Here is a 193,297-nt window from a genome sequence, read left to right on the forward strand (position 1 = left end):
TATTTAACCGCTGGACTCTCGTTATGACTGAGGGACTGCCGGGGGGCAGGTCAGGCACTGTAGCGGATCGAGCGGCATTCGTTTCTCAAGCTGCTTCAGCAAAGTCCTCGCGATCGACCAGTGAATATCCGCGTCCCCAGATCGTCTCGATGTAATTTTCCCCTCTGCAAGCATGAGTGAGCTTTCTCCGCAAGCCACAAATGAAAACATCTATGATCTTAGGCTCTGGCTCCTCGATTCCGCGATAAAGGTGGTCAAGGAACATGTCCTTGGTGAGCGTCTTGCCTTTGTGGAGAGCCAAGAGTTCTACGATTGAATATTCCTTGTTAGTCAAGTGCACGCCGCTGCCATCGGCCATGACCATCCTTGTATTGAGGTTGACCACCAGCTTTCCTGTGCGGATCACCGATTGTGCGTGGCCCTTGGATCGGCGCACCACGGCCTGAATACGGGCGACCAACTCTTCGCGTTGAAACGGCTTTGTCACGTAGTCGTCGGCACCGATGCCGAAACAGCACAACTTGGAGCCCATTTCCGAATTGCCTGACAGGATCAATACGGGTGTGTGGACGTTTGCGAAGCGCAGCTTCTTGAGCACATCATACCCGTGCATGTCGGGGAGGTTTAGGTCGAGCACAATGATATCGTAATTGTAGAGCTTGGCGAGTTCCAGCCCTTCTTCGGCCAGATCCGTAGTATAGACATTGAAACCCTTGGTGCTTAGGCAGAACTCGATGGCCTTCACCGTCGTGGGCTCGTCTTCCATCAACAAAACGCGCATACAACCTCCATTCTCACCTTGAATGTCTGAATCGCCCCACGACAAACGGGAATGACGATCCGACGCCTTCTGCGGAGATGATGAACGGAGTTGGTTACTTTCTTTCCAAAATTCCACTTAAGTGCCAAGCGCATCGCGTGGCTCAGGGATTGGACTGCCACAGAAACAGCTGGCAGCATCCACGCCGGAGCGGCGCGGGGCTACAAATTCGGGGACGGTTAGGCGCTCGCTCTTGAGGTCAGAGAATCCGTCAAAAGCCTCGCGCTGATATCCGAGCTGAACCGCCCCGGGATTGCCGGAGGCCCTAACTCCTGAGAGGAAGGGTCTACGATGAGCAAGACGACGAACAAGTTTGCCCCTGAGGTTCGTGAACGGGCGGTCCGCCTGGTGCTGGATCAGGAAGGTGAGCATCCATCCCGCTGGGCAGCAATCACATCCATAGCTGCCAAGATTGGCTGCTCGGGACACACGCTGCTGGAGTGGGTGAAGAAAGCTGAGGTGAACAGCGGCAAGCGCGCCGGCGTTCCCACCGACTTGACCGACCGTTTGAGGACACTGGAACGCGAGAACCGCGAGCTGCGGCAGGCCAACGAGATCCTACGCAAGGCGTCCGCATATTTTGCCCAGGCGGAGCTCGACCGCCCGTTCAAGCGATGACCAGCTTCATTGATGAGCATCGGAGTGAGTATGGGGTCGAGCCGATCTGCAGGGTTCTGCCGATCGCCCCATCCACCTACCACGAGCGAGTGGCACAGCGCCGCGATCCGTCGCGTCTGTCGCCGCGCGCCCAGCGTGATGAGGCGATGAAGCCCGAGGTGCGGCGTGTGTTCGATGCCAACTTCAAGGTCTACGGCGTGCGCAAGGTATGGCGGCAGATGCAGCGTGAGGGCTTCGATATCGCCCGCTGCACGGTCGAACGGCTGATGCGTGATCTCGGCCTGCAGGGCGTGATCCGTGGCAAGCCGGTGAAGACGACGATCAGCGACAAGGCGGCACCGTGTCCGCTCGATCAGGTCAACCGCCAGTTCCATGCGCCTGCGCCAAACATGCTGTGGGTGTCGGACTTCACCTACGTCGCAACTTGGGCGGGGTTCGTCTACGTGGCCTTCGTGATCGACGTCTACGCCCGCTATATCGTGGGCTGGCGGGTGAGCAGGACAGCGCATGCCAGCTTCGTGCTCGATGCGCTTGAGCAGGCGATCCATGATCGGCGACCCGTCCATCGTGGCGGCCTGATCCACCACAGCGACCGCGGCAGCCAATATGTCTCGATCAAGTATACCGAGCGCCTTGCCGAGGCTGGGATCGAGCCATCGGTCGGGAGCGTTGGCGACAGCTATGACAACGCCTTGTAGAGACCATCAACGGTCTCTACAAGGCCGAGGTGATCCACCGGCGAGGTCCGTGGCGATCCTTCGAAGCCGTTGAATATGCCACGCTCGAATGGGTCGACTGGTTCAACAACCGCCGCCTCCTCGCGCCCATCGGCAATATCCCGCCGCCGAAGCCGAGGAACGCTACTACGCCATGCTGGACGACGCACCCATGGCCGCATAACTTAAACCAAACGGCCTCCGGCAGTCCCGGGGCGGTTCAAGACAGCGTCGGCACTGGTTCGAGGGTCAGATCGATCTCGAACCCGAACGCCTCGTCTTCATCGACGAGACTTGGACTGCCACCAACATGACCCGCAGTCACGGGCGCTGCCGGAAGGGCGGGTGGCTGCGGATGGGCTTCCCGCATGGCCACCGCAAGACCACCACGCTGGTGGCAGGCCAGCGCATGACCGGCAAGGTCGCGCCGATGGTGCTGGGCCGATCAACGGCGACTGGTTCGAAGCCTATGTGGCGCACGTTCTGGTGCCTGAGCTTCGCCCCGGCGACGTTGGCATCATGGACAACCTCTCGAGCCACAAACGGGCCGCTGTGAAGGAAAGGATCGAAGCGGCCGGCGCGACTATACGCTTCCTTCCGCCATACAGCCCCGACTTCAACCCAATTGAGAAGGCCTTCTCCCGGCTCAAGGCAATGCTCCGCAAAGTGGGCGAGCGAACCGTCAGCGGGTTGTGGGACCTGATCGGCAGGCTCGTCGACATCTTTCAGCCAGACGAATGTGCCAACTACTTCAAATCATGCGGCTATGAACCGGAATGAATGGAAACTGCTCTAGGGGATCAGCACTTTCGCGCCGAGCAAACTCACCTATCGATTAAAGTCCGGCAAGAAGCGTTTGGCTTCGCATTGACGACCGGCAGTGCTACAAACAACCCGTTCGTCGCCATAAAGCACCGTCTGGACGCAAATTGGAATCGAGCCGGGTATAAAATGTAATCTGATGGTTTTTCTGATGAATTTCGATGCAACCATGAACAGAACTAAAGACAATCTTTCAATATTTTAAATCCTGATGGTGACTCCGTCCCTGGCATCATTGGCCCCATTCAGCGCCTCCAAGTCATTGCAGCGCTGTGCGGTTGCGGGCGAACTGTCCGGCCGCGGGCGGTCGCGCTTGATCGCTTCCACCCGGCCGCTGGACGTGCCACATCGGTGGATGGGAGAGCGTGACTGATGAGCTGGCAGGCCGAGATCGATGAACTGCGCCGCCGCGAGGCCATGGCCGAGAAGATGGGCGGGGCCGAAAAGGTCGCGCGCCAGCATGGGCGCGGCAAGCTTGATGCGCGGGCGCGGATTGCCGGGCTGGTCGATGCGGGATCGTTTCGGGAGATCGGGAAGATCGCCGGCAAGGGGCACTATGATGCGGCGGGCAAGCTGACGGGCCTCAGCCCTTCGAACCTGATCTTCGGCCGCGCGAATATCGAAGGCCGCCCGGTGGTGGCCTCTGCCGATGATTTTACCGTGCGCGGCGGGGCAGCCGATGCGGCGATCCACCGCAAGTTCAGCCAGTGCGAGAAGATGGCGCATACGCTGGGCATTCCGCTCATCCGCATGATCGACGGCACCGGCGGTGGCGGCTCGGTCCGCACGCTGGAGGAGATCGGCGCGACCTATGTGCCCGCAACACCCAGCTGGTCCGATGTGGTGCGCAATCTCGACAGCGTGCCGGTGGTCGCGCTCGCGCTTGGGCCTACGGCGGGGATGGGCGCGGCGCGGCTGGTTGCGAGCCACTATTCGATCATGGTCAGGGGCCTCTCGCAGGTCTTTGCCGCCGGCCCCGCGGTGGTCGAGGCAATCGGTGAGGCCAGCGACAAGGAAAGCCTTGGCGGCAGCGCGATCCACACCCGCAACGGCGTGGTCGACGAGGAAGTGGCCAGCGAAGCCGAGGCGTTCCAGCGCGCGCGCCGGTTCCTGTCCTACCTGCCCAGCCGCGTTGGCCAGACCGCACCCCGCGCCGAGCCGCGCGATTCCGTGGATCGCCGCGAAGAGTTCCTGCTCTCGGCCGTTCCGCGCGACCCCAAGCAAGTCTATTCGATGCGCAAGGTGGCCGAGGCCGTGGCCGACAAGGGCAGCGTGTTCGAAATGGGCCGCCAGTGGGGACGGGCCGCGATCACTGCTTTCGCCCGGTTCGACGGCTGGCCGGTGGCGCTGCTTGCCAGCGACCCGACTTTCCTCGGCGGATCATGGGAAGCGCGCACCTCGGAAAAGGTCGAGCGCTTCGTCAAGCTCGCCGATCAGTTCCGGCTGCCGATCATCCATCTTGTCGACAATCCGGGCTTCATGATCGGCCTTGCTGCCGAGACAACCGGGACGATCCGCTACGGCGTGCAGGCGATGAACGCAATCTATCGCGCGGACGTCCCGCTCGCCTCGGTCATCGTGCGGCGCGCCTATGGCATCGCCGGCAGCGCGATGAGCAACGCCGATGCGTTCCAGTATCGCTTCGCCTGGCCTTCGGGCGATTGGGGCAGTCTGCCGATCGAGGGCGGGATCGAAGTGGCCTACAAGGCCGAACTCGAACAGGCCGAGGATCCGGCCGCGCATCTCGCAATGATCCGCGACCGGCTTAACAGGGTCCGTTCCCCCTTCCGCACTGCCGAGCATTTCGGGGTGGAAGACATCATCGACCCCCGCGACACACGTTCGCTGCTGTGCGAATTCGCCGGGCTGGCGTGGGCGAAACTGGGCGCGGCCTGAGGGCAGTTGCGGCGCAGGGGGGCGGCGTGCCAAGGTCCATGTCTCCGGGTCGGCGCTATGGCGCGCTTTCCCTGCAAGCTTTCGTCTGAGCGGCCCCTGCCGCCACATCTGGAGTTCTCGAATGCCCGCAAAGTTCGCTCGCCTGTCCGCCCTTGCCGCTGTTTCCGCCTGTGCGCTCGCACTCGGGATCGGGCCGGGCCAGCGCCCGCTGGCGGCGCAGCCGGGCGATGCTCCGGCGGACTGCGCGTCCGGCAATGGCGGGCTCACTTTGCCACCCGGTTTCTGCGCGACGGTGTTTGCCGATAATCTTGGCCACGCCCGCCATCTCACCGTGGCAAGCGACGGCACGGTCTATGTCAACACCTGGCATTCACCGGACTATTTCCCGAACAATCCGGCTCCGGGCGGCGGCTTCGTCGTTGCGCTGAAGGACCGCGACGGAGACGGCGTGGCCGATGTGACCGAGCGCTTCGGTTCGACTGTTCGCAAGGGCGGGCAGGGCGGCACCGGCATCGCGCTGTGGCAGGGTGCGGTCTATGCCGAGGAAGGCGGCACCGTCGTGCGTTACAAGCTGACGCCGGGGCAGATGGCGCCTGTGGGCACGCCTGAGCTGGTGCTTTCGGGGCTTGTGATGGGCGGTGATCACCCGATGCACCCCTTTGTGATCGATCCCGCCGGCACGCTGCTGGTCAATTCCGGATCGGCCAGCAACACTTGCGAAAGCCCCAATCGCCAGCCCGGCGCCAAGGGCGCGGACCCGTGTATCGAGCAGCAAACGCGCGGCGGCATCTGGGCCTACAGTGCCGACAAGCTGGGCCAGGTGTTCTCGCCCGCCGAGCGCTGGGCAACGGGCATCCGCAACACCGGCGGCATGGCGCTTGATGCGTCGGGCCGGGTCTATGCCACCCAGCACGGGCGCGACCAGCTCTCGCAGAACTGGCCCGCGCTCTATACGGGCGAGCAGGGCGCGGGATTGCCCGCCGAGATCCTGTTCTCGCCCTTCAAAGGCGCCGATTTCGGCTGGCCGACCTGCTATTATGACCCGGCACAGGGCCGCCATGTCCTCGCCCCCGAGTATGGCGGTGATGGCGGCAAGATGCAGGGGCGCTGCGCGGACAAGACCCCGCCAGTGGCCGGCTTCCCCGCGCACTGGGCGCCCAATGATGTCGCGATCCATGGCGGCAAGGGCTTTCCCGCCGCCTATGCCGGAGGGGCGTTCGTGGCCTTCCATGGTTCGTGGAACCGGGCCCCGGCACCGCAGGACGGCTATCTCGTGGCGTTCCAGCCGCTCAGCGGCGGCAAGGCATCGGGTCCGTGGATCCGCTTTGCCGATGGCTTTGCCGGCGAATACCGCGAGCCGGGCCGCGCCGCGCACCGCCCGGCGGGCCTCGCGGTCGGCCCCGATGGCGCGCTTTACATTGCCGACGACGTGCGCGGCACGATCTGGCGCGTGACTTATCATGGCACGCCTAACGCACCGCTGACCGAAGCCCCGCGCGCGCCCGTCAAGAGCGCGCTGACCACGGGCAACCCCTTCACCGGTGGGCCGCCGCCCGTGCCTCCCGGTTCAAGCGCTGATGAAGTCGCGCTTGGCCAGCGGATCTATTTCGGCGAGGCCAAGGGCGGGACCTGCGCCGGGTGCCACGGTTCGGACGGGCGCGGCAGTTCGGCGGGCGGCTCGCTCACCGGCCCCTCGTACCAGTGGAGCGACGGATCGGTTGCGGGCCTTGCCGCGACCATCACCGCCGGCGTGGCCAAGCCCAAGAAGGCGAGCGGCGGCATGCCTGCGCTGGGCGGGACGGCGCTTGATCCTGCCGATGTGCGCGCCGTCGCGGCCTATGTCTGGACGTTGGGGCATTCGCGCTGAGGTCGAATTGATATCGACGACGGTCGGGATCGTGTCGTTGAGCAGGGTGATCTTCTTGCGCGCGATCCGCCAGTCGCCCTCGTTCAGGGCGAGCCGGAATTCGTAGCGCCCAAAAAAGCGGTCCGACCGGCTCATGCGCAGTCCGTGTAGGCGCGGGGCCCTCTCCAACAGAAGCGCCGCCGCTTTCGGCAAGCTTGATCCGGGCGCGGCAAGCGGTCAGTCTGGCGCCTATTGCATCGGGGAGTGAGGCCAGAATGACAATGCGCGCGGTATCGGGAGCAGCCCTGGTCGTCGCACTCCTTGCGCAGCCGGCCGCCGCCGCGCCCGCACCGATCATTGCCATGAGCGAGACGGAGCAGGTCGCGCCCGCCGTGCCGCCGATCCTGTCCGCACGCGAGCGGGCGGAAACCGAGAACCGGATTCTTGCAACGCGGCTCGATACGGTCATTCCCGCGATCATGCGCGCCGAGGGCATCGATCTGTGGCTGTTGGTGGCGCGCGAGTATTTCGAGGAGCCGGTGGTCGCCTCGATGCTTGATGCCGAAAGCATGCACGCCCGGCGCCGTACGATCCTGATCTTCCACGATCCGGGCGGCGGTAAGCCGGTCGAGCGCCTCACGGTCAGCCGCTACGGGCTTGGCGGCCTGTTCGCACCTGCCTGGGACCCGGCGAAGCAGCCTGACCAGTGGCAGGCGGCTGCCGATCTTGTTGCCGCCCGCAACCCGGCCCGGATCGCGGTCAATATCTCCGACCTCCACCAGTTCGCCGATGGCATGACGGTCAGCCAGTATGGCAAGTTCACCGCCGCTTTGCCTGAGGCTATGCGTTCGCGGATCGTGAGCGGGGAGGGGCTGGCGATCCGCTGGCTCGAAACCCGCACACCAGCCGAGATGGAGCTCTATCCCGCGATCGAGCGCACGGCTCATGCGGTGATCGGCGAGGCCTTTTCGCGCAAGGTGATCACGCCCGGCGTGACGACGGCTGAAGAGGTGCAGTGGTGGTACCGCGATCGGCTGCTGCAGCTTGGCCTCGATGCATGGTTCCACCCATCGGTGGGGATCCAGCGGCAGGGCGTGAAGGGCATGCTTGAAGGGGCCGAGGTGATCCGGCCCGGCGATCTGCTGTGGACCGATTTCGGGATTACCTACCTACGGCTCAATACCGATACGCAGCACCTTGCCTATGTGCTGAAGCCGGGTGAGACCGAGGCGCCGGCCGGGATCAGGCAGGGCCTTGCCGCCACCAATGTGCTACAGGACATCCTCCTGCGCCAGTTCGCGGTCGGCCGAAGCGGCAACGAAGCACTGGCGCGGGCACGGGCCGAGGCTATGGCGGCGGGCCTTGATCCGTCGATCTATTCCCATCCGATCGGTCTGCATGGTCATGGCGCCGGGCCTTCTATCGGTTTCTGGGACAACCAGAATGCGGACCCACGCGGCGCCGCGCCGATCCGGGCCAATACCGCTTGGTCGATCGAGCTCACAACCTATGCCGCCGTGCCCGAGTGGGGCGGTCAGCGGATCGATTTCCGGGCGGAGGAAAACGCGTTCTTCGATGGGAAGACCGTGCGTTTCATCGATGGACACGAGACGAGCCTTACGCTGATCCCGTCTGGGCCTGGCCCGGGCCAGTAGAAAAGAGAAAGCCCCTCCCGTTGCGGGGAGGGGTTGAGTTTGTTTGGTGGGGGCAGCGTTTTGTTGCGCGGCCCCGTCTCCCGGCCCTCTCCCCTGCCGGGGAGAAGGCTTTCAGGGTCAGACGATCAATGGCCCGCTTGCGCCGCCAGCGCTGCGAGCAGCAGCAGGGCGACGATGTTGGTGATCTTGATCATCGGGTTGACGGCCGGGCCGGCGGTATCCTTGTAGGGATCGCCGACCGTGTCACCGGTGACGGCAGCCTTGTGGGCATCGCTGCCCTTGCCGCCGTGGTGGCCGTCTTCGATGTACTTCTTGGCGTTGTCCCACGCGCCGCCGCCCGAGGTCATCGAGATGGCGACGAAGAGACCGCCGACGATCACGCCAAGGAGCAGCGCGCCGAGCGCGGCAAAGCCGTTCTCCTGGCCCGCGACGGCAGCGATCACGAAGTAGACCACGATCGGCGCGAGCACCGGCAGCAGCGACGGGATGATCATTTCCTTGATCGCGGCCTTGGTCACGAGATCGACGGTCCGCGCGTAGTCCGGCTTGCTTTCATAAGTCATGATGCCCGGGTTTTCGCGGAACTGGTCACGCACGTCCTTGACGACGTCACCAGCGGCGCGACCCACCGCGGTCATGCCCATGGCTCCGAAGAGGTAAGGCAGGAGCGCGCCGAGCAGGAGGCCGACGATGACGTAGGGGTTTTCAAGGCTGAACGACACGTTGAGATCGGGGAAGAACTCCCGAAGGTCGGTCGTGTAGGCGGCGAAGAGCACAAGCGCGGCAAGGCCGGCCGAACCGATCGCGTAGCCCTTGGTGACGGCCTTGGTGGTGTTGCCCACCGCGTCGAGCGCATCGGTCTTCTCGCGGACCGAATCGTCGAGGCCGGCCATTTCGGCAATGCCGCCGGCGTTGTCGGTGACAGGGCCGTAGGCATCGAGCGCGACGACCATGCCGGCCAGCGCGAGCATCGCGGTGGCGGCATAGGCGATGCCCATGAGACCGGCGAGCTTGAAGGCGATGATGATGCCCGCGCAGATCACCAGTGTGGGCAGCGCGGTCGATTCAAGGCTGATGGCAAGGCCCTGGATCACGTTGGTGCCGTGGCCGGTTTCCGAAGCCTTGGCGATCGAGCGGACCGGACGGTAGTTGGTGCCGGTGTAGTACTCGGTGATCCAGATGATCAGGCCAGTGATGACGAGGCCGAGCAGCGCGCAATAGAACAGGATGCGGCCGCTGAACTCCGTGACGGTGCCCATGCTGGTGAAGCTCATCTTGGCTTCCATGTCGCCGCCCAGCGAGTGGCTGATCGCCCACCAGATTGCGGGGACGGAGAGGACGGCGGTGACAAGGAAGCCCTTGTACATCGCGCCCATGATGTTCTTGCCGCCACCGAGGCGGACGAAGTAGGTGCCGATGATCGAAGTGACGATGCAGACGCCGCCGATGAGCAGCGGCATGGCCATGAGATCGATGAGGTTGGGCGCGCTCTTGAGGAGCAGCGCGGTGAGCACCATGGTGGCGCCGACGGTGACGACATAAGTCTCGAACAAGTCGGCGGCCATGCCGGCGCAGTCACCCACGTTGTCGCCCACGTTGTCGGCGATCACGGCGGGGTTGCGTGGGTCATCTTCGGGGATTCCGGCCTCGACCTTGCCGACGAGGTCGGCGCCGACGTCGGCGGCCTTGGTGAAGATGCCGCCGCCCAGACGCGCGAAGATCGAGATAAGCGAGGCGCCGAAGGCGAGCGCGGTGAGCGCCTGCACGACGGTGCGGTCGGTGCCGTTCACGGTGTAGTGCGCGGGACCGGTGAGGTACCAGAAGAACACCGCGATCGCGAGGAGCGCGAGGCCCGCCACGAGCATGCCGGTGATCGCGCCCGCGTTGAATGCGAGCGTCAGGCCCTGTTGCAGGCCCTTCTGCGCGGCGGCAGCGGTGCGCACGTTGGCGCGGACCGAGATGTTCATGCCGATGAAGCCGGCAACGCCCGAAAGGACTGCGCCGATCACGAAGCCCACGGCCGAGATGGTCCCGAGGGCTGCTGCGACGATGACGGCGACGACAACGCCGACAATGGCAATGGTGGTATACTGGCGGCGCAGGTAGGCTTGGGCGCCTTCCTGGATCGCGGCGGCGATTTCCTGCATTTTGGCGTTGCCGGCATCTGCGCCGAGCACCTGGCGGCTGGTAATGAAGCCATAGACAATGGCCAGCAGCCCCAATGCAATTGCGGTTACGGTCAAACTCACTTTGAGACACCCCCTTCTTTTACCGTGCTGTTTCAGCCGGTCCCCGTCGTTCGCGGGTCGGGGCGGACGCTAGTGCATAAATTCCGCACCGCAAGACTTAGTATGCATTTTTCAGGTGTGTTCGTAGCCGAGAGGGCCTTCGGGGGCAGTGCCGCCGAGGAGAAGGGGAGCATTGCCCCGGTTCAGGACAGCGCCGATGCGGAAGGCCGGGCAGGGCGGCGCGAGGTCGGGGGGAAGGGTGAAGAGGAGTTCGTAGTCGTCGCCCCAGGCAAGCGCGTCGCGGATGCGTTCAGGAGGCAGGCCGGGGGGGAGGGGGATCAGGGCGGGATCGAGGGCAATGGTGACCCCGCTTGCATCGGCCATCCGGCGGCTGTCGAGGAGCAGGCCGTCCGAGACGTCCATCATCGCTGTGACCCGGGGAGCGAGGGCGCGGCCTTCGGTGAGGCGGGGCGCCGGGCGGCGATAGGCGGTGCTGTCCGCCCCGCTGCCCGATTGGAGCGCTTCGAAGCCGAGCATGGCCGTGCCGACGGGGCCGGTGATCCAGACGCTGTCGCCGGCCCGGGCGCCGCTGCGGCTGGGGACGGGGCGGCAGGTGGCGCGGCCCAACGCGGTGAGGCCCAGCGTTTGCGGACCCGGAGTGCGCACCGTGTCGCCGCCGAGCAGGGGCACGCCGAAGTGGGCAAGCGCCTGCCCGAGGCCCTCGGTAAAGCGGGTGTTGTCTGCCGTCAGGGTGTAGCCGAGGAGGACGCCGATGGGTTCGGCGCCCTTGCTCGCGAGGTCCGAGAGATTGGTGGCGAGAAGCTTCCACGCGACGTCCGCCGGGTCTTGCGCCGGGAGCCAGTGGACCCCTTCGACCATCATGTCGTGCGTGAGGATCAGCGTCTCGCCGCCCACCTCCAGCACCGCGCAATCATCGGCGAGGCCGCGCGCCGCGGGGTGCGTTGCCAGCGCCTGGAGGGCGGCGATGAAGGCGGATTCGGCGCTCAGCGGTGATCTCCTGCCACATTCCGCGGCAACCCCATCCTCGTCATTGCGAGCGAAGCGAAGCAATCCAGAGCGTCATGCACAGCGGCTCTGGTTTGCTTCGTCGCTACGCTCCTCGCAATGACGAAGGTGGGGGGAAGGGGCATTGGCGGCACCCCGGCCTCAGTCCCCCGTGAACACCGGCGCGCGCTTCTCGAGGATCGCGTTGACGGCTTCCTTGTGGTCCGCCGTCTCGTGCACGATCGCCTGGAACGCGGCCGAAAGCTCGAGCACATCGCCCGCGCGGCCATGCTGGGCCTCGCGCAGCAGGCGCTTGGTCAGGCGCAGGGCGCGGGGGCTGTTGGCGGCGATTTCCTCGGCGAGCGCTACGGCCTTGTCCAGCAGCTGGTCTGCCGGGACGACATCGCCGACAAGGCCGATGGACTGCGCATAGGCCGCGTCAAACGTGCGGCCCGTCAGGAACAGTTCCGCCGCCTTCGAATAGCCGACGATCTTTTGCAGCGTCCACGCGCCGCCATCGCCGGGGATGATGCCGACCTTGATGAAGCTCGCCGCCATCTTCGCCGTGTCTGCCGCAAGGCGCAGATCGCACACGCAGGCAAGGTCAAGGCCAAGGCCGATGGCGTGGCCGTTGATCGCGGCGATCATCGGCACTTCGCAATCGAGCATGGCGCGGGTCGCGCGCTGCACGCCGCGGCGGTAGTTCGCGGCGGTCGAGTCGGGCTGGTCGAGCGGGCCGATGCCCTTGCGGTCGCGGATGCCCTTGATGTTGCCGCCGGTGCAGAATGCGCGGCCCGCACCCGTCAGCACGATGGCGCTGACCGAGCGGTCGTTCGCGAGGCCGAAGAAGGTGTCGACGATATTGTCGCAATCTTCCAGCGTGCCGATCGCGTTCATCGATTCGGCGCGGTCCATCGTGAGGATGGCGACGCGGCCGCGGCGCTCGACGTGGAGGAATGGGGTCATCTCAGCTTTTCTCCCTATTGCACTTGCGGGCTAGTCACCCGGCAATCTTGCGATTGCGATGCCCGCGGCGCTGCCATAGGGATGCGTTCGATGCAAATATTCCCGCTGCACCCGTTCCGTCCCGTAGGGGACATTCCCGCCCTTCGCCAGCAGGTCCGCGACCTGGTGGCGCAGCATGAAGCCAGCTGGCCGATCGAGCTGCGCGCCAATTGCTGGTTCAGCTTCGACGAGGAATTCTCGAAGGCGCTTGGCGCCGCCGGCCTGCTCGGCATGACTTGGCCCAAGCAGTACGGCGGGCACGAGCGCACCATGCTCGAACGCTATGTCGTGCTGGAAGAGCTGCTCGCGGCAGGCGCCCCCGCCGGCCTCCACTGGATCGCCGACCGCCAGACGGGGCCCCTCCTCCTGCGCTACGGCACCGAAGCGCAGCGCGAGAAGTACCTGCCCGGCATGGCACGCGGCGAGATCTACGCCTGCATCGGCCTCTCCGAACCCGGCTCGGGATCCGACCTTGCCAGCGTGCGCACTTCGGCCAAGAAGACCAACGAGGGCTGGCGCATCAACGGCCAGAAGGTGTGGACCAGCGGCGCGCACAAGAGCCACGCCGCGCTCACCCTGCTTCGCACCGAGGAAGGCAGCGAGCGCCACACCGGCCTTTCGCAGATGATGATCGACCTCGATACGCCGGGGATCACGATCCGCCCGATCATCGACATGACGGGCACGCACCATTTCAACGAGATTTGGTTCGAAGACGTGCTCCTGCCGCATGACGCGCTGGTGGGCGTGGAAGGCAATGGCTGGAAGCAGGTCGTCGCCGAACTCGCGCTCGAGCGTTCGGGGCCGGAGCGCTATCTCTCCAGCCACATGCTGCTCGTCGCGCTGATTGATGCTGTCGGGCCTGAACCGGATGCGCCGACCGCGCAGCTGATCGGGCGGCTCACCGCCGAGATGTGGACGCTGCGGCAGATGTCGATGTCGACCATCGCCAAGCTGGCGGCGGGCGAGGACCCGGTGGTCGAGGCGGCGATCGTCAAGGACCTCGGCAATGCCTACGAACAGGCCCTGCCGCGCGCGGTGCAGGCGGCGGTGGACGCGGACCTTGCGGGGAAGAGCGACCTCTCCCGCCTGCTGACATGGATCCTCGTCGCGAGCCCGAGCTTCTCGCTGCGCGGCGGCACGCCGGAAGTGCTGCGCGGAATTATTGCCAAGGGACTGGGGCTGCGGTGAAATCTGTAACCACCCCCCGTTTCGTGTCCCCCCACTTCCCGTTCGTGTCGAGCGAAGTCGAGACACCGGGCGCGGCGTGTGGTGTCTCGACTTCGCTCGACACGAACGGAAGTTGGGGTTTGAAATTCTTGTGAGGAACAAGCTCTGATGAGCGACAATCGTACTCTGCTCACCGATATGGCCGCTGGCCTGTTCGCCGATCTGGCCGGAAAGCCCTTTGCCGAGGCCTGGCCGCAAGTGGCCGAGGCGGGGTTCTCCACGCTGCTGGTGCCCGAGGATGCGGGCGGCTTCGGCGGGGACTGGGGCGATGTGCTCGCCGTGCTGCGGCTCGCCGGCCTCAACGCGCTGGCCGCGCCGCTGGCCGAGCCGGTGATTGCGCACTACCTGCTGGCGCAGGCGGGGATCGCAGCGCCCGAAGGCCTGATTTCCATCGCCGCGCCGGGGCAGCGGGTGCCTTATGGCCGCCATGCGGCTGCGGTGGTGCATGTGGAGGGCGGCACGCTCTCGCTCTACCACTCCGATGCCTGCACATTCGACGAGGGGCTTTCGCCTGCGGGTGAGCCTTGGGATGCCGTGAGCTTCACCGGCGCGGCGGCGGCTTCGGCGGCGTGCGATGTCGATCTGCTGGCGCTGGGCGCGTTTGCCCGCGTGGCGCAGGCGAGCGGCGCGCTGGAGGCGGCGTTTACGCTTGCAATCGATCACGTGAACACGCGCGTGCAGTTCGGCCGGGCGCTGGCGAAGTTCCAGGCCGTGCAGCAGGCGATGGCCGAGTTTTCCGAGGAAGCGGCGGCGGTCGACGCCTCAGCCGCAGCCTGCGCGGCGGCGCTGGATTACGGGCACGCCAGCTTCGAGATTGCGGCGGCCAAGCTGCGCATGGGGATCGCCGTGGACCGCGCCGTGCCCATCGCGCACCGCATGCACGGCGCCATCGGCTTCACCATCGAATACGCATTGAATCACCTGACCCGCCGCCTGATGGGTTGGCGCAGCGAATTCGGTGGCGATGCCTTCTGGGCCGAGCGGCTGGGCCGGCGCGTGGCGGGCCTCGGCGGCCATGGCCTGTGGCGCGAAATGGCGGCAAGGACGGACCGGCTGGTCGGTTAAAGCACTGATGCCTTACCACTAATCTGTTCCCCATCACGCCATTGACCTGTTATCCGTCCCCCCGTGCTTGACACGGGGTTCGGCTTTTCTTCGGGCGCGAGGTCCCAAAAGAAAAGCCAAGGCCCGGATCAAGTCCGGGCCGACGAATGCAAGCGATAGTGTTTGAGCTTGAGCCCTCAGGCGCGCTTGCGGCCAAATCCGGCGACACGCGGCGGCATCTGCGGTGTGGCTTCTTCTTGCACCTGCATTTGCGCCTCGCGCTGCGCGAGATAGCGCGCCATGACCGCATCGGCGTCGAAGTCGCTCACTTGCGGCTGATCCTCGCGCGGTGCGGCAATCGCGCGGGTGAGCGCCGCCTTGGAGACCCGCGCCGCCCCGCCGACAAACCCGTCACCGCCGCGCATCTTCTCCATGTCCGCCAGCCTTGCGATAACCGTTGCCTTGTCCATGGCGAGGAGATTGAAGGGAATGCTGATCTTCGCCGTGCCGAGCACGCCGCCAGTATGGCTGATCCGGATCGTATGCTGCCGGCTGACCGGGATGAAGCCCCAGATATACTGGGTCAGCGTGTGCACCTCGATTGCGGTGACCTCGCGCCAGTTCAGCCGCCGCGAGGTGCCGAGCGGAAGGAGGTGGATCCGACGCTCATCGTATTCGATGGCCTTGAGATCGCTGAACACCCGCGCGAGCCTGCCGATCGACATCAGCGGCCCGCCCAGGATCAGGATGACCCCGATGATCATCCCGATGGGCCCGCCCAGCAGGCAGAACACCCCCAGCACGGGCGCGACCAGAAGCAGAAACGCTCCGCTGAAGATGAGCTTGGCCCGGCTGTAGTGCAGTGTTGTCATCGTGATTCTCCTGAGGGGAACCTTGACTGACCAGTGGTTACGATGGGTTTAGCGAGGGGAGGCATGGAACGCCGCCTGAGGGGCGGGAGCCGCGAATTCGGCGGCGATGCTTTCTGGGCGGACCGGTTGGACGCTTGTCACCAATACTGTGAATCGCGACCACTCTGGAGCTATCCCGGGTACCGGCAATTGTCTCGCGGCTCGGTCAAAGCTAGGTTTGCCGCAATGCCACGGCCACACCAATTGTCCGGGCGCGAGCAACGATTTGGACGGAAGGCTTGGAATGATCTTTGAGCAGATTGCCACGGGTGGCTGTCAATCCTATCTGGTCGGGTGCGAGGCGACGGGTGCGGCGGTCCTGATCGATCCGGAGCACCGCCAGATCGACCGCTATATCGGCCTTGCCCATCAGCGGGGCGTGCAGGTTCGCTACATCATCGACACGCACACACACGCCGATCACTTTTCCGGCAGCCGGGAACTGGCGCGCACGCTGTCCGTCCCGGTGGTGATGTACCGGACCAGCCCCGCACCCTTTGCCGATATGCGGCTGGATGATGGCGATATGCTGATCGTCGGCCAGCTTCGCCTGAACGCGCTGCATACGCCGGGCCACACGCAGGATTCGATGTGTCTCGTCATGGACGACCGCGTCTTCACAGGAGACACGCTGCTGATCGGCGGCACTGGGCGGACCGATCTGCCCTCGGGCGATCCGCACGCCTTGTACGACAGCTTGTTCCAGAAACTGCTCAAGCTTCCCGCCGAAACGCTCGTCTTCCCGGCCCACGAGTACAAAGGCCGGACTCACACCACAATCGGTGCGGAAATCGCCGGGAATCCGCGCCTGCAGAAGACCGATCGCAGCGAATTCGTGGACATGATGCAGCATCTTGACCTCGCCGCTCCGACCCACCTGACCGAGGCGCTGCGCACGAACATGACCGGCGGCAAGTCGGTCGCCCAACTTCTTTCCGAAGCCGGCGCGAAAGTGCCGTTCATGGCGCTGACCGAATTTCGCGAGCGGCTCGGCGGCAACAGCCGCGATCTGATCGTCCTCGACGTGCGCGAGCGAGATGCCTTTTCCAGCGGGCTCATTCCCGGCGCGCGCCACTTGCCGCGGGGCCAGCTAGAGCTGAGGGTCAATACCGAGTTTCCGGATCCGACGGTGCGGATCGTGACGTGCTGCGAATTCGGCAAGATCTCGACACTGGCGGCAGCGACTTTGCGCGAGCTTGGGTTCAGCCGGGCGACTGCGCTTGATGGCGGCGTGAAGGCCTGGAAGGATGCCGAGTATCCGCTGGAGAGTGCCGGCTGACCCGGCACGTCCTTTGCTGCGGGTGCCGAAGCTTCTTGGCCCCACCCCAATCCCTTGACCCCATCCCCCGCACCCCTTAATCGTTCAGTTAAACGAACGCATACGGGAGTCGGAAAGCCATGGCTGTAGCCTATATCGTTGATGCAGTGCGGACCGCGGGCGGGCGCAGGAATGGGCGGCTCGCGGGGGTACACCCGGTCGATCTTTCGGCGGCGACGCTCGATGCCATTGTTGCGCGGACGGGGATCGATCCCTCGGCGGTCGAGGACGTGATCATGGGCTGCGTCTCGCAGGGCGGGCAGCAGGCGGGGCAAGTGGGGCGCAATGCCGTGCTCGCCGCGAAGCTGCTGCCGGATTCGGTGCCGGCCGTGACGATCGACCGCCAGTGCGGATCATCGCAGCAGGCGATCCAGTTTGCCGCGCAGGCGGTGATGTCGGGCGTGCAGGACATGGTGATCGCCGCGGGCGTCGAGAGCATGACGCGCGTGCCCATGGGCTCGACCGCGATCTTTCACATGAAAGAGGGGCTGGGCAACTACAAGTCGCCGCAGCTGGAAGAGAAGTATCCGGGCATCATGTTCTCGCAGTTCATGGGCGCGGAAATGATCGTGAAGAAGCACGGCTTCACCAAGGATCAGCTCGATGCCTTCGCGCTCTCCAGCCACCTCAAGGCGATTGCCGCGACGCAGGCGAATGCCTTCGCCAACGAGATCGTGCCGATTGCCATCGAGACGCCGGACGGCCCGGCGATGCACACGGTGGACGAGGGCATCCGCTTTGACGCGAGCCTTGAATCGATCGCGGGCGTGAAGCTGCTCTCGCCCGATGGCTTCCTGACGGCGGCGAGCTCCAGCCAGATCTGCGACGGCGCGAGCGCGGCGCTGATCGTTTCGGAAGCGGCGCTCAAGGCCCACGGCCTGACCCCGCTGGCGCGCATCCACAACCTGACGGTGACGGCAGGCGATCCGGTGATCATGCTCGAAGAACCGCTCTTCGCCACCGACCGCGCGCTGCAGCGGGCGGGGATGAAGATCGGCGATATCGACCTTTATGAAGTGAACGAGGCGTTCGCTTCGGTGCCGATGGCCTGGCTGAAGCACACCGGCGCGGACCCGGAGAAGCTCAACGTCAACGGCGGCGCGATTGCGCTGGGTCATCCGCTCGGCGCTTCGGGCACGAAGTTGATGTCCACGCTGCTCCAGGCGCTGAAGGCGCGCGGGCTGAAGTATGGCTTGCAGACGATGTGCGAAGGCGGCGGCGTTGCCAACGTGACGATTGTTGAGATGATGTGATCCCTCCCCTCCCGCTTGCGGGAGGGGCCGGGGGTGGGTGTGTTCCGTCAAGCACGGCTTTTGCGGGATCAGGCCCACCCCAAACCCCTCCCGCAGGCGGGAGGGGCTTCAGTTTGATTTCAGGAGAGAATTGCCATGAAGCTTGATAGTTCGATTTCGGCCGTCGTCACCGGCGGCGCTTCCGGTCTGGGTGCCGCCACTGCCCGCGCGCTGGCCGCGAAGGGCGTGAAGGTCGCCATCTTCGACATGCAGAAGGAAAAGGGCGAGGCCGTCGCGGCCGAGATCGGCGGCGTGTTCTGCGAAGTGAACGTGACGTCTGACGAGAGCGTGGACGCCGGCTTTGCCAAGGCGCGTGAGGCCATCGGGCAGGAGCGCATCCTCGTGAACTGCGCCGGCACCGGCAACGCGATCAAGACCGCCAGCCGCAGCAAGGAAGACGGTTCGATCAAGCACTTCCCGCTCGAAGCCTTCAACTGGCTGATCCAGATCAACCTCGTCGGCACGTTCCGCTGCATCGCCAAGTCGGCGGCAGGCATGATGACGTTGGCGCCGCTGGAAGACGGGGACCGCGGCGCGATCGTGAACACCGCTTCGGTCGCGGCCGAGGACGGCCAGATCGGGCAGGCGGCCTACTCCGCCTCGAAGGGCGGCGTTGTCGGCATGACGCTCCCCATCGCGCGCGACCTGATGAGCGAGGGCATCCGCGTCAACACGATCCTGCCGGGCATCTTCGATACCCCGCTGCTCGCCGGCGCGCCGCAGAACGTGCGCGATGCGCTGTCCGCTTCGGTGCCGTTCCCCAAGCGCCTTGGCCAGCCGGCGGAATATGCGCAGCTTGCGCTGACGATGATCGAATGCGGCTACTTCAACGGCGAGGACGTGCGCCTCGACGGCGCGATCCGTATGGCGCCGCGCTAAAAAAATAGGGACAGTCCCTGATAAAAAGGGGGGACTGTCCCTATTTTTCCCATTGGAGAGGAAGAGCCGCAAATGGCCGAATATTCGCAGATCCTGCTCGACATCGCGGACGGTATCGCGACGCTCACGCTCAACCGTCCGGCGAAGATGAACGCCTTTACGCGCACGATGATGAGCGAAATCATCGACGCGTTCGACCGGACCGATGCCGACGACAGCGTGCGCGCGGTGATCGTGACCGGGGCGGGGGACAGGGCATTCTGCGCGGGCGCGGACCTGACGCCGGACGACGGCGCGCGGCCCTTTTCCGATCCTACCGAAGTGCCGCTGAACGATGTAAAGGTGCGCGACGGCGGCGGATATTGCACCTTGCGCATCTTCAATTCGCAGAAGCCGGTGATCGGCGCGATCAACGGCGCGGCGGTTGGCATCGGCGCCACGATGCAGCTGCCGATGGATTTCCGGCTGGCGTCCACCTCGGCGCGCTTCGGCTTCGTGTTTGCCCGGCGCGGGATCGTGCCCGAAGCGGCTTCATCGTGGTTCCTGCCGCGCATCGTGGGCATGAGCCAGGCGCTCGAATGGTGCATGACGGGCCGCGTTTTCGGCGCGGAAGAGGCGCTCAAGGGCGGGCTGGTGCGCTCGCTCCATGCGCCCGAAGACCTGCTGTCCGCAGCCCACGCACTGGCGCGCGAGATTGCCGACAATACTAGCGCGGTTTCGGTTGCGATGACGCGCGCGATGCTGTGGCGCAATGCCGCGACGCCGCATCCGATGTATGCGCACCGCGTTGACAGCCGGGCGATCTACCAACTTTCGCGCGGGGCCGATGCGAAGGAAGGCGTGGCAAGCTTCCTTGAAAAGCGCGCTCCGGCCTACCCGGGCCGCGTTTCTTCGGATATGCCGTCGTTTTACCCGTGGTGGGAAGAGCCGGGCTGGGAATGAAAGAGCAGACGAAATTGGCCGAACTGGGGGATGCCGCCGCGCCGGAACAGGCAGGCGCGCGCGAATTGCTGCTGGAAACCGCTTCGCAGATCATGCGCGAGGGCGACCAGGTCGATATCTCGCTGTCCGAGCTTTCGCTGCGCTCGGGGCTCAATTCGGCGCTGGTGAAGTACTATTTCGGCAACAAGGCGGGGATGCTGAAAGAGCTGCTCGACCGCGACATGGTGGCTATCATCAAATCGGTCGAGGCGCTGATCGCCAAGGATGAGATGAGCCCCGAGGCGAAGCTTCGGCAGCATATCGCGCGCTGCGTCGATACCTATTTCGCCTTTCCCTATCTCAACCGCCTGCTGATGCGGCTGGTGCGCGATTGCGATCCGGCCGAGGCCAAGCGGATTGCCGACAAGTATCTCGCGCCGCTGAACAAGGCCTACGAGCGATTGATCACCGATGGCATCCGCGCCGGGGTGTTTCGCCCGATCGATCCGCAGCTGTTCTATTTCACCGTGACGGGGGCGGCCGACCGGTTTTTCTCGGCGCGGCTGGTGCTGCGGCACTGCTTCGATCAGGACACGCTGACCGAGGAACTGCGCGACCGCTACCGCGAGCACACGGTGGACTTCATCATGGCGGGTATTCTCGCCCGGTGAGGGGCCCAAAGCAGCTTGCCGTGAACCGGATCGGCGCTTTTGCTTGCGTGCGGCGCTGGCAGGTCTAGACTTGATCCATGGCCGATGCCGAGACCCAGCCTGACACGACGCGGCTGTCCGACTTCATCCCCTATCGCCTTGCGATCACCTCGAATGCGGTGAGCGGCCTGATTTCAGGCGAGTATCACAGCGAATTCGGGCTCAAGATCCCGGAATGGCGGATCATGGCGGTGCTGGGCGATGCAGGGCCGCTCACCCAGCGCGACCTTGTGCACGCGACCTTGATGGACAAGGTGGCGGTAAACCGCGCGTGCAAGATGCTGGAAGAGCGCGATCTGGTGGCGCGAAGCCCCAACGAGGCAGACGGTCGCTCGCACCACCTTTGGCTGACCGAGGGGGGGCGCGCGATGTACGACCGGATCTGGCCCAACGCGCTCTCCACTTACGAGCGTATCTTTGCCGCCCTCACTCCGGCCGAAACGGCCAAGCTGCGCGTGCTGCTCGACAAGCTGCTCGGCGCGGTCCGCTCCATCGAAGGTGACCTTTCATGAAACTGGCAAGCCTGCCGCAGCTGCGCGACGGACGGCTCATCGTCGTGTCCGATGATCTGGCCTGGTATGCCGATGCCGACCACATTGTGCCGACGCTCCAGGGCCTGCTCGACGAGTGGGACCGCCACGCGCCCTATCTGGAAGCGCTGGCCATCGAACTGGCTCACGGTGCGATACCGCAGCGCCGCTTCCACGAGCGCGAGGCGGCGGCGCCTCTGCCGCGCGCGCACCAGTGGGCGGACGGCAGCGCTTACGTCAACCATGTCGAATTGGTGCGCAAAGCGCGCGGGGCGGAGCTGCCGACGAGTTTCTGGACCGATCCGCTGATGTACCAGGGTGGCAGCGACGACTTGCGCGGCGCGCGCGATCCGCTGGTGCTGGCGGACGAGGCCTGGGGCGGGGACTTCGAGGCCGAGATCGTGGTGGTCACGGGCGACGTGCCGCAGGGCGTCTCGCCTGAGGAGGCGCTGGGGTATATCCGGCTGGTGGGGCTGGTGAATGACGTTTCGCTGCGCGGCCTCATCCCGGACGAGCTGGCCAAGGGGTTCGGCTTTGTTCAATCGAAGCCGGCAAGCCATTTCTCGCCGGTCTTCGTGACGCCCGCGAGCCTTGGCGAGGCATGGTCGGGCGGCAAGCTGCACTTGCCGCTGCATGTCGAGCTGAACGGCCAGCCGTTCGGGCGGCTGGAGGCGGGCGAGGAGATGACGTTCGATTTCGGCACGCTGATCGCGCATCTTGCCAGGACGCGGCGCATCGGGGCAGGTTCGATCATTGGTTCAGGCACGGTTTCGAACCGCGATCCGGATGGCTCGCCGGGAAGGCCGGTGGCTGAAGGCGGGCGCGGCTATGCCTGCATTGCCGAGCAGCGCATGGTCGAGACGATCCGCCACGGCGCGCCCGTCACTCCGTTCCTGCGGCATGGCGATACCGTGCGGATCGACGTGAAGGACGCGCGCGCGCACAGCGTGTTCGGTGCAATCGAGCAGACAGTGGTGGCGGGCTGACTTACCCCTCCGACCCGCCTGCGGCGGGCCACCTCCCCATTTGTGCTGCGCAAAAATGGGGAGGAACTGTAAAGCCATTCCCTACGCGTTCCCCATTTTCACGAAGTGCAAATGGGGAACGCGTAGCGCTGACGGAGGGGCAGTTCCCTTACATCTTGCGGTTGAGGAAGTTGTCGGTGATCGAGCAGGCTGCGGGGCCAAGGATCACGACGAACAGCGTCGGCAGGATGAACAGGATCAGCGGGATCGTCATGATCGCGGGCAGGCGGGCGGCCTTTTCTTCGGCGCGCATCATGCGTTCGTTGCGGAATTCGGCCGAGAGCACGCGCAGCGCCGAGGCTAGCGGGGTACCGTAGCGTTCCGTCTGGATCATGGTTGTGACCACGCCTTTCACCGAATCGAGATTGACGCGGTAAGCGAGGTTTTCGAATGCCATGCGCCGTTCGGTGAGGAACGAGAGTTCGATCGCGGTGAGCGCGAATTCATCGCCGAGTTCGGGATAGGCGCGGCCGAGTTCGCGCGCGACGCGGGCGAAGGCGCTGTCGACGGTAAGACCCGCCTCGGCGCAGATGACGAGGAGATCGAGCGCATCGGGCAGGCCCTTGCGGATTTCCTTGGTGCGCTTGTTGATCAGGTTGGTGATCCACAAGTCAGGGCCCTTGTAGCCCAGGATCACCATGCCGGCGAACAGGCCGAACTTCTTGTAGGCTGGCCAGAGCGGGAAGTAGTTCACCGCGTAGATCAGCACGCCGAAGATGAGGCCGAGCACGATCGGGCCGATCATCCTGCCGAGCACGACCGCAACCGCCCATTCCTTCTTGCGGATGCCTGCCTGCGCCAGCTTCTGCTGGATATCCTTGAGCTGGCTGTCCTGCAGGACTTTCAGCGATTCAAGGAAAGTCCTGATTGAGTCAGTCGTGTCGTTGCGCCGAACGATGCTCTGGCGCTTCTTGGCATTGACCGTGACGATACCGGCTTTCAGCTGGTCGCGCCGATCATTGAGCGCCTTGACGCGCTTGGCCATGGGATCGCGCACGGTGACGGCGGCGTAGATCGCCAGCAGCATCGCAGCGGCAGCGATACCCAGAAGGATCGAGCCGACGTAGATGACGTCGATTCCGAGGAGCGTTGGGCCGTGCGGAGGGGGGACTGGCATGGTGTCTCTCAGATCTCGAAGTTGACCATCTGCGCCATGATCCAGGCGCCGATGCCAAGCCAGGTGAGGCCGCCGAGGCCGGCGATGATCAACCGCTCGTCGACGAAGAATTGCCCGAGGTAACGCGGGTTGATCGAATAGATCAGCGCGAAGACGATGAACGGCAGCGAGCCGACGATATAGGCCGAGGCCTTGGATTCAGAGCTCATCGCCGCGATCTTGAGCTTCATCTGCGCGCGCTTGCGCAGCACGTCGGCAAGGTTCGCGAGCGTTTCGGCAAGGTTGCCGCCCGTCTCGCGCTGGATCGCGAGCGTGATGCAGAAGAAGCTGAACTCGGCCATGTCGAGCCGGTTGGCCGTTTCCTGAAGCGATTCCTCCATCGTGCGGCCAACCTTGATGCGATCGGTCACGAGCTTGAATTCCTCGCCAACCGGGCCGGGCAGTTCCTGCGCGACGACGCCCAGCGTTTCGGTGATCGGCAGGCCCGAGCGCAGGCCGCGCACGAGCAGTTCAAGTGCATCGGGGAACTTGGAGACGAACGCGACCTTGCGCTTGTTGATCGCGCGGCCGACCATGAAGTGCGGCAGGCCAGCCCCGACAAAGATGCCGGCGCCGAGGCCGAGCAGCAGCGCGCCGGTCTTGAGGAAGATGAACGCCGCAACCGCAACCACGAGGCCGAGCGAGGTGTAGAGATACTGGGTAAGGGTCCAGCCCTTGCCGGTCTTGTGCAGGCGCAGCGCCAGCGCTTCCACCCGCGAGCCGGAGCCGGGCTTCTTGAATGTGGCCGGCTTGCGGCTGGCAACTGCCTTGCGATACTGCGCCTCGACCTTGTCGACCGCGCTTTCCGAATGGCGGAAGCGCACGGCCTGGAGCCGGCGCGAGGCCTCGCGGCCCGCCGAAGGACCGGAAAGCGCCGCGGCGAACAGCAGCAGGACGAGCGAAGCGCCGACGCCAAGGATCACGAGTTGCATCAGGTTCATCGGGCGGTCCTGCCAGATCTTTCAAAGGGTGCCTGACCGGTGCGGAAGCCCCGACGGAGCCCCGCGCACCGGGCTGCGGTCATGCGGGTGTTCCGGTCTTTGCCTTGCCGGACGAGATCATCTTCTTGAAATCGAACTTGCCGAGCAGCGAAGTCTTGGCGCCCGGCACGGCGGCCGGCTTGTCCTTCGCCTTTTCCTTGCTCTTGGCCTTGCCCTTGGCATCCACGACTTCGCCATCGGTGCCGGTGGCGATGATCGCGGCGCCCAGATCGCGCAGTGCGCCGCCCGCCTTTGTGCTGCGGTTGGCGGCAACGAACGTCTGGCCGAGCTTGGCCGCATTGGCCGCAGCTTTCACGTCGTAGGGCACGGTGTAGTTGATCTTGCGCTCGATGGAGGCCTCGAAGTCGGACCGGCTGATCTCGCCGACGCCCGAATGGACCTTGTTGGCAACGACGATCGTCTCGGCATGCTTGGCATTGCTCTTGAGCCACGAAAGCAGGCGGATAGCATCGCGCGCGCCGGCCAGCGTAAGCTCGGTGACCACGACCACCACGTTCACGTCCGCGAGGAGGTGGGGGAAGTTGATCAGCATGTTGCGCGGCAGATCGATCATCGTCATTTCGAACGCGTGGCGGAATTCCTCCTCCAGTTGCACGAAGGCGCTGCCATCGGTCATCAGCGGCGAGCTGATCGGGGCCTCGGCCGAAAGGATGGCGAGGTTGTCGTTGGCGCGGATCATCGCGCGTTCGATGAACAGACCGTCGATGCGGCTCGGGTTGTCGATCGCGTCGGTCAGGCCGCGGCCGGGCTCGAGATCGAGTGTGAGCGCGCCGGTGCCGAAGTGCACGTCAAGATCGAGCAGCGCGGTCGGCAGGCGGTGATCGCTGCTGAACAGCCAGGCGAGGGAAGTGGCGACCGTGGAGGCGCCGACACCGCCGCGCGTGCCGACCACGGCGGTCGAGACGTGGCGCTTGACCGTGCTGCCGTCAGCCGACTTCGGCGCGGCGAAGATCGCCTGAGCCTGAACGAGCGAATCGCGCACCTGGCCCGGAGTCAGCGGCTTCAGGAGATAGTCCTGTATGCCCGAGGCGAGAAGGTCGCGGTAGAGGCGCACGTCGTTGACCTGGCCGACCGCGATCACGACCGTGCCCGGCTCGCAGACTTCGGCGAGTGCGTTGATGTCGCTCAGCGGGTCGCCGCTTTCCGAAAGGTCGACCATGAGGATGGCCGGGCTTGCTGCGATCGAGAGCGACTGAATCGCGTTGCGCAGGCCGCCCTTGTTGCACTTTTCAGGCTGCCAGCCCATGTCGACCGTGACCGGACGAAGGACATCGAGCGCGGCATCGTCGCACATGAAGGACGCGAACATGTCGCGATTGCCGGTTTTCCAGGACGCGCTCATCGATCAGTTACCCCCGGACTTGCTGGAAACTTCCTTCAGGCCGGCCGCGCCCGTCGGCGGCTGGTCGCGGTAGGCCTTGATCGCCTTGGCGTTGCTCTGGACCAGCGTGGTGCTGGGGCCCTTGGCGCCGCGCACGAGGTCTTCCTTGTTGGCGACCATCGCGGCCATGTTGCTGTTCACGGCGCAGCCGTAGTTCGGCGAGGTGGCGTTGTTCGTGTGGTTGTCGATCTTGATCGACCAGTCCGGGCAACCGGGCACGCTCGCCTCGGTGCGCGAGACGACGATGCGGGCGGTGCCGGGGGCGATTGCGCCCTCCGAGACCGGAGCGACATCGGAGAGCAGAATGCCGAAGCGGCCGGCGACCTTTTCAACCGCATCGCGGGTCTGGGCCGAATCGACCGGATCATCGATCGCGACGCGGTCGCCGTAGCCGAGATCGAGCGCCTCGAGCCAGCCGGCCAGGCGGCGCTGTTCGGGAACGGGAACGCCGCCGCCGGGCAAGGTCTGCACGTCGAACACGAAGCTGGTGCGCTGCACGACCGGCTGGCGCACGCTTTCGAGGCTGCGGTTCATGTCGGCCGAGGGCGCGTTGCAGGCAGCGAGCGGCAGGCTCAGCACGCCGGCGAGGAGGAGGACCCGGGCGGCGCCCCGGAGGTGGGGCAGGCGGATGGGCATGGTGTGACCCTTTCTCACTGGATGCTGAAGCCGGGCGCGGCATCGGCAGCGCTGGCCTGACGGTTGCGGGCGGGACGCGCGGCCTTGAGCGGCGCGGGTGCAGCCGCCTGGACGGGCGCCGAGGGTTCGAACGCGGGAGCATCGAGCGCGCCGACCTTCGGACCGTTCGACTGGACCGTGCCCGACTGCTCCGTCGGCTTAGGCCGATCGCCACCGGTCACGCCGTCGGATTCGAAATGGCCGAGCACCTGCTGCACTGCGGTTGCGGCGCGGAACCCGTCGGTCGGCAGCTTGATCTCGCTCGCGTTGACCGGGTTCACCAGATAGGGCGTGACGACAATGACGAGCTCGGTTTCACCCCTGCGATAGGCGGTGGAGCGGAACAGCGAGCCCAGGATCGGAATGTCGCCGGCGCCGGGCATCTTGGTGATCGTGTTCTGCGCGTTGTTGCGCAGCAGGCCAGCGATCATGAAGCTCTGGCCCGAACCCAGCTCGACCGTCGTTTCGGCGCTGCGCACGGTAAGTGCGGAGACCGTGAAGCTGTTGCTGATGATCGCGCCGTCGGACGAAAGCTCGGAAACCTCGGGCCGCACGCGGATCGAGATGCGCCCGTTGGCGAGCACCGTGGGCGTGTAGGAGAGGCTGATGCCGTACTTCTTGAACTCGATCGCCGTGTTGCCGAGGCCGGTGGAGACCGGGATCGGGTATTCGCCGCCCGCGAGGAAGTTCGCGGTCTCGCCCGAAAGTGCGGTCAGGTTCGGCTCGGCCAGCGAGGTGACGAGGCCGATGGTTTCGCCCAGATCCAGCGTGCCGAGGATGTCGAGGCCGAAGAGCTTGCCCATGCCTGCAAGCGTGGACTGGCCCTGCAGCGGCGTGACATTGGTGCCGTCGGTCAGCACGTCCTTGCCAGTCGTGGGATCGAAGGAGTAGCCCTGCGTCTTGGTGCCGATACCCAGCGGCAAGCGCGGGTCGGTGTTGATGGTGGAGGCGGGCGAACGACCCTGCTGCAGGCCGAACTTGAAGCCGCCGGAGCCATCGAGAGTCGTCAGGTTGGTGCCGATCTGGCGGACCAGCGAGCGGTTTACCTCGGCAAACCGGACATGCAGGTTGACCTGCAGCGGCGTTGCCATCTTGAGGCGGCTGATCACGTTGGTCTTGTCATCGACAAAGGCCTTGACCAGGCGCTCGGCCTCGGCCGCATCCTCGGGCGCGGCGATCGTGCCGGTGAGGAGCACGGTGTTGTTCATCGTCGAGGTGACGATCTTGGCCTCGGGCATGGCAAGCTTGAGCATCTGGTCGATACTGTCGATGTTGCTGCCCACGCGCACATTGGCCGACCACACCACATCGCCCGCAGCGTTGCTGGCATAGACCGTGGTCTCGCCGCCGGCCTTGCCGAACACGTAGAGCTGGTTGGTCGACTTCACCTGCACATCGGCGATCGTGTCGTTGGCGACGAACACGTCGGTCATCTTGCCGGGCAGTGTGACGAGCTGGCCGCGACCGATCGAGATCGCGATGCTGCGCGCCGGGCTGGTCACCGTCTGGGCCGAGGCGGCCTGGGGGGCCGAGGCGAGCGCCAGTGGCACGGCGAGTGCGGCAAGCGGGAGCAGCGTGGATGCGAGACGGGCCTTCATGGTCTTGCCTTTCGCGGGCGGAGTTGCGGCCTTGAGGGGGGCGTTGCTGTGCATGTCAGTGGCTCCCGACCTTGACTTCCTGAGTGTCGCGGCCACGAGTGACGCGGACCACAGGGCCGGGCGAGAACAGGGCGCGGGCAGCGTCCGTCATCGACCCGCCGGCAGCCGGCATCGACTTGGGAATGATCGAGGTGATCGCCTTCGCCATGGCCTGCGCCGCAGCGACCGGGTCGGTGGACTTCTTGGGCTGGAAGCGCGAGACGTCGCCACCGGTTGCGTAGCTGTTGCCTTCTGCCTCGATCGGCTTCGACATGGCCTGCTTGAGGATGCGTTCCTCGTCTGCCTTGCTGGCGCCGGCGGGGATCTTGATCTGGCCCAGCGCGATGGCCTGGTCGAGTTCGCTCGAGTTGTCGGCCAGCGAGCGCAGCGAGAGGCTGATCGTGCCGATGGTCTGCGCCACCGCGATCTTCTCGGCGATCTTGGGCGTGGCCTCGACCGTGACGGTGCTGAAAGTGCGCACGCGGGTCTTGCCCTCGATCTGCTCCTGCTCGGTCGACTGGTCGGTGGCGAGCACGCGCAGGTTCTTGAGGATGGTCTCGGCGGTCTTGAGCGGGATAATGCCGCCCTTCACCGTCTGGGTGAGAACCAGATCGATATGGTCGCCGGGGAAGACGAAGCCGGCAACGGCGGTACGCGCGCTCACCGGGATGGTAACCGCACGCATGCCAGGCCCCAATGCGGCGGCGAGGAAGCCGCGGTCGCCGGGAGCGACGAGGCTGCCCTGGGTGACCGGCTCGCCCGCCGTGATCGGATGACGCACGACAGTGCCGAGCAGCTTCGACATGTCGGTCTTGTCTTCGGTGAAGTAGACGTCCTGGACGAGGTCCTTCGGCCAGGGCTGATAGCCCATGGCGTCGGCCGTGATGATCGTGCCGGCCGGAAGCGCGCGGTTGGCGACAAGCACTTTCGCGCCCATCGGTACCTTTGCGGCGGCCACTGCCTGCGGCGATGCTGCGCCGGCAAACAGGCTCCTGGCAGCAAAGGCCGTGCCGATCGCCACGATCAGCGCCCCCACCAGCAGCAACAGCTTCTTCCTGTCCATGGCTTCAATCCTGCCGTTTGATCCGCCCGCATCCTTCGGGCAAAATGGTTAAGATAGGCCTATCCCGCCGCGACGGCGTGGAGGCTGGCCCAGTCGGTTGTGGTGATAATCCAGAGCCCGGCGGTCGCGATCGCGATGCCATAGGGGATCTTGAGCTGGTCCTTGCGGCGGCGCGTAATGTGCCACATCGACAGGACCACGGTGAGAACGCCGCCTGCCAGTGCCATGATGACGAGCAGCTTCAGAAACAGCACGGCCGGCATCCACAGTGCCAGCGCGGTGAGAAGCTTGACGTCACCGCCGCCCATAACCTTCATTGCGAAGAGCCCGGCGAGGACGAAGAAGGTGACGACCGCCAGCGTAAGCTGGAGCGCGACGCCGGGCCACAAGGGCAAGCTGCTCGCCCACCAGAACAGCGGTGCGCCCGCAGCCACGGCAGCGTTCAGCCAGTTGTCGATCTGGCGGCGGCGGATATCGGTGAAGGCGGCAACCAGCAGCGCGATTGCCAAGGCCCCGACCAGTCCGTAAACGATGTGAGTTCCCTGCATGGGGGTCTCATACGGGACAATCACTTACCAAACGGTAACCAAACCGGCGCCGCAGTTCCGGGCACTTGCGGATGCTGCCACGATTTTACCCCGGGGAGTTTTGGCGTGGGTTCAGGCATTGACAGGCGGGCGATTCCGGCCGGCGCGCGCGAGTGGCGCTGGGCCTTGCCCGATGGCCACGAAGTCCGGCGCATCGCGCTGGCGCCCGTTGCAGATCGGCCGGTCCGCGGTTCGCTGCTGTTCCTGCCCGGGCGCGGCGATTTTTACGAAAAGTATCTGGAATCTCTGGAAGAATGGTCCGCCGCAGGCTGGCATGTAAGTGCTGCCGACTGGCGCGGGCAGGCTGGGTCCGGACGGATGACCCCGAACCCGCTGACGGGTGATATCGCCGACTTCTCGGTATGGATCGCCGACCTTGCCGCGCTGTGGCGCGACTGGAACTCCGCGACCCCCGGGCCCCACGTGCTGGTGGGCCATTCGATGGGCGGACACCTTGCATTGCGCGCGGTGGCGGAAGGCGCCGCGCGCCCCGATGCGCTGGTGCTGAGCGCGCCGATGCTGGGATTTGTCTCGGCGATTCCCGAATTCGTACAGCACGCTTACTCACGGCTGATGTGCCGGATAGGCGATCCGGCGCGGATGGCCTGGCCGGTGAGCGAGAAGCCGGGATCGCCGCTCGACGTGCGCGCCACGTTGCTGACCCACGATCCCGAGCGCTATGCCGATGAGGGCTGGTGGCGCGAGGCGCGGCCCGAGCTCGTGATGGGCCCGGCGAGCTGGCGCTGGGTCGAGCGGGCGGCCGCATCGATCGCCGCACTGCGGGCGCCGGGGCTGCTCGAGGCGGTGATGACGCCCGTGCTGTTGCTGGCGGCGCGCAAGGATGCGCTGGTGGCGTACAAGGCGGTCGAGCGCATGGCGGCGCGGCTGCCGCGCGGCGAACTGGTCACCTGGGGGCCAGAGGCGAGGCACGAATTGCTGCGCGAGGCGGACGGGGTGCGCGATGCGGTCATGACCGCCATTGCCGCATTCCTTGACCGGGCAGCACCGGCGCGGCAGGGCTGATTCGGCCATGGCTGCTGAGCACTTCGACATCGCCGTGATCGGCGCCGGGATGGCCGGCGCCAGTCTTGCCGCCGAATGCGCCCCCCATGCGCGCGTTCTGCTGATCGAGGCCGAGGACACGCCGGGCTATCACACCACGGGCCGCTCTGCCGCGTTCTGGCACGAGACGATCGGCGGGCCGCAGATCTATCCGCTGACGGCGGCTTCCGGGCGCTGGCTGGCCGACAACGGCTTCCTCAGCCCGCGCGGCGGCCTGCATATCGGCCGTGAGGACCATCGCGCAAAGGCGGAGGCATTCGTGGCGGAATTCGCTGCGGCCGGGGCGCGGATCGAGCTGATCGGGCGCAAGCAGCTCGACCAGATCGTGCCCGGGCTGCGGCCGAACTGGATCATCGGCGCCTGGGAGCCCGAGTGCGCCGATATAGATGTCGCCGCGATGCACCAGCACTACCTCGCCGCCGCGCGCAAGGCAGGCAGCGTGCTCAGGGTGCGGGCTCGGCTCGACGGCGTGGCGCGTTCGGGCGGCGACTGGGCGCTCGCATGGAACGGTGCCGCCGGACCGGGCGAGGCCCGCGCTTCGCTGCTGGTGGATGCGGCTGGCGCATGGGCCGACAGCGTGGCCGAGCTTGCTGGCGCTGCGCCGATCGGTGTCCAGCCCATGCGCCGTTCGATGGTGCAGCTCAGGATCGATCCCGCCCCGCCCGAGGCTCTGCCACTCACGCTGAGCTTTGACGAGGATTTCTACTTCCGCCCGCAAGGTGGCCGGCTCTGGCTTTCGCCGCACGACGAGACGCCCGATGTGGCCCGCGATGCCGCGCCCGAGGAACTCGATATCGCCATGGCGATCGACCGGATGGAGCAGGCAGTGGATTGGAAGGTGCTCGGTCTTGAGCGGCGCTGGGCGGGCCTGCGCTCCTTTGCGCCGGACCGGCTGCCGGTGTTCGGCTTCGATCCGACCTGCGCAGGCCTGTTCTGGTTTGCCGGGCAAGGCGGCTTCGGCATCCAGACCGCGCCCGCTGCTGCCCGGCTCGCCGCGCAGCTGTTGCTCGGGCTTCCGCGCGATGCGATGACCGAAAGCATCGATGCGGCGTGCTATTCTCCTGCCCGGTTCGGCCCATAGCGGGACAATTGGGACTCCCACCTGTCCCGGGGCGTGCTAGACATAGTGCGGGACTGCAACTGTACCTAGGGAGATGCCGCGATGGCCCACCGCTTCGAGATCCGCAAGAACAAGGCCGGCGAGTTTGTCGCCTATTTCTGCCACAACGCCGAGACGATCTTCTGGACCGAGGGCTATTCCTCGAAGGCCAGCGCCAAGAACGCGATCGAATCGATCCTGAAGAACGGCCCCGACGCCGAGGTGGTCGATACGACGACCGCGAATTGATGGCTGGAGACGAGAGGGGCGGGTGTTGCGCCTGGTTCCCTCCCGCTGGCTCTCTTCCCTCTCCTTCAGCACGATCGGGATGAGCTGGGTGTGGGCCTTTGCCGTCAGGCCGCCAGCGCCGCGTCGCTGGCGAGCTTGTCCACCCGTTCGTTTTCCGGGTGGCCGTCGTGGCCTTTTACCCAGACCCATTCGATCTGGTGCGGCCGCGCCGCAGCAAGCAGCGCGCGCCACAGGTCCTCGTTCTTGACCGGCTTGTTGTCGGCGGTTTTCCAACCCTTTTTCTGCCAGCCGAAGATCCATTTGGTGATGCCGTCGAGCACATATTTGCTGTCGGTGTGCAGCGTGACCTTGCACGGTTGGGTCAGTGCCTCGAGCCCACGGATCGCGCCCATCAGTTCCATGCGGTTGTTGGTGGTGAGCTTTTCCGAGCCGGACAGTTCCTTCTCCGCCTCGCCCATGCGCAACAGCGCGCCCCAGCCGCCCTTGCCGGGATTGCCCTTGCAGGCGCCGTCGGTGAAGATCGAGACGTGCTTCACGCGAAGACTCCGGGCTTTGCGGCATAGAAGCCCAGGCGCCGCGCCGGGCCCATCGGGTCCTTGGGCGTTACGAGCGCGTCCGCCGGCGTATTGAGCCAGTCCCAGGCGCGGCTCATGGCGAAGCGCATCGCCGCTCCTTGCGCAAGGAGAGGAAGCGCGGCGCGTTCGGCGGCCGAGAGGGGGCGCACGCTTTCGTAGCCCTCGATCAGGGCCTGCGAGACATCGGGCCGGAATGCGCCGCTCCGGTCATCGAAGCACCAGGCGACGTGCGTGACGGCAAGATCGTAGGCGGTGATGTCGTTGCAGGCGAAGTAGAAATCGATGAGCCCGGTTACGCGATCGCCGAGCATCAGCACGTTGTCCGGGAAGAGATCGGCGTGGATCACGCCGGTGGGCAAACCCTCGGGCCAGGCGGCGGCGATGCGGGGCAGGTCTGCCGCGACGATGGCGGCAAGCTCGGGATCGATCCGCGCGAGGCCTTCCGCGCCGCAGGCTTCGGCCAGGCGCTGCCATTCTGCAACGCCCATGCCATTGGCGCGCGTGGCCGGAAAATCGGTGGCGGCAAGGTGCAGGCGGGCAAGCTCGGCGCCGACCGCGCGGGCCTGATCCGCCGTCGGCGCACTGACCGAGACGCCGGGCAGGTATTCGATGAGCGCGAGCGCCTTGTCACCCTGCGGGCCGGGACGATTGACGTAGAGCGCCCCATCGCGGTCGTGGATCGTGCGCGGCACCGGGCAGCCGCGCGCGGCGAGATGATCGAGCAGCGAGAGAAAATACGGCAGGTCCGCCAGATCGATGCGGAATTCGTACATGGTGAGGATGAAGCGCGCGCCGCTTCCGTCCGCGCCTGTCGTCTCCAGCAGCCAGTTGCTGTTGGAAACGCCTTCGGCAATGCCCTTGGCCGAAACCAGTGTGCCGACATCGAAACGGGCGATCAGCGCGGCCATCTCCTCCGCGCCGAGGTGCGTGTAAACTGCCATGGCGGGCGCTTCAGTCGGTCAGCTGGCGGGGCAGCTTGAACACCATGCTCTCGACCGTGGTGGTCACGGTCTCTTCCTCGACGTCTCGCCATTCGCGCAGCCGATCGACCACTTCGCGCACCAGCACTTCGGGAGCGGAGGCCCCGGCGGTGAGGCCAAGCGTCTCGACCCCCTCGATCCATGCGGGGTCGATCTCGCTGCCGCGCTGGATCAGCCTGGCGGGAGTGCCGGCGCGTTCGGCAACCTCGACCAGCCGCACCGAATTGGAGCTGTTTGGCGCGCCGATCACGAGGAGCAATTCACAGCGCGCCGCGATCGACTTGACCGCAGCCTGCCGGTTCGAGGTGGCGTAGCAGATATCCTCGGCGCGCGGCCCGTTGATTTCAGGGAAGCGCGTGCGGAGCGCCGCGACGATCTCGCGCGTATCGTCAACCGAGAGCGTGGTCTGGGTGAGGAAGGCGAGCGGGGTGCCATCCGGGAAATCGAGCGCGTCGACGTCTTCGATCGTCTCGACAAGGGTGATGCTGCCAGCGGGCACCTGGCCCATCGTGCCGATCACCTCGGGGTGGCCCTTGTGGCCGACGAAGAGGATGTGGCGCCCCGCCTCGACCTGGCGTTCGGCCTGACGGTGGACCTTGCTGACCAGCGGGCAGGTGGCATCGAGCCAATCGAGTCCGCGGTTGGTGGCTTCGGCAGGCACCAGCTTGGGCACGCCGTGCGCGGAAAAGACCACCGGCGCGCCGTCGGGCACTTCGTCGAGTTCCTCGACGAAAACCGCGCCCTTGGCCTTGAGCCCGTCGACCACGAAGCGGTTGTGTACGATCTCGTGCCGCACGAAAACCGGCTCCCCGAAGCGGTCGAGCGCGCGCTCGACGATCTCGATCGCGCGGTCCACCCCGGCGCAGAAGCCGCGCGGGGCGGCGATCAGCAGCTTGAGCGGGGCAAGGTCTGCCCGGGGAGCGGAAGTGGCCGGCGAGGCGGGTGCGGTGGTCGTCATCGCGTGACCTTAGCAGGGGCTGCCGCCGCCGCAAACCCGCTGCGAGAAGACAGGCAGGATTGCGCGGGCGTGACCGGGTGGGTAGAGGGATCGCACCGCCATGCCCGAGGATGCCTGAATGACCCTGTCTGCCGCCCGCCCCGCACCCTTCCGGCATGCGTCTTTCCGCCGCCTCGCCCCGCTCGCCGCGCTTGCGCTGGCCAGCACGCTGGCGGGCTGCAAGAGCGGCGGCGGCGAGCTGGTCGTGGACGACAGCGTGGGTGTGACCGCGCTGCGCAGCCCCTGCCCGGTGGTCGAGATTCCGGAGATGACCGGCGATATCACGCTGATGAGCGCGCCCGGCCGCACCGATGCAGGCGCGATCGACGTGACCGCCTCGATCACCAACCTGCGCAGCACATGCGACGATGCCAAGGGCCAGACCCAGCTGCGCACCGAGGCGACCTTCGATGTCTATGCCCGCCGCACCGATACCCGCGGCGCGCGCCGCGTGGTGCTCCCCTATTTCTCGGCGGTGATGCGCGGCGGCAATGTCGTGATTGCCAAGCGGCTGGGCACGGTGACGCTCGACTTCGCCGACGGGCAGGAACGCGCGCAGGGTCAGGGCCGGGCAGCTTCGACCGTGGACCGGGCCGAGGCGACGCTGCCGGCCAACGTGCGCAAGCTCCTCACCAAGAAGCGCCGCGCGGGCGAGGCCGATGCCGCGACCGATCCGCTCGCCATGCCCGAAGTGCGCACCGCACTCGCCAAGGCGAGCTTCGAGCTGGTTGTGGGCTTCCAGCTGACCGACGCGCAGCTCGGGTACAACGCCACACGCTGATTTGTTGGCGAACGCGCGCGCTTGGGCTAACGGCGCGGGCATGACCGAGACCAACGCTTCCGCCGCCCTGCCTCTGTTCGCCGATTTTGCCGGTGTGATCGACCGTGCGCTTGATGCGCTGGCCGCCGCCGGGCACTTGCCCGATGGCTTGCCGCGCGGCGGGATAACCTGCGAGCCTCCGCGCGAGGCGGCGCACGGCGATATCTCGACCAACGCGGCGATGGTTCTGGCCAAGCCCGCCGGAACCAATCCGCGCGCGCTGGCCGCGCTGCTGGTCGAGGAACTGACGCGCGAGCCGCGCGTCGCCTCGGCCGAGATCGCCGGGCCGGGCTTCATCAATCTCAGGCTGACAAGTGCGGCCTGGCTGAGCGAACTGGCTCTGATCGCCTCGGCAGGCACGGACTATGGCCGCTCCGCCATGGGCAAGGGCAGCATGGTCAATGTCGAGTACGTCTCGGCCAATCCCACAGGACCCATGCATATGGGCCATTGCCGGGGCGCGGTGGTGGGCGATGCGCTCGCCAGCCTGCTCGAATTTGCCGGGCACCGGGTGACGCGCGAATACTACGTCAACGATGCCGGTGCGCAGGTCGATGTGCTCGCGCGCTCGGTGCACATGCGCTACCGCGAGGCGCTGGGCGAGGCGATCGCCATTCCGGAAGGGCTCTATCCGGGCGACTATCTGGTGCCGGTCGGGCAGGCGCTCGCCGCTGAATTCGGCGACACGTACGCCGCCGCGCCGGAGGAGGATTGGCTGATCCTGTTTCGCACCCGCGCGGTTTCGGCGATGATGGACATGATCCGCGCCGACCTCGCGACGCTTGGCATTCATCACGACCTGTTCTCCTCCGAAGCCGAGCTGCAGGCCTCCGGCAAGGTCGATGTCGCCGAGGCGTGGCTGCGGGCGCATGACCTTGTCTATGACGGCGAACTCGAGGCGCCCAAGGGCAAGACGCCCGAGGACTGGGAGCCGGTGGCGTTGCCCTTGTTCCGCTCGACCAGGTTCGGCGATGATCAGGACCGCCCGATCAAGAAGTCGAACGGCGCCTGGACTTATTTCGGCGCGGACCTCGCCTATCATTTCCAGAAGGCGCAGAAGGCCGACGCGCTCGTCGATATCTGGGGCGCGGATCATGCCGGCACGGTCAAGCGGATCAAGGCGGCCGTTGCCGCGCTGACCAGCGCCGACGGCGCCGCGCCCAAGCCCTTCGAGATCAAGCTCGTCCAGATGGTCCAGCTGATGAAGGGCGGGCAGCCGTTCAAGATGTCGAAGCGCGCGGGCAATTTCGTCACGCTCGCCGATGTCGTCGAGATGGTCGGCAAGGACGTGGTGCGTTTCACCATGCTCACGCGCAAGCCCGACGCGCAGATGGACTTCGATTTCGACAAGGTGGTCGAGGCCTCGAAGGACAATCCCGTGTTTTACGTGCAGTATGCCCATGCACGGATATCCTCGACCCTGCGCAAGGGCGCGGCCGAGACCATTACCCCTTCAGCCGAGCACGTCGCGTTGCTCGGCGAGGAGGAACTGGCGCTGGTCAGGCTTGCCGCACAGTTCCCGCGTGTGGTCGAAAGCGCGGCAGTGGCGCGCGAGCCGCATCGGGTGGCGTTCTACCTCGATGATCTGGCCGGCGGTTTCCATGCCTATTGGAACGTCGGGAACGACCGGCCCGATAAACGCTTCATTGTGGGACAGAATGCGGCGCTGACATCGGCGCGTCTTTTCCTAGCCTCACAAATCGGGCAAGTGATTAAGAACGGGCTTGCCCTGCTGGGTGTGGAGGCAGCCGAGGAGCTTTGACACCATGGTTATCAGCGCGTCGGACGGAACCGGTGGGGACGAAGATGGCACGGGCGCCGGCCTGCCAATCAACCCCGGAAACTGGGGCGAGGTGGCCGGGCAGGGCATAGACGCGGCGCGCGGGCAGGCCGAGCGGCTTGAAGCCGAGGCGGGCGCCGCGATCGCCGGGGCGCATGAGGCGCTGGGCGGGCCCTTCGACGCCCCGCAGGCCGAGCGCCTCGCGCTGGGCGACGAGGAACGCCTGCCCTGGCTCGAAAGCGCGGACGACGTCGATTTTGACGAGCCGGCGTCCGACAACAGCCGGATGATCGGCCTCGGCGTCCTGGCGGTGCTGGTGCTTGCAGCCCTGGTGGGCGGTATCTTCGTTCTTTCGCATCGCAATTCCGCCCCGGCAGCTGCTGATGGCAGCGTGATCGCGGCCAGCTCCGAACCCTACAAGGTCGCGCCCAAGGATCCGGGCGGCAAGACGTTCGAGGGCACCGGGGACGCGAGCTTCAAGGTGAGCGAGGGCGAGAAGCCTGCCGCCAACCTTGCCGGCAGCGCCGCGCCCAAGCCGGCCGCCGCCGCGCCTTCGGCCGCAGCGCCTGCTCCGGCTGGCGGCGGCGTCGGCGTGCAGGTCGGCGCGTTTTCGACGAATGCAGGTGCCGAATCGGCTTGGTCCAAGCTCACCGCCGCGCATGCGCCGCTGGCCGGCCTGCCGCACCGGGTGATCGAGGGCAAGGCCGACATGGCGACCGTTTTCCGCCTTCAGGCCGTGTCGGGCGATCTGGCCGCAGCCAACGCGCTCTGCGCCAAGCTGCAGGCCGGTGGTCTCAAGTGCCAGGTGAAGCGCTGAGCTCGTCGAACCACACGCGGATGCGCGGCACGGCTTGAAGCGCCGTGCCGACGTGGTCGTAAGGTCCTTGCGGCATGAGGCGGACATTGCCGCCAAGCTGCGTGGAGACCGCGTGGAAGCGTTTTGAATCCGCGGGCGAGACGTCGGTGTCCCTGTCGCCGTAGTATAGCCTGAGCGGCGCCTTGGGCGCCCAGCGGAAGGCTTCGTTCGCGGCAAGACCCTGTGTAAACCAGTCGGGCTTACCCGTTTCGATCCCGGCCAGCGCCTCGGGCCGGAACAAGTCGCGCGGATCGGCGGGCAGGGCGGCGCTGATCGCGTCGACGCTGTGATTCCCGTCGAACAGGGCGGGCAGAACCTTTGCGTAGCGCTCGGCGATCACCGAGCCGAGCGGCTGGCGGTACTGCGCTGCATAGGACGCCGCGATATAGGCAAGGTAGAGCGAATGCTTATGCTTGAAGGCATAGGGCACGCTGATCCCGGCCAGGTCGAATGCCCCGGAGATCGCCGCGGCGGCCTTCACCGTGATGCCGGGGATTGGGGCTGCCTCAAGGTCGCGCTGGACGACGGCTGTGGCGTGGCCGCCTTGCGAAAAGCCGGTGATGTAGAGATCTGGCGAGAACGGCAGCTTCATCGCGCCTGCAACGCTCCGAGCGGCAATGACCAGATCACGCGCGGCGGCGGCTGTGGCCTGAGCGTGGATATAGGCTGGCGCGGCGCGCGACTGGCCGAGCCCGAAGTAATCGGGCGCGAGCAGGATATAGCCGCCGCCGGCAAAAAGCGCTGCTGGGAGCAGCCCCTCCTGGTCGCCCGGCGCGGAAGGTGAAGCGGTGCGGTCCGGGCTGGTGCCGTGGAGGTACATCGCCGTACCGCGCGGCGCCTCGCCGCCGAGTGTGCGATAGGGCACGGCCATGAGGCCCGAAGCCTCGACTGGTTGACCGCCAGCTTGCGACCAGTAGCGGATGCGCAAGAGCTCCACCCCGTCCGAAATGGGCGCGCGGACGGGCAGGGCGGCCATCAGCAGCCCGGTAAGCACCAGCCGGTTGTGCCCGCCGACCCGCTCGACCGCGATGACCGAGCCAGGCGTCTGGCCATTGAAGTGCAAGCCTTTGGGGTCTGGGTAACTGGGCGGGGAAAGCGTCCAGGTGAGCACGCCGGCGATGGCAGCCAGCACGAGCAGGGCTATCGAGAACTTGCGAAGCATGGCTTGTGGCTCCAGCGTGGGATGAAGGATTTTGAGCATCTTGGGGGGCTGGAGGCAAGCACCCCTCCGTCAGTCCTGCGGGCTGCGACCTCCCCATTTGCGCTTCGTGAAAATGGGGAGGACCAGAATGGAAGGCCCTTCTTTCCCTCTCCATTTTTGCGAAGCACAAATGGGGAGGTGCCCGAGCGCAGCGAGGGCGGAGGGGTTCTTCATCACGCCTTTTCCCCCATGATCCACAGGCCCCGGCCTTGCCAGCCCGGCGCAATTGGGCGAATTCTCTTCGATGCTTCCGGCGATCTTTGGCTTATCGGGCCTCACTCTCAGCGATGACGAGCGCGCCTTCTTCCGCGATGCCGATCCGGCGGGCTACATCCTGTTCGGCCGCAATGTGGAAAGCCGCGCGCAGCTCAGGGCGCTGACGGATGAGCTGCGCGCGCTCCATGGGCGGGATCGGACCTTCATCTGCATCGATCAGGAAGGCGGGCGGGTCGCGCGGATGAAGCCGCCGGTCTGGGCGGCCTATCCACCGGGTGCGGCGTTCGACCGGCTCTACGAGACCGCGCCGATCAGCGCGATCGAGGCGGCGCGCGCGCATGCCGAGGCGCTGGGGCTTGATCTGGCCGAAGCCGGGATCAGCGTAGATTGCTTGCCGCTGCTTGATGTGCGGCAGGAAGGCGCGCACGATGTGATCGGCGACCGGGCCTTGGGGCACGAGCCCTTGCGGGTGGCGGCGCTGGGCCGGGCCATGCTGGAAGGCCTCGCGCGCGCCGGCGTCGCGGGGGTGATCAAGCATATCCCGGGGCACGGCCGCGCCGGAGTGGATAGCCACAAGGAATTGCCGACTGTCACCGCGAGCGCGGAAGAGCTGGAACGGGACCTCGCTCCGTTCCGCAGCCTGAAGGACAGCCTGATCGGGATGACCTGCCATGTACGTTATACGGCTTGGGATACCGAGAACCCGGCGACGCTCTCGTCCAAGGTCGTCGGCGGGGTGATCCGCGGATCGATCGGCTTCGAGGGGCTGCTCCTGACCGACGATCTCGATATGCAGGCGCTCGGCGGCACGGTACCCGAACGCGCGGCGCGAGCGCAGGCGGCGGGGTGCGATATCGCGCTCAATTGCTGGGCGAAGATGGATGATATGGTCGGGATCGCAGAGGCGCTGGCTCCGATGAGCACCGCGACGGCGGCAAGGCTCGAACGCGCGCTGGGGGCAACCGGCGATTTCGCCGCGCCGATCGATCTGGCGCGGCAGGCTGAGCGCACCGCAACGCGCGACCGTTTGCTGGCCCTCACAGCGTGATGGAAGAAACCGCTCTCGCGCCGCTCGAGACGGCGGATGGCTGGGACGAGACCACGCTCGACCTGCCGCCGGAGGCGCGCGCGGGCGAGCCCGATACGCTGACCCTTGCGATCGACGGCTGGGAGGGACCGCTGCACCTGCTGCTCGATCTGGCGCGGCGGCAGAAGGTGGACTTGCGCAAGATCTCGATCCTTGCGCTGGTCGATCAGTACCTCGAATTCGTGGAGCGCGCCGGGGCGCAGCGGCTGGAACTGGCGGCGGATTACCTCGTCATGGCGGCGTGGCTGGCCTGGCTGAAGTCGTTGCTGCTCCTGCCGCGCGATCCCGAAGTGCAGCCGAGCCCCGAGGAGCTGGCGCTCAAGCTGCAGCTTCGCCTGCAAAGGCTGGGCGCGATGCGCGAGGCGGGGGCGCGGCTCATGGCGCGCGACCGGCTGGGGCGCGATGTGTTCCCGCGCGGCGCGCCAGAGGGGCTGAGGACCGACCGGCGCGTGCGCTGGAGAAGCGATCTCTTTGCACTCATGCAGGCCTATGGCGTGATCAAGCACCGCACCCAGCCGGTGGTACACATGGTCCGTGCCCGGCCGGTGATGACGCTTGAGGCGGCGATTGCCCGCGTGGAACGGCTGATCGGCGTGGCGATCGAGTGGACCGATCTCGCGAGCTTCCTGCCGTCGCAGGAGCCCGGTGCCGATCCGCGTCTTGCCCGCTCGGCGCTGGCCTCCAGCTTTGTCGCGGCGCTGGAACTGGCCAAGCAGGGCAAGGTGGAGATCGCGCAGGCAGAGACTTTCGCGCCGCTCATGCTGCGCCGAGGGCGGGGATGACCTCCGGCTTGAACGATCTCGAGCGCGCGGTCGAGGCGGCGCTGTTCGCGGCCGAGGCGCCGATGAGCGCCGATGAGCTTTCGCGCCATCTCGGTGGGGCGGAGGTTGCGGAGGCGCTTGAAGCGCTGGCGGCGCACTATGCCGGGCGCGGGATCGAGCTCGTGATGCGGGGGGGCAGCTGGCATTTCCAGACTGCGCCTGATCTCGCGCACCTCCTGCGCCGCGAGCGCGAGGATGTGCGGCGCCTGTCGCGCGCGGCGACCGAGGCGCTGGCGATCATCGCCTATCACGAACCCGTCAGCCGTGCGGAAATCGAGGCAATCCGCGGTGTGCAGACTGCCAAGGGCACGCTGGATGTGCTGATGGAAGCGGGCTGGGTGCGGGTAGCGGGGCGGCGCGAGGGGCCGGGGCGGCCCACTATCTACGCGACAACCCCGGCGTTTCTCGCGCATTTCGGCCTAGAAACGCGGCGCGATCTGCCGGGGATCGAGGAGCTGCGCGCCGCAGGGCTGCTCGATCCGGTCGAGGCGGTGTTTGCCGGGCAGATGGACGATGGGGCGGAAGAGCTTGACGAATCTTCGTGAGCTTGCTGGCAGTTTGCGCGCCGATGTCCTATCTGTAGGGACATCAAGGAGATTGACCGATGGGTAGCCTGTCCCTTCCGCACCTGATCATTGTCGCGCTGGTAGTCCTCGTCCTGTTCGGCCGCGGCCGCATTTCGGAGATGATGGGCGATTTCGGCAAAGGCATCAAAAGCTTCAAGCAGGGGATGAACGAGGGCACGGAGACCCCGCTCGTCCAGCCGCCTGCCCAGCTGCAGCAGCAGCCGGCGGCTCAGGCCAGCGCCGCACCTGCACCGGCCGAACAGACCGGCACCGGCGGCAACGCCTGATCCGATCCGCACACCAGGGCTGATCCATGTTCGGCATCGCGCCAGACGAGTTCCTGCTCGTCATTATTGTGGCGATCATCGTGATCGGCCCCAAGGACCTGCCGCTCGCGCTGCGCACGGCGGGACGCTGGATCGGGCAGATCCGGCGCGTTTCCGGCCACTTCCGTGCGGGCATCGAGACCATGATCCGCGAGGCGGAAATGGAGGAGATGGAGCGCAAGTGGAAGGAGCAGAACGCAGCGATCATGGCCGCCAATCCTGCCCCTGATCCCGCCGACGGGCAAACTGCCGAGGCCGCGACCGACCAGAACGATCCGCCGTCCGCGTTGCCCGCTCCTCCGTCGGAGCCGGTGGCGGTTGATCCGGAAGTCGCGGCCGTCGCGCCGACCGAGCCTCTGGCCGAACCTCTGGGCGAGATGCTGTCCATTGCCGAACGCCCGGCCCGCCCGCGAAGCTCCGGGGGCAGTGCGGCATGATGGTAAGGGATATCGACGAGACTCAGGCCCCTCTGCTCGATCATCTGCTCGAGCTGCGCACGCGGTTGCTGCGCTGCGTCTATGCCATCGCGATCGCATTCGTGGTGTGCTTCTATTTCGCCAATCAGATCCTGGCGATCTTGGTACAGCCGCTGGTCCACGCCTTTCCGGCCGGGCAGGGCAAGCTCATCTACACCAAGCTCTATTCGGCGTTCTTCGTCGATCTCAAGGTCTCTCTCTTTGCCGCGTTCCTGATCAGCTTCCCGGTGATCGCCAATCAGCTCTGGGCCTTCATTGCGCCGGGGCTCTATGCCAAGGAAAAGAAGGCTTTCCTGCCCTTCCTCATCGCGACACCGGTGCTGTTCACGATGGGCGCGAGCCTGGCCTACTTCTTCGTGATGCCGACCGCATTCAAGTGGTTCATCGCCTTTCAGGGTGACCGCGGCGGGCTGCAGCTCGAAGCGCTGCCGGGGATCGAGGAATACCTCAACCTCGTGATGCAGTTCATTTTTGCATTCGGGGTGAGCTTCCTGCTGCCGGTATTGCTCATGCTGCTCAACCGAGCCGGCATCATCACCCGCGCGCAGCTTGTGGCCGCGCGACGCTATGTGATCGTGGGAATTACCGCGCTTGCCGCCGTGATCACCCCGCCTGATGTGCTGAGCCAGCTGATGCTCGCCATTCCGCTGCTCATCCTGTTTGAAGGCACGCTGGTGGTGATGCGCTTTGCCGAGAAGAAGGACGCGGCCGAGAAGGCCAAGGCCGAGGCAGCGCAGGGCAGCGCCTGATCCTGCGCGCTCCCAAAACGTGAGCGCGTAGCTTTATCTTCGAAAGCACCTTATCCTAAAAAATCTTAAATCAGCTTGATTCGGGCGCGCCAAAACTGCGCGCCCGCCCATTCCGACTGCCGCGCTTGGTTATGAATCGGAGCCTGCTCGATGTCTGGAACCACCTACAAGAAATCTGGTAGCGAAGTTCTGGTCAATCAACTGACTGAGGGCAATCAGGAATTTGCTGATATCGCTGCATTGGAGAACGGCAATTTCGTCGTCACCTGGCAGGATTCCGGCAATAGCATTGGTTTTGGCGCCGAGATCAAGGCGCAGATTTTCGATGCTGCGGGCGGCAAGGTTGGCGGCGAGTTTCTGGTCAATTCGGCGCTGACCGGTGACCAGGAGAAGCCAGTGGTCACCGGCCTTACCGATGGTAATTTCGTGATCGTATGGAACGATACGTACCTCTACAATCAGATATTTAATTCTTCAGGGCAAAAAATTAGCGATCAGCAGTCTCTGTCTAAAGTCAGTAAAATAATCCCCCCTTCGGCATCTATTGCAAAACTGACAGGCGATGGATTTGTAGTAAATTACGGTATTTTGTCTCCGACAACTATTGAATTTCAGCACCTAGATGGTAGCGGTGCGAAATTTTCTCCAAATAGTATTATTGGCCCAACGTCCCAAGCTTCGTTAGATTTCAGGGCAGATTTGGCTGGTCTCAACAAAGGTGGCTACGTCGCCGTTTGGAACCATATAGATGTTAACGCGTCACAGAAGGCCATAGCGCAGGTTGAGGCACAGATTTGCGATCGCTTCGGGAATAGAGTTTCCGGTCCGTTTGTCGTGGGTGATTTTGGTGGCAGTGGAGACAATGTTCCGACGCCTCAGGTCGCCGGACTCTCCAATGGTCGCTTCGTTGTCATTTGGCGGGAACCTACGCCAGACGCTTACAATCCCAGTCTGAGCGCGCAGGTCTATTCGGCCTCCGGGGCCAAGGTGGGCAGCAAGCTGGTCATCGGCACCGCGGGGCTTGCCAGCCAGAGTGAGCCGCATGTGACCGCGCTGGACGATGGCGGCTTCGTGGTGAGCTACACAACCGGCGTTTCGGGCAACAAGAACATCGTGCTGGAAAAATTTGATTCCTCGGGAAATCACACCTCCGAAGAAGTGGTCAAAACGACCGTTACCGGCGACCAGTTCAGTCCGACGATATCCGCTCTCGAATATGGCGGTTTCGCCGTGACATGGACCGACAACAGCGGACAGGGCGGCGACAGTAGTGGCACTTCGATCAAGACGCAGATTTTCAAATCGACCAATGTACTGGAAACCCAGTGGCAGGAGGTTAGCAACACGGTGGCCGGGTTCAGCGGGTATGACCGGATCGTCACCTGGGATCTGGCCACGCGCCAGACGCAGACAGTCAGCCTGAAGATCAGCGATGGCGGCGAACTTGACCTGTCCCGCCAGCTCGAGGGAGGGCTGCGCTCGGCGTCCGTCATCGCATCGGATTTCGGCAACGTGATCACCACGGGCGCAGGCAAAGATACGCTGATTGGCGGCGCGGGGGCCGATCAATTGCACGGCGGCAGCGGTGCCGATCGGTTGTATGGCGGCGGCGGAGATGTGCTTTATGGCGGCGTGGGCGGCGACCAGTATTTTCCCAGTGCCACCGATACGATCATAGAGCGCAGCGGTGAAGGGATCGACACTGTCAATGCGTCGTCCAATTACGAACTCGGCGCCAATCTGGAAATTCTGCAACTGCTGGGCTCGGCAGCGATCAACGGCACAGGCAATGCTTATGCCAACCGGCTGATCGGCAACAACGCCGACAATGTGCTCGATGGCAAATCCGGCACGGACCAGATGTGGGGCAATGGCGGCAACGATGTCTACTACGTCGACAACCGCAACGACTCGGTGCGGGAAGCGGCAGGCAAAGGCTTCGACACGATCATCGCCAGTGTTTCCTACGCACTGGTCAGCCTTGCGGCTGACCAGGAAATCGAACGGATGCAGACGATCAGTCCTTCGAGCACTTTTGCGATCAATCTGACCGGCAACGAACTCGGCCAGACGCTGGTGGGCAATGCGGGGCGCAACACTCTGTCCGGCCTCGGCGGAAACGATGTGCTGGATGGCGGCCCGGGCAGCGACTTGCTCTATGGCGGAACCGGCGATGACCGGTTCATTGTCGACACCGATCTGGACCGGGTCCGCGAAGCAGTCGGCGAAGGGTTCGACACCGTCTATGCCACGGCATCGTTCAGACTGTACTCGACCGCCGAGATCGAAGTCCTGCAAGTCGCTGATCCGGCAGTGACGGCTGATATCAATCTGACCGGCAACAATTTTGCCCAGTCGATCTATGGCAGCAAAGGCAACAATATCCTCAGCGGCGGGGGCGGTAACGACTATCTTGACGGCTACGACGGCGATGACACGCTGTTGGGCGGCTCTGGCCGCGACACCATCTACATCAGGCCCACCGCCGGCCAGGCCGTGATCGATGGCGGTCCGGATCGCGATATCCTGCAGCTCGAACGCACCAACAGCGATCTGCCGTTCGACTTTACGATGGACGCGCCAACGACCCTCAAGACGCTCGTCGATGGCACGACGTTCATCAATACCGAGATCATCTATTTCGCTGGCGGCAAAGGCAACGATACCGTGACCGGCGGCATTTATGAGGATCAGATTGCAGGCGGAAAGGGTGCCGACATTCTGTCGGGCGGTGCGGGCGCGGACCTGCTCGGCGGTCAACAGGGCAGGGACACCCTCACCGGGGGCAGTGGTGACGACGCGTTCTATTTTGCTTTCGGAACAGTGCTGACCGCAGCCAATGCCGATACGATCACCGACTTTACGGTGGGTGACGACCAGATCCGGCTTGGCAAGTCGATCTTCACTGCAATCACCGGAACCGATGCGCTCAGCGCCGCTCAGTTCAGGGCCAACACGACCGGCCTTGCCGAGAGCAGCTCGGATCGGATCATTTACGACAAGACGACTGGCAAGCTGTTCTACGATGCCGACGGCAAAGGCGGCGCGGACGGCGTGCTGTTTGTGACCCTCACTGGCCTTCCCGAGCTGTCGGCCGCCGATTTCGCGCTGGTCTGAGCGAGCCGCAGGTCAGCGCTTCACCACCTCCGCACCCTGCGCGCCGCCTTCAGGCTTCTCCGCATCCCACACCTTGCCGCCGCCGACCCAGGTTTCGAACACCTTGGTCTGGTGGATCGCGGCGGGGGTGGCGGTCATCGGGTCGGTATCGACGAGAATGAAATCGGCACGCAGGCCCGGGGCGAGGCGGCCGAAGCGCTTTTCGGCGAAACCGGCGTAGGCGGCATTGCTGGTATAGCCCGCCAATGCGGTTTCGCGGCTCACGCGCTCTTGCGGCTGCCAGCCTTCGGGCGGCTGGCCGTTTTCGTCCACGCGGCTGATTGCGGCGGCAATGCCGGTCCAGGGATCGGGTAGCTCAACCGGGCTGTCAGACCCGAAAGCGAGCGTGGCGCCGTTGGCCTTGGCCGATGCCCAGGCATAGGCGCCCGCCAGCCGGCCCGGACCCAGCCGCGCTTCGGCCATGAGGCGGTCCGAGGTCTGGTGCACGGGCTGCATCGAGGCGATGAGGCCGATCGATTTCGCCACGCGCGCGGCCATCGGCCAGTCAGCCGGGTCGATCACTTGCGCATGCTCGATGCGCCAGCGGCGATCGCCCTTGTAGGTGGCCGAAAGGTCATCCATCGTGCCAAGCAGCACCGCGTTCGCCTCGTCGCCGATGGCGTGGACCGCGATCTGGTAATTGTCCATCGCGGCGCGGCTCATCAGATTTCCGAGCTGCGTCTGCGTGAGGCGGGGCAGGCCGCGCGTGTCGGGCTTGTCATGATAGGGCGCCTTGAGCCATGCCCCGCGCGACCCGAGCGCGCCGTCCATGTAGAGCTTCACGCCGTTCAGCCGCAGCCGGTCGGCGTAGAGCCATGGCGAAGGGCCGGGGCCCCCGATGGCCACCGCGCTTTCGATCCCCGAACCATAGGCCATGATCCGCACATAGAGCTGGTTGGCATCGCCTGCGCGGCGGAAGGTCTGCCAGTCCTCCATGGTGGAGCCCATGTCGGCAACCGCAGTAAGGCCGCGCCGGTAGAACTCGCGCTGGGCGAGCGCGAGGGCGGCGTCGTAGTCGCGCGCGGTGGGCGGGGGGACATGCGTGCCGACAAGATCGGAGGCATTGTCTACCAGCACACCGGAGGGGCTGCCATCGGCGTTGCGGATGATCTCGCCCCCTGAGGGCGCGGTGCTGGCGCTGGTTACTCCGGCGGCCTTGAGTGCTGCGGTATTCGCCCATCCAGCATGGCCGTCCACGCGCTCCAGCCAGACAGGGCGGCCAGGGACCACCGCATCAAGCTCCGCAGCGGTGGGGAAGCGGCCGAGCTTCCACCGCTCCTGATTCCAGCCCCGCCCGATCAGCCAGGGCCGGTCCGGATGGGCTTTCGCGTAGGCAGCGATCTTCTCCAGCGCTTCGGCAAGGCTGTTCGTTTCCGAAAGATCGAGCGTCAGCGCGGCGAAGCCGGTGCTCATCACGTGAACATGTGCGTCGATCAGGCCGGGGAGCAGGAGGCGGCCCTTGCCGTCGATGCGATACTGGAAGCCCTTTTTCGGAGTCTTCTCGCCTTCGTGGATCAGCGCCTTGATCACGCCCGCATCGTCGAAAAGCATGGCCTTGAAGCGCTCGACATGGCCGTCGGCGGCAATGGTCTGGCCCTGGATGTTGTCGACAAGGGTGTCGGCATAGGCAGGGTTGGTGAGTGTGATGGCGAGCGCTGCTAGGCCCACCCCCAGCCCCTCCCGCAAGCGGGAGGGGAGAGAGAAGGATGGCCCCACCCGCAAGCGGGAGGGGAGAAAGAAGGAGGGCCCATTCCGCAAGCGGGAGGGGAGAGAGCAGGATGGCAACGTCCGCTTATCCTGAGGTTGCGGAAGGGGGGAGGCTTTGGGGGTAGGCATCCGAGACATCATGCGCCTCCCTTACGCGGCAGGCGGCGGATGAGGGCGCTCGTGTCCTGCCGGCCGCCGCCAAGGGCCTGGACGTCGGCATAGAACTGATCGATCAACGCGGTGACCGGAACGCTGGCGCCAAGGCCGCGCGCTTCCTCGATGGCGAGGCCAAGGTCCTTTCGCATCCAGTCGATTGCAAAGCCGAAGTCGTACTCGTCCCTGGCCATGGTGTGCCAGCGGTTGTCCATCTGCCACGATTGCGCGGCGCCGCCAGAAATCGCCTCGAACACCTTGTCGAGATCAAGCCGCGCAGCCTGGGCGAAGCGCATGGCTTCGGACAGCCCGGCAATCGCGCCTGCGATGCACATCTGGTTGGCCATCTTGGCGGTCTGCCCCGCGCCCGGCTTGCCGACGTGGACGACGCGCTTGGCGTAGGCGGCAAGAACTTCGCGCGCGGCATCGACCGCCTTGGCGCTGCCGCCGCACATGATCGAAAGCGTGCCGGCCTCGGCGCCCGATTGCCCGCCGGTGACGGGTGCATCGACGCAGAGCAACTCCTTGTCGCGGCCCTCAACGGCGATCTGGCGCGCAATCCGCGCCGAAACGGTGGTATGATCGATGAACAGCGCGCCGCGTCGCAGCGTTGAGAACGCGCCGGTGGGGCTCAACACGACATCGGCCAGATCGTCGTCGTTGCCGACACAGGTGATAACCACATCGGCCCCCTCGGCGGCCTCGGCAGGGCTCGCGGCGGCGCGCACGGCGAGGCCCGGATGCGCGGTCTGCCAGGCTTCCGCCCGCGCGGGCGTGCGGTTGTAGATGGTCAGGCGATGGCCGGCCTCACCCAGGTGGCGAGCCATTGCCCCGCCCATCACGCCGAGGCCGAGGAAGGAGACGTTGAGGGGAGCCGGGAGGGCCGCAGACGGCGGGGAGGAAGTTGCGTCGGTCATGGCCGCAGGTTCTAGCCGCTTTGCTTGCGCGCGCCAGCCCCTCCATCATGCCGAATGCGTTCCATCGGGCCTTGTGCATGACGGCGGCGGCGGGCTAGCGGCGGGGCGCATGCCCAGAACCTCCGGATTCGCCGCGCTCGCCGCCCCCGCCTTCTGGCTTTGCCTTGCGGGCGCGGTGACCCTCGCGCTGCTGCCGCACCCGCCCGATCTGCCAGAACTGAGCGACAAGGCGCAGCACATGCTTGCCTTCGGTACGCTGGCGCTGCTTGGCGCTTTTGCCTTTCCGCGCTTTCCCCGGCTTCACTTGGCCGAGCGGCTCTCGTTCCTCGGCGCGCTGGTCGAGGTGCTGCAGGCGATTCCCGCGCTTCACCGCGATTGCGACATCCGTGACTGGATCGCCGATACGATTGCCATCGTCGCGGTGCTGGCGCTCCTCCAGCTCCTCCGGCTGCCGCGCATGCGGCGGTGAGTGCTTCGGCGGTTCCCTTGAGGGCAGGTTTGGATTAGGGGCGGCTTTATGACCAATCCTCCCGCCGCCAGCCTCGCCCCTGCATCCGCCGCGACGGCCCCCCTCCTGACCATCGACGACGTGCGCGCGGCTGCCGCGCGGATCGCGGGCCAGGTGGTGCGCACGCCGACGCTGCACAGCAAGACGCTGAGCGAGATTACCGGCGCGGAGATCTGGCTGAAGTTCGAGAACCTGCAGTTCACCGCCGCCTACAAGGAGCGCGGCGCGCTCAATGCGCTCCTGCAACTGAGCGAGGAGCAGCGCGCGCGCGGCGTGATCGCGGCTTCGGCGGGCAACCATGCGCAGGGGCTCTCGTATCACGGCACCCGCCTTGGCATGCCGGTCACCATCGTGATGCCGCGCACCACGCCGACGGTGAAGATCATGCAGACCGAAAGCGTCGGCGGCACCGTGGTGCTGGAAGGCGAGACTTTCGACGAGGCCTATGCCCACGCCAGGCTGCTCGAGGCCGAGCGCGGCATGACCTTTGTGCATCCCTTCGATGACCGCCAGGTCGCGGCCGGGCAGGGCACCGTGGCGCTGGAAATGCTGGAGGACGTGCCCGGTCTCGAAACCCTCGTCGTGCCGATCGGCGGTGGCGGGCTGTTCAGCGGCATGGGTACCGCGGCGCGCGCGATCAAGCCCTCGATCGGGCTCGTCGGCGTGCAGGCCACGCTGTTCCCCTCGATGTATGCCAAGCTCAAGGGGCTCGACTTGCCCTGCGGCGGCGACACCATCGCGGAAGGCATCGCGGTGAAGGAGCCGGGCGCATTCACCTCGGCGGTGCTGGCCAAGATTGCCGACGATATCGTCCTCGTGGGCGAACCGGCGCTGGAAACCGCGGTCGCGCTGCTGCTGCAGATCGAGAAGACCGTGGTCGAAGGCGCGGGAGCGGCGGGTCTTGCCGCGGTGATGACGCACCGCAAGCGCTTTGCCGGGCGCAAGATCGGCCTGGTGCTGTGCGGCGGCAATATCGACACGCGCCTGCTTGCCAATGTGCTGCTGCGCGATCTGGCACGCTCGGGCCGCCTCGCGCGGCTCAGGCTCACACTGCAGGACCGGCCCGGCGCGCTGTTCAAGGTGGTCGAGGATTTCAACCGCCACCAGGTCAATATCCTCGAGGTCTGGCACAACCGCATCTTCACTTCGCTGCCGGCCAAGGGCCTCACTGCCGAGATCGAATGCGAGGCGCGTGACCGCGAGCAGATCGACTTGCTCGTCGCGGGGCTGCGCGCCAAGGGCTATGACGTGCAGCAGGTGGAACTGGGTTAAGCTTGTTTCGAAAGGCTGCCGCTTCACACCTTGAGGGCGCAGCATCCCGTTTCGGTACGCCGCAGGGGCTCGGTCCACAGCAACAATACGAAATCCCTGCCCATTAACTACCTTTGGTGGTTAATGGCTCTTTCACCAAGCGCGCGGCTAAGGCATGTTCCTCCTGTCAGCGCCGCCGGATGGTTCGGTGGCCGCGAAAGGATCTTGCCCGGCTGTGACTGCGCCCGTCCGCTTTCCCCGCTTCTTCGTGACAAGCCCGATGCCTTGCCCCTATCTGCCGGGCAAGACAGAGCGCAAGGTGTTCACGGAGCTGAAAGGGCCCAATGCCGACGAGCTTAACGATGCGCTCGGCCGCATCGGCTTTCGCCGCAGTCAGACGGTGGCCTATCGCCCCAGCTGCATCGATTGCTCGGCCTGCATCTCGGTCCGCGTGGTGGCGGGCGAATTCGTTCCTTCGGCAACCCAGCGCAAGAACCTCAAGCGCAACAGCGATCTCGTCGTCACCGCGTGCAAGCCGTGGTCGACCTCGGAGCAGTTCGAATTGCTCCAGCGCTACCTTGCCGCGCGCCATCCCGGCGGCGGCATGGCGGCGATGGATGAAATGGACTTCGCCGACATGATCGAGCACACGCCGGTCAAGAGCTTCATCATCGAGTACCGCGAACCGGGCGAAGGCGGCAGGCCGGGCAAACTCGTGGGCGCCTGCCTTACCGATCGGCAGGGCGATGGCCTTTCAATGATCTACAGCTTTTATGAACCGGACCATGCAGAGCGCCGGGGGCTTGGCAATTTCATCATTCTCGACCACATCCTCCATGCGGCGCGGATCGGTCTGCCTTATGTCTATCTCGGATATTGGGTCGAAGGATCGCCGCGGATGCAGTACAAGGTCCGCTATCGGCCGCTTGAGCGTCTGGGCCGTGAAGGATGGGAACGCTTTGACCCCGATGAGCAGGCCCGCGCGATCGGCCGCGCTGCGACCGCCGGGGGCGCGGACCGGCGCATTGCCGACGACACCGGCAAGGATGGCCTTGCCGCCGCGCAGGCGCAGTACCGCCAGCTCTGATTCGCACGTGCAGCGGGCGCTGGCCGCGCTGCTGCTGGTGCTCGCCCTCTGGCCGGCGGGCCTGGCTTTCGCCCAATCGCGTGAGGCCGATCAGGCGCTGGAAGACTTGATCCCCGATTCAGCACTCGATGATCCCAAGAAGTGGGCGCAGGATACCGACGCGGCCAAAGCGCCCGTGCCAGATCCGGAGGTGCTGCTGGCGCCCAATGCGACCCAGCCGCTGACCGGCATTCCCGAAATCAAGCTCGCCTGGCCCGATGCTGCTGAACTACCGCCGATCGCGCCGCTCACTCCCGATGCCGATATCGCGCAGGCCGCCGAGCAGGCCAAGGCCGTGAGAGATGCGCTCAGCGCTGAGGCCGAGGGTGGCAGCGATCCGGGCAGCGGGCGCGGCTATGGCCAGATCCCGGGCGCCAGCCTGATCCCGGTGACGCCGCAACTGATGCTCGCGTTCCCGCCCGAAGTGGAGACCCTGCCCGAGCGCGAACTGGTTGCCATGCGCTTTGGCGCACTCGCGTCCTTGCGCAAGTTCGGCAACGAGGAGGACAACCTCGCGCAGCTCACCCGCCGGGCGCGGCAGGACATCGATCTGCTCCAGCGGGTGCTGCGAATCTATGGCTATTACGACGCCGAGGTGACGCAGAGCACGACCGGCTATGCCGCGCCGGCCGAAGGCAGCGGGCCGGCGCCGACGATCGACCTCAGGAAAGTGGGCGTGCGCTTCGATATCCGGCCCGGGCCGCGCTATGCGCTCTCGCGCATCAGCCTGGGCGATATCGCCGCCGCGTTCGACAGCGCGGCGCTTGCCCGCGCCTTTGCGCTCTCGCCCGGCGATCCGGTCAACACCGACCGCATTGTCGCCGAGCGCGAGCATCTGATCGCGGCGCTGGGCGAGGGCGGCCATGCCTTTGCCCAGGTTGGCGAGCCTGATCTTGCCGTCGATCACGCCGCGCGCACGGGCGACCTGACAGTGCCAGTGAGCAGCGGCGGGCAATATGTGATCGGCGCGATCCACAGCTCGCTGCCGGATTATCTCTCCTCTCGCCATCTTGCTCGAATGGCCCGCTTCCGTACCGGCGATCCGTTCCGGCTTTCGCGGGTCGATGATCTCAGGCAGGCCATTCTCGCGACGGGCCTCGTTTCGGCGGTCACCGTCACCCCGCTCGAGACGGCGCCGGCCGCAGGCGCGAAACCCGGCGTCGCCGATATCGACGTGACCCTCGCCAAGGCGCCGCAGCGCACGATTGCCGGCCTCGTCGGCTATTCGAGCGGCGAGGGCCTGCGTGTCGAGGCGAGCTGGGAAAACCGCAACATGTTCCCGCCCGAAGGCCTTGTCCGCTTCCGCGGTGTGGTCGGCACGCGCGAGCAGCTGGCGGGGGCGACCTATCGCCGCAACAACTTCTTCGGGCGCGATCAGGTGCTTACCGGCGATCTCTACGCCCAGACCCGCCGCACTGATGCCTACAGCGCGCGCACGCTTTCGTTCCAGACCACGTTCGAGAAGCAGACCACGCTGATCTTCCAGAAGGCCTGGCTCTGGTCGGCGGGCTTCGAACTGCTCGCGACAAGCGAATTGCCCGCTGCCGCCGGTTCGACGCGCACGACTTACTTCATTGGCGCGCTGCCCTTGCGCATGGCCTATGACGGCAGCAACGACCTCCTCGATCCGCGCCGCGGCCTGCGTGTTTCGGTGCGGTTGAGCCCAGAAATCTCGGTGCAGAACGGCATGCGCTCCAACTATGTACGCGCGCAGCTCGATGCCAGCGCCTACCAGCCGGTGACCGGCAGTGTGGTGCTGGCGGAGCGCGTGCGGCTCGGCACGATTCCCGGCACCGATGTGGGCCGGATCGCACCCTCGCGGCGTTTCTATGCAGGCGGCGGCGCTTCGGTGCGCGGCTTTGCCTATCAGGCGGTGGGCCCGCGCGATGCGCTCGGCAATCCCAGCGGCGGGCGCAGCCTTTCCGAATTCTCGCTGGAAGCGCGGGTCAAGACCAAGTTGATGGGCGGCGCGGTCAGCCTCGTACCCTTCGTCGACGCGGGCACGGTGGGGACCACCGCCTCGCCCACAATAAGCGGCCTCAAGGTCGGCGTGGGGCTGGGCCTGCGCTACCAGACGAGCTTCGGCCCGATCCGTATCGACCTTGGCACCCCGCTCAATCCGGCCAAGGGCGACAGCCGCGTCGGCGTCTACGTCTCGCTGGGGCAGGCGTTCTGATGGCGAGCAATCCACCGCCTCCCGCACCTCCGGCCAAACGCCCGCTGCGGCGCGTACTGGGCTGGGGGCGCCGGCTGATCATCGCGGCGGTGCTGTTCGTGCTGGTGCTGGGCGGGGCCGTGGTGGTGCTTGATTCGCCGCTCGGCCATCGCTTCATCGCGGATCGCATTGCCGCGATCGAGCCGCAATCGGGCCTGCGTGTTCGCATCGGGCGGATCGACGGCACGCTGTTTGGAGCGATGAGCCTGCACGAGGTGGTGCTGAGCGACCCGCAAGGGCGCTTCATGGTCGTGCCCGAGGCCACGCTCGACTGGCGACCGTTCAACTGGTTCGGGCTCGATCCCCGTGCCGGGCTGATGAAGGGGCTCGATATCCGCGCGCTGATCCTGCGGCGCGCCACCCTGCTGCGCGTGCCGCAATTGCGACCGGGTGATCCCGAGGCGCCGATCCTGCCGGATTTCGATATCCGCATCGACAAGCTCGCGGCCGAGAACCTCACGATCGAGCGCGAGGTCATGGGGCAGCGCCGACGGATCGATATTGCCGCGCGCGCCGATATCCGGCGTGGCCGCGCGCGGATCGATCTCGGCGGGCGACTCGGCGGGCGCGACCGGCTGCGCCTGCATCTCGACAGCGAGCCCGACCGCAATCGCTTCGCGCTCGACTTCATCTACAACGCGCCCAAGGACGGCCTCCTCGCCGCGCTGACCGGCGTTAAGCGCGATATCGCCGCGCGCGCTGGCGGCAAGGGCACGTTCCGCGAATGGCATGGGTGGGGCGCGGCGACCGATGGGGGCCGGAGGCTCGCCGCGTTCCAGCTGGACGCAGCTTCTGGGCGCTACAAGCTTGCCGGGCAGGTCTTCCCGGGCGACCTCGCCAACGCGCCGGTGCGCCGTGCGGTTGGCGATGCGCTTTCGCTTGTGGCCGAGGGGACGGCGGCGGACGGCCGGGTCAAGGGCCACCTGTTCGCCGCAGGCGCGGCCTTTGCCGGAACCGCCGACGGCGCGCTCGATCTCGTCAACAGCCGTGTCGAGGCGGTCAAGGTCAAGGCGCGGCTGGCCCGGCCCGAACTGCTGATCGCGCCACCCGGACCGGAACTGGCCGGGGTGCGGCTCGATGCGACGGTCGATGGCCGCTTCACCGCGCTTGCCATCATCCATGATCTGCGTGCCGCGCGGCTGCGCAGCGGTACGGTTCTGGCCGAGGGACTGCGCACGGCCGGCACGGCGCATTGGGACGGCAAGCGCCTTCGCCTGCCGCTGGCCCTGTCTGCAGAGCGGGTCCGGACGGGCGAGGCCATGCTCGATCCGCGCCTGCCGGGCGCCCGTCTCACCGGCGATCTGGTGCTGGCGGGGGGCAAGCTCACATCGGACCGGCTCGACCTCACATTGCGCGGCGCATCCGCCCGGCTTGCGCTGATTGGCGATCTGGCGCGGAGCACCTTCGCGCTCTCGGGCCCGGTAACGGCACAGGGGATCCTGCTCCGCGATCTCGGACAAGCGGATGCCCAGGCGCGGGTGCGGCTTTCGTTCGGTGCGGGTCAACGCTGGACGCTAACCGCCGATGCTACCGGACGGATGACGCGGATCGACAACGGCTCACTGGCCGCACTCACCGGGGGCAACGTGCGCTTGGCGGCGGCGCTGGCGCTGGGAGGCGGGCAGCCGCTGGTGGTGCGCCGTGCCGAGCTTGTCTCGGCAAAACTCACCATGGCGCTTCACAGCTGGGCCATGCCGAACGGAGCCATGACCGTGGCGGGCGACGGCCGGCATCTCGACTATGGCCCCTTCACGTTCGAGGCGGCGCTTGCCGAGGACGGCCCGCGCGCCAGTCTGGTGCTGGCCGATCCCCTGCCGGCGGCGAGCCTCAAGGACGTGCATGTCATGCTCAGTCCGGCGGGCGAGGGCTTTCGCATCGAGACGAAGGGGGATTCGCGGCTCGGCCCGTTCAGTGGCCTGTTGGCGCTGACTGTGCCGCAAGATGGAGCGCCGCGCCTGGGCATCGAGCGCTTCACGGTTTACCAGACCGAGGTCACCGGGAGCCTTGTACTGGCGAAAGCAGGCGTGACCGGCGGCCTTGCGCTCGTGGGCGGCGGCGTGAACGGCACTATCGATCTGGCGCCGGACGGGGCCGGACAGGGCCTCAAGGCGGCGATCACGGCGCGGGGTGCGCGCTTTGGCGGCGACAATCCAATTGCGGTGGGCAATGCCACTCTCACTGCCGATGGTCATCTGGAAGATGGCAATTCAACGCTCCAGGCCTCTCTCAAGGCCGAAGGTATCAGCAGCGGCAAGCTGTTCATCGGCCGCCTCATCGCCGATGCCGCCTTGGTCAACGGTTCGGGCAGCGTTACCGCCTCGCTTGCCGGGCGCCGCGGCACGAGCTTTGCGCTGCAGGGCACCGGCGCCTTCTCGCCCGACCGGATCGTGGCATTCGTGGCGGGCGACTATGCCGGGCGCGCGATTTCGATGCCTCGCCGCGCGGTGCTGGAACGCGAGCCCGATGCGGCTGGCGGCGGTCAGGCGGCGGGTTGGCGTCTGCAGCCGACGCAGATCGATTTCGGCCGGGGCAGCTTGATCGCCAGTGGCCATGTGCTTGGCGGGGCGACGCAGCTCAGGCTCTTGCTTTCGCGCATGCCGCTGTCGGTGCTCGATATCGTGCTGCCCGACCTCGGCATGGGCGGCCTCGCCTCGGGCGTGATCGATTACGAGAACGATCACCTCGGCGCGCCTGCGGGCCATGCCGCGGTCGAGGTGAAAGGGCTGACGCGCTCCGGCCTCGTGCTCACCTCGCGCCCGCTCGATCTGGCGCTGGTGGCCGAACTGGATCCGGCCGCCTTGCAGGTGCGTGCGGTGGCGCGCGAGGGCGGGACGATGCGCGGGCGGCTGCAGGCACTCGTCAGCGACCTGCCCCGCGGCGGCACCATGCTCGAGCGGCTGCGAGGCGGCAGCCTCAAGGCCGAACTTGGCTACAGCGGTCCGGCCGAGGCGCTGTGGCGGCTCGCTGCGATCGAGGTGGTCGATCTCACTGGCCCGCTTGGCGCGGCGGCACGGGTCACGGGCTCGATCGACCATCCGGTGATCACCGGCGCCGTAGCCACCCGGGCGCTGCGGGTGCAGTCCAACCTCACGGGTTCGGACGTGCGCGAGGTCGAGGCGCTCGGCAGCTTTGCCGATGCGCGCCTCAGTCTGGCGCATTTCAGCGGTACGACGCCGGGTGGCGGCACGGTGAGCGGCAGCGGGAGCTTCGACTTCACCGACGTTGCCACACACGGCGTGGGGCTTGATCTCAGGCTCGCCTCGACAAACGCGCTGCTCATCAACCGCGACGATATGGCCGCGACAGTGACCGGCCCGCTGCGGCTGGTTTCGAGCGGCATCGGCGGGACGATTGCCGGGCGCGTGCGGATCGACAAGGCGCGCTGGACCCTGGGCCGTTCGAGCGTGATCGAGCAATTGCCCGCCATTGCCACGCGCGAAAGCAACCTGCGCGCCGACGTGGCCCCGCCGCGCGCGCCCTATACGCCGTGGAAGTATCTGATCGACGCGGTGGGGGCGGACCGCATCGACGTGCGCGGGCTCGGCCTTGAAAGCGAATGGGGCGCGGACGTTCGCCTGCGCGGCGATACCACCAACCCGCAGATCTTCGGCAGCGCCGCTCTGGTGCGCGGCGGCTATGAATTCGCCGGGCGGCGCTTCGATCTGACGCGCGGGCGCATCCGCTTTGTCGGCGAGGTGCCGGTTGACCCTCGGCTCGATATCGTGGCCGAGGGCGATGCCAACGGGGTCAGCGCCAAGATCGCCATCAGCGGTTCGGCCCTGAAGCCGCAGATCGCATTCAGCTCGGTGCCTGCACTGCCCGAGGAAGAGCTGTTGAGCCGAATGCTCTTCGGCAGCTCGATTACGCAGATCTCGGCGCCCGAGGCAGTGCAGCTTGCCTCCGCGCTCTCAAGCCTGCGAAGCGGCGGGGGGCTCGATCCCATCAACCGGCTGCGCAATGCCATCGGGCTCGACCGGCTGCGCATAGTCAGCGCCGACGCCTCGATTGGCCGCAGCACGTCGGTTGCGGTGGGCAAGTACATCGGCCGCCGCATCTTCGTCGAACTGATCACCGACGGGCGGGGCTACAGCGCGACCTCCGCCGAATTCCGCGTGACGCGCTGGCTGGTGCTGCTGGGTACGATCTCGACGATCGGCGACGAGAGCATCAACTTGAAGGCCAGCAAGGATTATTGACAAAGAAAAGCCCTCTCCCCGTCAGGGGAGAGGGTTGGGAAAGAGCAACCTGAGATCGGCTTACGCCCCGGCGATGGTCTTCAGCTCCATGAAGTCCCTCAGGCCGTAGGCACCGCCTTCGCGGCCATTGCCCGATTGCTTGTAGCCGCCGAACGCACCGCCCTTGACGCCGCCCCACTGGTTGACCGCGACGAGGCCTGCGCGCAGGCGGCCGACGATGCCCTTGGCGGTTTCGACATCGCCCGTGACGACGGCAGAAAGCCCGTAAGCGGTGCGGTTGGCGAGTTCGATGCCTTCCTCGATACCGTCATAGGTGGTGATCGTGGCTACGGGTCCGAAGGTTTCCTCGCGGAAGATCGTCATGTCCGGCGTCACGTCCGAAAACACCGTCGGGCGCACGTAATAGCCGCGGTTCACATTGTCGGGCAGGCCCGGGCCGCCTTCCAGCAATTCGGCACCCTCGGCGATCGACGTGTCGATCAGCGACTGGATCTTGGTCCACTGCGCCTTGTTGACCACCGGGCCGATATGCGTGCCTTCTTCTTCAGGGCTGCCGACCTTCACCGCCGCGAAGTAGTTCTTCACAAAGGTTTCCGCCTCCGCCTTGCGCGCCTTGGGCACGAGCAGGCGGGTGGGCGCGATGCAGCTCTGGCCGGTGTTCGCGACGATCCCCTGCAGCGTGCCCGGAAGGGTCGCGGCAAAGTCTGCGTCTTCGAGCACGAGGTTGGGCGACTTGCCGCCCAGCTCCTGGTGGACGCGCTTCACGGTATCGGCCGCGTTCTTGGCGATCTGGATGCCCGCGCGGGTCGATCCGGTGAAGCTCACCATGTCGACATCGGGGTGGACGGTGAGCGCGACGCCGACGCCCGGGCCATCACCCTGCACGAGGTTGAACACGCCGGCGGGAACGCCTGCGGCATGCATCACTTCGGCCATGATCACCGCGTTCGAGGGGCACTCTTCCGAAGGTTTGAGGATAACGGTGTTGCCCGCGGCGATGCAGGGCGCGATCTTGGCGCAGATCTGGTTGAGCGGCCAGTTCCACGGCGTGATCGCTGCAACCACGCCGATCGGTTCGTGCACGAAGCGGGCATTGGCGCCAGGCACCGGGTGCTCCCATACGAAGCCTTCAAGGGCTTCGAGCGTGCCGAGGATATAACCGATGCCGGCCCCAACCTGCGCCGTCCCGGCAAAGCCGATGGGCGCGCCCATTTCCTCGCTGATCACCTTTGCAAAATCGGGGATGCGCTTCTTGTACTCGGCCAGGATGCGCTCGAGCATTGCCTTGCGGTCGGCGACCGGCGTTGCGGCGAAGGCGGGGAAAGCAGCCTTGGCGGCGGCAACAGCCTTGTCGACATCGGCCTGGCTGCCGAGCGTGATGACTGCGCAGGCCTCTTCGGTCGCGGGATTGATCACTTCGTGACGCTTGCCGCCTTCGCTGTCGACCCATGCGCCGTTGATGTAGTGCTGCAGATGCTCGCGCATCGGTGTTCTCCCGGAATAGTTGGATTGCCGAACGTTTGTGGTTCGGATCGGACGATGCCAAGACAGGTACGCGATTGCAACGCATTTGGCGAGCGATCAAACGGGCGCGCTGCGATGGGGCCGCGGCGAGGCGGCAAGACCGTGCTAACCTTCGTAAGAAGCCGATCTGATGGCGTTCTTCTTGGGTCTGCGTAGCCGTTGCTAACCGTTTCTTTCCATCCGCTCGTTAAGGCCGATGCGATGGGGCTGAAATTGATCAAGCGCGGCGCCGGTGGGCGGCCGTCAGTGCGCAATCTGCGCACGGGATGGATCGCACTTGCGACCTTTCTCGCACTGATCGCGCTTTCCGCGCTGTTGGTCGCGGTGTTCTCCCGCTCGACTCGCATTGCCGACGAACTCGCGCGCGAGGACGAGCGCGTTCTGGTGACCCGCTATCTCGATCAGATCGGCAGCTCGATTGTCACGGCGCAGAAAGTCCAGCTGACCTGGGACGATGCCATGCGCAATGCAGTGCTCAGCGACAATGAAGCCTGGGCAGACCACTTCCTCGGCGACTTCGTGTGGAACAACCTCGAGACCGACGCGATGTTCCTGGTGCGGCCGGATGGTTCGCTGGTCCACGGCTGGGCGCAAGGGCGCCCGACCGGGGACGCCGGCTATCAGGAAGTGCGCTGGCATGTCGAAGACCTGATCGCGCGGGCCAAGATGAACGTGCCGCTGGGTGGACGCGTCAAGAGCATGAAGAAGCTGGCGGATGTCGAATGGCCGGTCGCCGGATCGGGCCAGCCGCTCAACCGTTGGGCCGCGACTGCAGTGCTGCGCCGCGGCCGCCCGGCCTTCCTCACTGTCGTCGCGATCGTGCCGGACAACGACTACAGCCTGCTGCGGCGCGAGCCCAACTACGTCGCCACAGTGCGCTACCTCGACGGTTCGATCCTGACCAAGATGGGCAGCGACCTCGTTCTCGCCGACATCAGCTTCAAGCCGGATCAGGCTGAGATCGGTCAGGCCAACGCGGTGCCGCTGAATACCGCGTTCGGCGATCACATCGGCTGGATCACCTGGACCGCCAAAGTCCCGGGTCCCAAGATCGTGCAACGCACCGCGCCGGTGCTCGCCACTTTCATCCTTTTCTTCCTCGGAGTCGTCGCCGGCGGCGCGGTGATCGTGCGGCGCATGCGCATGACCGCGAGCGAGCTCAAGGCAAGCGAGGCGCAGGCGCAGCACAACGCGTTGCATGATGCCATGACCGGCCTGCCCAACCGGGTCTACTACATGCAGCGCCTGCGCACGCTGCTGGGCGAATTCAGCGGTGGCCAGGCGCAAGGCAACCTCTTCGTTGCCTATATAGACATCGACGGCTTCAAGCTGGTCAACGACACCATGGGCCACCACGTGGGCGACGAACTGGTCCGCCAGGTCGCTCACCGCCTGCGCGAGGTGCTGCCGCGCGAGGCCTTTATCGCCCGTTTCGGCGGTGACGAGTTCGTGCTGCTCCATGGAAGCAACGACGGCGCGGCGGCGGCCGACAAGCTTGGCCTTAAAATCATGAAACTGATGCGCCAGCCGTTCGTGATCTCGGGCAATACGCTTGAGGTCTCGGTCAGTTGCGGGATCAGCTGGGGGCCCGAGCAGAGCGAGGACCCGGGCGAGCTGCTGCGCCGCGCCGATATCGCGCTCTATCGCGCCAAGCAGCGCGGACGCGGACGCTACCGCCGCTTCACGCCGGACATGGATGCGAGCGTGAAGCTGCGCCGCGAAATGGAAATGGAACTGCGCCTCGCGATCACGCGCGGCGAGCTTTCGGTGGCCTATCAGCCGGTGGTCGATACCGGCAGCGGCGAGATCCGCGGGTTCGAGGCGCTGCTGCGGTGGAACCACCCGGAGCGCGGCGAAATCCGCCCCGATCTATTCGTGCCGATTGCAGAACAGGGCGGGCTGATGATCCCGCTCGGCACCTGGGTGCTGCGCCATGTCTTCACCGAGTGCCGCAACTGGCCCGACTGCGACATTTCGGTCAATCTCTCGCCCTTGCAGATCATGGCGGGGGATTTCATCCCGATGCTCGCGGGGCTGCTGCAAGAGACCGGGATGGACCCGCAGCGGCTGGTGTTCGAGGTGACCGAGGGCGTCATGCTCGATCGCAGTGCCCATGTAATCGGCGTGCTGCGCGAATTGAACCGCATGGGCATCCGCGTGGCGCTCGACGATTTCGGGATCGGCTATTCCTCGCTGTCGTATTTGCGCTCGTTCCAGTTCGACCGGATCAAGATCGACCGCTCGTTCGTGCAGAACATCGAGCGCGACCGCGATGCCCACTCGATCCTTTGCGCGATCGTCACGCTCGGCAAAACGCTGCGGATGAAGGTCGTGGCCGAAGGCGTGGAGACCGAAGTGCAGCGGCTGCTGGTGCAGGCCGCAGGCTGCGAGCTGGTGCAGGGCTACTTGTTCTGGGCGGCATTGCCGGCCGAAGACGCGCGCGGTCTGCTTGCGGAGGAAGAAGTCGCCGCGCGGCTGCTGCGCGCTTCGTAAGATGCCGGTTCAGCCGAGTGGGCGGCTGGCGGCAAGCACGGTCATGCCGCGCATCGTGAGCGGATTGGCAACAAGGAGGCCATGCCCTGCAAGCGCCGAGCGGATATCATCGACCGGCAGCTTTAGCTTGGGATAAGCGCTCTTCGCCAGGGACCAGGAATCTGGTCCCTTTTCGAACACCAGATCGTGGACCATGACGCCGTCCCCTGCATCCTCGACGAAGCAGAGCATGATGCGCTCGTCGCTGGTGCGCACCGGAATGAACCGGTCGAGTCCCTCCGGCGGGCGGGCCATATCGCGCCACGACAGGATGAGATGCCCGCCGGGGGCCAGCGCCGCGCTGGCAGCGGTCAGCATGCGCCGGACATCCGCCCGGCTTTCGAGATGAGGCAAGGTGTCGCCCATGCATACAATCGTGTCAAAGGGCCCTGCCACCACCGCATCGAACGCGGTGATATCGGCGAGATGGCAGGTTATCGGATAACCTGCGGCGCGGCCTTCAAGTTCGGCAAGGAGCTTCGCGCTGGTATCGAGCGCGCGCACCTCGCTCGCCCCCATCTGCGCCAGCGCGAGCGACTGATAACCTGAGCCGCTGCCGAGATCGAGGCAGCGTCCGGGCGCGGCTATGCCAAGATCGCGCAGGAGCGCTTCCTGCTCGGCGACTACAGCTGCGTAGGGCTTGCCGGCCATCCAGCTGTAATGCTCGGCGAGCAACTCGTCGTAATGTCGCTTCTGGGCGGTCATGGCTTGACCGGCAGGACGGTCACGTCCGAGGGTTGCCAGGCGGGTGTGACGCTTACGGTGAACTCCAGCCGTGTGTCAGCCGCGATGCTGTGCGGCACGCCCGGGGGCAGCAGCACCACCGAACCCTGTGCCACATCCTGCGCCTTGTCGCCGATGGTGACGCGGCCCTTGCCGGCGCTGACGACCATGACTTCGTGCCCTTCGCGGGTCACCATCATCGGCATTGCCGCGCCTTTCTGCATGACGAAACGCGCGACGCTGATCGCCTGCGAGCGCTGCGGCGCGGTGCGGCCGACGAGTTCCTCAACCGCGATGGGGGGCACCGGTTCGGCCTTGCTGGCTTTACCCGCCGGGCGGCTGGCGGATTCGGCGCGCGTAAGTTCGGTGATTTCGGCAGCGAACTTCGGGTAAAGCGCGGTAAGCTCGTCGCGGTAACCGGGCTCGTAGTCGTCGTACTCGAAGCCCGGAGAAAGAGTGTTGCCCCCGAAGCTCCAGGCGGTTTTCGTATCGCCAAGGGGACGCGCGCCCATCCATGTGCCGCGCGGCACAAGGATCTGCGGCTCTTCGCCCTTCAGCACATTGCTGCCCCAGATTCGCTTCTCGCCGTGGCCATCGGGATAGAGCAGCAGGATCTGCGCGGGGCTGCCGCCGTAGAAGTGCCACATCTCGTCGGTGGCGAGGCGGTGCATCGCGGAGAAATCGCTGCGGGTGAAGAGCGCAAGAATCGCGGTATAGGCCCAGCGCTTCGTGGGATAGCGCTCGGCCAGTGCGCCTTCGATGACGTCGTCGCTCTTGTGCGTCTGCAGGAACCACGGTCCTTCGTGGGGGATGTTCTGCATGTGGTAGTGATCGATGATCGCCTTTGCGGCGGGCGGCATCGGATCAGAGGCGGGCTGCGCAGCGGCGGCGGAGCACGAAAGCAGCGCGGCTGCGGCAAGAAGCGGTTTCAGCATGGGCCGATGTGTTGGCAAATCGGAGCGGGCTTGCCTACCCGCAAACGGCATCAACCAGCGCTGGCAGCGGTCTCGGCGCTGGCCGTCACGGCCCCGTCCAGATTGCGGCGGGGATAGATGAAGCCCCTGGCCGCGCTTGGGCGTAGGCCCAGCGAGCGGGTGGGGGCGTACCACACGCGCACTTCGCTCCAGTCGCCGGCGGCGGAAACATCCACCGCCATCACGCCACGCTCGACCATGCCAGGGCGTGACCAGTTGGCGTGGTTGATCAGGATATGGCGGTCATCGACCACCTTGCTGACGACCGCGACATGGCCATAAGGCATCGAGCGGGTTCCGGCGAAAGCGAGCACCGCGCCGGGCTTCGGCGCCTGACCGCGCTCGTAACGGCCCTCGGCATTGCTCCACCAATCGCGCGCGTTGCCGCTGATCTGCACGTCGGAAATCTGCCGCGCATAAGTCACGCACTGAAGGCGGGCCTGCGCCGGTGAGGGCATCGCTGCGAGCGAGAAGAGTGCGAGAAGGGCTGCGACCACGTTCTTTAGCATATGCAGCATGACTAAGGATTTGAACCGATTCGAGGAGTCCGGGGCGCTTCCGTTCATCCTGCGGCCATCTCCGTTCATCCCGAGTCCATGCGGTGCTGTGGAAAATTGCAGTTGGGAGGGAACAAGCGTGCGGGCGTTCGATGCCTCCGGCGGGCATGGGGCAGTCTCCTTGCATCGCCGTCGTTCAGGGTTGGGGTTCGGTTTGGGGGTTACACAGGGTTACACTGTGTCACCCTCGACTTCTCGGACAAGGCTTTGATTTAAAACGAGAGAACCTCCGAGGGCGGACAGGTGACACACCTCGGGCCTGTGACCGGTTTTGATCGACTATGACAAAGAGCGAGGCCGTTCGGGGCCGCGCAAGGGTATGCCAGAATTGGGCGGTGTAGGAAAATGAGGGGTGGTGGCTGGCGGATTTCGCCCAAATTCTTCCGGTTCGTCATGGCGAGCGCAGCGAAGCAATCCAGGGCGGCTCTGCGCGGCTCTGGATTGCTTCGCTGTGCTCGCCATGACGAAGGGAGGTGATGGGCCGAAGGCTCTTTGCCGGCTCGATTTGGGCAATAAGCCACGTGGACAGCTTCGTATGGCTGTTTGCGCCCCACTTGCGGACGTTGTTGCCGAAAGGCTGCTGGAGTCTTAGCGTTAGCGACGATGACTGGCCCGAACCAGGAAACAAATTGATGCTAAACGATTTATTGAAAGCTGACGACGCTGTGAGACAGATCGAGGCTGCTGTTCGAGGGAACCGCCGAGTATTTGGCGTGGATGGATTTCGGGTCGTTCCGCAGGGCTACATCGCGGCGCTCGATCTTATTCTAGACGTATCGAATGAGCCGATGGAGCCAGTGGCGGCTGCAACTAAGACTATCCAGTTCATTCGCTTGAACGCGGCAGATGACGTTTTGTTCGAGGTGGTCATCGAGGTTATGTCCGACGACCGCTTCCCCACCAGAACGCGCCATTCCAAGGTTGGCTAGGTTGGGGATGCAAGGGCCGATGGCACTTGCCCGCTGGAGGCATGTTTTTTCTGAGACTGTTGTTTGGGCGGACAGCCACCACCCCCAACCCCCTCCTCTGAAGAGGAGGGGGCTTTTCTGGCCCCTCCTAACAGAAAAAGGCGCCCGGTTTCCCGAGCGCCCATTCCTGAAACCCAGCCCCTGAAAAAATCAGGCGCTGTAGTACATGTCGAACTCGACGGCCGACGGCGTGGTTTCCCAGCGCATCACTTCGGGCCACTTGAGTTCGATATAGGCTTCGATCTGGTCCTTGGTGAATACGCCGCCCTGGAGGAGGAAGTCGTGGTCGGCGACCAGCGCGTCCAGCGCTTCGCGGAGCGAGCCGCAGACGGTCGGCACTTCGGCGAGTTCGGCCGGGGGCAGATCGTAGAGGTTCTTGTCCATGGCTTCGCCCGGGTGGATCTTGTTCTTGATCCCGTCGAGGCCGGCCATGAGCAGCGCCGAGTAGCAGAGGTAGGGGTTGGCCATCGCGTCGGGGAAGCGGAATTCCACGCGCTTTGCCTTGGCGCCCGAACCGTAGGGGATGCGGCACGAGGCCGAACGGTTGCGCGCCGAGTAGGCGAGCAGCACGGGGGCTTCGTAGCCCGGCACCAGACGCTTGTAGCTGTTGGTGGTCGGGTTGGTGAAGGCGTTGAGGGCCTTGGCGTGCTTGATCACGCCGCCGATGAAGTAGAGGCACATGTCCGAAAGGCCGGCATAGCCGTTACCGGCGAAGAGCGGCTTGCCACCATCCCAGATCGAGATGTGGGTGTGCATGCCGCTGCCGTTGTCGGTCTTGATCGGCTTGGGCATGAACGTCGCGGTCTTGCCATAGGCCTGCGCGACCTGGTGGACGACGTACTTGTAGACCTGCATGCGGTCGGCGGTCTGGACGAGCGTGCCGAAAGTGAGGCCGAGCTCGTGCTGGGCCGAGGCCACTTCGTGGTGATGCTTGTCGCAGGGCAGGCCCATGTCGATCATGGTGCGGACCATTTCGGCGCGGATGTCGACGCAGCTGTCGACCGGAGCGACCGGGAAGTAGCCGCCCTTGGCGCGCGGACGGTGGGCGAGGTTGCCGCCGTCGTAGTCCTTGTTCGAGTTGGTCGGCAGCTCGATATCGTCGATGCGGAAGCCGTTGCCGTCGTAGCCGTCATAGAACTTGACGTCGTCGAAGATGAAGAACTCGGCTTCGGGGCCGACGTAGACGGTGTCGCCCACGCCGCTCGACTTGACGAAGGCTTCGGCGCGCTTGGCGGTCGAGCGCGGGTCGCGGGCATAGAGCTCGCCGGTCGAAGGCTCGACGATGTCGCAGCAGATGATCATCATCGGGGTGGCCGAGAAAGGATCGACATAGACCGCGCTGAGGTCGGGCTTGAGGATCATGTCGGACTCGTTGATCGCCTTCCAGCCCTCGATCGACGAACCGTCGAACATCAGGCCGTCTTCCAGCTCGTCCTCGCCGAGCACGGTGGAGACCATCGTGAGGTGCTGCCACTTGCCCTTGGGGTCGGTGAAACGCAGATCAACCCATTCGATTTCCTCGTCCTTGATGCGGGCGAGAATGTCCTTTGCAATAGCCATCGCTGGTCCTTTAACTGGCTCCGGTCTGTTTCGGAGCGCTCAGGGGTGGATTGTGGGGGAAGCCGCCGGCCCTGCGGCCGCCTCCGGATTGAACTCAGATCGCGTCGTTGTCGCGCTCGCCCGTGCGGATGCGCAGCGCGCTTTCCACAGCGAAGACGAAGATTTTGCCGTCGCCGATGCGCCCGGTCTGCGCGGCGGCGGCAATCGCCTCGACCACGCGGTCGACCAGAGTGTCGGTTACGACGACCTCAAGCTTCACCTTGGGCAGGAAATCCACGACATATTCGGCGCCGCGATAAAGCTCGGTGTGGCCCTTCTGCCGGCCAAAGCCCTTGGCTTCGGTGACGGTGATGCCGGAAACGCCGATTTCGTGCAGCGCTTCCTTCACCTCGTCCAGCTTGAAGGGCTTGATGATCGCCTCAACCTTTTTCACTCGATCATTCCCTGCAGGCAAGGGGCCGGCTCCGGGCACTAGGCCTTGCCGGCGGTTGGTATTCGTACGTAGCCCGTTTCCGGATCAGTTATCCAAGAATCGTGCCACGCGTGAGACCAGCATCACTAGGCCATGAACGGGCGGCGCGAAAGCAGGAAATCCGCCGCTTCGGCAAGATTGCAAGCCATGCGCCCGGCACGGCATTGCGCAAGTTGCGTGCGCGGGGGCGATTGTTGCACAAGATTTGCGCAAGGGTTGCCTGATTTTTGGGCAGCTGACCTCTCCACCTTCGCTGCTCGGGAAGAAAGATAACCCCTCCGATGCGCCTTCGGCGGCCCACCTCCCCATTTGCACTTCGTGAAAATGGAGAGGGAAAGAGTAGGACTGCTTCTTGGTCCTCTCCATTTTTGCGAAGCACAAATGGAGAGGTGGCAGCGCGAAGCGCTGACGGAGGCGCTTATTCCCCCGCGTAAGGCGGCCGGTGCAGCCCCGCCGGGCTCGACGTGAAAATCTCGCACCCCTCTTCGGTCACGCCGATCGAATGCTCGAACTGCGCGGAGAGCGAGCGGTCGCGGGTCACTGCCGTCCAGCCGTCTTCGAGCAGCTTCACCCCCGCCTTGCCGAGGTTGATCATCGGCTCGATCGTGAAGAACATGCCGGGGCGCAGTTCGGGGCCGGTGCCCTTGTGCGCGGCGTGGATCACTTCGGGCGCATCGTGGAACAATCGGCCGAGGCCATGCCCGCAGAATTCGCGCACCACGCCGTAGCGATGCTTTTCGGCATGGGCCTGGATTGCCGCGCCGATATCGCCGAGCCTTGCGCCGGGCTTTACCTGCGCGATGCCGATCATCAGGCACTCATAAGTCACATCGACCAGGCGCCTCGCCTTCAGCGGCACATCACCGACGAGGTACATGCGGCTGGAATCGCCGTGCCAGCCATCGAGCAGCGGGGTCACGTCGATATTCACGATGTCGCCGTCGCGCAGCACGCGCGTATCCGAAGGGATGCCGTGGCACACCACGTGGTTGATCGAGATGCAGCACGAATGGGTGTAGCCGCGGTAGCCCAGCGTGGCGGGCACGGCGCCGCCGTCCAGCGTCATCTGGCGCACCACATCGTCGAGCGCGGCGGTGGATACGCCGGGGCGCACCAGCGGCACCAGCGCATCGAGGATCTCGGCGGCAAGGCGCCCGGCCTTGCGCATGCCTTCAAAGCCCGCAGGCCCATGCAGCTTGATCGTCCCGTCACGCGGCAGGACATCGGTATCGTCGGCGATTACATACTCGGTCATCGCGGTCATGTAGCGGCTTTGCGCGCCGATTGCGAGATGGCCCGCGCGGGTGTGCATTTCGCGTGGTGCAGTTTCCGCTCGCACTTGCCGCGAAGCTGCGGCTAGGATTGCGGCCACGATGAACCCGCTTGATGCACTGATCCAGCCCGATCGCGGCCAGAAGGCCACGCCGCTCCACATTGTCGACAAGGCGGGCCTGCCGGCCTGGCTCGCCGCGCTGACGGCAAGCCAGCGGGCGATGCTTGCGGGGCAAGGCTTCGAGGGCGGCGCGGGGGAGACCGCGATCGTGCCCGATGGCGAGGGATGGTTCGCAGTCGGCGGGGTGGCCGATGCGGCGAAGCTGGGCACCTGGTGCCTTGCCCCCCTGGCAGAGCGGCTGACGGCGGGCACCTACCGCCTTGCGGGCGGCGAGGTGGGCTCCGCGCTGATCGGCTGGCTCCTCGCGCAGTACCGCTTCGACCGATATCGCGGTGAGGCCGCATCTACCGGCCCGCGCCTGCTGCTTTCGGGCGCGCTTCGCCCCATGGCCATTGCGCTGGCCGAAGCGGCGGCCGTGATGACGGTGCGCGATCTGGTCAACACGCCCGCCGAGGACATGGGCCCCGCGCAGCTCGAGGCCGAGGTGCGCGCAATGGCCAAGGCGCATCATGCGAGCGTCCACGTGGTGAGCGGCGATTCGCTGGAGCAGGGTTATCCCATGGTCCATGCCGTGGGCCGGGCGGCGGCGCGCAGCCATGCGCCGCGGCTGATCGAGCTCGAATGGGGCGATCCGGCGCATCCGCGCCTTGCCATCGTGGGCAAGGGGGTGTGCTTCGATTCGGGCGGGCTCGATATCAAGCCGAGTTCGGGCATGGCGCTGATGAAGAAGGACATGGGCGGCGCGGCGCATGCGCTGGCGCTGGCCGGTCTGGTCATGGGCGCGGGGCTGCCGGTGCGGCTGCACCTGCTGATCCCGGCGGTGGAGAATGCGATCTCGGGCAATGCCTTCCGCCCCGGCGATGTGCTGCGTTCGCGCGCAGGGCTTTCGGTGGAGATCACCAACACCGATGCCGAGGGGCGGCTGGTGCTGGGCGATGCGCTGGTCCGCGCCTGCGAGACGCGGCCCGAACTGCTGATCGATTTCGCCACGCTGACGGGCGCCGCGCGCGTTGCGCTGGGGCCCGATCTGCCGGCAATGTTCGCGCGTGATGATGCGACGGCGGCGGGGTTGATCGCCGCGGGCCTCGAACGCGACGATCCGTGCTGGCGCCTGCCGCTCCACGATGGCTACCGCGAGATGCTCAAATCCGATGTGGCGGACCTGCAGAACAGCCCTTCGGGCGGGTTCGCCGGGGCTACGGTAGCGGCCTTGTTCCTCGACCGGTTTGTGGCCGAAGGCGTCGACTGGGCGCACTTCGATACCTTTGCCTGGCGGCCTGCGGGCAAGCCCGGGCGGCCCAAGGGGGGCGAGGCGCTGGGGCTGCGCGCGGCATGGGGGCTGATCCTGGCGCGCTTTGCCGCTGAGGGGGCGGGGACTGCTGCGCCTTGAACCCGGAGCCCGATGCCTCTAAGCGCCCGGTCTTCGCCTTCCGGGAACGCCCAGTGACTGCCGAGACCGACTTGACTCTGCCCGCCCAGACCCGCGCCCATGCGCTAACCGGCCCCGCGCCCAAAAGCGATGGTGCCGCGCATACCCGTGCGGTCCGCGGCGATCTGGCGCATGTGCGCTATGCGGGGCAGATATTCGTTTCGCACTACGCCGTGCCGATGCCGCGCACAGTTGGCGCACATGGCGCGACGCTGCTCGCGGCCGGGCGTGAGGGCGCCGAGCTGATCGGCACGCTGGCGGCGGGCGAGACCTTCAACCTGCTCGACAGCGCGGGCGGCTGGGGCTGGGGCCAGCAGGGCGAGCATGGCCTCGTCGGCTATCTTCCGCTGGAGGCGCTGGAGCCGTGACCACGCTGGTCTTTATCGACGGCGCGGCGGGCACCACGGGCCTGGAAATCGCCGAGCGGCTGGCAGGGCGCGATGAATTCAGCCTGATCGCCCTGAGTGATGCCGAGCGCAAGGATGCCAAGGCGCGCGCCGAGGCGCTCAATGCCGCCGATGTCGCGATCCTGTGCCTGCCCGATGATGCCGCGCGCGAGGCGGTTTCGCTGATTGCCAATGACCGCACCCGCGTGATCGACGCTTCAACCGCGCACCGCGTGGCGCCGGGCTGGACTTACGGCTTTCCCGAGATCGTAGGGCACGAGGCTGTGGCTGCGGCCAAGCGCGTCTCCAATCCCGGCTGCTATCCCACCGGGTTCCTCGGCCTGCTCGTGCCGCTTCTGCGCGCCGGACTGCTGCCGGCGAACTGGCCATATACGGTCAACGCCGTCTCGGGCTATTCGGGCGGCGGCAAGGCGCTGATCGCGCGGTTCGAAGCCGATCCCGACATAGCCTTTCGCGCCTATGGCCTCGCTCTCGGGCACAAGCATGTGGCCGAGATGCAGGCCCATGCCGGCCTTGCCCATCCGCCGATCTTCGCGCCGGCGGTGGTTCCGGCGCATCGCGGCATGGTCGTCGAAGTGCCCGTGCCGCTCGCCGCCATACCCGGCGCAGCGGCGCCCGATGCCTTGCGCGCGGCGCTTGCGGATTTCTACGCCGGCAGCCCCCTGGTGCGGGTGCGGAGCGAGGTGCCGGATGAACTTCTCCTGCGCCGCTCCGATGCGCCGCGCGACGGGCTCGACCTTTACGTGTTCGGCAGCGCCGATGGTGGGCAGGCGCGGCTGGTCGCGGTGCTCGACAACCTTGGCAAGGGCGCGAGCGGCGCGGCGGTGCAGAGCCTCAACCTGATGAGCGGACTCGAGGAGACGGCGGGCCTGCGCCTCTAAAGCCACCTTGCCTTTGCCGCCTACTTGTCCGTTCGTGTCGAGCGAAGTCGAGACACCTGGCGCCGTGCTTCGTGTCTCGACTTCGCTCGACACGAACGGAAGAGAAGCGATATGTGGCCCAAGCCTGATCCCATCCTCCCAGGCCAGGAAAGCGTGTGGGACTATCCCCGCCCTGCCGTGGCGCGGGCCTGCACCGCGCATGTGGTGATCGAGCATCGCGGGCAGATCATCGCCGATACCCGCCGCTCGGTGCAGACGCTCGAGACCAGTCACCCGCCGAGCTACTACATCCACCCCGACGACATCGCACCCGGCGTCCTGCGGCGTGCGAGCGGCACCTCGCTGTGCGAATGGAAGGGCGCGGCGGTGTACTGGGATGTCGTGGTGGAGGGCGAGGTTCTGCCCCGTGTTGGCTGGAGCTATCCCAACCCGACGCGGAGCTTTCTGGGGCTCAAGGATCACGTCGCCTTCTATGCCGCCCCGTTTGATCGCTGCAGCGTGAACGGCGAGACTGTGGTGCCCCAGCCGGGCGAGTTCTACGGTGGGTGGATCACCAGCGCGGTGGCGGGGCCGTTCAAGGGCGGGCCGGGCAGCAGGGGCTGGTAGGCGGGTCCGCCGTTTCTGAGCGATCATCCCGAACCGCCAACGCGGGGTTTAGTTGTCGCTGCGAAACCATTTATCCCAAATTGCCGTGATCACAGCGATTGGGAACACCGCGAATGCCAAGAGGATGAGGGCTGAAACGACCGGCCACAGATTCCAGCCATTGAACCAGTTGAGAAATTCAACAAAAACTATCATTTGTTAGAACGGCCTCGCACAGAATACTTGAAACCTACCATTTGGGATGATCTTGATTCAAGGCCTGACCCTGTTCAAGGCCGCTAAGGACTCTTGCTCTGCGCCGCGCGCTGGGTAAATTGACCCAATGCCATCAGACATCGAGATATCGCGCGCGGCGACGCTTCGGCCCATCCTTCAGATCGCCGAGCGCGCGGGTATCCCCGCTGCGGCGGTGGAGCCATATGGCCACTACAAGGCCAAGCTCGATCTGGCCCTGCTCGAAGGCAGCGCCGAAAAGGCGCCTGGCAAGCTGATCCTCGTCACCGCGATCAACCCGACTCCGGCGGGCGAGGGCAAGACCACCACTTCGGTCGGCCTTGCCGACGCGCTGAACCGGATCGGCAAGCGCACCATGCTGTGTTTGCGGGAGCCTTCGCTGGGGCCATGTTTCGGCACCAAAGGTGGGGCGACCGGCGGCGGCTATGCCCAGGTTGTGCCGATGGAGGATATCAACCTCCACTTCACCGGCGATTTCCATGCGATCACCAGCGCGCACAATCTGCTTGCGGCGATGATCGACAACCACGTTTATTGGGGCAATGCGCTCGATCTCGATGTGCGGCGGATCGTGTGGCGGCGCGTGCTCGATATCAACGACCGCGCGCTGCGCGATATTGCGCAAGGGCTGGGCGGGCGCGCCAACGGGTTCCCGCGCGAATCCGGGTTCGACATCACAGTTGCTTCCGAAGTCATGGCGATCCTGTGCCTCGCCGAGGATCTTGAGGATCTCGAGGCGCGGCTGGGCAAGATCGTGATCGGCTATACCCGCAAAGGCCGCCCCGTCACCGCGCGCGAATTGAAGGCCGACGGCGCGATGGCGGTGCTTCTGGCGCAGGCGATCAAACCCAATCTGGTGCAAACGCTGGAGGGCAATCCCGCGCTGGTCCACGGCGGCCCGTTCGCCAATATCGCGCATGGTTGCAATTCGGTCCGCGCGACGCGCGCAGGGCTTGGGTTGGCCGACTATGTGGTGACCGAGGCGGGTTTCGGGGCGGACCTCGGTGCAGAGAAGTTCTTCGATATCAAATGCCGTCAGGCGGGGCTCAAGCCCGCCGCGGCGGTGATCGTCGCCACGGTCCGCGCGCTCAAGATGAACGGCGGCGTCGCCAAGACCGCGCTGGCACCTGCCGATGTCGAGGCGGTGCGGCGCGGCGGGGTCAACCTTGCTCGGCATATCGAGAATGTGCGCCAGTTCGGTGTGCCCGCAGTGGTCGCGATCAATCGCTTCCATACCGATTCCGACGAGGAGATCGCCGCGATCCAGGCGATCGCCGCCGCGCATGGTTCAGAAGCGCTGGTCTGCACGCATTGGGCCGATGGCGGCGCCGGCGCGGTCGATCTGGCGGAGCGCGTGGTTGCGATGGCCGAGGCGCCCACCCAGTTCGCCCCGCTTTATGACGATGCGCTGCCGCTGTTCGAGAAGATCAACACCGTCGCCACCCGCATCTACCGCGCCGAATCCGCGATTGCCGATCCGGCGGTCCATGCGCAGCTGGCGGCGTGGGAGGCCGAAGGGCACGGTGGGCTGCCGGTGTGCATCGCCAAGACGCAGTACGGCTTTTCAACCGACCCCGCCGCGCTTGGTGCACCCACCGGCCACGTGATTTCGGTGCGCGAGGTGCGGCTCTCGGCAGGAGCAGGCTTTGTGGTGGCGGTTTGCGGGGAAATCATGACCATGCCCGGCTTGCCGCGCGTGCCCATGGCCGAAGGCATCCGCATCGACGGCGAAGGGCGGATCGAGGGGCTGTTCTAGCGCCCGCTGCGCGAAGCCTCACACTCCCACCGGGGTGAGGATGCGCGACCTCGCAGCCCTTACTTCGCCAGATCGATCGGCGGCTTTTCCGCGCCCGGCAGTGCCGCACCCATCACGTTGGCCAGCGTCGGCGCAATCGCGCGCATGTCGATTTCGCCCAGCGAGCGCGCCTTGGCGACGCCCTTGCCCATGACCATGAACGTCGAGCGCATTTCGGGGGCGGCGGGGAAATAGCCATGCATGCCCTTGACCGGCGAAGGGAAGGCAAGCGGCAGATTGCCGTTAACAAATGGCCCTGCCACTGCGCCGATCTTGAGGTTCACGTAGAAGCTTGCGTCCGGGTTGCCGCCCAGATCGGCAATCGCGGGCGCGGCGATCACCCGCTCGATCTTCGCAGCGGGATCGGCAGCGAGTTTGTCGAGCAGCGCGCTGACCTTGGCCTTGAGTGCGGCATCATCGGGCCGCGCGAGGCGGATCGCGAAGGAGCCGCCCGAGCCCCACGGCGTCGCCTCGGCGCGCGCGATCTTGCCGTCCGCACCCAGCGTGACGAGCCCGGCGTCGATGAACGGGCGGTAGAGATTGATCACGGTGTCGACAGGCGCGAAGCCGTGGTCGCTCACAAGCGCGATCACCGCATCGGGATGCGCCTTGAGTTCGGCGGCGACGAGATTGCCGACGAGGCCGTCGATCGACTCCAGCGTGGCATGCGATTCGGCCGAACCCGGCCCGGTCTCGTGCTCCGTGTGATCAAGCGCCGAGAGGTACATCGTCATGAAGCCGGGGGCATGTTTTGCGATCATCGCCATGCCGAAGCGGGTGCGGATCACGTCGGCGGCGAGGTCTTCGGCCTTGCCGTCGGCATAAGGCATGCCGGCCAGGGCCCCGAGCTCGCGCGTCAGGCCCGGCGTCGACAGGGCCTCGACCAGCTTGCGGTCATCCTCATGCCCCGTGCGCCAGATCTGCGGCAGGTTCCACGTGACATGGCGCGCCGCGACCGAAACCGGCCAGTGCACGTTGCCCGTTGTCAGCCCGGCTTCCTGCGCGGCGTCCCACAAGGTGGGCGATTGCTCGTCCGCCGCATACCAGTACCAGCCGCTCTGGTTGATCTGCATGGGATCGTAGGTGAGGTTGTTCACGATGCCGTGGCGCGCGGGAGCGGCGCCGGTGATCAGCGTGGTGTGGCTGGGGAAGGTCACCGTCGGCAGCACGCCGACTACGCCGGTGGCAAAAGTGCCTTCGGCCAGAAAGCGCCTGAGATTCGGCACTTTGAGGCCGCGCTTTTCGGCCTCCAGCACGTCGGCGGGGCGCAGCCCGTCGATCGAAATCAGCAGGACGGGCGCCGCATGCGCCGCGCCCGTGGCTGCCGTCGATGCGAGCAGCGCGAGGGCGAGGCGCAAGGCGCGGGCCATCTCAGTCTTCCGGCGCGATCGTGACCTTGAGCCCGTCGAGGTCGCCGGTCAGCTGGATCTGGCACGAAAGACGCGAAGTATCAGTGCGGTGATCCGAGCTTTCGAGCAGGTCGTTCTCGTCTTCGCTCATCTTCGGCAGCTTGTCGGCAAAGGCCGGGTCCACATAGATGTGGCACGTAGCGCACGAGCAGCAGCCGCCGCACAGCGCGAGAAGTTCGTCGAAGCCGTTGTCGCGGATGGCTTCCATCACCGAAAGGCCGGCACTGGCCTCGACGGTGGATTCTGCACCCGAGCGGTTTACCACAACAAGCTTCGGCATCGACATGGTCTCCTGGCGGGCAACACCCCTGTCGCCCATCGCCCGGGGCTGCTATCGCGCGAGGGCCGCTTTGGCAAGGGTGCCGAGCGGGTCCAGGCCTGAAAAGGAATGCCGGACGTCATGGGCCTCACTGCCAGTCAGATTGCCGCAGGTCTCGATCATATCGCCGCGAAGACCCCCTTGATCGGCGAGGCCGTGGCCCGGGTCGGCTATCCCGAGCCGCGCATCCGCGCGCGGGGCTATGCCACGCTCCTGCGCACGATCGTTGGCCAGCAGGTCAGCGTCGCCGCCGCCGCGTCGGTCTGGAACAAGCTCGAGGCGCTCCTGGGCGATGCCATGCCGCCGCAGGATCTGCTCGAAGCCGATTTCGATGCGCTGCGCGCTTGCGGCCTTTCGCGCCAGAAACAGGGCTACGCGCGCAGCTTGTGCGAACTCGTGGTGACGGGCGAACTCGATCTCCATTCGCTGCCAGACGACGATGAAGTGGCGATTGCCCAGCTTACGAAGATCAAGGGCATCGGCCGCTGGTCTGCGGAAATCTACCTGCTGTTTGCCGAGGGACGGCCCGATATCTGGCCGGCGGGCGATCTTGCCGTGCAGGCGGGCATGGCCAAGCTGCTGGGTCTGGCAGATCGGCCGGACGAGAAGGCGGCGCGGGCCATGGCCGAAGACTGGCGCCCGCACCGGGGCGCGGCGGCGATCTTCACGTGGCATTGCTATAACAATCCGGCGCTGTAGTCTGAACTCCAACTAGACCAACAAGGGTGTCAGGTTGTGGGCCAGAAAACGATCTTCATCACCGGCGGCGCTTCGGGCATCGGGCGCGCGGTGGCGCAGCGCTTTGGGCGTGAGGGCTGGTTTGTCGGCATTGCCGATATCAACGAGGACGGCATGGCCGGCACCGCCGCGCTGATCCCGGCCGGCTTTTCCTCGCAGCACAAGCTTGATGTGCGTGACCGGGCGGCCTGGGATGCGGCGCTTGCGGATTGCGCGGCGGCTTCGGGCGGCAAGATCGACGTGGTGTTCAACAATGCCGGCATTCCCATCGGCGGGCGGATCATCGATTGCAGCACCGAGGAAGTGGAGCGCACGCTCGATATCAATCTCAAGGGCGTGATTTTCGGCGCGCAGGCGGCCTATCCGTGGCTCAAGGCCTCCGCGCCGGGCTCGTGCCTGCTCAACACCGCGAGCGCGGCGGGGATATACGGCGTGCCCGGCGGCTCGATCTATTCGGCAACCAAGTTCGGCGTGCGCTCGATCACTGAATCATTGGATGGCGAATGGAAGGAAGACGGCATCATCGTGCGCGATCTGATGCCGAGCTTCATCGAAACCCCGCTGCTCGATCACGCGCCCAACCGCGCCTCGAACGCGGATATCCGCGAGCAGGTGAAATCCGCCGGGCTGGAAATCACCCCGGTCAGCGCTGTCGCCGATGCGGCCTGGGCAGCCGTCCATGGCCAGAAGGTTCACACCTTGGTGGGCAAGACCGCGAAGAAACTCGCCTTTGCCGCGCGCTGGATGCCGGGGGCCTTGCGTAAGCAGGTCAGCGGCCTCGGGCGGCCGATGGGGGGTTAGGGGCCCCTTGGCAACCACCCGAACGATATCCCCTGCGCCCGAAGGCCAGCTTATCCGGGGCTTCGGCTTGTGGGGGCTTGCCGCACTCATCCTCAACGGGATCATCGGGGCGGGCATCTTTGCGCTGCCGGGTTCGGTCGCGCAATTCGCGGGTTCTTGGGCACCGCTGGTGATTTTAGGGGTGGGCCTCGCGTTCCTGCCGGTGGTCCTGTTGTTTGCCGCCCTCGCCGGCCTGTTTGACGAGACAGGCGGCCCGATCATCTATGTGCGCGAGGCCTTCGGGCTGACGGCGGGCTTTCAGGCCGGCTGGGTGCAATGCCTGGCTACGACGGCAGCCTCTGCGGCTAACGCCAATGTGCTCGCCGACTATGTCCTGCGCCTTGCTCCCGCCGGATGGTCCGGGGCGCTGGCGCATGGCGCGGTGGTGCTGGCAGCCATCGGCCTCGCCTTTGCGGTCAATCTGCTGGAAGTCCGCAACAGCGATCGCTGGATCAAGCTGATTTCGGTGGCGAAGCTGCTGCCGCTGTTCCTGCTCGCGGGGCTCGCGCTGCCTGCCGTGGCGTACGGACCCGCGCTGCTTCCCGCCAGCGAGTGGTCGCTCGCCCAGGCGATCCTGCTTTCGGTCTATGCCTTCACCGGCTTCGAAGGCGCGCTGTGCCTTGGCGGCGAGGCGCATGATCCGCAGCGCGATTTTCCCCGCGCGCTGGTCGGCGTGTTCCTTGCTACCGTGGCGCTCTATTCGGCTCTGGCCTGGGGCTATGTGGCCATCGCCTATGCGCCGGGGGCGGCGGACAAGGCCTCTCTCCTCACCATGGCCACCGTGCTTGCCGGTGCGATCGGCGCAGGGGTCATCGTTTGCACCGCGGTGATGTCGATCCTCGGCAATGTGATCACCACCCCCATGAACACCTCGCGCCGCCTCCTCGCGCTCGAGCAGATCGGCACGCTGCCGCGCTGGTTTGGCGTGATCCACCCGGGGTCCGGCATTCCGCGCAACGCGGTGGTGTTCACGTATGCGGTCGCCCTGTTGCTGGCGATGAGTGGCGGCTTTGCAGTGTTGGCGGTGCTCTCGGTCGCGGCGCGGCTGGTGGTCTATCTTGCCTGCGCAGCCGCGCTGCCGGTGGTGCGGCGGCGGCGCGGGCTGCCGGTGTCTGCGGGGATGACCGTGACGGTGGCCGCTGCGCTCGCCATTTGCCTGCTGCTGATTGCGCAAAGCGACCTCAAGGCATGGGCGAGCCTCGCGGCGGCCGTTGCCATCGGCTTTGTCATCAAATGGATCGCTGCGCAGGCGATCGCGCCGGAGGGCGCTGCGGCCGGGTGAGGGGCCAGGTCGACTAGCAACGAGCTTCCCGCTGCCATCGCCGCATCAGCAGCAGATTGTCCTCGGCTCGGCCGTACGACAAGCCGCAGGCAACCAGCGCCAGATCGATCCGCTTGCCGGGCACAGGTGCGTAAAGCGAAACATTCCATCGGCGCAGAGCGAAGCGGAACCGGGTCGCCCCGCCTTGGGTGAGGCTGATCCTGTCGATCTCGGACCACGACAGGGGTCGTCGGTAAAGGCTTGGATGAAAGACCAGCCCGGACGCGCTCGCGATGAGGGCTGGACGGCGGTCCCCGAGGCGCCACGCCGCACCAAGGCCTACTGCGCCGGCTATCAAGGCGAAAATCCCCGCGATGAACCGGAAACCAAAGGGGCCGATAAGGGTGAACGCCAACTCGGCAATAGCCTGAAGCCGCATGCCGCCGAGGTCTTTCAGCTGAAGATCGGCAAAGCCCCAGATGGCAGCCCAGAGCAGACCGGGAAAGCCAATCGCGCAGCACACGCAGTATGTAACATCCGCTGATGTGTTGAAGCGTATCGCGATCTGCTCCGGCGGCGGCTCCATCGGCATCAGGGAATGGCCGCAATTCCGCCTGTCGGCAACCGTGCATCTGCGCGCCGGCCTCTTCGCCGGAGCGGTCTGGTGGTTCGAACCATAGTGGATGATTTGGCCGATGGTCCTCCGCCCGCCGCTCGTTATGCTCAAAGAGCGGCATGCAGGCATGCGGAGTGGTGCACGATGAACGAAACGACGGCGAGCACAGCTGCGCCTGCCGGCTCTGGCCAGCTTGTCCGCAGTCTCGGGCTCTGGGGTCTGGCCGCCGTGATCCTCAACGGGATGCTGGGAGCGGGGATTTTCGCGCTGCCCGGATCGGTCGCGCATTTTTCCGGATCGTGGGTTCCGCTCATCGTGTTCGGGGTGGGAATGGCGCTGCTGCCCATCGTCCTCGTCTTTGCCCGGCTCTCGGGTCTGTTCGAAGCGACGGGCGGTCCGCTGCTCTATGTCAGCGCGGGGCTTGGGCCTGTCGCGGGGTATCAGGTCGGCTGGCTGCAGTGCCTGTCCGGCGCCTCCTCGGTCGCGGCGAACGTGAACCTGCTGGCGGACTATGCTTTGCGCGCCGCGCCGCCGTGGTTGGCAGGGCAGACAGCGCATCTGGGGGTGGTGCTTGCGGCGCTGGGCGTGATCTTGTGGATCAACCTCCTCGATACGCAGCGCAGCGCGGCCTGGATAAAGCGGATCTCTGTTGCCAAGCTGTTGCCGCTGGCACTGCTCATCGGTCTTGCCCTGCCCGGGATCGGGTCTGCCTCAGCTTTCCGCCCCGCCACCGAATGGTCGCTCTCGCAGGCCGTGATGCTCTCGATCTATGCGTTTATCGGCTTTGAGGGGGCGCTGTGCATTGCAGGCGAGGCCATCGATCCGCGCCGCGATTTCCCGCGCGCGCTGGTCGGCGTGTTCCTGGCTGTGGTCGCGCTCTATGCCCTGCTTGTCTGGGGCTATGTCGTCACGGCGTATGTTCCGGGAGTCGAGGACAGGGCCTCGCTGCTGACGATGGCTGTCGCGCTGATGGGTCCGGTGGGTATGACCGTGATACTGGTGACCGCCGTGGTTTCGATCATCGGGATCACCATCGTCTCGACGCTGTTCGTCTCGCGCCGCATCCTTGCGCTGCAGCAAACGGGTTCGCTGCCGGGCTGGTTCGGCATGATCCGCCCTGAAACCGGGCTTCCCCGCAACGCGGTGTACGTGGCGGTCGGTGTCATCACGCTGCTGGCGATGAGCGGCGGCTTCACGGCGCTGGCAGCGCTTTCGGTCGCCGCACGGATGCTGATCTATCTCGGCTGCGTTGCATCGCTGCCGGTCGTGCTGGTCCGTCGCGGCCTGCCGGTTTCCGGCTTCGTGATCGTCACGACAGCCAGCGCGGCTATCGCCTGCCTCGTGCTGATCGTGCAGGTTTCCCTCTCAGCGTGGACCGGCCTTGCGCTTGCCATGGCCATCGGCCTTGTCGTGCGCTGGTCGGCTTCCCGCTCGATCCGCGCAGCGGCGGCGGCGAGTGGCTAGCGCCGTCAGCCTCCAAACCCGTCAATCGCCCCCGCCAGCGCCACATCGCGCGTGCTCAGCCCGCCCGCATCGTGCGTCGTCAGCGTGATCTCCACGCGGTTATAGACGTTGAACCACTCGGGGTGGTGATCGGCCTTCTCGGCCAGGATCGCCACGCGGGTCATGAAGCCAAAGGCCTCGGCGAAATCGGCGAAGCGGAAGGTGCGGGTGATCGCGAGGCCGTCGTCGCGCAGGGTCCATGCGGGCAGGGCCGCGAGAGCGGCGGCGCGTTCGGTTTGGGTGAGTTGGGCAATCGCCATTTGTATGGTCTCCTTGGCAGTGCGCCCGCTTTCCCCTATCGGCAGAGGCGATGCAACCGTGCCGTCTTGCCGCCTATGATCTTGCCTGCCGGCGCGGTGACCGGCTGCTGTTCCGGGGCGTGGGCTTTGAACTCAACGGCGGAGAGGCGCTGCAGCTTGCCGGGCCCAACGGTATCGGCAAGTCGAGCCTCATGCGCATTCTGGCCGGGCTGCTGCGGCCCTACAATGGCCATGTGGAGCATGATGGCCTGCGCGCGTTGTCTGACGAGCGGCCCGCACTCGATGCCCACCAGCCGCTGGGCGAGGCGCTGGCCTTCTGGCGCAGCATCGACCAGTCCGCGAAGACGGGGGGCGGTGAGGCGCGCGCCGATTTCGGGCTCGAAGACCTGCTCGACGTGCCGGTGCGCTTTCTCTCCACCGGTCAGCGCAAGCGCGCCGCGCTCGCGCGCCTCGCGGCCAGCGGCGCGCGGATCTGGCTGCTTGACGAGCCCTTGAACGGGCTCGACACGCATTGGGGGGCAAGTGCGCAGGCCGCGATCGAGGCGCACCGCGCGCTCGGCGGCATCGCGGTGATCGCCTCGCACCAGCCGCTCGGACTTCACCGGCTGCGTACGCTCTCCCTGCTTGAGCACATGCCATGATCGGTTCGCTGTGGACGATCTTCCGGCGCGATCTCTCGCTGCTGCTGATGGGCGCGCCGGGGCGGGGCGGGGCGCTTTTGCCGCTGCTGTTCTTTCTTGCCGTGGCAATGCTCTATCCGTTCGCGGTGGGACCCGATGCCAAGCTGCTGGCGCGCACCGGCGCGGGGGTGATCTGGGTGGCGGCGCTGCTTGCCGCGATCCTGCCGCTCGACCGGCTTGTGGAACCTGATCTTGAAGCCGGGTTCTTCGATCAGTGGGCGTTGCGGGGGATCGCCGAAGAAGCGCTCATGGTGCTGCGCATCGCGGCGCACTGGCTAAGCTTCGGTGTACCGCTGATGCTCGCCACGCCGATTGCGGCGGGGCTGCTCAATCTGAACGGCGCGCAGCTCTGGACGGTTGAGGTGGGCTTGCTGCTGGGCACCCCGGGCCTTGCCGCCATCGGCGTGACCATCGCGGCGCTGACGGCTGGCTTGCGCGCGGGCGCGGCGCTGGGCGGGCTGCTGGCGATCCCGCTCGCTGTGCCCCTGCTGATCTTCGGCGCCGGCTCGCTCCAGGCGGGCGGGGATGGCGGCTTGCTGCTGCTGGCGGCCTCCAGCATGGCCGCGCTGGCAATCGCGCCCTTTGCGGCTGCGGGGGCGATCCGGGCTGGGCGGGAATAAAATAGGGACTGTCCCTATTTTTGTGCCGAGCCCTGCTTGCCCCCCTGAAAGCGCAAATCCGTTGCGGCGGGCGCAGCGGGGCATTACCTCGGGCGCCATGACAAACACCGTCCCACCGCCCGCGATCCTGCCCGATACACTCTCCCTCATCGGCAATACGCCGCTCGTGCTCCTGAAGGGGCCCAGCGAGGCAGCCGGCTGCGAGATCTACGGGAAGTGCGAGTTTGCCAATCCGGGCGCTTCCGTGAAGGACCGTGCCGCGCTGTGGATCGTGCGCGATGCCGAGGCGCGGGGCGCCTTGCAGCCCGGCGGCACGATTGTCGAAGGCACCGCGGGCAACACCGGCATCGGCCTTGCGCTCGTTGCCAATGCGCTGGGCTACAAGACCGTGATTGTCATGCCCGAGACGCAGTCGCGCGAGAAGATGGACACGCTTCGTGCGCTGCGTGCCGAGCTTGTGCTTGTCCCCGCCGCGCCGTTTTCCAATCCGGGCCACTTCGTCCACACCTCGCGCCGCATTGCCGAGGAGACTGAAGGCGCGATCTGGGCCAACCAGTTCGACAATATCGCCAATCGCCGCGCTCATATCGAAAGCACCGCGCCCGAGCTCTGGGCCCAGATGGAAGGCCGGATCGACGGCTTCATTTGCGCGGCGGGCACTGGCGGCACGATCGCGGGCGTCGGCTTTGGCCTCAAGGCTTTCGACGAGAGCGTCACCATCGGCCTCGCCGATCCGCACGGCGCCGCGCTTTACAACTACTACGCCCACGGCGAATTGAAGGCAGAGGGCAGCTCGGTCGCCGAAGGGATCGGGCAGGGCCGCATCACTGCCAATCTCGAAGGCGCGCCGATCGATACGCAGTTCCGCATCTCGGACGAGGAAGGCCTCGAATGGGTCCGCCGCCTGCTGGCCGAGGAAGGCCTGTGCCTTGGCCTTTCGAGCGGGATCAACGTGGCGGGCGCCGTGGCCTTGGGCAAGCAGCTCGGCCCCGGCAAGCGCGTGGCCACGATCCTGTGCGATACAGGCTTTCGCTACCTCTCCTCGCTCTACAATCCGGAATGGCTGCGCACGAAGGGCCTGCCGGTCTTCCCCTGGCTCGCGTGAGAGAGTAAAAGGGGGGCATGGCACTTTTCGGCCTTCTGGGTGATCGCGCTGCGGCGACGGACCCGTTTGTGGCTTCGGGCTCCGCGTCCGACGAAGCTGCGCGGCTCGCTGCGCTGCAGCCGGCGCATCCGGGGCCGCGCGAGCTGCGGGCACAGGCGGTTCACCGCTTGCAGGTAGGGCTGTTCGGCCTTGCCGGAATGCTGCTCCTTGTCAGCCTCGCCAATGTGATCATGGACCGGGCCAAGCAGGTCGAGCGCACCACGGCCGGCAACCCCGCCGCGCTTGCCGCCAGTGCCAGCGCCAGCCCCAGCACGGCCAGCGATCCGCTGGTCGATATGGGCGTTGCGCCCGAACTCCCGGTGGGCAGCGGCAACAAGCCCGCGCGGCCCCCGGCTCGCCCCCAGGGCAACTGAGCCCGCGCCGCTTCCTTGTCGCGGGCGTTCTCGCGCTCGCACTTGCTGCATGCAAGGGCGCCGCACCGCCGGAGCAGCGCCCCGCGCTGGGCCTTTTCACCAGCCTGCCGATCCTGTGGTCCGAGGAAGACGGGATCGCAGCGCAGCTTTCCGCCCCCGCCAAGCCGCACTGGGCGCGCGGCGCGCTGGAGGACGGTCGCCGCCTCGTCCCGCTCGATACCTTGCTCAAACCCGATGGCCTCGCCGATCTGATCGTTGCGCAGCCGCGCCCGCTGGAACCTGCGGAGAATGTGGCGCTCGATGCATGGGTGCGGCGCGGCGGGCACTTGCTGCTCTTCGCTGATCCGCTGCTCACGGAGGAAAGCCGCTTCGCACTGGGCGATCCGCGCCGCCCAGCCGATACGGTGCTGCTGGAGCCGATTCTCGCGCACTGGGGTCTTGTTTTGCGGCTCGATCCGGGGGCGGCGCGGGAAAATGCGGGAGGGGGGCTGCCGGTAAGCCTGCCGGGCACGCTGACCGCGCGCCCGGGCGCCGCGCCTGAATGCCGGATCGACCGAGCCGGGCTCCTTGCCGAATGCTGCATCGGGGCCGGTAAAGCGCTGATTCTGGCCGATGCCGCGCTGCTTGAACCCGTCGAGGGCACGGCCGCCGCAGTGCGGGCGCGGGCCTTGCGAGTCCTGATGCGGCGGGCCTTCGCGCGCTGAATGGGGATTTGCGGGAAACCGCGGGTCAAGGCCTAGGGGAAAGTACGGGAACGGCTCGGGAAGGTACGGGTGTGGCCTGTCGGACTGGTTGATTCTTGGCGGATTTGCGTCGATTCTGTCGAGGGCTCACCGGAGAAAGGGAAGGGCACGCGAGGCACTTCTGCAAAGATTCATCCACTTGAATCAATATCTGAACGTGAATTCCCGCATTTTCCCCTTTTCGCCCGGGGCCTCCCGCGTTAAGACATCCTCCCATCAGGACGGACTCCATGACGCATCCGCGTGGGATGAGTCGGCCACGCGAGGGTGCGTGGCCGGGTCGGGAGGCTATCGTCCGTGGCGGGGAAACGGCGCGTGGCTGTGGGGCAGTCGCAGTATTGGGGGCAGGGCTTTTCGCCGCGCGGCGAAAAGAACCGCTTCGTCCTGCCTGCCGACTTCCGCCAGACCGTCCGTGAAGCCTCTCACGGCAACCGCATGCTGTGCCTCGACAAGCACCACAAGCATCCCTGCCTCGTCGGCTTCGGCGAATCCCGCACTGAAAGCTTTGCCGAGCAGATCGCGAAAGAGGAACGCATCGCCCTTGAGCGCGGCGAGCCCTTCGACATCGACGAGCGCATGGCCCAGGTGGCCGGCTTTGCCCGCGCCACCTTCGACGAATCCGGCCGCTTCGTGCTTCCCGAATATCTCGGCGATCAGGTCGAGGTAACCGACGCGCTCTATTTCCATGGCGGCGGCTACCAGATCACGATCTGGGCGCCGGAGGTGCTGTTCACGATGGGTCCCGGCTGGGACTCGGTCAAATCCGCATGCCGCGCCAAGATGGCCGAGCATGCTGCCAAGGCAGCGCGCAAATGAGCGGCGCTCCCCATATCCCCGTGCTCCTCGATGAGGTGATGGCCGCGCTGAACCCCGGGCCCGGCAGCCTTGTCGTGGACGCCACCTTCGGCGCAGGCGGATACACCCGCCGCCTGCTGGGTGCCGGCGCCACCGTCCACGCCTTCGATCGCGACCCCGATGCGATCGCGGCGGGGCGTGCCTGGGGGGAAGTTTCAGAGGTGCCGCCCCGCCTCGTGCTGCATCCGCGCCGCTTCTCCGAACTGGTCGAAGGGCTGGCGGAGGTCGGTGTGGCTTCGGTGCAGGGGGTGGTGTTCGACATCGGCGTGAGCTCGATGCAGCTCGACCAGGCCGCGCGCGGCTTTGCTTTCTCGAGCGATGGCCCGCTCGACATGCGCATGTCGCAAGAGGGCGAATCCGCCGCAGACTTCCTCAATGGCGCTGCCGAGGAAGCGATTGCCGACGTGCTCTACCATTATGGCGAGGAGCGCCAGTCGCGCCGCATCGCCCGCGCGATTGTCGCGGCGCGCCCGCTGACCACCACCGGCCAGTTCGCGCAAGTGGTGCGCAAGGCCCTCGGCTATCGCCCCGGCGCCCCGCGCGATCCCGCAACGCGCAGCTTCCAGGCCGTTCGCATCCATATCAACGGCGAACTGGACGAACTCCACGCCGGCCTCGCGGCTGCCGAACGCCTGCTTGCCCCGGGCGGACGGCTTGCCGTGGTCAGCTTCCACAGCCTTGAAGATCGCATTGTCAAACAGTTCCTGCGCGAAGGCGCCGGGGCAATGCCGGCCGGGTCGCGTCACCTGCCCATGAGTGGCCCGGTCGGTGAGCCTGTATTTGAAAAGCCATCGGGTGCGATCCGCCCGGGGCCGGAGGAAGAGGCGCGCAATCCCCGTGCGCGGTCAGCCACCTTGCGCTGGGCGGTCCGCACTGCGGCGCCGGCGCGCAATGGGCCGTTTTCGAAGGGATTGGCGGCATGATGGTCAGCGCCCACCGCTTCCGCTCGATCGGCTGGATTGCAATGCTGCTCGTCTGCGCGGCGCTGGTCATGGTGCTGGCCTTCCGCGTCAACGCCCTGCGTAGCCAGGTTCACCGGACCGAGCAGCAGATCATCGCGCTGCGCAAGGAGAAGCTCTACCTTGAAACCGAGGTGGAAACCCGCGCCAACCAGCAGCAGCTGAAGCTGTGGAATGATGTCGAGTTTGGCTATATCGCCCCAACGGCAAGCCAGTATCTCTCGAGCGAGCGCCAACTGGCCGCCTTCGCCAAGCCCGATGGCCCCGATGCCCCCGCACCGATCCGGGTGGCGAGCGCGGACGACGCGGTCGCGGCAGAGGCGGCGTTCCCCTCGATTGTCTCGAGCCTTGCCGAGATCTCCGCCCCCGCGTCCCGCGCCGAAGCGCCAGGAGATGGCAAGGAAGCTGACGGGGCCAATGACGAGGAACGCAAGGCCCCCACCGATCGTGCAGCCGCTGCCGCCGGCCTCGGCGCGCGGCTGGCGACCGTGGGTCCGGTGCGCAAGACCGCGCCGGGCAAGGGCACGGGCGAAAAGACGTCGGACCGCAAGGCCGGTCTCGCCAAGCCTGCTTCTGAAAAGTCGACGTCCGCCAAGGATGATGCGGCGCGCCCGGGCAAGGGTGCGAAGCTTGCCGCCGGAGGCGCGAAGGACAAGCCCGGCAAGGGCGGCGGAAGTCCGGCAAAGGCCGTCAAGGCATCAGGCAAAGCCGTCGCCAAGTCCACCAAGCCGGGCAAGTCCAACCCTTGAACACGCTCACCGCCTCCGCCGCGATGGCTTCGGGCCGGGTCCAGCTGGCCAATGTGCGCCAGCTTGCGCTCGTCACCGCGCGGGTGCGCGCGCTGTGGGTCATGCTGCTGTTCATCTTCGTGACGCTCACCGCCTGCGTGCGCATCGGCCAGCTCGGCCTGTTCGAGCAGACGCCCGAGCGCACCTCGCTGGCCGAAGCGCTGCTGCCTTCGCGCGGCGAAATCACCGACCGCACCGGGGTAGCGCTGGCGCGTGCCTTTGCCTCCTATTCGCTGTGGTTCAATCCCAAGGCGCTGGGTGAGGGCGGCTCGCCCCTGGTCAAGACGCCCGAGGAAGTGGCGCGCGCGCTGGTGGGCATCTTCCCAGATGCCGATTTTGCCGATCTTGTCGCGCGGCTGAAGGCGGGCAAGCCCTGCTACTTGCGCCGCCGCGTCTTGCCCGAAGACGCCAACAAGGTCTTCGCGCTCGGCGAGCCCGCGCTTGAATTCCCGCGTGAGGAGCAGCGCTTCTATCCGCAGGGCTCGCTGGCGGCCCATGTGCTCGGCTATGTCGACGAGGCGGGCAAGGGCCATGTCGGCATGGAGCAGGTGCTGGAAGGCCGGCTGCTCGATCCGGCCCATCGCGGCACGCCCACCGCGCTTTCGATCGATGCGCGGGCGCAAGGGGCGCTGGAGGACGAGCTTGGCCGCGGCATGCTGGAAACGGCGGCGCACGGTGCGGCCGGCGTGATCCTCGATGCCGATAGCGGCGAGGTCATCGCGCTTGCCTCGCTGCCCTCGTTCAATCCCAACCGGTCCGACCTTGCCTACAATGATCTCGTATTCAACCGGGTCTCGAACCAGGTCTACGAGCTCGGCTCGACCTTCAAGCCGATCACGGTGGCCTCGGCAATCGATGCGGGCGTGGTCACCGATCTGGCGGTGCGCTATCCCGCGACCCCGCTCCAGATCGGCCGCTTCACCATCCACGACAGCCACAATTTCGGGGCCTCGCTCAATGTGCCCGAAGCGTTGATCCACTCGTCCAACGTCGTCACCGCGCAAGTGGCCGACAAGCTGGGCCCGGTGGCGCTCAAGCGGACGATGGAGCAACTCGGCATGAACGAGCGTCCGACCATCGAACTGCCCGCGCGCGGCTTTCCGCTCTGGCCCCATGGCGGCGGGCAGAATGGCAGCGGCGACTGGGCGCGGCTGACGACGATGACGGTGAGCTATGGCCACGGCATCGCGGTCACCCCGCTGCACCTCGCCTCGGCCTATGCCGCACTCGTCAACGGCGGGATCTGGCGCCCCGCGACGCTCTACAAGGTGGACCCCGCGCACCTGCCGCCGGGCCGCCGCGTGTTTCAGGCCTCGACCAGCGCGCGCATGCGCCAGCTTTTGCGCATGATCGTGGCCGACGGCACGGGCCGCAGGGCCGATGCGCCGGGTTTCCGTGTTGGCGGCAAGACCGGCTCGGCCGAGAAGCCGGGCGGTGGCGGCTACCGCAAGACCTCGCTGATCGCGACCTTTGCCGCCGCTTTCCCGATGGACAAGCCGCGCTATGTCGTGATCGTCATGCTCGACGAACCCCAGGCGACCACCGCCACCTCCGGACAACGCACCGCTGCATGGAACGCTGCACCCATCGTCGGACGGCTGGTGCCGCGCATTGGCCCGATGCTGGGGGTCGTGCCCGATGCGCATCACGATGTGGACATTTCCGACCTCAGCCCCTTGGTCGGTAGCGGAGAAGGCGAATGAATCTCGGCGCGCTTGCCGCCGCTGCCGGCGTGGCTCTGCCCGATAGCGCGGGCCGGCTCGCGGAAGCCAATGTCACCGGCTTTGCCATCGATCACCGCAAGATCGCCCCCGGCACGGTGTTCGGCGCCTTTCCGGGCGCGCGCTTCAACGGCGAGGACTTTATCCCCGCTGCGATTGCGGCCGGTGCAATCGCCGTGGTCGCGCGGCCCGAGGCCAAAGTGGAAGGTGCGGTCCATTTCGCCGACCCGGCCCCGCGGCGTCTGTTCGCGCGCCTCGCCGCGCCGTTCTTTGCGCCGGTGCCAGAGACGCTCGTCGCGGTCACGGGCACCAACGGCAAGACCTCGACCGTCGAGATGACGCGCCAGCTCTGGCGCATGGCGGGTTTCAGCGCTGCCTCGATCGGCACGCTGGGTGTTACCACGGCGGACGAGAGCGTTTCCACCGGGCTCACCACACCCGATATCGTCACCTTCCTCGCCAATCTCGCGGGCCTTGCGCGGGAGGGTGTGAGCCATGTCGCCTATGAGGCTTCCAGCCACGGTCTCGACCAGTTCCGCAACGAAGGCCCCCGCGTCATGGCCGGGGCCTTCACCAACCTGAGCCGCGACCATCTCGATTATCACGGCACGATAGACGCCTATTTTGCCGCGAAGATGCGCTTGCTCAGCGATGTTGTTGCTGCGGACGGCACGGCGGTGATCTGGGCGGACGATGCGTGGTCCGGGCAGGCGATTGCAGCGGCAAGGGCGCGCGGGCTCAAGTTGATCACCGTGGGTGAAGGGGGCGAGACGCTGCGCCTCCTTTCGCGCACCCCGACCCTGCTTGGCCAGACGCTTGAGCTCGAACACGCTGGCGAAAGGCGCAAGCTCGACCTGCCCCTCATCGGCGCCTATCAGGCTGCCAACGCGCTGGTCGCGGCAGGCCTCGTCATCGCGACCGGCGGCGATCCTGCGGCCACGCTCACCGCATTGTCGCGCATCCAGCCGGTTCGCGGGCGGCTCGAACGCGCGGCAATCACGCGAGGCGGTGCGCCGATCTATGTCGATTATGCCCACACCCCTGATGCGATTACCGCCGCTATCGCTGCGCTGCGCCCGCATGTCGGCGCTTCGGGGCGGCTGATCACCGTGTTCGGCGCGGGCGGCGACCGTGATGAAGGCAAGCGCCCCGAAATGGGCCGCGCCGCCTGCGCAGGTTCGGACATGGTCATCGTGACCGACGACAATCCGCGCGGCGAGGATGCATCGCTGATCCGCGCCGCAGTGCGCGCGGGTTGCGATGATCGCGCGCAAGAGATCGGCGACCGGCGCGAGGCGATCGCCGGCGCCATCGCGCTTGCCGGCCAGGGCGATATCGTGCTTGTCGCGGGCAAGGGGCACGAGCAAGGCCAGATCGTGGGACGCGGCGAGGCCATGCGCGTTCTGCCTTTCGACGATGTACAAGTGGCGCGGGAGTGCAGTCGATGAATGCCCATCCAGCTCTGCTGCAATGGCCGGTCGAGCCCAGCGATGCCATCGGCCTTGCGATCTGGACAGCAGACGAGATCGCCGCAGCCACCGGCGGCAAGGCCTCGGGCACGTTCGAGGTTTCAGGCTGTGCTACCGACAGCCGCGAGGTCCAGCCGGGCGACTTGTTCATCGCGCTCAAGGGCGCCGAAAGCGATGGCCACCGCTTCCTCGAGGGCGCCTTCTCGCGCGGGGCGGCGGCCGCATTGGTCGATCGCCCGGTCGGCTGGCCGCATGTGCTGGTCGAAAGCACGACGCAGGCGCTCGTCGATCTGGGCCATGCCGCCCGCGCGCGGGTCGATGCAATGGACGCCGTGGTGATCGGCGTGACCGGCTCGGCGGGCAAGACCGGGGTCAAGGAAGCGCTCTTCGCCGCGCTCGACCGGGGCAGCCGGGGCCGCGCGCATCGCTCGGTCAAGAGCTACAACAACCACGTCGGCGTGCCGCTCAGCCTTGCGCGGATGCCTGCGCGCAGCAAGTTCGGCGTGTTCGAGATGGGGATGAACCACGCGGGCGAACTCGCCGCGCTGACCCGGCTGGTGCGGCCCGACATCGCCATCGTCACCACGATCGCGCCCGCGCATATCGGTCATTTCTCGGGCGAGGAGGCCATCGCCCACGCCAAGGCCGAGATCTTCGAAGGGCTTGAGCCGGGCGGCACCGCGATCATCCCGGCGGACAACCCGCACCATGCGCTGCTGCGCGAAGCCGCCGCGCGCCACGCCGCGCGCGTCGTCAGCTTCGGACGAGGCGCGCATGCCGACGCGCGGTTGCTCGATGCCGTGCCCGCCTTTGCCGGCGGTACGCTGGTGACCGCCGCCTTCACGGGCCCGCTCGGCCTACGCAAGCTTTGCTACACGATTGCCATGCCCGGCGCACACTGGGTGGACAACTCGCTCGCCGTCATGGCCGCCGTCGCTGCGGCGGGCGGCGATCTGGGTGCGGCGGGCCTGGCGCTGTCCGAAATGGAAGGGCTTGCCGGGCGCGGCGCGCGCCATGTCATCGCCGCGCCCGCTGGCGACGGGTCGGGCAAGGCGCTCCTCATCGATGAAAGCTACAACGCCAATCCCGCCTCGATGCGCGCGACCATTGCATCGCTGGGCGAAGTGCCCGCGCGCCGCCGCATCGCCGTTCTCGGCGCGATGAAGGAACTGGGCGAGGCTTCGGATGCCTATCACGCCGCGCTGGCGGGGCCCCTGATTGCGGCGGGCGTCGAGCGGATCATTCTGGTCGGCACGGAAATGGCGGCGCTTGCCAAGGCGCTGGGGAAAAGCGCCGAGGGCGTTCTTGCGGGGCGAATCGAACTCGACCATGCCGAAAATGCTGCCGGAGCGGCTGAGTGTCTTGCCGCGGATTGTCCGCAGGGGGGAGACGCCATTCTGGTAAAAGGGTCGAATTCGGTCGGGCTTGGCACCCTGGTGCGCGCGCTGACTGCCGGGGCCAGGAAGGCCGGGGAAAACTGAATGCTCTATCTGCTGGCGCACTGGCTGCATTTCGAAGGCATGGCCAACCTGATCCGGTACCAGTCGTTCCGTTCGGGCGCGGCATTGCTGACGGCGCTCACCATCGGCCTGATCATCGGCCCGCGCTTCATCAACATGCTGCGCGTGCGCCAGGGCAAAGGCCAGCCGATCCGCGCCGACGGGCCGCAATCGCACCTCGCCAAGCGCGGCACGCCGACCATGGGCGGGCTGATGATCGTCATCAGCCTCGCGATCTCGCTGCTGCTGTGGATGGACCTCACCAGCAAGTTCGTCTGGGCCTGCCTTGCGGTCACTCTCGGCTTCGGGCTGATCGGCTTCCTCGACGACTATGCCAAGGTCACCAAATATGCCCACGCCGGGCTTTCCGCACGCATTCGCCTCCTTGCCGAATTTGCAGTGGCGGGACTCGCGCTCTCGCTTGTGGTTACGGACACCAATCTCTACCTGCCGGTGTTCAGCAATCTCTACGTGCCGATGGGCCCAGTCTATTACCTGTTCGCCGCTTTCGTCATCGTCGGCGCGGGCAATGCGGTGAACCTAACCGACGGGCTCGACGGCCTCGCGACGATGCCGGTGATCATCGCGGCGGGTACCTTCGCGATCATCGCCTACCTCGCCGGCCGCGTCGACTATGCCCACTATCTCGGCATCCAGCACGTGCCGCGCGCGGGTGAGCTTTCGATCTTCTGCGGCGCGGTGATGGGGGCGGGCCTCGCCTTCCTGTGGTTCAATGCGCCGCCCGCCGCGGTATTCATGGGCGATACCGGCAGCCTTGCGCTCGGCGGCACGCTGGGCGTGATCGCGGTCTCGATCCACCACGAGATCGTGCTTGGCATTGTTGGCGGCCTCTTCGTGATGGAGGCGGTTTCGGTCATCGTGCAGGTCTTCGTCTACAAGCGCACAGGCAAGCGCGTGTTCCGCATGGCGCCGATTCATCACCATTTCGAGCAGCTTGGCTGGAAGGAATCGACCGTCGTGATCCGCTTCTGGATCGTCTCGATCGTGCTCGCGCTGCTCGGCCTTGCCACGCTGAAGGTGCGGTAAGCCGCGCATGATCGTCTCCCCCGCCTTTTCCGGCAAACGCTATGCGGTACTTGGCCTCGCCCGTTCGGGGCTGGCCAGTGTCGCTACGCTGCTGGCAAGCGGGGCCGAAGTTACGGCATGGGACGGACGCGAGGACGCACGTGCTGCGGTGGAGGGGCAGGCCACCGTTGCCGATCCGCTCACGATCGATCTGACCGGGTTCGACGGCGTCGTCGTCTCCCCCGGCGTTCCGCTCAACCGGCACCCTATCGCCGCCCATGCGCGTGCAGCAGGGGTGCCGGTGATCGGCGACATTGAGCTTTTCGCCCAGGCCCGCGCCAGCCTGCCGCCGCACAAGGTGGTCGCGATCACCGGCACAAACGGCAAGTCGACCACCACGACGCTGGTCCACCACATCTGCCGCGAAGCCGGCCTCCCCACCGAGATGGGCGGCAATATCGGCCTCCCCATCCTCGGCCAGCCGCCGCTGCCCCAAGGCGGGATCTATGTGCTCGAGCTTTCGAGCTACCAGATCGACCTTACCTACAGCCTCGCGGCGGATATTGCCGCCTTCATCAACCTCAGCCCCGATCACCTCGATCGCTACGACGGCTATGAAGGCTATGCCGCCTCCAAGGCGCGGCTCTTCACAATGCAGCAGCCCGGGCAGTTCGCGGTGTTCGGCTGCGGCGATGCCGATACGCACCGCATCGCCGCAGAAGTCGCGGCAACGCGCCCGGCAGACGATATCGCGGTGGTTGATCCCGCCGCGCTCACGGGGCAGGCGGACTGGCCCTCGCTGCAAGGCCCGCACAACTTGCAGAACGCGGCCATCGCCGTCGCCATCGCCGAGCGCCTCGGCATTGCGGAGCCCGTCTGGCGCGCCGCGCTCAAGAGCTTTGTCGGCCTCCCGCACCGCATGGAGCGGGTGGGCGAGGCCAACGGCGTCCTTTTCATCAACGACAGCAAGGCGACCAACCCGGCGTCCACCGCACCCGCGCTCGGGGCCTGGCCGCGCGTCCACTGGATCCTCGGCGGCCTGCCCAAGGGTGATGATCTCGATGCCTGCGCGCCCTATTTCAGCCATGTCGTCCAAGCCTACACCATTGGCGAGGCCGGCCCGCGCTTTGCCGATCTGCTCGAGCCGATCATGCCCGTCCAGCGCAGCGAAATGCTCGGCGATGCGGTGCGCCAGGCGATGGATGCGGCCCAGCCCGGCGATGTCGTCATGCTCTCGCCCGCCTGCGCCAGCTTCGATCAGTTCCGCGATTTCGAGGCGCGCGGGGATTCCTTCCGCCAGATCGTGACGGCCCTGATTGCCGAACGAGGCGCTGCATGAACGCCCACCAACCCACCCGGCAGGTCGCCACGGCGCTCCCGGGCGGCGGCGTCAAGGTCGCCCCGCGCACGAACCGCTATCGCCGCACCCGCCGCAGCGAACTTGTCATCTGGTGGCGCGAGATCGACCGGGTGCTCCTCGGCCTCGTCCTTGCGCTCGTCGCGGTTGGCACCGTCGCGGTCGCGGCCTCGTCCCCCGCCAGCGCACACCGGCTTTCGACCCTCAGCAAGACGCTCGGCGATCTCCACTTCTTCTGGCTACACTTGCGCTTCCTCGGGCTGGGGCTGTTGGCGATGTTTGTCGCCTCGCTCCTGCCCAAGGAGACCACGCGGCGCTGCGCCATCCTGCTTGCGGCTGCGATGCTTGTCGCGCTCGTGCTCGTGCCGTTCCTGGGCAGCGAAGTGAAAGGTGCGCGGCGCTGGCTGTGGGTCGGCATCAGCCTCCAGCCGTCCGAGTTCCTCAAGCCCGGATTTGCGATCGCGGTTGCGTGGATCCTTTCGTGGCGGGTGCGCGATCCCAATATCCCGGTCATTCCGATCACCCTGTGCCTGATGGGTCTGATCGGCGTCCTGCTCATGGCGCAGCCCGATTTCGGCTCGACGGTGCTGTTCTGCGGCGTCTGGTTCGTGCTCGTGCTGCTCTCGGGTCTCGGCCTTTCGAAGATCGGCTGGACGGCCGGTGGCGGCATCGTCATCGTCGTGCTGGCCTACCTGTTCTATCCCAATGCCACACACCGTATCGATGCCTTCCTCACCGGCGGCAGCGAGTTCGACCAGGTCGATCTGGCCATGCGCACGCTCGTCAGCGGCGGGTGGAGCGGCACGGGCCTGTGGCTCGGCAGCCGCAAGATGGCGCTGCCGGAAGCGCATACCGACTACATCTTCTCGGTGATCGGCGAGGAGTTCGGCCTGATTGCCTGCGCGGTCATCGTGCTGCTCTATTGCGCCATCGTGGTGCGAGTGATGATGCGGCTGGCGGACGAGGAGGACCTCTTTACCGTCCTCGCTGCCGCCGGGCTCACCGCGCAGCTGGCGGGGCAGGCCTTCATCAACATTCTCGTCAATCTCCAGCTCTTCCCCTCCAAGGGCATGACGCTGCCGCTCATCAGTTATGGCGGCTCCTCGACCATCGCGCTGCTTCTCGGCGTCGGGTTCCTGCTCGCCATCACGCGGCGCAATCCCTATCTCTCGCGCGAGACGACGGACCTGAGGGAGCTCGTGCGGCCATGACCATCCAGACACCCACCAGGCAAACACCGGGCGTGTCGCGCCACTTCGTCCTTGCTGCGGGCGGCACCGGCGGCCACCTCATCCCCGCTTTTGCGCTGGCTGTGGAGCTTGACCGGCGCGGCCACCATGTCGCGTTGGTGACGGACGAGCGCGGCGCGAAGATCCCGGGCAAGCCTTCGTTCCTCCCGGCGCATGTCCTGCCCGCCGGGCGGCTCGCCAAGAACCCGGTCGCGCTCGCCAAGGGCCTTTCCGCGATCTGGCGCGGGCGCGCGATGGCACTGCGCCTGTTCGAAAGCTTCCAGCCCTCCTGCGTTGTCGGCTTTGGCGGCTATCCCGCGCTTCCGGCGCTGCTTGGCGCCCGCACCGCACGCATCCCGACCGTGATCCACGAGCAGAACGCGGTGCTGGGCCGGGTCAATCGCTTCCTTGCAAGCCGCGTCGATGCGATCGCCACGGCCTACCTGGAAGTCGAGCGGCTTGATCCTAAGCTCTGGGGCAAGGTCCACCGTGTCGGCAATCCGGTGCGGCCCGAAGTTCTCGCGCTGCGCGGCGAACCGTTCCCGGCGTTCGGCGACGACAGCCTGTTTCGCGTGCTGGTGACGGGTGGCAGCCAGGGCGCCTCGATCCTGTCCGAAGTCGTGCCCGATGCGCTCGCCATGCTCCCGCCCGCGCTGCGGCACCGCCTGCAGATCACCCAGCAGTGCCGCCCCGAAGACCTCGAGGCAGTGCGCGCGCGCTATGCCGCGCACCAGATCCCGGCTGAGCTCGGCACCTATTTCGAGGACATGGCGAGCCGCCTTGCCGAAGCGCACTTGTTCATCGGGCGGGCAGGGGCCTCGACCATTGCCGAGCTGACTGCAGTCGGCCGCCCCGCGATCCTGATCCCGCTGCCTATCGCCACAGACGATCACCAAACCGTGAACGCGCGCGAGATGGTGAACGCGGGCGGTGCGCGGGCCATCGCGCAGCCTGCGGTTACCGTGCTCGATCCCGATGCCTATTCGGGGGAGCGCCGTAATCAGATCCTCAGCGACCGCGCCGGCCAGATCCAGCGCCTCTCGAAAGAGATCTGCGTTCAGATCCAGGTCATTGCGCAGAACCCCGGCACGCTCGCCAATGCCGCCCATGCCGCTTGGAACTGCGGCCTGCCCAATGCAGTCTCGGACCTTGCCGATCTCGTGGAAGGTTTCGGCGGGGTGCCGCTGATGGATGTGATCCGGGTCGACGCGATGCAGCAGGCAGCCAGCACGACCCAGGCGCTTGCCAGGGAGCACGCCGAATGACGGGCGCCAGTTCTTTCCCTCCCCATTTTGGCGAAGCGCAGATGGGCCAGAGTGGCTCCTTTTTTCCTCCCCATTTTCGCGAAGCGCAAATGGGGAGGTGGCAGCCCGCAGGGCTGACGGAGGGGTTTATCGTCACCGCCCTTACCCCTCCGACCCGCCTGCGGCGGGCCACCTCCCCATTTGCGTCTTTGACGAAAATGGCGAGGACCAGGACTGCTGCTTGCGGAGTACCGGCATGAAGGGCGTCGGCATCGATATCGGGACGATCCATTTTGTCGGGATCGGCGGCATCGGCATGTCCGGCATTGCCGAGGTCATGCACAACATGGGCTACAGCGTGCAGGGCTCCGACATGGCGGAAAGCTATGTCGTCGATGGCCTGCGCGCGCGCGGCATTCCGGTGATGATTGGCCAGCGCGCGGAGAACGTGGCGGGAGCCTCGGTCGTCGTCACCTCGACAGCGGTGAAGCGCGACAATCCCGAAGTCGTCGCCGCACTCGAAGCGCGTGTCCCCGTGGTGCGCCGCGCAGAGATGCTGGCCGAACTGATGCGGCTCAAGAACACCGTCGCGGTGGCGGGCACGCATGGCAAGACCACCACCACCTCGATGGTTGCATGCCTGCTCGATGCGGGCGGGATCGATCCCACCGTGATCAACGGCGGCATCATCAATTCCTACGGCTCCAACGCGCGGCTGGGTGACAGCGACTGGATGATCGTCGAGGCCGACGAAAGCGACGGCTCATTCCTGCGTCTGGACGGCACGCTTGCGGTCGTCACCAACATCGATCCCGAGCACCTCGACCACTACGGCTCGTTCGAGAAGGTGAAATCGAGCTTCGTCGAGTTCATCGAGAACGTGCCGTTCTACGGGGCGGCGATCCTGTGCATCGATCATCCCGAAGTGCAGGCGATCATCCCCAAGGTGCGCGACCGCCGCGTGGTGACTTACGGCTTTTCCGCGCAGGCCGACGTGCGCGGCGAGGCGGTCACCCCGATCCCCGGCGGCAATCGCTTCACCGCCGTGCTGCGCCAGCGCGACGGCTCGTTCCGCCGCATTGAGGGTATCGAGCTGCCCATGCCCGGCCGGCACAATGTGCAGAACGCACTCGCCGCCGTTGCTGTCGCGGTGGAGATGGGCGTGTCGGATGAACTTGTCCGCACCGGCTTTGCGAAGTTCGGCGGGGTGAAGCGCCGCTTTACCAAGGTCGGCGAAGTGGCGGGCACGCCGATCATTGACGACTACGGCCACCACCCGGTCGAAATCCGCGCCGTTCTCGCCGCCGCGCGTGAAGGCGTGCAGGGCCGCGTCATCGCCGTGGTCCAGCCGCACCGCTTCACCCGTCTGCGCGATCACATGGAAGACTTTCAGGGCGCGTTCAACGATGCCGACGTGGTCTATGCAGCGCCCGTCTATCCGGCGGGCGAGCAGCCGATCGAGGGCGTGGACAGCGCAGCAATGGTCGAAGGCATCAAGGCGCGCGGGCACCGCTCTGCGCATCTGATCGCCGGGCCTGACGCGCTGGCCGAGGAACTCGCCGGGGCAATTCAGCCTGGCGACATGGTCGTCTGCCTGGGCGCGGGCGATATCACCAAGTGGGCCGCAGGGCTGGCCGGCGCGATCGAAGCGAAGCGGGGGGCTGCGTAATGCCACCCTCAGCGCCCGGTCCTTCGACAAGCTCGGGACGAGCGGACCTTGATGGCAAGATGTCCCCCTTGTCCGCTCGTGCCGAACTTGTCGAAGTCCTTTCGCGCAGCGTTCGCGGCAAGCTCACGCCGAACGCCCCGCTGGCCCCGTTGGTCTGGTTCAAATCGGGCGGGACGGCAGACTGGCTGTTCGAACCTGCCGATCAGGAAGACCTGCAGGCGTTCCTTGCCAAGCTCGATCCCAAGGTGCCGGTCATGGCGCTTGGTCTCGGCTCCAATCTCATCGTGCGCGATGGCGGGGTGCCGGGCGTGGTCGTGCGGCTGGGCAAGACCTTTGCGTCGGTCGAGCGGCTGGATGAGACCACGCTGGCCTGCGGCGGCGGGGCGAGCGGCATTCTCGTTTCCTCCACCGCGCGAGATCACGGCATTGCGGGTCTTGAATTTCTCCGCTCGATCCCGGGCACAGTCGGCGGGTTCTGCCGCATGAACGGCGGTGCCTATGGCCGCGAGGTCAAGGACATCCTCTTGACCTGCAATGTCGTGCTGCGCAGCGGCGAGTTGATCCACGTCCCGCTCGCCGACATGGGCTTTCGCTATCGCCACTCCGCGCTGCCCGAAGGCGCGATTGTTGTCTCCGCGCGCTTCCGGGGCGTGCCGGGCGAAGCGCAAGCGATCCAGGCCGAAATGGACCGCATCGCCGCCGCGCGCGAGGCGAGCCAGCCGCTGCGCAGCAAGACCGGCGGCAGCACCTTCAAGAACCCCGATGGCGAGAAGGCTTGGGAACTGGTCGACAAGGCGGGTTGCCGCGGGCTGACGCTCGGCGGCGCGCAAGTCTCCGAAAAGCACACCAATTTCCTCATCAACACCGGCGAGGCGACCAGCGCGGAGATCGAAGCGCTCGGTGAAATGGTCCGCGACAAGGTCCGCCGCGCTTCGGGCGTCGATCTGCAATGGGAAATCCAGCGGGTAGGCCGGCCATGACTCTCCCAAAACTCCATATCGCCGTGCTCATGGGCGGCTGGTCGGCCGAGCGCCCCGTGTCGCTCATGTCCGGCAAAGGCGTCGCCGATGCGCTCGAAGCCAAGGGCCACCGCGTCACCCGCATCGATATGGGCCGCAATGTGGCGCAAAAGCTTGCCGAAGCAGCGCCCGATGTCGTGTTCAACGCGCTCCACGGCACGCCGGGGGAAGACGGCACAGTGCAGGGGCTGATGGACCTGATGGGCTTGACCTACACGCATTCCGGCCTCGCCACCTCGGTCATCGCGATCGACAAGCAACTGACCAAGCAGGCGCTGGTGCCGCACGGCGTGCCCATGCCCGGCGGGCGCATGGTGAAGAGCGAAGACCTCTACACCCGCGATCCGCTGCCGCGCCCTTATGTCTTGAAGCCTGTCAACGAAGGCTCCTCGGTCGGCGTCGCCATTGTCACGGCGGGCGGCAACTATGGTGATCCGATCAGCCGCGACAGCATCGGCCCATGGCAGCACTTCGACGAACTCCTCGCCGAACCCTTCATCCGCGGCCGCGAACTCACCACGGCTGTCCTCGTCGACAAGGCGCTCCTCGTCACCGAGCTCAAGCCTAAATCCGGCTTCTACGATTTCGACGCCAAGTACACCGACGGCATGACCGACCATATTTGCCCCGCCGAGATACCCGACGAAATCGCCGAGGCCTGCAAGGATATCGCCTTGCGCGCCCACCAGCTCCTCGGCTGCAAGGGCACGAGCCGCAGCGATTTCCGCTGGGATGACGAGCAGGGCGTCGAAGGGCTGTTCCTGCTCGAGGTCAACACCCAGCCCGGCATGACGCCGCTCAGCCTCGTGCCTGAACAGGCCCGCGCGCTGGGTATGGATTATGGCGATCTGGTCGAGGCGATTGTCGCCGACGCGCTCGCCTCAGCGAAGAAGGAGGCCTGAGCCATGGCGCAGACCATTCGCCGGGGCGGGAAAGGGGTACGCCGCGCGGCTGCGGCCAGCAGCACCAAGCGCAAGGTCACCGCCGCGCGCCGCCAGACCGGGTCGCTGCTCGATAGCGTGATGCGCTGGATTCCCTTCAGCGAGGAGACGCTGCACCGCATCCTCATGACGCTGATCCTCGGCGGCGCGGCGGTGCTGGCGTGGACTGTCGCCAGCATGGCGGGGCTGCCCACGCTAGCCGAAGCCGAGACGGCGCTGCTCGCGTCGAGAACGGGCTTCGAGGTCAAGCGGGTCGAGGTGCGCGGCGTCAATCGCATGAACGAGCTCAAGATCTACGAGAAAGTGCTCGGCCAGCGCGATCAGGTCATGCCCCGGCTCGATATCGCCGCGCTGCGTGAGGAACTGCTCCAGCTTTCCTGGGTCAAGGACGCGCGTGTCTCGCGCCAGCTGCCCGATACGCTTGTGGTCGACGTGATCGAGCGCAATCCGAATGCGGTGCTGCGCAAGGACGGCAAGCTGACCTTGATCGACGAGACCGGTCATCCGCTCGAAGCGGTAAGCCCGGAGCGGGCCCGGGGGCTCCTGGTCCTGTCCGGCAATGGCGCTGAGGCGAAGGTGCCCGATCTCATCCACCTGCTCGATGCAGCGCCCGCGCTGCGGCCGCAGGTGGCCGAGGCCGAATGGATCGGCAAGCGCCGCTGGAACCTGACGTTCAAGACCCGCCAGGTGCTCGCGCTGCCCGAAGGCGAGGACCAGTCGGCGAGCGCGCTGCTGACGTTTGCGCGGATGGACGGGGTGGACCGCCTGCTCGGCGGCAAGGTGGCGAGCTTCGACATGCGCAGCGCCGAGCGCATCTACATGCGCGTGCCCGGCCGCGCCGATGCGTTGGCCGCTGCGGCGCACGCGGAAGCCACGGCGCAAGCCGATGCCGCTGCCGCGAAGACCGAGAACGCCCGCGCCTCCGTCGCTTCGGCCGCCCCCGCAAAGGCTTCCGCCGCCAAGACTGCGCAGAATTGATACCGCCCCCATGGCCGCCCCCCGCATCACCAAGGTCTTTGCCGCCGTCAATCTCGGGTCATTCCGGGTCTCGGCGATCATCGCCGGGCTGACCGAGAGCGGCGAGATGGTGGTCATGGGTTCGGGCCACCGCCAGTCGCAGGGGATCAAGCGCGGCTACGTGACCGACATGGTAGCCGCCACTCATTCGGTGCGCGATGCGATCGAGCGCGCCGAGAAAATGGCCAATGCTAGCGTGCAAAGCGTGTGGATCGGCTGCTCGGGCGCGGGGCTTGCCAGCACCACCGCCAAAGTCGAGGTCGAGATCGGCGGTCGGCGGATCGAGGCCGACGACATCGAGCACCTGCTGATCGCCGGGCGTGAGGTGATCCAGCCCGATGGCCGCACCGTGCTCCACGCCCAGCCCGCGCACTACACCCTCGACGGCGCGGACGGGGTGCCCAATCCCAAGGGGCTCCATGCTGAACGGCTGGCTGTCGATATCCACGTCATGCTGGCGGACGGCGCGCCTGTGCGCAATCTCAAGGAAACGGTCGAGAACGCGCACTTGCGCGTCGAGGCGGTGGTCGGCTCCCCCATCGCAGCTGGCCATGCCTGCCTGTCTGCCGAGGAGCGCGAGCTGGGCGTCGCCCTGATCGAGTTTGGCGCCGAGGTTACCACGGTCTCGGTCTACGCCGGCGGCATGCTGCTCGGCATGCAGGCGATTGCCTTCGGTTCGGGCGATATCACCGATGCCATCGCTTCGGCCTTCGGCATCCGCCGTTATCAGGCCGAGCGGCTGAAATGCATGGCGGGCTCCGCGCTGGCAAGCCCGGCGGACCACCGCGAGATGATCCCGGTCAATGCCCCAGGCGATCCCGAGAACGGCGGGCCCATGGCGCGCCACGCCGACGACAAGAACCGCATTCCGCGCGCCGAACTGGTCTCGGTCATCACCCAGCAGCTCGGTGCGTTCACCGACGAGGTCGGCCGCGCGCTCAAGGCCCTTGGCTTCAGCGGCAAGCGCGGCCAGCAGGTTGTGCTCACCGGCGGCGGCGCGCAGCTTCCCGGCCTTGCCGACTATGCCCAGGCCGCGCTCGGCCGCCCGGTGCGCATCGGCGCGCCGCCGACGATGCTGGGCCTGCCGCCCGGCCATGCCACGCCAAGCTCCTCCACGCTCGTCGGCCTCATGCTCTATGCCGCCGCCGATCCGGTCGATATCCGCAAGATCGGACATTCCTGGGACCCGGCCAAATCGTACGGAGGGTTCGGCCTGATTGGCCGAATCTACCGCGCTTTGCGGGAATATTTCTGATGGCCGCGCCGGCGCTGCATATTCCTACTTGTGGAAAAACCTGTCGAAGCTTTGATTCGGTCAAACGTTCCGTGCCAAAGCGATATCAACCTGTAACAGGGCAGAATTGTCCGACCCTCGCAGACCCGCACGGGAGAGCGCTATGAGCATCAACATCGGACCGCCAGCCATCGACGAACTGCGGCCGCGCATCACCGTCATCGGCGTGGGCGGGGCGGGCGGCAATGCCATCGCCAACATGATCAACGCCAAGATCGAGGGCGTGGACTTCGTCGTCGTCAACACCGACGCGCAGGCACTCAACAATTCGATCGCGGACAACCGCATCCAGCTTGGCCCTGACATGACCCAGGGTCTCGGCGCCGGTGCCCGTCCCGAAGTCGGTCGCGCCGCAGCGGAAGAAACGATCGCCGAAATCGAGCGCGCGCTGGAAGGCGTGCACATGTGCTTCATCGCGGCGGGTATGGGCGGCGGCACCGGCACCGGCGCAGCGCCGGTGATCGCGGAAGCCGCGCGCCGCAAGGGTGTGCTCACGGTAGGCGTGGTGACGAAGCCGTTCCTGTTCGAAGGCACGCGCCGCATGCGCGCGGCGGAATCGGGCATTGCCGAACTGCAGAAGCACGTCGATACGCTGATCGTGATCCCCAACCAGAACCTGTTCCTTGTCGCCAAGGCCGAGACAACGTTCAAGGAAGCCTTCCAGCTGGCAGACGAAGTGCTCCAGCAGGGGGTGCGCTCGATCACCGATCTCATGGTCATGCCCGGCCTCATCAACCTCGACTTTGCCGACGTGCGTTCGGTGATGGGCGAAATGGGCAAGGCGATGATGGGCACGGGTGAGGGCGAAGGCCCCAACCGCGCACTCGAGGCGGCGGAACGCGCCATTGCCAACCCGCTGCTCGACGGCGTTTCGATGCAGGGCGCCAAGGGCGTTATCATTTCGATCATCGGCGGCGACGACATGAAGCTGCTCGAAGTGGACGAGGCGGCAAACCACATCCGCGAACTCGTCGATCCCAATGCCAACATCATCTGGGGCTCGGCGTTCAACCCGAACCTTGATGGCAAGATCCGCGTCTCGGTCGTCGCCACGGGCATCGAACAGAGCGCCGAGATGGCCGAGAGTGCAGCGCGGCCGACGATGATGGGCGGCGTGCGCGGTCCGGCATTTCCCGGCGGCATGCCGGCGCGCTCCGCTCCGGTCGAACCGCCGGTCGCCGCCCCGGTAGAACCGGCCAGCCCGCCGCCCGCCTTTGCACCGCCGCCCGGCATGGCGCCGAGCCAGTTGGCCGAACCCGAGCCCGAGGCGGATGAGCCGCTCGATCTGACGCTCGATCTCTCGGAAGCCCAGGAAGCCGCGTCTCCGGGCGGTGACAACGGCGAGTTGGCGCTTGGTCTTGAGGACAGCGAACCGGTTCCCCCGCGCTTTGGCCGCGCCCAGCCCAACCCTTCCGCCGATCCGGCAGCAGGGGATGCACCGCGCCATCCGCCGGGCAGCACGCTGTTCGAACGCATGGCCAATCTCTCGCGTGGCGGTGGCCGTGTGGGCGAGGAGGAGGGTGAGCCCGAAGAGCACGGAAGCGCGCTCAACATTCCGCGCTTCCTCGGGCGGCAGAACAACCAGTAGGGCGACGCAAGCGGGGTTGGCTGCGCGGCGCGAGGCGGCCAGGTGAGCCACCGCGCGCCGCCTGCTTGTACCGCTGCCGGACCGCTGCCCAGCAAGTTTTGGCGAGCATTTCTCCTCATGCCGCGATAAGGTCGGCCCGATGATCCGCCGCTTCGTTCGCCCTCTGATCTGGTCACTGGTCCGGCTTGCCCCGAGTGCCGCGCTGGCCTGCGCCGCCGTGCCACTTGCGGCTCAGAGTTCGGGGCAAAGTTCGGCGCAGGGGCAAGGGCAAGCCGGGGCCCGCCCGGCCGCCACCGGCAACAACGGCGCCGAACTGGTTCCCTCGACCGCCATTCCCGTGGTGCAGTCCACCGCGATCAGTCCCTCGCGCACGCTCAATACAGCGCTGGCCCGCCTGGCGCGCGATCCGCGTGATATGGCCGCGCTGGTCGATGCCGGCGGTGCGGCGCTCGATCTGGGCGATACCGATGCGGCGATCGGCTTCCTCACCCGCGCCGAACAGGTCGCGCCCGGCAGCGGCGGAGTTCGCGCGCGGATCGGTGTCGCCATGTTGCGCGCAGGCCAGCCGTTCGAGGCGATCCACTGGTTCGATCTGGCCGACGAGACCGGTTTTCCCCGTGCCGAGATGGCCACCGAGCGCGGCCTTGCCTACGATCTCATCGGCGACAATACCGCGGCGCAGCGCCATTATCAGCTCGCGCTTGCAGCGGGTCCGAACGACGAGGCCAGTCGGCGCTATTCCATCAGCCTCGTGATAGCCGGAGATCGGCGCGGCGCCGAACTCGTGCTTCAGCCACTGCTCGAGCGGCAGGACCGGGGTGCCTGGCGCGTGCGCACCTTTATCATGGCGATTGCCGGGCAGAGCGACGAGGCCGAAGGCATTGCCCGCGCGACGATGCCTGCCGATCTTGCCACCGCGATTGCGCCCTATCTGCGCTACATGCCGCGCCTCACGCCGGCGCAGCAGGCGGCCGCGGCCAATCTCGGCCGCTTCCCGCGCGCGGCGGATATCGGGCGTGATGATCCCCAAGTCGTGCAATACGCACTCGCGCATCCGCGGGCGCCGCGCGTCGACGCCGGGCTCGTGCCGCAGGGCGAGGCACTGGGCGCGCGCGGCCGTGACGATCGCGATTCGCGCGCCAAGCGCCGCCGGCCGGGCAAGGATAGCGGACGCGAGACCGCGGTTGCCGTAGCGGCGCCGCCCCCGGCACCGCTGACGCCCCCGCCGCCGCCCCCGCCCGCACCGACTCCGCCAGCTGTCACTGCTCCCTGGGGGCTTCCCGCCGGTACTCGTACGGCAGCGGCGCCAGCCCAGCCGCAAATTCAGCCGCAAGCCCAGCAGCAATTGCCAGCGCCGCAATCAGCAGCGCCTCCCGCCGCCGCGAAGCCGGTCGTGCTCTCGAAACTTGATGTGCCGCCGGGCACACCGATCGGACCGCCGCTGGCCCCGCGCCCTGCCGCTTCCGCGCCGCTCGCCGCCGCGCCTGCGCCGCAGGTTGCGCCGTCGCCCGCGCCACAGGTGACCGCCCCGCCGCCGGTAAGCGCGCCCCCGCCGGTAATCGCCCCGCCACCTGCGCCGATCCCTGCCGCGCCGACGACTGCTCCCCGAACACAGTTGGCGCTTGCTGCACCGCCGCCTGCGCCTGCCGCGGCCCTGTCGCCGCCACCTGCCCAGCAGGCAGCCCCGCAACCCGCGCCCGCTCCAGCGGCGCCTGCGGATTTCCGCCGCACGTTTGATGGCTACAAGCCGCCGGAGCAGGAAGGGGCCGCCACGACTGAGGCGGTAGACCTCGCGCGGGTCGAGTCGCTGCGCCAGGCGGCCAAGGGCGCTTCCGCCAAGACAAAGGACCGTGCCGCCAAGGACCGTGCCGCCAAGGACCGCGGGGAACGCCCCGATGGCCCGACCGCCGTTTCGCGCATCAGTGGCGAGGACGTCGCCGAGCCGATGGTAACCCGTGCCGGCAAGGACAAGGCAAGCAAGGACGCTGCAGCCAAGGCCGCCAAGGACAAGCTCGCGCTCGACTGCCAGGACAAGCCCGGCAAGGGCAAGGCCGCGGCCAAGGGCAAGGCCGCGACAGGCAAGGCAGCCAAGGGCAAGACGGCCAAGGACAGCCAGTGCCCGCCCGAGAACGCGAAAGCCCAAAAGGGCAAGGGCGGCAAGGCCGAGCCCGCCCACGCCAGCCGCATCTGGGTTCAGGTGCTCACCGGCTCGAACCGCGAGGCGATGGGCAAGGAGTGGCAGAACCTTGTGCGCGAGGCCGCCGCGCTTCGCGGCCGCAGGCCCTACATCACCCCCTGGCGCAGCAATTTCCGTTTGCTGACAGGACCTTTTGCCAGCGACGCCGAAGCGCAGGCCTTCCTTGGGCAACTGCGCAAGGACGGGGTGAGCGGCTTCCAGTGGACCAGCCCGGCAGGGCAGGCGGTGGATGGCATGGCGGTGAAGTAGCAGGTGGGGGTGCATCCGGCGCTCCACCGCTTCTCCACAGCTTATGAACAGACTAGTCGAGTTTTGCCCAGCCCCGAAACCGAGCCCGATTGCCGGGCGCGCCTTGCTCCGCGATGGCACGTTTCAGGCCAACCCGGGCCCTGAGGAACACGCGATGCGCACCGGCCACGAAGACAGCGAACGCGACGATGCGGCGCCGGTCGACATGCTCGCCTCGCTGTTCGAGGCGCGCGGCTGGCCCTGTGAATTCGTCTCGGACGATGAGATCCACGGCGAGATCCAGGGCAGCTGGGCAAGCTATCAGCTGCGCTGCATCTGGCGCAGCGAGGATCACGTCCTCCAGATCCTCTGCCTGCCCGATATCCGCGTGCCCGACGAGAAGAAGGGCGCGGTCTACGAGGTCATGGCACTGATCAACGAGCAGGTCTGGCTCGGTCACTTCGACGTCTGGTCCAATGGCTCGGTGCTACTCTATCGCCATGGCCTGATGCTCGGCGATGACGGCCTCCTCAGCCTCGTCCAGGCGCAGACCGCGATTGAGGCGGCGGTTGACGAATGCGACCGTTTCTACCCCGCCTTCCAGTTCCTGCTGTGGGGCGACAAGTCTCCCGCCGAAGCCCTTGCCAGCGCACTGGTGGATGCGGTGGGCGAGGCCTGAAGCCCCTTGATCTCCCATCCCGATTGCGGGAGGGGGCAGGTCCTTCCTTCCAGGCGAGAAATGCAACGTGACCTTCTCCCTCCTCCAGTTCGGCTGCGGCAACATGGGCGGCGCGATGCTTGCGGGCTGGCTCGCCGGCGGGTTTGATCCTGCCGCCTTCACCGTTGTCGATCCGCTGCTGGCCGAAGCGCCTGCCGGGGTCACCTTGCTGCGGGACCCCCCTGCGGGCGCGGAGCCTGCGGATGTCGTGCTGCTCGGCTTCAAACCGCAGCAGCTTGGCCAGTCCGCCGCAGCGCTCGCAGCCCATGTGGGTGAGGGCACGCTCCTGCTCTCGATCCTTGCCGGTGTCGATCTTGCCACCCTGCACGCGCTTTTCCCGCGGGCTGCGGGGATCGTGCGCGTCATGCCCAACCTCGCCGCCGCGATCGGCAAGTCGCCCATCGCACTGTTCGGTGATGCCGGGGGGGCAGCGCGTGAACGTACCGAGGCGTTGATGGCCCCACTCGGCCCTGCGGAATGGCTGGGCGAGGAAGGCGAGATGGACCTTGTCACCGCGCTCGCCGGATCGGGCCCCGCTTTCGTCTACCGCTTCATCGACGCGCTGGCCGAGGCTGCCTCCGCGCTCGGCCTGCCCCGCAGCCAGGCCGACCGGCTTGCGCTCGCCATGGTCGAGGGCGCGGCCGCGCTCGCTGCCGCCTCTCCCCACGCGCCGGGCGAGCTTGCCCGCCGCGTCGCCAGCCCCGGCGGCGTCACCCAAGTCGGGCTCGACGTGCTTGATGCCGAGGGGCGCCTCTTGGCACTGCTCACCGATACCTTGCGCGGCGCGCGCGATCACAGCGCCGAAATGACCCGCGCGGCAAGAAGCCAAGGCTAGGAAACAGGGCCAAAACCAGGGCCAAAACCAGGGACAGTCCCTATTTTGGCGAAAACCGCAGCTTATTACGCTTTGATACACTCGGTTATGGGTCGCGCGCTTGAAAAGCTTTGGCTTTGGGGCGATATTGGGCGCACTCGGCCCATTCCGGGCCACACTTGGAGTTTGTGAAAGTCATGGCAAACTGGAACGACCCCCAGCCCTCGGGCTGGAGCCCGGCAGGCTTCGGTGCTGCGGCGGGTCTCGCAGGGCGCGGTGCCGCGTATGATGCGGGTCTGCGCCGCTACATGCTGTCGATCTACAACTACATGGCCTCGGGCGTGCTGCTTTCGGGCATCGTCGCGCTGCTGTTCGCGACCTCGGGCATGGCTGAGGCGGTGTTCGGCACGCCGCTGCGCTGGCTCGTCGCGCTCACGCCGCTTGCCTTCGTCATGATCATGAGCTTTGGCGTCAACCGCCTCTCGACGACCACGATGCAGGGCATGTTCTGGGCCTTCAGCGTGGCGATGGGCCTTTCGCTCTCGTCGATCTTCTTCCGCTACACCGGCGCCTCGATCGCGGCGACGTTCTTCGCCACGGCGGGCGCGTTTGCGGGCCTCAGCCTCTATGGCTACACCACGAAGCGCAGCCTTTCGGGCTTCGGCACGTTCCTCCTCATGGGTCTTGTCGGCATCCTGATCGCCAGCCTGCTCAACCTGTTCCTGCAGTCCGAGCCGCTCGCCTGGGGCATCAGCTTCCTTGGCGTGCTGATCTTCGCGGGCCTCACCGCTTACGATACGCAGAAGCTCAAGCTGATGTATGATCAGGTCGCTGGCACCGATTTCATGGGCAAGATGATCGTGCTCGGTGCGCTCGAGCTCTACCTCGACTTCATCAACATGTTCATGTTCCTGCTGCGCTTCATGGGCGAACGCCGCTGAGCTGACGTCGGGAAACCGATCACATCGCCGTGCCCGGCGGGCCTTCCGGCTCGCCGGGCATTTTCTTTGCGCGGCAAAGGCTCTAGAGCCCGCAGCGACCTTTCCGGGGACATATTCGCATGCACCGCCAACCGCGCTCACCGGCGCCGCTCTTCCCGATGCTCGCGCGCTTCCTGCCCGCCGCGGTGCTCGCTGCCGCGCTGGCAAGCTGCGCGGCTCCGCCTCCGCCGCCACCCCCGCCGCCGCCCCCGCCGGCGCCCAAGCCCTATATTCCGCCGCCGCCCAAGCCGGTTCCGCCCTCGGGCGCGAGCGACAATCTCGCCATTCCGCCGCTCGATGCCGATGGTCTGCGCCAGTCGGTCAACCGCGGAATTTCGCCCACCCAGATGCTATGGAACCTGCGCTCGGCCTTGAATGTCGCCGCGCTCAATTGCAACGGGCCCGCGCACGCCGAGATCCTGCCCCGTTACAAGGCGTTCCTCAAGACCTACGCAAAGGCGCTCAGCGCCACCAACAGGAAGGTCGATGCCGAGTTCAAGGCCCGCTTCGGCGCCAAGTTCACCGCCCCGCGCGAGGCGTACATGACCTCGGTCTACAACCACTTCGCGCTGCCCCCGGCAATGCGCGACTTCTGCAATGCCTCACTTGCGGTCAGCGGCGACATGGCCGGGGTCAAGCCTGCCGAGCTCGAGGCTTTCGCGGTGCGCAGCCTGCCGAGCATCGAGATCGTCTACGACGATTTCTACCGCCGCTACGAGAAGTATCGGATCGACCTCGCCGAATGGAATGCCAAGTACGGACCGCCCGCTGCGGCGCCGACGGCGGGAACGCCCTGAACGCCTTCTCGCACTGACGCAGCGGGAAGGAAGGGCGCAAGCATCGCTGGCATTGCCAGAGCGAGTTCGCCGTCAATCGCGCCGTCTCTGCGAGAGACCCGTGCTTTCATTTAGCACTTGGCAAGCGCCGCGTGGCTGGGCTAAGGGCCGCGCTCCCGACAGGAGGGCCTTTCGCCCGATTGCCGGAGGATACTGGGAACGGGGCCGTAGCTCAGCTGGGAGAGCGCGTCGTTCGCAATGACGAGGTCAGGGGTTCGATCCCCCTCGGCTCCACCAGTATGCCGTAAATTGGCCTTATGCAGGCCTGCGAACGGCACCGTTCTGCGCTTCCGGTGCTCACGGCCATGAAGGCCGCTCCGCTCCGGTTCTCGAACGGCACCATTCTCGGCTCTGCCTGAGCCCAATTTCCGACATACTGGTCTTGTCTGCCAGCGGGTCGGGACAAATCATCCTCTTTCCGTTAGTATCGTCCCATGCATTTTCTCGACCAGGCCAAGATATTCATCCGTTCGGGAGCCGGCGGCCCCGGTGCGGTCAGCTTCCGCCGCGAGAAGTATGAGGAATACGGCGGCCCCGATGGCGGCGATGGCGGCAAGGGCGGTGATATCGTGTTCGAGGCGGTGGCCGGGCTCAACACCCTGATCGACTTCCGCTACACCCAGCATTTCAAGGCCCCGCGCGGCACCGGCGGCATGGGCAAGAACCGTACCGGCGCGGGCGGCAAGGACCTTGTCGTCAAGGTTCCCGTCGGCACCCAGGTGATCGATGACGACGGCGAGACCGTGCTGCTCGACCTGACCGAGCCAGGCACCCGCGTCGTCCTTCTGCGCGGCGGCGACGGCGGGCGCGGCAATCTGTCCTACAAGACTTCCACCAACCGCGCGCCGCGCCAATCCGGCCCCGGCTGGCCGGGCCAGGAAATGTACGTCTGGCTGCGCCTCAAGCTCCTTGCGGACGTCGGCCTTGTCGGCCTGCCCAATGCCGGCAAGTCCACTTTCATCAACCAGATCACCAACACCAAGGCGAAGGTCGGCGATTACGCCTTCACCACCCTGCGCCCGCAGCTTGGCGTGGTGCGCCACAAGAACCGCGAATTCGTGCTGGCGGATATTCCTGGCCTCATCGCCGGCGCCGCCGAAGGGGCCGGTGTGGGCGATCGCTTTCTCGGCCATATCGAACGCTGCCGCGTGCTGATCCACCTCATCGACATCAACGGCACCGATCCTGCCGAGGCGATGCATATCGTCCAGGACGAGCTGGAAGCCTATGGCGAAGGGCTTGATGAGAAGCCCCGGCTCATCGCGCTCAACAAGATCGACCTTGCCGATACCGAACTGGTCAAGGCCTTCCGCGCCGAACTGCGCGCCGCCGGTGCCAAACGCGTGTTCCCGATCTCCGGCGCGACCGGCAAGGGGCTAAGCGCCCTCCTCGACGCCGTCCTCGAGCACCTGCCGGCCGCGACAATGACCGAGCGGCCCGACGGCGAAGTGGAAGATGCTGCAGACCATACGCCGTGGTCGCCGATCTGAACTGACCACGAAACCGGGGAGGCTGGCCCCTTCCCGTACTCGGCCATTTCCCCTAAGCGGCTGGCACGATGGCGATCGAACACCTCTCGCAGCTGACCGACCCTGCCGCCGCGCCGCGCGTGGTGTTCAAGGTCGGTTCGGCGCTCCTCGTGGGGGCGGACGGAGCGCCGCGGCGCGAATGGCTGACCGCATTGGTGGCGGAAATCGCGGCGGCGCGTGGGCGTGGACAGGATGTGATCGTGGTCTCATCGGGCGCCATCGCCTTGGGCGCGCGCAAGCTTGGCCTTGCGCGCGGGGGCAGGGGCAGCCTCGCCGATGCGCAAGCCGCCGCCGCTGTCGGTCAGATCGCGCTCGCGGGCCTCTGGGCCGAACTCCTCGCCGCGCATGGCCTGATCGCGGCGCAGGTGCTGCTCACGCTGGAAGACCTCGAAGACCGCCGCCGCTATCTCAACGTGACCGCCACGCTGGGTACGCTGCTCGCCTCGGGCGCGGTGCCGGTGATCAACGAGAACGACACGGTTGCTACCGAGGAAATCCGCTTTGGCGACAACGACCGCCTCGCCGCCCGCGTCGGCCAAGCGGCGGGTGCCAGCGCCGTGCTGCTCCTCTCCGATATCGACGGCCTCTACGACCGCGACCCGCGCCTCGAAGGTGCCATCCGGGTGCCGGTGGTGCGCGGCGTCACGCCGGAAATCCACGCCATGGCGACAGGCGGTTCTTCCTCGGGCCTCGGCTCGGGCGGGATGACTTCCAAGCTTCAGGCCGCCGAAATCGCAGGCCTTGCCGGGATCGCTCTCGCAATCATCGACGGGCGCCCGGATAGCCCCGTTGCCGCCGCCCTTGCCGAAGCGCGCGGCACCCTGTTCTGCCCGCCCGGCAAGGCCCGCGCGCGCAAGGCATGGCTCGGCGGTAAACTGCGCATGAAGGGTGCCGTCACGGTCGATCAGGGCGCTGCTGCCGCCCTCTCGCGCGGTTCCAGCCTGCTTGCCGCAGGTGTTACCCAGGTCGAGGGCGCGTTTGCGCGGGGCGATGCGATTGCCGTGCTTGGCCCTGATGGCGCGGTCCTCGCGCGCGGCCTCAGCGAGTATGACGCTGGCGAATGCGCTGCGCTCATGGGCCACCCCTCGGCCGAGCACGAGGCGCTGCTCGGCTATGCCCCGCGCTCCGCGCTGATCCACCGCGACCAGTTGGTGATGCTGTGAGGGCCGAGAACGAGCGCGGCGATCTTGTCGCCCTGACCGGCGTGACCGGGTTTGTAGGGCAGGCGGTGCTGCTCGCCGCCGCGCGCCACCGGATCGAGGTACGCGCGCTCACCCGGCGCAAGCAGCGCCTGCGCGGCGGGGTGGAGTGGATCGCAGGCGATCTGGCCGACACGACCGCGCTCCGCCTGCTCATGACCGGCGCCAGCGCGGTGATCCACATCGCCGGGGTGGTGAACGCGCCTGATGCCGCCGGGTTCGAGGAAGGCAACGTGCAGGGGACCCTGCGCGTAATCGAGGCCGCGCATGGCGCCGGGGTGCAGCGCCTGATCCACGTCTCCTCACTCGCCGCGCGCGAGCCGGATCTGTCGATGTATGGCGCCTCGAAGCTGCGCGGCGAGAAGCTGGTGCGCGCCTCCGGGCTGGATTGGAGCGTGGTGCGCCCGCCCGCCGTGTTCGGCCCGCGCGATACCGAAATGCTTGAGCTGTTCCGCCTGGCCCGGCGGGGGATCGTGCCGCTGCCGCCGCCGGGGCGCCTTTCGGTGATCCATGTCGCTGATCTTGCCGAACTGCTGCTCGCGCTGCTGCCGAGCGGCGAGGATGTGACGCGTATGGTGTTCGAGCCCGACGACGGCGAGCCGGGCGGCTGGACTCATGTGCGCCTTGCCCACGCCATCGGTGCGGCGGTCAACGGCGAGGGGCGCAAGGACCGGCCGGTGCGCGCGCTCTCGCTCTCGCCGGGCATGGTCGGCTTTGCCGCGCGGGCCGACCGGCTGCTGCGCGGCCGCAAGGCCAAGCTGACGCCCGACCGCGCGCGCTATATCTGCCATCCGGACTGGACGGTGGGCGAGGGCGCTCTGCCGCCGAGGGACTTGTGGCGGCCGCGTATCGACACGCGCGAGGGGCTCCACGCCACGGCCGCGTGGTACCGCGAGGCCGGTTGGCTCAAATAAGCAGGATATCAACGGCGGCGAGCATCGGCTTGCCTGTCAGCACCGCGATCTCCACTGCAGCCCCCACGCCCGAACCGTCCGCATCATAAAGCAGCAGCCCGCTCGCCTGATTGTAGAGCAGATGGTCACCCGGATGCTCCGCCACAGCGCCCAGCACCAGTTCACCCGGCAAGACCCCGGCAAACGCCGCGCGCGACAGTTCGATATGGTCGCTGCCGCTGACGAAATCGCCGATCACGTCGCGCTCTCTGGCTGAGGTCGGGAGCGCATCGAACACGAAGGTATCTCTTCCTGCCCCGCCGATCAGCCGGTCCACCCCAGTGCCGCCGATCAACCGGTCATCGCCCGCATTGCCGATCAGCTTGTCGTTGCCTGCCCCACCCTCCAGCGTGTCCGTGCCCAGGCCGCCGCGGATCAGATCGCCGCCCGCACCGCCCTGCAGGCGGTTGTTCGCACCATTGCCGGTGATCGCATCATTGCCGCTGCCGCCCACGGCATTCGCAATCAGCGTGTTGAAGGCGATCGCCACGTTCTGGGTCAGGTTGCCGATGTCGGAAATCCCGCCGGGCTGCAGGTTGATCCGCTGGTTCGTGGCATAACCGCTTGCGTCCAGCGTATTCACGCCCCCGGCATCGTAGATCGCGATCACCGGGTCCGGATTGAGGTTGAAATCGAACACAGGCCGTGTCGGACCGCTCAGCTTCATGTTGAAGCCATAGGTGTCGTCGCCCGGGCGCGTCGTCTTGTCGGCGCCATAGAGCGTCTGGATGGCGAGGATATCGTATAGCAGCGGCGTTGCGGCATTGATCCCGTCATGCGTCACGTCGCTCGTCAGCCCGCCGCCGGTGCGGTCCACGCGCGGATCATCCGCGTTCGCCGCGAAGTACGACATGACCGTCCAGCGCAGCGTGTCCTTGGTAAAGCCGGCGTTCGCGGCATATGTCGGCGTGACGGTATCGGCCACATCATAGGGTGCCGGATGCGACAGCCCCAGCGCATGGCCGATCTCGTGCAGCAGCGCTTCCAGCCCGCGCTCGCCATAGGTCCATTGCTGGAATTCGGGCCATGCGGGATTGAGCCATACGCGGCCCGCATCCATGATCTTCGCCTTGGTGACCGCGCCGCCGGGCGCCGTGACCAGATGATTCAGCGCATAGATCCCGCCGCCTTTGGTCGTGCTTGAAAACGCCACGGTGATTGCTGCCTTGGGGTCGGTCACCGGATCGAGATCGATGGCGATGAGGTCGTCCCAAAGCTCGAAGGCCAGCGCGGCGTAGGTCACCGCCGCCGTGCTCGGGGCGACAAATCCCGCTGACTCCACCGATCCGCCGAACACATCGAAAGGCGCGGTGCCAGGCACGCTGTAGGTCACGTGCGTGCCCGCAAAGCTGCGCGTTGTCCCTTGCGCGCTGCCGCCCCAATTGGTTTTCAGCGCCGTCAGGATCTGAAAGTCAGTGAAGACCGGGATGGTCCTCTCGGTGGCCATTGTTCAAAGCTCGTGCTGCGCGGTCTATGTCTTTACCGGTACCGAACCTTGCGAACAATCGCCGGGGGCAATGCGCCACCGTCCGAATGCGGGACGATCAGGCCGCTTCGACCGCCTTGGCCGGCCCTCCGACCCGCGCGGCAACCATGGCCTGCAAGGGCAGGCGCGCCTTCATCCGCACCGCCAGCAGCGCGGTGCCGCTCACCTTGCGCTGCACGAACAGCGTGTCCATCGGCGGCAGATGCCAGGTGTCGCGGTCCTGCGCTACCGGCTCGCCGAAATCGCGCAGGCGGGCGACGAAGCTGCGGTCGGCAAAGTCGAAGATTTCCGCCTTGTTGACGTGCTCGAGGATCACCCCGATCACGCCTTCAAACGCCGCCCCATGCCGCGCAAGCTGCTCCTCGGAGGCAAATCCCACCTCGCAGATGCGGCGTTTCAGCTCGGCCGGATCGCCGGCCAGCCCAGCCTGCATCATCCGCGCATAGGCTGCCTGCGTCTCTTCAGGCACGCCCCGCGCCGCGCCGAAATCAAGCAGCACCACACGCCCCGTCTCAGGCTGCCAGCGGTAATTGGCAAAGTTCGGATCGGTCTGCATGAAACCGAATTCGAACAGTTCACGCAGCACCAGATCAAGCATCGCGCCCATCACCCGGTCGCGCACGTCCTGCGGCGCGTCGGCCAGCGTATCGATCGGGCGCGCGGCGATGAAGTCCATCGTCAGCACGCCCGGCCCGGTCAGTTCATCTACCGGCGCGGGGACAAGGAACTGCTCCTCGCCCGCGAGCATCGCGCCATAGCGGCGCATCTGCTCGGCCTCGCGCAAGTAGTCGGCCTCCTCGTGCAGTTGGCGTTTCGCTTCTGCCAGCAGCGGGGTGATATCGAGCGACTTGGGCAGCAGGCCGGAAACCCGCAGCAGGGTCGCGACATTGTCGATATCGGCATCGATGCTTGCGGCAATGCCCGGATACTGCACCTTGACCGCCACTGTGCGCCCATCGTGCATAACCGCGCGGTGGACCTGGCCGATCGAGGCGGCAGCAATCGGCGTCGTCTCGAACCGGGCAAAGCGCCGCCGCCAGTCCGCGCCCCAGCTTGCGGCGAGAACCTGCTGCAATTGCTTGGGCGGCATGAAGTGGGCCGCATCGCGCAGCCGCGCGAGGATTGTCGTGAGCTCGGCCGGGAGCAGATCGCCTGCGTCGAGCGAGATCATCTGCCCCAGCTTCATCGCCGCGCCGCGCAGCCGGGAAAGCTGCTCGGTCACGCGCGTCGCGTTGGCGGGCGTGAGCAGCAAGTCCGACATCGCCGGCCGCTCCCCGCGAGCCAACCGCTTGGCGCCCTCGGCGATCACGCCGCCCGCGACACCGCCAGCCAGCTGGCCAAACGCGGAAAAGCGCGAGAGGCGGCTTGTCGGGACCTTGCGGTAACGGTCATCGCTCATCGTGCCAGCCTCTGTAATGCCGGGCGTACCCGAAGGAAGCGCACATAAGCCCATTCCAGCGCACCAAGCACGCGGCGATTGCGCGCCAGCAGCCCCAACGGACGCAGCACCGGGATAGCCCGCCACATCGCCGCAAAGGCCGCCGCGCCGCTCAGCAACACGCCGTCCTCCCGCGCGTGAAACCGCGCCAGCAGCACCGCCGGATCGATCGGACAGCTCGCATCAGGCTCCGCCACGTCCACGAACTCGATCCGCCCCGCACGGTTCAGCCGCCGCATCAGCGCGATCTCGCGGGTGCAGAGCGGGCAGGCGCCATCATACCAGACAGTGAGCGGGGGAGGAGGCATGGTGAGCGCCTAGGCCCTGCGACCACGCGCCCGCAAGGTGCTCATAGGTGAGGCTGCCTTGCAGCACCCCAACCTGCTCAAAACCCCTCTCGTCATTGCGAGCGCAGCGAAGCAATCCAGAGCGTCATGCATAACTGCTCTGGATTGCTTCGCTGCGCTCGCAATGACGATGGTGGTAGAGGGTCTGCCCCTCAAAACGCCGGATCATACCCCGGCGGCAGCTCGCCATCAGTCGTGTTGCTGTCGGGCGAACCCGGCACGTGGATGCCGCATTCCACCTTGTCCCAGCCCTTCCAGCGGCCCGAACGCGGGTCCTCGCCCGGTGCGACCTTGCTGGTGCAGGGGGCGCAGCCGATCGAAGGGTAGCCCAGCTCGACCAGAGGATGGCGCGGCAGGGCGTGCTGCACCATGTGGGCCTCGATGTCCTCCGGGCTCCACGAAGCGAGCGGATTGAACTTCAGCCGCCCTTCCGCATCGGTCCGGTCGATTTCAAAGCGCGGCAGGCCCGCGCGCGTCGAGGACTGAAACCCCTTGCGTCCGCTGACCGAGGCATCGAATGCGGATAGCGCGCGCGCCAGCGGCTGAACCTTGCGGATTTCGCAGCAGCCGTCCGGGTCCCACGACCAGCGCAGGCCATTGCCGTCCTTGGCTTCCAGCAGTGAGGCATCGGGCTCGACAATCAGCAGGTTCGTCAGCCCCAGATGCGCCACCAGCGCATCGCGATAGGCGATCGTTTCCGGGAAATGCTTGTGCGTTTCGAGGAAGATCACCGGGATCGCCTTGTCGACCTCGGCAATCAGATGCAGCAAGACCGCGCTTTCCGCGCCGAAGCTGGAGACGACCGCAACATCGCCGATCAGCTTGTCCTTGAGGACGCTGCGCAGCATTTCGGGCGTATCGGTGCCGCGAAACAGGTTGTTGAGCCGGATCGCATCACTCTCGGTAAAGCGCGGTCCGGTCTCGATCCGGTCGGCAGCCCGGGCTTCGTTAGAGGCCATGGCGCAGGGCCCAGATGGGCGACCGGCCGTCCACCGTCTTCTGATAAACCTCGGGCCAGGTCGCAATCGCCTTCGCTGCCGCATCCGCCGCAATCGGCTTGACCGGGGCAAAGGCATCGAAGCCGCAACGCTTCATGTGGCTCAGCTGATCGAGCAGTACATCGCCGCAAGCGCGCAGTTCGCCGGTGTAGCCTTCCTCGCGCAGGATCCGCGCGGAGGAATAGCCGCGCCCGTCGCCATAGGCCGGGAAGTTCACCTCGACGAGCGCGATGCGGCCCAGATGCGGCAGCAGCGCGCGCGCATCCTCGGCCGGTTCGATCCGCACCGCAGCCGCATTGTCGGAAGCCAGAAAATCCGCCAGCGACAGCACCGGGGCGCCCGATGCCGCGTCGTTGCGGTAGCGCAGAAGGGTCTCACCCATAAATCGCCTCCTTGAACGGGGCCATGCCGATGCGGCGGTAGGTATCGAGGAAGCGCTCGCCGTCGGCGCGCTGTGCCAGATAGACATCGGTTGCCTTCTCCAGCGCCTCGACCACGCCGTCCTCGCTGAAGCCCGGCCCGGTGATCACGCCCAACGACGTGTCCGCCGCCTCGCTGCCACCGAACGAGAGCTGGTAGTTCTCGGTGCCCTTCCGGTCGACGCCCAGAATGCCGATGTGCCCGGCATGGTGGTGCCCGCAGGCATTGATGCAGCCCGAGATCTTGACCTTGAGCTCACCCAGATCGCGCTGGCGGTCCATATCGGCGAAGCGCTGCGAGATCTTCTGCGCCAGCGGGATCGAGCGCGCATTGGCGAGGCTGCAGTAATCGAGCCCCGGGCAGGCGATGATATCGCTGATCAGATCGAGGTTGGGGCTGCCGAGCCCCGCCGCATCAAGCTTCTGCCACAGCGTGTAGAGGTCAGCCTTCTTCACATGCGGCAGCACGATGTTCTGCGTGTGCGTCACGCGCAGTTCGTCGAGGCTGTAGGCCGTGCCCAGGTCGCCCATCAGGCGGATCTGGTCGGCGCTCGCATCCCCGGGAATGCCGCCCGTCGGCTTGAGGCTGATAACGACCGCCACGTAGCCCGGCTGCTTGTGCGGCGCCGTGTTCTGATCGAGCCACAGCGCGAAATCGGGATCGCTGCGGTCCACTTCGTCCGAAAGGCCGCTCTCGAGGCCCGGATCGGTGAAGAAACCCTGGATACGTTGCAGCTCCGCCGCCGGCGGTTCGAGCCCCAGCGTCAGGATATGCGCAAACTCCTCCTCCACCTGCCGGCGGTATTCGTCCGCGCCGATCTCGTGGACGAGGATCTTGATCCGCGCCTTGTACTTGTTGTCGCGGCGGCCATAGCGGTTGTAAACGCGAAGGCACGCCTCGGCGTAGCTCACCATCTGCAGCGCGGGCACGAAATCGCGGATCACCGGTGCGATCATCGGGGTGCGGCCCATGCCGCCGCCCACGTAGAAGCGCGCGCCGATCTCGCCGGCCTCGTTCTTCACGATCTGGATGCCGATATCATGCAGCCGCATCGCCGCGCGGTCCGTATCGCTCGCGATCACCGCGATCTTGAACTTGCGCGGCAGGTAATCGAATTCCGGATGGAACGTGGACCACTGGCGCAGCAGTTCGGCATAGGGGCGCGGATCGACCAGCTCGTCCGCCGCCGCCCCGGCAAAATGATCCGAGCTGATGTTGCGGATGCAGTTGCCGCTGGTCTGGATGGCATGCATCTCGACCGTCGCCAGATCGGCGAGGATATCCGGCGCATCTTCCAGCTTGATCCAGTTGTACTGGATGTTCTGCCGCGTGGTGAAATGGCCATAGCCGCGGTCATACTTGTCCGCGATATCGCCCAGCAGCCGCATCTGCCGCCCGTTCAGCGTGCCATAGGGAATGGCAACACGCAGCATATAGGCATGGAGCTGCAGATAGAGCCCGTTCTTCAACCGCAGCGGCTTGAACTGGTCCTCGGTGATCTCGCCCGCCATGCGCCGCGCCACTTGCCCACGGAATTCCTCCACGCGGGCATCGACCATCGCCTGATCATACTGGTCATACTGGTACATGTTCAGATCACCTGCTTCGCGGCATCGGGATCGCCGGGGCGGAGGGAAAGGTCGAGCCGGACTGTGGGGCCAAGCGCCCGGATGCGGTCCTTGATATGCGCGGGGCGAACGCCCTCGGCGGTCTGCGTCGCGGCAATCGCATAGCAGGCGTTCACACGCAGCGCGGCTTCCTCGGCGGCAAGGATCGCCGCGTCCTGATCGCCCACGTCCACCGCATCATTCACATCGCGCGACCAGCCCTTGCCGTCCCACCAGACGACATCGCCGGATGCCAGATCATTCCCCGTCAAAATCTTCACGCCGCGCTCTCCGCCAGCTTCACAAGTTCGTTTTGCCGCTCGCGCGCGGTCACTTCGCCGATCACGATGAGGGCAGGGCTCTTCACCCGCTCCTCCGTCACCAGCGCGCCAAGCCCGGCCAGCGCCCCGCGCAGCACGCGCATCTGCGGCCGCGCCGCGTTCTCGACGACCGCGACCGGCATGTCGGGCGCAAGGCCGTCGGCCATCAGCTTCTCGGCAATCGCATCGCTCGTCGCGACGCCCATGTAGATCACCAGCGTGCGGCCGACACCGGCAAGGCCTGCCCAGTTCTGATCCGCCAGACCCTTGCACTGCCCGGCCACGAAGCTGACGATCGAAGCGTTCTCGCGGTGCGTCAGCGGAATCTGCGCCGCTGCCGCCGCACCCAGCGCCGCGCTCACGCCCGGCACGACCTGAACCGGCACGCCCGCCGCATGGCAGGCCTCCGCCTCCTCACCGCCGCGCCCGAAGATAAACGGATCGCCGCCCTTGAGCCGCACCACATCGTGCCCGGCCAGCGCTTCGCGCACCAGCAGCGCGTTGATATCGTCCTGCTGCATCGTGTGCCGCGCGCGGCTCTTCGCGACCGAAACCAGCCGCGCGTCTGCGGGAACCATCGCCATGATTGCCGGATCGACCAGCCCGTCATGTACGACGAGCCCAGCGGAGCCAAGGAGCCGCGCCGCACGCAGCGTCAGAAGGTCCGGATCCCCCGGGCCTGCGCCCACGAGATAAACGGTTCCGATTCTGTTGGGCGCATTGCTCATGGGCGCCAGATGGTGCTTGCGCCCGGCAATCGCCAGCGAGGAATGCTAGGGACCATGCTAGGTAAGCTTTAGCGGGCGGCCCACCCCCGACCCCTCCCGCAAGCGGGAGGGGAGAGCTAGTCAGCGCCAGTACCCCCTCCCGCTTGCGGGAGGGGTCGGGGGTGGGCAGGCGGCAATACGCCCACTTCGCCTAACTGCCACGCCCCTTCAAAGCTTCCGCAAGCAACCGCAGCCCATCCGAATCTCTCAGGGTCACGTCCGACTGCGGCAGCGGAATGCTCACCCCGCTTCCTTGCAGCGCATGCCACGCCGCTTTCAAAACGTCGGAGCGCACGTTGCCTACGCCGTTCTCCGGGTCGTCGATCGAGATGTAGATGAGGAGCTGGATCGCGCTCGGCCCGAAGGCGTCGAGCAGGATCGAAGGCTCGGGGCCCTTCAGCACGCGCGGCACCGTCAACGCGGCTTCCAGCAGCAGCTTTTCTGCCAGATCGAGGTCGCTACCATAGGCCACGTTCACCGGAATCGTGATCCCCACCACGTTCGAGGAATGCGACCAGTTCTCCACTTGCGTGGTCATCAGGATTTCGTTGGGAATCAGGATCTCGCGGTCGTCGCGCGTCAGCACGGTGATCGCGCGCACGCCGATCCGGTTGACAACGCCGAAGGTGCTGCCCTTGGTGTCGTTCACCGCGATCACGTCGCCCGGCTTGATCGAGCGGTCCATCAGCAGGATCACGCCCGCGACCAGGTTGCCGAAGGTCTTCTGCAGGCCAAAGCCGACCGCAAGGCCGAACGCGCCGGAAAACACCGTCAGCGTGGTGAGATTGATGCCCATGGCGTCGATGCCGACGAGCACCGCAGCGCTCCACACCACCACGGTCATCAGCTTCTCGCCCAGCGCGCGCTGTGTCCCGTCGAGGCCGCGCATGCTGCGCACCGCGCGCCGCCCGATCCGGCTGACCACCCGCCCGAACACGATCACCGCGATGACGACGAAGATCATCCAAACCGCGTTGAACAGCGAGATATGCGTGCCGCCTACGTCGAAGCCCACATCGTCAAGCGAGGCGGCCCATTCGTTGATCTGCAGGTTGATCTGATGCCGCAGTTTCGACCAGGTGCTCATTCTGCGGCACCCCATACGCCCAGCGCGTTATGCAGATCGGCAATCAGATCGGCGGTATCCTCAAGACCAATCGAAAGCCGCACCCCGAACCGGTCCCCCGCATCAAGCCCCGGCAAGGGCCAGGCGCTCGCGGTGCGGATCGGCGCCGGATCGACCGGCGTCGCCAGACTCTCGAACCCGCCCCACGAGAAGCCGATGCCGAACAGCGCCAGCGCATCGATCAGCGCGTCACGGGCCGCCGAGGTGCCACCCTTCAACACAAAGCTCAGCAGCCCGCAGCCGCCGGTGAAATCGCGCTGCCACAGCGCATGCCCCGGTGATCCCGGCAGCATCGGGCAGAGCACTTTGGCCACTTCCGGCCGCCCAGCCAGCCACTGCGCCACCGCCAGTGCCGAGACCGTCTCTTGCGCCAGCCGCAGACCCATCGTGCGCAGCCCCCGCAGCATCAGCGCGGCATCGTCGGGCGAGACGACATTGCCCAATCCCTGCGCCCGGATGCGCAGCTTGCGATACCAATCCGGCCCTGCGCTGGCGCTGCCCATCATTACATCGGAATGCCCGCCGACGTGCTTGGTCAGGCTCATGATCGCGATATCCGCGCCGCGCGCCAGCGCTGGAAATCCGAGCGGGGAGGCCCAGGTATTGTCCAGCACCACTGTCACCCCGCGCGCTTTCGCGGCAGCGGCAAGGGCAGGCACATCGCAGACTTCCATGGTCAGGCTGCCCGGCGATTCCAGCAAAACGGCCTTTGTGCGATCACAGATTGCCGCCGCAAACCCGTCCACATCCGCTGGATCGAACCAGCGCGTTTCCACGCCGAAGTCCCTCAGCAGCCCGCGCCCCATTGCCCGGCTCGGTTCATAGGCATTGTCGGTCATCAACAGCACATCGCCCGGCCGCAGAACCGTGAGCAGCGCGCCCATGATCGCCGCCACGCCCGAAGGATAAAGCACCGTGCCTTCCGCCCCGGGCTCCAGCGCTGTCAGCGCTTCGGACAGCGCCCACTGCGTCGGCGCGCCGCGGCGGCCATAATAGAACTTCCCGTCCTCGTTGGCAGGATGCGCGCGCAGCGCCGCCATATCGGGATAGAGATGCGTGCTCGCCCGATAGACCGGCGGATTGACCACCGCGCCGGGATGCTCCGCCGTCCCCGTCCATTCCGCGCGCCGGCCTGCGCCGACAAGCCTGGTGCCGGTTCCGTGGGTCTCATTGTCATGGTCAGCCATGCGGCAGCCTTAGGCGGAATTCGCTGGAAAGGGAATCTGTCCTGCTGCCGATACACCAAAACCCCAAAACCTCGTCATTGCGAGGAGCGAAGCGACGAAGCAATCCAGAGCGGTCTTGCACATCCGCTCTGGATTGCTTCGCTGCGCTCGCAATGACGAAGATGTATGAAACTCTGCTCTTCACGCAGGCCCGTTGAACCAGTCTGTCGCGATGATGAAGCGTTCGGCAGCAAGTGGGGAAGCAAATGGGCCAACGAGCCTGCCTTCATGGCGAGGCGCAAAAGTCGTTCCCTCGACCCATTCGCTTTCTTGCAGGTAAGTCTTGCCCCAGCGGAACTTGAGGATTTCGGCGCTGCGCCTTCAGTCCGAGCTGTAAAGAGTCCTGACCGTGCGATAAGCCTTGCCAACCAGCGGGTTCGTCCGGGCTTGCCCGCGCAGGCGTCTCAACCATTCCATCGGTGAAAAGCCAGCCATCGCCCCTCTACGCCGCCGCCCCCGTCTCTTTCGGCGTCTCGGGATCGGCGCCCCATTCGCTCCAGCTGCCATCGTACAGCGCCACGTCGTCCTTGCCGATCAGATGCGCGGCAAAGATCAGGACATTGGCGGTCACGCCCGATCCGCAGCTGGTGATCAGCGGACGGGTCAGATCGACGCCTGCCGCCTCGAATGCCGCGCGGATTTCGGCGACGTTTTTCCATGTCCCGTCGGGGCGGAACAGGCTGGCATAGGGCACGTTGCGCGCGCCCGGGATGTGGCCGCTGGCAAGGCCGGGCTTCACTTCGGGCACCTCGCCGGTGAAGCGCCCGGCGCCCCGCGCATCTACCACCAGTTCGCGGTGGCTCTCGAGGTTCGCCAGCACATCGGCCTTGGAGCGGACGGAGCGGTCGTCGCTCCACACGGTGAAGTGGCGGTGGCGCAGCGTCTCGCGCCCCTGCGCGCACTTGCGCCCTTCCGCTTTCCACTTGGCGATCCCGCCGTCGAGCAGCGCGACATTGGTCGCGCCGAACATCGTCAGCATGAACCACGCGCGCGTCGCGGTCTTCACCGGGCTATCGTCGTAGACCACGATGCGGCTGCCATCGCCCAGCCCCAGGCTCTGCATCCGGCTGGCGAAACGCTCGGCGCTGGGCAGCATGTTCAGCCCCGGCCGGGCGGGATCGGTCAGCTCGGCAAGGTTCATGAAAACCGCGCCCGGAATATGGCACGCCTCATATTCGAGAGCCGGATCGCGGCCGTGCTCGGGCAGGAATGCGCTCGCATCCACGATGCGCAGATCACTCGCGCCCAGCTCGCCGGCGAGCCACTGGGTCGAGACCAGGCAATCCATGGGGTCAGCTCCGTCCTGCATGCGGCCCGTCTCTGCGGGTCCTTGAGAGTGAGACTAGTCGCGCTGTGCAAGTGCATCAAGAACGAAGAGGCGTTTCGCGCAGAGAGCGCAGAGAAGGTTCAAGGCGTTTCGCGCAGAGCCCGCAGAGGAAGCAGAGGCGCAGAGATGTCATTCTTGCGGCGCAGCCGCCCTCTCGCTCTTTCGCAGCGCTTTGCGCGCCGCCCGAGTCCACAAAGCGGCTTTGCCGCCAGCACACCCTCTCTGCGTCTCTGCTTCCTCTGCGGGCTCTGCGCGAAACCCCCTTCCTTTTCTGCCCGCTTGCCCCGCCGCCCGCGCCGGTGCAAAGGCGCGGCCTCGAAAGGACCACGCATGACCGAAATCGGCGCCACCCCTCTCCACCTCGGCCAGACCAGCAGCCTGCCCGCCTCGCCGGAAGAGGCCGTGCTCGATTATGTGCCCAATCCGCGCGCCGGATCGCTGTTTCTCGTGCGCTTTGCCGCGCCCGAATTCACCTCGCTCTGCCCGGTTACCGGCCAGCCCGATTTCGCGCACATCATGATCGACTACGCGCCCGGCGAAATCATTGTCGAATCCAAGTCGCTCAAGCTGTTCCTCGGCTCGTTCCGCAACCACGCAGGGTTTCACGAGGATGTGACGGTGGGCATCGGCCAGCGTCTGTTTGCCGAAATGCAGCCACGCTGGCTGCGCATCGGCGGCTACTGGTATCCGCGCGGCGGCATTCCAATCGACGTGTTCTGGCAAAGCGGCCCCCCGCCCGAGCACCTGTGGCTGCCCGAGCAGGGGGTTGCGCCCTATCGCGGCCGCGGTTGAGCGGGTTCAACGCCGCCAGTAGCCCCGGTAATTGCCCGATTCCTGATCGATCCAGGCGCGGACGCGGATGTAATCCTTGCCGATCTCGCGCGCCGAGGAAAAGTCGCGTTCGCGGCATTCGTGGCGCTCCTGATCCTGCAGATCGTCGATCGCGGTCTGGATGCGCCGAGCAGTCCAGCGGTCTATCGTCCCGCGATTGACCTCGAGCCGCAGGCGGTTCTCCACCATGTAGCCGCGCTGGCCCGAGCAGGTGCTGTCGACGAGGTAGCGGTTGATCTGGCCCTGCTCGCGCGGGCTGCGCCAGGTGTTGCCGTAGCCGCCACGCCAGTCCTGCGCGCTCGCCGGAGCCGCTGCCACCACCGCGCTGCCCAGAGCCAGCGCTGCCATCGTGATCTTGGTCAAGTTCTTCATCGTCGTACCCCTTCACTGGTGCCGATGAAGACAATGTGCCTGATTCGCCGTGGCATGAGCCTGAATGTGTCGTTGGCTTCTGTTCATGTTAAGGGCCATTTTCATGAACAGCGATGCACAGGGCACCACAGCCCCTTGCGCCGCCGCGCCGCGTCTCCCTAGGATGCCACACGGGGCGAACCGGCTCTGGGAGAGATGGTAATGACAGGCGACACCGATTTCACCGGCAAGCGCGTGCTCGTGGTCGGCGGATCGAGCGGCATCGGCAATGGCATCGCCCACGGCTTTCGCATGCGCGGCGCGGCAGTCCACGTCTGGGGCACGCGCGCCCGGGCGGAAGACTACGATCCCGCCGAAGGCTCCGATCTCACGGGTCTAGGATACAGCTGTGTCGATGTTGCCGATCCCGACGCGATCGAAGCCGCGCCTGCCCCTTTTGATGGCCTCGACGTCCTCGTCCTCAGCCAGGGCACCGTCGTCTACAAGCGCGGCGAGTTTGCGCGGCCGGGGTGGGACAAGGTCATGGCGATCAATCTCGACAGCCTGATGCACTGCGCCCAGAAGTTCCGCGCCGCGCTTGCCGAGACGAGGGGCAGCATCGTCACCGTCAGCTCGGTCGCGGCCTACGGCGCCAATGTCGGCAACCCCGCCTATGCCGCTTCCAAGGCGGGCGCCGTCAGCCTTACCCGCACGCTCGCCAATGCCTTCGCGGCCGAGGGCGTCCGCGTGAACGGCATTGCCCCCGGCCTCGTCGATACCAAACTCACCAAGGTCACCACCCAGCACCCCGAACGTCTCGCCGGCTCGCTTGCCCGCATCCCGCAAGGCCGCCTCGGCACGCCCGAGGACATGGCCGGCGCCGTCCTTTTCCTCGCCTCCCCGCTCGCCGCCTATGTCACCGGGCAGACGCTGATCGTCGATGGAGGGCTGACGCTGTGAAGGCGCTCCGCTACTACGGCGCGCGCGATGTCCGCTACGAAAGCATGGACGATCCCGCGCCACAGTCCCCCGCCGATGCCGTGGTGCGCGTCACTGCCTGTTCGATCTGCGGTTCGGACCTCCACATCTACCACGGCCACGGCTTCTCGGAGGACAAGGGCTTCTGCGTCGGCCACGAGGCGGTGGGCGAGATCGTCGAAGTCGGCAGCGCGGTCCGGCGCCACAAGGTGGGCGATATGGTCATGATCCCCGCGGCCGTCGGCTGCGGGCGCTGCCGCTCGTGCCTTGCCGGCGTGGTCCACACCTGCGAATTCAATGCCAGCGCCTGCTACGGCCTTTCCGCTCGTCTGCAAGGTTCGCAGGCCGAAGCCGTGCGCGTCCCCGCCGCCGATGCGAACGCCGTCGCCATCCCTGAAGGCGTAAGCGAGGATCAGGCCCTGATGATGACCGACGCGCTCGCCACAGCGTGGTTCGGCGCGCGGCAGGCCGATATCCGCCCCGGTAGTTCAGTCGCGGTGATCGGCCTTGGCCCCATCGGCCTGATGGCCGTCGAGAGCGCCTGGGTGATGGGCGCGCACGTGGTCTACGCCATCGACCCGATCCCCGAACGCCGCGCCATGGCCGAACTATCCGGCGCCATCACCCTCCACCCGGACGAAGCCCTCGAACGCATCAAGGCAGACACCAAGGGCCGCAAGCTCGATTGTGTGGTTGAAGTCGTCGGCAGCGACGCGACGGTCGATTTTGCCATGCGCCTCGTGCGCCCGCGCGGCACCGTCTCGGTCATCGGCGTCCAGCAGTCACGCCGCTTCGCCTTCCCGCTGGAACGCGCCTTCGCCGCCGGCCTTACCTTCCGCATCGGCACGTGCTCGGTGCCGGAGGAACTCCCCGCGCTGTTCCCGCTCGTCAAGTCCGGCCGCCTGAAACCGGAACGCACGATCACCCACCGCATGCCGCTCAGCGAAGGCGCGGAGGCCTACCGCCTGTTCGACGCGCGCGAGGCGGGCGCGCTGAAGATGGTGCTGACGCCGGATTGATCTCTCCCAGATCTCGTCATTGCGAGCGCAGCGAAGCAATCCAGAGCGGCCGGACGTTACCCTGCCACCACCAGTTCCACCCCCGCCGCCTTCACCATGGCCGCATGCTCCGGCGAAATCCCCGCGTCCGTCACCAGCACATCCACCTCATCCAGCCCGCACACTATCGTTCCCGAGCCCGAGGCAAACTTCCCCGAATCCACCAGCAGGATCACCTGCTCCGCGCGGTCGATCAGCCGCCGCTCGGCCGCCACCAGCACCACGTCCTGCTGCATCACCCCCTGCGGCCCCACCGAAGCCGCGCCCATGAACAGCTTGGGGGCGTGAAAGCGCGGCATAGATTCCTCGCCCGATGCCGCCAGAATGATGTTCTGCTCGCGAAACACCGTGCCCGACGGCACCAGAATGCGCGTGCCCGCCTGCGGCAGCAGCGCGTTCACGATGTGAAGCGAATTGGTCAGCACTTGCAGGCCCAGACCCGCCAGATGCGGGCACATCTGCAAGGTGGTGGTGCCACCGTCGATCATCACCCCTTCGCCCGGCTCGCACCGCGCCGCCGCTGCCGCGCCGATCGCGCGCTTGGCGGCGATGTTGCGGGTGATCGACTGGTCGAAGGGCGTGCCCGCCAGCTGCAGCACCGGCGCTGGGCGCTGCGTTCCTTCGGCCTGCTTGGCTCCGCCGTGCACCCGCACGATCCGCCCCGCTTCCTCAAGCCGCGCCAGATCGCGCCGGATCGTCGCCGGCGAGGCGTCCAGCAGCGCCTCGAGCTCGCGGTAGGTGACAAAGCCCGTGCCTTCCAGAGCCTCGACAATCACCTTCTCGCGTTCGGCTGCGTGCATCGTGGCCCTCTGATCGAAATCAATCAGGACCCGTCATGCCGCTCGGCTTCGAGTTGTTCAAGGCTTTTGCCCTCGTTGCGCGGCGCCCAGGCAAAGCCGATCACCCCGCTCACGATGAGGAACCCCGTCAGGATCATCGCCAGCGTCGTAAAGCCCGTCGCCGTCAGCAGCGGCACAAACAGGCTGAACACGCCAAGGCTGACGCGCACGATGGCAAAGCAGATCCCCTGCGCGGTCGAACGCAGCATGGTGGGAAACTGCTCCGCGCTCCACAGCTGGAAAAAGCTTTGTGCGCCAAACCCGCCGCCGAACTGCAGCAGGAACACGTAAAGCAGCGCCACCGGGATTGTCAGCGGAAACACCACCAGCAGCCCCATGCCCACCACCTGCACCACCGCCGAAATCGCAAACAGCGTGCGCTGGTTCACCCGGTCGGCCAGGCTCATGAACACAAGGCCGATGGATGCCATGCCGATGGCGAACGACAGCGCCTGAATGCCAACCGCCTGTGCCTGCGTCGCCGCGCCCACGGTGCGCAGGATATAGGGGAAGAAGAACCCGTTGGTCCCCGCCCACAGGTTCCAGAAGCCATACATGCCGACCAGCCCAAGGATCGAGGCTAGGTGCTTGCCCTTGAGCAGCGAGGAAATCGGCGGCCGCACCGCGCCTGAATCCCGCGCCTCCTGCCACCGCGCCGATTCCGCCATGCGCGAACGCAAGAACGTCAGCCCAAGTGCAATCACCAGCAGATGCGCAAACACGATCCGCGCGCCAAGCTCGCCAAGGCTGGTCAGCGCAAGGCTCATCAGCAGAACGACCACCGGCCCCAGATACCACAGCACTTGCGCCATGCCCGAATGCCGCGCCCGCTGTCCGTCAGGCGCACCCTCGGCGATCAGCGACCACGAGGCGGGAATATCCGCGCCCACCGCGAGGCCCACGATCAGGAACCCCGTCACGATCATCCACGGCGCCACGGCAAAGACCAGCAGCGCCATGCCCGCCGCGTAGATCAGCATGTCCCACTGGTAGATCGTCTTGCGCCCCAGCCGGTCGCACAGGATGCCGCCGATGAGCGCGCCCACGCCTGCGCCAATGGCATTGGGCCCAAATGCTCCGATCAGCCCGAGAAAGCCCGGCGAGAGCTGATAATGCTCCTGCCACAAGGCCAGCGCCACCGATCCCGCCACGATCGAGCCCGCGTCGATATAGTTGGCAAGGCCGGCAAGGATCGTGTCGCGCCACGCATGGCTGTTGGGCTTGGCCGTCAATCAAGGTCTCCCGCAAGATTATCCCGGCTCAGCCGGTCGATCCGGGTCACCCCGGTCAGCGCCATGGCGACGCGCATTTCCGCCGCGATCAGCGCCAGCATTTTCGCCACGCCCGCCTCGCCGCCCGCCGCCAGCGCAAAGGCCCAGGCCCGCCCCAGCAGCACGCCCTTCGCGCCGAGCGCCAGCATGCGCACCACATCGAGGCCCGAACGCACGCCGCCATCCGCCAGCACGGTCAGCCGGTCCCCCACCGCGTCGGCAATCGGCGGCAAGGCGCGCGCGGTGGAAAGCACCCCGTCAAGTTGCCGCCCGCCGTGGTTGGAAACGATGATCCCGTCCGCTCCGACTTCGGCGGCCTGCTTCGCGTCCTCCGTATCCAGAATGCCCTTGAGGATCAGCGGCCCGGACCACTCGCTGCGGATAAAGTCGAGGTCGCGCCAGTTGATGCTGGGATCGAAATTCTCGCGCATCCACGCAAAGAAATCCTCGAGGCCCGTCCGCCCCTTCAGCACCGGCGCGATATTGCCGAGGTGATGCGGGCGGCCAAAGAGCCCCACATCCCAGGCCCAGCCCGGCCGCATCGCCGCCTGCATCGTGCGGCGCAGATCGCCAAGCAACCCCGAAGCACCCGCCAGCCCGGAACGCACATCGCGGTAGCGGCTCCCCGGCACCGGCATGTCCACGGTAAACACCAGCGCCGAGCACTCCGCCTCCCGCGCCTCTGCCAAGAGATTGCGCATATGGCCCCGGTCGCGGATCATGTAGAGCTGGAACCAGAAGGGCTTGGCGGCCGCTGCCCGCACTTCACCGAGCGGGCAGACCGAAACGGTCGAAAGCGTGAACGGCACCCCCGCCGCCTCCGCCGCGCGCAATGCCTGAACCTCGCCCCGCCGCGCATTCATCCCGGCAAGGCCAATCGGCGCCAAGGCCACCGGCATTGCCATCTTCTGGCCAAACAGCTCCGCCGAAAGATCGATATCCGCCACATCGGCCAGCACCCGCTGGCGCAGCGCAATCCTCGCCAGATCCGCCACATTCCGCCGCAGCGTCTCCTCGGCGTAGGAGCCGCCATCGACATATTCGAAGAGGAAATGCGGCAGGCGCCGCCGTGCGGCTTCGCGGAAATCGGCGATATTGGCGATGATCATGCAGCGATCTCCATCTGCGCGCGCCAGACCTTGCGGAGAGCGGCAAGGTCACCGGCCAGCGGCTCCACCTGCCGCAAGGCGGCCTCCGGCGCCAGCGCGGGATCGATCAGCCGCAGCGCGCCGAAGGATACATCGCTGGCACTGTCCGCCACCAGCACGCGCATTGCGGGCCGCAAGGCCGCGAGTGCCCGCACGAATACCGCCGCTGCCGCAAACCGCCCCTCGATCAGCAGGGTGTCCCGCGCTCCGATCAGATCGAGCGCCGCATCGGTCACCAGCGCTGCATAAAGACAAGCGGCGGCGCGGCGCGCGAGGCCGTCCTGCGGCTCCGCAAGCCACCGTGCTTCATGCGCCGGGAACGGCCCACAGCCCGGCGCCAATGTGGGCAGCAGCATCGCGCCCGCGCTCAGCACACGCGGCACCGCAGCCAGCAGCGCATCCTGATCCGCCGCCGCATCGACCCCCGCATCGCCAACCATAAATTCGATCTCGCGCCCGCCCATGAAGCGCGCCGAAGGCACCGCGCGTCCTTCCAGATCGACATTCACCAGGCAGTCGCACCCCTCGGGCAGCGCCGGCGCCGCACCCGCCGGCCGCCGCATCGCGACAAACCACGTGCCGGTAGAAAGCACCGTCGCCTCGCCCTCTGCGACCTCGGCAAACCCTCGCGCGGCATGCAGCGCCGCATTCGAATCATGCAGCCCCGCCAGCACGCGCACCGTGGGCGCAAGCCCCGTCGCAGCCGCGAGGTCCGGTCGCAAAGTGCCAACCACATCCCCCGCATGCGCCATTGCGGCAAACTTCCCGGCCCAGCCCAGCTGCACCGCCATCGGCGAAAAGGCGCCTGCCGCCGGGTCCCACAGGTCCGAATGGCACCCCAGCGAGGTCACCTCGCTCACCGCAGTGCCGGTCAGAAACCACGCCCAATATTGCGCCCAGGGCACCAGCGTCGAACCCTCGAGAAGGCTTTGCGCTTCCAGCCACCACAACTGCGCGCCGAAATTGAGCCCGTGGGGGAGGGCGGGGGAGCCCGTCACGCCGAAAGGATCGCGCGACGCACGGTACTCGGCAATAACGTCGTCCGGAAAATCCTGCTCATAATCGAGCGGCGGAAACGCCAGCCGCCCATCACGCAGGACGGCAACCCCCGCGCCATGCCCAACCGGCACGATGGCCTCAACCGGATGCGCCGCCCATGCCGCCAGCGCTTCGGTCAGCCAGGCGCCGATGGCCTCGGCATCAAGGCGGCGCATACCCTCCGCGATCACTGGCGCATTCGCCCGCACTTGCTGACCAAGTCTACGCCCCGCCCGGTCCCACAGCGAAACCTTGCTCAGGGTCTTGCCCATGTCGATGACGATGTAGGCGCCGTGATCCAGCGCGTCTCTCCCGGTACTGCGAATTCTAAAACGATCATTATCAATCAATATTGATCGTTTCCAGTAAAAATGTTAGCACGCGTTCGAGCTCAGCCCGAGTTGCTGCTGCCGGAAGGATGCCATGAACGCCCAGACCGCACTATCCGCTGCGATTCCCTTCGCCGTGCCCGCCAGCCGCTGGGACGAAGCCCATGCCGCCACGCTCAGCCCCGCTCAGCTCCTGCTCTATCGCTCCAACCTTCTCGGCAGCGATCTCACCGTCACCAACTTTGGCGGCGGCAACACCTCGGCCAAGCTCACCGAGACCGATCCGCTGACCGGTGAAGCGGTCGAAGTGCTCTGGGTCAAAGGTTCGGGCGGCGATATCGGCTCGATGAAGCTCGACGGCTTCGCCACGCTTTATCAGGCCAAGCTGCTCGGCCTCGAGGCGCACTATGCCGGGCCAGACGACGACGACAAGATGGTCGGCTTCCTGCCGCATTGCACCTTCAATCTCAACGGCCGCGCCGCCAGCATCGATACACCGCTCCACTCGCTGCTGCCCTTCGCCCACGTCGATCACGTCCACCCCGATGCGATCATCGCGCTCGCCGCAAGCTCTGGCGGCGAGGACGCCACCAAGGCGATCTGGGGCGGCACAATCGGCTGGCTCCCATGGAAGCGCCCCGGCTACACGCTTGGCGTGATGCTGCGCGATTATGTCCGCGCAAACCCCGGCGTCAAAGGCGTCATGCTTGCGGGCCACGGTATCATCTGCTGGGCCGATACGGCCAAAGCCTGTTACGAGCACACCATCAGCCTCATCGCCGATGCGGCGCGCTACCTGAACGCGGCGCAAGGCTCCAGGCCCGCTTTCGGCGGCGAAGTCGTCGCTCCGAACCCGGACCGCGCAGCCATTGCCGCAGACCTCATGCCCCGTCTGCGCGGCTTCATGACCGGCGCGCGCCGCAAGCTTGGCCACTTTTCGGATGACGCCGAAGCGCTCGAATTCGTCGGCAGCAAGGACTTCCAACGCCTCGCCGCGCTCGGCACTTCGTGCCCCGATCACTTCCTGCGAACCAAGATCGCCCCGCTCACGCTCGATCCCGCGCGCCTTGCCGACGATGCCTATCTCGCGCAGCAGATCGCCGATTACCGCGCGCTCTACGCCGCCTATTACGAACGCTGCAAACGGCCCAATTCGCCCACCATGCGCGATCCCAACCCGGTCGTCGTGCTCGTCCCCGGCGTCGGCCGCATCACTTTCGCCACCGACAAGACCACCGCGCGCCTCGCCGGTGAATTCTACGGCAACGCCATCAACGTCATGCGCGGCGCGGAAGCTATCGGCGCCTATATCGCGCTCGACGAACAGGAAGCCTTCGACATCGAGTACTGGCTGCTCGAGGAGGCCAAGCTCCAGCGCATGCCCGCGCCGAAGCCAATGGTCGGCAAGATCGCGCTCGTCACGGGCGGCGCAGGCGGCATCGGCGCAGCTAGCGCCGCGCGTCTGCTCAAGGACGGCGCCTGCGTGCTGCTGGCAGACCGCGACGCGGCGGCGGTCGAGGACGTCCGCGCCGGGTTTGCCAAACAGTTCGGCAAGGACGTGGTCCGCGCCGCCGTCTGTGACGTGACCGACGAAGCGCAAATCCAGGCCGCGTTCGACATCTGCGCGCGCGAATTCGGCGGGCTCGACATTCTCGTCGCCAATGCCGGCATCGCCTCCTCTGCGGCGATCGAGGACACCACGCTGGACCTCTGGAACCGCAATTACGACGTCCTCGCGCGCGGCTACTTCCTCACCGCACGCGCCGCATGGCCGCTCCTGAAACGCATGAAGGAACAGGGCGGCACGTCCGTTGTGTTCATCGGTTCGAAAAACGGCGTTGCCGCCGCTACCAACGCCAGCGCCTACGCTTCGGCCAAGGCGGCGGCAAACCACCTCGCGCGCTGCCTCGCGCTCGAAGGCGCGCCCGCCGGCATCCGTGTCAACACGGTGAACCCCGATGCGGTCATCCGCGGCAGCCGCATCTGGGACGGCGACTGGCGCAAGGAACGCGCCGGTGCCCACGGCATCGATCCGGGCAGCGAGCTTGAGGAGCACTACCGCCAGCGCTCGATGCTGAAGCGTGACGTTCTGCCCGAAGACATCGCCGAGGCGGTCTATTTCCTCGCTGGCGAAATGTCGGCAAAATCGACCGGCAACATGATCAATGTCGACGCGGGCAACGCGCAGGCCTTCACGCGCTAAGGGACCACCGATGACCCTCCCCATTTCCGCCGACCTGATCGCCGAGCACAATGCCCAGCGCGCCGAAGCCCTCCACGAGGACTATGAAGCGCTGGGCCGCAAGCTTGCCCGCAGCGGCATTGCCATTGACGGCATCAAGGCGCGGGCTGCAGGTTTCAGCGTGGCGGTGCCAAGCTGGGGCGCCGGGCGCGGCGGCACGCGTTTCGCCAAGTTCCCGATTCCGGGCGAGCCCACCAACATCCACGAAAAGCTGGAAGACTGCGCGGTCATCAACCAGCTCTCCCGCGCAACCCCCCGCGTAAGCCCCCATTTCCCGTGGGACAAGGTGAGCGACTACAAGGCCCTGCGCGAGGAAGCGGCGAGCCTGGGGCTCGGCTTCGACGCGGTCAATTCCAACACCTTTCAGGACCAGCCCGGCCAGGCTCACAGCTACAGCACGGGCTCGCTGTCCTCCACTGTTGCCGCCACCCGCGCGCAGGCCGTCGCGCACAACATCGAATGCATCGAGATCGGTCAGCAGCTTGGCTCCAGGGACCTGACCGTCTGGGTCGGCGATGGCACCAATTTCCCCGGCCAGCAGGACCTTGCCCGCAGCCTCGACCGCTATCTTGAAGCCGCCGCCGAGGTCTATGCCGCGCTGCCGGACGACTGGCGCATGCTGCTCGAACACAAGATGTTCGAACCTGCCTTCTACTCCACCGTGATCAGCGACTGGGGCTCCTCCATCCTCGCCGCGCAGGAACTCGGCCCCAAGGCCAAGTGCCTCGTCGATCTCGGCCACCATGCGCCCAATGTGAACATCGAGCAGATCGTCGCGCGCCTTCACCGCTTCGGCAAGCTTGGCGGGTTCCACTTCAACGACAGCAAATACGGCGACGACGACCTCGATTCAGGCTCGATCAACCCGCACCAGCTGTTCCTCGTGTTCAACGAGCTGGCCGAGGCCGAAGCCAATCCGCGCGATGGCTTCAATCCCAGCTACATGATCGACCAGTCGCACAACGTGACCGACCCCATCGAATCGATGCTCTCCAGCGCCGAGGCCATCGCCCAGTGCCACGCCAAGGCCGCCCTGGTGGACCGCCAAGCCCTTCATGCGGCGCAGGAAGCCAACGACACGATGATGGCCTTCCAGGCCCTGCGCCGCGCCTACACCATCGACGTCTCCCCCATCCTCGCCATGGCCCGCATGGAAGCCGGTGGCGCGATCGACGTGCTGGAGGCCTACCGCGCCAGCCAGTGGCGCAGCCGCAAGGCGCAGGAGCGCAAGGCCGTCGGGCTGGGGGCAGGGATCGTCTAAGGGGCTGGGAAATGGTGCCGGCTACAGGATTCGAACCCGTGGCCCCCTGATTACAAATCAGGTGCTCTACCAACTGAGCTAAGCCGGCGTACCGCGCGTCCATAGCGTCAGGTGGCCCCGAAGGTCCAGCCTTCGGTTCGCGCAATTGCATCCGTCAGGCCCCCCGGCGTCCAAAGCGCTGGATCGTGCGCCATCTTGCGCAGCCAGGCGGCGGTAATCAGCGCGTCGCTGGTATGGTCGTCCACGGCGCCATTCAGCCCCGCAGGAGCGCTGCCCAGGCGGGCCAGCGCTAGGTCCAGTTCAGCCCCGTCCCTGATCTTCGAGCGTCCCGCCGTTCGCCCCGCCGCCATCGCCGCGATAGTGGTGTAGATCTCGCAGACAACCGAGCCCGCCGCCGGCAGGGGATCGACCGGCCAGACCGGCAGCCGCCCTTCCAGCCGGTGCAGCAGCCGCATCCCCGAAAGGCTCGATTTGCCGACTTGCGCCGCGCCGACGAGGTTGAAGTTCGAATAGGGCGAGCAGCCCATGGCCTGCTGTGCCAGTTCGGTCACCCGCAGCCGCCCGCGCCCCCCACCAAACATCGCGCCTTCGCGCCCGCCATGGCGCCGGAAGTGCGCGCTGGCCTCGGGATGGTCGACGAAGGCCCCCACCGACAAGTGCGGCTCGCTGGTGCAGATTGCATCAATCAGCCCCCACAACGCCTTGGCATCCGCCGGGCTCTCGGCCCACCCCGGAAAGAACGCCTGCCTGTCCGCAAAGGCGAGGCTGATACCCAGGTCCATCCCCATCAGCGTATCCGCCGGGAGGTCTTCCAGCAGCCACCCCAGCACCTCGGGGCGCGACCAGCGATGCCCAGGCCGCACCAGCTTCGGCGCAGCTTCGCCTTCACCGCAGATCGCCACCGCAATCCCCCGATGCCTTTCGCCCGCAGCGCCTGACCAGTCGATGGCGGCGAAGTGCCGGAAGCGGGCGGGGCTCATTCCCCCTGCCGCTCACGCCGCTTCTTCTCCCACCATTCCAGCCGTTTCAGGATCTCGCGCTCGAACCCGCGCTCCACCGGCTTGTAGTAGACTTGCGCGCGCATGCCCTCGGGCCAGTAGTCCGCGCCGGAAAACCCGTCTTCGGCCTTATGATCATAGGCATAGCCCTCGCCATAGCCGATGTCCTTCATCAGCTTGGTCGGCGCATTGAGGATATGTGCAGGCGGCGCAAGCGATCCCGTCTCCCTCGCGCTCGCAAAGGCCGCCTTCTGGGCTGCATAGGCCGCGTTCGATTTGGGCGCGGTCGCGAGGTAGAGGCAGGCCTGCACGATCGCCAGCTCCCCCTCCGGCGATCCGAGGAACTGGTAGGCATCCTTCGCCGCGAGGCACTGCACCAGCGCCTGCGGATCGGCGAGGCCGATATCTTCGCTGGCAAACCGCACCAGCCGCCGCAGCACGTAAAGCGGCTCCTCGCCCGCAGTCAGCATCCGCGCCATGTAATAAAGCGCGGCCTGCGGGTCCGAACCGCGCAGGGCTTTATGGAGCGCCGAAATCAGGTTGTAGTGCCCGTCGCGGTCCTTGTCGTAGACCGCCACGCGCCGCATCAGGAATTTTGCGAGCTCCTCCGGGCCAAGCGGGGCGGGCAGCGATACATCGAACAGCGTCTCGGCCTGCCCGAGCAGAAACCGCCCGTCGCCATCGGCCGAGGCAATCAGCGCCTCGCGCGCGGGCGGGGTCAGCGGCAGTCGCAGCCCGGTCAGCTCCTCCGCGCGGGCCAGCAGCGAACCCAGCGCCTCTGCATCCAGCCGGTGCAGGATCAGCACTTGCGCCCGGCTCAAGAGCGCCGCGTTCAAGGCAAAGCTCGGGTTCTCGGTCGTCGCGCCTACCAGCGTGACGGTGCCCTTCTCGACAAAGGGCAGAAACCCGTCCTGCTGCGCGCGGTTGAAGCGGTGGATCTCGTCCACGAACAGCAGCGTCTTGCGCCCGATCTGCGCCATGGCCTCGGCCTCGGCGAAGGCCTTCTTGAGATCCGCCACGCCCGAAAACACCGCGCTGATCGCCACATAACGCAAGCCCACCGCATCGGCGAGAAGCCGGGCAATCGTCGTCTTGCCCGTGCCCGGCGGGCCCCACAGGATGATCGAGGAAAGCTTCCCCGCCGCCACCATCCGCCCGATCGCGCCGTCGGGCCCCGTCAGGTGATCCTGCCCGACGACCTCGCCCAGATGGGCCGGACGCAGCCGCTCGGCCAGCGGCGCATCGTGGTCGGCGCGCTCGCGCGGGGTTTCAGCCGGGGCAGGGGCGAAAAGATCGGACATGCGCCGCCCCGAATAGGCGCCAGCGCAGAAAATTGCATCCACCCTCTTGCGAAGAGTGCATAAAGATATATCTTAGAGCCATCATGAAGCATCAAGGATATAAAATGCGATTCGATAGACATGGACACCACGGCCACATGCGCCATTTCGGCCTGAAGATGATGGCACGCGGTTTCGGCGGTGGCTGGGGCCATCGCGGCGGCTGGGGCGGCGGCTTCGGCGGTGAGGACTGGGACGACGACGGCCCGGCCACGCGCGGTCGTCATGGCCGACATGGCGGGGGCAGGGGCCGCATGTTCGGCCCCGGCGAACTGCGCCTTCTCCTGCTGCTCCTGCTCGATGAGCAGGATCGCCACGGCTACGAACTGATCAAGGCGATCGAGGAACTCGCCGCCGGCGCTTATGCGCCCAGCCCCGGCGTGGTCTATCCCACGCTCGCGCTGCTGGTGGACGAAGGCATGATCAGCGAAGTCCCGGGTGAGGGCGCGCGCAAGGCCTTCACCATGACCGATGCCGGCCGTGCCGAGCTCGCCGGCCGCCTCACAGAGGCCGAGGCTGTCGTCAAGCGCCTCGGCGATTTCGGCAAGGCGCGCGGCGAGGCGGAAGGCCGCACGGGCAGCCCGCCCTTGCGCCGCGCCGTCGCCAATCTCATGCTCGCGCTGCGCCACAAGGCGTTCGGCGGAGTGGACGAGGTGACCGCGCACCAGATCGCCGACATTCTCGACGAAGCCGCCCGCAAGATCGAACGCCTCGGAGCCCCGCAATGAGCAGCGCTGTCGCCAAAGTTCCCACTGCCCACGCCAGCAAATACCTCCAGCAGGTCTGCAAGCACTGGGAGCACAACCTCGCCGTCACCTACGATGCGCAACAGGGCACCGTCACCTTCCCCCGCGACGCGCGCGGCGCCGCGTGGGCGGGGGACGCGCTGGTCACTTTCACCGCGCAGCCCGACTTGCTTGAATGCCATATCGCCGCCAGCGAGCCCGGTCAGCGGGACGGCCTCAAGGGCGCGGTCGAACGCCACATCGATCGCTTCGCCTTCCGGGAAACGCTGACCTGGGAATGGTCCGATCTGGACTCATGATTGCCAGCGCTCCCTCTCTGGCGTAGACTGGCGCTGGAGAGGGAGACGGCCATGCGACTGAACGCCAGACCGGCCACGCCGACACATCTCTGGATCGTCGGCGTGCTCAGCCTGCTGTGGAATCTGTTCGGCTGCTACGACTACCTGATGTCGCAGCTTTCGCCGGCCAGCTATTTCGCCAGCATGGGCATGAGCGCTGAAAGCAGCGCCTTTATGGCCACGCTGCCGGCTTGGCTCGTCGCGTTCTGGGCGCTTGGCGTGTGGGGCTCGCTGGTCGGATCGCTACTTCTTCTCGCGCGCTCGCGCCATGCGGTCGCGGCGTTCGCGCTCTCGCTGCTCGGCCTTGCCGTCAGCCAGCTGTCGCAGGCCTTCGTGTTCAACCCGCCCGAAGCGCCGCCCGTGGGCCTCACGCTGACGATCTGGTCCGCGCTCGTCTTCTTCCTGATCTACGCGCGCAGCATGGCGGCGCAGCGCGTGATCGGCTGAGCGGCCCGCCCCGCCAGACACTCTCCCTGCCGCAGATTCCGCAAGGCGCCGGTCTGCCGTACCACGCGCCCTGTGGCCATTCCGCCCTCGCCATGAGACCATCCTGAGGAAGAATCCTGATTGGATGGGGACAGCAGAGCATGACCGGCACCGCCAGCTACAGCATCGCCATCGACCGAGCGTCGAGTACCTTCGACATCAGCGCGGACTACTACATTCCGGGCTACAACGATCCCGAGACCGGCGAGCAGTTCTACGAGACGCGCTGGGACTTCTCCTTCGCCTCCCCCGGCAGCACCTCGGGTAACAGCGGCTATGGCTGGGATACTGGCGGCGGCTATCTCAGCATCGGTTTCCCGTCCGAAAATACTGTCTCCGATGGATCGGCCGATTTCTACGCCGTCAACAACTTCACGGGCGAGGAAGCGCGCCTCCATCTGCACATCCTCAATGCCGGGCTCGCGCAGACCAATGTCGCGCTTGCTGCCGCCGCCGATGACGGGGACACGATCCTGCTCGGCGGCGCCGGCAACGATGCGCTCACCGGCGCGGGCGGTAACGATGTGCTCGATGGCGGCGCCGGGGCCGATGCGCTTGCCGGCGGCGGCGGGAACGACCGGCTCGACGGAGGCAGCGGCAGCGATGCCATGTCCGGCGGCGCAGGCGACGATACCTACTATGTCGATGACGCGGGCGACACGATTGCCGAAGCCGAGGACGGCGGCCACGACACGGTCATCGCCTCCGTCAACTACGCGCTCGCCGCCCATGTCGAGGATCTCAGCCTGTCCGGCCCCGGCGCGCTCGACGGCACCGGCAACGACGCGGCCAACGGGCTTTACGGCAACAACGCGGCCAATACCCTCAGCGGCCTCGGCGGCGACGATGTGATCTACGGCTTCGATGGCAACGACACGCTTGTCGGCGGCGAGGGCAGCGACCGGCTCGACGGCGGCCGGGGCGACGACAGCATGACCGGCGGCGCGGGCGACGACCACTATGTCGTCGATTCGCGCGGCGACCGCATCATCGAGGGCGCGGGCGGCGGCATCGACGAGGCGCGGATCGATGGCCTTGCCCGCTACACTCTTGGAGCCGAGGTGGAGAACCTCACCAATCTTCAGGCCCTGCCCGTCTTCTCCGGCTGGGGCAATGCGCTGGACAACGTGCTCTCGGGCGCAGCGGGCACCGACCGGCTCTTCGGCATGGCCGGCAACGACCGGCTGGTCGGCGGCGACGGCAACGACTGGCTCGAAGGCGGCGCGGGCGCGGACCAGCTGGTCGGCGGGCGCGGCATCGATACCGCGAGCTATGCCGGGGCCAAGGCTGCCGTCACCGCCCACCTCGGCGGCTTTCCCGGTGCGGGCGACGCGGCGGGCGATACCTATGATGGTATCGAGAACCTTGTCGGCAGCCGCTTTGCCGACAGCCTGACCGGCAACAGCGGCAATAACCGCATTTTCGGCGGCGCGGGGGATGACAGCCTTGCGGGCGGGGGCGGTATCGATTGGCTGGTTGGCGGCCTCGGTGCCGATACCTTGGGCGGTGATGGCAACGACGGCGCGAGTTACGCAGGCTCCGCCGCCGCCGTTACCGTCGATCTCGCCGCGCAGACCGCCACCGGCGGCGATGCAACCGGCGATATCCTGCTCGGCATCCGCAACGTCGAAGGCAGCGCGCTTGGCGACACACTCACTGGCAGCGACGGGGCCAACATGCTCCTCGGCGGCGGCGGAGCCGATGTGATTTACGGCGCGGGCGGCGATGATGTCATCCGCGGCGGCGCCGGGGCCGATGTGCTCTCGGGCGGCGCGGGGCTCGATACGCTTGACTATGCCGGCTCCGCTGCTGCGGTCACGGTCGACATGCGCCAGGATACCGGCATCGGCGGGGACGCCCAGGGCGACATCTTCTCCGGCTTCGAGCGTGTCTCCGGCTCGGCCCATGACGATACGCTCACCGCCGACGATGGCGGGCGCGTTCTTGCAGGCGGCGCGGGAGCCGACACCATCACCGGCGGCGCGGGCCGCGATGTGGTGATCGGCGGTGCGGGCGCCGATACGATGGACGGCGGCGCAGGCAACGATACGCTGAGCTATGCCACCTCGCGCAGCTACGTCTCGGTCGATCTCGATTCGGGCCGCGCCTTCGGCGACGACGGGGAGGGCGATACTTTCACCAGCTTTGAAAACCTGCGCGGCGGCGCGGGCAGCGACGGGCTCTATGGCAATGCGGGGCGCAACGTGATCGCGGGCGGCACGGGCGGCGACTATATCGACGGGCGCGGTGGCAACGACGTGGTGATCGGCGGCAGCGGCGACGATGCCTTCGCGCTCGGCGTGGACAGCGGCTTCGACCATATCCGCGATTTCACCGCTGGCGGCAGCGAGGACCGACTGGTCATCACCTGGGACAGCCGTTTCGACACGTTCGATGAAGTCATAGCCGTCGCCGTGCAGCAGGGCGCCGATACCTTGATCACCCTGTCGGCCGGGATCGGCGTCGTGCTCGAAGGCGTGGACCGGGCCAGCCTGACGGTCGACGATTTCGTGTTCTGACAGCGAAAAATAGGGACAGTCCCTATTTTTCGCGCAGAGGCGCGGAGGGGCCCTCTTTGCGGCGAGGCCGCCTTGCAATTCCGGAGGGATTGAAGCGAAAGGCCTGCGGCCAACCCGTCATCTCTGCGCCTCGGCGCGGAGCAATCCTGCTCTGCGAACCTTCGAAATTACCGCAAGGCATCCTTCTGCCGGATCAGCCGCAGGTACGTATCCGCCACCGCCTGGTTGATCGCATCCCAGCTGAAATCAAGCGACCGCCGCTCGCCCGCAGCCCCATGCGCCGCCCGCAGGTCCGCATCCTCGACATAGGCGCGCAAGGCCTCGGCAAAGTGGTGCAGCGCGCCCGGCGCGATCAGCCGGCCCGAAACGCCGTCGGAAACGAGGCTCTGGCTCCCCGTCGCCGCCGCCGCCACCACCGGAACCGCACAGGCCATGGCCTCAAGCGTCACGTTGCCGAACGTCTCCGTCACCGAGGGGTTGAAGAGGACGTCCATGGCCGCCACCGCGCGGCCAAGATCCTTGCCGCCCTGAAAGCCGGTGAACACCGCGCCCGGCAGCCGGGCGGCAAACCATGCCCGCGCCGGACCTTCGCCCACCACCATCACCCGGTGGCGCACGCCCGATGCCGTGCCCCGGCGCACCAGTTCGTCTATCGTATCGGAAAAGACATCGAGCCCCTTTTCCATCACCAGCCGCCCGAGGAAACCGATCACCACCTCGTCGTCGGCAATGCCAAGGCTGCGCCGCCATTCAAGGTCGCGCCGTCCGGGATTGAAGATCGTCCGGTCCACCCCGCGCGACCACAGCGAGATGTCATAGTTCATCCGCTCCTCGCGCAGCACCTGCGCCATCGATTCCGACGGCGCGACGAGCGCATCGCAGCGGCGGTAGAACCGGCGCAGCATCGCGGTGAGCACAGGCTCGATCCAGGCCATGTTGTAATAGCGCGGGTAGGTGTCAAACCGCGTATGCACGCTCGCCAGCACCGGCAGCCCCCGCGCCCGCGCCCAGCTCACCGCGCGGTGAGCCGCCGGATCGGGTGAGGAAACGTGGACCACATTTGGCTGAAACGCCTTGAGATCGCTGCGCGCCTTGCTGCCCAGCATCATCGGGATGCGGTACTCCGCGCGGCCCGGCACGGGGATCGAGGGCAGCCCAAGCAGCTTGCCCATGGAGGGAAACGCTGGCTTCTTCACCTTGGGCGCATAGACGTGGACCTGCGCCCCCTGCCGCTGGAGATAGCCGACCAGCCGGTTCAGCGCCTGGTTCGCCCCGTCGCGCACATAGTTGTAATTGCCGCTGAACAGCGCGACCCGCAGGCCCCGAAGCGGTGCGTCAGCGAAGTCTTCCGGCCCAGCGTCGGTTATCTCGGTCGATCCCATATGCGCGCCCATAGCCGCCGGCACCCCCTTTGGCGAGTGCCCCCGCAAAGACGCGGGGGCCGCGAGAGGGGGCATTGCCACGCGCGAAGCTCGCAAAAGCCGCCTTACCAGCCGCGCCAACCGCCCTCATGTTCCCAACGCTCATGCTCGCGCCACCGCCGCCATTGCTCATAGCGCGGATCATAGCCGCGCCAGGCCGGGTAGGCCGGATAGGTGCGGTAGGCCGGATAGGCGGGGTAGTAATAGGGCCTGCGGTAGCGCGGAGGATAATAGCCCCGATTGTCATACCGCACATAGACGTCGCGGTCGTCATCGTCCGATGCGATCGCCGCGCCGATGGCAAGGCCCAGTATTCCCGCGCCGATCGCCACAGCGGCATCGTTGCCGCGCCCGCGCCGGTCATGGGCCTCGGCCGGTCCGGAAAGGGAAAGGCTGCACGCGGCGAGCGCGGCGGCCACAAGTGCTGGTCTCGTCAGCTTCATCTGGGTTCTCCTCGCGTGCCCGTCCCCGGCAAGCTCCGATGGTCCGACAATGCGCAGCGCGGCCCTGAACCGATTCTGAAGCGGCGCGCCCGATGCGGCGCGCCGCCCTTATGCTGCGGTCAATTGCCCCGGTATTCGTTCTGCTGGTACTCGCCCTGGTACCCGTCCTGGTTCTCGCGGTAGCCGCGCCGGTCGTAGTAGCCGTCATTGCCTTCGGGATAGCCGTCGCGGGTGTAGCCCGGCTGGCCGCCCTGCTGATAGCGCTGGTCATAGGGATCACCATTGTAGGCGCCGTTCCAGGTCGGCTGGCCACGATAGCGCCTATAGCCCGAATTGTCGTAGCGGCGGTCGGCATAGTCGCGGTGGCGATTGTTGTTGCTCGCCGAGACGATGATCGCCCCGAGCGCGAGCCCGATCAGCCCTCCGGCAATCGCTGCCCCGGTGCTGTCTCCGCCGCGGTGGTGGCGATACCCGCCATAGTAGGGGTCGGCCATCGCCGGGGTGGCGGTGGCGAGCGCCGATGCGGCAAGGGCAAGGGCAAGCGTGGCCTTCTTTGCAAACGTGATCATGGTCCGTCTCCTTTCGGCCCACGATCCGGATCGGAAATTCCCCCGCCGCGATTCGTCGCCGTCGAAGCCCGGTCTAGGCCTCGCTGGCTGAACGCGGGCGGGATGAGAGTTGCAGCTTTTGTTCAGCTTAATAGCCTCCTGGCTGAACGATGCGCAAGGCGCTAACGTCCGCCGCCGAACTGTGGCAGACCCTTCGCCATGCGATTTACCAATGATCGAAGGACCGTCCTGCGCGCCGCCGCGCTCGCGCCCGTGGCCGGCTGGGCCGCCGCACACGCAAACGCACACGCCGCGCCCGATGCAAGCCCGGGCCCGGGTATCGCGCACACGCTGGCGCAGCGCCGGGCCGCGCAGATCTCGGGCCTGCACTACGATATCGCCCTCGATCTGACCGGCGCAGACACGGCCACCGGCCACATCGAGATCCGCTTTGACCGCGCCGCGCGCAGCGGCGATCTGGTGCTCGATTTTCGTGGGCCCGCGCTAACCGACCTTCACGTAAACGGCCGCCCGGCCCCTGCCGATGCACGCCGCGACGGCCACTTGATCCTGCCCCGCGCCTTGCTGCGAACGGGGACTAACAAGGTCTCCGCCCGCTTCGAGACCCCCATTGCGGCCTCGGGCGCGGCGATCATCCGCTATCGCGATGACAAGGACGGGCAGACCTATCTCTATACCCTCCTCGTCCCCTCCGATGCCAATCTCCTGTTCCCCTGCTTCGACCAGCCCGATCTCAAGGCGCGCTTCCGCTGGACATTGACCGCGCCTGCGGGCTGGACTGTCGTCGCCAATGGCCCGCTCGCGGCGAAGGAGCCGGCCGGCAGCGCCACAGTCTGGCGCTTTGCCGAAACGCAGCCCATATCGACTTATCTTGCCGCCTTCGCCGCCGGCCCCTGGGCCAGCTGGACTTCGGCCCCGCCGGGCGAACAGGCGATCACGCTCTATGCCCGCGCCTCGCGCAAGGCCGAAGTCGACGCCGAGACCCAGATCGCCACCAACCGCGCCGCCCTGCGCTGGCTGGCCGACTGGTTCGCCGTCCCCTATCCCTTCGCCAAGCTCGATCTCCTGTTCGCGCCAGCGTTCCCGTTCGGCGGCATGGAGCATGTCGGCGCGATCCTCTACAACGAGGACAGCTTCGTCTTCCGCGAACCGCCGACCTTGCCCGAACGGCTCCGCCGCGATGCCACGATCTACCATGAGATCAGCCACCAGTGGTTCGGCGATTTTGTCACGATGCGCTGGTTCGACGACCTCTGGCTCAAGGAGGGCTTCGCCACCTACATGGCCGCGCGCATCCAGGCCGAGCTGCAGCCCGCCAGCAACGCCTGGACGACCTTCCTCCTATCGACCAAGACTCCCGCCTACCGAGCCGACGCGACCAGCGGCACGCAGGCCTTGTGGCAGCCGCTCGCCAATCTCGATGCGGCCAAGAGCAACTACGGCCCGATCGTCTACAACAAGGCGCCCGCAGTCATCAAACAGCTCGCCTTCCTCGTCGGCGAGGATGGTTTCCGCAAAGGCCTGAACCGCTTTCTCACCGCACACGCCTATGGCAACGCGACCTGGCAGGATCTGCTCGGCGCGATCAGCGCGGCATCGGGGGTCGATCTCGGTGCGTTCGGCCGGCAATACATGCTGCGCGCCGGGCTCCCCCGCGTCGATACCCAGCTCTCGCTCGCCGATGGCAAGATCGCCGCGCTCGCGCTCGTCCAGCGTCCCGCACGCGCGCTGCCGGGTGATCCGGGCGGGGCCTGGCCGATGAAAGTCCGCGTCCGCCTCGGTTACGTCGATGGCGACAAGGTGCTCGACGCTGTTTTCGAAGGCGAACGCGCCGAAGTTCCCGCCGCCGCCGGGCTCCCCGCGCCGGACTATGTCTGGGCCAACGACGGCGATCAGGGCTACGGCCTGTTCCTCCCGGACGAGCGCACCCTTGGCTGGATCCTCGCCAACATCGGCACCGTGACAGACCCGCTGCTGCGCGCCCTGCTGTGGAGCGCGCTGTGGGACACGGTCCGTGACCTCCGCTTGCCGCCCGAGCGCTACCTCGCCCTGCTGCTCGATCAGCTTCCGGCCGAAACCGACGAACAGATCTCCCGCACCATCCTCGCGCGTGGTGCGGCGGCGCTCGATCTCTACTTGCCCGAGGCCAAAGCTGCCCCGCTGCGCGCCCGCTGGGAAGGGGTGCTCCTCGCCCGAATCGACGATCCCAAACTCGGCTACGGCCTCAGGAAGAACGCGCTCGACCGCCTCGTCGCAACCGCGCGGACCCCGCTCGGCCTCACCCGCCTGCGCGACCTCCTCGCCGAGCGCGTGCCGTTCAACGCCGCCCCCGTCCGCCAGCCGACCCGCTGGGCCATCATCCGCCGCCTGATCACCGTAGGAGAGCCCGATGGCCCAACCTTGGCGCAGGCCGAGCGCCAGCGCGATCACTCGGGTGAGGCCGTCAAGGACGCCTTCGTGACGCTCGCCGCCACGCCCGACGCGGCGGCCAAGGCCGACTATTTCGCCCGCTTTTTCAACGACAAGGCGCTCAATGAAGCCTGGGCCAGCGAAAGCCTCGACCCCTTCAACGCCGCCGGCCAGTCCGCCCTCACGCTCCCGTTCCTGCGCCCCGCGCTCGACCGCCTCGAATGGATTCGCCAGAACCGCCGCATCTTTTTCCTGCCCGGCTGGATCGAAGCCTTCATCGGCGGCCAGACCGACGCAGCCGCGCTCGCGGTGATCGACGATTTCCTTAAGGCGACGCCCGCGCTGCCGCTGGACATCCGCCGCAAGGTCCTCACCGCCCGCGACGAATTGGCGCTGACAGTGCGGATCAGGGGGAGTGGGGGGTAGGCTGGATCATCTCGTCCCCCCGGGCTGGACCCGCGCCGCTGCGCCACTGTGGTTATTTCCCTTGTTGCGCGCAGCCCGCAGCCGATTATCCTCCTTTGCAACAGGGGGAATTTCTCATGCGCGCACTTCTTGCGGCCAGCCTGCTGGCCCTGACCATCCACTCTGCCGCCCGGGCTGAGGCGCCGACCGCGATCAAGGCCGAAGCCGCCGCCGCGATCGATGCGCGCGCGGGCGAGCTTGCCGGGATGATCGATCAGGTCTTCAGCTATGCCGAACCGGGCTTTCAGGAAGTCAGGACCAGCGCCTACCTCTCCGGCATCCTCGAGAAAAACGGCTTCAAGGTTGAGCGCGGCGTTGCCGGCATTCCCACCGCCTTCACCGCCACCTGGGGCGAAGGCGGCCCGCTGATCGCGCTCGGCAGCGATATCGACGGCCTGCTCGGCCTCTCGCAAATGCCCGGTGTCGCCGAAGCAAAGCCGCAAGTGGTTGGCGCGCCCGGGCATGGCGAGGGGCACAACAGCGGGTTGCCGATGATGATCGTGGCTGCCATTGCCGCCAAGCAGGCCATGGAGAAAAACGGCATCAAGGGCCGCATCATGGTCTGGCCGGGCGTCGCCGAGGAACTGCTCGCGACCAAGGCCTATTACGTGCGCGCCGGGCTCTTCACCGGTGTCGACGCCAATCTCTTCGCCCATGTCGGCTCGGCGCTCGATACCAACTGGGGCGCGATGAAACTCACCGCCGCGCTCAGCGTCGAATACACCTTCACCGGACGCACCGCCCATGCCGCCGCCAATCCGTGGGATGGCAAAAGCGCGCTCGACGCGGTCGAACTGATGGACGTGGGCTGGAACTTCAAGCGCGAGCATCTGCCCGTCACCCAGCGCAGCCACTACGTCATCACCAATGGCGGCAGCCAGCCCAACATCGTGCCCGGCAAGGCCAGCGTCTGGTACTATTTCCGCGACACCAGCCTGCCCGCAGTCAAGACCATGTACGATAGCGCCAACCGTATTGCCGAAGGCGCCGCGATGATGACCGAGACGAGCGTGACCCGCCGTGTGCTCGGCCATGCGGCCACTAATTATGGCAATCGCCCGCTGGCCGAAGCCGCCTTTGCCAACATGCAGCGCGTGGGCCTGCCGCAGTGGAGTGAAGCCGATCAGGCCTTCGCCAAGGCGGTGCAGACCGGTTTTGACCGCAAGCCCCGGCCGCTCGAAGCGAGTGGTCCGCACTTGTGGTCGCCCGATCAGCCAGACCCGGAGGGCTCGAGCGGCTCCGACGATATCGGCGACATCATGTGGACGGTCCCGAGCATCACGATCCGCTATCCCTCCAATATCCCGAGTCTTTCCGCGCACAACGTGATGTCTGCCGCCGCCATGGCCACCCCCATCGCGCACAAGGGCGCCGTGGCGGGCGCCAAGGTCGCGGCGATGACCGTGCTCGACCTTATGACAACTCCCGAACTCGTCGCCAAAGCAAAGGCGTGGCAGCAGGACGTCCAGTTCAAGACCGAGCGCTACCAGCCCCTGCTTGGCCCGGACGACAAGCCGGCGACCTACCTCAACGCCGATCTCATGGCCAAGCTGCGCCCGGCGATGGAGGCGAACTACTTCGATCCGAAAAAGTACAAGTCCTACCTGCAACAGCTGGGAAGCGATTACGAAAAGGCAGGGGTGCCGGCGAAGAAGTGAAAACCAGCGGGACCCCGGGTCAAGCCCGGGGTGACGGGGGGCATTTTGGGTTAGCGGGTGGGATTCAACCTCCACCTACCTTCGTCACCCCGGGCTTGACCCGGGGTCCCGCTTCTCCCGCCAACTCACACCAGCAAGTCATACAAATCCCGCCACTCCGGATTTCCCCGTTCGATCAGTTCGAACTTTCACTTGCGCCGCCATTTCTTCATCCGCTTCTCGTGGGCAATGCATTCGAGGATCGAGGGACCGCGCTCCGCCCAGACCAGCCGGTGCAATTCGTACCGCGCGCAGAAATCCGAACCGTCCCCGCTGCGATGCTGATGGATGCGCCGGGCAAGATCGGACGTAACGCCCACATAGGTCGCCCCGCGATAGCGATCCGCCATGATATAGAGCCAGCCGCCGTAGGTTTCCCGGTCCATCCCTCCAGCAAAAAACAAGCGGGACCCCGGGTCAAGCCCGGGGTGACGGATGCTTCAAAAGTGAACCTAGTTCTTGCTCCCCCGTCACCCCGGGCTTGACCCGGGGTCCCGCTTATCGCGGCCCAACAAAAAGGGCGGCCCGCACAGGCCGCCCTTTCCATCTGACCCTTAGCCAGCGCTCTCAATCACCGCTTGATGCGCGGCATTCCCATGAAATCGCCCTTGCCGATCTTCACGCCCTGCGCGCGCAGGATCGCGTAGGCGGTCGTCGCGTGGAAATAGAAGTTGGGCTGCGAAAACGAGAGCAGGAAGTTCGCGCCGGTGAAGGGCAGCTTCATCTCGCCGAACGCAAACAGCGTGTCGTTCTCGCCCAGCGCTTCTAACTCCGCCGGATCAATCGCGGAAAGCTCGGCAATGGCGCCTTGCACCGCGGCGTGGAGCGCCGCAAAATCGGTCGGCCAGGGCGAAAGATCGGGCCCAAATTGGCCTGCCCTGACACCGGCAATCGCACCGGCAGAATGCGCGGCGCAGCTTTTGACCTGATAGCCCAGCGGCAGCATGTCGGGCGCGAGCCGCGCATCGATCAGGTCGCTCTCGGCGCGGCCATGCTCGGCGCAAAACGCCTCGGCCTTGACCAACAGCGCATCGACAGCGCGCAGGATCTGCAAGTTTGAGGGCACAACGGCGTCATAAAGCGAAATCGGCATGGTCCTGCTCCGGTTGTTATGATGCAGGCTATGTCATCGCCGGGCGGCCAGGTCCATGCCTGCCCCCTTGCAAAAAGGGCGGCCCGCAAAAGCCGTTCCCCTCCCACCCTTCGTCATTGCGAGCGCAGCGAAGCAATCCAGAGCGGCACGCACTTCGGCTCTGGATTGCTTCGCTGCGCTCGCAATGACGAAAGACGGGGATTCCTCAAACAAAAAGGGCGGCCCGCAAAGGCCGCCCTCTCTATTTCATGCCGAAAAGCAAACCCCTCAGGCCGCTTCCTTCTTCCGCCCGGCCTTCTTGCGCTCGTGCGGATCGAGCAGCGCCTTGCGCAGGCGGATCGACTTCGGCGTCACCTCGACCATCTCGTCATCGTCGATATAGGCGATTGCCTGTTCCAGCGTCATGATCTTCGGCGGGGTCAGGCGGATGGCGTCGTCTTTGCCGGTCGAACGGAAGTTCGTCAGCTGCTTGGACTTCATCGGGTTGACTTCGAGATCGTCGGGCTTGGCGTTCTCGCCGATGATCATGCCTTCATAGAGCGGCGTGCCCACGCCCACGAACAGGATGCCGCGCTCTTCCAAGGGCCCGAGCGCATAGGCCACCGCCTCGCCCGCGCCGTTGGAGATCAGGACGCCGTTCTTGCGGCCCTCGATGCGGCCCTTGTAGGGGCCGTACTTCTCGAACAGGCGGTTCATGATGCCGGTGCCGCGCGTGTCCGAAAGGAACTCGCCGTGATAGCCGATCAGGCCGCGCGAAGGCGCCGAGAAAGTGATGCGCGTCTTGCCGCCGCCCGAGGGGCGCATGTCGGTCATCTCGCCCTTGCGGGTCGCCATCTTCTCGACGACGGTGCCGGCGAACTCGTCGTCCACGTCGATCACCACGGTTTCATAAGGCTCGGTGCGCTGGCCGTCTTCCTCGCCAAACAGCACGCGCGGGCGGCTGATGCCAAGCTCGAAGCCCTCGCGGCGCATCGTCTCGATCAGCACGCCAAGCTGCAGTTCGCCGCGGCCCGCCACTTCGAAGCTGTCCTTGTCGGCGCTTTCGGTCACGCGGATCGCCACGTTCGATTCGGCCTCGCGCTCCAGCCGGTCGCGGATCATGCGGCTGGTCACCTTGGTGCCCTCGCGGCCGGCCATCGGCGAATCGTTCACCGCAAAGCGCATCGATAGTGTCGGCGGATCGATCGGTTGTGCATAGAGCGGCTCGGTCACGGTCGGGTCTGCGATGGTGTTGGCCACCGTCGCCACGGTGAGGCCCGCGATCGAGATGATGTCGCCCGCCTTGGCTTCCTCCACCGGCACGCGCTCAAGGCCGCGGAACGCCATGATCTTGGAAGCGCGGCCCGTCTCGACGATCTTGCCGTCGCGGTCGAGCGCATGGATCGGCGAGTTGACCTTGATCGTGCCCGACTGGACCTTGCCCGTCAGGATGCGGCCGAGGAAGTTGTCGCGGTCCAGCAGTGTCACGAGGAACTTGAACTGCCCGTCAACGTCGGCGGCCGGCGGCGGCACGTGATCGACGATCTTCTGGAACAGCGGGGTCAGCGTGCCCTCGCGCGCGTCCTGGTCTTCGCTGGCGTAGCCATTGCGGCCCGAGGCATAGAGCACCGGGAATTCAAGCTGCTCGTCATTGGCATCGAGGCTGACGAAGAGGTCGAACACTTCGTCGAGCACTTCCTGCGCGCGGCCATCGGGGCGGTCGATCTTGTTGACGACGACGATCGGCTTGAGGCCCAGCGCGAGCGCCTTGCCGGTCACGAACTTGGTCTGCGGCATCGCGCCTTCGCTGCTGTCCACCAGCAGGATCACGCCGTCCACCATGCTCAGGATACGCTCAACCTCGCCGCCGAAGTCGGCGTGGCCGGGCGTGTCGACGATGTTGATATGCGTGCCGTTCCATTCGACCGAGGTGCACTTGGCGAGAATGGTGATCCCGCGCTCCTTTTCGAGGTCGTTCGAATCCATCGCGCGCTCTTCCACGCGCTGGTTGTCGCGGAACGTGCCTGACTGGCGGAACAGCTGGTCCACCAGCGTGGTCTTGCCGTGGTCGACGTGCGCGATGATCGCGATATTGCGCTGGGCATTGGACATGGAAAGGCTTTCGATAGACATCTCGGGTGCGGCGCGGACCGCAGGCAGTGCGCCGTGCCCGGCGGTTGGGCCGGGGCTTCGGCGCGCGCTTACCTGTAATTGTGCGCTGCGGCAAGGGCGCCTCTCGGGCAAGACTTGCCTCTTTGCACGTTTCGTGTCTCACTCGGTGCGGTGCGTACCACAAGGGGGCGGTTTCCCGATGCAACAGGCCACAGCATATCTGCGCCGGCTGCTGTCGCTTTCCGGCTGCGCGGGTCGCAAGGAATTCATCGCCGTGCTGCTGGTCACGTTGGCCGTCGATCTGGTGCTCTGGTTCGCGCTCGATCCGGGGCATGTGCCGGTGCCGCACCTTCCCGGCCGTTACGTGATCCTGTTCGGCGGCAAGGGGGCGCTGGCCGTGCTTTTGACCCTTGCCATGCACTATCCGGTCATCGCCACGGCGGTGCGACGGTGCCATGATGCGGAGATGTCAGGCTCGTTCCTGCTCTTCTTCGCCGTGCTTCTGGCGTTTTTTGGCGCGAGTGCCATTTACACGGCTATCGGTATGATGATCGGGCTGCCTCCCGTAAGCCGCAATCGCTACGGCTCCGAACCCCGGGACCCCGCCAGAGTCGACGCGTTCGGCTAACGATCCGCGCTCCTCACCTCACAATCTTCGTAATTGCGAGCGCAGCGAAGCAATCCAGAGCCCCGCGCACCCCGCTCTGGATTGCTTCGCTGCGCTCGCAAGGACGAGGTGTTTTGCGCAGCCTAAAGCGCCCGCAGCGCCTCGGCCGGTCTTGTCCGCAGCACCGAAAGCGAGCCCGCCAGCGCCAACACCATCACCAGCGCCACACCGACGCCCAGCACGCCTAGCACGCGCCCCCAATCCGGCGCCCAGTCGAATTCAAACAGCTCCACCACCACCAACCACGCCGTCCCCCCGCCCAGCACGAGCGCGACCACGGCCAACACCGCGCAGAGCAGCGCATATTCCGCCGCCAGCAGCGCGATCAGCTGCCCCCGGCTCGCGCCCAGCACGCGCAGGATCACGCTGTCATACTGCCGCGCGGCCCGCGCCGCCGCGATCGCTCCGGCCAGAACGGCAAGCCCCGCCAGCACCGCCACGCCCGCCGCCGCCATGATCGCGGTGCCGACCTGCCCGAGAAGCGTCCGCGCCTGGCCCAGCACCGGCCCCACCTCGATCACCGAGCTTCCCGGCAGTGCGCGCACCAGCCCGGCAAGGATCGCCCGCCGCACCTCCGGCCGCTTCTCCGCCTGCGCCAGGGTAATCGTCGCGGCAAAGGTATGCGGCGCGTCCTCCAGCGCATTGGGGCTGAACACCATCGCATAGTTGAACCCGAATGAGGACCAGTCGATCCGCCGCAGTGAAGCCACCCGCACCTCGCGCTCGGTGCCGAGCAGACTGATCCTGAGCTTGTCGCCAACTTTCAGCCCGATTGCCTTGGCCTGATCCGCATCCACCGAAACCAGCGGCTCGCCCGAATACCCCTTCGGCCACCAGCGCCCCTCGGTCAGCACATTGCCCTCGGGCACCGCGTCGGCATAGGTCAGCCCCCGGTCGCCGCGCAGCAGCCAGGTTTCGTCGGCAATGGACTTGAGGCTAGCAACATCGGTCATCGCGCCTTCGGGCCCGTAGGCGAGCACCGTGCCGCGCAGCGAGGGCACCAGGCGGACCCGCGCGCCGGGCGCCTCGCGCCGCACCAGCGCGCGGAACGTCTCCTCTCCGGCCCCGCGCGGCACGTCGAGCACGAAGTAATCGGGCGCCCGCTCCGGCACGCGCGCGGCGATATTGGCATCGATCGCGCTCTGCACGGCCGCCAGCAGCACGAAGGCGGAAAGCGCAAAGCCAAGTGCCACGACCAGCGCCGCCGTCTGCGCGCCGGGGCGGTGCAGGTTGCCCAGCGCCATGCGGAGGATCGCGCCGCGCGGCCGCGGCAACCGCGCTGCGCCCCACGCAAGGCCCCATCCGATCAGCGCCAGCAGCGCAAAGACCGCTGCCGCCCCGCCAAGGAACCCCGCTGCAATCCAGGGTTGCGGCGATGTCAGCACCGCCAGTGCGGCAATCCCGCCAAGACCGAGCCCCACTGGCAGCGTCCACAGCGGCAAGCGCCGACGCTGTCCTGTCGGCGCCACCCGCGCGCGCAGAAGCGCCATTGCCGGCACCCGCCGCGCGGCCAGCAGCGGCGGCGCGGCAAAGGTCAGCGCGATCAGCAAGCCATAGGCCGCCGCCGTCGCCAAGGCGCCGGGATCAACGGTAAAGCCTGGCGGAATCGGTAGCAGCCCCGCCAGCGCCCGCGCCAGCAGCGGCGTTATGCCAACGCCCAGCAGGAGCCCCAAGGCAATCGCCGCTCCCGCTGCCGCCGCAATCTGAAGCAGGAAGATCCGCACAATATCCCCCGCATCCGCGCCAAGGATCTTGAGCGTCGCAATACTTGCCCGCCGCGCTTCCAGATAGGACGAGACGCCCCCCGCGATCCCGATCCCGGCAATCCCCAGCGCCGCCAGCGCCACCAGCACCAGAAACTGCCCCATCCGCTCGACAAAGCGGTCCAGCCCCGGCGAGGCTTTGGCCCGCGTGCGCACTTCGAACCCGGCGGCGGGAAAGCGCGCCTTGAACGCGTCCGCCAGCACTTCGGGATCGGCGGTTGGCGGCAGCTTCACGCGGTATTTCCACCGTGTCATGCTCCCCACCTGCACAAGGCCCGAATCCGCCAGCGCTTCCTCGCTCACGATCATCGCAGGCCCCAGCGCAAAGCCTTCGGACAAGCGGTCGGGCTCGGCCGCGATCACCCCGCCGATCACCAGCGTCGCCGCGCCGATCTGCAACCTGTCGCCGGGGCGCACGCCCAGCCGGTCGGCCACGCCGGGCGCGATCCACGCGGTCATGCCCAAGGGCGCGCCCGCGGCGCGCCCCCCTTCCAGCTGCAAGCGCCCATAAAGCGGCCAGCGCGCATCGACCGCCTTCAACTCCACCGGCACCGCATCGCCCGCAGCATCCGCACGCCGCGCCATGGCCTGCAGGCGTGTCCCTTGCGAGACCGCACCCAGCCCGCGGATCGCCGCCAGCTCGTCAGGCGCTGCGGAGCGGCCCGAAAGCGTGAACTGCAAGTCCCCGCCAAGCACAGCCTGCCCACGCGCGGCCATCTCGCGCCCGATCCCGCCCGTCAGCGTGCCGATCGCGGAAAGCGCCGCCGTCCCCAGCACCAGGCACACGATCAGCAGCCTCAGCCCGCGAAAGCGCCAATCCAGCCCCCGCCGCGCGAGCCGCCATGCGAGCGCCCAGCGGTTCACGCCGCTTCGTCCGAAACGATCCGCCCGTCCTCCAGCCGCACGATCCGCCCGCAGCGCGCCGCCAGCGCCTCGTCATGCGTCACCAGCAGCAAGGTCGCCCCCACTTCAGCGGTTTGCGCAAACAGCAGGTCCGCCACCGCATCGCCATTGGCATGGTCGAGATTGCCCGTCGGCTCGTCGGCAAAGACCAGCGCCGGGCGCGGGGCCAATGCGCGGGCAATCGCCACGCGCTGCTGCTCGCCGCCTGAAAGCTGCGCCGGATAATGCCCCATGCGGTGCGCAAGGCCCACCGCCTCCAGCGCCGCCCGTGCGCGCGGGGCGGCATCCTGCGCGCCTGCCAGCTCCATCGGCGTCGCCACGTTTTCGAGCGCGGTCATCGTCGGCAGCAAGTGGAATGCCTGGAGCACGACCCCGATCCGCCCGCGCCGCGCAGCCGCCAGCGCATCCTCGGAAAGAGCCATGAAGTCCTGCCCCGCCACGGTCAGCGTGCCTGCATCCGCCCGCTCCAGCCCCGCCAGCACGGCGAGCAGCGAACTCTTGCCCGAACCCGAAGGCCCCAGCAGCGCCACGGTCTGCCCCGGCATCACGGCAAGGCTCACCCCCCGCAGCACTTCCACTCGTGCCTCGCCGGAGCCGAGGCTGAGCAGGAGATCGCGGGCGTCGATCAGAGGGGAAGGGGAGGGCGAGCCGGTGGCGGAGCTTGTCACGATACGCTATTGCCACGGATCGGTTGCACCTCGCAACCTAGCCCTTGGAGCAAGCGGGTCGTATACCGGGCTTGTTCCTCCTGTTCGTTCCTCGAATTCGCTCGGGACGTGCGGATAGAAACGGATTTCCCATGCGCCACCTCACTCTGCTTCTCCTCGCCGCGCTCGCAGCCTGCTCGAAACCTGCCCCCGCGCCCGAAGCCCTGCAAACCGCAGCCGCCCCCGCGATCCCCGCGGACGCGCCCGTAATCCTCGCGTTCGGAGACAGCCTCTACGCCGGCTATCGCCTCGCCCCTGGCGAGGGCTATCCGCCCCGCCTCGAAGCCGCGCTGAACGCCGCAGGCGTCAAGGCCCGCGTGGTGAATGCCGGCGTCTCGGGCGACACCACCGCCGCCGCGCTCGATCGGCTCGCCTTCACGCTCGACGGCCAGAAGGTCAAACCCGCGCTCGTCCTCGTCGGGCTCGGCGGCAACGACATGCTGCGCGGCCTCCCGCCCGAGCAGACCCGCGCGAACCTCGACGCGATCCTCACCGAGCTCGACAAGCGGCACATCCCCGCCCTCCTCACCGGCATGCTGGCTGCGCCCAACATGGGGAAGGACTATGTCGCCGCCTTCAATCCCATCTACCCCGCGCTGGCGGCGAAGCACAAAGCCGCGCTCGTTCCCTTCTTCCTGCAAGCGGTGATCGGCAACGACAAGCTCATGCTCGACGATCACATCCACCCGAATGCGGCCGGCGTGGACAAGATCGTCGCTGCTACGAAAGATCAGGTCACCAAGGCGCTCAAGGCTGCCACCGCGCGCTAGGGCCCACCCCGACCCCTCCCGCAAGCGGGAGGGGCTTGCAGTAGCCCGGGTTATCCCCTCCCGCGCGTCAAAGCGGCATTGCGCTGCAATCTCCCCTCCCGCTTGCGGGGGTGGGCCGAGGCAAGCGCAATCCTACCCCCGCACCACAGCCCCATCCGCCACGCGCCAAACCGCCGCATCCGCCCCCAGCGGCTCGAACGGCGCCAGTTCGGTCCCCGTCATCCACACTTGCGCACCGGCTTCGGCCAGCCGCTCATACAAGGCCGCCCGCCGCACCGGATCGAGGTGGGCCGCGATCTCATCCAGCAGCAGCAGTTGCGGCCGCGCGCCTGCCGTCAGCGCGGCATGGGCTAGCACGATCGAAATCAGCATCGCCTTCTGCTCGCCGGTCGAACAATCCGCGGCAGGCGCGCCCTTCGCCGCCAGCGTCACCGCCAGATCATCGCGGTGCGGCCCCACCAGCGTCCGCCCCGCCGCCCGGTCGCGCCGCCGCCCATCGCGCAACGCCTCGCGCAGCGCGCCTGCTTCCAGCGGCCCGCCCGCGGCATACTCCAGCGCGGGCCGTGCAAACGGCGCCTCGGGCAGACCTTCCAACGCCCCAGCAAGGCCCGCGATCAGCCCGGCCCGCGCCCGCGCGATCTCCGCGCCCGCCTCGGCCAGACCCGCCTCGATGCCATCCAGCCACAGCGCGTCGGGCTCGCCGGGCCCTTCCAGCAGCCGGTTCCGCTCGCGCAGTCCCGTCTCGTAGCGGCTCGCGGCGCGTGCATGCCCCGGCTCCAGCGCCAGCACCAGCCGGTCGAGAAATCGCCGCCGCGCGCCCGCGCCTTCGGCAAACAGGCGGTCCATCGCCGGCGTCAGCCAGGTCACCGAAAGCCATTCGCCCAGACGCGCCGCCGGCCCGTCCGCCCCGTTGATGCGCACCGTGCGCCGCCCCGGTGCCGCCGCTGTGGTTGCGGTCGCCAGCGCCACAGCGCCCTCTTCCAGCTCCGCCGCCACGGCAAAGCTTCCATCCCCCCCGCGCGCCGCCATCTCGGCCGGCTGCGCGCGCCTCAGGCCGCGCCCGGGCGAGAGCAGCGAGATCGCCTCCAGCACATTGGTCTTGCCCGCCCCGTTCTCGCCGATCAGCACATTGAACCGCGCCGTCTCCTCCAGCCGCGTCGCGGCATGATTGCGAAAATCGCGCAAGGTAAGGCGGGTGAGGGGCATCGCCGCTCGCGTTAGAAGGTTTCGCGCGCCCACGCAAAGCGGCCCGATTGACAAGCCCCGCCGCCTTGCGGATTCTGTCCCGACATGCGCTTCATCCTCCCGCTCGCCCTCCCGCTCGCCCTCCCGCTCGCCCTCGCGCTCGCCCTTTGCGCCAATGGCCCCGCAGCAAGGCCCGCCATGAACCCTGTCGTTCACTTCGAGATCCCCGTCACCGAGATGGACCGCGCCGTCCGCTTCTATGAAGCCGTGTTCGAGGTGCGGCTCACCCGGCAGGAGGTCGATGGCTACACTATGGCCTTCTTCCCCCGCGCCGATGGCAAGCCCGGCGCCAGCGGCGCGCTCGCCAAGGGCGATGTCTACGTGCCCTCGAAGTCGGGCGCGATCCTCTACTTCGATGTGCCGAGCATAGATCCCGTCCTAACCCGCGCGCTCGCGGCAGGCGGAAGGGTGCTCTATTCGAAGAAGGATATCGGCGAGGCCGGCTTCGTCGCCGAAATCGAAGACAGCGAAGGCAACCGCATCGCGCTGAGCGCACCGGCGGATTGAGCCGCCCAACGGCCTCTCACCCTACCCCTCGTCATTGCGAGGAGCGAAGCGACGACGCAATCCAGAGCGTCACGCACAACCGCTCTGGATTGCTTCGCTGCGCTCGCAATGACGAAGCATAGGCTACCTGTCTAGGCCACGTCCCCCCGTTCCAGCAGCCCATGCTTCTTCAGGCAATGCCGCAGCTGGTCATAGGTCAGCCCCAACGCCTTCGCCGTCTGCCGCTGGTTGTAGCGGTTGCGTCCGAGATGATGCTCCAGGATCGCGCGCTCATGCGCATCGACCGCGCCGCGCAGGTCCGTCACCGCATCGAGATCGGGCCGCAAGGCCGGAGCCGGGGCAGGGGCCTCGCCCCCCGCCGCCGCGCCCGGTGCGGCTCCCGTCACTGGCGCCGCCACCGGAGAGGCCGGCCGCCACGGGCTTTCGAATGGATCGAACTGGATATGCCCGATCGCGCGAGCGGGGTCGTCCCAGCGATAGACCGCGCGCTCCACCACGTTGCGCAGCTCGCGCACATTGCCCGGCCAGGCATAGTCTTCCATGGCGCGCGCCACATGCGCGGCAAAGCCCGGCCATGAAGGCCAGCCCAGCTCCGCCGCCATCCGCCGGGCATAGTAATCGGCCAGCACCGCAATATCGCCCTCGCGCACCCTGAGTGGGGGCAGCGTGATCACCTCGAAGCTCAGCCGGTCGAGCAAGTCCGGGCGGAAGCGGCCCTCGTCGGCCATCCTCGGCAGGTTCTCGTTGGTCGCCGCGACGATGCGCACGTCGACCATGATCGGCTTGTTCGCCCCGATCCGCGCGACTTCGCCATATTCCACCGCGCGCAGCAGCCGCTCCTGCGCGCCCATCGAAAGCGTGCCAAGCTCGTCGAGGAACAGCGTGCCGCCATTGGCCTCCTCGAACCGCCCTGCGCGCGCCCGCGTCGCGCCGGTAAAGGCGCCCGCCTCATGGCCGAACAGTTCCGCCTCGATAAGGGTCTCCGGGAGGGCGGCGCAGTTCATTGTCACGAGCGGCTCCTGCCACCGTGTCGAGAGGCGGTGGAGGCGTTCGGCGATCAGTTCCTTGCCGGTCCCGCGCTCGCCGATCACCAGCACCGGGCGACGCATCGGCGCGGCGCGGCTGGCGCGCTCCACCGCATCAAGAAACGCGCTCGATTGGCCGATGAACTGGACTTCGCGATCCATCTCGCGCCCTCACTTGTGAACCGGTCCCAAGTTCTAGCAGAAAATCCCAAGCCTAGGCAATAATCACCAATTCTTTCCTTCGCGCCAAACCCCAAAACCCCGGATTTCCGCGCCCTCAAGGCATTTGGCACGCCCCATGCAAAGCTTCTGGCAACCCCCGCCAAGGGGAACCAACAGGAGACTTCCGATGTACACTGCCCGCTTCTTCTCGACCCAGTTCGGCCGCGCGGCGCTGATCAGCATCGCTGCGATGATGGCCCTAAACCTCGCCGTCGCCACCCGTCCGGTCTCGGCCGCTGCGCCTCAGGTCGTCGCGTCCAGCGCCGCGGTCACGGGTGAGCTCGCCTGATGGGCGCGGACACGCCCGTGCGGTCTCAGACCAGCGGGCGCCACCAATCCCGTTTCGAAATCGAGCTCGGTGCGCTACGCCAGCACGACAACGAGACAACCCGGCCTTCCACGCCTTTTGCCACCGGAGCCAACCTGATGGGCATCTTCTCCCGCACCCGCGACATCATCGCCGCCAACTTCAACGACCTGCTCGACAAGGCGGACGACCCCGCCAAGATGATCCGCATGATCATCATGGAGATGGAGGAAACCCTCGTCGAAGTGCGTGCTTCTGCCGCCCGCACCATTGCCGATCAGAAGGAAATGGCCCGCCACGTCGCCAAGCTTGATCGGCTCCAGGCCGACTGGGCGGACAAGGCCCAGCTCGCGCTCTCCAAGGGCCGTGAAGACCTTGCCCGCGCCGCGCTCGTCGAAAAGAACAAGGCCGGAGACATGGGCGCCCAGCTGCGCAGCGAAATCACCGTGCTCGACGATTCGATGCGGGCCTACGAGATCGACATCGAGAAGCTCCAGACGCGCCTTCGCGAAGCCCGCAGCCGCCAGACCGCGATCGCCGCGCGCCTCGAAAGCGCCGAGAACCGGGTGCGTCTGCGCACGCTTATGACCAGCGAACGCGTTGACGAGGCGCTCTCGCGCTTCGACCAGCTCGAACGCCGGGTCGATTACGCCGAAGGCCGCGCCGATGCGCTCAGCCTGGCGGATGGCGCGCAGCCGAACCTCGCCGACGAGATCGCCGCGCTCGCCGGTCAGGACAAGGTCGACGAGGAGCTCGAGGCGATGAAGCGCGCACTCGGCGGCGCGAACAAGGAGGGCTGATCCATGGATTGGGATCTCGTTGTGGTCATGGGGGCTCTGTTCGTCGGGCTGCCCTGGATCGTGCTCCACTACATCACCCGGTGGAAGACCGCTGCCACGCTCACCTCGGGTGACGAGGCGCTGCTCGAGGAGCTCTACCAGCTCGCCCGCCGCCTCGATGAACGCATGGACACGGTCGAGCGCCTCGTCGCTGCCGACAATCCCGAATTCCGCCCGGCGCGTGTCCTTCCGGACCGCGAGAGCGACAACCAGAAACTGCGCGAGCTCGACCGCCTGCTCGCCGAAAAGAGGGGGACTTCCAAATGAGCAACCAGCTGCCCCAGCGCACCCGCTTCTACCGCGACAAGGTCAATGGCAAGTTCATGGGCGTGTGCTCCGGCATCGCCGACTACACCGGGATCGATGTCCTCTGGGTCCGGCTCGGCTTCCTTGTCCTAGCTTGCTCGATGGGCTGGCCGTTCCTGATCTACTTCGCGCTTGGCTTCCTTGCCGAAAAGAAGCCGCCCCGGCTCTATGTCGATCGGGAAGAGCAGAAGTTCTGGCAGGGTGTGCGCCAGTCGCCGGCCCGCACCGCGCGGGAAGTGCGCTCCTCCTTCCGCGATATCGACCGCCGCCTTGCCGAGGTCGAACAGTTCTACGTCTCGGGCAATCCGCGCCTTTCGGCCGAAATCGAGAAGCTGCGCTAAGTACGCGATAATCCCAGGGGGGAATGACACATGAATCCCGGACAAATGGCCCTGATGATCCCGATCCTCGCGCTGCTTATCCCGATCATCGCGATCTGGACCCAGCATCAGCGCAAGATCGAGGAGATCCGCGCCAAGGCAGTCGGCGAAGTTGGCACTCAGGCCGCCGCCCGCGCCGCCGCGCTGGAAGAGAGGGTTCGCGTCCTCGAAGCCATTGTCACCGACAAGAGCTACGACGTCGCCAGCCAGATCGAGGCGCTGCGCCGGGACGGCTCCGCCATCGAACACGGGAGGAACTGATGGGCGTCGACGAAATCTCGAGACTCGCCGAATTTGCCCCGATGGTCGGCGTTGTCAGCATCGCTGCCGTAGGGGGCTGGGTCCTGACCACCTGGATGCGAATCCGCCACGGCTACCCGCTCGACGGGGCATGGGGGCAGGCGGTCTATCCCAAGACCAGCACCGCCGAACAGGAGCGGATCAAGCTGCTCAGCCAGGAAAACGCCCAGCTTCGCGCCGAACTCGGCTCGGTCAAGGACCGGCTCGGCAATGTCGAACGCATCGTGACCGACAGCGGCTACCACCTGACACAAGAGATCGAGGCGCTGCGCGCCTCCGACACCAAAGCGCCGAATATAATTGGGAGCACCAAGCAATGAACGCCGCCGATGCCATTGCCTTTGCCGCGCTGATGATCGGCCTGATCTCGGTCATCGGGGTCGCTGCCGATGTCTACAAGCGCCGCCTCGCATTCAAGGAGCGCAAGCTCGAACTCGCCGCCAAGGAAAGCGCCGAGCAGGCCGCCAGCTTCGCCGCGCAGGCCCAGAAGCTGGAGCAGCGGGTGCGCGTGCTCGAACGCATCGCCACCGATCGCCCGGGCCAGGAGGTCGCCGCGCTCGCCAACGAAATCGAAGACCTGCGCACGGCCGCAGCAAACTGAACCCATCACCCGAGGACCCGTCCATGAGCTTCACGAGCGCCATCGTCGCGATCGTTGCGATCATCGTCTTCGCGCAACTGCGCAGCGCCCGCTACCGCGCCGAGCGCGGCCACCCGCTTGCCGACCAGCGCGAGGTCATCAGCGCCAGCCCCGCGCTCGAACGCGAGGTGGGCGAACTCAGGAAGCGCATCGAAGTGCTCGAGCGCATCATCACCGACGAGCGCGAATCCCGCCGTCTCGCCCAGGACATCGAAGCCCTGCGCGAACACTGATCCACCCGGAAGGAAGGAAGGAACCCGCCATGCCTTTCACCCCAGAGACCCTCAGCGCCGCCGTGCTCGCCGCTGCCGCGCTGGCCGCCATCGCGATCATCGCCCGCGCCGCGCTCGCCGCATGGAACGGCTGGCTCGACCTCAAGCGCGCCGAACTCGCCCGCCCGGCCGAATCCGGCACCGCGCAGGCGCTGGGGATGATCGACCTCAGCGACCTCAGGGAACGCCTGCGCAAGCTTGAAGCCATCGCGGCTGGTGTGGATATCTGAAGCAAGAACCCCTCCGTCTCCTCTGCGCTCCGGCACTTCCCCATTTGTGCTTCGCAAAAATGGGGAGGATCTGAGCTTCCTCCCCATTTTCACGAAGCACAAATGGGGAGGCGGCCCGCGAAGCGGGTCGGAGGGGCGCTTGCCCACCGCGACCAATCCGCTATGGCCCGCGCGCATGAGCCACCTCGACGACATCCTGGAAGAATACGAGTTCCTCGACGCGGACGAACGCTATCGCCTGCTGATCGATCTCGGCCGCAAGCTTGAACCCATGCCCGATGCTCTCAAGACCGACGCCACGCTGGTGCGCGGCTGCTCGGCCAGCGTCTGGGTCTATCCGGTGGCGCAGGAGAATGACCGGCTTCATTTCCTTGCCGACAGCAACGCCGCAATCACCAAGGGCATCGTCGCGCTCGTCCTTGCCGCGGTGCAGGACCAGCCCGCCAGCCTCGTCGCCCAAACCGATATCGCCGCGCGCCTTGCGCCCTTCGATCTCAAGAACCAGCTTTCTTCCAACCGCACCCAGGGCGTTCCCAACATGATCGCCCTCGTTCGCGAACACGCCGCCCGGATCGCGGGAGGGTAGGGGCGTGCGCCGCCACTTCTGGACGGCGGCCGGCCTCCTGTTTGTCGGCATCGGAGCAGTCGGCGCGGTGCTGCCGCTGCTGCCCACTGTGCCGTTCCTGTTGCTGGCGCTGTTCTGCTTTGCCCGCGGCAACCCGGCGTGGGAGCAGCGCCTGCTCGATCACCCGCGCTACGGCCCGCTGCTGCTCGACTGGCGCACCCGCCGCGCCATCCCGCGCCGCGCCAAATGGGCCGCGCTGATCGCCATGGCCGTATCGGTCCTCGTCACCGCGCTCGCCGCCGGCTGGCCGTGGGTCCTCATCCCGCTCGCAGTCATGGTCCTCTCCGGCGGCTGGATCTGGACCCGCAACGAATAAATAGGGACAGTCCCTGTTTATTCCACCGCCTCGCGCACCACCGCGATCCCCGCCTCGCGCTGCTTTTTCAGCTTCTGCTTCAGATCCGCCGGATCGAGCGCAATGATGAAGCCGAAGCTTACCCCGCCTTCCTTGCCGATCGTCGCGTGATGCAGCTTGTGCGCCTGCACCAGCCGCTTGGCATAGCCCTTGCGCGGCACATACTTGAACCAGCGCTGGTGAATCAGCCCGTCGTGGATCAGGGTATAGATCGCGCCGTAGATCATGATGCCGATGCCGATCCACGTCGCCGGCCACCACGCGTGTTCGCCCGCAATCAGCGGGCTGCCGATCATGAACCCGCTTATCGACATGGCCGCGCCCACCACCGCATAAAGGTCGTTGCGCTCGAAAAAGCCATCGTGCGGCTCGTGGTGGTCACGGTGCCAGGCCCAGCCAAAGCCGTGCATCACATACTTGTGGCTGCTCCACGCCACCGCTTCCATCGCCCACACCGTGGCGAAAACAATCAGGAACTGCGTCATGCCCCTGCCCATAGCCCAATCGCGCACGCCATGCGAGCCTCTCGCCCCAAGGGCCATGATGCCAACCATCCGTTCAGAAAGCGTTCAGCCCGGGATTGGCAAAAACGCTGTCGGAACAAAGGTTTCATCCGTATCGGACCAAAAAGGCCGAATCGAGATGGAACTGTCATGCAACGCTGGCAAAGCGGGCACCGTAACGGAGGGTAAAATGGGGACTGAAGTGGAAGATACGGTGCTGGTGATTGATCCGCTGCCGGCGGACGATCTGGCCATTTCGGTCGATCCCATTGAATTTCATCACATCATGGTGCTGGATCCGCTGCCTGTCGACGAAGCCGTCACCGACGTTCCCCCCGATGCGCAGACGTTTGGCGGCCCGGCTGATCCCGCGATCACCGATCCTGCGATCACTGATCCTGCGGTCACCGATCCCGTAGTCACCGATGTGGCGACCACCGATATCGTGATCACGGACGACGTGCCGGTCAAGGATCCCCAGCCCGACGACGGTGCCACCACCGATGTCGTCAAGGACGACGGCGGCGCAACAGATCCGGGCACCGACGCCGGGTCGGCTGGATCGGACGACGGGATCATCACCATCACCGTGTTCGAAGGCGACACGGGCCAGACCGATGGCGGCACCACCGATGGCGGCACCACCGATGGCGGCACCACCGATGGCGGCACCACCGATGATGGCGTCGGCCGCCCGGTTGATCCCGAGCCCAACTGGCGCACCCTCACCGGAGCGGACGGCGAAGATCAGCCGGTCATCGCTTGCGACGGCTACCCCATTTACCTGGGTGACAGCACCGACAGCTTCCCGATCTACGACAAGGTCCCCACCGGCGAGGAAACCGGCCCGGGCGACACGGTAACCGGCGATGTGGCAATCAGCGACGAGGGCACGGTGATCGAGACGCTCGATCCCACCGATCCGCTGATCTATTCGACCGGTGTGGTGCAAACGCTCGGCCGCCCCGCCGATCCCCTGCCTTACGAGCGCACCAACAGCGCTCCCACCGCCGCGCCCGAACCCGAGATCGACCGCACCCCGGTGAACTACGCGCAGGCCGACACCTTCCACACCGGGCTCGACTTGCTCTGATCGCAAGTGCCCGACGCCCGGGGGGGGCAGGTCGTTCGCCGCCAGCCTTCCCCTCCGGGTCTGTAGCCCGGCCAGCGCCATTCGCGCTTGATATGCGATCCGCGCGGGCTTAGTCCGCGCGCCATGACCAGCACCGCACCCCGCACGCTCTACGAAAAGATCTGGGCCGCCCACGTCGTGGAAGACCGCGACGATGGCACCAGCCTCGTCTACATCGACCGCCACCTCGTGCACGAGGTCACGAGCCCGCAGGCGTTCGAGGCGCTCCGGCTCACCGGCCGCAAGGTCCGCCGCCCTGATCTCACGCTCGCGGTGCCCGATCACAATTTGCCGACCACCGCCCGCCGCGATGCCGCCGGCGTCCGCGTTCCCATCGCCGACCGCGAAAGCGCCGCCCAGCTCGCCGCGCTTGAGGCAAACGCCCCGGCCTTCGGCATCCGCTATATCGGCGATTCCGATGCGGAGCAGGGCATTGTCCACGTCGTCGGGCCGGAGCAGGGCTTCTCGCTCCCCGGCGCCACCATCGTCTGCGGCGATAGCCACACCGCCTGCCACGGCGGCCTCGGCGCGCTCGCCTTCGGCATCGGCACGAGCGAGGTCGAGCATGTGCTTGCCACGCAAACCCTCCTGCTCAAGCGCTCGAAGACGATGGAAGTCCGCGTCGAAGGCACGTTGCTCCCCGGCGTCACCGCCAAGGATGTCGTCCTCCATATCACCGGCGTGCTCGGCGCGGCGGGTGGTACCGGTCACGTGATCGAATATACCGGGCAGGTCATCCGCGACCTCTCCATCGAAGGTCGCCTCACCGTGTCCAACATGGCGATCGAACACGGCGCCCGCGCCGGCCTCATCGCGCCGGACGACAAGACCTTCGCCTACCTCAAGGGCCGCCCTTACGCGCCCAAGGGCGAGGATTGGGACAAGGCCGTCGCATGGTGGCGCAGCCTCGCGACCGACGCAGGCGCGAACTACGACAAGACGGTCGTGATCCAGGCGGCGGACATCGCCCCCAGCGTCACCTGGGGCACCAGCCCGGAAGACGTCCTGCCGATCACCGGCGTGGTCCCCGCGCCTGAAAGCTTCGCCGATCCGTCCAAGCAGGCCGCCGCGCGCGCCAGCCTCGATTACATGGGGCTCGAACCCGGCCAGCCGCTCTCGTCGGTCGAGGTCCAGAACGTGTTCATCGGCAGCTGCACCAATAGCCGCATCGAAGACCTGCGCGCCGCCGCCGCCGTGCTCAAGGGCCGCAAGAAGGCCGCCAACGTCACCTGGGCGATCGTCGTCCCCGGCTCCGGCCTCGTGAAACGCCAGGCCGAGGAAGAAGGCCTCGACAAGGTGTTTATCGACGCGGGCCTCGAATGGCGCGAACCCGGCTGCTCGGCCTGCCTCGGCATGAACCCGGACAAGGTCCCCGCGGGCGAGCGCTGCGCCTCTACCTCGAACCGCAACTTCGTCGGCCGCCAGGGCCCCGGCGCCCGCACCCACCTCGTGTCGCCCGCCATGGCAGCAGCGGCGGCGGTAACGGGCCGCCTGACGGACGTGCGCGAGCTGATCTGACCGGCACCCACGCCCAGACCCACACGCCCACACGCCCACACCCAAACCCCTCATCATCGCGAGGAGCGCAGCGACGAAGCAATCCAGAGCGCTATCGCGTAACGCTCTGGAATGCGTCGCTACGCTCGCGGGTGGCGCGGGAAGAAATGTGCTGCTCCCCCTGTTTCCGCGTTGGCATATCCCATTGACATATCCCACCGGAGGCCTCACTTTCCGGGGATGAATGCACCATCTCGTCCCTCTGCGCGCCAGTCCAACCGGGCTGCCGTCTTCAAGTCAAACCGCAGTCAGGCGGTGCGGATCCCGAAGGATCTAGCCTTCCCGGACAGCGTGAAGCAGGTCGTCGTGCGGAAGCATGGTCGCAGCCTCGTGATCACGCCGGTCAACCAGTTCTGGGATGAATTCTTTGACGGCCCGGGCATCGACATTCAGGAACCTGCCGAGCTTCCCTACGATAAACGCGAAACCTTTTGATGCTCGTTTCGCTGCTGGATACCAACTTGTGCATCCGTGCGCTGCGCGATCGGCCGACTGCGATACGGGAACGGCTCAAGCGCGAGCAGGATACCCTCTGTCTGTCGACCGTGGTGCTCTACGAACTCTATGTCGGTGCCGCGCAGTCCGCCGCGCCGGACGTCAATCGCGCGGTCATCGATACGTTTGTCGAGCCGCTGCCCGTACTCGAGTTTGATGCTGAGGCCGCTTACCATGCTGCGTCGATCCGGGTCGATCTGGCACGCAAAGGCCAGATCATCGGCCCCTACGACTTGCTGATTGCCGGACACGCCCGCAGCCTGGGGCTCAAAGTCATTACAGGCAACCTGGGTGAATTTGGCCGGGTCGAAGGGCTTCGTTGCGAGGACTGGACCTGAGCGGTCCGGGCCCGCTTGCATCGCAGGTCATGCCGGTATAAGTTGCACTTAGCAACCTAAGCCCTGATCGGACCCAACATGCGCATCGTGATGACCGGCGCCACCGCCGGCTTCGGCCTCTATGCCGCAGAGCGTCTCGCGGATGCCGGCGCCAGCCTCACCATCGGCGCCCGCCATCCCGCTGCGCGCCCGCCTGCGCTCGGCGGCCGCGTCGCCGTGCTCCCGCTTGATCTCGATGCCCTCGCCAATGTCCGCGCCTTTGCCGCTGCTTTGGGGGAGGGGCCGATCGACGCACTTGTGCTCAATGCAGGCCTCCAGCTCGCCAAGCCCGCGACCAGCGCCGACGGTTTCGAGCGCACGTTCGCGGTCAATCACCTCGCGCACTATCTCCTCCTGCGCCTCCTCGCCCCGCGCCTCGCGCCCGGCGCGCGCGTGATCCTTACCGGCAGCGGCACCCACGATCCGGCGGAGAAGACCCCCGTCACCCCGCCTGTCCACGCCGATGCGGATCGCCTCGCCTATCCCGGAACCGATCCCACGGCGGAAAGCCGCACCCGCCAGGCCTGCTTCCGCGCCTACAGTTCCTCCAAGCTCTGCAACATCATGACCGCGCGCGAGGCGGCAAAGCGCCTGCCAGGGCTCAGCGTCATGTCGTTCGATCCGGGCTATGTCCCCCACACCGGCCTCGGTCGCGACAACGGCCCCATCATCGCCTCGCTGGTCAGCTATATCCTCCCGCTCATCATGAAGCGCGACCGCTCCAGCACGATCCCCCGCTCGGGCCAGTTCCTCGCCGATCTGGCGCTGGCGCCCCAATACGCGGCCTGCAACGGTGACTACTGGTCCGTCCGGGGCCCCGCGCTGCTGCGCCTCGCGCCGTCAGACCTCGCGCGCGACGATGCCGCCTGCGCCAGGCTTTGGGATGACAGCGCGCGCCTCGTCGATCTTGCGTGACGAAACACACCCCGTCGCAACCACCGCACGGCGTGGCCGCAGAACCGCCGGTCGCCTTTGCGCCGTTCATCCGCGCGAAAGGCTGGCCCGCGTCTTGGGAAAACGTTAGCTGAGCGGCTCGGCGGCCCGTTCCCTGTTTCCGCTGCCGCCGCATGATCGAAGGAGTTTGCCCGATGTCCGCACCCAGTCCGCGCCCCGCCGCGCTCGTCTTTGCCGCTGCGCTTGCCGCGTCGCTGCCGGCCGCCGCCCTTGCGCAGAACATGGAGCTTCCGCCCCTCGAGCAGCAGCCGCAGCCGCAGCCACAGCCCACCGCCGAGCTTCACACGACCGTCGCTGCCGTTTCGGGCGATGCGGCCGTGCTGCCCAAGGGCCCCGATATCAAGGGCGTGATCTCGCGCCGCAGCGCCGACCGGATGGAAGTGACTGCCGACGACGGCACGAAGACCATTGTCAACATCAACGATTACACCAAGATCCGCTCGAGCAAGGGGCTTTTCGGCATGAGCCGCCAGCAGCTCGCCGCCAATGCGCTTTTGAATGGCCTTCCGGTCATGATCCACACGCTGCAATCGGGCGATGCCCTGATGGCGAGCGAGATCCAGTTCAAGGACAAGGATCTCAAGATCGCCAACATGATCCGCACCGGCACCAAGCAAGGCTTTGAGGAACAGTCCGCCGCGACCGCCGAAGTCCGCGCGATGACCGAGGCGCTGCGCAGCCGCTTCGCCGATATCGACGAGTTCAACATCAAGAGCACTGCCAACGTGAACTTCGCCTCGGGCAAGACCGACCTCACGCCGCAGGGCAAGGCCGATCTTTGCAGCGTCGCCACGCAGGCGCAGGGCATCAAGAACGCGGTCATGCTCGTCGTCGGCTATGCCGATTCGAAGGGTAGCGAAGAGCTCAACCAGCGCCTCAGCGACCAGCGCGCCACGCGCGTCGTCAACTATCTGCAGCAAGCCTGCGGCTGGAAGCCCTACCGCATGCTCACCCCCAGCGGCATGGCCACCGCCAACCCGCTGGCGGACAACAGCACCCCTGAAGGCCGCGCGCAGAACCGCCGCGTTTCGGTCAACGTGATGGTGAGCAAGGCCGTCGACGGGCTCTGACCCACAGTCTTCTCCCCTCCCGCTTGCGGGAGGGGTCGGGGGTGGGCCTGTCCGCGCGCAAGCCTTCCCCTGCATCACACCTGCGGAAAGCTCCCGCCTCACGCTTGCAATCAAGGCTCGCGGAGGCCACTTCCAAGGCAGGCGGGATCAAGGAGCACTTCCGTGACCAAGAAGACCGATAAAGAGAGCAGCAACAGCTGGACCGGCCCTGCAGCCATCGCCGGCGCCGCGATCGGCTCTGCCGCGCTCGCTGCAGCCCTCCTCTATTCCTCGCGCCGCAAGGAACGCGCGGAAAAAGCCAAGCCCAAGCCCCCTGTCGAGCCAATCGACACCGATTGACCCGCCTGAAGTGGACGTCACCCCGGACTTGATCCGGGGTCCCGCTTGCCGCTAAGGCCCACGCCATGGAACCCGTCACCACCATCGATGGCCGCGCCATCCCGTTCGGCCGCAAGAACGTCGATACCGACGTCATCATCCCCGCCGCGTGGCTGAAAACGATCAGCCGCGAAGGGCTGGGCAAGGGTGCGTTCGAGGCGATCCGCAAGGATCCGGACAACATCTTCGACAGCGCCGAATTCAAGGGCTCGCCGATCCTCATCGCGGGTGACAACTTCGGCTGCGGCTCCAGCCGCGAACACGCCGCGTGGGCCCTGCTCGATCTCGGCATCAAGGCGGTGATCGCGCCTTCGTTCTCGGACATCTTCTCGGGCAATGCCTTCAAGAACGGCATCGTGACCGTCGTCCTGCCGCAGGAAGCGATCGACCGCCTGATGGAAGTGGCTGTGAGCGAACCCGTCCACATCGACCTCGAAGCCCAGACCGTGACGACCTCCTTCCAGGACCGCTTCACGTTCGAGATCGACGCTTTCCGCAAACACTGCCTTTTGAACGGCCTCGACGAAGTCGGCCTCACCATGGCCCGCGGCGATGCGATCAGCGCCTACGAAGCCAAAGCCAGCGCCGAACGCCCCTTCCTCGTCCACCCCGCCTGACAAGAAAATAGGGACAGTCCCTATTTTCTCGCGCAAAGAGGTCACCTTCGCGGCGAAGCCGCGCCCAATATGCGCGACGCCTTCGTCATCTCGGCTGACGCCGGAGGCATAAGCAACCTCTCTGCGCTCTTCTTTTCCTCTGCGTCTCCGCGAGAAACCCCTTCCTTAACCACCCGCTTAAATAGGGCTTCCCAAGCCTGCCAAAACATGGCTCAAAGGCGCCAACCAAAGCACCGGAGAGACCCATGAAAGCCTTGCGCACCCACGCCGTCGGCGGCCCCGAAACGCTCACGCTCGACGAGATCGACGCACCCGTCGCCGCACCCGGCCAGGTCGTCGTCGCGGTCAAGGCCTGCGCGATCAACTTCCCCGATACGCTGATGATCCGCGACATGTACCAGTTCAAGCCGCAGCGCCCCTATTCCCCCGGCGGCGAGTTCTCCGGCGTGGTCGAAAGCGTGGGCGAGGGTGTCACCCAGTGGAAGGTGGGCGACCGCGTCATCGGCATGTGCGGCAACGGCGGCCTTGCCGAAAAGGTCGCGCTCGATGCCGGCCGCATGTTCCCGCTCCCCGAAGGCGTCTCGTTCGAAACCGGCGCCTCGCTCCTCATGACCTACGGCACCACGATCCACGGCCTCAAGGACCGCGGCCACATCAAGGCGGGTGACACCCTCCTCGTCCTCGGTGCGGCCGGCGGTGTCGGCATTTCCGCGATCGAACTCGGCAAGGCCTGGGGCGCCCGCGTCATTGCCGCCGTCTCGTCCGAGGAAAAGGCCGCCGCCGCGCGCGAGGCCGGAGCAGACGACGTCGTGATCTACGGCCGCCCGCCCTTCAACAAGGACCAGAGCAAAGCCCTCGCCGATGCCTTCAAGGCCGCTTGCGGCCCGAACGGCGCGGACATCGTCTACGATATCGTCGGCGGTGATTATTCCGAACCCGCCGTCCGCGCCATCGCGTGGGAAGGCCGCTTCCTCGTCGTCGGCTTCCCCGCCGGCATCGCCAAGCTGCCGCTCAACCTCACGCTGCTCAAGTCCTGCGACGTCTGCGGCGTGTTCTGGGGCGCCTTCACCGCGCGCGAACCCGAGCGCAACGCCGCCCACGTCGCCGAACTCTTCGCGCTCCTCAAAGAGGGCCGCATCAACCCCCGCGTCTCCGCCCGCTTCCCCCTCGACCGCGGCGGCGAAGCCATCGCGCTGCTGGCGGACCGCAAGGCCGTGGGCAAAGTCGTCGTCACAATGGAGTGAGTGGCCCCCCCAGTTCGTCACCCGCGAGCGCAGCGAAGCAATCCAACACAACCGCTCCGGATTGCTTCGCCGCTACGCTCCTAGCACTGATGAACAGCGAGGCTCGCCTGACCCTCCCCATTTTTGCGAAGCACAAATGGGGAGGTGGCCCGCCGCAGGCGGGTCGGAGGGGTAATCCCCCCTACCGAGCCCGCGTCCAGACCTGTGTCTTGCACAGCGGCCAAACCACGCAGCCCTTCACCACCAGCTCTCCCGGCGATTTCAGCGAAACCGTCGCCGCATACGTCCCGCCATCGTTGGGATTGTAGATCGAACCCTTCCAGCTCCCACCCGCCGGCTTCAGCCCCCGGAAGATGTACATCCCGATCAACGGCCGCCCCCGCAGCGCCGGGTTCTTGTTGTTGCGGTCAAACCTGTCCTCCGCGCCGCCGGCGCCGCCAAGGATCTTCCCGCACAGCCCGCCGTCGCACTGCGAAACCTCGACCAGCCCGCCGCGCTCGGGCGTGCGCCACTGGCCATAGGGGTTCGCCTGCTCAGCAGCGCCCGCGCCCGCCGTCGCCGCCGCCAGCAACGCCCCGGCTATCAGCACCTTGCGCATTATCATTCCTTTCCGCTCTCGCGCCCATAGGCCGGCAGCGCCAGCTGCCAATGTATCGCTGCGCCGCGTAGCCCAAATCCTGCCAGTGCCGCCAGCGGCCATACGGCCATATTGGAGAGACCTGCCACATGCCCACCCGCGCAGATCGCCGAGGTAAGCGCGGCGGGTGTCACGTAAAGCTCGGGCCGCATGATGATCGAGGGCCTGCCAGCGATCACATCGCGGATCACCCCGCCCACGCAGCCGGTGATCACCCCCATCAACGCGGCTGGCACCGGCGCGACTCCATAGGCCAGCGCTTTTGCCGTCCCCAGCACGGCATAGGCTCCAAGCCCTGCCGCATCGGCCCATTCGATCACCAGCGTCCCCTCGCGCCACCAGCGCGCCGGGCTGAACCAGACGAGCATCGCCACCGTCAGGCACACCGGCGCGGTCCAGGCATTGTGCACCCAGAACACCGGCGCCCCGATCAGCAGATCGCGCACCGTGCCGCCACCCACGCCCGTTACCACCGCGAAAAACGCCATGGTCACAAAGGTTTGCCGCATACGTGCAGCCAGCAGCGCCCCGCTCAGCGCCGTCACCGCTATGCCCGCAGGATCAAGCGCTGCCACTGCGGCAAAGACATCTGCCGCCGCAGGCGCGAGCGGTGGGGCAGGCAAATGGAGGGCCAGTGCGGACATGGTGCCTCATAGCACCGCGCTTAGGCCGAAAGTAACCACCCTGCGGCTAAGATGAAACCGAAGCGGTCTTTTTTCCTCCAGCAGGCGTCTCGCAGCACGTGAAGAATCTGCTCAAGAGCTGGCAAGGCACACGCACCGGGCACGATGTGCCCGAGAGCGATGATGCCGCGCATCGGCTTGCCGTGTTCGAGGATATCGAGCGCGGTCATGCCGGCTGGTTCTGGGCAACCGACGCCGCCGGACGCCTGTCCTACATCTCCCCTGCCGCCTGCGAGCGTTTCGGCGCCGCCGCCGAAGCCCTGATCGGCCAGCCTTTCACCGCGCTGTTTGAAACCGATCCGGAAAACCCCGGCGAACGGTCCGACCGCCCGCTCCAGTTCCTCTTCGGCTCCCATGCGCGGCTTGCGGATGTTACCGTCCGGCTCGTGCCCGATCGCTGCGGCCCGGGCGGCCGGCCCGGGTGGTGGGCGCTTTCCGGCCAGCCCAAGATCGGCGTTGCCAAGCCCGGCAGCGACGGCGCCTTCCACGGCTATCGCGGCAGCGCGCGCGATATCACGGTCGAATACGAACGCCGCATCGAGGATTCGCGCCTCGCCGAGTTCGATTCGCTCACCGGCCTTGCCAACCGCCACCGCATCACCCGCCGCTTCGAACAGATGCTCTCCGCATTCCGTGGCACCATGCGCCCGGCCACGCTGATGATGCTTGATCTTGACCGCTTCAAGCATGTCAACGACACGCTTGGCCACCCCGCCGGCGACGAACTCCTGCGCCAGGTCGCCCAGCGCCTGATCAAGGTCGTCGGGACAGTGGGCGAGATCGGCCGCCTCGGCGGCGACGAATTCCAGATCCTCCTTCCCGATCAGGAAGATCGCGGCAAGCTCGGCGAACTGGCCGACAAGATAATCGCCCTGATCTCGCAGCCCTATCGCATCGACGACAACCACGTCGTCATCGGCGTCTCGGTCGGCATGGCGATCGCGCCGTTCGATGGCACCGAGCGCGAGGAAATCGTCCGCGCCGCCGATCTTGCGCTCTATGCCGCCAAGCACGGCGGGCGCGGCCAGTTCCGCTTCTATTCCACCGATCTCAAGGACGAGAAGGAAGAGCGCCGCCAGCTGGAAGACGCGCTGCGCGATGCCCTCGCCACGGTCGACAGCGCGGTGGACAACTGGGAAGAACCCCAGCTTGCCATGGTCTACCAGCCGGTTGTGCGCACCGAGGATCACTTGGTCGTCGGCTTCGAGGCGCTGATGCGCTGGGAGCACCCGAGCCGCGGCGCCATCTCGCCTGCGGTATTCATCCCGGTTGCGGAAGATACTGGCCTCATCCTCCAGCTCGGCGCCTGGGCGCTGCGCCAGTCGGTGCGCGATGCCATGGCTTGGCCAAAGACCCTGCGCGTCGCGGTCAATGTTTCGGCCGTACAGTTTGCGCACCCCAGCTTTCCCGCCACTGTCGCCGAAGTGCTCGAGTCCACTGGCCTCGATCCCGACCGGCTCGAGCTCGAGCTCACCGAATCCGTGTTCATGGGCGATGGCGAGGCAACCGACGCCGCATTCAAGGCGCTGAAAGCACTGGGCGTCCGCCTCGCGCTCGATGATTTCGGCACCGGCTATTCCTCGCTCAGCTACTTGCGCGCCGCGCCCTTTGACAAGCTCAAGGTCGATCGCAGCTTCGTCGAGAGCTGCACGCTCACCGATCAGAACAGCGCCAAGATCATCGCCGCGATCATCGGACTTGCCGATGCGCTCGGCATGGAAACCACCGTGGAGGGCGTCGAAGCCTTCGACCAGCGCGATGTGGTCTGCGCCAAGGGCGCCCGCCTCATCCAGGGCTATCTCTATTCGCCCCCGCTCGATCAGGCCACCGTGCTCGAACGCATGCGCTCCGAAGAGCTGCGCATCCCGCCCGACGGTCCCCGCCGCCACCGCCCGGAGCGCCGCCTCGTCTACCGCCGCATCGGCGTCATCCACGAAGACCACCGCTACGAAGCGCTGCTGCGCAATCTCTCGGCCACTGGCGCGGGGATCGAGGGCCTTGTCGGCGTACCTCTCGGCGCCAGCCTCGTGCTCGATCTCGGCGCCGGCCAACTTGCCGTTGTCAGTGTCTCGCGCTCGGAAGAGGCGAGCATCGGCGTCGAGTTCGAAACCCCCCTTGTCAGCGACGGCGCTGGCGGCCTCGTCACGCGCTACCGCGCCAGCCCCTACGCCCTCGCCGCCGCCGCCCGCATGGCCAGCAGCAGCACGCCCCAGTTCATGGAAGTCGAAGTCCGCAAACGCGCCTAAGGCCTTCCCCATTTTTGCGAAGCACAAATGGGCCAAAAAGACCGTTAGATCCTCCCCATTTTTGCGCAGCACAAATGGGGAGGTGGCCCGCGAAGCGGGTCGGAGGGGCAAGCGCCTCAAAAGTAGAGCCATCAACCCAAGCCTCGTCATTGCGAGCGCAGCGAAGCAATCCAGAGCCGTGGTGCACGACGCCCTGGATTGCTTCGCTGCGCTCGCAATGACGATAGACTCGGGATCGCCTCGCGAGGTTCAGGCGGCCGGATCGGAAGCGGCAAACCTTCGCCTCGCCCGCCGCCGCCGAAACAGCAGCACCACCCCCACCACAGACCCCGCCACTGCCAGCGCAGCAAAGCCGATCAGCACCGGATGGTGCGAATTCTCGCGCCCCTCCAGATCCATGATGTGCAGCCCCCACATGAAGTCATAGGCGCGCCACAGCCGCGTCCTCACCGCCAGCACTTCGCCGGTCCCGGCGTCGATATAGAGGTGCGTGTCATCGCCAAACCGCGCCTGCCACGAAGGCCGCTCCCGGCGCAGTTCGATCGGCGCCTTGTCCGCTGCAAACCGCGCCATGCCCACCAGCCTTGCCTCGCCGCGATAGGTCGCCAGCGCAATCGCGCGCGCCTCGGCTTCCTCCACAGCGGGCAGGGCGAGCCCGTTCTTCGCATCGAACCGCCGCAGGGCGCCGCCCGCCAGCGTGGCAACCCACACCGGCCGCCCGGCCTCGTCCACCAATGTCAGCTTGGTCACCGGCGCCGCTTGCGGCACCACCAGGCCCGCCAGCGCCACCGCCCCGGGCTCGGCGCGCAGGTGCGCCCCGCGCACTTCCTCGATCGGCCAGGAAGCCATGAACAGCCCGCTCGCCGTCCACAGCAGCAGCGGAACGCCGACCAGCCAGCCGAGCCAGATGTGCCAGCGGGCAAGGCGGCGCATCACGCGCAGCATCAGATATGGATCGGCTTGCCGCCAATCCCCATCGCGGCTTCCTTCAGCGCTTCGGCATGAGTCGGGTGCGCGTGGCTGGTATAGGCAATGTCCTCCGCCGTCGCGCCAAATTCCAGCGCCAGCGCGGCCTCGGCAATCATCGAACCCGCCACCGAGGCGATGCACCACACGCCAAGCACGCGCTCGGTCTTGGCGTCCGCGATCACCTTCACGAAGCCGTCGGGCTCATGGTTGGTCTTGGCGCGGCTGTTCGCCAGCATCGGGAACTTGGAAACCTTCACCTCACCCTTCTCGCGCGCGGCTTCCTCGGTCAGGCCCACGCCCGCGATTTCGGGGAAGGTATAGACCACGCCCGGGATCACATTGTGGTTCACGATGCCGGTCAGTCCGGCGATGAACTCCGCCACCGCAACGCCTTCGTCCTCGGCCTTGTGCGCCAGCATCGGTCCCGGGATCACGTCGCCGATGGCCCAGACGCCCGGCACCGCGGTGCGGAAATCATGGCCCGTCTCGATCTGTCCGCGCTTGTTCACCTCAAGGCCGATCTTCTCGAGGCCCAGCCCGTCCACATTCGGCCGCCGCCCGATGGCGACCAGCACGCAGTCTGCCGTCAGCGTCTCGGAAGCGCCGCCTGCCGAAGGCTCCAGCGTCAAAGTCGCGGTCTTGCCCTTCACGGTCACGCCCGTCACCTTGGTGGAAAGCTTGAGCTCCATGCCCTGCTTCTTGAAGATCTTCGCCGCTTCCTTGCGCACGTCGCCGTCCATGCCCGGCAGCAACTGGTCGAGGAACTCCACCACCGTCACCTTCGCGCCAAGCCGCCGCCAGACCGAACCCAGCTCCAGCCCGATCACCCCGCCGCCGATCACCACCAGATGATCCGGCACCCGGTCCAGAGCCAAGGCGCCGGTCGAATCCACGACCACGCCCGCGTCGTTATCGACAGTCACCCCCGGCAGCGGCGTCACGCTCGAACCCGTGGCAATCACCACGTCCTTCGCCGTCACCTTCGCGCCGCCCACGGTCACCGTGTGCGCATCTTCGAACGCGGCATAGCCCTTCAGCCAGGTCACCTTGTTCTTCTTGAACAGGAACTCGATCCCGCCCGTCAGCTGCTTCACCGAATCCAGCTTCTGCTGCTGCATCGCAGCCAGATCGAGCGTCACCGGCCCGGTCTTGATGCCATAGCTCGCAAACGTCCCGTCCACCGCCTCGGCGAACTTCTCCGATCCGTGCAGCAGCGCCTTCGAAGGAATGCACCCCACGTTGAGGCACGTGCCACCCAGGGTCTCGCGCCCCTCGGCACAAGCCACCTTCAGCCCCAGCTGCGCCGCGCGGATCGCCGCAACATAGCCGCCCGGGCCAGCACCGATGACAAGCACGTCGTAGTCGTATTCAGCCATGTTGAGGCTCTTTCCTTGCGTGTCTTCCTCCACCACTCGTCATTCCCGCGAAGGCGGGAATCCAGGGGCGGCGAAGAACTGGATTCCCGCCTTCGCGGGAATGACGAAAGCTTCGTACCAGATCACATATCAATCAGCAGCCGCGTCGGATCCTCGATCGCTTCCTTGATCGTCTTCAAAGCGGTCACAGCCTCGCGCCCATCGATGATCCGGTGGTCATAGCTCAGCGCGATATACATCATCGGCCGCACCACGATCTGCCCATCGCGCACCACCGGCCTGTCCTCGATCCGGTGCAGCCCCAGCACGGCAGACTGCGGCGGATTGATGATCGGCGTGGACATCAGCCCGCCAAACACGCCGCCGTTCGAAATCGTGAACGTGCCGCCCGCCATATCGGCCATGGTCAGCGAGCCGTCGCGCGCCTTCTTGCCGTATTCGGCAATCGCCTTCTCGATCCCGGCAAAGCTCATCTTGTCGACATCGCGCACCACCGGTACGACCAGCCCATTCGGCGCCGAAACCGCGACCGAGATATCGACGTAGTCGAAATAGACGATCTCATCGCCCTGCATCTGCGCGTTGACCGCCGGAATGTCCTTCAGCGCCAGCACCGATGCCTTCGCGAAGAAGCTCATCAGGCCCAGCTTCACGCCGTGCTTCTTCTCGAACACGTCCTTGTACTTCGCGCGCGCTTCCATCACCGCGCTCATGTCCACGTCGTTAAACGTGGTGAGCATCGCCGCGGTTTCCTGTGCAGATTTCAGCCGCTTGGCGATGGTCTGGCGCAGGCGGGTCATCTTCACCCGCTCCTCGCGCCGCCCGCCGACAGGTGCCGCCACCGGAGCCGGGGCAGGGGCCGCAGCCGCCACCACAGGAGCCGGAGCAGCCTGCTTGGCCACAGCCGCCGCCAGCACGTCTTCCTTGGTCAGGCGCCCGTCCTTGCCGGTGCCCTTGACCGTCGCCGGGTCGATCCCATGCTCCAGCACCGCGCGCCGCACGGCCGGCGAAAGCGCCGCCGCATCGTCCGCCACGGCCGCCGGGGCAGGGGCTGCCGCCTTCGCCGCAGGCGCCGCAGCCGCAACCCCGCTCGTCTCGATCAGCCCCAGCAGCGCGCCCACCGCCACGGTGTCACCCTCGGCAGCAATATGCGCGCCCATGATCCCCGCAACCGGCGAGGGCACTTCGACGGCCACCTTGTCGGTCTCGAGGCTGGCGATCGGCTCATCCACCGCCACCGCTTCGCCGGGCTGCTTGAGCCACTGGCCAACCGTCGCTTCGCTGACACTTTCGCCCAGCACGGGCACTTTCACTTCGATAGACATGTTATTGTCTTCCTGAGAAAATTGCGGCCGTTCAGGCCTTCTTCTTGGTCCGACGCAGCTCACCGCGCACCGAAAGCGAAAGCGCATCGGCCACCAGCGCCGCCTGCTGCGAGGCGTGCCGCTTCGCCAGGCCCGTCGCCGGCGAGGCCGCCGCCGAGCGCCCGGCATAGCGCGCACGGCTGACCTTGCTGCCAGCCGCTTTCAGCGCTTCCTCGATCAGCGGCTCGACGAAGAACCACGCGCCGTTGTTGCGCGGCTCTTCCTGGCACCACACCACCTCTTCAAGGTTCGCCATGCGCGAAAGCCTGAGCGCCAGCGGCTCGCCCGGGAAGGGATAGAGCTGCTCGAGCCGGATGATCTGCACATCCGTGATCCCCGCCGCATCGCGCGCTTCGATCAGGTCATAGGCAACCTTGCCGCTGCACAGCACCACGCGCCGGGTGTTCTCGTCGCTCGCCGGATTGAGGTCGGAGAGGATGCGCATGAAGTGCCCCTCGCCGACAAAGTCCGAAGCCTTGGACTTCGCCAGCGCATGCCGCAGCAGGCTCTTGGGCGTCATGATGATCAGCGGCTTGCGGAACGGCCGCTGCATCTGCCGGCGCAGCACGTGGAAGTAGTTCGCCGGGCTGGTGATGTTGCACACTTGGATATTGTCCTCGGCGCAGAGCTGGAGATAGCGCTCCAACCTTGCCGAGGAATGCTCCGGCCCCTGTCCCTCATAGCCATGCGGCAGCAGCATAACGAGCCCGTTGGCGCGCAGCCACTTGGCTTCGGACGCCGCAATGTACTGGTCGATCACGATCTGCGCGCCGTTGGCAAAGTCGCCGAACTGCGCTTCCCACAGCACCAGCGTCTTGGGATCGGCGCTCGCATAGCCATATTCGAAGCCCAGCACGCCGTATTCCGAAAGCGGGCTGTCATGCACTTCGAAGCGCCCATGCGGCAGCGTCTTCAGCGGTACGTACTTGCGCTCGTCGGTCTGGTCGACCCACACCGCATGGCGCTGGCTGAACGTGCCGCGCCCTGAATCCTGCCCCGAAAGCCGCACGTTGAAGCCCTCGGTCAAGAGGCTGCCAAACGCCAGCGCCTCGCCCGTCGCCCAGTCAAACCCTGCGCCCTCGGCAAACATCTGCCGCTTGGCCTCGATCACGCGGCCCAGCGTCTTGTGGATGGTGAGGTCCTCAGGCACCGTCGTCAGCGTCCGGCCCAGAGCATCGAAGCGCTTCTGGTCGATGCCGGTGGGCACATTGCGCCGCGCCGTCACCGGATCGGCCGGCTTGTTGAGCCCGCTCCAGCGCCCGCCGAACCAGTCGGCCTCGTTCGCCTTGTAGCTCTTGGCCGCCTCGAACTCGGCCTCCAGCGTCGCGACGAAGCGGTCCTCGTTCTCGCCCTTCCAGTCCTTGTCGATCACGCCCTGCTCGATCAGGCGGCGCGCATAGACTTCCGAAACCGCCGGATGCTGCTTGATCCGCGCATACATCAGCGGCTGGGTAAAGCTCGGCTCGTCGCCCTCGTTGTGGCCGAAGCGGCGGTAGCACCACATGTCCACCACCACGTCGCGGCCGAACTTCTGGCGGTAGTCGATCGCCAGCTTGCACGCGAAAGTCACCGCTTCGGGATCATCGCCGTTCACGTGGATGATCGGCGCCTGCACGCCCTTCGCCACGTCGCTCGGATAGGGCGAGCCGCGGCTGAACTGCGGGCTCGTCGTAAAGCCGATCTGGTTGTTGATGATGAAGTGGATGCACCCGCCGGTGTTGTAGCCCTTCACGCCCGAAAAGCCGAAGCACTCCCACACGATGCCCTGGCCCGCAAAAGCCGCATCGCCGTGGATCAGGATCGGCAGCACCTGCTTGTGCTTGCCCGGCCCGATATCCTCGCGAAACGCCTGCTGCGCGCGCGCCTTGCCCAGCACCACCGGGTCCACCGTTTCGAGGTGGCTCGGGTTGGGCTGCAAGCTCATATGCACCTTGATCCCGTCGAACTCGCGGTCGGTCGAGGTGCCGAGGTGATACTTCACGTCGCCCGAACCGCCCACGTCCTCGGGGTTGGCGGTGCCGCCGGAAAACTCGTGGAAGATCACGCGGTAGGGCTTGGCCAGCACGTTCGCCAGCACGTTCAGCCGCCCGCGATGCGCCATGCCGTAGATGATCTCGCGCACGCCCAACTGGCCGCCATACTTGATCACGGCCTCCAGCGCCGGGATCATGGATTCGCCGCCATCAAGGCCGAAGCGCTTGGTCCCGACATACTTCTTGCCGAGGAACTTCTCGTATTGCTCGCCGCGCACCACCGCCGCAAGGATCGCCTTCTTGCCGTTGGGGGTGAAGTCGATGCTCTTGTCGCCGCCCTCGATCCGGTCCTGCAGGAACTTGCGCTCCTCCACGTCCGAGATGTGCATGTATTCAAGGCCGACCTTGCCGCAGTAGTTCTTCTGCAGCACCGCCACGATCTGGCGCGGGGTGGCCCACTGCATCCCGAGCACGCCGCCCACGAAGACCTTCTTGTCGAGGTCAGCGCCCACAAAGCCATGGTATTCCGGGCTGATGTCCGCTGGCAGTTCCTGCCGCGCAAGGCCCAGCGGATCGAGGTCCGCCGCAAGGTGCCCGCGCACGCGGTAGGTGCGCACCAGCATCATCGCGCGGATCGAGGCGCCCGCCGCCGCTTCCAGCGCCGCTTCGTCCAGCGGCGCGCCGGCGGCCTTCGCCGCCTTGGCGATTTCCACCTTCAGCGCCATCGGATCGAGCGCCCGGGTCAGGTCGTCGCCCGCGCCCGGATCGGTCACCGGCCAGCGCGAGGATGCCCACGAAGGCCCGGCTTGCGGACCCTCCTGCGCCGGATCCAGCTCGAACGCCTGCAATTCCTGACCCATACTTCTCTCCTCTTGCCCCGGGGAGGTTGGGGCTTCGGACATTCCGGCGCAGCGTTCGCGCCGGCACTTTCCCGTAGGGCGCGCACCGCCCGGTATTGTAACCATGCAAACCCGCACAACTGGCGGGCTTAACCGTGTCCCTGCAAAAGGAGCGCGCTCCCCGGGCCACGTAAAACCGCGTAGCTGAACGGGGCGCGAACCTGCTGCGGGCAGGTCTTCGCGCCCCGGGCCAGCCTCAGGCCAGCGAGGGGTCGATGCCCTTGCACGCCACCAGCAGTTCCTTCACCGCATCGACCGATACCTGCAGGCCGGCCTTGTCGGCCTCGTCCAGCTCGATCTCGATGATCTTCTCCACGCCGCCCGCGCCGATCATCACCGGCACGCCCACATAGAGGCCATCAACGCCGTACTGGCCATCGACATAGGCCGCGCAGGGCAGGATGCGCTTCTGGTCATTGAGATACGCTTCGGCCATCGCGATGCCCGAAGTGGCGGGCGCATAGAACGCCGAGCCGGTCTTGAGCAGGGCCACGATCTCGCCGCCGCCGCTGCGGGTCCGCTGCACGATCGCGTCGATGCGCTCCTGCGTCGAAAGGCCCATCTTGACGAGGTCGGGCACGGGGATGCCGTTGACGGTCGAATAGCGCGTCACCGGAACCATGGTGTCGCCGTGGCCGCCGAGCACGAACGTGTTCACGTCCTTGACCGAAACCTGGAATTCATCGGCGATGAAGTGGCTGAAACGCGCCGAATCCAGCACGCCCGCCATGCCGACGACCTTGTGGTGCGGGAGGCCCGAAAACTCGCGCAGCGCCCAGACCATCGCGTCGAGCGGGTTGGTGATGCAGATCACGAACGCGTCCGGGGCATTGGCCTTGATGCCTTCGCCCACGGCCTTCATCACCTTGAGGTTGATGCCCAGCAGGTCGTCGCGGCTCATGCCCGGCTTGCGGGCAACACCGGCGGTGACGATGATGACGTCCGCGCCCGCGATGTCGGCATAATCGTTGCTACCGGTGATCTTCGCGTCAAACCCTTCGATCGGCCCGCACTGCGAAAGATCGAGCGCCTTGCCCTGCGGCACGCCCTCGACCACGTCGAACAGCACGATGTCGCCCAGTTCCTTCTGCGCGGCGAGGTGGGCCAGCGTGCCCCCGATATTGCCGGCGCCGATGAGCGCGATTTTCTTGCGAGCCATGGCTTTTGAGATCCTTTCCCGGAATTGCGGGACAACTGGCAACTGCCCGGTGGGTTGGGTACCGGGGCGGTCTAGCGGCCGTGCAAAGGACCTCCCGCGTCCCGCATGACGGGAAGGATTCCAGACGGATAAGCTTCGCCTAAGCCCGGTGCCGGGGGATTGCAAGGCGCAAAAACCCGCTTCAACCGGGTTTTTGCGATAACAGTTCGCAATAGCATTAAGGCAAGCAAGCGCCCTCAGCGCTGCGGCATGGCCCGCGCCGCGCAGTCCCGCGCCATCGCGCTGTCAAGGCTCGCGCAGACGGTGATCCACCACCGCGCCCCAACCTTGTCGCCGCTCGCCGCAGCAATCTCTGCCGCTTCGCAGGCGCGCCGCGCCGCCGAAAGCCCATGCGCGGCAAACAGCCGCAGCGCTGCGGTGAGCAGTGCATCCTCGCGCGCCAGCCGCGCCTCGAGGGAATCGTCGTTCGCCCCCTCCCGCTTGCCGGGCAGGGCGGCGCCATTGTCGTTGGCCGGCCGCGCCAGCCGCACCGCGCGGCGCCGGATCATGCCCCAGTTCAGGCAAGGCGAGATGATCCCGTAGCGAGGGGCGAAGTGCAGCATGGGGGATGTCTCCTCGAACAGGGCGATGGCCGCGCTTCTACCCAAGGTCCGTGAACAGCGGGTTGGTCCTTAGGGTAAAGACCCCGCTAACGCTGACTTAAGTGGGTCAAGTATCTGACAAATCGAGATACATAGGTCATGATTACCCAACCCTCCCCATTTTTGCGAAGCACAAATGGGCCGATGGACCTGCAGATCCTCCCCATTTTTGCGAAGCACAAATGGGGAGGTGGCCCGCCAAAGGCGGGTCGGAGGGGCAACCGCAAACACCGCCTCACCCCCCCGGCTGAGCGATCCACTTCCCCGCATTCTCATAAGCCGGGTTCACCGCCGAACCCCCCGGCAGCGCGCCTGCGCGATAAAGCGCATCGCCCCCGCGCGCTTCCACCGCCGGCGCAAACTGCGGTGCCGCCCCGGCACGTCCCCCGGTGTAGTTCGGCAGCGGCGCCTGCCCGAACGAAGCACTGCCCGGCGCGGCCTGCGCCTGCTTCAGCGCATTGATCCGCCCCGCCTCGAACGCCTTCTCCAGCGTGATCGGATCGGCCACGTCGGCCGCCGCCGGCACCCAGGTCCGCGGATGCGGCGCCGCCACCGGTTCGCCGCCCGCATAGACGCCGTTGAACGCCGCCGGCCGCCCTGCCGCGCCTTGCCAGCGATAGAACCGGTGCGCGCCGATCGTGCCGAGAAAGCTCAGGCTGTCCGCCCAGTAAGGATGGACGGCGCTGGTATGGTAATGCGTCGCCAGGCCCACCGGCGCATAGACATAGCCCGCCAGCGCATCGGCCGCCACGCGCCGCGCCCGATCCCAGAATGCCGCAACGGGCCGCCGCGCCAGCGATCCGTCGCAGGCGAAGCTGAACTGGCAGCCCGGCCGCTCCGATCCCTGATAGACCACGCCGCACACTGTCTTGGGCCAGGCCGGATGCGCCACCCGGTTCAGCACCACTTGCGCCACCGCGCGCTGCCCCGCATCGGGCTCGCTCGCCGCCTCGTAATAGATCGCCGCCGTCAGGCACTGCAGCGCGCGGCTTTGGTCGAGGCTCGTGCCCCGCGCCAGTATCGGCCGCGCTGCTGGGCCGATCCCGGTGATCGGCACCCCGTCATCCGTATGGATCTGCGCATCCCACGCGCTGCGCGCTTCATCGGGCGCCAGCATCCCCGTGTCATTGCTCGCAAGATAGTAGAACGCCGATCCCGGAAAGCTGTCCCCCGGCCGCTCGAACGGCTGCAACCCACCCCGCGCCCGCGCCGCTCCGCCACCAGCCTCGCCCCAGCCCAAAGCGCCAAAAGCCACAACCAGCGCCGCCGTAACCAGCGCAGCAATCGCGCCCAGCCGCCAGTTTCTCAGTTCCCGAACATCGCCAACCTGCGGAAGGGTGGTGGAGTCTTGACTGTTTCCCCCCTCCCGCTTGCGGGAGGGGTCGGGGGTGGGCTGAGGCGCCGCCAAGCTATCAGCTACAGGCACCACCACCCGCCGAGGCGCCTTCGCCTCGGGCGGCAGCTTCACCGGCCGGTAGTCAATGATCAGCGGCATAAGGCTACGGGACTCGCGATACGGCAGACCAGCGCTAGAACGTCCCCAACCGCCCCGCACCCGGCCATTTCACCCCGTCCCGCTTAGGCACACCCACCTGCCATCCGGTTAACGCCGACCCCTCCGACCCGCCTGCGGCGGCCCACCTTCCCATTTGCGCTTCGTGAAAATGGGGAGGATTCAAGGACTGCCTTCCTCCCTCCCCAAGACCTGCAGATCCTCCCCATTTTTGCGAAGCACAAATGGGGAGGTGGCTCGCGAAGCGAGACGGAGGGGTATTGCCCCAAAGGGCAGGTCCCGCTACCACTCGCCCCGACGCCACCGGTGCCCGCGCAAGCGGGCTAAGAGGGAATCCGGACCATATCCGGAGCTGCCCCCGCAACTGTGCCCGGATAGCGCCCTGTCCACTATGCCACTGGCCGCAAGGCTGGGAAGGCGGGCAGGGGGCCATGACCCCGGGCGAGCCAGGAAACCTGCCGGTGTGTGGTCGTTCCGCGGCCGGGCGGGGTGTACCGGGCGCATGCGAGAGACGGCGCGCCATATGGCCCCGCGCCTCCTCCCGCCATGGACGGCAACGTCCATGGGCCCGTGGAGAACCGTCATGAATGCTCGTCACAAGACCCACCCCCAACCCCTCCCGCAAGCGGGAAGGGAGCAACACAGCGTTTCGTTGAGGCACAAGCACGCCCTCCCGCTTGCGGGAGGGCCGCGAGACTTGCTGAGCGCAGCGAAGCTAGTCGCAGCGGGGTGGGCCTGCGCAGCGCTGGCCATCGCCAACCCCGCGCACGCCCAGCAGGAAGGCGAAGTGATGGTCGCCGACACGCTCCGCCCCGAAGCGATCACCGTCATCGCCACCGGCAGCCCCCAGCGCATCGACCAGACCGGCCAGCCCATCACCGTCCTCACCGCGCAGGACCTGAACCGCATCCAGGGCCCGGATATCACCCGCGCGCTCGAACAAGTCCCCGGCCTCACCCTCAGCCGCAACGGCGGCCCCGGCGCCTTCACCGGCGTGCGCCTGCGCGGCTCGGACTCCGAACAGGTCCTCGTCCTTATCGACGGCGTCCGCGTCGAAGACGTCTCCGCCCCCGGCGCCGGCTTCGATTTCGGCACGCTGACGACCGGCGGCATCGAACGCATCGACGTGCTGCGCGGCGCCAATTCGGTCACCTGGGGCAGCGCCGCGCTCGGCGGCGTCATCGCCGTCCAGACCCGCGAGCTCAATGGCATCGAAGCCACCGCCGAAGTCGGCAGCCGCGGCAGCTTCTCCGGCGATGCGACTGCCGGCCTCGCCAAGGATCGATACGCCCTCGCGCTCACCGGCGGCTACACCACCACCGACGGCATCTCCGCCGCCGCCGTGGGCACCGAAGCCGACGGCGCCCGTCAATGGCACCTCGGCGGCAAGGCCCGCCTCGATCTTACGCCCGGCCTCTCCCTCGTCGCCAACGCCCGCTACGCCGACACGCGCACTGAAATCGACGGCTACCCCGCGCCCAACTACACCTTCGCCGATACCCCCGAATACCAGACCACCCGCCAGGCCTCGGGCCGCCTCGGCCTGCGTTACGAAGGCGACTGGCTCACCCTCAACACCGGCTACGCCCTCGCGGACACCAAGCGCGACTACTTCGACCCCACTTTCGGCACCGCCCCCAGCTACGGCTACCGCGGCCGCAGCCAGCGCGCCGATCTCACCGGCCGCGCCCGGCTGCCGTCCGATTTCGCGCTCGATTTCGGCGCCGACAGCGAATGGACCCGCTACTCCGGCACGTTCGATGCCCGCCAGTCCGCCCGCCAGACCAGCGCCCACGCCCTGCTCGGCTGGTACACCGAAAGCGTCTCCCTCGCTGCCGGCCTTCGCTTCGACGACCACAGCCGCTTCGGCAATGCCACCACCCTCGGCGCCAACGGCACCGTCCGCCTCGCCCAAAACCTGCGCCTGCGCGCCAGCTACGGCGAGGGCTTCAAGGCCCCCACGCTGTTCCAGCTGCTCTCGGACTACGGCAACCCCGCGCTCCGCCCCGAACGCACCCGCAGCTACGACGCCGGCCTCGAGTACGACAGCGGCCCCATCCGCGCCGCGCTCACGCTCTACCGCCGCGACAGCCGCAGCCTCATCGCCTACGTCTCGTGCTTCGGCGAGAGCACCGGCATCTGCACCAATCGCCCCTTCGGCACCTACGACAACATCGGCAAGGCCCGCGCCGAAGGCGCCGAGGCCGAACTCACCCTGAAGCCTGCCGACACGCTCACCCTGCGCAGCATCTACACCTATACCCGCGCCAGAGACCTCACCACCGGCAACGACCTCGCTCGCCGCCCCCGCCACGCGCTCACGCTCTCGGGTGATTGGCAATCCCCGCTCGCCGGCCTCGCCCTCGGCGCAGACCTGCGCCTCATCAGCAGCAGTTTCGATAATGCGGCCAACACGGCCAGGCTCCCCGGCGGCGCCATCGCCACGCTCCGCGCCAGCGTCCCCCTCCACGATCGCATCACCCTCTACGCCCGCCTCGAAAACGCCTTCGACACCCGCCTCCCCACCGCCGCCGGCTACAGCGCCACAGGCCGAGGCGCCTTCGCCGGCCTGAGGGTTCGCTACTGATGCCCACGCCCCCCTTCCGGCCCTCCCCATTTTCCCCTGAGCCTGCCGAAGGGGCAAATGGGGAGGTGGCCCGCCAAAGGCGGGTCGGAGGGGTATTTCCCCTTCACCCCCCCTCCCGCTTGCGGCCAGGCTCGCCCCTTCTTCCCCCCTCCCGCTTGCGGGAGGGGCCGGGGGTGGGCCGCGCCGCCATCATCGCACTCGCCGCAATCCTCACCGCCTGCACCCAGCAACCCACCTCCAGAACCACCCACGTCCTCCCCACGATCGTCAGCCTCAACCCCTGCGCCGACGCCATCCTCGCCGAAGTCACGCAGCCCGGCCAGCTCCTCGCCCTCTCGCACTACAGCGCCGATCCGCGCGCCGCATCGATGGACCCCGCCACCGCCCGCCGCTACCCCACAACCCGCGGCACGCTCGAGGAAGTCATCGCCTTGCGCCCCGACATCGTCGTCGATGGCACTTTCGTCCCCCCTGCCACCGCCGCTGCCTACCAGCGCCTCGGCCTCGGCCTCGAAACGCTCGGCATCGCCGGCACGGTCGAGGAAAGCCGCGCCCAGATCCGCCGCCTCGCCGCACTCGCCGGAAACCCGGCGCGCGGCGAAGCGCTGATCGCGCGCATCAACGCCGCCCTCGCGCAAGCCGCCGCCCCGCCAGGCGCGCCGCGCATCCCCGCGCTGGTGTGGGAGCCCGGCGGCATTGTCCCGGGCGACAGCACGCTCATCGCCGATCTCCTGCGCCGCACCGGCTTCACCAATTTCGCCGCCGCGCGCGGATTGGGGCAGGCCGATCAGCTGCCGCTCGAACACGTCCTCGCCGATCCCCCGCGCGTGGTCCTCACCGCCGGCGATACCCGCGCGCTCCACCACCCAGCGCTCGCCCACCTCGCCGCCACCACCCGCGCGCCCCTCGATCCCCGCCTGCTCTACTGCGCCGGACCCACGATCATCCCCGCCGCCCAGCGCCTCGCCGAAGTGCGGCGCGCGCTCGGGCCCTCCCCCAACCCCTCCCGCAAGCGGGAGGGGGGTCAGATAGCGCTCCAATCCCTCCCCATTTTTGCCGCAGGCACAAATGGGGAGGTGGCTCGCGAAGCGAGACGGAGGGGCAACCACCATCTCCCGCCTACGTCCAAGCTCTCCCCTTCCTCCGCCCTCCCGCCAGCGGCCGGGTCACCCTCCTTTACCCCCCTCCCGCTTGCGGGAGGGGTCGGGGGTGGGCCCGCGCCAAAGCACCTGGCCAGCAAATGACCCGCCCCATCCCTCTCCTCATCGCAGCCCTCACGCTCGCCATCCCGCTCAGCCTCCTCGCCGGGCAAGTCTGGATCAACCCGCTCGCCCCCGCGCTGCCCAACGCGCTGCCCATCCTCATCGAACTGCGCGCGCCCCGCGCCGCGCTCGCGCTGGTCATCGGCGCGGGGCTGGGCGCCAGCGGCGCCGCCATGCAGGGCTATCTGCGCAATCCGCTCGCCGATCCGGGGCTGTTCGGCGTAGCCCCCAGCGCGGCGTTCGGCGCGGTTCTCGCGCTCGCGCTCGGTCTTGGCGCGCTGCTCCCGCTCGCCGCGCTGATCGGCGCCGCCGCCGCCATGGCCGCGCTCGCGCTCCTCGCCCACGGCGCGAGCAGCCGCCACAGCACCGCGCTTTTCGCGCTCGCCGGCCTCATGCTCTCCAGCCTCGCCGGCGCGCTCACCAGCCTTGTCATCAGCCTCGCGCCCAATCCCTTCGCGCTGAGCGAGATTGTCACCTGGCTCATGGGCAGCCTCGAGAGCCGCTCGTGGCACGACGTCCTCCTCGCCGCCCCGCCCACCGCGCTCGGCCTCGTCCTCCTGCTGCGCGCCGGCCCCGCGCTCGATGCGCTCACCCTGGGTGAGGAAACCGCCCGCTCGCTCGGGCTCGATCCCGCGCGCCTGCTGCGCCGCATGGTGCTCGGCACCGGCCTCGTCGTCGGCGCCGGTGTCGCGGCGGCGGGGATCATCGGCTTCGTCGGCCTTGTCGTCCCTCATCTCGTGCGCCCGTTCACCGATCAGCGCCCCTCGTCACAGCTCCTGCCAAGCGCGCTGGGCGGCGCCCTCCTGCTGCTGCTTGCCGATTGCCTGTGCCGCATTCTCCCCCTCGCGGGCGGAGAGCTGCGCATCGGCATCGCGCTCAGCCTCATCGGCGCGCCGTTCTTCCTCCATCTCCTGCTCCGCCTCAGGAGCACGCTCGCATGATCCTCGCCGCCAGCCATCTCACCGTGCCCGGCCGCCTTCACGGCGTCACCACGGCGCTGCAACCCGGCCAGCTCACCGCCATCTGCGGCCCCAACGGCGCGGGCAAGACCACGCTCCTGCGCGCGCTCGCAGGCCTCGAACCCGGCCCCGTCACCCTCGCCGGCCAGCCGCTCGCCGCGCTCCCCCCGCGCAGCCGCGCCCAGACCATCGGCTACCTCGCGCAAGACGGCGAGGCCGCCTGGAACCTCACCGCCGAAGCGCTCGTCCGCCTCGGCCGCCTGCCGCACCGCACCGGCCGCACCGAAGACGATGCCGCCGTGGAAGCCGCCCTCTCCGCGCTGGACCTCACCCACCTGGCCCGGCGCGGTGTCCACACCCTCTCCGGCGGCGAGCGCGCCCGCGTCATGCTCGCCCGCGTCCTCGCCGGCGAGCCCCGATGGATCCTGGCCGACGAACCCCTCGCCAGCCTCGACCTGGCCCACGCCGCCGCACTCCTCGCGCACTTGCGCCAAGCCGCCGATCAAGGCACCGGCGTCGTCCTCGTCGCCCACAGTCTCGCCCACGCCATGAACCACGCGCACCGCGTCCTGGTCCTCCACGAAGGCCGCCTCGCCGCCGACGGCCCGCCCGAGGCCGCCCTGTCCGCCGATGTCATCGCGCAGGTCTGGGGCATCAAAGCCGAATGGATAGGCCCCGAAGGCGCCCGCGCCCTCTCGCTCTGAACCCGAAAGCCCCCTCCAAGCCATCTCTCCCTCCCCATTTTTGCGAAGCATAAATGGGCCGATGGACCTGCAGATCCTCCCCATTTTTGCGAAGCACAAATGGGGAGGTGGTGACGTGATGGCGTGGACGGCCCCTGCACCAGCGTAGCTGTGCGATGATG

Annotated in this window: 175 protein-coding genes, 2 tRNA genes, 3 pseudogenes, 1 riboswitch and 1 other annotated feature; of the genes and pseudogenes, 112 read left to right on the plus strand and 68 right to left on the minus strand. The window is 66.7% G+C overall.

The genetic code is table 11. From position 1 onward, the window contains the following. Positions 1-85: 85 nt before the first annotated feature. Positions 86-781: a response regulator transcription factor gene (locus WCL10_RS09615; protein WP_336895419.1), complete on the minus strand. Its 696-nt coding sequence runs from the start codon at positions 779-781 to the stop codon at positions 86-88. Between the two features lie 330 nt (positions 782-1,111). Here WCL10_RS09615 and WCL10_RS09620 point away from each other — a divergent pair. The 5 genes and pseudogenes from WCL10_RS09620 (at position 1,112) to WCL10_RS09640 (ending at position 8,373) form a co-directional block, all read left to right on the plus strand. Continuing rightward, positions 1,112-2,338, plus strand: a pseudogene (locus tag WCL10_RS09620) (IS3 family transposase). Continuing rightward, positions 1,393-1,509: a sequence feature (AL1L pseudoknot), on the plus strand. Its footprint overlaps the pseudogene before it by 117 nt. Positions 2,339-2,392: 54 nt before the next feature. Continuing rightward, positions 2,393-2,934 (plus strand): annotated as a pseudogene (locus tag WCL10_RS09625) (IS630 family transposase); the annotation flags it as partial. Positions 2,935-3,348: 414 nt separating this feature from the next. After that, positions 3,349-4,872 (plus strand): carboxyl transferase domain-containing protein, encoded by a 1,524-nt coding sequence (locus tag WCL10_RS09630; protein ID WP_336895420.1) that lies wholly within the window; start codon positions 3,349-3,351, stop codon positions 4,870-4,872. A 121-nt stretch (positions 4,873-4,993) separates the two neighbouring features. After that, complete coding sequence (locus WCL10_RS09635) at positions 4,994-6,739, plus strand: c-type cytochrome (RefSeq protein ID WP_336895421.1); 1,746 nt, start codon at positions 4,994-4,996, stop codon at positions 6,737-6,739. A gap of 254 nt (positions 6,740-6,993) precedes the next feature. Beyond that, complete coding sequence (locus WCL10_RS09640) at positions 6,994-8,373, plus strand: M24 family metallopeptidase (protein ID WP_336895422.1); 1,380 nt, start codon at positions 6,994-6,996, stop codon at positions 8,371-8,373. 125 nt (positions 8,374-8,498) lie between these two features. Here the strand turns inward: WCL10_RS09640 and WCL10_RS09645 are convergent, their stop codons facing one another. From WCL10_RS09645 to WCL10_RS09655, 3 genes are all read right to left on the minus strand, one after another. Next, entirely contained in the window at positions 8,499-10,622 is a 2,124-nt protein-coding gene (locus WCL10_RS09645; protein WP_336895423.1) for a sodium-translocating pyrophosphatase, read from the minus strand. A 111-nt stretch (positions 10,623-10,733) separates the two neighbouring features. Next, positions 10,734-11,609, minus strand: a complete 876-nt coding sequence (gene thiL, locus WCL10_RS09650) for a thiamine-phosphate kinase (protein WP_336895584.1) — start codon at positions 11,607-11,609, stop codon at positions 10,734-10,736. Positions 11,610-11,768: 159 nt separating this feature from the next. Next, positions 11,769-12,572: a crotonase/enoyl-CoA hydratase family protein gene (locus WCL10_RS09655; protein ID WP_336895424.1), complete on the minus strand. Its 804-nt coding sequence runs from the start codon at positions 12,570-12,572 to the stop codon at positions 11,769-11,771. Positions 12,573-12,662: 90 nt separating this feature from the next. Between WCL10_RS09655 and WCL10_RS09660 the strand changes: the two genes are divergently transcribed. Together WCL10_RS09660 and WCL10_RS09665 are read left to right on the plus strand one after the other, a co-directional pair. Continuing rightward, positions 12,663-13,802: an acyl-CoA dehydrogenase family protein gene (locus tag WCL10_RS09660; RefSeq protein ID WP_336895425.1), complete on the plus strand. Its 1,140-nt coding sequence runs from the start codon at positions 12,663-12,665 to the stop codon at positions 13,800-13,802. A gap of 147 nt (positions 13,803-13,949) precedes the next feature. Beyond that, positions 13,950-14,906 (plus strand): acyl-CoA dehydrogenase family protein, encoded by a 957-nt coding sequence (locus tag WCL10_RS09665; RefSeq protein WP_336895426.1) that lies wholly within the window; start codon positions 13,950-13,952, stop codon positions 14,904-14,906. 176 nt (positions 14,907-15,082) lie between these two features. On the opposite strand, the gene WCL10_RS09670 is transcribed toward WCL10_RS09665, so the two are convergent. Continuing rightward, on the minus strand, positions 15,083-15,757 hold the full coding sequence (locus tag WCL10_RS09670) for a hypothetical protein (RefSeq protein ID WP_336895427.1): 675 nt from the start codon (positions 15,755-15,757) through the stop codon (positions 15,083-15,085). Between the two features lie 283 nt (positions 15,758-16,040). Here WCL10_RS09670 and WCL10_RS09675 point away from each other — a divergent pair, with 283 nt between their 5' ends. From WCL10_RS09675 to WCL10_RS09705, 7 genes are all read left to right on the plus strand, one after another. Beyond that, positions 16,041-17,075: an MBL fold metallo-hydrolase gene (locus WCL10_RS09675; protein ID WP_336895428.1), complete on the plus strand. Its 1,035-nt coding sequence runs from the start codon at positions 16,041-16,043 to the stop codon at positions 17,073-17,075. Between the two features lie 119 nt (positions 17,076-17,194). Next, a complete protein-coding gene (locus tag WCL10_RS09680) occupies positions 17,195-18,367 on the plus strand; it encodes an acetyl-CoA C-acetyltransferase (protein ID WP_336895429.1) in 1,173 nt (390 codons plus the stop codon). Between the two features lie 135 nt (positions 18,368-18,502). Continuing rightward, a complete protein-coding gene (locus WCL10_RS09685; protein ID WP_336895430.1) occupies positions 18,503-19,285 on the plus strand; it encodes an SDR family NAD(P)-dependent oxidoreductase in 783 nt (260 codons plus the stop codon). 72 nt (positions 19,286-19,357) lie between these two features. Beyond that, positions 19,358-20,227 (plus strand): crotonase/enoyl-CoA hydratase family protein, encoded by an 870-nt coding sequence (locus WCL10_RS09690; protein WP_336895431.1) that lies wholly within the window; start codon positions 19,358-19,360, stop codon positions 20,225-20,227. Continuing rightward, the gene (locus WCL10_RS09695; RefSeq protein WP_336895432.1) at positions 20,224-20,877 is read left to right on the plus strand and encodes a TetR family transcriptional regulator; all 654 of its coding nucleotides are present in this window, start codon (positions 20,224-20,226) and stop codon (positions 20,875-20,877) included. Before WCL10_RS09690 ends, WCL10_RS09695 begins: the two co-directional genes overlap by 4 nt. Before the next feature lie 77 nt (positions 20,878-20,954). Continuing rightward, the gene (locus WCL10_RS09700) at positions 20,955-21,428 is read left to right on the plus strand and encodes a MarR family winged helix-turn-helix transcriptional regulator (RefSeq protein WP_336895433.1); all 474 of its coding nucleotides are present in this window, start codon (positions 20,955-20,957) and stop codon (positions 21,426-21,428) included. Continuing rightward, positions 21,425-22,432 (plus strand): fumarylacetoacetate hydrolase family protein, encoded by a 1,008-nt coding sequence (locus WCL10_RS09705; protein WP_336895434.1) that lies wholly within the window; start codon positions 21,425-21,427, stop codon positions 22,430-22,432. Before WCL10_RS09700 ends, WCL10_RS09705 begins: the two co-directional genes overlap by 4 nt. 148 nt (positions 22,433-22,580) lie before the next feature. On the opposite strand, the gene WCL10_RS09710 is transcribed toward WCL10_RS09705, so the two are convergent. From WCL10_RS09710 to WCL10_RS09740, 7 genes are all read right to left on the minus strand, one after another. After that, on the minus strand, positions 22,581-23,588 hold the full coding sequence (locus WCL10_RS09710; protein WP_336895435.1) for a type II secretion system F family protein: 1,008 nt from the start codon (positions 23,586-23,588) through the stop codon (positions 22,581-22,583). 8 nt (positions 23,589-23,596) lie between these two features. Further along, the gene (locus tag WCL10_RS09715) at positions 23,597-24,568 is read right to left on the minus strand and encodes a type II secretion system F family protein (protein WP_336895436.1); all 972 of its coding nucleotides are present in this window, start codon (positions 24,566-24,568) and stop codon (positions 23,597-23,599) included. 79 nt (positions 24,569-24,647) lie between these two features. Next, complete coding sequence (locus tag WCL10_RS09720) at positions 24,648-25,970, minus strand: pilus assembly protein CpaE (protein WP_336895437.1); 1,323 nt, start codon at positions 25,968-25,970, stop codon at positions 24,648-24,650. 3 nt (positions 25,971-25,973) lie between these two features. Then, positions 25,974-26,645 carry a CpaD family pilus assembly protein gene (locus WCL10_RS09725; RefSeq protein WP_336895438.1) on the minus strand — a complete coding sequence of 224 codons (672 nt, stop codon included), beginning with the start codon at positions 26,643-26,645 and terminating at the stop codon, positions 25,974-25,976. A 14-nt stretch (positions 26,646-26,659) separates the two neighbouring features. After that, positions 26,660-28,336, minus strand: coding sequence for a type II and III secretion system protein family protein (locus WCL10_RS09730; protein ID WP_336895439.1), 1,677 nt, complete (start codon positions 28,334-28,336; stop codon positions 26,660-26,662). A gap of 1 nt (position 28,337) precedes the next feature. Beyond that, positions 28,338-29,384: a Flp pilus assembly protein CpaB gene (gene cpaB, locus WCL10_RS09735; RefSeq protein WP_336895440.1), complete on the minus strand. Its 1,047-nt coding sequence runs from the start codon at positions 29,382-29,384 to the stop codon at positions 28,338-28,340. A gap of 59 nt (positions 29,385-29,443) precedes the next feature. Next, positions 29,444-29,932 carry a prepilin peptidase gene (locus tag WCL10_RS09740; RefSeq protein WP_336895441.1) on the minus strand — a complete coding sequence of 163 codons (489 nt, stop codon included), beginning with the start codon at positions 29,930-29,932 and terminating at the stop codon, positions 29,444-29,446. A gap of 105 nt (positions 29,933-30,037) precedes the next feature. On the opposite strand from WCL10_RS09740, the gene WCL10_RS09745 reads away from it, so the two are divergent. The 3 genes from WCL10_RS09745 to WCL10_RS09755 all read left to right on the plus strand — a co-directional run bounded on the left by WCL10_RS09745 (position 30,038) and on the right by WCL10_RS09755 (position 32,381). Then, complete coding sequence (locus tag WCL10_RS09745; protein ID WP_336895442.1) at positions 30,038-30,994, plus strand: alpha/beta hydrolase; 957 nt, start codon at positions 30,038-30,040, stop codon at positions 30,992-30,994. A gap of 7 nt (positions 30,995-31,001) precedes the next feature. Further along, on the plus strand, positions 31,002-32,114 hold the full coding sequence (locus tag WCL10_RS09750) for an FAD-dependent oxidoreductase (RefSeq protein ID WP_336895443.1): 1,113 nt from the start codon (positions 31,002-31,004) through the stop codon (positions 32,112-32,114). Between the two features lie 81 nt (positions 32,115-32,195). Then, positions 32,196-32,381, plus strand: coding sequence for a DUF1508 domain-containing protein (locus tag WCL10_RS09755; protein WP_336895444.1), 186 nt, complete (start codon positions 32,196-32,198; stop codon positions 32,379-32,381). A 104-nt stretch (positions 32,382-32,485) separates the two neighbouring features. Here the strand turns inward: WCL10_RS09755 and rnhA are convergent, their stop codons facing one another. The 3 genes from rnhA to ispH are packed head-to-tail and all read right to left on the minus strand — an operon-like array spanning position 32,486 to position 34,894. Then, complete coding sequence (gene rnhA / locus WCL10_RS09760; RefSeq protein ID WP_336895445.1) at positions 32,486-32,917, minus strand: ribonuclease HI; 432 nt, start codon at positions 32,915-32,917, stop codon at positions 32,486-32,488. Beyond that, positions 32,914-33,897, minus strand: a complete 984-nt coding sequence (thrB, locus tag WCL10_RS09765; protein WP_336895446.1) for a homoserine kinase — start codon at positions 33,895-33,897, stop codon at positions 32,914-32,916. Before thrB ends, rnhA begins: the two co-directional genes overlap by 4 nt. Before the next feature lie 10 nt (positions 33,898-33,907). After that, positions 33,908-34,894, minus strand: a complete 987-nt coding sequence (gene ispH / locus WCL10_RS09770; protein WP_336895447.1) for a 4-hydroxy-3-methylbut-2-enyl diphosphate reductase — start codon at positions 34,892-34,894, stop codon at positions 33,908-33,910. Between the two features lie 118 nt (positions 34,895-35,012). On the opposite strand from ispH, the gene WCL10_RS09775 reads away from it, so the two are divergent. From WCL10_RS09775 to WCL10_RS09785, 3 genes are read left to right on the plus strand one after another with little or no spacing between them, the layout of a single operon-like run. Beyond that, positions 35,013-35,714 (plus strand): hypothetical protein, encoded by a 702-nt coding sequence (locus tag WCL10_RS09775; protein WP_336895448.1) that lies wholly within the window; start codon positions 35,013-35,015, stop codon positions 35,712-35,714. A 40-nt stretch (positions 35,715-35,754) separates the two neighbouring features. Further along, positions 35,755-37,515 carry an arginine--tRNA ligase gene (gene argS / locus WCL10_RS09780; RefSeq protein ID WP_336895449.1) on the plus strand — a complete coding sequence of 587 codons (1,761 nt, stop codon included), beginning with the start codon at positions 35,755-35,757 and terminating at the stop codon, positions 37,513-37,515. Positions 37,516-37,519: 4 nt separating this feature from the next. Continuing rightward, positions 37,520-38,350: an SPOR domain-containing protein gene (locus WCL10_RS09785; RefSeq protein WP_336895450.1), complete on the plus strand. Its 831-nt coding sequence runs from the start codon at positions 37,520-37,522 to the stop codon at positions 38,348-38,350. Here the strand turns inward: WCL10_RS09785 and WCL10_RS09790 are convergent. Continuing rightward, complete coding sequence (locus WCL10_RS09790) at positions 38,328-39,590, minus strand: hypothetical protein (RefSeq protein ID WP_336895451.1); 1,263 nt, start codon at positions 39,588-39,590, stop codon at positions 38,328-38,330. The genes WCL10_RS09785 and WCL10_RS09790 overlap by 23 nt on opposite strands. Positions 39,591-39,834: 244 nt before the next feature. Here WCL10_RS09790 and nagZ point away from each other — a divergent pair, with 244 nt between their 5' ends. The 7 genes from nagZ to WCL10_RS09825 all read left to right on the plus strand — a co-directional run bounded on the left by nagZ (position 39,835) and on the right by WCL10_RS09825 (position 46,948). Further along, positions 39,835-40,854 carry a beta-N-acetylhexosaminidase gene (gene nagZ, locus WCL10_RS09795; protein WP_336895452.1) on the plus strand — a complete coding sequence of 340 codons (1,020 nt, stop codon included), beginning with the start codon at positions 39,835-39,837 and terminating at the stop codon, positions 40,852-40,854. After that, the gene (locus WCL10_RS09800; RefSeq protein WP_336895453.1) at positions 40,854-41,675 is read left to right on the plus strand and encodes a ScpA family protein; all 822 of its coding nucleotides are present in this window, start codon (positions 40,854-40,856) and stop codon (positions 41,673-41,675) included. The genes nagZ and WCL10_RS09800 overlap by 1 nt, the downstream gene beginning before the upstream one ends. Continuing rightward, on the plus strand, positions 41,672-42,259 hold the full coding sequence (scpB, locus tag WCL10_RS09805) for an SMC-Scp complex subunit ScpB (RefSeq protein ID WP_336895454.1): 588 nt from the start codon (positions 41,672-41,674) through the stop codon (positions 42,257-42,259). Before WCL10_RS09800 ends, scpB begins: the two co-directional genes overlap by 4 nt. Before the next feature lie 59 nt (positions 42,260-42,318). Beyond that, complete coding sequence (locus WCL10_RS09810; RefSeq protein ID WP_336895455.1) at positions 42,319-42,567, plus strand: twin-arginine translocase TatA/TatE family subunit; 249 nt, start codon at positions 42,319-42,321, stop codon at positions 42,565-42,567. 26 nt (positions 42,568-42,593) lie between these two features. Further along, complete coding sequence (tatB, locus tag WCL10_RS09815; RefSeq protein ID WP_336895456.1) at positions 42,594-43,043, plus strand: Sec-independent protein translocase protein TatB; 450 nt, start codon at positions 42,594-42,596, stop codon at positions 43,041-43,043. Further along, positions 43,043-43,831, plus strand: coding sequence for a twin-arginine translocase subunit TatC (gene tatC / locus WCL10_RS09820; RefSeq protein WP_336895585.1), 789 nt, complete (start codon positions 43,043-43,045; stop codon positions 43,829-43,831). The genes tatB and tatC overlap by 1 nt, the downstream gene beginning before the upstream one ends. 150 nt (positions 43,832-43,981) lie before the next feature. Then, positions 43,982-46,948, plus strand: a complete 2,967-nt coding sequence (locus tag WCL10_RS09825) for a hypothetical protein (RefSeq protein ID WP_336895457.1) — start codon at positions 43,982-43,984, stop codon at positions 46,946-46,948. A gap of 12 nt (positions 46,949-46,960) precedes the next feature. On the opposite strand, the gene WCL10_RS09830 is transcribed toward WCL10_RS09825, so the two are convergent. Beyond that, positions 46,961-48,655 carry an amidohydrolase family protein gene (locus tag WCL10_RS09830; protein ID WP_336895458.1) on the minus strand — a complete coding sequence of 565 codons (1,695 nt, stop codon included), beginning with the start codon at positions 48,653-48,655 and terminating at the stop codon, positions 46,961-46,963. Between the two features lie 176 nt (positions 48,656-48,831). Then, entirely contained in the window at positions 48,832-49,764 is a 933-nt protein-coding gene (locus WCL10_RS09835) for an NAD(P)-dependent oxidoreductase (RefSeq protein ID WP_336895459.1), read from the minus strand. A 109-nt stretch (positions 49,765-49,873) separates the two neighbouring features. On the opposite strand from WCL10_RS09835, the gene WCL10_RS09840 reads away from it, so the two are divergent. The 5 genes from WCL10_RS09840 to WCL10_RS09860 all read left to right on the plus strand — a co-directional run bounded on the left by WCL10_RS09840 (position 49,874) and on the right by WCL10_RS09860 (position 59,060). After that, a complete protein-coding gene (locus tag WCL10_RS09840; protein ID WP_336895460.1) occupies positions 49,874-50,233 on the plus strand; it encodes a hypothetical protein in 360 nt (119 codons plus the stop codon). Between the two features lie 48 nt (positions 50,234-50,281). Next, positions 50,282-51,544, plus strand: a complete 1,263-nt coding sequence (locus tag WCL10_RS09845) for a threonine ammonia-lyase (protein ID WP_336895461.1) — start codon at positions 50,282-50,284, stop codon at positions 51,542-51,544. Between the two features lie 214 nt (positions 51,545-51,758). Further along, positions 51,759-52,610: an arginyltransferase gene (locus WCL10_RS09850; RefSeq protein ID WP_336895462.1), complete on the plus strand. Its 852-nt coding sequence runs from the start codon at positions 51,759-51,761 to the stop codon at positions 52,608-52,610. A gap of 7 nt (positions 52,611-52,617) precedes the next feature. Beyond that, entirely contained in the window at positions 52,618-54,825 is a 2,208-nt protein-coding gene (locus tag WCL10_RS09855; protein ID WP_336895463.1) for a BamA/TamA family outer membrane protein, read from the plus strand. Next, entirely contained in the window at positions 54,825-59,060 is a 4,236-nt protein-coding gene (locus tag WCL10_RS09860) for a translocation/assembly module TamB domain-containing protein (RefSeq protein WP_336895464.1), read from the plus strand. The genes WCL10_RS09855 and WCL10_RS09860 overlap by 1 nt, the downstream gene beginning before the upstream one ends. Positions 59,061-59,120: 60 nt before the next feature. Here WCL10_RS09860 and WCL10_RS09865 read toward each other — a convergent pair whose 3' ends face one another. After that, positions 59,121-60,545 carry an aldehyde dehydrogenase family protein gene (locus WCL10_RS09865; protein WP_336895465.1) on the minus strand — a complete coding sequence of 475 codons (1,425 nt, stop codon included), beginning with the start codon at positions 60,543-60,545 and terminating at the stop codon, positions 59,121-59,123. Positions 60,546-60,785: 240 nt separating this feature from the next. On the opposite strand from WCL10_RS09865, the gene WCL10_RS09870 reads away from it, so the two are divergent. After that, complete coding sequence (locus tag WCL10_RS09870) at positions 60,786-63,077, plus strand: bifunctional diguanylate cyclase/phosphodiesterase (RefSeq protein ID WP_336895466.1); 2,292 nt, start codon at positions 60,786-60,788, stop codon at positions 63,075-63,077. 9 nt (positions 63,078-63,086) lie between these two features. On the opposite strand, the gene WCL10_RS09875 is transcribed toward WCL10_RS09870, so the two are convergent. Genes WCL10_RS09875 through WCL10_RS09885 form a run of 3 tightly spaced genes read right to left on the minus strand, consistent with a single transcriptional unit; the run spans position 63,087 to position 65,322 of the window. Continuing rightward, on the minus strand, positions 63,087-63,821 hold the full coding sequence (locus tag WCL10_RS09875) for a class I SAM-dependent methyltransferase (protein ID WP_336895467.1): 735 nt from the start codon (positions 63,819-63,821) through the stop codon (positions 63,087-63,089). After that, positions 63,818-64,774: a cupin domain-containing protein gene (locus tag WCL10_RS09880; protein ID WP_336895468.1), complete on the minus strand. Its 957-nt coding sequence runs from the start codon at positions 64,772-64,774 to the stop codon at positions 63,818-63,820. The genes WCL10_RS09875 and WCL10_RS09880 overlap by 4 nt, the downstream gene beginning before the upstream one ends. A 50-nt stretch (positions 64,775-64,824) precedes the next feature. Then, positions 64,825-65,322 carry a CHAP domain-containing protein gene (locus tag WCL10_RS09885; protein ID WP_336895586.1) on the minus strand — a complete coding sequence of 166 codons (498 nt, stop codon included), beginning with the start codon at positions 65,320-65,322 and terminating at the stop codon, positions 64,825-64,827. Positions 65,323-65,891: 569 nt separating this feature from the next. Here WCL10_RS09885 and WCL10_RS09890 point away from each other — a divergent pair. Then, positions 65,892-66,299 carry a hypothetical protein gene (locus tag WCL10_RS09890; RefSeq protein ID WP_336895469.1) on the plus strand — a complete coding sequence of 136 codons (408 nt, stop codon included), beginning with the start codon at positions 65,892-65,894 and terminating at the stop codon, positions 66,297-66,299. Between the two features lie 189 nt (positions 66,300-66,488). Here WCL10_RS09890 and glnA read toward each other — a convergent pair whose 3' ends face one another. The 3 genes from glnA to map form a co-directional block, all read right to left on the minus strand. Then, positions 66,489-67,898 carry a type I glutamate--ammonia ligase gene (gene glnA, locus WCL10_RS09895; RefSeq protein ID WP_336895470.1) on the minus strand — a complete coding sequence of 470 codons (1,410 nt, stop codon included), beginning with the start codon at positions 67,896-67,898 and terminating at the stop codon, positions 66,489-66,491. 94 nt (positions 67,899-67,992) lie between these two features. Continuing rightward, positions 67,993-68,331 carry a P-II family nitrogen regulator gene (locus WCL10_RS09900; protein WP_336895471.1) on the minus strand — a complete coding sequence of 113 codons (339 nt, stop codon included), beginning with the start codon at positions 68,329-68,331 and terminating at the stop codon, positions 67,993-67,995. 457 nt (positions 68,332-68,788) lie between these two features. Then, entirely contained in the window at positions 68,789-69,625 is an 837-nt protein-coding gene (gene map / locus WCL10_RS09905) for a type I methionyl aminopeptidase (protein WP_336895587.1), read from the minus strand. Positions 69,626-69,743: 118 nt separating this feature from the next. Between map and WCL10_RS09910 the strand changes: the two genes are divergently transcribed. The 5 genes from WCL10_RS09910 (at position 69,744) to WCL10_RS09930 (ending at position 75,076) form a co-directional block, all read left to right on the plus strand. Continuing rightward, positions 69,744-71,153, plus strand: a complete 1,410-nt coding sequence (locus WCL10_RS09910; protein ID WP_336895472.1) for a leucyl aminopeptidase family protein — start codon at positions 69,744-69,746, stop codon at positions 71,151-71,153. A 53-nt stretch (positions 71,154-71,206) separates the two neighbouring features. Beyond that, on the plus strand, positions 71,207-71,560 hold the full coding sequence (locus WCL10_RS09915) for an SH3 domain-containing protein (RefSeq protein ID WP_336895473.1): 354 nt from the start codon (positions 71,207-71,209) through the stop codon (positions 71,558-71,560). After that, entirely contained in the window at positions 71,557-72,480 is a 924-nt protein-coding gene (argC, locus tag WCL10_RS09920) for an N-acetyl-gamma-glutamyl-phosphate reductase (protein ID WP_336895474.1), read from the plus strand. Before WCL10_RS09915 ends, argC begins: the two co-directional genes overlap by 4 nt. Positions 72,481-72,591: 111 nt before the next feature. Then, a complete protein-coding gene (locus tag WCL10_RS09925; RefSeq protein WP_336895475.1) occupies positions 72,592-73,086 on the plus strand; it encodes a DUF427 domain-containing protein in 495 nt (164 codons plus the stop codon). Between the two features lie 322 nt (positions 73,087-73,408). Next, positions 73,409-75,076 (plus strand): formate--tetrahydrofolate ligase, encoded by a 1,668-nt coding sequence (locus WCL10_RS09930; protein WP_336895476.1) that lies wholly within the window; start codon positions 73,409-73,411, stop codon positions 75,074-75,076. A 59-nt stretch (positions 75,077-75,135) separates the two neighbouring features. Here the strand turns inward: WCL10_RS09930 and WCL10_RS09935 are convergent, their stop codons facing one another. Both WCL10_RS09935 and WCL10_RS09940 read right to left on the minus strand, forming a co-directional pair. Further along, the gene (locus WCL10_RS09935) at positions 75,136-76,485 is read right to left on the minus strand and encodes an ectonucleotide pyrophosphatase/phosphodiesterase (protein ID WP_336895477.1); all 1,350 of its coding nucleotides are present in this window, start codon (positions 76,483-76,485) and stop codon (positions 75,136-75,138) included. Between the two features lies 1 nt (position 76,486). Next, positions 76,487-76,804, minus strand: coding sequence for a ferredoxin (locus WCL10_RS09940; protein ID WP_336895478.1), 318 nt, complete (start codon positions 76,802-76,804; stop codon positions 76,487-76,489). A 120-nt stretch (positions 76,805-76,924) separates the two neighbouring features. Between WCL10_RS09940 and WCL10_RS09945 the strand changes: the two genes are divergently transcribed. Genes WCL10_RS09945 through WCL10_RS09955 form a run of 3 tightly spaced genes read left to right on the plus strand, consistent with a single transcriptional unit; the run spans position 76,925 to position 79,703 of the window. Next, entirely contained in the window at positions 76,925-77,542 is a 618-nt protein-coding gene (locus WCL10_RS09945; protein ID WP_336895479.1) for a DNA-3-methyladenine glycosylase 2 family protein, read from the plus strand. 36 nt (positions 77,543-77,578) lie between these two features. Next, a complete protein-coding gene (locus WCL10_RS09950) occupies positions 77,579-78,382 on the plus strand; it encodes an SDR family oxidoreductase (protein ID WP_336895480.1) in 804 nt (267 codons plus the stop codon). A 7-nt stretch (positions 78,383-78,389) separates the two neighbouring features. Then, a complete protein-coding gene (locus WCL10_RS09955) occupies positions 78,390-79,703 on the plus strand; it encodes an APC family permease (RefSeq protein ID WP_336895481.1) in 1,314 nt (437 codons plus the stop codon). Positions 79,704-79,716: 13 nt separating this feature from the next. Here WCL10_RS09955 and WCL10_RS09960 read toward each other — a convergent pair whose 3' ends face one another. Then, positions 79,717-80,268, minus strand: a complete 552-nt coding sequence (locus WCL10_RS09960; RefSeq protein ID WP_336895482.1) for a hypothetical protein — start codon at positions 80,266-80,268, stop codon at positions 79,717-79,719. Positions 80,269-80,442: 174 nt separating this feature from the next. On the opposite strand from WCL10_RS09960, the gene WCL10_RS09965 reads away from it, so the two are divergent. Continuing rightward, the gene (locus WCL10_RS09965) at positions 80,443-81,762 is read left to right on the plus strand and encodes an APC family permease (protein WP_336895483.1); all 1,320 of its coding nucleotides are present in this window, start codon (positions 80,443-80,445) and stop codon (positions 81,760-81,762) included. 5 nt (positions 81,763-81,767) lie between these two features. Here the strand turns inward: WCL10_RS09965 and WCL10_RS09970 are convergent, their stop codons facing one another. After that, complete coding sequence (locus WCL10_RS09970; RefSeq protein ID WP_336895588.1) at positions 81,768-82,067, minus strand: 4a-hydroxytetrahydrobiopterin dehydratase; 300 nt, start codon at positions 82,065-82,067, stop codon at positions 81,768-81,770. 44 nt (positions 82,068-82,111) lie between these two features. On the opposite strand from WCL10_RS09970, the gene ccmA reads away from it, so the two are divergent. The 30 genes from ccmA (at position 82,112) to WCL10_RS10120 (ending at position 114,712) form a co-directional block, all read left to right on the plus strand. After that, positions 82,112-82,702: a heme ABC exporter ATP-binding protein CcmA gene (gene ccmA / locus WCL10_RS09975; protein WP_336895484.1), complete on the plus strand. Its 591-nt coding sequence runs from the start codon at positions 82,112-82,114 to the stop codon at positions 82,700-82,702. After that, positions 82,699-83,361, plus strand: a complete 663-nt coding sequence (gene ccmB / locus WCL10_RS09980; RefSeq protein WP_336895485.1) for a heme exporter protein CcmB — start codon at positions 82,699-82,701, stop codon at positions 83,359-83,361. Before ccmA ends, ccmB begins: the two co-directional genes overlap by 4 nt. Before the next feature lie 97 nt (positions 83,362-83,458). Continuing rightward, the gene (locus WCL10_RS09985; RefSeq protein ID WP_336895486.1) at positions 83,459-84,466 is read left to right on the plus strand and encodes a cysteine synthase A; all 1,008 of its coding nucleotides are present in this window, start codon (positions 83,459-83,461) and stop codon (positions 84,464-84,466) included. Between the two features lie 17 nt (positions 84,467-84,483). Further along, entirely contained in the window at positions 84,484-84,879 is a 396-nt protein-coding gene (locus tag WCL10_RS09990) for a hypothetical protein (protein WP_336895487.1), read from the plus strand. A 221-nt stretch (positions 84,880-85,100) separates the two neighbouring features. After that, positions 85,101-85,583, plus strand: coding sequence for a hypothetical protein (locus tag WCL10_RS09995; protein ID WP_336895488.1), 483 nt, complete (start codon positions 85,101-85,103; stop codon positions 85,581-85,583). 354 nt (positions 85,584-85,937) lie between these two features. Next, entirely contained in the window at positions 85,938-86,438 is a 501-nt protein-coding gene (locus WCL10_RS10000) for a division/cell wall cluster transcriptional repressor MraZ (protein WP_336895489.1), read from the plus strand. Then, entirely contained in the window at positions 86,435-87,400 is a 966-nt protein-coding gene (gene rsmH, locus WCL10_RS10005) for a 16S rRNA (cytosine(1402)-N(4))-methyltransferase RsmH (RefSeq protein WP_336895490.1), read from the plus strand. Before WCL10_RS10000 ends, rsmH begins: the two co-directional genes overlap by 4 nt. Beyond that, positions 87,397-88,185: a hypothetical protein gene (locus WCL10_RS10010; RefSeq protein WP_336895491.1), complete on the plus strand. Its 789-nt coding sequence runs from the start codon at positions 87,397-87,399 to the stop codon at positions 88,183-88,185. Before rsmH ends, WCL10_RS10010 begins: the two co-directional genes overlap by 4 nt. Before the next feature lie 23 nt (positions 88,186-88,208). Beyond that, on the plus strand, positions 88,209-89,927 hold the full coding sequence (locus WCL10_RS10015; protein ID WP_336895589.1) for a penicillin-binding protein 2: 1,719 nt from the start codon (positions 88,209-88,211) through the stop codon (positions 89,925-89,927). Then, entirely contained in the window at positions 89,924-91,393 is a 1,470-nt protein-coding gene (locus WCL10_RS10020) for a UDP-N-acetylmuramoyl-L-alanyl-D-glutamate--2,6-diaminopimelate ligase (RefSeq protein ID WP_336895492.1), read from the plus strand. The genes WCL10_RS10015 and WCL10_RS10020 overlap by 4 nt, the downstream gene beginning before the upstream one ends. Continuing rightward, positions 91,390-92,895 (plus strand): UDP-N-acetylmuramoyl-tripeptide--D-alanyl-D-alanine ligase, encoded by a 1,506-nt coding sequence (murF, locus tag WCL10_RS10025; protein WP_336895493.1) that lies wholly within the window; start codon positions 91,390-91,392, stop codon positions 92,893-92,895. Before WCL10_RS10020 ends, murF begins: the two co-directional genes overlap by 4 nt. Next, positions 92,896-93,960 (plus strand): phospho-N-acetylmuramoyl-pentapeptide-transferase, encoded by a 1,065-nt coding sequence (gene mraY, locus WCL10_RS10030; protein WP_336895494.1) that lies wholly within the window; start codon positions 92,896-92,898, stop codon positions 93,958-93,960. It abuts the gene before it with no gap. Positions 93,961-93,967: 7 nt separating this feature from the next. Further along, positions 93,968-95,278, plus strand: a complete 1,311-nt coding sequence (murD, locus tag WCL10_RS10035) for a UDP-N-acetylmuramoyl-L-alanine--D-glutamate ligase (protein WP_336895495.1) — start codon at positions 93,968-93,970, stop codon at positions 95,276-95,278. Continuing rightward, entirely contained in the window at positions 95,275-96,507 is a 1,233-nt protein-coding gene (locus tag WCL10_RS10040; RefSeq protein ID WP_336895496.1) for an FtsW/RodA/SpoVE family cell cycle protein, read from the plus strand. Before murD ends, WCL10_RS10040 begins: the two co-directional genes overlap by 4 nt. Then, complete coding sequence (locus WCL10_RS10045; protein ID WP_336895497.1) at positions 96,504-97,790, plus strand: UDP-N-acetylglucosamine--N-acetylmuramyl-(pentapeptide) pyrophosphoryl-undecaprenol N-acetylglucosamine transferase; 1,287 nt, start codon at positions 96,504-96,506, stop codon at positions 97,788-97,790. Before WCL10_RS10040 ends, WCL10_RS10045 begins: the two co-directional genes overlap by 4 nt. A 235-nt stretch (positions 97,791-98,025) precedes the next feature. Beyond that, positions 98,026-99,438, plus strand: a complete 1,413-nt coding sequence (murC, locus tag WCL10_RS10050) for a UDP-N-acetylmuramate--L-alanine ligase (protein WP_336895498.1) — start codon at positions 98,026-98,028, stop codon at positions 99,436-99,438. A gap of 59 nt (positions 99,439-99,497) precedes the next feature. After that, complete coding sequence (murB, locus tag WCL10_RS10055) at positions 99,498-100,418, plus strand: UDP-N-acetylmuramate dehydrogenase (RefSeq protein ID WP_336895499.1); 921 nt, start codon at positions 99,498-99,500, stop codon at positions 100,416-100,418. After that, on the plus strand, positions 100,415-101,359 hold the full coding sequence (locus WCL10_RS10060; RefSeq protein ID WP_336895500.1) for a D-alanine--D-alanine ligase: 945 nt from the start codon (positions 100,415-100,417) through the stop codon (positions 101,357-101,359). Before murB ends, WCL10_RS10060 begins: the two co-directional genes overlap by 4 nt. Before the next feature lie 3 nt (positions 101,360-101,362). Continuing rightward, entirely contained in the window at positions 101,363-102,376 is a 1,014-nt protein-coding gene (locus WCL10_RS10065; RefSeq protein ID WP_336895501.1) for a cell division protein FtsQ/DivIB, read from the plus strand. Positions 102,377-102,386: 10 nt separating this feature from the next. Then, positions 102,387-103,670 (plus strand): cell division protein FtsA, encoded by a 1,284-nt coding sequence (ftsA, locus tag WCL10_RS10070; RefSeq protein ID WP_336895502.1) that lies wholly within the window; start codon positions 102,387-102,389, stop codon positions 103,668-103,670. 142 nt (positions 103,671-103,812) lie between these two features. After that, complete coding sequence (gene ftsZ / locus WCL10_RS10075) at positions 103,813-105,297, plus strand: cell division protein FtsZ (RefSeq protein ID WP_336895503.1); 1,485 nt, start codon at positions 103,813-103,815, stop codon at positions 105,295-105,297. 139 nt (positions 105,298-105,436) lie between these two features. After that, positions 105,437-107,743: an SPOR domain-containing protein gene (locus WCL10_RS10080; RefSeq protein WP_336895504.1), complete on the plus strand. Its 2,307-nt coding sequence runs from the start codon at positions 105,437-105,439 to the stop codon at positions 107,741-107,743. 154 nt (positions 107,744-107,897) lie between these two features. Continuing rightward, positions 107,898-108,401 (plus strand): YbjN domain-containing protein, encoded by a 504-nt coding sequence (locus tag WCL10_RS10085; protein ID WP_336895590.1) that lies wholly within the window; start codon positions 107,898-107,900, stop codon positions 108,399-108,401. 103 nt (positions 108,402-108,504) lie between these two features. Then, a complete protein-coding gene (locus WCL10_RS10090; RefSeq protein WP_336895591.1) occupies positions 108,505-109,275 on the plus strand; it encodes a pyrroline-5-carboxylate reductase in 771 nt (256 codons plus the stop codon). Between the two features lie 176 nt (positions 109,276-109,451). Continuing rightward, the gene (locus tag WCL10_RS10095; RefSeq protein WP_336895505.1) at positions 109,452-110,195 is read left to right on the plus strand and encodes a Bax inhibitor-1/YccA family protein; all 744 of its coding nucleotides are present in this window, start codon (positions 109,452-109,454) and stop codon (positions 110,193-110,195) included. Between the two features lie 119 nt (positions 110,196-110,314). Then, the gene (locus WCL10_RS10100; protein ID WP_336895506.1) at positions 110,315-111,031 is read left to right on the plus strand and encodes a hypothetical protein; all 717 of its coding nucleotides are present in this window, start codon (positions 110,315-110,317) and stop codon (positions 111,029-111,031) included. Between the two features lie 200 nt (positions 111,032-111,231). Continuing rightward, positions 111,232-111,307: transfer RNA gene (locus tag WCL10_RS10105), tRNA-Ala, on the plus strand. Between the two features lie 197 nt (positions 111,308-111,504). After that, complete coding sequence (obgE, locus tag WCL10_RS10110; protein WP_336895507.1) at positions 111,505-112,560, plus strand: GTPase ObgE; 1,056 nt, start codon at positions 111,505-111,507, stop codon at positions 112,558-112,560. 68 nt (positions 112,561-112,628) lie between these two features. Further along, positions 112,629-113,762 (plus strand): glutamate 5-kinase, encoded by a 1,134-nt coding sequence (proB, locus tag WCL10_RS10115; RefSeq protein ID WP_336895508.1) that lies wholly within the window; start codon positions 112,629-112,631, stop codon positions 113,760-113,762. Then, positions 113,759-114,712 (plus strand): NAD(P)-dependent oxidoreductase, encoded by a 954-nt coding sequence (locus WCL10_RS10120; protein WP_336895509.1) that lies wholly within the window; start codon positions 113,759-113,761, stop codon positions 114,710-114,712. The genes proB and WCL10_RS10120 overlap by 4 nt, the downstream gene beginning before the upstream one ends. On the opposite strand, the gene WCL10_RS10125 is transcribed toward WCL10_RS10120, so the two are convergent. The 11 genes from WCL10_RS10125 to sseA form a co-directional block, all read right to left on the minus strand. Then, the gene (locus WCL10_RS10125; RefSeq protein ID WP_336895510.1) at positions 114,705-116,198 is read right to left on the minus strand and encodes a M10 family metallopeptidase; all 1,494 of its coding nucleotides are present in this window, start codon (positions 116,196-116,198) and stop codon (positions 114,705-114,707) included. The genes WCL10_RS10120 and WCL10_RS10125 overlap by 8 nt on opposite strands. A 97-nt stretch (positions 116,199-116,295) precedes the next feature. After that, complete coding sequence (locus WCL10_RS10130; protein ID WP_336895511.1) at positions 116,296-117,636, minus strand: AarF/ABC1/UbiB kinase family protein; 1,341 nt, start codon at positions 117,634-117,636, stop codon at positions 116,296-116,298. Continuing rightward, a complete protein-coding gene (locus WCL10_RS10135) occupies positions 117,633-117,983 on the minus strand; it encodes a DUF393 domain-containing protein (protein WP_336895512.1) in 351 nt (116 codons plus the stop codon). The genes WCL10_RS10130 and WCL10_RS10135 overlap by 4 nt, the downstream gene beginning before the upstream one ends. A 191-nt stretch (positions 117,984-118,174) precedes the next feature. Beyond that, positions 118,175-118,981 carry a phosphoadenylyl-sulfate reductase gene (locus WCL10_RS10140; RefSeq protein ID WP_336895513.1) on the minus strand — a complete coding sequence of 269 codons (807 nt, stop codon included), beginning with the start codon at positions 118,979-118,981 and terminating at the stop codon, positions 118,175-118,177. Next, positions 118,971-119,402, minus strand: a complete 432-nt coding sequence (locus tag WCL10_RS10145; protein WP_336895514.1) for a DUF934 domain-containing protein — start codon at positions 119,400-119,402, stop codon at positions 118,971-118,973. The genes WCL10_RS10140 and WCL10_RS10145 overlap by 11 nt, the downstream gene beginning before the upstream one ends. Then, entirely contained in the window at positions 119,395-121,029 is a 1,635-nt protein-coding gene (locus tag WCL10_RS10150) for a nitrite/sulfite reductase (RefSeq protein WP_336895515.1), read from the minus strand. Before WCL10_RS10150 ends, WCL10_RS10145 begins: the two co-directional genes overlap by 8 nt. A 2-nt stretch (positions 121,030-121,031) precedes the next feature. Beyond that, on the minus strand, positions 121,032-121,328 hold the full coding sequence (locus WCL10_RS10155) for a DUF2849 domain-containing protein (protein ID WP_336895516.1): 297 nt from the start codon (positions 121,326-121,328) through the stop codon (positions 121,032-121,034). Beyond that, positions 121,325-122,095 carry a uroporphyrinogen-III C-methyltransferase gene (gene cobA / locus WCL10_RS10160; protein ID WP_336895517.1) on the minus strand — a complete coding sequence of 257 codons (771 nt, stop codon included), beginning with the start codon at positions 122,093-122,095 and terminating at the stop codon, positions 121,325-121,327. Before cobA ends, WCL10_RS10155 begins: the two co-directional genes overlap by 4 nt. Positions 122,096-122,285: 190 nt before the next feature. Beyond that, complete coding sequence (locus tag WCL10_RS10165) at positions 122,286-123,221, minus strand: mechanosensitive ion channel domain-containing protein (protein ID WP_336895518.1); 936 nt, start codon at positions 123,219-123,221, stop codon at positions 122,286-122,288. Continuing rightward, positions 123,218-124,447: a cystathionine beta-lyase gene (gene metC, locus WCL10_RS10170; RefSeq protein ID WP_336895519.1), complete on the minus strand. Its 1,230-nt coding sequence runs from the start codon at positions 124,445-124,447 to the stop codon at positions 123,218-123,220. Before metC ends, WCL10_RS10165 begins: the two co-directional genes overlap by 4 nt. 481 nt (positions 124,448-124,928) lie before the next feature. Further along, entirely contained in the window at positions 124,929-125,774 is an 846-nt protein-coding gene (gene sseA / locus WCL10_RS10175; RefSeq protein WP_336895520.1) for a 3-mercaptopyruvate sulfurtransferase, read from the minus strand. A gap of 369 nt (positions 125,775-126,143) precedes the next feature. Here sseA and queF point away from each other — a divergent pair, with 369 nt between their 5' ends. Then, positions 126,144-126,605, plus strand: a complete 462-nt coding sequence (gene queF, locus WCL10_RS10180; RefSeq protein ID WP_336895521.1) for a preQ(1) synthase — start codon at positions 126,144-126,146, stop codon at positions 126,603-126,605. Positions 126,606-126,611: 6 nt separating this feature from the next. Here the strand turns inward: queF and WCL10_RS10185 are convergent, their stop codons facing one another. Beyond that, entirely contained in the window at positions 126,612-127,016 is a 405-nt protein-coding gene (locus WCL10_RS10185) for a hypothetical protein (RefSeq protein ID WP_336895522.1), read from the minus strand. Positions 127,017-127,217: 201 nt separating this feature from the next. Here WCL10_RS10185 and WCL10_RS10190 point away from each other — a divergent pair, with 201 nt between their 5' ends. After that, positions 127,218-127,955 (plus strand): SDR family oxidoreductase, encoded by a 738-nt coding sequence (locus WCL10_RS10190; RefSeq protein ID WP_336895523.1) that lies wholly within the window; start codon positions 127,218-127,220, stop codon positions 127,953-127,955. Then, the gene (locus WCL10_RS10195) at positions 127,952-128,992 is read left to right on the plus strand and encodes an alcohol dehydrogenase family protein (protein WP_336895524.1); all 1,041 of its coding nucleotides are present in this window, start codon (positions 127,952-127,954) and stop codon (positions 128,990-128,992) included. Before WCL10_RS10190 ends, WCL10_RS10195 begins: the two co-directional genes overlap by 4 nt. 56 nt (positions 128,993-129,048) lie before the next feature. On the opposite strand, the gene WCL10_RS10200 is transcribed toward WCL10_RS10195, so the two are convergent. Genes WCL10_RS10200 through WCL10_RS10215 form a run of 4 tightly spaced genes read right to left on the minus strand, consistent with a single transcriptional unit; the run spans position 129,049 to position 133,599 of the window. Further along, positions 129,049-129,831 carry a DeoR/GlpR family DNA-binding transcription regulator gene (locus WCL10_RS10200; RefSeq protein WP_336895525.1) on the minus strand — a complete coding sequence of 261 codons (783 nt, stop codon included), beginning with the start codon at positions 129,829-129,831 and terminating at the stop codon, positions 129,049-129,051. A 23-nt stretch (positions 129,832-129,854) separates the two neighbouring features. Next, positions 129,855-131,102 carry an MFS transporter gene (locus tag WCL10_RS10205; protein WP_336895526.1) on the minus strand — a complete coding sequence of 416 codons (1,248 nt, stop codon included), beginning with the start codon at positions 131,100-131,102 and terminating at the stop codon, positions 129,855-129,857. Further along, positions 131,099-132,250, minus strand: coding sequence for an FMN-dependent L-lactate dehydrogenase LldD (gene lldD, locus WCL10_RS10210; RefSeq protein WP_336895527.1), 1,152 nt, complete (start codon positions 132,248-132,250; stop codon positions 131,099-131,101). The genes WCL10_RS10205 and lldD overlap by 4 nt, the downstream gene beginning before the upstream one ends. Beyond that, positions 132,247-133,599: a carbohydrate kinase gene (locus WCL10_RS10215; RefSeq protein WP_336895528.1), complete on the minus strand. Its 1,353-nt coding sequence runs from the start codon at positions 133,597-133,599 to the stop codon at positions 132,247-132,249. The genes lldD and WCL10_RS10215 overlap by 4 nt, the downstream gene beginning before the upstream one ends. 151 nt (positions 133,600-133,750) lie before the next feature. On the opposite strand from WCL10_RS10215, the gene WCL10_RS10220 reads away from it, so the two are divergent. Both WCL10_RS10220 and rhaI read left to right on the plus strand, forming a co-directional pair. After that, complete coding sequence (locus tag WCL10_RS10220) at positions 133,751-135,859, plus strand: bifunctional rhamnulose-1-phosphate aldolase/short-chain dehydrogenase (RefSeq protein ID WP_336895529.1); 2,109 nt, start codon at positions 133,751-133,753, stop codon at positions 135,857-135,859. A gap of 10 nt (positions 135,860-135,869) precedes the next feature. Continuing rightward, positions 135,870-137,159, plus strand: a complete 1,290-nt coding sequence (rhaI, locus tag WCL10_RS10225) for an L-rhamnose catabolism isomerase (protein ID WP_336895530.1) — start codon at positions 135,870-135,872, stop codon at positions 137,157-137,159. A gap of 12 nt (positions 137,160-137,171) precedes the next feature. Here the strand turns inward: rhaI and WCL10_RS10230 are convergent. The 3 genes from WCL10_RS10230 to WCL10_RS10240 form a co-directional block, all read right to left on the minus strand. Next, positions 137,172-137,247, minus strand: a tRNA-Thr gene (locus WCL10_RS10230). A gap of 19 nt (positions 137,248-137,266) precedes the next feature. Continuing rightward, positions 137,267-138,139: a hypothetical protein gene (locus WCL10_RS10235; protein WP_336895531.1), complete on the minus strand. Its 873-nt coding sequence runs from the start codon at positions 138,137-138,139 to the stop codon at positions 137,267-137,269. Beyond that, the gene (locus tag WCL10_RS10240) at positions 138,136-139,458 is read right to left on the minus strand and encodes a replication-associated recombination protein A (RefSeq protein WP_336895532.1); all 1,323 of its coding nucleotides are present in this window, start codon (positions 139,456-139,458) and stop codon (positions 138,136-138,138) included. The genes WCL10_RS10235 and WCL10_RS10240 overlap by 4 nt, the downstream gene beginning before the upstream one ends. Before the next feature lie 104 nt (positions 139,459-139,562). On the opposite strand from WCL10_RS10240, the gene WCL10_RS10245 reads away from it, so the two are divergent. The 4 genes from WCL10_RS10245 (at position 139,563) to WCL10_RS10260 (ending at position 143,586) form a co-directional block, all read left to right on the plus strand. After that, the gene (locus tag WCL10_RS10245) at positions 139,563-140,225 is read left to right on the plus strand and encodes a PadR family transcriptional regulator (protein WP_336895533.1); all 663 of its coding nucleotides are present in this window, start codon (positions 139,563-139,565) and stop codon (positions 140,223-140,225) included. Then, positions 140,222-140,542: a DUF2218 domain-containing protein gene (locus WCL10_RS10250; RefSeq protein ID WP_336895534.1), complete on the plus strand. Its 321-nt coding sequence runs from the start codon at positions 140,222-140,224 to the stop codon at positions 140,540-140,542. The genes WCL10_RS10245 and WCL10_RS10250 overlap by 4 nt, the downstream gene beginning before the upstream one ends. 51 nt (positions 140,543-140,593) lie before the next feature. Further along, positions 140,594-141,028 (plus strand): hypothetical protein, encoded by a 435-nt coding sequence (locus tag WCL10_RS10255; RefSeq protein WP_336895535.1) that lies wholly within the window; start codon positions 140,594-140,596, stop codon positions 141,026-141,028. Positions 141,029-141,168: 140 nt separating this feature from the next. Beyond that, positions 141,169-143,586, plus strand: coding sequence for a calcium-binding protein (locus WCL10_RS10260; RefSeq protein ID WP_336895536.1), 2,418 nt, complete (start codon positions 141,169-141,171; stop codon positions 143,584-143,586). Between the two features lie 167 nt (positions 143,587-143,753). On the opposite strand, the gene WCL10_RS10265 is transcribed toward WCL10_RS10260, so the two are convergent. The 3 genes from WCL10_RS10265 to WCL10_RS10275 form a co-directional block, all read right to left on the minus strand. Continuing rightward, positions 143,754-144,968, minus strand: a complete 1,215-nt coding sequence (locus WCL10_RS10265) for a glycosyltransferase family 1 protein (RefSeq protein ID WP_336895592.1) — start codon at positions 144,966-144,968, stop codon at positions 143,754-143,756. A gap of 104 nt (positions 144,969-145,072) precedes the next feature. Continuing rightward, complete coding sequence (locus WCL10_RS10270) at positions 145,073-145,450, minus strand: hypothetical protein (protein ID WP_336895537.1); 378 nt, start codon at positions 145,448-145,450, stop codon at positions 145,073-145,075. Between the two features lie 119 nt (positions 145,451-145,569). Further along, the gene (locus WCL10_RS10275; RefSeq protein WP_336895538.1) at positions 145,570-146,019 is read right to left on the minus strand and encodes a hypothetical protein; all 450 of its coding nucleotides are present in this window, start codon (positions 146,017-146,019) and stop codon (positions 145,570-145,572) included. 198 nt (positions 146,020-146,217) lie between these two features. Here WCL10_RS10275 and WCL10_RS10280 point away from each other — a divergent pair, with 198 nt between their 5' ends. Beyond that, positions 146,218-148,854: a M1 family aminopeptidase gene (locus WCL10_RS10280; RefSeq protein WP_336895539.1), complete on the plus strand. Its 2,637-nt coding sequence runs from the start codon at positions 146,218-146,220 to the stop codon at positions 148,852-148,854. Positions 148,855-148,970: 116 nt separating this feature from the next. Next, positions 148,971-150,551: an amidohydrolase gene (locus WCL10_RS10285; RefSeq protein ID WP_336895540.1), complete on the plus strand. Its 1,581-nt coding sequence runs from the start codon at positions 148,971-148,973 to the stop codon at positions 150,549-150,551. Between the two features lie 191 nt (positions 150,552-150,742). Here WCL10_RS10285 and WCL10_RS10290 read toward each other — a convergent pair. From WCL10_RS10290 to typA, 3 genes and pseudogenes are all read right to left on the minus strand, one after another. Next, positions 150,743-150,976, minus strand: a pseudogene (locus WCL10_RS10290) (GIY-YIG nuclease family protein); the annotation flags it as partial. Positions 150,977-151,161: 185 nt separating this feature from the next. Further along, on the minus strand, positions 151,162-151,683 hold the full coding sequence (locus tag WCL10_RS10295; RefSeq protein ID WP_336895541.1) for a DUF1993 domain-containing protein: 522 nt from the start codon (positions 151,681-151,683) through the stop codon (positions 151,162-151,164). A gap of 267 nt (positions 151,684-151,950) precedes the next feature. Further along, positions 151,951-153,774 (minus strand): translational GTPase TypA, encoded by a 1,824-nt coding sequence (gene typA, locus WCL10_RS10300; RefSeq protein WP_336895593.1) that lies wholly within the window; start codon positions 153,772-153,774, stop codon positions 151,951-151,953. Positions 153,775-153,973: 199 nt separating this feature from the next. Between typA and WCL10_RS10305 the strand changes: the two genes are divergently transcribed. Beyond that, positions 153,974-154,402, plus strand: coding sequence for a DUF805 domain-containing protein (locus WCL10_RS10305; RefSeq protein ID WP_336895542.1), 429 nt, complete (start codon positions 153,974-153,976; stop codon positions 154,400-154,402). A 122-nt stretch (positions 154,403-154,524) separates the two neighbouring features. Here WCL10_RS10305 and WCL10_RS10310 read toward each other — a convergent pair whose 3' ends face one another. Both WCL10_RS10310 and WCL10_RS10315 read right to left on the minus strand, forming a co-directional pair. Continuing rightward, positions 154,525-157,068, minus strand: coding sequence for an FtsX-like permease family protein (locus WCL10_RS10310; protein ID WP_336895543.1), 2,544 nt, complete (start codon positions 157,066-157,068; stop codon positions 154,525-154,527). Next, a complete protein-coding gene (locus tag WCL10_RS10315; RefSeq protein ID WP_336895544.1) occupies positions 157,065-157,775 on the minus strand; it encodes an ABC transporter ATP-binding protein in 711 nt (236 codons plus the stop codon). The genes WCL10_RS10310 and WCL10_RS10315 overlap by 4 nt, the downstream gene beginning before the upstream one ends. Before the next feature lie 131 nt (positions 157,776-157,906). Between WCL10_RS10315 and WCL10_RS10320 the strand changes: the two genes are divergently transcribed. Next, positions 157,907-158,584, plus strand: coding sequence for an arylesterase (locus WCL10_RS10320; RefSeq protein ID WP_336895545.1), 678 nt, complete (start codon positions 157,907-157,909; stop codon positions 158,582-158,584). Positions 158,585-158,716: 132 nt separating this feature from the next. Here WCL10_RS10320 and recF read toward each other — a convergent pair whose 3' ends face one another. After that, complete coding sequence (recF, locus tag WCL10_RS10325) at positions 158,717-159,790, minus strand: DNA replication/repair protein RecF (protein WP_336895546.1); 1,074 nt, start codon at positions 159,788-159,790, stop codon at positions 158,717-158,719. Between the two features lie 84 nt (positions 159,791-159,874). On the opposite strand from recF, the gene WCL10_RS10330 reads away from it, so the two are divergent. Next, complete coding sequence (locus tag WCL10_RS10330; RefSeq protein WP_336895547.1) at positions 159,875-160,336, plus strand: VOC family protein; 462 nt, start codon at positions 159,875-159,877, stop codon at positions 160,334-160,336. Positions 160,337-160,467: 131 nt separating this feature from the next. On the opposite strand, the gene pspF is transcribed toward WCL10_RS10330, so the two are convergent. Next, positions 160,468-161,523 carry a phage shock protein operon transcriptional activator gene (gene pspF / locus WCL10_RS10335; RefSeq protein WP_336895548.1) on the minus strand — a complete coding sequence of 352 codons (1,056 nt, stop codon included), beginning with the start codon at positions 161,521-161,523 and terminating at the stop codon, positions 160,468-160,470. A gap of 187 nt (positions 161,524-161,710) precedes the next feature. On the opposite strand from pspF, the gene WCL10_RS10340 reads away from it, so the two are divergent. From WCL10_RS10340 to WCL10_RS10390, 11 genes are all read left to right on the plus strand, one after another. Next, entirely contained in the window at positions 161,711-161,872 is a 162-nt protein-coding gene (locus WCL10_RS10340) for a hypothetical protein (RefSeq protein WP_336895549.1), read from the plus strand. After that, positions 161,872-162,690: a phage shock protein PspA gene (gene pspA / locus WCL10_RS10345; RefSeq protein WP_336895550.1), complete on the plus strand. Its 819-nt coding sequence runs from the start codon at positions 161,872-161,874 to the stop codon at positions 162,688-162,690. The genes WCL10_RS10340 and pspA overlap by 1 nt, the downstream gene beginning before the upstream one ends. A gap of 3 nt (positions 162,691-162,693) precedes the next feature. Beyond that, positions 162,694-162,996: an envelope stress response membrane protein PspB gene (gene pspB / locus WCL10_RS10350; protein ID WP_336895551.1), complete on the plus strand. Its 303-nt coding sequence runs from the start codon at positions 162,694-162,696 to the stop codon at positions 162,994-162,996. Continuing rightward, on the plus strand, positions 162,993-163,376 hold the full coding sequence (gene pspC, locus WCL10_RS10355; RefSeq protein WP_336895552.1) for an envelope stress response membrane protein PspC: 384 nt from the start codon (positions 162,993-162,995) through the stop codon (positions 163,374-163,376). The genes pspB and pspC overlap by 4 nt, the downstream gene beginning before the upstream one ends. Before the next feature lie 30 nt (positions 163,377-163,406). Further along, positions 163,407-163,676 carry a hypothetical protein gene (locus WCL10_RS10360; RefSeq protein ID WP_336895553.1) on the plus strand — a complete coding sequence of 90 codons (270 nt, stop codon included), beginning with the start codon at positions 163,407-163,409 and terminating at the stop codon, positions 163,674-163,676. Further along, on the plus strand, positions 163,676-164,035 hold the full coding sequence (locus WCL10_RS10365) for a hypothetical protein (protein ID WP_336895554.1): 360 nt from the start codon (positions 163,676-163,678) through the stop codon (positions 164,033-164,035). Before WCL10_RS10360 ends, WCL10_RS10365 begins: the two co-directional genes overlap by 1 nt. After that, positions 164,032-164,316 (plus strand): hypothetical protein, encoded by a 285-nt coding sequence (locus tag WCL10_RS10370; RefSeq protein WP_336895555.1) that lies wholly within the window; start codon positions 164,032-164,034, stop codon positions 164,314-164,316. Before WCL10_RS10365 ends, WCL10_RS10370 begins: the two co-directional genes overlap by 4 nt. Positions 164,317-164,339: 23 nt before the next feature. Further along, the gene (locus WCL10_RS10375) at positions 164,340-164,588 is read left to right on the plus strand and encodes a hypothetical protein (RefSeq protein ID WP_336895556.1); all 249 of its coding nucleotides are present in this window, start codon (positions 164,340-164,342) and stop codon (positions 164,586-164,588) included. A 29-nt stretch (positions 164,589-164,617) separates the two neighbouring features. Then, the gene (locus tag WCL10_RS10380; RefSeq protein WP_336895557.1) at positions 164,618-164,857 is read left to right on the plus strand and encodes a hypothetical protein; all 240 of its coding nucleotides are present in this window, start codon (positions 164,618-164,620) and stop codon (positions 164,855-164,857) included. Between the two features lie 175 nt (positions 164,858-165,032). Continuing rightward, the gene (locus tag WCL10_RS10385) at positions 165,033-165,443 is read left to right on the plus strand and encodes a SufE family protein (RefSeq protein ID WP_336895558.1); all 411 of its coding nucleotides are present in this window, start codon (positions 165,033-165,035) and stop codon (positions 165,441-165,443) included. A gap of 4 nt (positions 165,444-165,447) precedes the next feature. After that, positions 165,448-165,798 carry a YbaN family protein gene (locus WCL10_RS10390; protein WP_336895559.1) on the plus strand — a complete coding sequence of 117 codons (351 nt, stop codon included), beginning with the start codon at positions 165,448-165,450 and terminating at the stop codon, positions 165,796-165,798. Between the two features lie 17 nt (positions 165,799-165,815). Here the strand turns inward: WCL10_RS10390 and WCL10_RS10395 are convergent, their stop codons facing one another. Further along, on the minus strand, positions 165,816-166,322 hold the full coding sequence (locus tag WCL10_RS10395) for a sterol desaturase family protein (RefSeq protein ID WP_336895560.1): 507 nt from the start codon (positions 166,320-166,322) through the stop codon (positions 165,816-165,818). 208 nt (positions 166,323-166,530) lie between these two features. Between WCL10_RS10395 and WCL10_RS10400 the strand changes: the two genes are divergently transcribed. The 9 genes from WCL10_RS10400 (at position 166,531) to WCL10_RS10440 (ending at position 174,164) form a co-directional block, all read left to right on the plus strand. Further along, positions 166,531-167,433: a hypothetical protein gene (locus WCL10_RS10400; RefSeq protein ID WP_336895561.1), complete on the plus strand. Its 903-nt coding sequence runs from the start codon at positions 166,531-166,533 to the stop codon at positions 167,431-167,433. Between the two features lie 123 nt (positions 167,434-167,556). Beyond that, complete coding sequence (gene leuC, locus WCL10_RS10405) at positions 167,557-168,990, plus strand: 3-isopropylmalate dehydratase large subunit (RefSeq protein WP_336895562.1); 1,434 nt, start codon at positions 167,557-167,559, stop codon at positions 168,988-168,990. Between the two features lie 219 nt (positions 168,991-169,209). Next, positions 169,210-169,464 (plus strand): type II toxin-antitoxin system VapB family antitoxin, encoded by a 255-nt coding sequence (gene vapB / locus WCL10_RS10410; protein ID WP_336895563.1) that lies wholly within the window; start codon positions 169,210-169,212, stop codon positions 169,462-169,464. Next, complete coding sequence (locus WCL10_RS10415) at positions 169,464-169,862, plus strand: type II toxin-antitoxin system VapC family toxin (RefSeq protein WP_336895564.1); 399 nt, start codon at positions 169,464-169,466, stop codon at positions 169,860-169,862. Before vapB ends, WCL10_RS10415 begins: the two co-directional genes overlap by 1 nt. Positions 169,863-169,940: 78 nt before the next feature. Beyond that, the gene (locus WCL10_RS10420; protein WP_336895565.1) at positions 169,941-170,816 is read left to right on the plus strand and encodes an SDR family NAD(P)-dependent oxidoreductase; all 876 of its coding nucleotides are present in this window, start codon (positions 169,941-169,943) and stop codon (positions 170,814-170,816) included. A 173-nt stretch (positions 170,817-170,989) separates the two neighbouring features. After that, complete coding sequence (locus WCL10_RS10425) at positions 170,990-171,925, plus strand: OmpA family protein (protein WP_336895566.1); 936 nt, start codon at positions 170,990-170,992, stop codon at positions 171,923-171,925. 162 nt (positions 171,926-172,087) lie between these two features. Further along, positions 172,088-172,264: a hypothetical protein gene (locus WCL10_RS10430; RefSeq protein ID WP_336895567.1), complete on the plus strand. Its 177-nt coding sequence runs from the start codon at positions 172,088-172,090 to the stop codon at positions 172,262-172,264. Between the two features lie 65 nt (positions 172,265-172,329). Then, complete coding sequence (gene leuD, locus WCL10_RS10435; protein WP_336895568.1) at positions 172,330-172,920, plus strand: 3-isopropylmalate dehydratase small subunit; 591 nt, start codon at positions 172,330-172,332, stop codon at positions 172,918-172,920. Positions 172,921-173,165: 245 nt separating this feature from the next. Beyond that, entirely contained in the window at positions 173,166-174,164 is a 999-nt protein-coding gene (locus tag WCL10_RS10440; protein WP_336895569.1) for an NADPH:quinone oxidoreductase family protein, read from the plus strand. Positions 174,165-174,345: 181 nt separating this feature from the next. Here WCL10_RS10440 and WCL10_RS10445 read toward each other — a convergent pair whose 3' ends face one another. Beyond that, positions 174,346-174,762 carry a DUF2147 domain-containing protein gene (locus WCL10_RS10445; protein WP_336895570.1) on the minus strand — a complete coding sequence of 139 codons (417 nt, stop codon included), beginning with the start codon at positions 174,760-174,762 and terminating at the stop codon, positions 174,346-174,348. A gap of 2 nt (positions 174,763-174,764) precedes the next feature. Continuing rightward, positions 174,765-175,445 carry a TRIC cation channel family protein gene (locus WCL10_RS10450; protein ID WP_336895571.1) on the minus strand — a complete coding sequence of 227 codons (681 nt, stop codon included), beginning with the start codon at positions 175,443-175,445 and terminating at the stop codon, positions 174,765-174,767. A 98-nt stretch (positions 175,446-175,543) separates the two neighbouring features. Here WCL10_RS10450 and WCL10_RS10455 point away from each other — a divergent pair, with 98 nt between their 5' ends. Beyond that, positions 175,544-177,730 carry an EAL domain-containing protein gene (locus WCL10_RS10455; RefSeq protein ID WP_336895572.1) on the plus strand — a complete coding sequence of 729 codons (2,187 nt, stop codon included), beginning with the start codon at positions 175,544-175,546 and terminating at the stop codon, positions 177,728-177,730. 249 nt (positions 177,731-177,979) lie between these two features. Here WCL10_RS10455 and WCL10_RS10460 read toward each other — a convergent pair whose 3' ends face one another. The 7 genes from WCL10_RS10460 to WCL10_RS10490 all read right to left on the minus strand — a co-directional run bounded on the left by WCL10_RS10460 (position 177,980) and on the right by WCL10_RS10490 (position 187,606). Beyond that, a complete protein-coding gene (locus tag WCL10_RS10460) occupies positions 177,980-178,663 on the minus strand; it encodes a PepSY domain-containing protein (RefSeq protein ID WP_336895573.1) in 684 nt (227 codons plus the stop codon). 11 nt (positions 178,664-178,674) lie between these two features. Continuing rightward, entirely contained in the window at positions 178,675-180,075 is a 1,401-nt protein-coding gene (gene lpdA / locus WCL10_RS10465; RefSeq protein WP_336895574.1) for a dihydrolipoyl dehydrogenase, read from the minus strand. Positions 180,076-180,197: 122 nt separating this feature from the next. Then, entirely contained in the window at positions 180,198-181,400 is a 1,203-nt protein-coding gene (gene odhB, locus WCL10_RS10470; protein ID WP_336895575.1) for a 2-oxoglutarate dehydrogenase complex dihydrolipoyllysine-residue succinyltransferase, read from the minus strand. Between the two features lie 31 nt (positions 181,401-181,431). Continuing rightward, the gene (locus tag WCL10_RS10475; protein WP_336895576.1) at positions 181,432-184,272 is read right to left on the minus strand and encodes a 2-oxoglutarate dehydrogenase E1 component; all 2,841 of its coding nucleotides are present in this window, start codon (positions 184,270-184,272) and stop codon (positions 181,432-181,434) included. Between the two features lie 235 nt (positions 184,273-184,507). Then, entirely contained in the window at positions 184,508-185,470 is a 963-nt protein-coding gene (gene mdh / locus WCL10_RS10480) for a malate dehydrogenase (RefSeq protein WP_336895577.1), read from the minus strand. A gap of 236 nt (positions 185,471-185,706) precedes the next feature. Next, a complete protein-coding gene (locus tag WCL10_RS10485; RefSeq protein WP_336895578.1) occupies positions 185,707-186,072 on the minus strand; it encodes a hypothetical protein in 366 nt (121 codons plus the stop codon). Positions 186,073-186,346: 274 nt separating this feature from the next. Then, on the minus strand, positions 186,347-187,606 hold the full coding sequence (locus WCL10_RS10490; protein WP_336895579.1) for a cell wall hydrolase: 1,260 nt from the start codon (positions 187,604-187,606) through the stop codon (positions 186,347-186,349). Positions 187,607-187,911: 305 nt separating this feature from the next. Further along, positions 187,912-188,102: riboswitch (cobalamin riboswitch) on the plus strand. A 219-nt stretch (positions 188,103-188,321) separates the two neighbouring features. Here WCL10_RS10490 and WCL10_RS10495 point away from each other — a divergent pair. The 4 genes from WCL10_RS10495 (at position 188,322) to WCL10_RS10510 (ending at position 193,136) form a co-directional block, all read left to right on the plus strand. After that, the gene (locus WCL10_RS10495) at positions 188,322-190,211 is read left to right on the plus strand and encodes a TonB-dependent receptor (RefSeq protein WP_336895580.1); all 1,890 of its coding nucleotides are present in this window, start codon (positions 188,322-188,324) and stop codon (positions 190,209-190,211) included. 173 nt (positions 190,212-190,384) lie between these two features. Next, positions 190,385-191,455 (plus strand): ABC transporter substrate-binding protein, encoded by a 1,071-nt coding sequence (locus tag WCL10_RS10500; RefSeq protein WP_336895581.1) that lies wholly within the window; start codon positions 190,385-190,387, stop codon positions 191,453-191,455. Further along, entirely contained in the window at positions 191,452-192,414 is a 963-nt protein-coding gene (locus tag WCL10_RS10505) for an iron chelate uptake ABC transporter family permease subunit (RefSeq protein WP_336895582.1), read from the plus strand. The genes WCL10_RS10500 and WCL10_RS10505 overlap by 4 nt, the downstream gene beginning before the upstream one ends. After that, positions 192,411-193,136 (plus strand): ABC transporter ATP-binding protein, encoded by a 726-nt coding sequence (locus WCL10_RS10510; protein WP_336895583.1) that lies wholly within the window; start codon positions 192,411-192,413, stop codon positions 193,134-193,136. The genes WCL10_RS10505 and WCL10_RS10510 overlap by 4 nt, the downstream gene beginning before the upstream one ends. Positions 193,137-193,297: the final 161 nt, after the last annotated feature.

Origin of the sequence: Novosphingobium sp., from assembly GCF_037133355.1 — a bacterium.
In the GTDB taxonomy this organism is placed as follows: Bacteria; Pseudomonadota; Alphaproteobacteria; order Sphingomonadales; family Sphingomonadaceae; genus Novosphingobium.

What these genes read in the sequence shown, in the direction of transcription:
- WCL10_RS10415 (WP_336895564.1), top strand. Translation starts at nt 169,464, where the DNA reads ATGCTCGTTTCGCTGCTGGATACCAACTTGTGCATCCGTGCGCTGCGC.
- WCL10_RS10295 (WP_336895541.1), bottom strand. Translation starts at nt 151,683, where the DNA reads ATGCCGATTTCGCTTTATGACGCCGTTGTGCCCTCAAACTTGCAGATC.
- WCL10_RS09845 (WP_336895461.1), top strand. Translation starts at nt 50,282, where the DNA reads ATGACCAATCCTCCCGCCGCCAGCCTCGCCCCTGCATCCGCCGCGACG.
- lldD (WP_336895527.1), bottom strand. Translation starts at nt 132,250, where the DNA reads ATGATCATCGCCAATATCGCCGATTTCCGCGAAGCCGCACGGCGGCGC.
- typA (WP_336895593.1), bottom strand. Translation starts at nt 153,774, where the DNA reads ATGTCCAATGCCCAGCGCAATATCGCGATCATCGCGCACGTCGACCAC.
- leuD (WP_336895568.1), top strand. Translation starts at nt 172,330, where the DNA reads ATGGAACCCGTCACCACCATCGATGGCCGCGCCATCCCGTTCGGCCGC.
- WCL10_RS09750 (WP_336895443.1), top strand. Translation starts at nt 31,002, where the DNA reads ATGGCTGCTGAGCACTTCGACATCGCCGTGATCGGCGCCGGGATGGCC.
- WCL10_RS09695 (WP_336895432.1), top strand. Translation starts at nt 20,224, where the DNA reads ATGAAAGAGCAGACGAAATTGGCCGAACTGGGGGATGCCGCCGCGCCG.
- WCL10_RS09665 (WP_336895426.1), top strand. Translation starts at nt 13,950, where the DNA reads ATGAGCGACAATCGTACTCTGCTCACCGATATGGCCGCTGGCCTGTTC.
- ftsA (WP_336895502.1), top strand. Translation starts at nt 102,387, where the DNA reads ATGGCCGCCCCCCGCATCACCAAGGTCTTTGCCGCCGTCAATCTCGGG.
- WCL10_RS09675 (WP_336895428.1), top strand. Translation starts at nt 16,041, where the DNA reads ATGATCTTTGAGCAGATTGCCACGGGTGGCTGTCAATCCTATCTGGTC.
- WCL10_RS10475 (WP_336895576.1), bottom strand. Translation starts at nt 184,272, where the DNA reads ATGGGTCAGGAATTGCAGGCGTTCGAGCTGGATCCGGCGCAGGAGGGT.
- WCL10_RS09715 (WP_336895436.1), bottom strand. Translation starts at nt 24,568, where the DNA reads ATGAACCTGATGCAACTCGTGATCCTTGGCGTCGGCGCTTCGCTCGTC.
- cpaB (WP_336895440.1), bottom strand. Translation starts at nt 29,384, where the DNA reads ATGGACAGGAAGAAGCTGTTGCTGCTGGTGGGGGCGCTGATCGTGGCG.
- WCL10_RS10080 (WP_336895504.1), top strand. Translation starts at nt 105,437, where the DNA reads ATGATCCGCCGCTTCGTTCGCCCTCTGATCTGGTCACTGGTCCGGCTT.
- murC (WP_336895498.1), top strand. Translation starts at nt 98,026, where the DNA reads ATGAAGGGCGTCGGCATCGATATCGGGACGATCCATTTTGTCGGGATC.
- WCL10_RS10215 (WP_336895528.1), bottom strand. Translation starts at nt 133,599, where the DNA reads ATGGGCAAGACCCTGAGCAAGGTTTCGCTGTGGGACCGGGCGGGGCGT.
- ccmA (WP_336895484.1), top strand. Translation starts at nt 82,112, where the DNA reads ATGCAACCGTGCCGTCTTGCCGCCTATGATCTTGCCTGCCGGCGCGGT.
- WCL10_RS10490 (WP_336895579.1), bottom strand. Translation starts at nt 187,606, where the DNA reads ATGCCGCTGATCATTGACTACCGGCCGGTGAAGCTGCCGCCCGAGGCG.
- WCL10_RS10250 (WP_336895534.1), top strand. Translation starts at nt 140,222, where the DNA reads ATGAGCAGCGCTGTCGCCAAAGTTCCCACTGCCCACGCCAGCAAATAC.
- WCL10_RS10440 (WP_336895569.1), top strand. Translation starts at nt 173,166, where the DNA reads ATGAAAGCCTTGCGCACCCACGCCGTCGGCGGCCCCGAAACGCTCACG.
- WCL10_RS10285 (WP_336895540.1), top strand. Translation starts at nt 148,971, where the DNA reads ATGCGCGCACTTCTTGCGGCCAGCCTGCTGGCCCTGACCATCCACTCT.
- WCL10_RS10425 (WP_336895566.1), top strand. Translation starts at nt 170,990, where the DNA reads ATGTCCGCACCCAGTCCGCGCCCCGCCGCGCTCGTCTTTGCCGCTGCG.
- metC (WP_336895519.1), bottom strand. Translation starts at nt 124,447, where the DNA reads ATGGCTGACCATGACAATGAGACCCACGGAACCGGCACCAGGCTTGTC.
- WCL10_RS09930 (WP_336895476.1), top strand. Translation starts at nt 73,409, where the DNA reads ATGCCATCAGACATCGAGATATCGCGCGCGGCGACGCTTCGGCCCATC.
- WCL10_RS10130 (WP_336895511.1), bottom strand. Translation starts at nt 117,636, where the DNA reads ATGAGCGATGACCGTTACCGCAAGGTCCCGACAAGCCGCCTCTCGCGC.
- WCL10_RS10150 (WP_336895515.1), bottom strand. Translation starts at nt 121,029, where the DNA reads ATGTACCAGTATGACCAGTATGATCAGGCGATGGTCGATGCCCGCGTG.
- rhaI (WP_336895530.1), top strand. Translation starts at nt 135,870, where the DNA reads ATGACCCTCCCCATTTCCGCCGACCTGATCGCCGAGCACAATGCCCAG.
- WCL10_RS10145 (WP_336895514.1), bottom strand. Translation starts at nt 119,402, where the DNA reads ATGGGTGAGACCCTTCTGCGCTACCGCAACGACGCGGCATCGGGCGCC.
- queF (WP_336895521.1), top strand. Translation starts at nt 126,144, where the DNA reads ATGACCGAAATCGGCGCCACCCCTCTCCACCTCGGCCAGACCAGCAGC.
- WCL10_RS10240 (WP_336895532.1), bottom strand. Translation starts at nt 139,458, where the DNA reads ATGTCCGATCTTTTCGCCCCTGCCCCGGCTGAAACCCCGCGCGAGCGC.
- WCL10_RS10340 (WP_336895549.1), top strand. Translation starts at nt 161,711, where the DNA reads ATGTACACTGCCCGCTTCTTCTCGACCCAGTTCGGCCGCGCGGCGCTG.
- nagZ (WP_336895452.1), top strand. Translation starts at nt 39,835, where the DNA reads ATGCTTCCGGCGATCTTTGGCTTATCGGGCCTCACTCTCAGCGATGAC.
- WCL10_RS09945 (WP_336895479.1), top strand. Translation starts at nt 76,925, where the DNA reads ATGGGCCTCACTGCCAGTCAGATTGCCGCAGGTCTCGATCATATCGCC.
- WCL10_RS09630 (WP_336895420.1), top strand. Translation starts at nt 3,349, where the DNA reads ATGAGCTGGCAGGCCGAGATCGATGAACTGCGCCGCCGCGAGGCCATG.
- WCL10_RS10235 (WP_336895531.1), bottom strand. Translation starts at nt 138,139, where the DNA reads ATGAGCCCCGCCCGCTTCCGGCACTTCGCCGCCATCGACTGGTCAGGC.
- WCL10_RS10010 (WP_336895491.1), top strand. Translation starts at nt 87,397, where the DNA reads ATGATGGTCAGCGCCCACCGCTTCCGCTCGATCGGCTGGATTGCAATG.
- WCL10_RS10090 (WP_336895591.1), top strand. Translation starts at nt 108,505, where the DNA reads ATGGGCGGCGCGATGCTTGCGGGCTGGCTCGCCGGCGGGTTTGATCCT.
- lpdA (WP_336895574.1), bottom strand. Translation starts at nt 180,075, where the DNA reads ATGGCTGAATACGACTACGACGTGCTTGTCATCGGTGCTGGCCCGGGC.
- WCL10_RS10260 (WP_336895536.1), top strand. Translation starts at nt 141,169, where the DNA reads ATGACCGGCACCGCCAGCTACAGCATCGCCATCGACCGAGCGTCGAGT.
- WCL10_RS09835 (WP_336895459.1), bottom strand. Translation starts at nt 49,764, where the DNA reads ATGACCGACGCAACTTCCTCCCCGCCGTCTGCGGCCCTCCCGGCTCCC.
- WCL10_RS09935 (WP_336895477.1), bottom strand. Translation starts at nt 76,485, where the DNA reads ATGGCCCGCGCCTTGCGCCTCGCCCTCGCGCTGCTCGCATCGACGGCA.
- WCL10_RS09825 (WP_336895457.1), top strand. Translation starts at nt 43,982, where the DNA reads ATGTCTGGAACCACCTACAAGAAATCTGGTAGCGAAGTTCTGGTCAAT.
- map (WP_336895587.1), bottom strand. Translation starts at nt 69,625, where the DNA reads ATGACCGAGTATGTAATCGCCGACGATACCGATGTCCTGCCGCGTGAC.
- WCL10_RS09810 (WP_336895455.1), top strand. Translation starts at nt 42,319, where the DNA reads ATGGGTAGCCTGTCCCTTCCGCACCTGATCATTGTCGCGCTGGTAGTC.
- WCL10_RS09670 (WP_336895427.1), bottom strand. Translation starts at nt 15,757, where the DNA reads ATGACAACACTGCACTACAGCCGGGCCAAGCTCATCTTCAGCGGAGCG.
- WCL10_RS09730 (WP_336895439.1), bottom strand. Translation starts at nt 28,336, where the DNA reads ATGCACAGCAACGCCCCCCTCAAGGCCGCAACTCCGCCCGCGAAAGGC.
- WCL10_RS09840 (WP_336895460.1), top strand. Translation starts at nt 49,874, where the DNA reads ATGCCCAGAACCTCCGGATTCGCCGCGCTCGCCGCCCCCGCCTTCTGG.
- thrB (WP_336895446.1), bottom strand. Translation starts at nt 33,897, where the DNA reads ATGGCAGTTTACACGCACCTCGGCGCGGAGGAGATGGCCGCGCTGATC.
- WCL10_RS10445 (WP_336895570.1), bottom strand. Translation starts at nt 174,762, where the DNA reads ATGCGCAAGGTGCTGATAGCCGGGGCGTTGCTGGCGGCGGCGACGGCG.
- WCL10_RS10305 (WP_336895542.1), top strand. Translation starts at nt 153,974, where the DNA reads ATGCAACAGGCCACAGCATATCTGCGCCGGCTGCTGTCGCTTTCCGGC.
- WCL10_RS10265 (WP_336895592.1), bottom strand. Translation starts at nt 144,968, where the DNA reads ATGGGATCGACCGAGATAACCGACGCTGGGCCGGAAGACTTCGCTGAC.
- pspA (WP_336895550.1), top strand. Translation starts at nt 161,872, where the DNA reads ATGGGCGCGGACACGCCCGTGCGGTCTCAGACCAGCGGGCGCCACCAA.
- WCL10_RS10365 (WP_336895554.1), top strand. Translation starts at nt 163,676, where the DNA reads ATGGGCGTCGACGAAATCTCGAGACTCGCCGAATTTGCCCCGATGGTC.
- WCL10_RS09990 (WP_336895487.1), top strand. Translation starts at nt 84,484, where the DNA reads ATGGCACTTTTCGGCCTTCTGGGTGATCGCGCTGCGGCGACGGACCCG.
- rsmH (WP_336895490.1), top strand. Translation starts at nt 86,435, where the DNA reads ATGAGCGGCGCTCCCCATATCCCCGTGCTCCTCGATGAGGTGATGGCC.
- WCL10_RS10450 (WP_336895571.1), bottom strand. Translation starts at nt 175,445, where the DNA reads ATGTCCGCACTGGCCCTCCATTTGCCTGCCCCACCGCTCGCGCCTGCG.
- WCL10_RS10100 (WP_336895506.1), top strand. Translation starts at nt 110,315, where the DNA reads ATGCACCGCCAACCGCGCTCACCGGCGCCGCTCTTCCCGATGCTCGCG.
- WCL10_RS09660 (WP_336895425.1), top strand. Translation starts at nt 12,663, where the DNA reads ATGCAAATATTCCCGCTGCACCCGTTCCGTCCCGTAGGGGACATTCCC.
- WCL10_RS09960 (WP_336895482.1), bottom strand. Translation starts at nt 80,268, where the DNA reads ATGGAGCCGCCGCCGGAGCAGATCGCGATACGCTTCAACACATCAGCG.
- WCL10_RS10085 (WP_336895590.1), top strand. Translation starts at nt 107,898, where the DNA reads ATGCGCACCGGCCACGAAGACAGCGAACGCGACGATGCGGCGCCGGTC.
- WCL10_RS10460 (WP_336895573.1), bottom strand. Translation starts at nt 178,663, where the DNA reads ATGCGCCGCCTTGCCCGCTGGCACATCTGGCTCGGCTGGCTGGTCGGC.
- WCL10_RS09690 (WP_336895431.1), top strand. Translation starts at nt 19,358, where the DNA reads ATGGCCGAATATTCGCAGATCCTGCTCGACATCGCGGACGGTATCGCG.
- WCL10_RS10125 (WP_336895510.1), bottom strand. Translation starts at nt 116,198, where the DNA reads ATGGCCACCGAGAGGACCATCCCGGTCTTCACTGACTTTCAGATCCTG.
- tatB (WP_336895456.1), top strand. Translation starts at nt 42,594, where the DNA reads ATGTTCGGCATCGCGCCAGACGAGTTCCTGCTCGTCATTATTGTGGCG.
- WCL10_RS10400 (WP_336895561.1), top strand. Translation starts at nt 166,531, where the DNA reads ATGGGGACTGAAGTGGAAGATACGGTGCTGGTGATTGATCCGCTGCCG.
- WCL10_RS10375 (WP_336895556.1), top strand. Translation starts at nt 164,340, where the DNA reads ATGAGCTTCACGAGCGCCATCGTCGCGATCGTTGCGATCATCGTCTTC.
- WCL10_RS10420 (WP_336895565.1), top strand. Translation starts at nt 169,941, where the DNA reads ATGCGCATCGTGATGACCGGCGCCACCGCCGGCTTCGGCCTCTATGCC.
- WCL10_RS09880 (WP_336895468.1), bottom strand. Translation starts at nt 64,774, where the DNA reads ATGCTGAAACCGCTTCTTGCCGCAGCCGCGCTGCTTTCGTGCTCCGCC.
- murD (WP_336895495.1), top strand. Translation starts at nt 93,968, where the DNA reads ATGATCGTCTCCCCCGCCTTTTCCGGCAAACGCTATGCGGTACTTGGC.
- murB (WP_336895499.1), top strand. Translation starts at nt 99,498, where the DNA reads ATGTCCCCCTTGTCCGCTCGTGCCGAACTTGTCGAAGTCCTTTCGCGC.
- mdh (WP_336895577.1), bottom strand. Translation starts at nt 185,470, where the DNA reads ATGGCTCGCAAGAAAATCGCGCTCATCGGCGCCGGCAATATCGGGGGC.
- WCL10_RS10270 (WP_336895537.1), bottom strand. Translation starts at nt 145,450, where the DNA reads ATGAAGCTGACGAGACCAGCACTTGTGGCCGCCGCGCTCGCCGCGTGC.
- WCL10_RS10370 (WP_336895555.1), top strand. Translation starts at nt 164,032, where the DNA reads ATGAACGCCGCCGATGCCATTGCCTTTGCCGCGCTGATGATCGGCCTG.
- murF (WP_336895493.1), top strand. Translation starts at nt 91,390, where the DNA reads ATGAATGCCCATCCAGCTCTGCTGCAATGGCCGGTCGAGCCCAGCGAT.
- argS (WP_336895449.1), top strand. Translation starts at nt 35,755, where the DNA reads ATGACCGAGACCAACGCTTCCGCCGCCCTGCCTCTGTTCGCCGATTTT.
- WCL10_RS09790 (WP_336895451.1), bottom strand. Translation starts at nt 39,590, where the DNA reads ATGCTCAAAATCCTTCATCCCACGCTGGAGCCACAAGCCATGCTTCGC.
- WCL10_RS09615 (WP_336895419.1), bottom strand. Translation starts at nt 781, where the DNA reads ATGCGCGTTTTGTTGATGGAAGACGAGCCCACGACGGTGAAGGCCATC.
- leuC (WP_336895562.1), top strand. Translation starts at nt 167,557, where the DNA reads ATGACCAGCACCGCACCCCGCACGCTCTACGAAAAGATCTGGGCCGCC.
- WCL10_RS10275 (WP_336895538.1), bottom strand. Translation starts at nt 146,019, where the DNA reads ATGATCACGTTTGCAAAGAAGGCCACGCTTGCCCTTGCCCTTGCCGCA.
- WCL10_RS10060 (WP_336895500.1), top strand. Translation starts at nt 100,415, where the DNA reads ATGACTCTCCCAAAACTCCATATCGCCGTGCTCATGGGCGGCTGGTCG.
- WCL10_RS10135 (WP_336895512.1), bottom strand. Translation starts at nt 117,983, where the DNA reads ATGCCTCCTCCCCCGCTCACTGTCTGGTATGATGGCGCCTGCCCGCTC.
- WCL10_RS09965 (WP_336895483.1), top strand. Translation starts at nt 80,443, where the DNA reads ATGAACGAAACGACGGCGAGCACAGCTGCGCCTGCCGGCTCTGGCCAG.
- glnA (WP_336895470.1), bottom strand. Translation starts at nt 67,898, where the DNA reads ATGGCTATTGCAAAGGACATTCTCGCCCGCATCAAGGACGAGGAAATC.
- WCL10_RS09910 (WP_336895472.1), top strand. Translation starts at nt 69,744, where the DNA reads ATGAACCCGCTTGATGCACTGATCCAGCCCGATCGCGGCCAGAAGGCC.
- WCL10_RS10165 (WP_336895518.1), bottom strand. Translation starts at nt 123,221, where the DNA reads ATGAGCACCTGGTCGAAACTGCGGCATCAGATCAACCTGCAGATCAAC.
- odhB (WP_336895575.1), bottom strand. Translation starts at nt 181,400, where the DNA reads ATGTCTATCGAAGTGAAAGTGCCCGTGCTGGGCGAAAGTGTCAGCGAA.
- WCL10_RS10255 (WP_336895535.1), top strand. Translation starts at nt 140,594, where the DNA reads ATGCGACTGAACGCCAGACCGGCCACGCCGACACATCTCTGGATCGTC.
- WCL10_RS09865 (WP_336895465.1), bottom strand. Translation starts at nt 60,545, where the DNA reads ATGCGCGAGCATCTGCAGCACTACATCAACGGCGCATGGGTCGACAGC.
- recF (WP_336895546.1), bottom strand. Translation starts at nt 159,790, where the DNA reads ATGCCCCTCACCCGCCTTACCTTGCGCGATTTTCGCAATCATGCCGCG.
- WCL10_RS10395 (WP_336895560.1), bottom strand. Translation starts at nt 166,322, where the DNA reads ATGACGCAGTTCCTGATTGTTTTCGCCACGGTGTGGGCGATGGAAGCG.
- WCL10_RS10485 (WP_336895578.1), bottom strand. Translation starts at nt 186,072, where the DNA reads ATGCTGCACTTCGCCCCTCGCTACGGGATCATCTCGCCTTGCCTGAAC.
- sseA (WP_336895520.1), bottom strand. Translation starts at nt 125,774, where the DNA reads ATGGATTGCCTGGTCTCGACCCAGTGGCTCGCCGGCGAGCTGGGCGCG.
- WCL10_RS10360 (WP_336895553.1), top strand. Translation starts at nt 163,407, where the DNA reads ATGAATCCCGGACAAATGGCCCTGATGATCCCGATCCTCGCGCTGCTT.
- obgE (WP_336895507.1), top strand. Translation starts at nt 111,505, where the DNA reads ATGCATTTTCTCGACCAGGCCAAGATATTCATCCGTTCGGGAGCCGGC.
- WCL10_RS09885 (WP_336895586.1), bottom strand. Translation starts at nt 65,322, where the DNA reads ATGCTAAAGAACGTGGTCGCAGCCCTTCTCGCACTCTTCTCGCTCGCA.
- WCL10_RS09655 (WP_336895424.1), bottom strand. Translation starts at nt 12,572, where the DNA reads ATGACCCCATTCCTCCACGTCGAGCGCCGCGGCCGCGTCGCCATCCTC.
- WCL10_RS10020 (WP_336895492.1), top strand. Translation starts at nt 89,924, where the DNA reads ATGAATCTCGGCGCGCTTGCCGCCGCTGCCGGCGTGGCTCTGCCCGAT.
- WCL10_RS09785 (WP_336895450.1), top strand. Translation starts at nt 37,520, where the DNA reads ATGGTTATCAGCGCGTCGGACGGAACCGGTGGGGACGAAGATGGCACG.
- WCL10_RS10320 (WP_336895545.1), top strand. Translation starts at nt 157,907, where the DNA reads ATGCGCCACCTCACTCTGCTTCTCCTCGCCGCGCTCGCAGCCTGCTCG.
- WCL10_RS09985 (WP_336895486.1), top strand. Translation starts at nt 83,459, where the DNA reads ATGACAAACACCGTCCCACCGCCCGCGATCCTGCCCGATACACTCTCC.
- WCL10_RS09640 (WP_336895422.1), top strand. Translation starts at nt 6,994, where the DNA reads ATGACAATGCGCGCGGTATCGGGAGCAGCCCTGGTCGTCGCACTCCTT.
- cobA (WP_336895517.1), bottom strand. Translation starts at nt 122,095, where the DNA reads ATGAGCAATGCGCCCAACAGAATCGGAACCGTTTATCTCGTGGGCGCA.
- WCL10_RS09800 (WP_336895453.1), top strand. Translation starts at nt 40,854, where the DNA reads ATGGAAGAAACCGCTCTCGCGCCGCTCGAGACGGCGGATGGCTGGGAC.
- WCL10_RS10220 (WP_336895529.1), top strand. Translation starts at nt 133,751, where the DNA reads ATGAACGCCCAGACCGCACTATCCGCTGCGATTCCCTTCGCCGTGCCC.
- WCL10_RS10140 (WP_336895513.1), bottom strand. Translation starts at nt 118,981, where the DNA reads ATGGCCTCTAACGAAGCCCGGGCTGCCGACCGGATCGAGACCGGACCG.
- pspF (WP_336895548.1), bottom strand. Translation starts at nt 161,523, where the DNA reads ATGGATCGCGAAGTCCAGTTCATCGGCCAATCGAGCGCGTTTCTTGAT.
- WCL10_RS10185 (WP_336895522.1), bottom strand. Translation starts at nt 127,016, where the DNA reads ATGAAGAACTTGACCAAGATCACGATGGCAGCGCTGGCTCTGGGCAGC.
- WCL10_RS09740 (WP_336895441.1), bottom strand. Translation starts at nt 29,932, where the DNA reads ATGCAGGGAACTCACATCGTTTACGGACTGGTCGGGGCCTTGGCAATC.
- WCL10_RS10280 (WP_336895539.1), top strand. Translation starts at nt 146,218, where the DNA reads ATGCGATTTACCAATGATCGAAGGACCGTCCTGCGCGCCGCCGCGCTC.
- WCL10_RS09875 (WP_336895467.1), bottom strand. Translation starts at nt 63,821, where the DNA reads ATGACCGCCCAGAAGCGACATTACGACGAGTTGCTCGCCGAGCATTAC.
- WCL10_RS10065 (WP_336895501.1), top strand. Translation starts at nt 101,363, where the DNA reads ATGGCGCAGACCATTCGCCGGGGCGGGAAAGGGGTACGCCGCGCGGCT.
- WCL10_RS10510 (WP_336895583.1), top strand. Translation starts at nt 192,411, where the DNA reads ATGATCCTCGCCGCCAGCCATCTCACCGTGCCCGGCCGCCTTCACGGC.
- WCL10_RS09720 (WP_336895437.1), bottom strand. Translation starts at nt 25,970, where the DNA reads ATGAGCGCGTCCTGGAAAACCGGCAATCGCGACATGTTCGCGTCCTTC.
- WCL10_RS09860 (WP_336895464.1), top strand. Translation starts at nt 54,825, where the DNA reads ATGGCGAGCAATCCACCGCCTCCCGCACCTCCGGCCAAACGCCCGCTG.
- proB (WP_336895508.1), top strand. Translation starts at nt 112,629, where the DNA reads ATGGCGATCGAACACCTCTCGCAGCTGACCGACCCTGCCGCCGCGCCG.
- WCL10_RS09775 (WP_336895448.1), top strand. Translation starts at nt 35,013, where the DNA reads ATGACCCTGTCTGCCGCCCGCCCCGCACCCTTCCGGCATGCGTCTTTC.
- ftsZ (WP_336895503.1), top strand. Translation starts at nt 103,813, where the DNA reads ATGAGCATCAACATCGGACCGCCAGCCATCGACGAACTGCGGCCGCGC.
- WCL10_RS09755 (WP_336895444.1), top strand. Translation starts at nt 32,196, where the DNA reads ATGGCCCACCGCTTCGAGATCCGCAAGAACAAGGCCGGCGAGTTTGTC.
- WCL10_RS09700 (WP_336895433.1), top strand. Translation starts at nt 20,955, where the DNA reads ATGGCCGATGCCGAGACCCAGCCTGACACGACGCGGCTGTCCGACTTC.
- WCL10_RS09870 (WP_336895466.1), top strand. Translation starts at nt 60,786, where the DNA reads ATGGGGCTGAAATTGATCAAGCGCGGCGCCGGTGGGCGGCCGTCAGTG.
- WCL10_RS09685 (WP_336895430.1), top strand. Translation starts at nt 18,503, where the DNA reads ATGAAGCTTGATAGTTCGATTTCGGCCGTCGTCACCGGCGGCGCTTCC.
- WCL10_RS09725 (WP_336895438.1), bottom strand. Translation starts at nt 26,645, where the DNA reads ATGCCCATCCGCCTGCCCCACCTCCGGGGCGCCGCCCGGGTCCTCCTC.
- pspC (WP_336895552.1), top strand. Translation starts at nt 162,993, where the DNA reads ATGAGCAACCAGCTGCCCCAGCGCACCCGCTTCTACCGCGACAAGGTC.
- tatC (WP_336895585.1), top strand. Translation starts at nt 43,043, where the DNA reads ATGGTAAGGGATATCGACGAGACTCAGGCCCCTCTGCTCGATCATCTG.
- WCL10_RS09940 (WP_336895478.1), bottom strand. Translation starts at nt 76,804, where the DNA reads ATGCCGAAGCTTGTTGTGGTAAACCGCTCGGGTGCAGAATCCACCGTC.
- WCL10_RS10245 (WP_336895533.1), top strand. Translation starts at nt 139,563, where the DNA reads ATGCGATTCGATAGACATGGACACCACGGCCACATGCGCCATTTCGGC.
- vapB (WP_336895563.1), top strand. Translation starts at nt 169,210, where the DNA reads ATGAATGCACCATCTCGTCCCTCTGCGCGCCAGTCCAACCGGGCTGCC.
- pspB (WP_336895551.1), top strand. Translation starts at nt 162,694, where the DNA reads ATGGATTGGGATCTCGTTGTGGTCATGGGGGCTCTGTTCGTCGGGCTG.
- WCL10_RS09680 (WP_336895429.1), top strand. Translation starts at nt 17,195, where the DNA reads ATGGCTGTAGCCTATATCGTTGATGCAGTGCGGACCGCGGGCGGGCGC.
- WCL10_RS10200 (WP_336895525.1), bottom strand. Translation starts at nt 129,831, where the DNA reads ATGCACGCAGCCGAACGCGAGAAGGTGATTGTCGAGGCTCTGGAAGGC.
- WCL10_RS10505 (WP_336895582.1), top strand. Translation starts at nt 191,452, where the DNA reads ATGACCCGCCCCATCCCTCTCCTCATCGCAGCCCTCACGCTCGCCATC.
- ccmB (WP_336895485.1), top strand. Translation starts at nt 82,699, where the DNA reads ATGATCGGTTCGCTGTGGACGATCTTCCGGCGCGATCTCTCGCTGCTG.
- scpB (WP_336895454.1), top strand. Translation starts at nt 41,672, where the DNA reads ATGACCTCCGGCTTGAACGATCTCGAGCGCGCGGTCGAGGCGGCGCTG.
- WCL10_RS09635 (WP_336895421.1), top strand. Translation starts at nt 4,994, where the DNA reads ATGCCCGCAAAGTTCGCTCGCCTGTCCGCCCTTGCCGCTGTTTCCGCC.
- mraY (WP_336895494.1), top strand. Translation starts at nt 92,896, where the DNA reads ATGCTCTATCTGCTGGCGCACTGGCTGCATTTCGAAGGCATGGCCAAC.
- WCL10_RS10095 (WP_336895505.1), top strand. Translation starts at nt 109,452, where the DNA reads ATGGCAAACTGGAACGACCCCCAGCCCTCGGGCTGGAGCCCGGCAGGC.
- WCL10_RS10385 (WP_336895558.1), top strand. Translation starts at nt 165,033, where the DNA reads ATGAGCCACCTCGACGACATCCTGGAAGAATACGAGTTCCTCGACGCG.
- WCL10_RS10015 (WP_336895589.1), top strand. Translation starts at nt 88,209, where the DNA reads ATGGCTTCGGGCCGGGTCCAGCTGGCCAATGTGCGCCAGCTTGCGCTC.
- WCL10_RS10190 (WP_336895523.1), top strand. Translation starts at nt 127,218, where the DNA reads ATGACAGGCGACACCGATTTCACCGGCAAGCGCGTGCTCGTGGTCGGC.
- WCL10_RS10040 (WP_336895496.1), top strand. Translation starts at nt 95,275, where the DNA reads ATGAACGCCCACCAACCCACCCGGCAGGTCGCCACGGCGCTCCCGGGC.
- WCL10_RS10045 (WP_336895497.1), top strand. Translation starts at nt 96,504, where the DNA reads ATGACCATCCAGACACCCACCAGGCAAACACCGGGCGTGTCGCGCCAC.
- WCL10_RS09710 (WP_336895435.1), bottom strand. Translation starts at nt 23,588, where the DNA reads ATGCCAGTCCCCCCTCCGCACGGCCCAACGCTCCTCGGAATCGACGTC.
- ispH (WP_336895447.1), bottom strand. Translation starts at nt 34,894, where the DNA reads ATGACGACCACCGCACCCGCCTCGCCGGCCACTTCCGCTCCCCGGGCA.
- WCL10_RS09705 (WP_336895434.1), top strand. Translation starts at nt 21,425, where the DNA reads ATGAAACTGGCAAGCCTGCCGCAGCTGCGCGACGGACGGCTCATCGTC.
- WCL10_RS09925 (WP_336895475.1), top strand. Translation starts at nt 72,592, where the DNA reads ATGTGGCCCAAGCCTGATCCCATCCTCCCAGGCCAGGAAAGCGTGTGG.
- WCL10_RS10380 (WP_336895557.1), top strand. Translation starts at nt 164,618, where the DNA reads ATGCCTTTCACCCCAGAGACCCTCAGCGCCGCCGTGCTCGCCGCTGCC.
- WCL10_RS10330 (WP_336895547.1), top strand. Translation starts at nt 159,875, where the DNA reads ATGCGCTTCATCCTCCCGCTCGCCCTCCCGCTCGCCCTCCCGCTCGCC.